This is a genomic window from Pseudolabrys sp. FHR47 (assembly GCF_005153485.1).
Classification (GTDB): Bacteria; Pseudomonadota; Alphaproteobacteria; order Rhizobiales; family Xanthobacteraceae; genus Pseudolabrys.
The window spans coordinates 558808-781606 of sequence record NZ_CP039740.1 but is presented as its reverse complement, the minus strand read 5'-3'; the positions used below and the strand labels follow the sequence as shown (position 1 = coordinate 781606).

The 222799-nt window shown below is 63.2% G+C and carries 226 protein-coding genes, 1 tRNA gene and 1 pseudogene (2 of these 228 running past the window's edge); 102 read left to right on the top strand and 126 right to left on the bottom strand.

Features of this window, described 5'->3' with window-relative positions:
* From E8Q40_RS03850 to E8Q40_RS03825, 6 genes are all read right to left on the bottom strand, one after another.
* Window positions 1–11 carry the start of an ABC transporter ATP-binding protein gene (locus E8Q40_RS03850; protein ID WP_137043143.1) on the bottom strand. Its footprint begins 1618 nt before the window's first position, so only the first 11 of its 1629 coding nucleotides appear in the window; the start codon lies at window positions 9–11; its stop codon lies off the left edge, out of view.
* Window positions 8–1156 carry an ABC transporter permease gene (locus E8Q40_RS03845; RefSeq protein WP_246663141.1) on the bottom strand — a complete coding sequence of 383 codons (1149 nt, stop codon included), beginning with the start codon at window positions 1154–1156 and terminating at the stop codon, window positions 8–10. The genes E8Q40_RS03850 and E8Q40_RS03845 overlap by 4 nt, the downstream gene beginning before the upstream one ends.
* A 33-nt stretch (window positions 1157–1189) precedes the next feature.
* The gene (locus tag E8Q40_RS03840) at window positions 1190–2305 is read right to left on the bottom strand and encodes a microcin C ABC transporter permease YejB (protein ID WP_137043141.1); all 1116 of its coding nucleotides are present in this window, start codon (window positions 2303–2305) and stop codon (window positions 1190–1192) included.
* 39 nt (window positions 2306–2344) lie between these two features.
* On the bottom strand, window positions 2345–4138 hold the full coding sequence (locus E8Q40_RS03835) for an extracellular solute-binding protein (RefSeq protein ID WP_246663140.1): 1794 nt from the start codon (window positions 4136–4138) through the stop codon (window positions 2345–2347).
* A 207-nt stretch (window positions 4139–4345) separates the two neighbouring features.
* Window positions 4346–6229 carry an extracellular solute-binding protein gene (locus E8Q40_RS03830; RefSeq protein WP_137043139.1) on the bottom strand — a complete coding sequence of 628 codons (1884 nt, stop codon included), beginning with the start codon at window positions 6227–6229 and terminating at the stop codon, window positions 4346–4348.
* 247 nt (window positions 6230–6476) lie between these two features.
* Window positions 6477–7028 carry a cytochrome c family protein gene (locus tag E8Q40_RS03825; RefSeq protein WP_137043138.1) on the bottom strand — a complete coding sequence of 184 codons (552 nt, stop codon included), beginning with the start codon at window positions 7026–7028 and terminating at the stop codon, window positions 6477–6479.
* A 120-nt stretch (window positions 7029–7148) separates the two neighbouring features.
* Here E8Q40_RS03825 and E8Q40_RS03820 point away from each other — a divergent pair, with 120 nt between their 5' ends.
* Entirely contained in the window at window positions 7149–7877 is a 729-nt protein-coding gene (locus tag E8Q40_RS03820) for a 3-deoxy-manno-octulosonate cytidylyltransferase (RefSeq protein WP_137043137.1), read from the top strand.
* Window positions 7878–7928: 51 nt separating this feature from the next.
* A complete protein-coding gene (locus E8Q40_RS03815; protein ID WP_137043136.1) occupies window positions 7929–8789 on the top strand; it encodes a prephenate dehydratase in 861 nt (286 codons plus the stop codon).
* 13 nt (window positions 8790–8802) lie between these two features.
* Here the strand turns inward: E8Q40_RS03815 and E8Q40_RS03810 are convergent, their stop codons facing one another.
* Complete coding sequence (locus tag E8Q40_RS03810) at window positions 8803–9189, bottom strand: translational machinery protein (RefSeq protein WP_137043135.1); 387 nt, start codon at window positions 9187–9189, stop codon at window positions 8803–8805.
* 189 nt (window positions 9190–9378) lie between these two features.
* Here E8Q40_RS03810 and E8Q40_RS03805 point away from each other — a divergent pair, with 189 nt between their 5' ends.
* Entirely contained in the window at window positions 9379–10167 is a 789-nt protein-coding gene (locus tag E8Q40_RS03805) for an SDR family NAD(P)-dependent oxidoreductase (RefSeq protein WP_370455276.1), read from the top strand.
* Window positions 10168–10260: 93 nt separating this feature from the next.
* Here the strand turns inward: E8Q40_RS03805 and E8Q40_RS03800 are convergent, their stop codons facing one another.
* The 4 genes from E8Q40_RS03800 to E8Q40_RS03785 all read right to left on the bottom strand — a co-directional run bounded on the left by E8Q40_RS03800 (window position 10261) and on the right by E8Q40_RS03785 (window position 17142).
* Window positions 10261–11388 (bottom strand): FAD-dependent monooxygenase, encoded by a 1128-nt coding sequence (locus E8Q40_RS03800; protein WP_137043133.1) that lies wholly within the window; start codon window positions 11386–11388, stop codon window positions 10261–10263.
* 156 nt (window positions 11389–11544) lie between these two features.
* Window positions 11545–13044: a phosphomannomutase/phosphoglucomutase gene (locus E8Q40_RS03795; RefSeq protein WP_137043132.1), complete on the bottom strand. Its 1500-nt coding sequence runs from the start codon at window positions 13042–13044 to the stop codon at window positions 11545–11547.
* Window positions 13045–13227: 183 nt separating this feature from the next.
* Complete coding sequence (gene hrpB / locus E8Q40_RS03790; protein ID WP_205995669.1) at window positions 13228–15681, bottom strand: ATP-dependent helicase HrpB; 2454 nt, start codon at window positions 15679–15681, stop codon at window positions 13228–13230.
* 135 nt (window positions 15682–15816) lie between these two features.
* Window positions 15817–17142, bottom strand: a complete 1326-nt coding sequence (locus tag E8Q40_RS03785) for a UDP-glucose/GDP-mannose dehydrogenase family protein (protein WP_137043130.1) — start codon at window positions 17140–17142, stop codon at window positions 15817–15819.
* Between the two features lie 181 nt (window positions 17143–17323).
* On the opposite strand from E8Q40_RS03785, the gene E8Q40_RS03780 reads away from it, so the two are divergent.
* The 3 genes from E8Q40_RS03780 to E8Q40_RS03770 all read left to right on the top strand — a co-directional run bounded on the left by E8Q40_RS03780 (window position 17324) and on the right by E8Q40_RS03770 (window position 22225).
* Window positions 17324–18382, top strand: a complete 1059-nt coding sequence (locus tag E8Q40_RS03780; protein WP_137043129.1) for an acyltransferase family protein — start codon at window positions 17324–17326, stop codon at window positions 18380–18382.
* Window positions 18383–18533: 151 nt separating this feature from the next.
* A complete protein-coding gene (gene polA / locus E8Q40_RS03775; protein WP_137043128.1) occupies window positions 18534–21596 on the top strand; it encodes a DNA polymerase I in 3063 nt (1020 codons plus the stop codon).
* On the top strand, window positions 21596–22225 hold the full coding sequence (locus E8Q40_RS03770) for a LysE family translocator (RefSeq protein ID WP_137043127.1): 630 nt from the start codon (window positions 21596–21598) through the stop codon (window positions 22223–22225). Before polA ends, E8Q40_RS03770 begins: the two co-directional genes overlap by 1 nt.
* Before the next feature lie 60 nt (window positions 22226–22285).
* Here E8Q40_RS03770 and E8Q40_RS03765 read toward each other — a convergent pair whose 3' ends face one another.
* On the bottom strand, window positions 22286–23704 hold the full coding sequence (locus E8Q40_RS03765) for a patatin-like phospholipase family protein (protein WP_137043126.1): 1419 nt from the start codon (window positions 23702–23704) through the stop codon (window positions 22286–22288).
* 183 nt (window positions 23705–23887) lie between these two features.
* Between E8Q40_RS03765 and E8Q40_RS03760 the strand changes: the two genes are divergently transcribed.
* From E8Q40_RS03760 to E8Q40_RS03735, 6 genes are all read left to right on the top strand, one after another.
* On the top strand, window positions 23888–24652 hold the full coding sequence (locus tag E8Q40_RS03760; protein WP_137043125.1) for a DUF2865 domain-containing protein: 765 nt from the start codon (window positions 23888–23890) through the stop codon (window positions 24650–24652).
* A 155-nt stretch (window positions 24653–24807) separates the two neighbouring features.
* Window positions 24808–26352 carry a lytic murein transglycosylase gene (locus E8Q40_RS03755; protein WP_137043124.1) on the top strand — a complete coding sequence of 515 codons (1545 nt, stop codon included), beginning with the start codon at window positions 24808–24810 and terminating at the stop codon, window positions 26350–26352.
* An 89-nt stretch (window positions 26353–26441) separates the two neighbouring features.
* Window positions 26442–27443, top strand: a complete 1002-nt coding sequence (locus E8Q40_RS03750) for a 4-hydroxyproline epimerase (protein WP_137043123.1) — start codon at window positions 26442–26444, stop codon at window positions 27441–27443.
* A 64-nt stretch (window positions 27444–27507) separates the two neighbouring features.
* Entirely contained in the window at window positions 27508–28470 is a 963-nt protein-coding gene (locus E8Q40_RS03745) for an alpha/beta hydrolase (RefSeq protein WP_137043122.1), read from the top strand.
* Window positions 28471–28479: 9 nt separating this feature from the next.
* A complete protein-coding gene (locus E8Q40_RS03740; protein ID WP_246662992.1) occupies window positions 28480–29322 on the top strand; it encodes a DUF1989 domain-containing protein in 843 nt (280 codons plus the stop codon).
* A 64-nt stretch (window positions 29323–29386) separates the two neighbouring features.
* Window positions 29387–29641, top strand: coding sequence for a hypothetical protein (locus tag E8Q40_RS03735; protein ID WP_137043121.1), 255 nt, complete (start codon window positions 29387–29389; stop codon window positions 29639–29641).
* On the opposite strand, the gene E8Q40_RS03730 is transcribed toward E8Q40_RS03735, so the two are convergent.
* The gene (locus E8Q40_RS03730; RefSeq protein ID WP_137043120.1) at window positions 29638–30267 is read right to left on the bottom strand and encodes a TetR/AcrR family transcriptional regulator; all 630 of its coding nucleotides are present in this window, start codon (window positions 30265–30267) and stop codon (window positions 29638–29640) included. The genes E8Q40_RS03735 and E8Q40_RS03730 overlap by 4 nt on opposite strands.
* 198 nt (window positions 30268–30465) lie before the next feature.
* Between E8Q40_RS03730 and E8Q40_RS03725 the strand changes: the two genes are divergently transcribed.
* Window positions 30466–31428: a homocysteine S-methyltransferase family protein gene (locus tag E8Q40_RS03725; protein WP_137043119.1), complete on the top strand. Its 963-nt coding sequence runs from the start codon at window positions 30466–30468 to the stop codon at window positions 31426–31428.
* Between the two features lie 60 nt (window positions 31429–31488).
* Here the strand turns inward: E8Q40_RS03725 and E8Q40_RS03720 are convergent, their stop codons facing one another.
* Both E8Q40_RS03720 and E8Q40_RS03715 read right to left on the bottom strand, forming a co-directional pair.
* Window positions 31489–33111: a phosphoenolpyruvate carboxykinase gene (locus E8Q40_RS03720; protein ID WP_137043118.1), complete on the bottom strand. Its 1623-nt coding sequence runs from the start codon at window positions 33109–33111 to the stop codon at window positions 31489–31491.
* 258 nt (window positions 33112–33369) lie between these two features.
* Entirely contained in the window at window positions 33370–34182 is an 813-nt protein-coding gene (locus E8Q40_RS03715; RefSeq protein WP_246662991.1) for a HugZ family protein, read from the bottom strand.
* Between the two features lie 155 nt (window positions 34183–34337).
* Between E8Q40_RS03715 and E8Q40_RS03710 the strand changes: the two genes are divergently transcribed.
* The 6 genes from E8Q40_RS03710 to ahcY all read left to right on the top strand — a co-directional run bounded on the left by E8Q40_RS03710 (window position 34338) and on the right by ahcY (window position 40027).
* Window positions 34338–35036, top strand: a complete 699-nt coding sequence (locus E8Q40_RS03710) for a response regulator transcription factor (protein ID WP_137043117.1) — start codon at window positions 34338–34340, stop codon at window positions 35034–35036.
* Between the two features lie 296 nt (window positions 35037–35332).
* On the top strand, window positions 35333–37042 hold the full coding sequence (locus E8Q40_RS03705; RefSeq protein ID WP_370455274.1) for a stimulus-sensing domain-containing protein: 1710 nt from the start codon (window positions 35333–35335) through the stop codon (window positions 37040–37042).
* Between the two features lie 13 nt (window positions 37043–37055).
* Window positions 37056–37502, top strand: a complete 447-nt coding sequence (locus tag E8Q40_RS03700; RefSeq protein WP_168197694.1) for an HPr kinase/phosphorylase — start codon at window positions 37056–37058, stop codon at window positions 37500–37502.
* 256 nt (window positions 37503–37758) lie between these two features.
* Complete coding sequence (locus tag E8Q40_RS03695) at window positions 37759–38160, top strand: PTS sugar transporter subunit IIA (RefSeq protein ID WP_137043114.1); 402 nt, start codon at window positions 37759–37761, stop codon at window positions 38158–38160.
* On the top strand, window positions 38157–38468 hold the full coding sequence (locus E8Q40_RS03690) for an HPr family phosphocarrier protein (RefSeq protein ID WP_137043113.1): 312 nt from the start codon (window positions 38157–38159) through the stop codon (window positions 38466–38468). The genes E8Q40_RS03695 and E8Q40_RS03690 overlap by 4 nt, the downstream gene beginning before the upstream one ends.
* Window positions 38469–38614: 146 nt before the next feature.
* Window positions 38615–40027 carry an adenosylhomocysteinase gene (gene ahcY / locus E8Q40_RS03685; protein ID WP_137043112.1) on the top strand — a complete coding sequence of 471 codons (1413 nt, stop codon included), beginning with the start codon at window positions 38615–38617 and terminating at the stop codon, window positions 40025–40027.
* Between the two features lie 100 nt (window positions 40028–40127).
* On the opposite strand, the gene E8Q40_RS22095 is transcribed toward ahcY, so the two are convergent.
* The 6 genes from E8Q40_RS22095 to E8Q40_RS03655 form a co-directional block, all read right to left on the bottom strand.
* Complete coding sequence (locus E8Q40_RS22095; RefSeq protein ID WP_205995667.1) at window positions 40128–40448, bottom strand: hypothetical protein; 321 nt, start codon at window positions 40446–40448, stop codon at window positions 40128–40130.
* 12 nt (window positions 40449–40460) lie between these two features.
* Entirely contained in the window at window positions 40461–41069 is a 609-nt protein-coding gene (locus E8Q40_RS03675; RefSeq protein ID WP_137043111.1) for a hypothetical protein, read from the bottom strand.
* An 88-nt stretch (window positions 41070–41157) separates the two neighbouring features.
* Window positions 41158–42390, bottom strand: coding sequence for a glycosyltransferase 87 family protein (locus E8Q40_RS03670; RefSeq protein WP_137043110.1), 1233 nt, complete (start codon window positions 42388–42390; stop codon window positions 41158–41160).
* 32 nt (window positions 42391–42422) lie between these two features.
* Window positions 42423–43934 (bottom strand): glycosyltransferase family 39 protein, encoded by a 1512-nt coding sequence (locus tag E8Q40_RS03665; RefSeq protein WP_137043109.1) that lies wholly within the window; start codon window positions 43932–43934, stop codon window positions 42423–42425.
* Window positions 43935–44020: 86 nt separating this feature from the next.
* Complete coding sequence (locus E8Q40_RS03660) at window positions 44021–44542, bottom strand: GNAT family N-acetyltransferase (RefSeq protein WP_137043108.1); 522 nt, start codon at window positions 44540–44542, stop codon at window positions 44021–44023.
* Between the two features lie 13 nt (window positions 44543–44555).
* Window positions 44556–45146: a helix-turn-helix domain-containing protein gene (locus tag E8Q40_RS03655; RefSeq protein ID WP_137043107.1), complete on the bottom strand. Its 591-nt coding sequence runs from the start codon at window positions 45144–45146 to the stop codon at window positions 44556–44558.
* Window positions 45147–45227: 81 nt separating this feature from the next.
* On the opposite strand from E8Q40_RS03655, the gene E8Q40_RS03650 reads away from it, so the two are divergent.
* Together E8Q40_RS03650 and lepA are read left to right on the top strand one after the other, a co-directional pair.
* Complete coding sequence (locus E8Q40_RS03650) at window positions 45228–46391, top strand: glycosyltransferase family 2 protein (RefSeq protein WP_137043106.1); 1164 nt, start codon at window positions 45228–45230, stop codon at window positions 46389–46391.
* Window positions 46392–46480: 89 nt separating this feature from the next.
* The gene (gene lepA / locus E8Q40_RS03645; RefSeq protein WP_137043105.1) at window positions 46481–48292 is read left to right on the top strand and encodes a translation elongation factor 4; all 1812 of its coding nucleotides are present in this window, start codon (window positions 46481–46483) and stop codon (window positions 48290–48292) included.
* Between the two features lie 56 nt (window positions 48293–48348).
* Here lepA and E8Q40_RS03640 read toward each other — a convergent pair whose 3' ends face one another.
* On the bottom strand, window positions 48349–49083 hold the full coding sequence (locus E8Q40_RS03640; RefSeq protein WP_137043104.1) for a hypothetical protein: 735 nt from the start codon (window positions 49081–49083) through the stop codon (window positions 48349–48351).
* A gap of 320 nt (window positions 49084–49403) precedes the next feature.
* Between E8Q40_RS03640 and E8Q40_RS03630 the strand changes: the two genes are divergently transcribed.
* On the top strand, window positions 49404–50069 hold the full coding sequence (locus E8Q40_RS03630) for an RraA family protein (protein WP_137043103.1): 666 nt from the start codon (window positions 49404–49406) through the stop codon (window positions 50067–50069).
* Window positions 50070–50176: 107 nt separating this feature from the next.
* On the opposite strand, the gene E8Q40_RS03625 is transcribed toward E8Q40_RS03630, so the two are convergent.
* Both E8Q40_RS03625 and E8Q40_RS03620 read right to left on the bottom strand, forming a co-directional pair.
* Window positions 50177–51169 (bottom strand): tripartite tricarboxylate transporter substrate binding protein, encoded by a 993-nt coding sequence (locus E8Q40_RS03625; protein ID WP_137043102.1) that lies wholly within the window; start codon window positions 51167–51169, stop codon window positions 50177–50179.
* Between the two features lie 64 nt (window positions 51170–51233).
* Entirely contained in the window at window positions 51234–51929 is a 696-nt protein-coding gene (locus E8Q40_RS03620; protein WP_137043101.1) for an SDR family oxidoreductase, read from the bottom strand.
* A 506-nt stretch (window positions 51930–52435) separates the two neighbouring features.
* Between E8Q40_RS03620 and E8Q40_RS03615 the strand changes: the two genes are divergently transcribed.
* Complete coding sequence (locus E8Q40_RS03615; protein ID WP_137043100.1) at window positions 52436–52777, top strand: protein secretion chaperonin CsaA; 342 nt, start codon at window positions 52436–52438, stop codon at window positions 52775–52777.
* A 118-nt stretch (window positions 52778–52895) separates the two neighbouring features.
* On the top strand, window positions 52896–53198 hold the full coding sequence (locus E8Q40_RS03610) for a plasmid stabilization protein (protein ID WP_137043099.1): 303 nt from the start codon (window positions 52896–52898) through the stop codon (window positions 53196–53198).
* A gap of 4 nt (window positions 53199–53202) precedes the next feature.
* Here E8Q40_RS03610 and E8Q40_RS03605 read toward each other — a convergent pair whose 3' ends face one another.
* Window positions 53203–53823, bottom strand: a complete 621-nt coding sequence (locus E8Q40_RS03605) for a L,D-transpeptidase (protein ID WP_137043098.1) — start codon at window positions 53821–53823, stop codon at window positions 53203–53205.
* Window positions 53824–53889: 66 nt separating this feature from the next.
* Window positions 53890–54552, bottom strand: coding sequence for a L,D-transpeptidase (locus tag E8Q40_RS03600; RefSeq protein WP_137043097.1), 663 nt, complete (start codon window positions 54550–54552; stop codon window positions 53890–53892).
* A 239-nt stretch (window positions 54553–54791) separates the two neighbouring features.
* On the opposite strand from E8Q40_RS03600, the gene mepA reads away from it, so the two are divergent.
* Window positions 54792–55994 carry a penicillin-insensitive murein endopeptidase gene (mepA, locus tag E8Q40_RS03595; RefSeq protein ID WP_137043096.1) on the top strand — a complete coding sequence of 401 codons (1203 nt, stop codon included), beginning with the start codon at window positions 54792–54794 and terminating at the stop codon, window positions 55992–55994.
* 4 nt (window positions 55995–55998) lie between these two features.
* On the opposite strand, the gene E8Q40_RS03590 is transcribed toward mepA, so the two are convergent.
* Window positions 55999–56469 (bottom strand): Lrp/AsnC family transcriptional regulator, encoded by a 471-nt coding sequence (locus tag E8Q40_RS03590; RefSeq protein ID WP_137043095.1) that lies wholly within the window; start codon window positions 56467–56469, stop codon window positions 55999–56001.
* 146 nt (window positions 56470–56615) lie between these two features.
* Between E8Q40_RS03590 and E8Q40_RS03585 the strand changes: the two genes are divergently transcribed.
* The 4 genes from E8Q40_RS03585 to E8Q40_RS03570 all read left to right on the top strand — a co-directional run bounded on the left by E8Q40_RS03585 (window position 56616) and on the right by E8Q40_RS03570 (window position 60437).
* The gene (locus E8Q40_RS03585; protein ID WP_137043094.1) at window positions 56616–59006 is read left to right on the top strand and encodes a transketolase; all 2391 of its coding nucleotides are present in this window, start codon (window positions 56616–56618) and stop codon (window positions 59004–59006) included.
* 135 nt (window positions 59007–59141) lie between these two features.
* Window positions 59142–59720, top strand: coding sequence for a YidB family protein (locus E8Q40_RS03580; protein WP_137043093.1), 579 nt, complete (start codon window positions 59142–59144; stop codon window positions 59718–59720).
* 28 nt (window positions 59721–59748) lie between these two features.
* On the top strand, window positions 59749–60027 hold the full coding sequence (locus E8Q40_RS03575) for a GlsB/YeaQ/YmgE family stress response membrane protein (protein WP_168197729.1): 279 nt from the start codon (window positions 59749–59751) through the stop codon (window positions 60025–60027).
* A 56-nt stretch (window positions 60028–60083) separates the two neighbouring features.
* Window positions 60084–60437: a DUF3597 domain-containing protein gene (locus E8Q40_RS03570; protein WP_137043092.1), complete on the top strand. Its 354-nt coding sequence runs from the start codon at window positions 60084–60086 to the stop codon at window positions 60435–60437.
* A 57-nt stretch (window positions 60438–60494) separates the two neighbouring features.
* On the opposite strand, the gene E8Q40_RS03565 is transcribed toward E8Q40_RS03570, so the two are convergent.
* A complete protein-coding gene (locus E8Q40_RS03565) occupies window positions 60495–62123 on the bottom strand; it encodes a GMC family oxidoreductase (protein WP_137043091.1) in 1629 nt (542 codons plus the stop codon).
* Between the two features lie 194 nt (window positions 62124–62317).
* On the opposite strand from E8Q40_RS03565, the gene E8Q40_RS03560 reads away from it, so the two are divergent.
* From E8Q40_RS03560 to E8Q40_RS03530, 7 genes are all read left to right on the top strand, one after another.
* Complete coding sequence (locus E8Q40_RS03560; protein WP_137043090.1) at window positions 62318–62527, top strand: molybdopterin-binding protein; 210 nt, start codon at window positions 62318–62320, stop codon at window positions 62525–62527.
* A gap of 4 nt (window positions 62528–62531) precedes the next feature.
* Entirely contained in the window at window positions 62532–63038 is a 507-nt protein-coding gene (locus E8Q40_RS03555; RefSeq protein WP_137043089.1) for a hypothetical protein, read from the top strand.
* Between the two features lie 163 nt (window positions 63039–63201).
* Window positions 63202–63987, top strand: coding sequence for a molybdate ABC transporter substrate-binding protein (gene modA, locus E8Q40_RS03550; RefSeq protein WP_137043088.1), 786 nt, complete (start codon window positions 63202–63204; stop codon window positions 63985–63987).
* Window positions 63988–64140: 153 nt separating this feature from the next.
* Entirely contained in the window at window positions 64141–64833 is a 693-nt protein-coding gene (gene modB / locus E8Q40_RS03545; protein WP_137043087.1) for a molybdate ABC transporter permease subunit, read from the top strand.
* Between the two features lie 15 nt (window positions 64834–64848).
* Window positions 64849–65508, top strand: coding sequence for a molybdenum ABC transporter ATP-binding protein (gene modC, locus E8Q40_RS03540; protein ID WP_137043086.1), 660 nt, complete (start codon window positions 64849–64851; stop codon window positions 65506–65508).
* A gap of 87 nt (window positions 65509–65595) precedes the next feature.
* On the top strand, window positions 65596–66408 hold the full coding sequence (locus E8Q40_RS03535; protein ID WP_137043085.1) for a cobalamin-binding protein: 813 nt from the start codon (window positions 65596–65598) through the stop codon (window positions 66406–66408).
* A gap of 75 nt (window positions 66409–66483) precedes the next feature.
* Window positions 66484–67029, top strand: a complete 546-nt coding sequence (locus E8Q40_RS03530; RefSeq protein WP_205995665.1) for a DUF6580 family putative transport protein — start codon at window positions 66484–66486, stop codon at window positions 67027–67029.
* Here E8Q40_RS03530 and E8Q40_RS03525 read toward each other — a convergent pair whose 3' ends face one another.
* The 4 genes from E8Q40_RS03525 to E8Q40_RS03510 all read right to left on the bottom strand — a co-directional run bounded on the left by E8Q40_RS03525 (window position 67030) and on the right by E8Q40_RS03510 (window position 71896).
* Window positions 67030–68811, bottom strand: coding sequence for a potassium/proton antiporter (locus E8Q40_RS03525; RefSeq protein ID WP_137043084.1), 1782 nt, complete (start codon window positions 68809–68811; stop codon window positions 67030–67032).
* Between the two features lie 271 nt (window positions 68812–69082).
* Window positions 69083–70384 (bottom strand): TRAP transporter large permease subunit, encoded by a 1302-nt coding sequence (locus E8Q40_RS03520; protein WP_137043083.1) that lies wholly within the window; start codon window positions 70382–70384, stop codon window positions 69083–69085.
* 25 nt (window positions 70385–70409) lie between these two features.
* Window positions 70410–70910 carry a TRAP transporter small permease gene (locus E8Q40_RS03515; protein ID WP_168197728.1) on the bottom strand — a complete coding sequence of 167 codons (501 nt, stop codon included), beginning with the start codon at window positions 70908–70910 and terminating at the stop codon, window positions 70410–70412.
* Window positions 70911–70960: 50 nt separating this feature from the next.
* Window positions 70961–71896 carry a 3-keto-5-aminohexanoate cleavage protein gene (locus E8Q40_RS03510; protein WP_137043081.1) on the bottom strand — a complete coding sequence of 312 codons (936 nt, stop codon included), beginning with the start codon at window positions 71894–71896 and terminating at the stop codon, window positions 70961–70963.
* A 133-nt stretch (window positions 71897–72029) separates the two neighbouring features.
* On the opposite strand from E8Q40_RS03510, the gene E8Q40_RS03505 reads away from it, so the two are divergent.
* Both E8Q40_RS03505 and E8Q40_RS03500 read left to right on the top strand, forming a co-directional pair.
* Window positions 72030–72944, top strand: coding sequence for a DMT family transporter (locus E8Q40_RS03505; RefSeq protein WP_168197727.1), 915 nt, complete (start codon window positions 72030–72032; stop codon window positions 72942–72944).
* A gap of 120 nt (window positions 72945–73064) precedes the next feature.
* A complete protein-coding gene (locus E8Q40_RS03500; protein WP_137043079.1) occupies window positions 73065–74387 on the top strand; it encodes a mechanosensitive ion channel family protein in 1323 nt (440 codons plus the stop codon).
* 5 nt (window positions 74388–74392) lie between these two features.
* Here E8Q40_RS03500 and E8Q40_RS03495 read toward each other — a convergent pair whose 3' ends face one another.
* On the bottom strand, window positions 74393–75574 hold the full coding sequence (locus tag E8Q40_RS03495) for a pyridoxal phosphate-dependent aminotransferase (RefSeq protein ID WP_137043078.1): 1182 nt from the start codon (window positions 75572–75574) through the stop codon (window positions 74393–74395).
* A gap of 514 nt (window positions 75575–76088) precedes the next feature.
* Here E8Q40_RS03495 and E8Q40_RS03490 point away from each other — a divergent pair.
* From E8Q40_RS03490 to radC, 7 genes and pseudogenes are all read left to right on the top strand, one after another.
* Entirely contained in the window at window positions 76089–76361 is a 273-nt protein-coding gene (locus E8Q40_RS03490; protein WP_137043077.1) for a hypothetical protein, read from the top strand.
* 135 nt (window positions 76362–76496) lie between these two features.
* Window positions 76497–77333, top strand: coding sequence for an oxaloacetate decarboxylase (locus tag E8Q40_RS03485; RefSeq protein ID WP_137043076.1), 837 nt, complete (start codon window positions 76497–76499; stop codon window positions 77331–77333).
* A gap of 5 nt (window positions 77334–77338) precedes the next feature.
* The gene (locus E8Q40_RS03480) at window positions 77339–78061 is read left to right on the top strand and encodes a GNAT family N-acetyltransferase (RefSeq protein WP_137043075.1); all 723 of its coding nucleotides are present in this window, start codon (window positions 77339–77341) and stop codon (window positions 78059–78061) included.
* A complete protein-coding gene (locus tag E8Q40_RS03475) occupies window positions 78058–79308 on the top strand; it encodes an MFS transporter (RefSeq protein ID WP_137043074.1) in 1251 nt (416 codons plus the stop codon). Before E8Q40_RS03480 ends, E8Q40_RS03475 begins: the two co-directional genes overlap by 4 nt.
* Window positions 79309–79322: 14 nt before the next feature.
* A complete protein-coding gene (denD, locus tag E8Q40_RS03470; protein WP_137043073.1) occupies window positions 79323–80300 on the top strand; it encodes a D-erythronate dehydrogenase in 978 nt (325 codons plus the stop codon).
* A gap of 216 nt (window positions 80301–80516) precedes the next feature.
* Window positions 80517–81340 (top strand): annotated as a pseudogene (gene map / locus E8Q40_RS03465) (type I methionyl aminopeptidase).
* A gap of 66 nt (window positions 81341–81406) precedes the next feature.
* Entirely contained in the window at window positions 81407–82144 is a 738-nt protein-coding gene (gene radC / locus E8Q40_RS03460) for a DNA repair protein RadC (protein WP_137043072.1), read from the top strand.
* Between the two features lie 177 nt (window positions 82145–82321).
* On the opposite strand, the gene E8Q40_RS03455 is transcribed toward radC, so the two are convergent.
* The 8 genes from E8Q40_RS03455 to E8Q40_RS03420 all read right to left on the bottom strand — a co-directional run bounded on the left by E8Q40_RS03455 (window position 82322) and on the right by E8Q40_RS03420 (window position 90734).
* Window positions 82322–83005, bottom strand: a complete 684-nt coding sequence (locus E8Q40_RS03455) for an AprI/Inh family metalloprotease inhibitor (protein ID WP_168197726.1) — start codon at window positions 83003–83005, stop codon at window positions 82322–82324.
* Between the two features lie 172 nt (window positions 83006–83177).
* The gene (locus tag E8Q40_RS03450; protein ID WP_137043070.1) at window positions 83178–84155 is read right to left on the bottom strand and encodes a 2-hydroxyacid dehydrogenase; all 978 of its coding nucleotides are present in this window, start codon (window positions 84153–84155) and stop codon (window positions 83178–83180) included.
* 23 nt (window positions 84156–84178) lie between these two features.
* Window positions 84179–85381 carry a 2-oxo acid dehydrogenase subunit E2 gene (locus tag E8Q40_RS03445; protein ID WP_137043069.1) on the bottom strand — a complete coding sequence of 401 codons (1203 nt, stop codon included), beginning with the start codon at window positions 85379–85381 and terminating at the stop codon, window positions 84179–84181.
* 11 nt (window positions 85382–85392) lie between these two features.
* Complete coding sequence (locus E8Q40_RS03440) at window positions 85393–86844, bottom strand: NAD-dependent succinate-semialdehyde dehydrogenase (RefSeq protein ID WP_137043068.1); 1452 nt, start codon at window positions 86842–86844, stop codon at window positions 85393–85395.
* A gap of 119 nt (window positions 86845–86963) precedes the next feature.
* Complete coding sequence (locus E8Q40_RS03435) at window positions 86964–87944, bottom strand: alpha-ketoacid dehydrogenase subunit beta (RefSeq protein WP_137043067.1); 981 nt, start codon at window positions 87942–87944, stop codon at window positions 86964–86966.
* Window position 87945: 1 nt separating this feature from the next.
* Window positions 87946–88980, bottom strand: coding sequence for a thiamine pyrophosphate-dependent dehydrogenase E1 component subunit alpha (locus E8Q40_RS03430; RefSeq protein WP_137043066.1), 1035 nt, complete (start codon window positions 88978–88980; stop codon window positions 87946–87948).
* A gap of 99 nt (window positions 88981–89079) precedes the next feature.
* Window positions 89080–89988, bottom strand: coding sequence for a DMT family transporter (locus E8Q40_RS03425; RefSeq protein WP_246662990.1), 909 nt, complete (start codon window positions 89986–89988; stop codon window positions 89080–89082).
* Entirely contained in the window at window positions 89985–90734 is a 750-nt protein-coding gene (locus E8Q40_RS03420; RefSeq protein WP_137043065.1) for an SDR family NAD(P)-dependent oxidoreductase, read from the bottom strand. Before E8Q40_RS03420 ends, E8Q40_RS03425 begins: the two co-directional genes overlap by 4 nt.
* Window positions 90735–90892: 158 nt before the next feature.
* On the opposite strand from E8Q40_RS03420, the gene E8Q40_RS03415 reads away from it, so the two are divergent.
* The 3 genes from E8Q40_RS03415 to chrA all read left to right on the top strand — a co-directional run bounded on the left by E8Q40_RS03415 (window position 90893) and on the right by chrA (window position 93920).
* Complete coding sequence (locus E8Q40_RS03415; RefSeq protein ID WP_137043064.1) at window positions 90893–91618, top strand: sulfite exporter TauE/SafE family protein; 726 nt, start codon at window positions 90893–90895, stop codon at window positions 91616–91618.
* 152 nt (window positions 91619–91770) lie between these two features.
* Window positions 91771–92607, top strand: a complete 837-nt coding sequence (locus tag E8Q40_RS03410; protein ID WP_137043063.1) for a chromate resistance protein ChrB domain-containing protein — start codon at window positions 91771–91773, stop codon at window positions 92605–92607.
* A complete protein-coding gene (chrA, locus tag E8Q40_RS03405) occupies window positions 92604–93920 on the top strand; it encodes a chromate efflux transporter (protein ID WP_205995663.1) in 1317 nt (438 codons plus the stop codon). Before E8Q40_RS03410 ends, chrA begins: the two co-directional genes overlap by 4 nt.
* Here chrA and E8Q40_RS03400 read toward each other — a convergent pair whose 3' ends face one another.
* The 3 genes from E8Q40_RS03400 to E8Q40_RS03390 form a co-directional block, all read right to left on the bottom strand.
* Window positions 93921–94706 (bottom strand): ABC transporter permease, encoded by a 786-nt coding sequence (locus E8Q40_RS03400; protein WP_137043062.1) that lies wholly within the window; start codon window positions 94704–94706, stop codon window positions 93921–93923.
* Window positions 94703–95416: an ABC transporter ATP-binding protein gene (locus E8Q40_RS03395; protein WP_137046570.1), complete on the bottom strand. Its 714-nt coding sequence runs from the start codon at window positions 95414–95416 to the stop codon at window positions 94703–94705. The genes E8Q40_RS03400 and E8Q40_RS03395 overlap by 4 nt, the downstream gene beginning before the upstream one ends.
* A 202-nt stretch (window positions 95417–95618) precedes the next feature.
* Window positions 95619–96653 carry an ABC transporter substrate-binding protein gene (locus E8Q40_RS03390; RefSeq protein WP_205995661.1) on the bottom strand — a complete coding sequence of 345 codons (1035 nt, stop codon included), beginning with the start codon at window positions 96651–96653 and terminating at the stop codon, window positions 95619–95621.
* A gap of 223 nt (window positions 96654–96876) precedes the next feature.
* Between E8Q40_RS03390 and E8Q40_RS03385 the strand changes: the two genes are divergently transcribed.
* The 4 genes from E8Q40_RS03385 to E8Q40_RS03370 all read left to right on the top strand — a co-directional run bounded on the left by E8Q40_RS03385 (window position 96877) and on the right by E8Q40_RS03370 (window position 100228).
* Window positions 96877–97872 carry a TRAP transporter substrate-binding protein gene (locus E8Q40_RS03385; protein WP_137043061.1) on the top strand — a complete coding sequence of 332 codons (996 nt, stop codon included), beginning with the start codon at window positions 96877–96879 and terminating at the stop codon, window positions 97870–97872.
* Between the two features lie 86 nt (window positions 97873–97958).
* Window positions 97959–98513 carry a TRAP transporter small permease gene (locus E8Q40_RS03380; RefSeq protein ID WP_137043060.1) on the top strand — a complete coding sequence of 185 codons (555 nt, stop codon included), beginning with the start codon at window positions 97959–97961 and terminating at the stop codon, window positions 98511–98513.
* Window positions 98510–99796, top strand: a complete 1287-nt coding sequence (locus tag E8Q40_RS03375; protein WP_205995659.1) for a TRAP transporter large permease — start codon at window positions 98510–98512, stop codon at window positions 99794–99796. Before E8Q40_RS03380 ends, E8Q40_RS03375 begins: the two co-directional genes overlap by 4 nt.
* A gap of 156 nt (window positions 99797–99952) precedes the next feature.
* The gene (locus E8Q40_RS03370; protein WP_137043059.1) at window positions 99953–100228 is read left to right on the top strand and encodes a hypothetical protein; all 276 of its coding nucleotides are present in this window, start codon (window positions 99953–99955) and stop codon (window positions 100226–100228) included.
* Window positions 100229–100281: 53 nt separating this feature from the next.
* Here E8Q40_RS03370 and E8Q40_RS03365 read toward each other — a convergent pair whose 3' ends face one another.
* On the bottom strand, window positions 100282–103266 hold the full coding sequence (locus E8Q40_RS03365; RefSeq protein WP_137043058.1) for an FAD-binding and (Fe-S)-binding domain-containing protein: 2985 nt from the start codon (window positions 103264–103266) through the stop codon (window positions 100282–100284).
* Window positions 103267–103438: 172 nt separating this feature from the next.
* On the opposite strand from E8Q40_RS03365, the gene E8Q40_RS03360 reads away from it, so the two are divergent.
* Window positions 103439–104647: an alanine--glyoxylate aminotransferase family protein gene (locus E8Q40_RS03360; protein WP_137043057.1), complete on the top strand. Its 1209-nt coding sequence runs from the start codon at window positions 103439–103441 to the stop codon at window positions 104645–104647.
* A 62-nt stretch (window positions 104648–104709) separates the two neighbouring features.
* On the opposite strand, the gene E8Q40_RS03355 is transcribed toward E8Q40_RS03360, so the two are convergent.
* Entirely contained in the window at window positions 104710–105519 is an 810-nt protein-coding gene (locus E8Q40_RS03355) for an alpha/beta fold hydrolase (RefSeq protein WP_137043056.1), read from the bottom strand.
* A gap of 124 nt (window positions 105520–105643) precedes the next feature.
* Window positions 105644–107188 carry a benzoate-CoA ligase family protein gene (locus tag E8Q40_RS03350; protein ID WP_137046567.1) on the bottom strand — a complete coding sequence of 515 codons (1545 nt, stop codon included), beginning with the start codon at window positions 107186–107188 and terminating at the stop codon, window positions 105644–105646.
* Between the two features lie 171 nt (window positions 107189–107359).
* Between E8Q40_RS03350 and E8Q40_RS03345 the strand changes: the two genes are divergently transcribed.
* The 4 genes from E8Q40_RS03345 to E8Q40_RS03330 all read left to right on the top strand — a co-directional run bounded on the left by E8Q40_RS03345 (window position 107360) and on the right by E8Q40_RS03330 (window position 111462).
* Window positions 107360–108523 (top strand): cobalamin-independent methionine synthase II family protein, encoded by a 1164-nt coding sequence (locus tag E8Q40_RS03345; protein WP_137043055.1) that lies wholly within the window; start codon window positions 107360–107362, stop codon window positions 108521–108523.
* Window positions 108524–109379: 856 nt separating this feature from the next.
* Window positions 109380–110672 carry a Xaa-Pro peptidase family protein gene (locus E8Q40_RS03340; RefSeq protein ID WP_137043054.1) on the top strand — a complete coding sequence of 431 codons (1293 nt, stop codon included), beginning with the start codon at window positions 109380–109382 and terminating at the stop codon, window positions 110670–110672.
* Between the two features lie 92 nt (window positions 110673–110764).
* Entirely contained in the window at window positions 110765–111019 is a 255-nt protein-coding gene (locus E8Q40_RS03335) for a hypothetical protein (protein ID WP_137043053.1), read from the top strand.
* A 23-nt stretch (window positions 111020–111042) separates the two neighbouring features.
* Window positions 111043–111462: a DUF983 domain-containing protein gene (locus E8Q40_RS03330; protein WP_137043052.1), complete on the top strand. Its 420-nt coding sequence runs from the start codon at window positions 111043–111045 to the stop codon at window positions 111460–111462.
* Window positions 111463–111588: 126 nt separating this feature from the next.
* Here the strand turns inward: E8Q40_RS03330 and E8Q40_RS03325 are convergent, their stop codons facing one another.
* The 3 genes from E8Q40_RS03325 to E8Q40_RS03315 all read right to left on the bottom strand — a co-directional run bounded on the left by E8Q40_RS03325 (window position 111589) and on the right by E8Q40_RS03315 (window position 115352).
* Window positions 111589–113283, bottom strand: a complete 1695-nt coding sequence (locus tag E8Q40_RS03325) for a methyl-accepting chemotaxis protein (RefSeq protein WP_137043051.1) — start codon at window positions 113281–113283, stop codon at window positions 111589–111591.
* 364 nt (window positions 113284–113647) lie between these two features.
* Window positions 113648–114235, bottom strand: coding sequence for a hypothetical protein (locus E8Q40_RS03320; RefSeq protein WP_137043050.1), 588 nt, complete (start codon window positions 114233–114235; stop codon window positions 113648–113650).
* A gap of 160 nt (window positions 114236–114395) precedes the next feature.
* Window positions 114396–115352 (bottom strand): NAD(P)-dependent oxidoreductase, encoded by a 957-nt coding sequence (locus E8Q40_RS03315; RefSeq protein WP_137043049.1) that lies wholly within the window; start codon window positions 115350–115352, stop codon window positions 114396–114398.
* Window positions 115353–115533: 181 nt separating this feature from the next.
* On the opposite strand from E8Q40_RS03315, the gene E8Q40_RS03310 reads away from it, so the two are divergent.
* On the top strand, window positions 115534–117855 hold the full coding sequence (locus E8Q40_RS03310; protein ID WP_168197725.1) for a xanthine dehydrogenase family protein molybdopterin-binding subunit: 2322 nt from the start codon (window positions 115534–115536) through the stop codon (window positions 117853–117855).
* A gap of 164 nt (window positions 117856–118019) precedes the next feature.
* Here the strand turns inward: E8Q40_RS03310 and E8Q40_RS03305 are convergent, their stop codons facing one another.
* The 3 genes from E8Q40_RS03305 to E8Q40_RS03295 form a co-directional block, all read right to left on the bottom strand.
* Complete coding sequence (locus E8Q40_RS03305) at window positions 118020–119447, bottom strand: NAD-dependent succinate-semialdehyde dehydrogenase (RefSeq protein ID WP_137043047.1); 1428 nt, start codon at window positions 119445–119447, stop codon at window positions 118020–118022.
* 121 nt (window positions 119448–119568) lie between these two features.
* Window positions 119569–120369, bottom strand: coding sequence for an enoyl-CoA hydratase (locus E8Q40_RS03300; RefSeq protein WP_137043046.1), 801 nt, complete (start codon window positions 120367–120369; stop codon window positions 119569–119571).
* Window positions 120370–120381: 12 nt separating this feature from the next.
* Complete coding sequence (locus tag E8Q40_RS03295) at window positions 120382–121575, bottom strand: CaiB/BaiF CoA-transferase family protein (protein ID WP_137043045.1); 1194 nt, start codon at window positions 121573–121575, stop codon at window positions 120382–120384.
* Between the two features lie 367 nt (window positions 121576–121942).
* Between E8Q40_RS03295 and E8Q40_RS03290 the strand changes: the two genes are divergently transcribed.
* Together E8Q40_RS03290 and infA are read left to right on the top strand one after the other, a co-directional pair.
* The gene (locus tag E8Q40_RS03290; protein ID WP_137043044.1) at window positions 121943–123421 is read left to right on the top strand and encodes a DEAD/DEAH box helicase; all 1479 of its coding nucleotides are present in this window, start codon (window positions 121943–121945) and stop codon (window positions 123419–123421) included.
* 115 nt (window positions 123422–123536) lie between these two features.
* Window positions 123537–123809, top strand: a complete 273-nt coding sequence (gene infA, locus E8Q40_RS03285; RefSeq protein WP_137043043.1) for a translation initiation factor IF-1 — start codon at window positions 123537–123539, stop codon at window positions 123807–123809.
* A gap of 37 nt (window positions 123810–123846) precedes the next feature.
* On the opposite strand, the gene E8Q40_RS03280 is transcribed toward infA, so the two are convergent.
* A complete protein-coding gene (locus E8Q40_RS03280) occupies window positions 123847–124659 on the bottom strand; it encodes a transglutaminase family protein (RefSeq protein ID WP_137043042.1) in 813 nt (270 codons plus the stop codon).
* A gap of 140 nt (window positions 124660–124799) precedes the next feature.
* On the opposite strand from E8Q40_RS03280, the gene E8Q40_RS03275 reads away from it, so the two are divergent.
* The 8 genes from E8Q40_RS03275 (at window position 124800) to E8Q40_RS03240 (ending at window position 134477) form a co-directional block, all read left to right on the top strand.
* Window positions 124800–125573 (top strand): N-formylglutamate amidohydrolase, encoded by a 774-nt coding sequence (locus E8Q40_RS03275; protein ID WP_137043041.1) that lies wholly within the window; start codon window positions 124800–124802, stop codon window positions 125571–125573.
* A 95-nt stretch (window positions 125574–125668) separates the two neighbouring features.
* Window positions 125669–127204 carry a S10 family peptidase gene (locus E8Q40_RS03270; protein WP_137043040.1) on the top strand — a complete coding sequence of 512 codons (1536 nt, stop codon included), beginning with the start codon at window positions 125669–125671 and terminating at the stop codon, window positions 127202–127204.
* A gap of 78 nt (window positions 127205–127282) precedes the next feature.
* Entirely contained in the window at window positions 127283–128485 is a 1203-nt protein-coding gene (locus E8Q40_RS03265) for a urate hydroxylase PuuD (protein WP_137043039.1), read from the top strand.
* Between the two features lie 223 nt (window positions 128486–128708).
* Window positions 128709–129596 carry a 2-oxo-4-hydroxy-4-carboxy-5-ureidoimidazoline decarboxylase gene (gene uraD / locus E8Q40_RS03260; protein ID WP_137043038.1) on the top strand — a complete coding sequence of 296 codons (888 nt, stop codon included), beginning with the start codon at window positions 128709–128711 and terminating at the stop codon, window positions 129594–129596.
* Between the two features lie 182 nt (window positions 129597–129778).
* The gene (locus tag E8Q40_RS03255) at window positions 129779–131371 is read left to right on the top strand and encodes an ABC transporter ATP-binding protein (RefSeq protein ID WP_137043037.1); all 1593 of its coding nucleotides are present in this window, start codon (window positions 129779–129781) and stop codon (window positions 131369–131371) included.
* Window positions 131355–132434: an ABC transporter permease gene (locus E8Q40_RS03250; protein ID WP_137043036.1), complete on the top strand. Its 1080-nt coding sequence runs from the start codon at window positions 131355–131357 to the stop codon at window positions 132432–132434. Before E8Q40_RS03255 ends, E8Q40_RS03250 begins: the two co-directional genes overlap by 17 nt.
* Window positions 132435–132442: 8 nt before the next feature.
* Window positions 132443–133363 carry an ABC transporter permease gene (locus E8Q40_RS03245; RefSeq protein ID WP_137043035.1) on the top strand — a complete coding sequence of 307 codons (921 nt, stop codon included), beginning with the start codon at window positions 132443–132445 and terminating at the stop codon, window positions 133361–133363.
* 34 nt (window positions 133364–133397) lie between these two features.
* Complete coding sequence (locus E8Q40_RS03240; RefSeq protein WP_137043034.1) at window positions 133398–134477, top strand: BMP family ABC transporter substrate-binding protein; 1080 nt, start codon at window positions 133398–133400, stop codon at window positions 134475–134477.
* Between the two features lie 48 nt (window positions 134478–134525).
* Here E8Q40_RS03240 and E8Q40_RS03235 read toward each other — a convergent pair whose 3' ends face one another.
* The gene (locus E8Q40_RS03235; RefSeq protein WP_137043033.1) at window positions 134526–135866 is read right to left on the bottom strand and encodes an 8-oxoguanine deaminase; all 1341 of its coding nucleotides are present in this window, start codon (window positions 135864–135866) and stop codon (window positions 134526–134528) included.
* 211 nt (window positions 135867–136077) lie between these two features.
* Between E8Q40_RS03235 and E8Q40_RS03230 the strand changes: the two genes are divergently transcribed.
* From E8Q40_RS03230 to E8Q40_RS03210, 5 genes are all read left to right on the top strand, one after another.
* Window positions 136078–136899, top strand: coding sequence for an FAD binding domain-containing protein (locus tag E8Q40_RS03230; protein WP_137043032.1), 822 nt, complete (start codon window positions 136078–136080; stop codon window positions 136897–136899).
* On the top strand, window positions 136896–139610 hold the full coding sequence (locus E8Q40_RS03225; RefSeq protein ID WP_137043031.1) for a molybdopterin cofactor-binding domain-containing protein: 2715 nt from the start codon (window positions 136896–136898) through the stop codon (window positions 139608–139610). The genes E8Q40_RS03230 and E8Q40_RS03225 overlap by 4 nt, the downstream gene beginning before the upstream one ends.
* Before the next feature lie 233 nt (window positions 139611–139843).
* A complete protein-coding gene (locus E8Q40_RS03220; protein WP_137043030.1) occupies window positions 139844–143164 on the top strand; it encodes a DUF2126 domain-containing protein in 3321 nt (1106 codons plus the stop codon).
* Window positions 143165–143173: 9 nt separating this feature from the next.
* Window positions 143174–145690 carry a circularly permuted type 2 ATP-grasp protein gene (locus E8Q40_RS03215; RefSeq protein ID WP_137043029.1) on the top strand — a complete coding sequence of 839 codons (2517 nt, stop codon included), beginning with the start codon at window positions 143174–143176 and terminating at the stop codon, window positions 145688–145690.
* Window positions 145690–146601, top strand: a complete 912-nt coding sequence (locus tag E8Q40_RS03210) for a transglutaminase family protein (RefSeq protein WP_137046566.1) — start codon at window positions 145690–145692, stop codon at window positions 146599–146601. Before E8Q40_RS03215 ends, E8Q40_RS03210 begins: the two co-directional genes overlap by 1 nt.
* 2 nt (window positions 146602–146603) lie before the next feature.
* Here the strand turns inward: E8Q40_RS03210 and E8Q40_RS03205 are convergent, their stop codons facing one another.
* The 4 genes from E8Q40_RS03205 to E8Q40_RS03195 form a co-directional block, all read right to left on the bottom strand.
* The gene (locus E8Q40_RS03205; protein WP_168197724.1) at window positions 146604–147839 is read right to left on the bottom strand and encodes a di-heme oxidoredictase family protein; all 1236 of its coding nucleotides are present in this window, start codon (window positions 147837–147839) and stop codon (window positions 146604–146606) included.
* Window positions 147840–147920: 81 nt separating this feature from the next.
* On the bottom strand, window positions 147921–149060 hold the full coding sequence (locus E8Q40_RS03200) for a DSD1 family PLP-dependent enzyme (protein ID WP_137043027.1): 1140 nt from the start codon (window positions 149058–149060) through the stop codon (window positions 147921–147923).
* A 28-nt stretch (window positions 149061–149088) separates the two neighbouring features.
* Window positions 149089–149150: transfer RNA gene (locus E8Q40_RS21875), tRNA-OTHER, on the bottom strand.
* A gap of 215 nt (window positions 149151–149365) precedes the next feature.
* A complete protein-coding gene (locus tag E8Q40_RS03195) occupies window positions 149366–149626 on the bottom strand; it encodes a hypothetical protein (protein WP_205995657.1) in 261 nt (86 codons plus the stop codon).
* Between the two features lie 294 nt (window positions 149627–149920).
* Here E8Q40_RS03195 and E8Q40_RS03190 point away from each other — a divergent pair, with 294 nt between their 5' ends.
* Genes E8Q40_RS03190 through bfr form a run of 6 tightly spaced genes read left to right on the top strand, consistent with a single transcriptional unit; the run spans window position 149921 to window position 153332 of the window.
* Window positions 149921–150673 (top strand): hypothetical protein, encoded by a 753-nt coding sequence (locus E8Q40_RS03190; protein WP_137046564.1) that lies wholly within the window; start codon window positions 149921–149923, stop codon window positions 150671–150673.
* 57 nt (window positions 150674–150730) lie between these two features.
* The gene (locus E8Q40_RS03185) at window positions 150731–151636 is read left to right on the top strand and encodes a folate-binding protein YgfZ (RefSeq protein ID WP_137043026.1); all 906 of its coding nucleotides are present in this window, start codon (window positions 150731–150733) and stop codon (window positions 151634–151636) included.
* On the top strand, window positions 151612–152130 hold the full coding sequence (locus E8Q40_RS03180) for a hypothetical protein (protein ID WP_205995655.1): 519 nt from the start codon (window positions 151612–151614) through the stop codon (window positions 152128–152130). Before E8Q40_RS03185 ends, E8Q40_RS03180 begins: the two co-directional genes overlap by 25 nt.
* 48 nt (window positions 152131–152178) lie before the next feature.
* A complete protein-coding gene (locus E8Q40_RS03175; protein ID WP_137043025.1) occupies window positions 152179–152511 on the top strand; it encodes a Rieske 2Fe-2S domain-containing protein in 333 nt (110 codons plus the stop codon).
* 36 nt (window positions 152512–152547) lie between these two features.
* The gene (locus E8Q40_RS03170) at window positions 152548–152847 is read left to right on the top strand and encodes a bacterioferritin-associated ferredoxin (RefSeq protein ID WP_370455227.1); all 300 of its coding nucleotides are present in this window, start codon (window positions 152548–152550) and stop codon (window positions 152845–152847) included.
* Window positions 152844–153332, top strand: a complete 489-nt coding sequence (gene bfr, locus E8Q40_RS03165; protein ID WP_137043024.1) for a bacterioferritin — start codon at window positions 152844–152846, stop codon at window positions 153330–153332. The genes E8Q40_RS03170 and bfr overlap by 4 nt, the downstream gene beginning before the upstream one ends.
* Window positions 153333–153460: 128 nt before the next feature.
* On the opposite strand, the gene E8Q40_RS03160 is transcribed toward bfr, so the two are convergent.
* From E8Q40_RS03160 to nifH (E8Q40_RS03110), 11 genes are all read right to left on the bottom strand, one after another.
* Window positions 153461–153757 (bottom strand): ferredoxin family protein, encoded by a 297-nt coding sequence (locus E8Q40_RS03160; RefSeq protein WP_137043023.1) that lies wholly within the window; start codon window positions 153755–153757, stop codon window positions 153461–153463.
* Window positions 153758–153803: 46 nt separating this feature from the next.
* Window positions 153804–155111 carry an FAD-dependent oxidoreductase gene (locus E8Q40_RS03155; RefSeq protein WP_137043022.1) on the bottom strand — a complete coding sequence of 436 codons (1308 nt, stop codon included), beginning with the start codon at window positions 155109–155111 and terminating at the stop codon, window positions 153804–153806.
* A gap of 11 nt (window positions 155112–155122) precedes the next feature.
* Entirely contained in the window at window positions 155123–156232 is a 1110-nt protein-coding gene (locus E8Q40_RS03150) for an electron transfer flavoprotein subunit alpha/FixB family protein (protein ID WP_137043021.1), read from the bottom strand.
* A 25-nt stretch (window positions 156233–156257) separates the two neighbouring features.
* A complete protein-coding gene (locus tag E8Q40_RS03145; RefSeq protein ID WP_137043020.1) occupies window positions 156258–157103 on the bottom strand; it encodes an electron transfer flavoprotein subunit beta/FixA family protein in 846 nt (281 codons plus the stop codon).
* 16 nt (window positions 157104–157119) lie between these two features.
* Window positions 157120–157473: a nitrogenase stabilizing/protective protein NifW gene (gene nifW, locus E8Q40_RS03140; RefSeq protein WP_137043019.1), complete on the bottom strand. Its 354-nt coding sequence runs from the start codon at window positions 157471–157473 to the stop codon at window positions 157120–157122.
* Window positions 157473–158276 carry a serine O-acetyltransferase gene (gene cysE / locus E8Q40_RS03135; RefSeq protein WP_370455226.1) on the bottom strand — a complete coding sequence of 268 codons (804 nt, stop codon included), beginning with the start codon at window positions 158274–158276 and terminating at the stop codon, window positions 157473–157475. The genes nifW and cysE overlap by 1 nt, the downstream gene beginning before the upstream one ends.
* Before the next feature lie 7 nt (window positions 158277–158283).
* Window positions 158284–159486 (bottom strand): homocitrate synthase, encoded by a 1203-nt coding sequence (nifV, locus tag E8Q40_RS03130; RefSeq protein ID WP_137043018.1) that lies wholly within the window; start codon window positions 159484–159486, stop codon window positions 158284–158286.
* Between the two features lie 18 nt (window positions 159487–159504).
* On the bottom strand, window positions 159505–159825 hold the full coding sequence (locus E8Q40_RS03125; protein ID WP_137043017.1) for an iron-sulfur cluster assembly accessory protein: 321 nt from the start codon (window positions 159823–159825) through the stop codon (window positions 159505–159507).
* A gap of 259 nt (window positions 159826–160084) precedes the next feature.
* Complete coding sequence (irr, locus tag E8Q40_RS03120; protein WP_246662989.1) at window positions 160085–160603, bottom strand: Fur family transcriptional regulator Irr; 519 nt, start codon at window positions 160601–160603, stop codon at window positions 160085–160087.
* On the bottom strand, window positions 160600–161346 hold the full coding sequence (locus E8Q40_RS03115; RefSeq protein ID WP_137043016.1) for a nitrogen fixation protein NifQ: 747 nt from the start codon (window positions 161344–161346) through the stop codon (window positions 160600–160602). The genes irr and E8Q40_RS03115 overlap by 4 nt, the downstream gene beginning before the upstream one ends.
* 69 nt (window positions 161347–161415) lie before the next feature.
* Window positions 161416–162306, bottom strand: a complete 891-nt coding sequence (gene nifH / locus E8Q40_RS03110) for a nitrogenase iron protein (protein WP_137043015.1) — start codon at window positions 162304–162306, stop codon at window positions 161416–161418.
* A gap of 442 nt (window positions 162307–162748) precedes the next feature.
* Here nifH (E8Q40_RS03110) and E8Q40_RS03105 point away from each other — a divergent pair, with 442 nt between their 5' ends.
* From E8Q40_RS03105 to E8Q40_RS03090, 4 genes are read left to right on the top strand one after another with little or no spacing between them, the layout of a single operon-like run.
* Window positions 162749–163183: a response regulator gene (locus E8Q40_RS03105; protein ID WP_137043014.1), complete on the top strand. Its 435-nt coding sequence runs from the start codon at window positions 162749–162751 to the stop codon at window positions 163181–163183.
* 11 nt (window positions 163184–163194) lie between these two features.
* Entirely contained in the window at window positions 163195–163629 is a 435-nt protein-coding gene (locus tag E8Q40_RS03100; RefSeq protein ID WP_137043013.1) for an ArsC/Spx/MgsR family protein, read from the top strand.
* Between the two features lie 5 nt (window positions 163630–163634).
* On the top strand, window positions 163635–165302 hold the full coding sequence (locus E8Q40_RS03095) for a SagB/ThcOx family dehydrogenase (RefSeq protein ID WP_137043012.1): 1668 nt from the start codon (window positions 163635–163637) through the stop codon (window positions 165300–165302).
* Window positions 165299–166108 carry an ankyrin repeat domain-containing protein gene (locus E8Q40_RS03090; protein WP_137043011.1) on the top strand — a complete coding sequence of 270 codons (810 nt, stop codon included), beginning with the start codon at window positions 165299–165301 and terminating at the stop codon, window positions 166106–166108. Before E8Q40_RS03095 ends, E8Q40_RS03090 begins: the two co-directional genes overlap by 4 nt.
* Before the next feature lie 41 nt (window positions 166109–166149).
* On the opposite strand, the gene E8Q40_RS03085 is transcribed toward E8Q40_RS03090, so the two are convergent.
* From E8Q40_RS03085 to E8Q40_RS03075, 3 genes are all read right to left on the bottom strand, one after another.
* Window positions 166150–166503 (bottom strand): ferredoxin, encoded by a 354-nt coding sequence (locus E8Q40_RS03085; protein WP_137043010.1) that lies wholly within the window; start codon window positions 166501–166503, stop codon window positions 166150–166152.
* Window positions 166500–166835, bottom strand: a complete 336-nt coding sequence (gene grxD, locus E8Q40_RS03080) for a Grx4 family monothiol glutaredoxin (RefSeq protein ID WP_137043009.1) — start codon at window positions 166833–166835, stop codon at window positions 166500–166502. The genes E8Q40_RS03085 and grxD overlap by 4 nt, the downstream gene beginning before the upstream one ends.
* A gap of 75 nt (window positions 166836–166910) precedes the next feature.
* Window positions 166911–167144 carry a BolA/IbaG family iron-sulfur metabolism protein gene (locus tag E8Q40_RS03075; RefSeq protein WP_137043008.1) on the bottom strand — a complete coding sequence of 78 codons (234 nt, stop codon included), beginning with the start codon at window positions 167142–167144 and terminating at the stop codon, window positions 166911–166913.
* A 268-nt stretch (window positions 167145–167412) separates the two neighbouring features.
* On the opposite strand from E8Q40_RS03075, the gene E8Q40_RS03070 reads away from it, so the two are divergent.
* The 5 genes from E8Q40_RS03070 to E8Q40_RS03050 all read left to right on the top strand — a co-directional run bounded on the left by E8Q40_RS03070 (window position 167413) and on the right by E8Q40_RS03050 (window position 170469).
* The gene (locus E8Q40_RS03070; RefSeq protein WP_137043007.1) at window positions 167413–168282 is read left to right on the top strand and encodes a xanthine dehydrogenase; all 870 of its coding nucleotides are present in this window, start codon (window positions 167413–167415) and stop codon (window positions 168280–168282) included.
* A gap of 6 nt (window positions 168283–168288) precedes the next feature.
* Entirely contained in the window at window positions 168289–168768 is a 480-nt protein-coding gene (locus E8Q40_RS03065; protein WP_137043006.1) for a hypothetical protein, read from the top strand.
* 127 nt (window positions 168769–168895) lie between these two features.
* A complete protein-coding gene (locus tag E8Q40_RS03060) occupies window positions 168896–169282 on the top strand; it encodes an iron-sulfur cluster assembly protein (RefSeq protein ID WP_137043005.1) in 387 nt (128 codons plus the stop codon).
* 21 nt (window positions 169283–169303) lie between these two features.
* Complete coding sequence (locus tag E8Q40_RS03055; RefSeq protein ID WP_137043004.1) at window positions 169304–170071, top strand: dienelactone hydrolase family protein; 768 nt, start codon at window positions 169304–169306, stop codon at window positions 170069–170071.
* A gap of 65 nt (window positions 170072–170136) precedes the next feature.
* The gene (locus E8Q40_RS03050) at window positions 170137–170469 is read left to right on the top strand and encodes a hypothetical protein (protein WP_137043003.1); all 333 of its coding nucleotides are present in this window, start codon (window positions 170137–170139) and stop codon (window positions 170467–170469) included.
* Between the two features lie 16 nt (window positions 170470–170485).
* Here E8Q40_RS03050 and E8Q40_RS03045 read toward each other — a convergent pair whose 3' ends face one another.
* Window positions 170486–170839, bottom strand: coding sequence for a hypothetical protein (locus E8Q40_RS03045; protein ID WP_137043002.1), 354 nt, complete (start codon window positions 170837–170839; stop codon window positions 170486–170488).
* 70 nt (window positions 170840–170909) lie between these two features.
* Between E8Q40_RS03045 and E8Q40_RS03040 the strand changes: the two genes are divergently transcribed.
* Both E8Q40_RS03040 and E8Q40_RS03035 read left to right on the top strand, forming a co-directional pair.
* On the top strand, window positions 170910–171155 hold the full coding sequence (locus E8Q40_RS03040) for a hypothetical protein (protein ID WP_137043001.1): 246 nt from the start codon (window positions 170910–170912) through the stop codon (window positions 171153–171155).
* Between the two features lie 25 nt (window positions 171156–171180).
* Complete coding sequence (locus E8Q40_RS03035; RefSeq protein WP_137043000.1) at window positions 171181–171420, top strand: hypothetical protein; 240 nt, start codon at window positions 171181–171183, stop codon at window positions 171418–171420.
* Between the two features lie 18 nt (window positions 171421–171438).
* Here E8Q40_RS03035 and E8Q40_RS03030 read toward each other — a convergent pair whose 3' ends face one another.
* Genes E8Q40_RS03030 through E8Q40_RS03015 form a run of 5 tightly spaced genes read right to left on the bottom strand, consistent with a single transcriptional unit; the run spans window position 171439 to window position 174764 of the window.
* The gene (locus tag E8Q40_RS03030; protein WP_137042999.1) at window positions 171439–173466 is read right to left on the bottom strand and encodes a thioredoxin domain-containing protein; all 2028 of its coding nucleotides are present in this window, start codon (window positions 173464–173466) and stop codon (window positions 171439–171441) included.
* 47 nt (window positions 173467–173513) lie between these two features.
* Complete coding sequence (locus tag E8Q40_RS21870) at window positions 173514–173681, bottom strand: hypothetical protein (protein WP_168197723.1); 168 nt, start codon at window positions 173679–173681, stop codon at window positions 173514–173516.
* Window positions 173678–173986, bottom strand: coding sequence for a DUF6156 family protein (locus E8Q40_RS03025; protein WP_137042998.1), 309 nt, complete (start codon window positions 173984–173986; stop codon window positions 173678–173680). Before E8Q40_RS03025 ends, E8Q40_RS21870 begins: the two co-directional genes overlap by 4 nt.
* Window positions 173987–173996: 10 nt before the next feature.
* On the bottom strand, window positions 173997–174446 hold the full coding sequence (locus tag E8Q40_RS03020) for a Rieske 2Fe-2S domain-containing protein (RefSeq protein ID WP_137042997.1): 450 nt from the start codon (window positions 174444–174446) through the stop codon (window positions 173997–173999).
* Between the two features lie 9 nt (window positions 174447–174455).
* Window positions 174456–174764 (bottom strand): hypothetical protein, encoded by a 309-nt coding sequence (locus tag E8Q40_RS03015; RefSeq protein WP_137042996.1) that lies wholly within the window; start codon window positions 174762–174764, stop codon window positions 174456–174458.
* Window positions 174765–174918: 154 nt separating this feature from the next.
* On the opposite strand from E8Q40_RS03015, the gene E8Q40_RS03010 reads away from it, so the two are divergent.
* Window positions 174919–175575: a glutathione S-transferase family protein gene (locus E8Q40_RS03010; protein ID WP_137046560.1), complete on the top strand. Its 657-nt coding sequence runs from the start codon at window positions 174919–174921 to the stop codon at window positions 175573–175575.
* Entirely contained in the window at window positions 175572–175856 is a 285-nt protein-coding gene (locus tag E8Q40_RS03005; RefSeq protein WP_137042995.1) for an aldehyde dehydrogenase, read from the top strand. Before E8Q40_RS03010 ends, E8Q40_RS03005 begins: the two co-directional genes overlap by 4 nt.
* Before the next feature lie 138 nt (window positions 175857–175994).
* On the opposite strand, the gene E8Q40_RS03000 is transcribed toward E8Q40_RS03005, so the two are convergent.
* The 18 genes from E8Q40_RS03000 to E8Q40_RS02915 all read right to left on the bottom strand — a co-directional run bounded on the left by E8Q40_RS03000 (window position 175995) and on the right by E8Q40_RS02915 (window position 187738).
* The gene (locus tag E8Q40_RS03000) at window positions 175995–176219 is read right to left on the bottom strand and encodes a hypothetical protein (protein ID WP_137042994.1); all 225 of its coding nucleotides are present in this window, start codon (window positions 176217–176219) and stop codon (window positions 175995–175997) included.
* Window positions 176220–176257: 38 nt separating this feature from the next.
* Window positions 176258–176566 carry a 2Fe-2S iron-sulfur cluster-binding protein gene (locus E8Q40_RS02995; RefSeq protein ID WP_137042993.1) on the bottom strand — a complete coding sequence of 103 codons (309 nt, stop codon included), beginning with the start codon at window positions 176564–176566 and terminating at the stop codon, window positions 176258–176260.
* Between the two features lie 37 nt (window positions 176567–176603).
* Complete coding sequence (locus tag E8Q40_RS02990; RefSeq protein WP_370455273.1) at window positions 176604–177776, bottom strand: DegT/DnrJ/EryC1/StrS family aminotransferase; 1173 nt, start codon at window positions 177774–177776, stop codon at window positions 176604–176606.
* Window positions 177777–177808: 32 nt separating this feature from the next.
* Window positions 177809–178078, bottom strand: coding sequence for a hypothetical protein (locus E8Q40_RS02985; RefSeq protein WP_137042991.1), 270 nt, complete (start codon window positions 178076–178078; stop codon window positions 177809–177811).
* Window positions 178079–178126: 48 nt separating this feature from the next.
* Window positions 178127–178486, bottom strand: coding sequence for a hypothetical protein (locus E8Q40_RS02980; RefSeq protein WP_137042990.1), 360 nt, complete (start codon window positions 178484–178486; stop codon window positions 178127–178129).
* 16 nt (window positions 178487–178502) lie between these two features.
* Complete coding sequence (locus E8Q40_RS02975) at window positions 178503–178742, bottom strand: nitrogen fixation protein NifZ (protein ID WP_137046559.1); 240 nt, start codon at window positions 178740–178742, stop codon at window positions 178503–178505.
* Window positions 178742–179065: a nitrogen fixation protein NifZ gene (locus E8Q40_RS02970; RefSeq protein ID WP_137042989.1), complete on the bottom strand. Its 324-nt coding sequence runs from the start codon at window positions 179063–179065 to the stop codon at window positions 178742–178744. The genes E8Q40_RS02975 and E8Q40_RS02970 overlap by 1 nt, the downstream gene beginning before the upstream one ends.
* On the bottom strand, window positions 179062–179838 hold the full coding sequence (locus E8Q40_RS02965; RefSeq protein ID WP_137042988.1) for a 4Fe4S-binding leucine-rich repeat protein: 777 nt from the start codon (window positions 179836–179838) through the stop codon (window positions 179062–179064). The genes E8Q40_RS02970 and E8Q40_RS02965 overlap by 4 nt, the downstream gene beginning before the upstream one ends.
* On the bottom strand, window positions 179828–180364 hold the full coding sequence (locus tag E8Q40_RS02960; RefSeq protein ID WP_205995770.1) for a hypothetical protein: 537 nt from the start codon (window positions 180362–180364) through the stop codon (window positions 179828–179830). The genes E8Q40_RS02965 and E8Q40_RS02960 overlap by 11 nt, the downstream gene beginning before the upstream one ends.
* Window positions 180365–180383: 19 nt before the next feature.
* The gene (locus tag E8Q40_RS02955) at window positions 180384–180713 is read right to left on the bottom strand and encodes an iron-sulfur cluster assembly accessory protein (protein ID WP_137042986.1); all 330 of its coding nucleotides are present in this window, start codon (window positions 180711–180713) and stop codon (window positions 180384–180386) included.
* Window positions 180714–180722: 9 nt separating this feature from the next.
* Window positions 180723–180947, bottom strand: a complete 225-nt coding sequence (locus E8Q40_RS02950; RefSeq protein WP_137042985.1) for a 4Fe-4S binding protein — start codon at window positions 180945–180947, stop codon at window positions 180723–180725.
* A 39-nt stretch (window positions 180948–180986) separates the two neighbouring features.
* Window positions 180987–182549, bottom strand: a complete 1563-nt coding sequence (nifB, locus tag E8Q40_RS02945) for a nitrogenase cofactor biosynthesis protein NifB (protein ID WP_137042984.1) — start codon at window positions 182547–182549, stop codon at window positions 180987–180989.
* Window positions 182550–182860: 311 nt separating this feature from the next.
* Window positions 182861–183730, bottom strand: coding sequence for an SIR2 family protein (locus tag E8Q40_RS02940; RefSeq protein ID WP_137042983.1), 870 nt, complete (start codon window positions 183728–183730; stop codon window positions 182861–182863).
* 4 nt (window positions 183731–183734) lie between these two features.
* Entirely contained in the window at window positions 183735–183950 is a 216-nt protein-coding gene (gene nifT / locus E8Q40_RS02935) for a putative nitrogen fixation protein NifT (RefSeq protein ID WP_137042982.1), read from the bottom strand.
* 58 nt (window positions 183951–184008) lie between these two features.
* Window positions 184009–185199, bottom strand: coding sequence for a cysteine desulfurase NifS (gene nifS, locus E8Q40_RS02930; protein WP_137042981.1), 1191 nt, complete (start codon window positions 185197–185199; stop codon window positions 184009–184011).
* A gap of 12 nt (window positions 185200–185211) precedes the next feature.
* The gene (locus E8Q40_RS02925; RefSeq protein ID WP_137046558.1) at window positions 185212–185502 is read right to left on the bottom strand and encodes a NifU family protein; all 291 of its coding nucleotides are present in this window, start codon (window positions 185500–185502) and stop codon (window positions 185212–185214) included.
* Between the two features lie 65 nt (window positions 185503–185567).
* A complete protein-coding gene (locus E8Q40_RS02920; RefSeq protein ID WP_137042980.1) occupies window positions 185568–185888 on the bottom strand; it encodes an iron-sulfur cluster assembly accessory protein in 321 nt (106 codons plus the stop codon).
* A gap of 161 nt (window positions 185889–186049) precedes the next feature.
* The gene (locus E8Q40_RS02915; protein ID WP_137042979.1) at window positions 186050–187738 is read right to left on the bottom strand and encodes an ATP-binding protein; all 1689 of its coding nucleotides are present in this window, start codon (window positions 187736–187738) and stop codon (window positions 186050–186052) included.
* Window positions 187739–187888: 150 nt separating this feature from the next.
* Here E8Q40_RS02915 and E8Q40_RS02910 point away from each other — a divergent pair, with 150 nt between their 5' ends.
* Window positions 187889–188506, top strand: coding sequence for a hypothetical protein (locus E8Q40_RS02910; RefSeq protein WP_137042978.1), 618 nt, complete (start codon window positions 187889–187891; stop codon window positions 188504–188506).
* Between the two features lie 4 nt (window positions 188507–188510).
* Here the strand turns inward: E8Q40_RS02910 and E8Q40_RS02905 are convergent, their stop codons facing one another.
* Together E8Q40_RS02905 and E8Q40_RS02900 are read right to left on the bottom strand one after the other, a co-directional pair.
* Window positions 188511–188918: a Rieske 2Fe-2S domain-containing protein gene (locus E8Q40_RS02905; RefSeq protein WP_137042977.1), complete on the bottom strand. Its 408-nt coding sequence runs from the start codon at window positions 188916–188918 to the stop codon at window positions 188511–188513.
* Window positions 188919–188929: 11 nt separating this feature from the next.
* On the bottom strand, window positions 188930–190546 hold the full coding sequence (locus E8Q40_RS02900; RefSeq protein ID WP_137042976.1) for an FAD-dependent oxidoreductase: 1617 nt from the start codon (window positions 190544–190546) through the stop codon (window positions 188930–188932).
* Between the two features lie 336 nt (window positions 190547–190882).
* Here E8Q40_RS02900 and E8Q40_RS02895 point away from each other — a divergent pair, with 336 nt between their 5' ends.
* From E8Q40_RS02895 to E8Q40_RS02880, 4 genes are all read left to right on the top strand, one after another.
* On the top strand, window positions 190883–191341 hold the full coding sequence (locus E8Q40_RS02895; RefSeq protein WP_137042975.1) for a hypothetical protein: 459 nt from the start codon (window positions 190883–190885) through the stop codon (window positions 191339–191341).
* 90 nt (window positions 191342–191431) lie between these two features.
* The gene (locus tag E8Q40_RS02890; RefSeq protein WP_137046557.1) at window positions 191432–192286 is read left to right on the top strand and encodes a sulfurtransferase; all 855 of its coding nucleotides are present in this window, start codon (window positions 191432–191434) and stop codon (window positions 192284–192286) included.
* Window positions 192287–192310: 24 nt separating this feature from the next.
* Window positions 192311–192580: a hypothetical protein gene (locus E8Q40_RS02885; protein WP_137042974.1), complete on the top strand. Its 270-nt coding sequence runs from the start codon at window positions 192311–192313 to the stop codon at window positions 192578–192580.
* Window positions 192577–192891 carry a hypothetical protein gene (locus tag E8Q40_RS02880; protein ID WP_137042973.1) on the top strand — a complete coding sequence of 105 codons (315 nt, stop codon included), beginning with the start codon at window positions 192577–192579 and terminating at the stop codon, window positions 192889–192891. The genes E8Q40_RS02885 and E8Q40_RS02880 overlap by 4 nt, the downstream gene beginning before the upstream one ends.
* A gap of 40 nt (window positions 192892–192931) precedes the next feature.
* On the opposite strand, the gene hspQ is transcribed toward E8Q40_RS02880, so the two are convergent.
* The 11 genes from hspQ to nifH (E8Q40_RS02825) form a co-directional block, all read right to left on the bottom strand.
* On the bottom strand, window positions 192932–193264 hold the full coding sequence (hspQ, locus tag E8Q40_RS02875) for a heat shock protein HspQ (protein ID WP_137042972.1): 333 nt from the start codon (window positions 193262–193264) through the stop codon (window positions 192932–192934).
* 60 nt (window positions 193265–193324) lie between these two features.
* A complete protein-coding gene (locus E8Q40_RS02870; RefSeq protein ID WP_137042971.1) occupies window positions 193325–193921 on the bottom strand; it encodes a superoxide dismutase in 597 nt (198 codons plus the stop codon).
* A gap of 23 nt (window positions 193922–193944) precedes the next feature.
* Complete coding sequence (fdxB, locus tag E8Q40_RS02865; RefSeq protein WP_137042970.1) at window positions 193945–194244, bottom strand: ferredoxin III, nif-specific; 300 nt, start codon at window positions 194242–194244, stop codon at window positions 193945–193947.
* Window positions 194245–194263: 19 nt separating this feature from the next.
* A complete protein-coding gene (locus tag E8Q40_RS02860; protein WP_137042969.1) occupies window positions 194264–194464 on the bottom strand; it encodes a CCE_0567 family metalloprotein in 201 nt (66 codons plus the stop codon).
* Between the two features lie 8 nt (window positions 194465–194472).
* Entirely contained in the window at window positions 194473–194943 is a 471-nt protein-coding gene (locus E8Q40_RS02855) for a NifX-associated nitrogen fixation protein (RefSeq protein ID WP_137042968.1), read from the bottom strand.
* A gap of 8 nt (window positions 194944–194951) precedes the next feature.
* A complete protein-coding gene (nifX, locus tag E8Q40_RS02850; protein WP_137042967.1) occupies window positions 194952–195347 on the bottom strand; it encodes a nitrogen fixation protein NifX in 396 nt (131 codons plus the stop codon).
* A gap of 22 nt (window positions 195348–195369) precedes the next feature.
* Window positions 195370–196752 (bottom strand): nitrogenase iron-molybdenum cofactor biosynthesis protein NifN, encoded by a 1383-nt coding sequence (nifN, locus tag E8Q40_RS02845; protein WP_137042966.1) that lies wholly within the window; start codon window positions 196750–196752, stop codon window positions 195370–195372.
* An 8-nt stretch (window positions 196753–196760) separates the two neighbouring features.
* The gene (gene nifE / locus E8Q40_RS02840) at window positions 196761–198443 is read right to left on the bottom strand and encodes a nitrogenase iron-molybdenum cofactor biosynthesis protein NifE (protein ID WP_137042965.1); all 1683 of its coding nucleotides are present in this window, start codon (window positions 198441–198443) and stop codon (window positions 196761–196763) included.
* Between the two features lie 101 nt (window positions 198444–198544).
* A complete protein-coding gene (gene nifK, locus E8Q40_RS02835; RefSeq protein ID WP_137042964.1) occupies window positions 198545–200104 on the bottom strand; it encodes a nitrogenase molybdenum-iron protein subunit beta in 1560 nt (519 codons plus the stop codon).
* A 77-nt stretch (window positions 200105–200181) separates the two neighbouring features.
* Window positions 200182–201684, bottom strand: a complete 1503-nt coding sequence (gene nifD, locus E8Q40_RS02830) for a nitrogenase molybdenum-iron protein alpha chain (RefSeq protein WP_137042963.1) — start codon at window positions 201682–201684, stop codon at window positions 200182–200184.
* A gap of 85 nt (window positions 201685–201769) precedes the next feature.
* Complete coding sequence (gene nifH, locus E8Q40_RS02825) at window positions 201770–202660, bottom strand: nitrogenase iron protein (protein ID WP_137042962.1); 891 nt, start codon at window positions 202658–202660, stop codon at window positions 201770–201772.
* Window positions 202661–203088: 428 nt separating this feature from the next.
* Between nifH (E8Q40_RS02825) and E8Q40_RS02820 the strand changes: the two genes are divergently transcribed.
* Both E8Q40_RS02820 and E8Q40_RS02815 read left to right on the top strand, forming a co-directional pair.
* The gene (locus E8Q40_RS02820) at window positions 203089–203496 is read left to right on the top strand and encodes a response regulator (protein ID WP_168197722.1); all 408 of its coding nucleotides are present in this window, start codon (window positions 203089–203091) and stop codon (window positions 203494–203496) included.
* An 8-nt stretch (window positions 203497–203504) separates the two neighbouring features.
* Window positions 203505–203975 (top strand): SufE family protein, encoded by a 471-nt coding sequence (locus E8Q40_RS02815; protein WP_137042960.1) that lies wholly within the window; start codon window positions 203505–203507, stop codon window positions 203973–203975.
* A 16-nt stretch (window positions 203976–203991) separates the two neighbouring features.
* Here the strand turns inward: E8Q40_RS02815 and E8Q40_RS02810 are convergent, their stop codons facing one another.
* The 12 genes from E8Q40_RS02810 to modA (E8Q40_RS02755) all read right to left on the bottom strand — a co-directional run bounded on the left by E8Q40_RS02810 (window position 203992) and on the right by modA (E8Q40_RS02755) (window position 216277).
* On the bottom strand, window positions 203992–204324 hold the full coding sequence (locus tag E8Q40_RS02810) for a nitrogen fixation protein NifZ (protein ID WP_137042959.1): 333 nt from the start codon (window positions 204322–204324) through the stop codon (window positions 203992–203994).
* Window positions 204321–205562, bottom strand: coding sequence for a cysteine desulfurase (locus E8Q40_RS02805; protein WP_137042958.1), 1242 nt, complete (start codon window positions 205560–205562; stop codon window positions 204321–204323). The genes E8Q40_RS02810 and E8Q40_RS02805 overlap by 4 nt, the downstream gene beginning before the upstream one ends.
* Window positions 205563–205566: 4 nt before the next feature.
* Window positions 205567–206898 carry a Fe-S cluster assembly protein SufD gene (sufD, locus tag E8Q40_RS02800; protein ID WP_137042957.1) on the bottom strand — a complete coding sequence of 444 codons (1332 nt, stop codon included), beginning with the start codon at window positions 206896–206898 and terminating at the stop codon, window positions 205567–205569.
* Window positions 206899–206903: 5 nt separating this feature from the next.
* Window positions 206904–207662, bottom strand: a complete 759-nt coding sequence (sufC, locus tag E8Q40_RS02795; RefSeq protein ID WP_137042956.1) for a Fe-S cluster assembly ATPase SufC — start codon at window positions 207660–207662, stop codon at window positions 206904–206906.
* Between the two features lie 53 nt (window positions 207663–207715).
* A complete protein-coding gene (sufB, locus tag E8Q40_RS02790) occupies window positions 207716–209200 on the bottom strand; it encodes a Fe-S cluster assembly protein SufB (protein WP_137042955.1) in 1485 nt (494 codons plus the stop codon).
* Between the two features lie 74 nt (window positions 209201–209274).
* On the bottom strand, window positions 209275–209469 hold the full coding sequence (locus E8Q40_RS02785; RefSeq protein WP_137042954.1) for a 4Fe-4S dicluster domain-containing protein: 195 nt from the start codon (window positions 209467–209469) through the stop codon (window positions 209275–209277).
* Between the two features lie 156 nt (window positions 209470–209625).
* Complete coding sequence (gene nifA / locus E8Q40_RS02780; RefSeq protein ID WP_137042953.1) at window positions 209626–211359, bottom strand: nif-specific transcriptional activator NifA; 1734 nt, start codon at window positions 211357–211359, stop codon at window positions 209626–209628.
* Between the two features lie 270 nt (window positions 211360–211629).
* Window positions 211630–212478, bottom strand: a complete 849-nt coding sequence (locus E8Q40_RS02775) for an SDR family NAD(P)-dependent oxidoreductase (protein WP_137042952.1) — start codon at window positions 212476–212478, stop codon at window positions 211630–211632.
* Between the two features lie 264 nt (window positions 212479–212742).
* Window positions 212743–213588 (bottom strand): ModD protein, encoded by an 846-nt coding sequence (gene modD / locus E8Q40_RS02770; protein WP_137042951.1) that lies wholly within the window; start codon window positions 213586–213588, stop codon window positions 212743–212745.
* A gap of 76 nt (window positions 213589–213664) precedes the next feature.
* Window positions 213665–214762 (bottom strand): molybdenum ABC transporter ATP-binding protein, encoded by a 1098-nt coding sequence (gene modC / locus E8Q40_RS02765; RefSeq protein WP_137042950.1) that lies wholly within the window; start codon window positions 214760–214762, stop codon window positions 213665–213667.
* Window positions 214759–215430, bottom strand: coding sequence for a molybdate ABC transporter permease subunit (gene modB / locus E8Q40_RS02760; protein WP_246663138.1), 672 nt, complete (start codon window positions 215428–215430; stop codon window positions 214759–214761). The genes modC (E8Q40_RS02765) and modB (E8Q40_RS02760) overlap by 4 nt, the downstream gene beginning before the upstream one ends.
* 46 nt (window positions 215431–215476) lie before the next feature.
* Window positions 215477–216277 (bottom strand): molybdate ABC transporter substrate-binding protein, encoded by an 801-nt coding sequence (gene modA, locus E8Q40_RS02755; RefSeq protein ID WP_137042948.1) that lies wholly within the window; start codon window positions 216275–216277, stop codon window positions 215477–215479.
* A gap of 307 nt (window positions 216278–216584) precedes the next feature.
* On the opposite strand from modA (E8Q40_RS02755), the gene E8Q40_RS02750 reads away from it, so the two are divergent.
* The 3 genes from E8Q40_RS02750 to E8Q40_RS02740 all read left to right on the top strand — a co-directional run bounded on the left by E8Q40_RS02750 (window position 216585) and on the right by E8Q40_RS02740 (window position 218054).
* A complete protein-coding gene (locus E8Q40_RS02750; protein WP_137042947.1) occupies window positions 216585–217079 on the top strand; it encodes a group II truncated hemoglobin in 495 nt (164 codons plus the stop codon).
* Between the two features lie 112 nt (window positions 217080–217191).
* Window positions 217192–217530 (top strand): Rieske 2Fe-2S domain-containing protein, encoded by a 339-nt coding sequence (locus E8Q40_RS02745; protein WP_137042946.1) that lies wholly within the window; start codon window positions 217192–217194, stop codon window positions 217528–217530.
* 41 nt (window positions 217531–217571) lie between these two features.
* The gene (locus E8Q40_RS02740) at window positions 217572–218054 is read left to right on the top strand and encodes a J domain-containing protein (protein WP_137042945.1); all 483 of its coding nucleotides are present in this window, start codon (window positions 217572–217574) and stop codon (window positions 218052–218054) included.
* A 116-nt stretch (window positions 218055–218170) separates the two neighbouring features.
* On the opposite strand, the gene E8Q40_RS02735 is transcribed toward E8Q40_RS02740, so the two are convergent.
* The 4 genes in view from E8Q40_RS02735 to hypE are tightly spaced (at most 7 nt apart) and all read right to left on the bottom strand, a layout consistent with a single transcriptional unit that may run on beyond the window.
* On the bottom strand, window positions 218171–219550 hold the full coding sequence (locus tag E8Q40_RS02735) for a sensor histidine kinase (RefSeq protein ID WP_137042944.1): 1380 nt from the start codon (window positions 219548–219550) through the stop codon (window positions 218171–218173).
* The gene (locus E8Q40_RS02730) at window positions 219525–220988 is read right to left on the bottom strand and encodes a sigma-54 dependent transcriptional regulator (RefSeq protein ID WP_137042943.1); all 1464 of its coding nucleotides are present in this window, start codon (window positions 220986–220988) and stop codon (window positions 219525–219527) included. The genes E8Q40_RS02735 and E8Q40_RS02730 overlap by 26 nt, the downstream gene beginning before the upstream one ends.
* On the bottom strand, window positions 220985–222691 hold the full coding sequence (locus E8Q40_RS02725) for a hydrogenase maturation protein (protein WP_137042942.1): 1707 nt from the start codon (window positions 222689–222691) through the stop codon (window positions 220985–220987). The genes E8Q40_RS02730 and E8Q40_RS02725 overlap by 4 nt, the downstream gene beginning before the upstream one ends.
* A gap of 7 nt (window positions 222692–222698) precedes the next feature.
* Window positions 222699–222799: the 3' end of a hydrogenase expression/formation protein HypE gene (gene hypE, locus E8Q40_RS02720; protein ID WP_137042941.1), read on the bottom strand. It continues 946 nt past the right edge of the window; only the last 101 of its 1047 coding nucleotides appear in the window; its start codon lies off the right edge, out of view — the gene reads right to left on this strand; it ends in the stop codon at window positions 222699–222701.

The following is a 222799-nucleotide window of genomic DNA, read 5'->3' as shown; positions in this document are numbered from 1 at the left end:
GGTTCGGTCATACGAAAGTCTTCCGCGGGTCGAAGGCGTCGCGCACCGCCTCGCCGATGAAGATCAACAGCGACAGCATGATGGCGATGGCGAAGAAGCCGGTGAGGCCGAGCCACGGCGCCTGGATATTGGCCTTGCCCTGACTGAGCAATTCGCCGAGCGATGGCGAGCCCGGCGGTAGGCCGAAGCCGAGGAAGTCGAGCGCGGTCAGCGTCATCACCGACGATGACAGGATGAACGGCAGGAAGGTCAGCGTCGCCACCATCGCGTTCGGCAGTAGATGACGGAAGATGATGGTCGCGCTGGTGACGCCGAGGGCGCGCGCCGCCTGGATATATTCGAAATTGCGGCCGCGCAGGAATTCGGCACGCACCAGACCCACCAGCCGCACCCACGAGAACAGCAGCAGTATGCCGAGCAGCACGAAGAAGCCCGGCACCAGCACCGACGAGATGATCAGCAGGAGATATAGTTCCGGAATCGAGGTCCAGATTTCGATGAAGCGCTGCGACAGAAGATCGGTCCAGCCGCCGAAATAACCCTGCACCGCGCCGGCGGCGATGCCGATGATCGACGAGGCAATGGTCAGGCACAGACCGAACAACACCGAGATGCGGAAGCCATAGATCAGGCGCGCCATCACGTCGCGGCCGCCGTCATCGGTGCCGAGCCAGTTGGTTTCCAGCGTGCCGCATGGCGCGAAGTTGTTTTTAACGGCGAATTCGCAGTCCTTCTGCGTCAGCGCCCAGGTCGGCTTCGACGGGAACGGCGACGGCGGTTTCGACACCTGGGTCGAATAGGAGAACCGGATCGGTGGCCAGACGACCACGCCGCCTTCCTTCTTGATGAGGTCCATCAGATAGTCGTCGCGATAGTCGGCCGCCGTGCCGAACAGCAACGGGTCCTTCTCCTTGGCGAAGGCCGTGTCCGGATAGGTGACGACCGCCGGAAAAAACGATTTGCCGTTGACATGAATGAAGATCGGCTTGTCGTTGGCGACGAACTCGGCGAACAGCGAGATCACGAACAGGATCATGAAGATCCACAGCGACCAGTAGCCGCGCCGGTTCTGCTTGAAGTTCTGCCAGCGCCGCCGGTTCAGCGGCGACACTTTGATCCAGGGCCGCGGCGCGGGCTCGGGCCCGGTCGGCGTCACGGTTGCGGCGTTAGCGGTGCGGGCGTCCACGGCTCAGACCTCCCGCGACTCGAAATCGATACGCGGATCGATCCACGTATAGGCGAGATCGGAGACCAGATTCACGACCACGCCGACCAGCGAGAAGATGTAGAGCGTGGCGAACACCACGGGATAGTCGCGGTTGAGCACGCTTTCGAAGCCGAGCAGACCGAGGCCATCGAGCGAGAAGATGGTCTCGATCAGCAGCGAACCGGCGAAGAAGGCGGACACGAAGGCCGACGGAAAGCCCGCCACCACGATCAACATCGCGTTACGAAACACATGGCCGTACAGCACCTGATTGCTGGAGCAGCCCTTGGCGCGGGCGGTGAGCACGTATTGCTTGCGGATTTCGTCGAGGAACGAGTTTTTGGTCAGCAGCGTCATGGTGGCGAAGGCCGACAGCGCCATGGCGATGATCGGCAGCGTCAGGTGCCAGAAATAGTCGATGATCTGCTGGTACCATGGCATCGCCCAGAAATTGTCGGACACCAGCCCGCGCAATGGGAACAAGTTGAAGAACGAGCCGCCCGCGAACAGGATGATGAGCAGGATCGCGAACAGGAAGCCTGGGATAGCGTAGCCGATGATAATGACGGTCGAGGTCCACATGTCAAAGCGCGAGCCGGCCTCGACCGCCTTCTTGATGCCGAGTGGAATCGAGATGAGATAAGTCAGCAGCGTCATCCAGATGCCGAGCGACATCGACACCGGTAGCTTCTCCTTGATCAGCTGCAGCACCGTGACGTCGCGGAAATAGCTCGAGCCGAAGTCGAAGCGGATGTAGTTCCACATCATGATCAGGAAGCGCTCGTGCGCCGGCTTGTCGAAGCCGAACTGCTGCTCCAGCTTCTTGATGAAGGCTGGGTCCATGCCCTGCGCGCCGCGATACTTGGAGGTGACGGCATCGACGCCGGAGCCGCCCTGGGCCATGCCGCGGCTGCCGAAATCGCCGCCGGCCGAGCCGGAGATGCGCGAGGTCGCGCTGGTATCGGAGCCCTGCAGCTTGGCGATGACCTGCTCGACCGGCCCGCCGGGCGCGAACTGCACCACAACGAACGACACCAGCATGATGCCGATCATGGTCGGAATCATGAACAGGATACGGCGGATGATATAGGCGGTCATAGGTTCCTGTTAGCGCAGTATGGCCGATCCGTCACGCACTCACCCCTTCTTCTCCGCCGCCCACCACGTCTCGGGAATGCCGCGGTCATAGCGCGGTTGCCGCGCCGGGCGGCCGAACACGTCCCAATAGGCGATGCGGTGCGACGCCAGATACCATTGCGGCACCCAGTACCGCCCCGCGCGTACGACGCGATCCAGTGCCTTGCAGGCCGCGACCATGTCCTCGCGTGTGGACGCGCCGACGATCTTCTCGACGAGCGTATCGACCGCCGGATCGGCGATGCCGGCCAGATTCTTCGATCCGTTGATCTTCGCGGCATTCGACACGAAATAGCTGCGCAGCGAATCCCCCGGCGTCGACGAGAAGCTCATGCGCTCGACCGTCAGGTCGAAGTCGAACGTATCGACACGGGCGCGGTATTGCACCGGATCGACGACGCGGAGACTCGCCTGAATGCCGAGCAGCTCGAGGTTCTTGATATACGCCAGGTGATGCGGGTTGAAACTCGGCTCTTCGCTGAGAAACTCGATGGTGAAGGGCTGGCCGTTCGGCAGCACGCGCTTGCCGTCCTTGATGACGACGCCGGCGTCGTTGAGCTTGCCGGCCGCGATGCGCAGCACGCGGCGGTCCTGGCCGGAGGCGTCGGACACCGGCGGCACATACGGCACCGCGTAAACCTCGTCCGGCACCTGGCCGCGGAACGGCTCGAGCAACTTCAGCTCGGCCTCGTCCGGCTGTCCCATCGCCATCATCGGCGAATTCTGGAACACCGAGTGCGTCCGCTTGTAGGCGTCGTACATGATGTTCTTGTTGGTGTATTCGAAGTCGAAGGCGTCGATCAGCGCCTCGCGCACGCGGCGATCCTTGAACTTGTCGCGCCGCGTATTGATGAACCAGCCCTGCGCACCGGACGGCGTATCGTCGGGGATGGTGTCGCGCTTGACCTTACCTTCCTTAATCGCCGGGAAATCGTAGCGCGTCGCCCAGAAGCGCGCGGTGAACTCCTCGCGGAACGAGTAGTTGCCGGCCGTGAAGCCAACCATCGCGACATCGCGGTCGCGGTAGTATTCGTAGCGTATGGTGTCGAAGTTATTCTGCCCGACTTCGACCGGCAACTTCGCTCCCCACCAATCCTTGACGCGCGCGTATTCGATCGAGCGCCCGGCGTCGATACGGCTGACCTTGTAGGGTCCGCTGCCGAGAGGAATGTCGAGCGTCGATTCGTCGAACGGCCGTTTGCTGTAATAGGCCCTGGAGAAGATCGGCAGGCCGGCGACGAACAGCGGCACTTCGCGTCCGCGGCCCGGCTTGAAACGGGCAACGACAACGCCGTCGCCATCGGCCTCGGCCTTGTCGAAGTCGTTGAGAAGTTGCGTGATGATCGGGTGGCCTTTTTCCTTGAGCGTGTTCAGCGACCAGACGACGTCATGCGCCGTCAGCGGCGAGCCGTCATGGAAGGTCAGGCCGTCGCGCAAGGTGAAGCGATAGGTCGCGCCGTTGTCGGAAATGCGCACGCTTTTTGCGGCGAGGCCATACATGGCATCCAGTTCGTCGCCGGCCTTCACCATCAAGGTAGCGAAGGTCCAGTCCATACCGTAGACGCCGTCGCCTTTCAAAATATAGGTGTTGAGCGAATTGAAGGTGAGGAACGAACCGTTAAAGGTCCGACGCGAGATGCATTCCGAAAAGGCGCCGCCCTTGGGCGCGTCCGGATTGACGTAAGGGAAGTGCTTGAAGCCCTCTGGCAGCGCCAGATCGCCGAAGGCCGACATGCCGTGTCGTTCGGTGTCGAGATTGATGGGCTGGGCTTGTGCGTAAGACGACCGCGGCATGTAAGCCGCAGCAAAGGCAGCGGTGCCTGCGATAAGAACGCGGCGGCGCGTCAACGTGCTCCCTCCCCCCTTGTGGGGGAGGGTTGGGGTGGGGGGTAGAAGTTTGGAGCCGCTCATCCTTGCCTCAAGCAATTACCCCCACCCGCTCATCGTCGCTGCGCTCCGATGAGCGACCTCCCCACAAGGGGGAGGTGAAGAAGAAAAGCGTCACCGCACGGCCTTTGCCGCCTTGGCTTCGTCCCACCACCAGACGGTGGGAAAGGCCGAGGCGCCGTATTTCGGCATGGTTTCCGGATGGCTGAAGCGGTCCCACCGCGCCGTGCGCTGGAACGGATAGCTCCACTGCGGCACGACGTAGTCGTTCCACAACAGCACGCGATCGAGCGCATGCGTCGCCGCCACCAGTTCTTCGCGGCTCTTGGCGAAGATGACGCGGTCGATCAGTTTGTCGATTGCCGGATTCTTGATGCCGATCTGGTTGCGCGAACCCGGACGGTCGGCGGCCTGCGAGCCCCAGAACTCGCGCTGCTCGTTACCCGGCGACAGCGATTGCCCCCACGACGCGACGATCATGTCGAAATCCCATTGCCGCAGCCGGTTCTGGTACTGCGACACGTCGACCGTGCGGACACTGACCTCGACGCCGATCTTCTCCAGCTCCGCCTTGTAGGGCAGAACGACACGCTCAAAAGTCGGCTGGACAAGAAGGAATTCGACCGACAGGCGTTCACCGGTTTTGACGTTAACCAACTTGGTGTTCTTGATCTCGTAACCGGCCGCGCTGAACAGCTTGAGCGCCGCACCCAGATTCATGCGCTCTGACTGCGGTTTGCTGTAGTCGGGATTGGTGTACGGTTGCGAGAAAAGTTCGGCCGGCACTTGCGAACGCACGCTTTCGAGAATCTCCAGCTCGAGACCCTGCGGCACACCGGAACTGGCCAGCTCGGTGCCGAAGAAATAGCTGTCGATGCGCTTGTACGCACCGTAGAACAACTGCTTGTTCATCTTGTCGAAATCGAACGCATAGTTGAACGCCCGGCGCAATCGGGCATCCTTGAATTTGTCGCGACGGATATTGAAGGCGAAACACTGCATCACGCCGCTGCTGGTCTGCGGAAACTCTTCGCGCACCACCTTCTTCTGCTGCACCGCCGGGAAATCGTAGGCGGTCGCCCAGTCCTTGGCGCTCGACTCGGAACGGAAATCGATCTGGTCACCCTTGAAGGCTTCGAGCGCGACGGTCATGTCACGGAAATATTCGTAACGGATCTGCGCGAAGTTGTTGGTGCCGATATTGACGTTGAGGTCCTTGCCCCAATAGTCGGCGACCTTCTCGTAGACGATGGTGCGGCCCGGCGCGAATTCCTTGACGCGATAGGGTCCCGAACCGAGCGGCGGCTCCAAAGTCGTCGCGGTGATGTCGCGCTTGTTGCCGGACTTGTCCGTCCCTTCCCACCAATGCTTCGGCAGAATGGTGAGCTGGCCAACGATATGCGGCAGTTCGCGGTTCCCCGGCATGTCGAAGGTGAAGGTGATTTCCCGCTCGCCCGTCTTCTCGGCCTTGGTAACGTGGCTGTAATAGGCGGCGAGATCGGGGCGGTTCTCCTTGAGGACGTTGAAGGAGAAAATCACATCGTCGACGGTCACGGGCTTGCCGTCATGCCAGCGCGCTTTGGCATCGAGGCGATAAGTGACCCAGGAGAAATCGTCGGCGTAGCGCACGGCGTCCGCCAGCAGCCCGTATTCGGTCGAGACTTCGTCAAAGGCCGGCGTCATCAAAGTCTCGCTGATGAGGCTGGTGCCCATGGCGATGTTGCCCTTCACCATCGCCACGACTTCGTTGAAGTTATCGAAAGTGCCGAAGCCCGCCATGCGGACAGTGCCGCCCTGCGGCGCGGCCGGATTGACGTACTCGAAATGCTTGAAGCCGGCGGGATATTTCACATCCCCGAACAGCGACAGGCCGTGCTTCCACGGTCTGTCCTGCGCCGTGGCCACAGCCCCAAACGACATCGCGCCGAAGCCTCCGAGCGCCGGTGCGGCGACGGCTGCGGCGGTGGATTGGAGGAGACTGCGTCGGGAAATTTTCATGGGCGGGCCGTCTTGTCGAAAAGTCGTGGGTCCAAACGAGGTTCCGCCGGCTCAGGACGCTATCTTGGCCGACCCTGTCGAGTTCGGTTCCGATTATGTCGGTTTTTCGGTCCCCGGCCAGCGCCGACGGCGCGGAACACCCCGAATGCCCTCAAATCTCCGTGGCCAATCGCCGCAATTACAGGCCCGTAATGAAACGGCCGGGCTTTTGGGGCCCGGCCGTCGAAACGAGGGATTGCGCGAAAGGCTACTTGGCCGCCGCGGCCGGCAAAGGCTGCGGGCTGTCGGACAGCGAGCGCAGATAAGCGATGACATCGGCGCGGACAGTGTCGCGCGAAAGGCCGGCGAAGGTCATGTTGGTGCCCGGGATGGCGCCACGCGGGTTCTTGAGGAACACATTGAGGTCATCGTAGGTCCACTTGCCGCCCTTGGCCTTCATGGCGGCCGAGAAGTTGAAGCCGCCGCGGCCGGTGCCGACTTCGTGGCCGACGATGTCATAGAGGTTCGGACCGACGCGGTTCGGGCCGCCCTTTTCGAAGGTGTGGCAGGAGGCGCATTGCTTGGCGGCGGCTGCACCCTTTTCCACTGAAGCGCTGGCTAGCAGCACGGCGATCGGCTTTTCCGGTTCAGCCGGCGCCGCAGGGCCGCCCTTGCCCTCTTCCTTGACCGCGATGGCGTAGCCCGGCTTGGCCGGCGCCTCCGGGGCAAACAGCGCCGAAGCGCCGATGTTCAGCGACAGCAGGGCCAGACAGGTCGCCAGCACGGCGCCGAGAATCTTGTTCAGTTCGAAAGAGTTCATGGAAAACGGTTCCCGAAGAGGGGATGCGGACCAAACCTGGCGGACAAATAGCCGGTTTGCCGGCCCTGTGGCAACCCGTATAAGCCCGTCCACCCGCTACAATTTGGTGCCCCGGAAGCCATGACTGCGACCATCATCCTCATACCGGCCCGCATGGCCTCAACCCGGCTGCCCGGCAAGCCTTTGGCCGATATCAACGGCCTGCCGATGATCGTCCAGGTGCTGCGGCGAGCCCATGAGGCCCACATTGGCGAGGTCGTGGTGGCGACCGATTCCGAAGCCGTGCAGGCGGCGGTTGAAAAGGCCGGCGGCCGCGCGGTGATGACCGCCACCGACCACGCCTCCGGTTCGGATCGGATCTTCGAAGCGCTGGAGATGGTGGACCCCGAGCACCGGGTGGCCCAGATCGTCAATGTCCAGGGCGACCTGCCGACCATCGCGCCGGGCGATATCCGCGCCGCGCTCGGACCGCTCGCCGACCCGGCCGTGGACATCGCCACGCTGGCCGCCGTCATCCACGATCCGGCCGAACTGACCAACCCCAACGTGGTCAAGGCCAAAGGCGTCACGATCGGCTCCGGCCATATGCGCGCCACGACCTTCACCCGCGCCGACGCCGAGGGCCCCGGCCCGCACTATCACCACATCGGACTTTACGCCTACAAACGCGCGGCGTTGGAGCGTTTCGTCAAGCTGCCGCCTTCGGCCAATGAGCAGCGTGAGCGGCTGGAGCAACTGCGCGCGTTGGATAACGGCATGCGCATCGACATCGCCGTGGTGGGCTCGGTGCCGCTCGGCGTCGACACGCCCGAAGACCTCGAGAAGGCGCGCAGAATGCTGGCCGGTTGACTCGGCTCGCCGCCAGCGCGTACCCCCTCCGCCACACAAGGCAGGAATGACATGGCCACCAAGAAAATCATCTTCCAGGGCGAACTCGGCGCGAATTCAGACATCGCCTGCCGCGAAGCCTATCCCGATTACGAGCCGGTGCCCGCTGCCACGTTCGAGGATTGCTTCACCGCGCTGGAAAGCGGCGATGTCGATCTCGGCATGATCCCGATCGAGAATTCGGTGGCCGGCCGTGTCGCCGACATCCACCACCTGATGCCGACCGCGAAGCTGCACATCATCGGCGAGTGGTTTTTGCCGATCCGCAATCAACTGATGGCGCCGAAGGGTGCAACGCTTGCGACCATCAAGACGGTGCAGAGCCATGTGATGGCGCTCGGCCAGTGCCGCAAGGTCATTCGCGACCTCAAGCTCACGCCGGTGATCGGCGCCGACACGGCCGGATCGGCGCGCGAAATCGCCGAAGCGAATGACATCACCCGCGCCGCCATCGGCTCGCGGCTGGCCGCGGAAATCTACGGCCTGAATATCCTGAAAGAGAACGTCGAGGACGAGTCGAACTCGACGACGCGTTTCGTCGTGCTGTCGCCGGAGAAAAAATGGGCCAAGCCCGGCAACGGCAAGGTCATCACGACTTTCGTCTTCCGGGTGCGCAACCTGCCGGCCGCGCTGTACAAGGCGATGGGCGGTTTTGCCACCAACGGCGTCAACATGACCAAGCTCGAGAGCTACATGGTCGGCGGCAACTTCTTCGCCACGCAGTTCTACGCCGACGTCGAGGGCCACCCCGACGACACCGCGCTGGTTCATGCGCTGGAAGAGCTCGCTTTCTTCTCCAAGGAATTGCGTATCCTCGGCGTCTATCCCGCGCACCCCTATCGCAACACGTTCAAGGAAGACGGCGAGGACTGATCGCAAAGACCAATCACTTGGTCATGCGGTCTTCGGCCTTGAAGTACTTGCGCGCGTGGGCGACGAGCTGTCCGTCGCTCGGATGGTCGACGGTCTCGACCCCGGCGATCAGCTTCTTCAGCGGCGCGTCGTGGCTTTCGATGTGCTTCACCAGTTGATTCTTGGCGTTACCCGGTCCAGTGATGAGCACCGCGCCGGCATCCGCGACGGCCTGCGCCACGGCGTGCAAAAACTCGTGGTCCGCCGGGGCATGGCCCGGTCCGAGTTCGCCGGCCTTATGGTGCAGGTGCTTGGCCGGCTTGTCCGGGTGGATGACCTGCTTGTCGGCGTCGGTCGGGTTGAAATGGAAAACCCGCGCCTCGCGGTGATCGATCCAGACGATGGCGTGATAGTGGCTCATGACAAATCCCTTGGATGAAGAATGCGACCCGTCAGGGCCCTGTTTCGGCTCGGACCATGCCGCGGGCCGGGCCCGAGTGTTTTGATCTAGCGCATGATTGTGGCGACGCCGCGCACCCCTTGATACCAGCCGCGCAACCGGTTGAACTGCGGCGACAGGCAGGCGCTGAACGCCGGCCGTGCGGGAGGGATCATGACGACGACTGACAAGGTGGCCCTGGTCACAGGGGCCGCGCGCGGCATCGGGCTTGCCGCCGCGAAGCGGTTTCTTGCCGAGGGCTACAAGGTCGCGCTGCTCGACATCAATTCCGAGACCTTACACGCCGCCCATGCGGCGCTGGCCCATGAACACGACATCATGGCTATCGAATGCGACGTGGCGCAGCCGGACGCGGTGATGCTGGCCTTCGACGCCGTCGCCCGCCAGTTCGGGCGGCTCGATGCCCTGGTCAACAATGCCGGAATCGCGGTCTTCAAGCCGATCCTCGACGTGACTTATGAAGACTGGTCGCGGGTGATGGCCGTAAACCTCACCGGGCCGTTTTTGTGCGCGCAGGCGGCGGCGCCGATGATGCGCGACGGCGGCGGCGGCGCGATTGTGAATATTACTTCCATCTCGGGCTTGCGAGCGTCAACGCTGCGCACCGCCTACGGCACCAGCAAAGCAGGCCTAGCCCATCTTACCAAGCAGCAGGCGGCGGAATTGGCGCAGTACAATATCCGCGTCAATGCGGTGGCGCCCGGTCCGGTCGACACGGCGATGGCGAAAGCCGTGCATACGCCGGAAATCCGTGCCGACTATCACGACCACATGCCGCTCAACCGCTACGGCCTCGAGGAAGAACTGGCGGAAGCCATCTTCTTCCTGTCGAGCGAACGGGCGAGCTACATCACCGGGCAGATTTTGTGCGTCGATGGCGGGTTTGATTCGACGGGCATTGGATTGCCGACGCTGCGAAAGCAGATGAGGAACAGCTAGTCAGCGCCTTCACCGTTCGCCCCCGCGAAAGCGGGGGCCCATCTTTTCTGGGTTCCCGCTTTCGCGGGAACGAACGGAGGATGTGGCGATGCGCTATTTCTTTGCGTCTTCCCACCACGCCACAAACTGTGGCGACAATTTCCGCAGCCGCTCGATATCAACGCGCCCTGAACGCGTGATGTAGCTCATCGCGAAATCGGCGGGCTTGAGCTTCATGTGCTCGCCGAAATGCTCGTACCAATTGGCGCTATCATTGGCGCCGCCGACCAACTTTTCCAGCACCGGGCGGCGCGCCGCCTCGTAGGCAGCAAAGGCCGCCGGCACATTCGTAGGGTGAGCGGCGAGCGCCTTGTCGAGCGCGATGGCGTCTTCCAGCGCCAGCCGCGTGCCGGAGCCGATAGAGAAATGCGCGGTGTGCAGCGCGTCGCCCAGCAGCACATATTTGCCATGCGACCAGCGTTCGTTATGCACCAGCGGAAACTGTCGCCAGATCGAATTATTGGCGATCAGCGGCTCGCCATCGAGGGTCGCGGCGAAGATCTTCTCGCAGAATGCCTGCGATTGCACCGGGTCCATTCCCGCCAGCCCGGCGCGCGCGAACGCGTCGGCGCCGGTTTCGACGATGAAGGTCGATCGGTCCGGCGCGTAGCGGTAGTGATGCGCGTTGAACGGCCCCCACTCGGTGTCGACGAAGGTCTGCGTCAGCGTCTCGAACACCTGGCCGGTGCCGAACCAGGCGAAACGGTTGGTGAGATGCCCGACCGTGGCGCCGAGTTCGTTCGCGTAGGTGCGGCGCACCAGCGAATTGACGCCATCGGCACCGACGACAACGTCGAATTCGTTGAGCTCATCCAGCGATTTCACCGCGCAGCCATAGATCGCCGTGACATTCACCGACGCGGCGCGCGCCTGCAGCAGCTTCAGCAGTCTGAGCCGTTCGATGGCGGCAAAGCCGATGCCATCGATGACGATGCGCTCGGCGGGATGGTTGAGCGTCATGTCGCGCCAGGATTCCATCGCCGGCACGACGGCGGCATAGGTCTCCTCGTCGTCCTCGCGCAGGAATTCGAGGGCACGGTCGGAGAACACCACCCCGAAGCCGAAGGTTGCGTCGGCCGGGTTCTGCTCGATCACCGTGACGTCCGCGTTGGGCACGCGGCGCTTGATCAGGAAGGACAGGTACAGGCCGGCGGGGCCGGCGCCGAGGATGGCGATGCGCATGCGCCAAGTGTGTCACAGCGCGGGGGTAAGAGGCAGGGAAACATAGTTCGGCACTTGTCGTCCCCGCGAAGGCGGGGACCCATACGTCGTGATCTATCGATAGGCTGCGGAGTATGGGTCCCGGGTCTCCCTTCGGTCGCCCGGGACGACAATCACTCAAATCGTCTGATTATACTCGCCAACCTCGGGGTGCTTGCGCAGCACACCGTCGACCGCCTTGAACATCTCGCGCATGCGAGATTCGGAGACCGGGCTTTCGACCACGACCACCAACTCCGGCTTATTCGATGAGGCGCGCACCAGCCCCCAGGTGCCGTCGGCCACGGTGACGCGCACGCCGTTGACGGTGACCAGATCGCGGATCGGCTCGCCGGCAAAACGTATGCCGTCCTTCTTCAGTTCCTCGAAGTGCTTCACCACGGCGTCGACGATGCCGTACTTCTTCTCGTCGTCGCAGTGCGGCGCCATGGTCGGCGAACCCCAGGTTTTGGGCAGCGCCTTGCGCAGGTCGGCCATGGTCTTGTCCGGGTTACGGTCGAGCATGTCGCAGACCGCCAGCGCGAAGATCATGCCGTCGTCATAGCCACGGCCGAACGGCTTGTTGAAGAAGAAATGGCCCGACTTCTCGAAGCCGGCAATGGCGCCGAGCTCGTTGACGCGGCGCTTGATGTAAGAATGGCCGGTCTTCCAGTAATCCACCTTGACGCCATTGGCCTTCAACACCGGATCGGTGAGAAACAAGCCGGTCGATTTGACGTCGACGACGAAGGTCGCATTCTTGTGCAACGCCGACATGTCGCGCGCCAGCATGACGCCGACCTTGTCGGCGAAAATTTCCTCGCCCTCGTTGTCGACGACACCGCAACGATCGCCGTCGCCGTCGAAGCCGAGCGCGACGTCGGCCTTGTTCATGAGCACCGCATCACGCATGGCGTGCAGCATCTTCATGTCTTCGGTGTTCGGATTGTAACGCGGGAAGGTGTAGTCGAGATCGCAGTCGAGCGGCACCACCTCGCAACCGATGGCTTCAAGAATGCGCGGCGCAAACGCGCCGGCGGTGCCGTTGCCGCAGGCCGCGACGACCTTGAGCTTGCGCTTGATCTTCGGCCGCTTGGTGAGATCGGCGATGTAGCGCTCGGGGAAGTTCTCGACGAAATGATACGAGCCGTTGCCGGAGAGATTGAACTTCGCCTCGAGCACGATCTCCTTCAGCCGTGTCATTTCCTTCGGCCCGAAGGTCAGCGGCCGGTTGGCGCCCATCTTCACGCCGGTCCAGCCATTGTCGTTGTGCGAGGCCGTGACCATGGCGACGCACGGCACGTCCAAGTCGAACTGGGCAAAATAGGCCATCGGCGTCATGCACAGGCCGATGTCGTGCACCTTGCAGCCGGCCGCCAGCAGGCCGGAGATCAGCGCCATCTTCACCGAGGCCGAATAGCCGCGGAAGTCGTGGCCGGTGACGATCTCCGGCTTGACGCCCATTTCCTTGATCAGCGTGCCGAGGCCCATGCCGAGGGCCTGCACGCCCATCAAGTTGATTTCCTTCTCCAGGAGCCAGCGCGCGTCGTATTCGCGGAAGCCGGTCGGCTTCACCAGCGGCGAGGACTCATAGGCATAAGTATTCGGCTGCAGCGCAGGCTTGGGGGTCGGATACATCAATTCCTCGAAGGGGATAGCTGGGAAATCGGGGAGGACAATAAGGCCGCGAAATTGCCAGTTGCTTACTGTAACGCTTAGGCCCGGCAAATTGCTCCGCAAAAGCCGCCCGAATAAAGGCAGATATTGGTTGTTTGCGACATTCGTATGCCGCGCCGGCGGTACCTTCAGGTCTCCCGCAGCTTAAGTCCCACGGGGCTTGGCCCGGCGGGTCGGCAATGCCGAGGCTGGATCGTCCGGCCAGGGGTGACGCGGGTAACGGCCGCGCATCTCCGTGCGGACATCGGCATAGGAGCCGCGCCAGAAGCCCGGCAGGTCGCGGGTGATCTGCACCGGTTTATGACCGGGGGACAGGAGTTCGATCACCAGCGGTATCCGACCGCCGGCGATCGCGGGATGCTTCGACAGGCCGAACAATTCCTGCAGGCGGATGGAAATAGTGGGCCCCTGCTCGGCCTCGTAATCGATGGCGGCATTGGTGCCAGTCGGCGCGGTGAAATGCGTCGGCGCTTCGTCGTCGAGACGGCGGCGCAAATTCCACGGCACAAGATTGCTCACGGCGTCGAATAATTCGCCGGCCGATATTTGGCCGCGCGCGGTCTTGTCCATGAGCACCGGCTCGAGCCACTCGGTCGCGGTGGCGGCGAGCCCCTCGTCGGACATGTCCGGCCACTCGTTGCCTTCGGCTTTGCGGAGAAATTCAACGCGGGTGCGCAATTGCAGCGCCGCCTTGCTCCAATCGAGTTTGCCGAGACCCTGCGCAATCAGGCCCTGCGCGAGGATGTGCGCCGTGTCGGCGTCGGGCGTCACCTGCTTGATCTGCTCGGCGAGCACGATCGACCCGAGCCGCCGCGTGCGCCGCGCGCGCAGCGAGGCGGAGGCATTGTCGAAGGTCACGGCGTCGCGATCCTCGATCCTGTCGGCGAAGCTCGCTTCGATCTCCTCCAGCGAAATCGGCGCAGCCAGCACAATGCGGCTGGCATTGGCGGCGCCTGTGAGTTCGGCGACGACAATGAACGACTCGCGCGCCAGCGACGATGCGGCATCGACCTGCCCGCCACGGCCATTGGCCAGCAGGAAAGCGCCGCCACTACCGCGGTTCTTCGCGACGCGGTCGGGATAAGCGAGCGAGAGGATGGCGCCGACCGACGTCTCGCCGCCGCCATTGCCGGTAGCCCAGCGCCTCGCCATCGCCCGCGCATCCTCGGCGCGCCGCGAGCGATCACGGCGGAATTGATCGAGCCGATGCGTGAGGTCCACATCGTCGCCGCCGAGGCCGCGCTCGGTGAGGACGGCCGCGATATTCGCCGCCATGTCACCCGCGCCCGCTTCGCCGGCGTCCACCACCATGCGCGCGAGCCGCGGCGGCAAGGGCAGCGCCCGCAGCTTGCGGCCTTCCTCGGTGATGCGGCCCTGCGCGTCGAGCGCGCCGAGCTCGGCAAGCAACGCCTTCGCCTCTTTCATCGCAGCGGCAGGCGGCGCATCGAGGAAGGCGAGCCCGGCAGCATCGCTCGCGCCCCATTGCGCCAGATCGAGCACGAAGCTCGACAGATCGGCCGACAGAATCTCCGGCCGCGTATAGGCATCGAACGAGCCGGTCTGCGGCTCGTCCCACAGCCGGTAGCAGACCCCTGGCTCGGTGCGGCCGGCGCGGCCGCGGCGCTGGTCGGCGGCGGCGCGGGACACGCGTACCGTCTCGAGCCTCGTGAGGCCGACATCGGGCTCATAGCGCGGCACCCGCGCCAGACCGCTATCGATGACGACGCGCACGCCTTCGATGGTCAGCGAGGTCTCGGCGATGGAGGTCGCCAGCACCACCTTGCGCTTGCCTTTGGGCGCCGGTGAAATGGCGCGGTCCTGGTCGCGCGCCTCCAGCGCGCCATAGAGCGCGACGATATCGACATCGCCGTCGCGCACCTCCTCCCTGAGCATCGTCTCGGTGCGGCGGATTTCGCCGGCGCCGGGCAAGAACACGAGCAGCGATCCCGTATCGGCGCGCAAAGCGCGCCTGACCGCATCGGCCACTTGCAGCTCGATGCGCTCGCGCGGATCGCGACCGAGATAGCGCGTCTCCACCGGAAAGGCGCGGCCTTCGCTCTCGACGATGGGCGCGTCGCCGATCAGCGCCGCGACGCGCGCGCCGTCGAGCGTCGCCGACATCACCAGAACTTTCAAATCGTCGCGCAAGCCCTGCTGCACATCCCTTGCAAGGGCGAGACCGAGATCGGCGTCGAGCGAACGTTCATGGAATTCGTCGAACAGCACGGCGGCGATGCCGTCAAGCGAGGGATCGTCGAGCACCAGCCGCGTGAAAACACCCTCGGTGACGACCTCGATCCGCGTCTTCTTCGAAATCTTGGAGCCGAAGCGCACGCGCAGGCCGACGGTTTCTCCGACCTGCTCACCCAAGGTCGCAGCCATACGCGCCGCCGCGGCGCGGGCGGCGAGCCGGCGCGGCTCCAGCAGCAGAATCTTCTTGTCCTTCGCCCAGGCTTCGTCGAGCAGCACCAGCGGCACGCGCGTGGTCTTGCCGGCGCCGGGCGGCGCCACCAGCACGGCCGCCTCGCGCCCGCGCAAGGCCTCGGTCAGGCGCGGCAGCGCTTCGTCGATGGGAAGCGGTGAAGAGAATGTTCGCATGGACACCCAGTCGTCATCATCCGTGAAAGCGGATGATCCAGTATTCGCAGGCGTCACTTATACGGCGAAACCGGGGCTACTGGCTCCCCCGCTTGCGCGGGGGATGACGGCTTGTGGATTTGGCGCAGGCGGCGGTCACTTCTTCCCCCGCCCGACACCCTCATAGGCAAAGCCATGCCGGGCGAGTTCGTCGGGGCGGTAGATGTTGCGCAGGTCGACGAGGACGGGCTTGGCCATCACACCCTTGAGCCGGGCGAAATCGAGCGCGCGGAATTGCTCCCACTCGGTAACGATCACGAGCGCCGAAGCGCCCTGCGCGCAGTCATAGGGATCGTTGCAGAAGGCCACGTTCTTGAGATACTCGCGCGACTGCTCCATGCCGACCGGATCGTAGGCGCGCACGCTCGCGCCCATGTCCTGAAGCGCGGCGATCAGCGGAATCGACGGCGCCTCGCGCATGTCGTCGGTGTTCGGCTTGAATGTCAGGCCCAGCACGGCGACGGTCTTGCCACGAATGTCGCCGTTCAGGGCATGCGAGACCTTGCGTGCCATAGCCCGCTTGCGATTGTCGTTCACCGCCACCACGGCCTCGACGATGCGCAGCGGCGAGTCATGATCGAGCCCGGTCTTCAGCAGCGCCAAAGTATCCTTCGGAAAGCATGAACCGCCATAGCCCGGCCCGGCGTGGAGAAATTTTGAGCCGATGCGGTTGTCGAGACCGATGCCGCGCGCGATCTCCTGCACGTCGGCACCGGCCTTTTCGGCAAGGTCGGCAATCTCGTTGATGAAAGTGATCTTGGTGGCCAGAAATGCATTGGCCGCGTATTTGATCAGCTCGGCGGTGCGCCGTCCGGTGAACATCACCGGCGAGCGGTTGAGATAAAGCGGCCGATAGAGTTCGGTCATCACCGCCCGCGCGCGCTCGTCGTCCGTGCCGACGACAATGCGGTCGGGATGCTTGAAGTCCTGGATGGCCGCGCCCTCGCGCAGGAATTCCGGATTCGACACCACCGCCACATCGGCGGCATCGCCCCCCTGATTTTGCCGCGCCTCGCGAATGATGCGCTCAACCTCGTCGCCGGTGCCGACCGGCACCGTCGATTTGGTGACGACCACCGTGAAGCCGTCGACCGCGGCGGCGATCTCCTTCGCGGCATCGTAAACGAACGTTAAATCGGCATGGCCGTCACCGCGGCGCGACGGCGTACCGACGGCGATGAACACCGCGTCCGCCTGTTTGACAGCGGCGGCGAGGTCCATCGTAAATTTGAGCCGCCCCGCCTTCACATTGGCGTTCACCAACTCGGTCAGACCCGGCTCATAGATCGGCACTTTCCCGCCATTCAAGGCGTCAATCTTGGTCTTATCCATATCGACGCAGGTCACTTCGTGACCGAAGTCTGCAAAGCAGGCCCCTGACACGAGACCAACATAGCCGGAACCGATCATCGCAACGCGCATGTCTTAACCACACCCATCAGGCCGCCGTTGGTTAATCAAATGATATCGTGGCCACCCGCGGTGTCTAGCAGAGCACTTCCACGATTGCGAGTTGCCTCAAACCGGCCGCATTTTATTCATGCGCGTAAAGGGGAATGAAACCGTGCGCTGTCATAAGGCGATCATGAACAGGACGGATAAAATGCAGCACGAATTGCAAAATGGCATCCACGATGGGCGCGTCGACTGGGTCGACTACGCCAAAGGCTTCTGCATCATCTTCGTCGTGATGATGCATTCGACGCTCGGCGTCGAAGCCGCGACCGGCCAGGAGGGCTGGTTGCATCACGTCGTGGAATTCGCGCGGCCGTTCCGCATGCCGGACTTCTTCCTGATCTCGGGCCTGTTCCTCGCCAAGGTCATCGACCGCGACTGGCGCACCTATATCGACCGCAAGGTCGTTCACTTCTTCTATTTCTATCTGCTGTGGACCGCGATCCAGTTCGCCTTCAAGGCGCCGGGCTTCATCGCCGAACAGGGTGTCATGGGCGTGGTGCACGCCTATCTGATGTCCTTCATCGAACCCTTCGGCACTTTGTGGTTCATCTATCTGCTGCCGATCTTCTTCATCATCGTGAAGCTGACCAAGCGTGTGCCCTGGCCGGCGATCTGGCTGATCGGTGCGGCGCTGGAAATCTCGCAGATCCATACCGGCTGGATGGTGCCGGACGAGTTCGCCTCGCGTTTCGTCTATTTCTACACCGGCTATGTCGCCGCCCGTTACGTCTTCGAGATCGCCGCGCGCGCGCAGGCCGCGCCGGCGCTGGCCATGGCCGGCCTGGTGATCTGGGGTATCGGCAACGGCCTTCTGGTGAAAGCCGGCGTCGCATCGCTGCCATTCTATTCGCTGGCGCTCGGCCTCATCGGCGCGGTCGCTGTGGTCACCATCTCGGCGCTGCTGGCGCAGCACGATGTGTTCAAGCCGCTGCGCTACTGCGGCCGCAACTCGATCGTGATCTATCTCGCCTTCTTCCTGCCGATGGCCGCGACCCGCACCGTGCTGCTCAAGACCGGCATCGTCACGGACATCGGCACCGAGTCGGTGATCGTGACCGCCGCCGGCGTGATCGGCGCCCTGGCGATCTACTGGGCGGTACGCTGGACACCGCTGAAGTTCCTGTTCGAACGGCCGGCCATGTTCTGGCTGGTTCCGGACAAGAAAAAGCAGGAACCGCGCCTGGCCATGCAGCCGGCGGAGTAATCCATCACTGTCATGCCCCGCGAAGGCGGGGCATCCAGTAATCTCCGGCGCATGTCTTCTTCCGCAGGGCTTGTGGATACTGGATCGCCCGCCTACGCGGGCGATGACGACAACGATTGATAATCGCGCTCCGGCGGCCCACATTCGGGCCATGCCGACATCCAAGACATCAAAATCCGCCCCGAAATCTGCCGCCAAACCGAAGGCGGCGGCCAAAGCCGACGCCGCGCCGACAAGCCCGGCCGCACGGCCGCTGAAAAAGGGCGACCACGTTTTCCTGGTCGACGGTTCGGGCTACATTTTCCGCGCCTATCACGCGCTGCCGCCCCTGACCCGCAAGTCCGACGGCCTGCAGGTCAATGCCGTGCTCGGCTTCTGCAACATGCTGTGGAAGCTGCTGGCCGAAATGCCGGCCGACAACAAGCCGACGCATCTCGCCGTCATCTTCGACAAATCCGAGAAGACCTTCCGCACCGATTTCTATCCCGACTACAAGGCGCACCGCCCGGAAGCGCCGGAAGACCTGCGGCCGCAATTCCCGCTGATCCGCGACGCTGTGCGCGCTTTCGAGATTCCCTGCCTCGAACAGGCCGGCTACGAGGCCGACGACCTGATCGCCACCTATGCGCGGCTCGCCTGCGAGGCCGGCGCAACCACCACCATCGTCTCCTCCGACAAGGATCTGATGCAGCTCGTCGGCAATGGCGTGACGATGTACGACACGATGAAGGACAAGCGCATCGGCGTGGCCGAGGTGATCGAGAAATTCGGCGTGCCGCCGGAAAAGGTGATCGAGGCGCAGGCGCTGATCGGCGACACCTCCGACAACGTGCCGGGCGTTCCCGGCATCGGCCCGAAAACCGCCGCCGAACTGATCGGCCAGTATGGCGACCTCGAAACGCTGCTGGCGCGCGCTTCTGAGATCAAGCAGGCCAAGCGCCGCGAGAACATCATCCAGTTCGCCGAGCAGGCGCGCATTTCCAAGCGGCTGGTTACGCTCGACCAGAATGTTCCGCTCGACACCGATGTCGCCGAACTCGCCGTGCACGAGCCGGACTACAAGAACCTTATCGCTTTTCTCAAGGCGATGGAGTTCTCCACCATCACCCGCCGTATCGCCGAGAAGACGGGCATTGATGCCTCGAAGATCGAGGCTGACGGCAAGCTCTCTTCCATCCCTCCCCGGAACGGGGAGGGTGGCGCCGCGCCAGCGGCGCCGGGTGGGGACTTGTTCGACACGCCCCCCACCCGGCCGCCTGCGGCGGCCACCCTCCCCCCTGCGGTGGGAGGGATAAGCGAGCAAACCCCCATTTTCCTCGCTGCCCGCCGTCTCGAGCGGCTGCGCAACGCGACCTTCGACATGGGCAAGTACCACGTCATCGACTCGGTCGATGCGCTCAAGGCGCTGATCGTGCGCGCCCTCGACACCGGCACGCTGGCCATCAAGACCGAGACCAGCGCTCTCGATCCGTTGCAGGCCTCGCTCTGCGGCCTTGCCTTCGCCGTCGCACCCAATGAGGCGTTCTATCTGCCGCTCGGCCATCGCGATGCCGGCGAAGGCGACCAGTCCGGCCTGTTCGCCGCCAAGCTCAGCGACGGCCAGATTCCCGAACGCACCGCGCTCGATATCCTCAAGCCGCTGCTGGAAGACAACTGCGTCACCAAGATCGGCCATGACATCAAGCGCGACCGGCTGGTGCTCGGCGCCCGCGGTATTGATCTCGGCGTCACCGACGACGTGATGCTAATCTCCTACGTGCTCGATGCCGGCAAGGGCGGACACGATACGGCAGCGCTCGGTAGCCGCTATCTCGACCGCATGCCGTCGCGCTTCAACGAGGCCAAGAACAAGGAGAAAGCCCTGTTCACGCCGGAGGCGACGCCGATCGGCCGCATAGCGACCTACGCCGCCGAGGACGCCGACATCATCCTGCGCCTGTGGCATGGCCTCAAGCCGCGCATGGCCGCCGAACACGTCACCGCCGTCTATGAGACCTTGGAGCGGCAGATGCCGGCCGTGCTCGGCCGCATGGAAAGCCGCGGCATTTCCATCGACCGCGCGGTGCTGGCAAAACTGTCCAACGACTTCGGCAAGAAGCAGGCCGCGCTCGAGGAAGAAATCAACAAGATCGCCGGCACGCCGGTGAACCCCGGCTCGCCCAAGCAGCTCGGCGACATCCTGTTCGGCCAGCTCGGCCTGCCCGGCGGCTCTAAGACCAAGACCGGCCAGTGGTCGACCACCGCGCGCGAACTCGAAGAACTCGCCGAGCAGGGCCACAAGCTGCCGCAGGTCATTCTCGACTGGCGCCAGGTGTCCAAGCTGCGCTCGACCTACACCGAGGCGCTGCCGAACTACGTCAATCCGAACACCGGCCGCGTGCACACTTCATATGCGCTCGCCGCCACCTCGACCGGACGCCTGTCATCGTCCGAGCCGAATTTGCAGAACATCCCGATCCGCACCGAGGAAGGCCGCAAGATCCGCAAGGCCTTCGTCGCCGCGCCGGGCATGAAACTGGTGTCGGCCGACTACTCTCAAATCGAACTCCGCCTGCTCGCCGAGGTCGCCAACGTGCCGACGTTGCGGCAGGCCTTCAAGGACGGCATCGATATTCATGCGATGACGGCATCGGAAATGTTCGGCGTGCCGGTGAAAGACATGCCCGGCGAAGTGCGCCGCCGGGCGAAGGCCATCAACTTCGGCATCATCTACGGCATCTCGGCGTTCGGCTTGGCCAACCAGCTTGGCATCGAGCGCAGCGAAGCCGGCGAGTACATCAAGAAGTATTTCGAACGCTTCCCCGGCATCCGCGACTATATGGATGAGACCAAAGAGTACTGCCGCATCCACGGCTATGTGCTCACTTTGTTCGGCCGCAAGTGCCACTACCCGGACATCAAGGCATCGAACCCGTCGCTGCGCGCCTTCAACGAGCGCGCCGCCATCAATGCGCGCTTGCAGGGGTCGGCCGCCGACATCATCCGCCGCGCCATGATGCGCATGGAGGGCGAACTCGCTTTGGCCAAGCTCAACGCCAAGATGCTGCTGCAGGTGCACGACGAACTGATCTTCGAGGTGCCCGAGAAGGAAGTCGCCGACACGCTGCCGATCATCAAGGACGTCATGGAGAGCGCGCCGCATCCGGCGGTAGCGATGAACGTGCCGTTGCAGGTCGAGGCGCGCGCGGCGGACAACTGGGACGAGGCGCATTGATGCCCAACGGAGCGACGCTGATTGCTTTCGCCGCCGTCGCGCTGGCCATGGTGCTGACGCCCGGGCCGAACATGATCTACCTGATCTCGCGCTCGATCACGCAGGGCGCGGGGGCGGGGCTGGTGTCGCTGGCCGGCGTCGCGCTCGGCTTCGTCTTCTACATGCTGTGCGCCGCCTTCGGCATCACCGCGCTGATCTTTGCCGTGCCCTATGCCTATGACGCGCTGCGCCTGGCCGGCGCGGCCTATCTCGCGTGGCTCGCGTGGCAGGCGCTGAAGCCGGGCGGTAAATCGCCGTTCCAGGTGCACAAGCTGCCGGTCGACAGCCCACGGCGGCTGTTCCTCATGGGCTTCCTCACCAATCTGCTCAATCCGAAGATCGCGATGCTCTATCTTGCGCTGCTGCCGCAGTTCATCGACCCGGCGCAGAGCGTGCTGACGCAGTCGATCGTGCTCGGCGCAGTGCAGATCGCGGTCAGCGTCACCGTCAATTCCATGATCGCCATCGCCGCCGGATCGATCGCCACCTTCCTCGCCGCGCGGCCGCTCTGGCTGCTGGCGCAGCGCTGGCTGATGGGTACCGTGCTCGGCGCGCTCGCGGTGCGCATGGTGCTGGAAGAGCGGCGGTAGAGCGTTTTCGAGCGAAGTGGAAACCGGTTCGCGTGAAGAAAACGCGTCAAAACGAACCGCTCACATATCGCGCAGGAAGGCCTGAAACGCCGCATTGCCGTCGAGCGCATCGCCGCCGGCCTGCGTCAGCGTATCGATGCTTTCGGCCGGCAGCGTGAAGCTCGTCGGCACGGCATTGAGCACCTTGGCGCGTTCCGGCCCCAGTTGGTCGAACGAAATGCGCGCGATGGTGAATTTGAGGTCGCGGCAATTCCACGACCCGCTCTTGCCGCGCAGGCGCGCGGCCTCGCCCGCGTTAAGTCCGCAGCGCCACTTCACGATCGACTCGCGCCAGGCCTTCATCGTCTCTTCAAATGCGGTGTAGCTCGCCCGCGCATTCGAATCGACCAGCACATCGACGACGGCACCGACCAGTTCCTTACCAGACGGCCCTTCGAGTGTCGTCGACCAGTCGCCTTTCGGCCCCTGCCCGGCATCGACGACGAGAAACATCATACGACGCAGATTGATCGCCTCATCCGGACGCAGCGGGCCGTAAGGCGTCGATTGCCCGGCCCGCATGATGGTGATGCCCGACAATCCGTAATTGTCGATCAGCCCGCCGTCGAACAGCTTGACGTATTTGACCCGCCCGCTGCGGATGTCGGTCATGGCGCGGGCATAGGCCTGCAATTGCGGCGACGCATTCGGATTGGCGGCCGCGGCCGTAACCCACGCGGGCAACGGCGTCCGGCACCGGTCGGGATAGGTTTCGATCACTACCGGCGCGAAAGCGCCCGGCACCGCCGCCGACGCCGCCACCGCCGCCGCGAGCGGATATTGCGTGATGTCGCTACACGCCGCAGCAAAGGTCGGCGGCGAGAACAGGAACGGCGTGCGGCTGTAGATGTCGGTGGCGTTGATCAGCGTCACCGGGCGGCGGCCGCCGAGATCGCCGAAGGTCGCGTCGTGAAACAAATTGGCGTTGAACCAGTCGCGCAGTTTGTTGTCGGTGTTGACGCCGCCGCCGAGCGCACGGGAGATGTTTCCGAGGCTGAAGCTGGTGTCGAGTTGCGCCATCAGATCCTGTGTCAGATAGCGAGCGCGGAAATCGCGCAGCGACGCCGGACCCTTGAGACCGTAATAGGCCGCCATGATCGCTCCGCCGGACACGCCGGAGACCAATCCGACTTGATCGAGCAGCGGGCCCTGCCGGCGGGTCTGGTATTTGCCCATGCGCTCGAGCACGCCATAGGCAAAGGCCGCGGCGCGCGTACCGCCGCCGGAGAAGGCAAGACCGATGACTGTGTCCCCGCTCACGCTGCGGGCGGGAATGGCAGCTTCGGCGGCGCCGGCCGGCCGGATGAGGCCGCCGACCGGGTTCGCTGTCGGCGCATTCAACGGCTGGTTATAGACGCTGGCGCAACCGCCGAGCGTCAATGCCAGAAGCACGCCGACGGTCGCGACCCGTGCGCCGCGCTGAAAAGAACCCGACACCATTCGGCCCGACTTTGTCATATGGCACCGTAGCATAGCGCACACGGCGCGGATTCATCCCCTCAATAACCGGGCCTTTACCCCGGCACGCTTAAGTGGCGGCGCGGCTTTGAGGCGCCCGACCCGCAACCTTCGCCCCGGTGAAACGTTGTCGTGGCGTCGAAATGAGGCCAATGCGGGTTTGTCATGGCGGTTGCCGGTAAAAAGCTGGCGTTTCGGGCGATTGTCCCGACCGGAGCATTGGCTCTTGTCGTGCTGGCGCTACCGCAACCCGCTTCGGCCGGCTTTTTCGAACGGCTGTTCGGCGGCATCGGCCGCGCTATCGAAGGCCCCGCCGCCGCGGTCAGCGATCCCGTCACCAGCCTGATCGATCATCTCGGCGCCAGCCAGGACACCCGCGTGCGCCCGACGAATAGCGGTCCCGCCAAGGCGTTCTGCGTGCGCTCCTGCGACGGTCATTACTTCCCGGTGCTTTCGCATAACGGCATGAGCGCGGCGGAAGCCTGCCGGTCGTTCTGCCCGGCCACTCAGACCAAGCTCTTCACGGGCAGCGAAATCGATTATGCGACCGCGAGCGACGGCAGCCGCTACGCCGACATGCCGAACGCCTACGCCTATCGCAAGAAAATCGCCTCGAACTGTACCTGCAACGGCCGCACGCCGTTCGGCCTCGCCCATATCGACGCCAGGACGGATCCGACCTTGCGGCCCGGTGACATCGTCGCCACCGAAACCGGCCTGCTTGCCTTTACCGGCAAAGGTGGCGACCGCACCAATGTCGCCGCCAACTTCACGCCGATCCAGAACTACAACGGTCTGTCCCAGGCCGTGCGCGACAAGCTCAGCGACACCAAGATCGCGGCGCCGACGCTGGTGCCGGGCGACATCACCTCGTCGATCCCGAAGGCCGCGCTTGATGCCCGCGCCGAAGTGCCGCCGCTGCGCCGTTGAGCCCATCCGCTCGGATTTCCGGCCCGAGGCCTGAAATTTAAGGATTAAGCCTTTCGGCACTTAGGCGGACACCATCTTTTGCCCCAAAATGGTCCTTAACGCCGTTCCGCACGCGGCCTTGACCTGGGCCGCCATATGGGAAGATTCGGGGCCCAATGATCATCAACAGCGGACAGGCAATGATGCGGCGAATGGCGCTGGTCTTGGCGGCCACCTTTGCTCTTACGGCCTTTGGCGCCACCGGCACCGCGCAGGCCGCGCCTCGCTGCGTCAACACCCACGACTTCAGCAAGTGGCTCGCCGACTTCAAGAAGGACGCGCTGGCGCATGGCATCTCGCGCGAGACGCTGAATGCCGCCTCGCCCGAAATGTTCTTCGATGAATCGGTCATCAAGCGCGATTCCGGTCAAGGCGTTTTCCAGCTCACCTTCATCCAGTTCTCGAATCGGCTGCTCGGCGGCAAGCGCATTCCAAATGGCCTGGCGAAGATCCAGGAGCATCGTGCCCTGTTCAATCGCATTGAGAAGACCTACGGCGTGCCGGCCGAAGTCATCACCGCGGTGTGGGGCCTCGAGAGCGATTACGGCGCGCTGTTCGGCAAGTTCAAAATCCTGCCGGCACTGACCACCCTCGCCTATGACTGCCGGCGCGGCGACAAATTCCGCGAAGAACTGATCGACGCGCTCAAGATCATCCAGCGCGGCGACAAGACCGTCGATCAGATGACCGGCAACTGGGCCGGCGAATTCGGCGGCATGCAGTTCACGCCATCGAATTACATCAAGTACGGCGTCGATTTCGACGGCGACGGCCACCGCGACCTGGTCAACAGCACGGCCGATACTCTGGCTTCGGCGGCGAATTATTTGCACTCGATCGGCTGGCGCCGCGGCGAGCCGTGGCTGCAGGAAGTCACGGTGCCGGACGAAATGCCGTGGCAGGAAGCCGACATCGACACGCAACATCCGCGCTCGCAATGGGTCGCGTGGGGTGTGAAGGCCGCGCATGGCGCGCCGCTACCGCGCGACAACATGCCGGCCTCGCTGATCCTGCCGATGGGCCGCAAGGGTCCTGCGTTCCTCAGCTATCAGAACTTCCACGTCTTCACCGACTGGAACGCGTCCTTCGTCTACGCCACCACGGTCGCCTATTTCGCCACGCGCCTCGGCGGCGCGCCGCCGGTCAATGAATCCGGCGCGCGCGACATCAAGCCGATCACCACCGAACAGATGATGGAATTGCAGCGCCAGCTCGCCAAGCGCGGGCTCGATGTCGGCGAGGTCGACGGCCGCCTCGGTGCCGGCACGCGCAAGGCGGTCGCCACCATGCAGGTCAAATACGGCATGCCGGCCGACGCATGGCCAACCGAAGAATTGATCGCACGCCTGCAGAGCGAGCGAAATCCCGCCCCGGTGGCGCCGCTCGCCCGGCAGCCCGGAACCGAATCCAAGGCCGTAGCCCGCCCCACAGCGGCGCCAGCGCCCGTCACGGCCGCGCCGGTGGCGAGCGCCCCTGTCCAGCCGGAGGCCGAAACGCCGCGGCCGAAGCCGAGCCGCGCCGCCACCTTCGAGCAGGCCCCGCGGCCGGCCGCGATTGCCCCGCCGCCGCGCGAGAAGATCACCGTGCGGGTGTGGACCGTGCAGGGCTGCCTCACCTTGCGCATGTCGCCGGAAAAAGCCCGCGAATATCGCCGTTGCTGACAGCGCAATGCTGATCCGTGCCGTATTTTTCTGCCGAGACAGGCGGACGCCTCACCGCTTAGACTAAGCACGTCAAGCGGAGTTCGATAATGGCGCGTAATACCTTCTTCTGCATCGACGCCCACACCTGCGGCAATCCGGTGCGCGTCGTCGCCGGCGGCGGGCCGCTGCTGCCGCATGTGCCGATGCTCGACAAGCGCGAGATCTTCATTCGCGACCACGACTGGGTGCGGCGCGCGCTGATGTTCGAGCCGCGCGGCCACGATGTCATGTCCGGCTCGATCCTCTATCCCTCGACGCGCGACGACTGCGACGTCGGCGTCTTGTACATCGAAGTGTCGGGCTGTCTGCCGATGTGCGGCCACGGCACCATCGGCACCGTGACGGTGGCGATCGAGGAAGGCCTCGTTACGCCGCGCGAACCGGGCAAGCTGGCCATCGAAGCGCCGGCCGGCCGTGTCGCCATCGAATACACGCAGAACGGCCGTTTCGTCGATCAGGTGCGCCTGTTCAACATTGCCAGCTATCTGCACGCCACCGATGTCGAAATCGACGTGCCGACGTTGGGGCGCATCAAGCTCGACGTTGCTTACGGCGGCAACTACTACGCCATCATTGAGCCGCAGGCGAACTGGTCCGGCCTCGACGGCATGCCGGTCAGCGAGATCCAGCGTCTGTCGCCCATCGTCCGCAAACTGGCGCAGGAGAAGGTCGCGCCGGTGCATCCCGAGGATTCGCGCATTCGCGACGTCACCCATGTGCAGTGGACCGACAAACCGCGCCAAGCGCGCGCCCATGCCCGCAACGCCGTGTTCTATGGCGACAAGGCCATCGACCGCTCGCCTTGCGGCACTGGCTCGTCGGCACGCATGGCGCAGCTCGCCGGCAAAGGGAAACTGAAGACCGGCCAGGAGTTCATCCACGAGAGCATCATCGGCACGATGTTCGATTGCCGCGTTGAAGCCGAGGCCACGGTCGGCAATCACCGCGCCATCCGCCCCAGCGTCGCCGGCTGGGCCCAGGTCATTGGCCACAACACGATCTTCGTCGACGATCGCGACCCGCTCGCCCACGGCTTCCAAGTGGCCTGACCGCGCCGCCCAAACCGCGTCCCGGCGCCACGCTCTGTCGCACTCGCGAAATCAGGATTTGCCTATGACTGCTGCTACCGCCGCCCCGTTCCGCGCATCGCTCGGCGACATGGATCCGGAATCCAGTGCCTACATGGCCTTGCAGCCGCCTCCACCCACGACGCCGCCGACCCCGGAGATGGCGCGCGAGGGCATGCGCCGGGCGCGGCCGTTCAACCAGCCCGACCTGCCGCATGTGGCGATGACGCGCGAGTATTCCGTCCCCGGGAAAGGCGGTTCAATCCAGGTGCGCTATTATCGCGGCGTCCGCACTTTTCCCGATGAAGCGCTGCCCGTGCAGGTTTATTTCCACGGCGGCGGATGGGTGATCGGCGATCTCGACAGCCATGATTGGCTCTGCCGCGCCGTCGCCAATGCCGCCAACTGCGCCGTGGTCAGCGTCGATTATCGCCTCGCGCCGGAACACCGCTTTCCGGCGGCGTTCGACGATGCCGTCACCGCGACGCAATGGGTCGCCGCCAACGCAGGGATGCTGAATGTCGACCCGGCGCGCATCTTTGTCGGCGGCGACAGCGCCGGCGGCAATCTCGCCGCCGTCGTCGCGCTCGCACTGCGCGACGATGCCAAGGTGAAGTTACGCGCGCAAATTCTCACCTATCCGATTGCCGACCTGACCTTCGCCTATGACGAACGCTTCGAGAAGGGCGTGGCCCTGACCAATGGCGGCATGCGCGACTTCATCGGCAAATATGTGCCGGACGTCGCCCAGCGCCGCGACTGGCGCTGCTCGCCATTGTTCGCTCAAAGCCTCAAGGGCCTGCCGCCGGCGCTGGTGATCCTCGCCGGCTTCGACCCGCTCTACGACGAGGGCGAGGCCTACGCCGCGCGGCTCCAGTCGGAAGGCGTGGCGGTGACGGTGAAGCGCTTCCCCGGCCAGATGCACGGCTTCGTGTCGCGGCCGAAGCTGCTGCCGAAATCGCTCGACGCCGTAGCCGACATCGCGGCGTTCATGGAAGCACACGGGTAGGAGGGCGACTTGATCGAGCCCGCCGACGCCGCAGCCCGACGCGCCAAGCCTGCGGTCGTCTGCTATCCGGTCGAGACCCTGCCGCCGCCGGATATGGCTATGCTGGGGCGCGCCCGCGATACGTTGGAGAAGGTTTTCGAGACCATCGTGCCGCCGCGCGATGCCCGAGCTTTCGAGGTGCCGGCCGGACACTTCTTTCGCATCATCTCCATTGAGGGTCCGCAGGTCGGCGACCTCAATCTGTGGAACGCGCACGACTTGTCGGAGCGCTTCTTCAGTGGCAAGACTCGCGCGCTGCACGCGACCCACGTCACCACTGGCAACCGGCTGTGGAGCACGCTGCCGAATTTGCGGCCGCTTGCCACCATCACCTATGACTCTCTCGGCTGGTACGGCTTCGACGCCGACGGCGGCGGCGTGCACGACGTCATCGGCACGCGCTGCGATCCCTACACCCACCGGCTGCTGTCCGGCGGCGAATATCACCACTGCTGCCATTCCAACCTGACGCGCGCCTTGGCGGCCGCGCGCGGCATGGACGTGCGCGAGGCCGAGATGCATGTGCACGACGTGCTCAACGTCTTCATGTGCACCGGCTTCACCAGGGACACGCATCAGTATTTCATGAAAGCGAGCCCGGTGCGGCCGGGCGATTTCATCGAGTTCTTCGCCGAGATCGACCTGCTCGGCGCCTTGTCGGCCTGCCCCGGCGGCGATTGCGGCGCCGAGCATTCGAGCGACGTCGCCCAGTGCTTTCCGCTCAAGGTCGAGGTGTTGAAGCCCGCCGAGGGCGCCCTCGCCGGCTGGCAATCGCCGCCGCGCAATGCCTATCCGCGGACGCATGGCGCCTGATTGGCCGGTAAGAAATTATTAACCATGCCGGCTCGACACTGCTCTTCGACCCCGGAGAGCAGCCATGTCAGCTTCCGAGCCGAACCGAAGCGCACCCAGCCTCACCCGCCGGAACGAACTCCTTAAGCGCGTGGACAGCGCGGCGGCCATCGCCGTCTGCCACGAGACGGTCCGCATCGCCTTGGATCGCTCGCTCCAGAAACTGCGCGAAGAGAGCGCGCGGACCATGGCGCTGATCCGCGATTTGCGAACCTCGCCGCTCTACCGGCTGCGCTATCGCAAATCCGCGCTTCTCGCCCGGTTCGCACTCGATCGCTAATTCCGTCCGAGAAAAATCGTCTGCACATAGTCGCGGTAGAGCATGATCTGCCGCGGCAGGATGTGCGGGTCGTTGAGCATCCGCCCCACCACCAACCCGCCTTCGACCAAGGTCGCCGCCATGTCGGCGAGCGCATCGAAATCGACGTCCTGCCGCGGCGGATAGGTTTTGGCAATCAAATCGAACCGCTCGCGGAAGCGCTGGCGCCAGGCCAGAATGCCCTCGGCGTTGAGCGCGCGGATGTCGCGACTAAACAACTGGTCCTGATAGGCGAACGACGCGGCGAGGCACCCAGGATGGGCCTCGGGCAGCTTCTCGAACATTTCCGCGAACAATTTGAGGCCGACCAGAAAACCATGCAGCGCATCGCCATGCAGTTCGTCGCCGCGCCGGAATATATCGTCGAGCACCTGCCGGTCGTGCTCGAGGTAGCGCAGCATCATGCCCTTGGCGAGTTCGGTCTTGTCCTTGAAGTGATAGAAGAAGCCGCTCTTGGTGATGCCGACCGCCGCAATGATCTCGTCGATCGAGGTGCCGGCGAATCCCTTTGCGAGCACCGCGGCCTCGGCTACCGAGAGTATCTGTTCGCGGGTGTCGTCACCCTTACGGCGTGCCTTCTCGAGCATATTTTAGTGTACCAGAAGTCCAGTTGACATGCGCGCGCAAGCTTGTCGCTACGCCGACCCGCGCTGAAACATCTGTATTTTCAGACCTTTCCGCCGATGCGGCGACCGCACCACCAGTGGGCTGGATGGCATTGCCCGGTCGTTCTAGTTCGACGCTCCACGAACAAACGCGAATTCCAGAACAAACAGGAGACACCCATGGCTTCATTAAAGGCCAAATATCGCGGCCGCCTGCCGCTCAATTCGGGGCAGATTTTTCTGACCGATAGCGGCATGGAAACAACCTTGATTTTCCACGACGGCCTCGATCTGCCGTGTTTCGCCTCGTTCACCTTGCTCCAGTCGCAGGACGGCATTGCGCGCGTGCGCGACTATTATGCGCGCCATGCGAAGATCGCCAAGCGCGGCGGCTTCGGCTTCGTGCTGGAGACGCCGACCTGGCGCGCCAATCGCGACTGGGCCGGCAAGCTCGGCATTTCGGCGGCGGAGCTTGCGGACGCCAACCGCGCCGCGGTCGCGCTGATGGCCGAACTGCGCGATGAGTTCGAGACGCCGTCGCAGCCTTTCGTCATTTCCGACAATATCGGCCCGCGCGGCGACGGTTATGACCCGAGCCGCAAAATGAGCGCGCGCGAGGCGCAGGATTATCACGGCGAGCAGATCGGCGTGTTCGCCGGCACGCAGGCCGACCTCGTCTCTGCTTTCACCATGAACTATATCGACGAGGCGATCGGCATCGCCCGCGCGGCGCAGGCGCACGCCATGCCGGTGGTGATCTCGTTCACGGTGGAGACCGATGGCAAGCTGCCGACCGGCGAGACGCTGAAGGACGCGATCATGACGGTCGACCGTGAGACTGGCGCCTATCCGGTCTACTACATGATCAACTGCGCCCACCCGACGCATTTCCGCGACGCGGTGGCGACCGGCGAAGCCTGGATCGGCCGCATCGGTGGCCTGCGCGGCAATGCCTCGCGCAAGAGCCACGCCGAACTCGACGCCTCGACTGAGCTCGACGCCGGCGATCCGCTGGAGTTCGGCGTCCAGCATGCCGAGCTGCGCCGCCTGTTGCCGCGCGCCTGCGTGCTCGGCGGCTGCTGCGGCACCGATCATCGCCACGTCGAGCAGATCGCCTTCGCCTGCGAGGCCATGGCGGCGTAGCGCACAAAACAAAAGGGCGGCCTCATCGGCCGCCCCTTTCAACTCATTCGGTGAGGCTGCTTACTCCGCCGCGATCTTCACTTCCGGCGCAGCGGCGCGGATATCCGGCGAGACGTGGCTCTCGTACTTCTCGAAGTTCTTCTGGAACATGCCGACCAGCTCGCGCGCGGTCTTGTCAAACGCGGCCTTGTCTTTCCACGTCTTGAACGGGTTCAGCAGGTGCGGCTCAACGCCCGGTACCGAAGTCGGCACCGAGAAGCCGAAATACGGGTCGGTGCGGAAGTCGGCATCCTTCAGCGAGCCGTTGAGCGCCGCGGTCACCAGAGTGCGCGTCGCCTTGATCGGCATACGGCGGCCGACGCCGTAAATGCCGCCGGTCCAGCCGGAGTTCACCAGCCAGACATCGACATTGTGCTCGTTGATGTATTCCTTCAGCAGGTCGGCATAGACCGACGGATGCCGCGGCAGGAACGGCGAACCGAAGCAGGTCGAGAATTCCGGCTGCACGCCAACGAGACCCTTCTCGGTGCCGGCAACCTTCGCGGTGTAGCCCGACAGGAAGTGATACATCGCCTGCTCGGGCGTCAGCTTGGCGACCGGCGGCATCACGCCGTAAGCGTCGGCGGTGAGGAAGATGATGTTCTTCGGGTGCGAGGCGCGGCCGGTGCGCGAGGCGTTCGGGATGAAGTCGAGCGGATAGGCCGAGCGGGTATTCTCAGTCTTGGAGCCATCGTCGTAATCCGGCACGCGCGTATCCGGATCGAACACGACGTTTTCGAGTACCGAACCGAAACGGTTGGTGGCGTCCCATATCATCGGCTCGGCTTCCTGGCTGAGCTTGATGCACTTGGCGTAGCAGCCGCCTTCGAAATTGAAGATGCCGTCCTCACCCCAGCCGGTCTCATCGTCGCCGATCAGGATGCGGTTCGGGTCGGCCGACAAAGTGGTCTTGCCGGTGCCGGACAGGCCGAAGAACAGCGCGCTCTCCTTGCCGTCCTTCGAAACGTTGGCCGAGCAGTGCATCGGCACCACGTTCTTGGCCGGCAGATAGAAGTTCAGGGTGGTGAACACCGACTTCTTCATTTCGCCGGCGTAGGACGAGCCGCAGATCAGCACGATCTTGCGGGTGAAATCGATCGCCACCATGGTGTCGGAGCCGTCGCGGCCGCCGTGACGCTTGGCGTCCGGCTTGAACGACGGCAGGTCGACGATGGTCATTTCCGGCACGTATTTGGCGAGAGCCGAACGCTCCGGGCGAATGAGAAGCTGGCGGATGAACAGCGAGTGCCAGGCGAGTTCGGTAAAAACGCGCACCTTGATCTGATGGGTCGGATCGGCGCCGCCGAGCAGATCCTGCGCGAACAGGGTCTTGCCCTTGCAGTGCGCCTGGAAGTCGGCGAGCAGATTGTCGAAGTTCTCCTTCGACATTTTGCGGTTGCCGTCCCACCAGACGGTGTCACGCGTGAGATCGTCCTCGACCGTGTGCTTGTCCTTGGGGCTGCGGCCGGTGTGGTGGCCGGTTTCGGCGCAGAGCGCGCCGCCGGCGACGATCTGGGCTTCGCCGTTAAGAAGGGCGTGTTCGTAGAGCTTGGGCTCGGTCAAATTCCAGTTGACGCCTTTGAGATCGGTAAAACCGAATTTGTCGGCGCCGTATGCGGCGTTCCGTACACCCGTTTCCTGCACGCTTGCTCTCCCAGTCCGGCGGAAAAAGCACCGCCGCGGCCGCTATGGCCGAATTCCTTTTGAGACTTTGATCGAAGCCTCGGCTGAAGGCGCGCGACCATAGTCATCAGCGCCGTGAATGCCAAGATCAAATGCCATGCATTATGAACGCCCGGCATTGCACTGCATCAATGACTTAACGCCGCCGGCGGCTTGCGGGTTTCACGAATCTTGATGAGTCATATGATGACTGATCAATGATGCAGGGCGGCAAGCCGTTCACATTGCACGCGCCTTCTCGGCCAGTTCCTTCAAAGCCATGCGCAGCGCGCCTGGGCTGGTCACCCGTTGCGGAAACGGCAGCCGCAGCGACAGCGGACCGTTCTGCAGATCAATGCCGTCAGGGTCGATGCCGGTGCAGCGCCAGACGCCATCCGGCGCGCCGCACAGCTTCACGGCGTACAGATTGAGCGCGGCGCCGTGATCTTCGTTCATGTGCGCGACCGCGCCTTCTTCGGCATCGATGAGTTCGCGGGCGTCGGCGATGTCGGTCAGCACGTCATCGGCTGTCAGATCGGCGGCGCGGGCGAAGCCGCCATTCAAATGCGCCGACACGACATTCATCCGCCAGAACGCAAAGTCGCCGAACCCGGCATAAAGCTGCGATTTCGGATGATGCGTCAGGAAACGCCGGCGCAGCCGCGCTTCGTCTGCGGCGTCGCGCGGTATCAGAATAAATTGCCCGAGCACGGTCAGGCGGGGATGGGCGAGCGCGTCGCCCTTGCCCGTCTCCGCCAACATGACCGAGGCCCGGCCGTCGATCTCCAGATTGGCGGTATGGGTCGACAGCCGCGAAACCAGGATCACCGGCGCGCCGTCGGCATCGGTTCCGATGTTGACCAGGGAGGCGAAAGGGTGCCCGGTATTGCGGTCCAAAGTGGCCAGTGTTCCCGAACGAATTCGCCGCAACAGGTCCCGGGCGACCGTCCGCGGCTCGAAATCGGCTGGTGGCGCGGCGCTTTCCGGCAAGCGGTCGGGCATGGTCCCTGGAAGGGCATTGGAACCGGGAAGGGCGCCGGGTCGTTCGGTCATGATCGTTCGGTCTCTCGCATTGAAAACAGGGCCGTTTTCCGGCCAATTGCCCTTGAATTCGACCCAGAATCACATAGTTGTTGCAAAGAGGCCACAATTCGAACCCCGTTTGCAGGCTTCAAATCGCGCGGGACGACACGTCAGAAGGGGCTTTCATGCCAACCATCGCGCTCGTGGACGATGACCGCAATATCCTGACCTCGGTGTCCATGGCACTCGAGGCCGAAGGCTATCGGATCATGACCTATACCGACGGCGCCTCCGCCATCGATGGGTTCAAGACTTCGCCGCCGGACCTCGCCATCCTCGATATCAAGATGCCGCGTATGGACGGCATGGAGACGTTGCGCCGCCTGCGGCAGAAGTCCGACGTTCCCGTGATCTTCCTCACCTCTAAGGATGAGGAGATCGATGAACTGTTCGGCCTCAAGATGGGCGCCGACGACTTCATCCGCAAACCGTTCTCGCAGCGCCTCTTGGTCGAGCGTGTCAAGGCGGTGCTCCGCCGCGCCACGCCGAAGGACGGCGCAGCGCCCAAGGAAGTCGACACCACCAAGGTGCTCGAGCGCGGCCTGCTGCGCATGGACCCGGAGCGCCACACCTGCACCTGGAAGGGCGAGCCGGTCACGCTCACCGTCACCGAATTCCTCATCCTCCAGGCGCTCGCCACCCGCCCCGGCGTGGTGAAGAGCCGCAATGCGCTGATGGACGCGGCTTACGACGACCAGGTCTATGTCGACGACCGCACCATCGACAGCCACATCAAGCGCCTACGCAAGAAGTTCAAGCAGGTCGACGACGACTTCGAGATGATCGAGACGCTCTACGGCGTCGGCTATCGCTTCAAGGAATGAACTTTCTTCACCTCTCCCATGGGGAGAGGTCGGCACGCGCGAGCGTGCCGGGTGAGGGGTTACAAACCATCGGCTCACTTGCCCCCTCACCCCAACCCTCTCCCCAACGGGGAGAGGGAGCGCGCTGTGCGCGAAGCCAATGCTTCGGCTAACATCGCATTCGCGAGTGACGGGCTGGACCATTCATCGTGCTCGATCGAACCGCAGAGCAGCAGGCACGCGAAGCCGAAGCGGCGACTGAAGGCGACACGCCGGCGGCCGCGGCGACGAGCCGCGACTGGAGCCTGCGCCGCCTCATCGGTTCGGCCTGGTCGTTCTTCGTCACGCTGAGCTTTTCCAGCCTCACCCGCCGTATCGTCTTCCTCAACCTCGCCGGTCTCTGCGCGCTGCTGTTCGGCGTGATGTACCTGTCGCAGTTCCGTGCCGGCCTGATCGACGCGCGCGTGCAGAGCCTTCTGGTGCAGGGCGAGATCATCGCCGGCGCCATTGCCGCCTCGGCCACGGTCGAAAGCGACGCCGTCACCATCGACCCCGATCGCCTGCTCGAACTGCAGGCCGGCGAAAGCTACGGCCCGCCGGACGACGCCCTGTCCGGCATCGAATTCCCGATCAACCCCGAGCGTGTCGCCCCGGTGCTGCGCCGCCTCGTCTCGCCGACCAAGACGCGCGCCCGCATCTACGACCGTGAGGGCGTGCTCATTCTCGACAGCCGCAATCTCTATGGCCGCGGCGACGTCCTGCGTTTCGACCTGCCCTCGCCGACCGCGGAACAGGCCGGTCTGGTGGAGCGCAGCTATATCGCCATTCGCCGCTGGCTCGGCCGCGGCGACCTGCCGCTCTATCGCGAACTCGGTCCCGAGAACGGCAAAGGCTATGGCGAAGTTCGGCAGGCGCTAACCGGCCTGCATGCCAGCGAAGTGCGCGTCAATGACCGCGGCGAAGTCATCGTTTCCGTCGCCGTGCCGGTGCAACGTTTCCGCGCCGTGCGCGGCGCGTTGATGCTTTCCACGCAAGGTGCCGACATCGACGACATGGTGGAGGCCGAGCGGCTCGCCATCGTCAAGGTGTTCCTCGTCGCCGCCGGCGTGATGGTGGTGCTGTCGATCCTGCTGGCCGGCACCATCGCCGGTCCGGTGCGGCGCCTCGCCGATGCCGCCGAGCGCGTGCGCCGGCGCATCAAGACTCGCGTCGAGATTCCCGACTTCACCGGCCGCCACGACGAGATCGGCGAACTGTCCGGCGCTTTGCGCGACATGACCAACGCGCTGTACAGCCGCATCGAGGCCATCGAAAGCTTCGCCGCCGACGTTTCGCATGAACTGAAGAACCCACTGACGTCGTTGCGCTCCGCGGTCGAGACGCTGCCGATGGCAAAAACCGATGCCAACCGCGCGCGGTTGCTCGAAGTCATCCAGCACGACGTCAAGCGTCTCAACCGCCTCATCACCGACATCTCCGACGCAAGCCGGCTCGACGCCGAATTGCAGCGCCAGGAAGTGGCGATCGTCGACCTTGCGCGGCTACTCGATGCGCTGGTTTCGACCGCCAACGAGGTGCGCTCCAACAACGTGAAGGTGACGCTGACCTTCGAAGGCGGTCAGCCGTCGCAGTTCAAGGCGCCCGGCCACGACTCGCGCCTCGGTCAGGTGGTGTCGAACCTCATCGACAATGCGCGCTCGTTCTCGCCCGACGGCGGTACCGTGCGCGTGACCTGCCGCAAGTTGAAGTCCGACATCGAGATTATCGTCGATGATGACGGCCCCGGCATCCGGCCCGACGCTTTGGACAAGGTGTTCGAGCGCTTCTACACCGACCGTCCGCATCAGGGTTTCGGCCAGAATTCCGGCCTCGGCCTGTCGATCTCCAGGCAGATCGTCGAGGCCCATGGCGGCTCGATCCGCGCCGAGAATCGCATCGGTACCGGCACGCAGAAAAACCGTGACACCGGCGAGGACGAACCTCGCGTCCTCGGCGCGCGGTTTGTTGTGCGGTTACCGGGGAAGTAAGGAGTTTGGTCATTTGACCACCACCCACGCTTCCGCGGTCCTGATCGACGCCACCGCCGTGCTGATCCGCGGCGCCTCCGGCGCCGGCAAATCGAGGCTCGCCTTCGCGCTGATCAATGCGCAGGCCCAGGGCCTGCTGCGCTTCTCCCGGCTGGTCGGCGACGACCGCGTCCTCGTGGAGGCCTGCAATGGTCGCCTGCTGGTACGGCCGGCCCCTAATCTGGCCGGGCTGATCGAGGTCCGCGGCCTCGGCATCCGGCGCCTGCCCTACGAGCCTGTCGCAACGATCGGCCTGGTAGTCGACCTGGACGCTGCCGACGCCGAGCGGCTGCCGTCGCGGGAAGCGTCCCAAACCGCCATTTCCGGGTTGATTTTACCGCGGCTTGCCGTCGCACCGGAGACGGATCCGCTGCCCCTGGTCGTTTCATATATGACGTCGGCCCCCCTGGCCGGGGGATAGTACCGGGTGGGAATTGACCCGGAATCGCGACTGGAGTACCTCGTCGCGCCTCGTTTCGTTAAGGAAAATTAACCATGCCGGAGGTAGCCTCCGGCGGCCAAAACCCCAGATAGAGCGCGCTTTGACATCGCCTTCCCGCGTTGCAGCAGACCGCCTATATAGCAAGTCAAGCCCTTGCAACGGGGCTTCGGATGCGCCTCAATGCGCCCCCAATCGTGCGGCGCAACAACAACAAGGCGCCCGCGAGGAGTTCGGAATGATCGGCCTCGTATTAGTGACCCACGGGCGGCTCGCCACCGAGTTTCGCTCGGCGCTTGAGCATGTGGTGGGTCCGCAAACCCAGATCGAGGCCGTGACCATCGGCCCCGACGATGACGCCGAGCAGTGTCGCATGAACATTCTCGACGCGGTCAAACGCGTCGATTCCGGCGAGGGCGTCGCCATCCTCACCGACATGTTCGGCGGCACGCCGTCCAATCTGGCCATTTCGGTGATGAGCCAGCCCAAAGTCGAGGTGCTGGCCGGTATCAATCTGCCGATGCTGATCAAGCTGGCCAAAGTGCGCGAGACCTCGCCGCTTGAAGACGCGGTCGCCGCCGCCCAGGAGGCCGGTCGCAAGTACTGCACCATCGCCAGCCGGGTGCTGAACGGCAAATGACGCTGCCGCGCAGCGACGCTCCCGACCCCCACGGCGCTGGCGTCAGCCGCGACGTGGAGATCGTCAACAAGAAGGGCCTGCACGCCCGGGCGTCCGCCAAATTCGTGCAGCATGCCGAGAAATACGACGCCGCCATCATCGTCACCTGCCGCGGCGAAACCGTCGGCGGCACCTCGATCATGGGGCTGATGATGCTCGCCGCCGGCCCCGGCTCGAAGATCACCATCAAGGCCACGGGCAAGGACGCCAAAGCAGCGGTCGACGACCTCTGCGCCCTCGTCTCCGACCGGTTCGGCGAAGAGGAGTAAGCTGCTACCCCGCCTGAAGGCGGGTTAAGGTCTGCGGGTTACCCCTCGGCAAGAACATAAAGAAATCTTTATATATGCATTGCAGCCCCTCCCGGGGCCTGTTATAGGCACGCCATTCCACAAAACCCGCCCGGGAAGGATCGCGCATGCCTATTGCCAGTGAATACATCGTCAAGGACATCGGCCTCGCCGATTTCGGCCGCAAGGAGCTCTCGCTGGCCGAGACCGAAATGCCGGGCCTGATGGCGACCCGCGAAGAGTACGGGCCGAAGCAGCCGCTCAAGGGCGCGCGCATCGCCGGCTCGCTGCACATGACGATCCAGACTGGCGTGCTAATCGAGACCCTGGTCGCGCTCGGCGCCGACGTGCGCTGGGTCTCGTGCAATATCTATTCGACCCAGGATCACGCCGCCGCCGCCATCGCCGCCGCCGGCGTTCCCGTCTTCGCCGTCAAGGGCGAGACGCTGAAGGACTACTGGGACTACACCGCCAAGCTGTTCGACTGGCACGGCGGCGGCTACCCGAACATGATCCTCGATGACGGCGGCGACGCCACGATGTACGTCCACCTTGGTCTCAAGGCCGAGAAGGGCGACACCGCGTTCCTCGACAAGCCGGGTTCGGAAGAAGAGGAAGTGTTCTTCGCGCTGCTCAAGAAGCAGCTCAAGGAGAAACCGAAGGGCTACTTCCAGGCGCTCGCCGACTCGATCAAGGGCGTCTCGGAAGAGACCACCACCGGCGTGCACCGTCTCTACGACATGCAGAAAGCCGGCACGCTGCTGTGGCCGGCCATCAACGTCAACGACTCGGTGACCAAGTCGAAGTTCGACAATCTCTATGGCTGCCGTGAATCGCTGGTTGACGGCATCCGCCGCGGCACCGACGTCATGATGTCGGGCAAGATCGCGATGGTCGCCGGCTTCGGCGACGTCGGCAAGGGTTCGGCCGCCTCGCTGCGCCAGGCTGGCTGCCGCGTCATGGTTTCGGAAATCGATCCGATCTGCGCCCTGCAGGCGGCGATGGAAGGCTATGAAGTCGTGACCATGGAAGAAGCCGCGCCGCGCGCCGACATCTTCGTCACGGCGACCGGCAACAAGGACATCATCACCCTCGATCACATGCGGGCGATGAAGGATCGCGCCATCGTCTGCAACATCGGCCACTTCGACAACGAGATTCAGGTCGCCGGTCTCAAGAACCTGAAGTGGGACAACATCAAGCCGCAGGTGGACGAGATCACCTTCCCTGATGGCCACCGCATCATCCTGTTGTCGGAAGGCCGCCTGGTGAACCTCGGCAACGCCATGGGGCATCCGAGCTTCGTGATGTCGGCGTCCTTCACCAACCAGACTTTGGCGCAGATTGAACTCTTCGCCAACAACAAGGACGGCAAGTACAAGAAGGAAGTCTATGTGCTGCCGAAGGCGCTCGACGAGAAGGTGGCGATGCTGCATCTCGCCAAGATCGGCGCCAAGCTATCGAAGCTGCGGCCGGATCAAGCGAGCTATATCGGCGTGAAGCCGGAAGGCCCGTTCAAGAGCGATCACTATCGTTACTGAGCACGTACGCCGTCACAAAATGCCAAAGGCCGGGCCACTGCCCGGCCTTTCACGTTTATCCTCTCTGCGTGGCCCTCCGGCGACGCAGTTCGTTAGCGCCCTACGAGCCCTTGGTCTGTCCCGGCGATGGCGCAAGCAACCCCGCCAGCGCGCCAACAGCAGCCGAACCAAGCGCGATCAACTCCGGCGGAATCTTGTAATTGTCGGGACTGCCTAGAAATGCGAGTCCAAGCCCGCCCGCCACGGTCAGGATGACGGTGGCGCCCAGCACTGTCACAACGATTCGATAAATGACGACGTCAGATACATAGACCGGTCCCGAACCAAGCGTATCTTCGGCTTTTTTCTTGATCGCTTCCGGAACGGCTGGATCGGCTCTTATCGTATTCAGAAGACTCTTCAGTTCGACGTCCGCTGTCATAGGCCCCTCCCATCAGTTTTGAAAACCCAAAGAAACGCGCGCAGGTTTTCCGTCCCCCGAGACGGTGCGCCCCTGCGCGTTATTGATTTCAATGCTGATCGTTTTGGCGTCGTGCAGATTGATGTGAAAGAAGGTTCGCCATGCGAACTGACCGTCTTCGGCGAATTGCCCGCTCAATTCCTCCGCGTAAGCGTCCCAATCCCGCTGACTGATGTCGAGCGCGATGTCGTCGTCTTTCCTTATGCCGTCACGCCAAACCGCGACCCGCACCGGCAGATAGTTCTTGCGTTGCAGATTGTCGAACGCTTCGCCGCGGCCAAAAACCGTGAACTTGAAGTCCACACGCTTGTTGCGAAAGATCCGCCGATCGAGATTATTGAATGGCGGAAGGATCTCGTTACAGGCGTCGGTGCGCGACTTAATCCCGTTCGCGCAGACGAACACTTTTCCTGTCTGGAAGTCCTGACTGCGCGCCGGTGCCAACACGCTCAGCAGAGCAATGGCTGCAAGCAGAACCGTTGCCGAGAGCCGCCGACGAAACAATCCGGTTGACAGGGTGGCGGCGCCGACTCGCCGAGCGCGTTGAAAGCCTTCGTGCCAGGCACAACAGACCGTCCGCATGGAGCAGCCCCCCGCTACCAATAGTTAAAAGGTAGATCGCTCTCCTGCTGGTTGCAATAGCGTAACAAACACCCATCCGAGAACACTATTATTTCCGCTCGACGGCCGCCGGCCCCAATAGTTCCACCCAGCGCCGCACATCGATCGTCATCCAGATCATCCAGCCGAGCACCACAAAGGCTAGGAACGGCTTGACCACCCGGTCGACCTCGAGCGCGCCGTGGAAAGCGATGATCAACACCGCCACCATCAGCAGCCAGGCCCGCTGGTCATGCGTGTTGCGCTTGAGCAGCATCAGCGCGAGGCCGGCCAAAGTCGGCGTCAGCACGAGGAAAGACAGAAACTCGTTCCGCGGCCCGAACAGGTTGATGTAGCAGGCCGCATAGAGCGTCACCGCCACGGCGAAGACGACGATGTTGCCGTAACGCGCAATACGCCACACCAGAGCGAGGACGCCGAGCGCGGCGGCGAGGCGGATCGCGGTCTGCACGCCATGCGGCAGCACGATACCAAAAGTGTCGAGCATGGTGGCGAAGTCGGCCTGGTAGAGCCACTGCCCTGGCTCGACCGTGGTCAGTTGCTGCAGCTTGGCGATCCAGATGCGGTACTGCTCCGCCACATAGGCCGGATGGCCGAAGGCGAATGGCAGCGCCAGCGCGGCGACCAAAGCCAGCGTCAGCCAGACGCGCATCTTTGGCTGCGTCGCACCGCATAGCAGCAACATCACCAGCGACAGCGGCTTGATGACGATGCTGAAGAACAGCCACAGCGAGGCGACGATCCACTGGCGCTTGGCGATCGCGACCGCCGCCAGCATCATGAAGGCGGTCATGCCGACCTGCGCCTGCACGTATTTAAGATTGAACCAGGCGTTCGGGATGTTGAGGATGAGTAGAATACCCGTGAGATTGACGACATCGGCGCGGCTCTGCTCCGGCAGCAATAGCCGCATCATCGCATAGGCCGCCCAGGTCAACAGCGCGGCGGAAATCGCGGTCGCGATGGTCGCGGCCACGACGGGCGAGAACATCGGCAACGGTCCGAGCACCAGCAGCGATACCGGCCAGTACAGGTACTCGCCGAGCGTGGACATGTCGTAGACTTGGCCGCCGCTCCAGAAGCCGTGCGCGGCGTTCAGGTAGGCCTGGAAGGTGGAGCCGAAACGGCGCGGATGCACGCGGACCAACGTGGCAACGATAAAGACGATCCAGAGACCCCAGCCGATCCACGGATAGCGCAGGAAGAACGCGGCGACGCGATCCTCGATGCGCAACAGGTTATCGTAGCTGAAGAAGCTCGCGGTGCCGCTCTTGGTGTCCAAGGCCCTGCCCTCTCGTTACGGGCAAGCGCATATCACGACCGCGGCGGCACCACCATGACCGTATAACGCCGCGGCTCGGCACCGGGCTGGCCCGGCGTCCGAATGATCGTTGTCTGGTTGGTCTGGAACGGCGCACCATCCATCTCGGCCCTGGCGCGCGACAGGCAAGCCTCGTCGCCGGCAAAGCAGATCTGCACCATACCGGCGCGCCGCAAGGTCACCGGGTCGGGCAGCACAATGAAACCGGGCACGAGCGCGCGCGGCTTGTCGGTTGCATAGGCGGTCACCGGTAGCACGATGTCACCGTCGCCGCCGATATAGCGCAGCGGGTAAGGCACGATCTGATGCCACAGCCGTTCGACCTCACGCGCCAGCAGCGGCGCCTGTGCCGCCGCCGAAGGTGGACCCTTTGGCTTATTCTGGTCGGCAATGAACGGCGACGCGACGAGCAGGATCAGCGGCAAAATCGCGGCGAAGATCGCAACGCGTTCGCTGTCGACCGGCCGCCACGTCACCTGTTTCGGCGACAACAGCATGACGGGCAGCAAGGTCCAGGCCGACATCGACCACAGCGACGTGATCTGCACGCCGGCGAGCAAGGCTGCGGCCGCCGGCAATAGCAGCGGCGCCCAGAAGGACAGCGCCACCAGCCGGCGATCGTCATCCCAGGGCCAAGCCATGTCGCGCAATGTCGTAGCATTCACGCGCGCGACGACGAAGACGATGATCGCCGGTAGCGCGACATAGCCGAATGAGCCGGCGAGATAGCCGATCGCGGCGATAACGGTTGCGCCGAACGATTTCGCCTCATGCACGGCCGAGGCGTATTTGAAGGTGGAGAAATCGTGCTCGGCGAGCCAGATGACATGCGGCGCGATCAGCGCCGCGCCGACCATGACCGTGATCCATGGCGCCGCCGAACGGAAATAGGCGCTACGCCGGCGGTCGGCGAGCGCGGCGATCACCAAGCCGGCGATAAGAAAGATCGACCAGTATTTGCCGAGCATGGCGGCGGCGGCAAATATGCCGGCGAAAGCCGCGGCGCGTGGGCGGCGCGTCGTATAGGAACGCAGGAAGAAGAACGTGGTGAGCGCCCACAGCGGCATCAGCACTGTGTTCACGTTGAACTTCAGCGCGTGGAAGGAAAAGAACGGGATCAGCGTCATGATCGCCAAACCCGCGACGCGCTTTTCCAGTGACAGGTAGTCGGCCGAGATCAACCAGATCACCCACAGCGCGATGGCCGGCATGAGCATCGCCAGCAGGTAGTACGACCAGTTGGCAACGGGCACGAGTTCAAACCAGCCGCGCACCAGCCACGCCGATAACGGCGGATGCTTGAGGTAGCCGAAGTCGAGATCGCGCGACCATGCGATGATCTCGGTCATGTCGGGATGGAAGCCCGCCGGGCCCTTGGTGATGACGCCATAGGCGGTCCACACCGCCACGTAGGCGATGAGCGCGAAGAACACCGTCACATTGGCGTTGGCCGGATCGGCGACGGAGACGCGCAGGTTTTTGAGGGCGGCGGCAAGGCGAAGCATGGCCTGCCTATGCCACGGCGCGCGGCGGGCGTCACGTTCGCTTCTTTTCCCTCCCCCGCGAAGCGGTGGGGAGGGGAAGGAGCTGCTCAGATTTCCTTGTAATAAAAACTCGTCGCGGTCGGCACGCCGGCGGTCGAGAGCGCGTGGCCCGGTACGATGCCATATTGGACCCAGCCACGGCACCGATATAGCAGGTCGCCGGACGAGCCGGCCGTCGTGTCGAGCATCAACAGCGTGCGGCCCTTGGCGCGCGCCAGCGCCTCGACGGCATCCAGCAGTTTGCTGCCGAGTCCCTGCCGCCGCAGCGTCGACAGCACCAGCATCTTGCCGACATCGGCGCGGTGCGGCTGGTTCGGCTGCGGCGCCAAAGTCAGCACCACGGTGCCGACCAGTTTCTCGCCGTCGTCAGCAACCAGCAGATGCCGGCTGCCATCGGCGATGCCGGGAATCTGGCCGCGCCAGTACGCTTCCGCCTCGGCTTGCGTGAAGCCGGCGAGGAAGTTCACCGAGGCGCCACCCTCCACCGCATCGCGCAGGATGACGCCGAGTTCGGCGACACGGCGCTCGGCTTCCGCCGCGTCAAGTTCACGAATGACGATGGCACTCATGCTCTTATTTCCATCAAAGACGCGACGCGCGGGGCGCGACAACGACCAGGTAATGCGCCGCCTTGGTCCCTGGATTGTGGAATGACACAGGCTGGCCGAGATTCAGGAAGAGGCAGTCGCCGGTCTCCAGACGGTGCGTGGTGTCGCCAACCGTTATCTCCATGCGGCCCGTGAGCAACACGATCTGCTGGTCCACCGCCGGCGTGCGCGACGATTCAATCGTCACCGACGCGCCGGGCGGAAACTCGACATCGACAATGTCAGCGGCCGCGCCGCAATTCGGCGGCGTGATCACGCGCCGCACATAGCCGCTGCCGGGATCGCGCCACACTGCCTGATCGGCGCGGCGCGACACCGGCGAGGCCGCACGCTCAGTCTCGGCGAACAACGTCGACAGGGTGACATCGAGGCCGGCGCAGACACGGCCGAGCAGTTGCGCCGTCGGATTCGATTCGCCGCGCTCGATACGGGACAGCATGGCGCGACTGACGCCGGCTTTGTCGGCCAGCGCGTCCAACGTCAGGCCACGCGCGGCGCGCAGGCTCCGGACGCGCTCGCCAATGGCGCGGTCCAAGGGGTCAATGGTGGCGCCGGCTTGTTCCATGATCAGAGCCTACAATTCCATTATATTGGAATCAAGCCCGCGAACCCGCCGTTAACGCCGAGCCACCACACTGCCGCTGCCATGGCGCAGCAGATCCTGGAAAAAACGGTTGTTCAGACGCCGCTTGGGCTGGCGCCCCCGCTGGCGCCGGCGGCCGAACCCGCGCCTGAACTGACCGTCGTCCTGCCGGCCTTCAACGAGCGCGCCAACATTCCGGTGATGGTCGAGCGGCTCTCGCTGGCGCTCGAAGGGATCGATTGGGAAGTCATCGTTGTCGACGACAATTCTCCGGACGGCACCAGCGCCGTCACCCGCGCCATCGGCGCGCAGGACCGACGGGTGCGCTGCATCCGCCGCGTCGGCCGCCGCGGCCTCGCCGGCGCCTGCATCGAGGGCATGCTGGCCTCCAGCGCGCGTTATGTCGCCGTCATGGATGCCGACGGCCAGCATGACGAGACCGTGCTCACGCGAATGGTCGCGACCTTGCGCGAAGGCCGGACCGATCTCGTCGTCGCCTCGCGCTATCTCGACGGCACCACGGACACCGGCTTTTCCGCCGGCCGCGCCAAGGCCAGCCAGTGGTCCACGGCGCTGGCGCGCAAACTGCTCAAGGTCGAACTGACCGATCCGATGAGCGGCTTTTTCATGCTCCGCCGCGACGTCATTGACGATCTGGCGCCGAAGCTATCCACGCAAGGCTTCAAGATCCTGCTCGATATCGCCGCCACCGGCCGCGACACCTTGCGCGTCGCCGAGCTGCCTTATGTCTTCGGCGCGCGGCTCGCCGGCGAGAGCAAGCTGGATGCCCGTGTCGCGCTCGACTTCGGCCAGCTGCTGCTCGCCAAACTGACCAATGATGCGGTGTCGTACCGCTTCGTGCTGTTCTGCCTCGTCGGCTTAACCGGTATCGGCGCGCATATGGCGGCCCTCACCGCGCTGCATGCGCTCGGCGTCGAAAGTTTCGGCCTGCAGCAGACCATCGCCACCATGGTCGCCATCGCCTGGAACTACGTCTTCAACAACGCCTACACCTACCGCGACCAGCGCCTGACCGGCTGGGCCTTCGTCCGGGGCCTGATCGAATTCCAGCTGATCTGCTCGGTCGGGGCGATTTCCAATATCGGCGTCGCCAGCCTGATCTACGCCGGCGGCCCGAGCTGGTGGATTGCCGGCCTAGGTGGGGCGGTGATGGGGGCGGTGTGGAATTACACCGTTTCCGCCGCGGTGGTCTGGAAGGCGCATTAATTGGTCATTCCCGGGCGCCGCCGGCGGCCTAGCCGGAATGACAATTAGATCGCCTTGCTGGCCCCGGATTCGGGTGTTATCTCGCGGCCATGACGTCCGCCCCCATCCAGAATATCCGCAATTTCTCCATCGTCGCCCATATCGACCATGGCAAATCGACTTTGGCCGACCGGCTGATCCAGCTCACCGGCGGCCTCGATGCGCGCGAAATGGCCGGCAAGGAGCAGGTTCTCGACAATATGGAGATCGAGAAGGAGCGCGGCATTACCATCAAGGCGCAGACCGTGCGCCTGAATTACAAGGCGCAGGACGGCAAGGATTACATCCTCAACCTCATCGACACGCCCGGCCATGTCGACTTCGCTTATGAGGTGAACCGGTCGCTCGCCGCCTGCGAAGGCTCGCTGCTGGTGGTCGACGCCTCGCAGGGCGTCGAGGCGCAGACGCTCGCCAATGTCTATCACGCGCTCGACGCCGGCCACGAGATCGTGCCCGTGCTCAACAAGATCGACCTGCCGGCCGCCGAGCCGGAGAAGATCAAGAAGCAGATCGAGGACGTCATCGGTCTCGACGCGTCGGACGCCATCGGCATTTCGGCCAAGACCGGGCTCAACATCGATCAGGTGCTGGAAGCCATCGTGCATCGCCTGCCGCCGCCGAAGGGCGACCGCGACGCGACGCTCAAGGCCCTCCTCGTCGACTCTTGGTACGACGTCTATCTCGGCGTCGTCGTTCTGGTGCGCATCATCGACGGTGTGCTCAAGAAGGGCCAGCGCATCCGCATGATGGGCACCAACTCGGCCTATGACGTGGATCGCACCGGCGTGTTCACGCCGAAGCTGACGCCGGTCGACGAACTCGGCCCCGGCGAGATCGGCATGCTCACCGCGTCGATCAAGGAAGTGGCGGATACGCGGGTCGGCGACACCATCACTGACGACCGCAAGCCGATCGACGCGCCGCTGCCCGGCTTCCAGCCGGCGATCCCGGTCGTGTTCTGCGGCCTGTTCCCGGTCGATGCGGCGCAGTTCGAAGACCTGCGCGGCGCCATGGGCAAGCTGCGCCTCAACGACGCGTCGTTCTCATTCGAAATGGAAACCTCCGCCGCGCTCGGCTTCGGCTTCCGCTGCGGCTTCCTCGGCCTGCTGCATTTGGAAATCATCCAGGAGCGGCTGGAGCGCGAATTCAATCTCGACCTGATCGCGACCGCGCCCTCGGTCATTTACAAGATGAACCTGCGCGACGGATCCCAGATCGAAATTCACAATCCGGTCGACATGCCGGACGTGATGCAGATCCTCTCCATCGAGGAACCGTGGATCGAAGCCACCATCCTGACGCCGGACGAATATCTCGGCGCCGTGCTCAAGCTGTGCCAGGACCGCCGCGGTTCGCAGAAGGAACTCACTTACGTCGGCAACCGCGCGATGGTGAAATACGAACTGCCGCTCAACGAAGTGGTGTTCGACTTCTACGACCGGCTGAAATCGGTGTCGAAGGGCTACGCCTCGTTCGACTATCACCTCACCGATTATCGCGAGGCCGACCTCGTCAAGATGTCGATCCTGGTCAATGACGAGCCGGTCGACGCGCTTGCCATGCTGGTCCACCGCACCCGCGCCGAGTCGCGCGGACGCGGCATGGTCGAGAAGCTGAAGGAACTGATCCCGCCGCACATGTTCCAGGTGCCGATCCAGGCCGCCATCGGCGGCAAGATCATCGCCCGCGAAACTGTGCGCGCTTTGCGCAAGGACGTGACCGCCAAGTGCTACGGCGGCGACGCCACCCGCAAGCGCAAACTTCTGGACAAGCAAAAGAAGGGCAAGAAGAAGATGCGCCAGTACGGGAAGGTCGACATCCCGCAGGAAGCGTTTATTGCCGCACTGAAGGTGGATGTGTAGGTACGAGCAGCCAATTCAATTCTTGTCTGCTGCTACATAGTAGCCATACGGACCATTCATGGATTCACCTGGTTTTGCTCAATACAATTAATTGCAAACCAGCGGCAAGAAAGCGGCGTACCACGCTCAGCAAAACTCATCTTCCCCAACGACTCAATATTCTCTCTCGGAATGAATTCAATCCGGTTATTTACTGGGTCTCTGAAAAGAACGCCTTTGTCGAAATTTCTCAGCGGCACCCTAAGAATTGAATCATGAGCGTCTTTCAATTTTAGAATATAAGGCTCCTTTGAAACAATCATATCACCGCTCGCGCTAATATAACCTAAGTAAAACAGAGCCGCGAAGGCCGGACCGCTACCTCTAAGCAATAGACGAATTTCGGCAGGAAAGCCGTTTACTCCCTGCAATGGAAGTATTTTTTCAAAGACGACCAACCAAAGATAAACAAACGCAATTAGATAAAGCAGCTTGAGACTTTCGACGCCAAAAATAAAAACCAAAATAGGTGGGATAACAATAAGAGCTGGCAAAACCCACGTACGCCAATCGCGTGTCGGCACGGAAGGAGGCGCCTCCCACACCCATTTCCAGTGCCACCAGCTAATAATCGTGATTAGCGCAAAAGGCGCCCATAGGGCGGCGTTAGCAAAATAGTCGCTGGCCGTTATGAACGTTTGAAAGAAATTTCCGCCCAGGCGATAGAAATAGCCAAGCTCATGACCGCTAGATAGGGCAATTATCAACACAGTTGATACTGTGATGAATGTTGCGGCTTTCTCAAGTGTCATGTCGTGCTCCTTATTGGAGCGCCTCCCAGCCGGGCGCGCCAACGAATCGTGGTCCACCGTCCAACTTTACAGATAAGCGGCGGGTTACGCCTTCGGCTAACCCGCCCTACGTACTTCCTGGCCTCATCCTGAGGAACAAGCAAAGGGAGCCTCGAAGGTCGAGGACGCTCCATCCTTCGAGACGCGACCTGTGACCGTTCCTCAGGATGAGGCGGATTGAGGCCCGCGCGTCATCTCTCTCCTTGCACCCGCACAATTGACGCCGCTCCGGCACCTCAGCCACACTGCCTGAAAATCAAAACCATATCGGGAGAAACGGCATGCTGAGCACCGACGACCTCACACGGGCCAAGGACAAGCTCTACACCCCCGTCCTCTCCGACGTGCTCGACAGCCTCGGCCACACCGGACAGGCGATGACGCCCAACATCCGTCCGCTCGACGAGGCGCAGGTGCTCATCGGCCGCGCCCGCACCGGCGCCTATATGGCGGTGTGCGATGCCGGGCCCGAGGGCGAGAACCCCTACGAACTCGAAATCAAGCTGATCGACGACATCAAGCCGGGCGAAATCCCCGTGCTCGGCTGCGCCGGCAACCTCACCATCGCGCCGTGGGGCGAACTGCTCACCACTGCGACCAAAATGCGCGGCGGCGTCGGCTGCGTCACGGACGGGCTCACCCGCGACGTGCGCTTCATCCGCGACATGAAATTTCCAGTGTTCGCCGGCGGCATCGGCCCGCTCGATTCGCGCGGCCGCGGCAAGATGCTGGAGATCGACCGGCCGATGCAATGCGGCGGCGTCAAGGTGCGCTCGGGCGACATCGTGTTCGGCGACGTCGACGGCGTCGTCGTCATCCCGCGCGAGATCGAGGACAAGGTGTTCGAGGCGGCGTTCAGGAAGGTTGAGGGCGAAAACCGCTCGCGCGACGAACTGCTGCAGGGCAAGCTGCTGGCGGATGTCTATAAAAAGTATGGGATTTTGTGAGGCCGCGAAAATATGTAGCCCGGATAGAGCGAAGCGAAATCCGGGGCTTCTCGTCCGCCGCCCCGCATTCCGCTCCGCTCCACGCGGACTACAAGAACAAGTCGTCCCTACTGACTCGCCACGAGATTAAGCCGCTTCAACAGGTCGCCCCACTTTACGGTCTCGGCCTGCATGAAGGCTTTTGTCGCGGCCGGGCTGAGCGGCGGCTTCATCGGCATCAGGCCCATCGTCTCGATACGGCCGACGATCGCCGGGTCCTTGAAAGCTTCGATCATCGCCGCCGACAGCGCATCAATGACAGGCTGAGGCGTCTTGGCCGGCGCGACGATGGCGTGCCACGACACCGCTTCGAAATCCGGTGCGCCGATGACTTCGGCGATGGTCGGGACGTCCGGCAGTTGCGGCAGCCGCGCCGACGAACTGACGCCGAGCGCCCGCAGCTTGCCGTCCTTGATCAGCGGAATGGCGACCGACGGATCGGAGAACGCCAGATCGACATGCCGCGCCGCGACGTCGCCCACGGCCTGCGGCCAGTTGCCCTTGTAGGGCACGTGGTTGAGATCGATGCCGAGCTTCATCTTCAGGAGTTCGCCCGCCAGATGCGGCGCCAGAGCGACGCCCGATGAGGCGTAGGTAATCTTCCCCGGCTCGGCCTTCGCCGCTTTCGTCAGTTCGGGCAGCGACTTGATCGGCGATTGCGCGCTGGTGACGAGGATGAACGGTGTCTTCAGGTAAACCGCGATCGGCGCGAAATCCCTCGCGGCATCGTAAGGCAGCGATTTGAAGAAGATGCCGTTGATCGCGAAGACGCCGCTGGACGCGACGAACAAGGTGCGGCCGTCCGGCTGCGCGCGGGACACGAATTCGGCGGCGACGTTGCCGGCCGCCGCGCCGCGGTTTTCGACAACGAACGGCTTGCCGAAGCGGGTGGACAGCGCCTGCCCATACATGCGTGTGATCACATCCATCGCCGAGCCGGCGCCCAGCCCAACCACCACGGTCACATTGCCGGACGGATAGTCATCGGCGCGGACAGGTGCAGCCGAACTGAATGCAAGAATAGCCGCGATCAAAGAAGCAGCAATGGCGCGGTGCACCATGATTTCCCCCCGGTTATTTTTTACTTTTTATCGCCGGGCAGTTTCTACGAACGGACCGTGAAAATCAAATCCCGCGCATCAGCCCGCCATCGACCTTCAGATTCTGTCCGGTGATGTAGCCGGCGCCATCCGACACGAGAAACGCCACCGTGGCGGCGATCTCCTCGGACTTGCCGTAGCGCTGCATCGGCACGCTGTCGCGGCGCGCATCCTGCTGCGGCAATGAATCGATCCAGCCCGGCAGCACATTGTTCATCCGCACATTGCTCGCGGCATATTGATCGGCGAACAATTTGGTGAAGGCGGCGAGCCCGGCGCGGAACACGCCCGAGGTCGGAAACATCGGGCTCGGCTCGAAGGCCCAGGCCGTCGAGATGTTGACGATTGCGCCCTCCTTTTGCGCGGCCATGATCGGCGCGACGAGGCGCGTGGGGCGGATCGCACTCATCAAGTACACATCCATGCCGGTGTGCCACTGCTCGTCGGTGATCTTGAGTATCTCGTCGCGTGGGCCGTGACCGGCGCTGTTGACCAGCGCATCGACGCGGCCCCACTTCGCCATGGTCTCGTCGACCAGCCGCTTGAGATCGTCGTTCGACTGGTTGGACCCGGTGACGCCGATGCCGCCGAGTTCCTTCGCCAGCGCCTCACCTTTGCCGGACGACGACAGGACCGCGACCTTGTAGCCGTCGGCGGCCAGCTTCCTCGCGCAGGCCGCGCCCATGCCGCTGCCGCCCGCTGTCACGATCGCAACCTTCATCTCGCACTCCTGGAATCGAATGGAGCGCGATCATGGAGAGGGGCCGCGCCTCGTGCAATGCGCCGCGTTTCGAATCGAACGCACTTGTTGACACTATTCCTATAATGTGGCATTCTTCCTCTGTCTGCACTTGCCTCCCCCACCGTCTCGAGCGGTGACGAGGCGAGCGGAGGCCGGTGCGCCGACACTGCGCATCGATGATGGAGCGTCGGGAGGCGCAGCCGGTTCCGCTGAACCGGCGCGTGCTCTCGCAAAGCACGCTCGGCGGGCCCGATCGCAAGGGACTCCGCCATCTGGGGGCCTCGCAAGCCCCCATGGCGCCTCCCGAGGCTCCATTAAAATAAACCGGGACGCCGGCGCCCCCGCGCCGCTCAAAGAACAGGGGCGATGTTGCGCGCCTGCTTCCCTTGTCGTCCTCCGCGAAGGCGGAGGACCCAGCGCTTGACGCATTCTGGCAGCAAGCAATAGCTGGATCGTTCGCGCACGATGACACCTGAGGGAGCCTCATGCCCATCAAACCAATCGCCGACTTCTCCGCCTTCGACGCGCTCGACATTCGCGTCGGCCGCATCGTCAAGGTCGAGGAGGCGAAGACGAAGAAACCGACCTGGCGCCTGACCATCGACTTCGGCGACGAGATCGGCACCAAGGTGTCGTGCGGCGCCTATCGCAATTATCCGAAGGAGGCGCTGATCGGCCGCCAGGTGCTGGCGGTCGTCAATTTCGCACCGCGCAAGATGGGGCCGGAAGTGTCGGAGGTGCTGACGCTCGGCGTGCCGGGCGACGCCGGCGCGACGATCTACGTCACGCCGCAACAGGAGGTCGAACTCGGCGTTCCCCTGTTCTAGCCCGCATGATCCCGAAAAGTGGATTCCGGTTTTCGGACAAGATCATGCGGAATGAAGGAGGAACGCTTCACTTTGCCGCGCGTTCAGCGAATGGGGAACGAACGCAAGGAGAAGCAACATGCCCCGCGGCAGCAAGGCGGCCTACACCGGCAAGCAGAAGCGCAAGGCCGAGCACATCGAGGAAGGCTACGAGAAACGCGGCGTCTCGCACAAGGAAGCCGAGCGGCGCGCCTGGGCCACAGTCAACAAGGAAACCGGCGGCGGCAAGAAATCGGGCTCCGGCCGGGGCAAGAAAGAGAGCCACGCCTCGTCCCGCAAGGGCGGCAGGATCGGCGGCCGTGCTTCGGCTGCGCGCTCCAAGGCGGCGCGCTCACGCTCGGCCAAGAAGGCGGCGGCGACGCGCAAGCGGCGCGGGCATTGAGACTCTAGAAATCATCCCACTGCACCGCGCGGCGCGAGTGAGCACGCGGTGGCTCGATGAAGATTTCCTCGAAGCCATAAGGCGGCGGGCTGATGCGCTGGCGCACGATCCGTTCCTCATGCACGACGCGCTTGCGCGGCCGGAACTCGACCGTCCGCGTGCCGCGCGAGCGGCGCGCTTCCGGCTCCGCTCCGGGGCGGCTGCCGATGATGTCGATGCGCACCGCGCCGGCGTTACGCTTGACGAGATCGAACAGCACCGCGGCGTTCTTCGGATGCAGGCGGATGCAGCCATGCGAAGCCGGACGGCCGAGGCGCGAGATCTCGGTGCTGCCGTGGATGGCATAGCCGCCGGCAAAGAAGATCGAATAGGGCATCGGCGACCAGTCGTACTTGCGCGAGTACCATTGACGCTCAAGGCGCTGCGGCCGGTAGGTGCCGTTCGGCGTGTTGTAGCCCCAGCGCGCGGTCGAGACCGGCCAGCGATATTGCGGGACGCCGTCGACCTCCACGGTGAGTTCCTGCGTCGACTTGTTCACGGTGACGAGAACGCCGGCCTGCGCCGCATGAGCGGCGAGCGACAGCGCGAGCGCGAGCGCGAACAAGGTGGCGGCTAGACGACGCATGACAAAACTCCCGGCGCCTGTTTACTGTAACCAAGGCCGGCTCCGGGCGGCCATTACTAAATGTGGTTAGCGCACGATTCCGTATTTGCGATCGAGGCTGCGCAGCCAGGCCTCACGCCCGCGCAGCACCTCGGCCTCGCTGCCGACCGACGTGAATTTCTCGACGCGGATCGGCCGAGCCTTTTGGACGACGGCAGGCCGTGCCAGCGGCAGCGCGTCCGGCGTCACGGTCACCTGGATGATGTCGTCATCGGTCGCCTTCGCCAGCGCCGCCGCTGGATCAGCCTCTTGGTCCAACGCGGCAATGTGGGCATCCGGGCTGTCCTGAATTTTCGGCAGTGGCCCGTTGACCACGACGATGCGCGCGTTGGCGCTGCCACGGGCTCGCACTATGGCGAACAAGGTCGCCGCGTTCTCCTTGCTCAGCCGCACGCAGCCATGCGAGGCACGGCGGCCGAGGTTACGTTCCTCCGTCGTGCCGTGCATGGCGTAGCCGCGGTAGAAGAAGATCGAATGCGGCATCGGCGCCCAGTCGTATTTGCGCGAATACCAGCTCTTCTCGAGCCGCACAGGGCGAAATTTGCCAACCGGCGTGTCATAGCCGCGGCGGCCGGTGGACACCGGCCAGCGATAGCGCTCTGCGCCGTCGACCGCGACGGCTACGCGCTGCTGCGCCTTGCTGATGGTGATGACGATGTCGGCCCGCGCGGCGGACGGCGCGAATGCCATGAGAGCCGCAACGGCGGCAGCAACGCTTAGACAACGCATGACAGAACCTTCCAGAACCCGCGACAGGCTAAGGATCGCCGATCAGGGCCGGGGTTGTAAAGCTTTCGTTAACCATAAAAGTGACTGATGTTATTCGGATTTCAGCGGCGACGACGGATGGAACCCGGCCAGTGCCGGCTTAAACCATGCCGCGCAAATGACCTGACAGGCCCGCGCCAAATCGCTTAAATCGCAAGGTCATGACGTCCCGCGCAGCCATCATCGGTGCCTGCTTCACGCTGCTCGTTGCCGGCGCGTTCGCCGTCGGGCAGACGCTCGACAATGCGCCGGATGCAACGCTGCCGGCCGCTCCCAACGCGCCGGAGGCGAAGCCGCCGGCCATTGTCGCACCGTGGAGCGCACCATCAACGCCTGCCGCACAAATCGCACCTGTGGCGGAAACACCAAACCTCGTCACGCCCCCAACGCCAGCCGAGATCACCAAGCCCGTCGCGCCCGAACCCGCGCCCGCTCCGGTGACGACCGCGCCTGCGACGGAGACACTCGCGCCCGCCATTGCCGCTCCCGCGCCATTGCCGCCAACCAAGCCAGTCATCGCCGACAAGAAAGACGAGCCGGTCCCGGCCAAGCAGCTCTTCGCTGCCGAGAAGCTGCCGAGCCTCGGCAAGGCGATGGCCATTGGCTACTACCCGCGCGGCTGTCTCCAGGGCGGCGTCGCGCTGCCCGTCAACGGCCCGACCTGGCAGGTCATGCGCCTGTCACGCAACCGCAACTGGGGCCACCCGAGCCTCGTGCAGTTCCTTGAGCGCTTCGCGCCCGCTGCCGCCAAGGCGACCGGCTGGAAAGGCATTCTCGTCGGCGACATGGCGCAGCCGCGCGGCGGCCCAACCCCGTTCGGCCACATGAGTCATCAGACCGGCCTCGACGTCGACGTCTGGTTCATGCCGATGCCAAGCCACACTTTGTCGAATGAAGAGCGCGAGAAGGTCTCGGCGATCAATCTCGTTTCGGCGGACTGGAAGAGTATCAATCCGAAGACCTGGACTCCGCAGCATTACGACTTCATCCGCGTCGCCGCGCAGCAGCCCGGTGTAGAGCGCGTGCTGGTCAATGCCGCGATCAAGAAGGAAATGTGCCGGATGCAGAATGGCAAGCATCCGGAGTGGATGGAGAAGGTGCGGCCCTGGTACGCTCACCACGACCACATTCATGTGCGCATGGAATGCCCATCGGACTCGCCCAATTGCCGCAGCCAGCCTTCGGTGCCGGATAGCGATGGCTGCGGCGCCGCGCTCGACTACTGGTTCTCGGACAAAGTGCTGAAGCCGAAGCCCAAGCCGCCGGATGCCAAGCCGGCCAAGCCACCACGGCCGATCACGCTCGCCGATCTGCCGCCAGCCTGCAAAACCGTGCTCGCCGCGCCGGCGAAGGATGGCGAGTAGCTCTTCACTCCACCGGCAACACGTTGGTATACTTCACCTGCTCCAGCGCGAAGCTCGACTCGATCGAAGCGATGCCGTCGAGACGCGTCAGCTTGGTCTTGAGGAAGCGCTCGTAACTCGGCAGATCGGGCACCACGACGCGTAGCAGATAATCGCGCTGTCCGGTCATCAGGTAACACTCGAGCACTTCAGGCCAACGCGAGATGGTCTTGCCGAAACGCTCCAGCATCTCCTCGCGCTGCTTGTCGAGCTTGATCGAGATGAACACGCTCACCGGCAGACCGACCGCGCGCTGGTCGAGAACCGCGACATAGCGGTTGATGATCCCGGCCTTTTCCAAAAGCCGCACGCGGCGCAGGCAGGGCGATGGCGACAGCCCGACCTGCGTCGCCAGGTCGTTGATGCTCATGCGGCCGTCAGCCTGCAACAGATTGAGTATCTTGCGATCGATCGGATCGAGTTTTGCGGTTGGCATAATCTGCCTTCTATGGCCGGCATATTGGCGTATTCAGCTAATTATTGTTGACAAGATAGCGTACTTTGGCAGCCATCGCCATGGCCAAAGGCGCACAATTACTCGTCGTCCCCGAGAAGGCGGGGACGACACTCAGTGAGATCGCCATGGCCCCGACCGCAGATCACCTGAAGTCCCTGAGCGCGCTCGAGCGCAAGGTGCTGTGGCTGGCGAGTTGGACCATCCACAACGCCAACCACATCCGCGAGAATGAGGACGGCCTGAAGGTCGGCGGTCATCAGGCGTCCTCCGCCTCGCTCGCCACCATCATGACCGCGCTTTATTTCGACGTGCTGCGGCCGCAGGACCGCGTCGCGGTGAAGCCGCACGCGTCGCCCAACTTCCACGCCATCCAGTATCTGTTCGGTAAGCAGACCCGCGACAGACTGGAGAACTTCCGCGGCTACAAGGGCGCGCAAAGCTATCCCTCGCGCACCAAGGACACCGACGACGTCGACTTTTCGACTGGCTCGGTCGGCCTCGGCGTCGCGCAGACCTTGTTCTCCTCACTGGTGCAGGACTACGTGAAGGCGCATGGCTGGGCCAAGGATCGTCCCGAAGGCCGCATGGTGGCGCTGGTCGGCGATGCCGAGCTCGATGAAGGCAATATCTTCGAGGCGCTGCTCGACGGCTGGAAGCAGGGCCTGCGCAATTGCTGGTGGGTTATCGACTACAATCGCCAGAGCCTCGATGCCGTGGTGCGTGAAGGCCTGTGGGAGCGCTACGAGCAACTGTTCAAGAATTTCGGCTGGAACGTCGCCATCGTGAAATACGGCTCGTTGCAGCAGGCGGCGTTCAAGGAGCCGGGCGGCGACAAGCTCAGGCACTGGATCGATAACTGTCCGAACCCGCTCTACTCGGCGCTGGTGTTCGCCGGCGGCGCCGCCTGGCGCAAGCGCCTCAATGACGAAATCGGCGATCAGGGCGACGTGTCGAAGCTGATCGAAAAGCGCAGCGACGATGAACTCGCGGCGCTTATGAACAATCTCGGCGGTCACGACCTGCCGGCGCTGCTCGAGGCCTTCCACGGCGCCGATCCGGAAAAGCCAACCTGTTTCATCTGCTACACGGTGAAGGGCTTCGGCCTGCCGATGGCCGGTCATAAAGACAACCACGCCGGCCTGATGACGCCGGCGCAGATGGAAGGCTTCCGCGCCAAGATGAAGGTGCGACCGGGCCACGAATGGGACAAGTTCGAAGGTCTCGACAACACCGAGACTTTGCAGGCTTTCCTCGACAAGGTGCCGTTCGTCTCGGGCGGCGAGCGCCGCCTCACCGCGCCGGTTATTCCGGTGCCGGACACGCTCAATGTTGCGATCCAGCCGGTGATGGCGACACAGACGGGCTTCGGCGCCATCCTCAACGAGATCGGCCGCGGCGACGACGAATTCGCACAGCGCATCGTCACGACCTCGCCGGACGTCACGGTTTCGACCAATCTCGGCCCGTGGGTGAACCGGCGCGGCCTGTTCGCCCGCGAGGCGATGGCCGACACCTTCAAGAGCGAGCAGATCCCCTCAACCTTCAACTGGGAATTCTCGCCGAAGGGCCAGCACATCGAACTCGGCATCGCCGAGTCGAACCTGTTCATCAATCTTTCGGCGCTTGGCCTGTCGCATTCGATCAACGGTGTGCGCCTGCTGCCGATCGGCACCTTGTACGATCCGTTTATTGCCCGCGGGCTCGATCAGCTTAATTACGGCTGCTATCAGGACGCCCGCTTCATGGTGGTGGCGACGCCATCCGGCATTACGCTTGCCGGCGAAGGCGGCGCGCACCAATCCATCGCCCAGCCGCTGATCGGCATGGCACAGGACGGCCTCGCCTCGTTCGAACCGGCTTTCGTCGACGAACTCGCCACCATCATGCGCTGGTCGTTCGACTACATGCAGAAGTCCGGCGGCGAAGTTTCAGAAAGAAATTGGCTGCGCGACGAGACCGGCGGCTCGGTTTATCTGCGCCTGTCGACGCGCCCGATCGAACAGATCAAGCGCGACATGACACCGGGGTTGAAGCAGCAGATCATCGACGGCGCCTACTGGCTGCGCGAGCCAGGCCCGAACTGTCAGGTTGTTGTCGCCTACACCGGCGCCATTGCGCCGGAAGCCATCGCCGCCGTCGGCCTGATGGCGGAAGACCGCCGCGATATCGGCCTACTCGCCGTCACCTCGGCGGATCGACTCAACGCCGGCTGGACCGCAGCGCAGCGCGCCCGCGAACGCGGCCTCGTTCATGCGCGCTCGCATATCGAACGCCTGCTCGGCGGCCTGCAACCGCATTGCGGCATCGTCAGCGTGATCGACGGCCATCCGGCGACCTTGGCGTGGTTAGGGGCCGTGCACGGCCACCGCACCCGCGCGCTCGGCGTCGAGCATTTCGGCCAGACCGGCACCTTGGCCGATCTTTATAAACACTACGGCATCGACACCAATTCGATCATCGCCGCGACGGAAGCCATCGCACCGGGCCGGCCGATGCGATATTTGAAGGCGCTCTGACGCCGAAGCCTCTGCCAGGGCGCGCACGAAATATCGTGCAATCGCAGAGACATCGGCGATCTGTGATCGTGGTCACAGCATTGACACAAGCCTGCGCGTAACTAACAAACTCCGGCTTTCAAAGGAGTTTGCGCGATGGGCCTGCTGGACGTCCTCAACGGCATGCAGAACGGCCCGCGCGGCGAGCGCGAACCCGGCAAGGGCGGCATGTCGCCCATCACCATGGCGATCCTAGGCCTGCTGGCCTACAAGGCCGTCAAGAGCCTGAGTGGCGGCCAAACGGCTCCTTCGACTCCTTCCGCGCCAGCACCGACGCAAACCTCATCCGGCGGACCTGGTCGTGACCTCGGTGGCCTTCTTGGCGGCGGCGGTCTTGGTAACGTGCTGGCGGGCGGCCTCGGCGGTCTGCTCGCCGGCGGCGCCGCAGGCAGCATTCTCAGCGGCGGCCTCAACGATCTGCTCAAGCAGTTTCAGCAGAACGGTTTGGGCGAGGAAGCAAATTCGTGGGTCGGCACCGGCCCGAACAAATCGGTCGACCCGAACGACTTGGCCAAAGCGCTCGGCGCCGATCAGCTCGATGCGCTCACCAACCAGACCGGCATGTCGCGCAACGAATTGCTCGAGGGCCTCAGCCAGTATCTGCCGCAGGCGGTCGACACCATGACGCCGGATGGGCGTTTGCCGGACGAGCACGAAATTTCGCGACTTCTCTAACCCGGCGCACGCGCCGAAGGACCGCATCATGGGCATTCTCTGGATCATCCTGATCGGCTTCGTCGCCGGCATGATCGCGCGCTGGATTTCGCCGGGACCGAACGATCCGAAAGGCTTCATCCTGACCACCGTGCTCGGCATCGCCGGAGCCTTCGCCGCAACCTGGATCGGCCAGGCGATCGGCTGGTACCGGTCGGATCAGGGCGCCGGCTTCATCGGCGCCACCATCGGCGCGATCCTTGTGCTGTTTATCTGGAACAGGCTGGTGGCGGCGAAAGTCATCTCCGATCCCGGCAACAGGCCGTAACAACGTTTCTGCATAACGTTTCTGCTTAACTTCAAATCTCAACCCAAGAGGGCATCATGAGTATCTTCGGCAAGATTATGGGCGCGATTTTCGGCAGCGGCTCGGCGCAGGCGCAGGCTTCGCCGACGGCGCCGGCAGCGGCTCCGATGAACAGCGTCGACGTCGCGGAAATCGTCGACAAGGCGGCTGCGTCCAAGGGCGAAAAGCTCGCGTGGCGCACCTCGATCGTCGATCTGATGAAGGCGCTCGATCTCGACTCCAGCATCGGCGCGCGCAAGGAGCTCGCCAAGGAACTGAAATACACCGGCGACATGAACGACTCGGCCAAGATGAACATCTGGCTGCACAAGCAGATCATGGAAAAGCTCGCCGCCAATGGCGGCAAGGTGCCGGACGATATCAAGGATTGATCGCCTTACAGCGATTGCTGCAACACCGTCTCGCGGAAACGCGAGGCGGTGTTTTTGTTATCGCCCGTCCTCAATTACCATCGCCGCGCCTTTCTCGGCGATCATCATGGTCGGCGAATTGGTGTTGCCGCTCGTGATCGACGGCATGATCGAAGCGTCGATGACGCGCAAGCCGTCGACGCCGATCACGCGCAGGCGCGCATCGACCACGGCGCGCGGGTCGTCGTCACGGCCCATCTTCGCCGTGCCAACCGGATGAAAGATGGTGGTGCCGATATTGCCAGCCGCCTTCGCCAGCGCCGCCTCATCGTCGCTGCGTATGCTCTCGCCGGGCAGGTACTCGACCGGTTGATATTTCTTCAGCGCCGGCTGCGAAACGATGGCGCGGGTGACGCGGATCGAGTCGGCGGCGACGCGGCGGTCCTCGTCGGTGGACAGATAGTGCGGCGCGATGGCCGGCGCTTGTGATGGATCGGCGGATTTCAGCGTCACCGCGCCGCGCGACGTCGGTCGCAAATTGGCGACGCTGGCGGTGAAGGCCGGAAACGCGTGCAGCGGATCGCCGAATTTCTCCAGCGACAAAGGCTGCACATGGTACTGAATATTGGCGCGGTCCTGTGACGGATCCGACTTCGTGAAGGCGCCGAGCTGAGACGGCGCCATGGTCATCGGCCCGCGCCGACGCAGGACATAATCGAGCCCCATGCCGAACCGGCCGAATAAAGAAGCATTGATGGCATTAAGCGTCTTGACGCCAGCGACCTTATAGATCGTGCGCAGTTGCAGATGATCCTGCAGGTTCTGACCGACACCGGGTTTGTCGAGCTTTACGTCGATGCCGTGCTGTGCAAGATGTCCCGCGGGGCCAATTCCCGACAGCATCATCAGATGCGGCGAGCCGATGGCGCCGGCAGCAAGAATGACCTCCCCGCGGCATTTAGCTTCGCGTTGCACGCCCTTCTGTCGAAAGCGCACGCCCTTCGCGCGCAAAGAGCCTGACTTGCCGTCGAATAAAATCGCTTCCGCCTGACAACCGGTCTCGAGCTTGAGATTCGGCCGCTTCAGCGCCGGCTTGAGGAAGCCGCGCGCCGCCGACCAGCGCCGGCCCATGCGCTGATTGACATGGAAATAGCCGATACCTTCGTTGTCGCCGGTGTTGAAGTCGGCGCTCTCCGGGATGCCGTATTCGATCGCGGCGCGTTTGAACGCCTCGAGGATTTCCCACGACAGGCGCTGTTGTTCGACTCTCCACTCTCCTCCCTGCGCATGATGCTCGCCGGTGAGAAAATGATCGACATGCTTGCGGAAATACGGCCGCACGTCATCCCAGGACCAGCCGAGCAGACCGAGTTGCCGCCATTGGTCGTAATCGGTCGCCTGGCCGAGCATATAGATCATGCCGTTGATCGCCGAGCAGCCGCCGATCACTTTGCCGCGCGGGTAGTTCAGCGCCCGGCCATTGAGGCCCGGCTCGGCCTCGGTCTTGAACATCCAGTCGGCGCGCGGGTTGCCGATGGCGAACAGGTAGCCGACCGGAATGTGAAACCAGATCCAATTGTCGTTGCCGCCCGCTTCCAGGATCAGCACGCGCTTGGAGGGATCGGCCGACAGCCGGTTCGCCAGTACGCAGCCGGCCGAGCCGGCACCCACGATGATGTAATCGAATTCGCCCTCGATAGGCGTCATGTTCGTTTCCTCCGCAAGCCGGACTTTACCCTGTGCGGCAGGACTTGCTAGGCTGGGGTTCAGAGACCTCAAGTCACGCCGTAAGCGTGATCTGAGCTTCGGAATGCGCTTCCGGATCGGTCCCAGCCCTCGCGACAGACCCTCATCCGCATTGCCGCGGTACTCCCGCGCGATTGCCACTCCGGAGAAGCGCCATGCGTCTCAGCGCACGCAACCAGATCAAAGGCACCATTGTCGACGTCCGCAAAGGCGCAACCACCTCGCATGTCAGCGTGGAAATCGCCGCGGGTCAGGTCGTCACCGCATCGATCACCAACGAAGCGGTCGAAGATTTGGGGCTCAAAGCCGGCATGACGGCCGTCGCCGTGATCAAGGCCTCCGATGTCATGATCGCGGCGGACTAATGCCATGCGCGCAGTGATTATCGCCGTCGCGCTCCTGGGCGCGCTACCGACGTTGTCGCCAGTCCGGGCGCAGGAGCCCGTCGGCTGCGACAAGTTCAAATGGCCGCTGGACCGCGAGCGCGCGCTGATGGCCAATCCTATCGATATTGCTTCGGGCGCGACGATCGCCGAGCCGGGCGCGGCAGCCTACAGAATCGCGCTGGCGCCGCAGGCCGATGCAAAGCTGCCTGCCGCACCGGAACGAGCATCGCGCGAGCCTGCCGCTCATGCCGGCTTTCTGCGCTTTGCCGCAACGTCCGGACCCGGCACATTCCGCATCACGCTATCGGCTAATGCTTGGATCGATGTGATTCAGAGCGAAAAATTCGTGCACGCGGGCGAGTTCAGCGGTGTCAATGGCTGCGATGGACTGCGCAAGAGCGTAAAATTTTCGCTTGCAGCGGCTCCGTTCACCATCCAGTTCAGCGGCGCCACCGTCCAAAGTCTCATGGTCACGGTGACGCGGGACTGATCTTCAGCTTGTGGTCTGAAGCCGGCATTTGCTAGAGTTCGCAAGTAGACCTCCGGCGCGCCGTGCGCCCGCCGGGCGTTGCCGGAACGATGGTTCCTGCGTGTCGATCCTTATGACCCGACGCCCCAGGCGGCCGATTCTGGCCGCGCGCAGGAGATTTGCCATGTTCAAACGGCTTGTGACCCTTATCGCGCTCGCATTTGTTCTGACCGGCAGCCCCCGAGTGGCCGCGGCTCAGGACACCCTCACCGTCTTCGCGGCCGCCTCGATGAAGAACGCGCTCGACGATATCAGCGCCGTCTATACCAAACAGACCGGTGTGAAAGTCGTCGCGAGCTATGCGGCGAGCTCGACCCTCATCAAGCAGATCGAGCAGGGGGCGCCGGCCGACGTCTTCACTTCCGCCGACCTCGCCTGGATGGACTACGGCGTGGAGAAGAAGGTCATCAAGGCCGACACCCGCGTCAATCTGCTCGGAAACCGCCTGGTGCTGATCGCGCCAGCGGACTCCATGCTCAGCAACGTTGCCATCGGTCCCGGCTTCGATCTCGCCAAGCTCGCCGGCGACGGCCGCATCACGACCGGCGACGTGCAAGCAGTGCCGGTCGGGAAATACGCCAAGGCCGCGCTGGAGAAGCTCGGCGCCTGGCAGACGGCCGCGCCAAAATTCGCCATGGCCGAAAGCGTGCGCGGGGCGCTCGCCTTGGTCGCCCGCAGCGAGGCGGTGCTCGGCATCGTCTATGAGACCGACGCCAAGGTCGAGCCGAAGGTAAAGATCGTCGGCACCTTCCCGCAGGATTCCTACCCGCCGGTCGTCTATCCGGTCGCCGCCACCACGACGGCGAAGCCGGGAGCGGCCGCCTATCTCGCCTTCCTGCGCGGCAAGGAGGCCAAAGCAATCTTCGAGAAGTACGGCTTCAGCGTATTGGCGAGCGCCAAAGCCAGCTAGCAGCGACAAGATGAAACCTACCTCGTTCGTCCCCGCGAAAGCGGGGACCCAGAGACCAAATTACGGGCGCTTCGATAGACATTCTGGGTTCCCGCTTGCGCGGGAACGAACGGAGTGTTTTGCAGGCTCAAACAAAGATTCCAAGAAGCATTAATGTTGTCGCTTTCTCCCGAAGAATGGACCGCCGTCGCTCTCTCCGTCAGGGTGGCGGCGGTGGCCACCGCCTTCTCCTTGCCACTCGGCATCGCGGTCGCATGGCTGCTCGCGCGCAAGAATTTCCCCGGCAAGGCGCTGCTCAACGCCATCATCTATCTGCCGCTGGTACTGCCGCCGGTCGTCACCGGCTATCTCCTGCTTATCGCCTTCGGCCGCCGCGGCATTTTCGGCGCGTGGCTCGAAAGCATCGGCATCGTATTCTCGTTCCGCTGGACCGGTGCGGTGCTCGCTTGCGCCGTGATGTCGTTCCCGCTGCTGGTTGGCGCTATCCGGCTGTCGATCGAAGCGGTCGACCGCAAGCTCGAGGACGCCGCCGCGACGCTGGGCGCCAATCGCGTCTGGACCCTGCTCACCGTCACCTTGCCGCTGGCGCTGCCCGGCATCATCGCCGGCGCGGTGCTGGCTTTTGCCCGCGCGCTCGGCGAGTTCGGCGCCACCATCACTTTCGTCTCCAACATTCCCGGCGAAACCCAGACCATCTCGGCGGCCATCTACACACTGACTCAGGTGCCAGGCGGCGATAGCCAGGCGCTCAAGCTGGTGGTGATCGCGGTCGCGATCTCGCTGCTGGCGCTGATCGTGTCGGAATGGTTCGGCCGAAGGGCCGGCGCTCGTGTGCATGGTGTCTAAGATGCAGGTTCTTGCGTGATCTCGGTGGACATCGACAAGCAACTCGGCGACTTCGCCCTCAGCGTCTCGTTCGACGGCGACAGCGGCGTTACCGCGCTGTTCGGACCGTCGGGATCGGGCAAGACCTCGATCGTCGGCATGATCGCCGGGCTCATCAAGCCCGACCGCGGCCGCATTGTCATCGGCGGCGAGACGGTGTTCGACAGCGCGGCGGGCATCGACGTTCCGGCGCACCGCCGCCGCATCGGCACCGTCTTCCAGGACGGCCGGCTGTTTCCGCATATGTCCGTCGCGCGCAATCTCGGCTATGGCCGCTGGATGACCGGCCTGCCGCGCGACGCGGCGCAGTTCAGGCACGTCACCGAGTTGCTGGACATCGCGCCGCTCGTCGATCGTCGCCCCGGCGCACTGTCCGGCGGCGAACGCCAGCGCGTCGCACTCGGGCGTGCGCTGCTGATGAAGCCGCGCCTGATGCTGCTCGACGAGCCGATGGCCTCGCTCGATGCGCGGCGGAAGAGCGAGATACTGCCCTACTTCGTGCGCCTGCGCGACGATACCAGACTGCCGATGATCTATGTCAGCCATGACCCCGCAGAAGTGAAAGCACTCGCCAGTCGCGTCGTGCTGCTCGATGCGGGACGGGTGGTGAAAAGCGGCGGGGCGGAACTCCTCTGACGTCATGCCCGCGAAGGCGGGCATCCAGCTCTTTCACCTGAACAAGCGCTGGATCGTCCGCCTTCGCGGACGATGACGGTGTAGAGTATGCCCATGTTCCCTCCCGCCCGCATCGTCTGCCTCACTGAAGAAACCGTCGAGACGCTCTATCTCCTCGGCGAGGATGCGCGCATCGTCGGCGTGTCCGGCTATGCCGTGCGCCCGCCGCAAGTGCGCAAGGAGAAGCCGCGCGTCGCCGCCTTCATTTCCGCCGACGTACCGAAGATTCTGGCACTCGAACCCGATCTCGTTCTCACCTTCTCCGATCTGCAAGCCGATATCGTCGCCGAACTGATCCGCAACAATGTCGCGGTCCACGCCTTCAACCAGCGGGATGTCGCCGGCATCTTCGCCATGATACGCACCGTCGGCGCGCTGGTCGGTCAACCCGGGAAAGCCGACACGCTCGCCAATAGACTCGCGGCCCGCCTCGAAGACGTGCGCGCGCAATCCGCAAAGCTGCCGCGACGGCCGCGCGTCTATTTCGAGGAATGGGACGAGCCGATGATCTCCGGCCTTAACTGGGTGTCCGAACTGGTCGAGACCGCCGGCGGCGACGACATCTTCCCTGGACTGTCGAAGCGCAAGAACGCCAGGGACCGCATCGTCGCGCCGGAGGCGGTGATCGCCGCACAGCCGGACATCATCATCGGCTCGTGGTGCGGCAAGAAATTCGTGCCCGCCAAGGTCGTAGCGCGGCCGGGCTTCGAGACCGTCCCGGCGGTTGCCACCGGCTGGCTCCGCGAGGTCAAATCGACCGTAATCCTGCAGCCCGGTCCGGCCGCCTTGACCGACGGCCTTGACGCTCTCGCCGTCATCATCGCCGAATGGGCCCAGAAGGTCCCAGAAAAGGCCGTTTGACGGGCTTTTGGCCGATGGATTCGGCCCACCCGGCCGTGCTAAGACGCTTGCGACGCACAAACGGGATTCAATGCGATGCACACGACCGAGAACCGCTCCGCTCTGCTGGCCGATCTGGCGCTGATCGCCTTCCTCGTCGCTTTCGTGGCGTTGGCGCGGCTCCTGCCGCATGCCTGGGGCTTCATGCCGGTCGCCGCTAGCGCGCTGTTCGCCGGCCGCATGCTGCGCAATCCCGTGCTGGCGCCGGTGGTGCCGCTCGCCGCGATGGCGCTGTCGGGTCTGGTGCTTTCCGGCGACGACTGGCGCATCTCGCTCGTCACCTACGGCGCGATCACCCTGCCCGCTTTCGCCGGCATGGCGACACGCAACTGGCGCGGCGTCATCGGCACTGCAGGCACCATGGTTGCCTGCTCAGTCGCCTTCTTCGTGCTGTCGAACTTCGCGGTCTGGGCCTTCAGCGGCATGTACAGCCATGACATCGCCGGCCTGACGCAGTGCTACGTGCTGGCGCTGCCGTTCTTCCAGAACACGCTGATCGGCGATCTTTTCTGGACCGCGGTGCTATTCGGCGGCGCGTGGATGATCCAGCACATGCCGCTGCTTTCCCGCTCAAACGGCTGATCAGCGGCTTAGTTTCTTCCGCACCTTCTGCATCAGCGCTCTGGCGCTGCCGCTGACTGTGGCGGCGTCTTCCGGCTCGTCGAGCCGCAGGCCGACGGTCGACACCTTGCCGCTTTCGACCTTGTGCGCCAGCAGCGCGATAGTGCCGAGCGCGACAATATCGCCAGCCCTGGCCGGACGGCCGAGTTGCTCGACAAAGAAATCGGCGAGGCTGACCTCGGCATGGTCGGCGGCGACCTGCAGCCCGTAGATGTCCGCCAGCGCGCCGAGCGTGGCGTTGCCGGGGACGAAGAAGTCGCCGAGCGCTTCCGCCGCCGGGACGCGCGGCGCCGGACTTTCCATGAAGAAGCGGTCGAGCGCCTGCGCCTTTTCCGGCGGCGCGAGCAGATAGATGTAATCGCCTTCCTGCACCGGCGCCGCCTCCGCCGGCGTAAGGATTTCCTCGTTGCGGATCACCAAGGTCGGCCGCGCCCAGTTCGGGATCAGGCCGCGCTTGAGGAAGGGACTATTGGCGGGAACCGGATAGCCAACCATCTCGCGCGTCATCTGGCCAGGCAAGTCGAGTTCGACTCGCCGGGGCGCCGGATCGGCGCGCGAGAACGACATATCGAGCTTGCGTGCCGACAATGCCACGGTCCAACCCTGGATCAGCAGCGAGGACGCCACCACGACAAAGGCGACGTCGAAGTACAGCGCCGCGCCGGGCAGTCCAACCAGAAGCGGAATCGAGGCCAGAAAAATCGCCACCGCGCCGCGCAAGCCGACCCACGAGATGAAAAGCTTTTCACGCCACTGGAACTTGAACGGCCAGAGACAAAGAAAGACGGCGGCTGGCCGCGCAATCAGCATCAGGGTCAGCGCCACCACGATGGCGCCGATGAGATTGGCGCCAAGCCGTCCGGGCCATACCAACAGGCCGAGCAGCACGAACATCACAATCTGCATCAGCCAGGTTATGGCGTCGAGAAAGACGACCACCGAATTATGCGCGCGGATCTGCCGATTGCCGACGACGAGGCCGGCGATATAGACGGCGAGAAAGCCGGAGGCATGCACCGCGTTGCCAAATCCGAATACCACCAGCGCGCTCACGGCGACGAAGGGTGCATGCAGGCCCTGCGGCAGGTTCACGCGGTTGAGCACCCAGGCGATCATGCGACCGCCACCGTAACCAATGGCGGCGCCGAGTACGGCGTTGCGGAACAAGGTCACGAACGCCTGCGACCAGCTCAGGCCGCCGACGGACAGAATCTCGACGAGCAGCAGCGCCAGAAAGATCGCGATGGGATCGTTGGTGCCCGACTCGACCTCCAGGGTGGCGCGGACGCGCGGCCGCAGACGCAGGCCGCCGGCGCTGAGCAGGAAGAAGACGGCCGCGGCGTCGGTCGAGGCGACCACGGCGCCGAGCAGAAGCGCTTCGGTCCAGCCGATGCCGAGCGCGAACTTGGCGGCCGGCGCGGTAATCAGCGCCGTCACCACAACACCGGCGGTCGCCAGCATCATCGAAGGCGCCAGGACGCTGCGGATGCTGGCAAAGCGCGTGCGCAGACCACCGTCGAACAGGATCAGCGCCAGCGCGATCGAACCCACCGTATAGGCAATGCCAACGTCGTCGAAGCGGATGCCGCCCGGACCGCCCTCGCCGGCCAGCATGCCGACACCCAAGAACACCAGCAGCAAGGGCGCGCCGAAACGCATCGCCAGCAGGCTCGACAAAATGCCGGCCAGCACCAGCAGGCTGCCGAGCAATATCGCAATGCTGACCGTATCGAGTGCCGACATTGAACCGCGGGATTCTCCAGTCTGAGTCATCGGGCGACCGGCGGCCGGGTCGGCCGCGCAAATCACTTAGGCTCAGAGAAACACATTCGCTTGCGGGAAATAAACGCCAATCGTTGCAAGAATTCGTGAATCTCACGCCGGCGCCGACCGACGTAGGTCCGCACGAGCGTGCATATAGTGGTGCATTGGCGCTTTCCCATTGGCGAATCCACCAAGCGCGCTGAACGCCACGCGTCAACCCGGCGCGCGCTTTGTCGCGGTCGCCGATCGATCAGCCGACCAGATAAGGCAGCCAAATGACGACTTTTGGGACGATCGCGACCAGCAGGACAGTGGCCATCAGGATCGCCAGCATCGGCAGAACATGCCTGAAGATGTCGAACACCGGGACACCATCCTCGCCGACGGCGGCCCGGGTGGTGAACACCAATAGCCCCAGCGGCGGCACCAGCGGCGCACCTTCCAGGACCAGAACGCCGATCACGGTGAGGGCCAACGGATCGATGCCCAAGGTCGCGGCAGCGGGGACAAACAACGCGGCGGTGAGCGCCAGCGCCGATAATGCGTCCAGGACAGTCACCAGCACCAGCCATACGGCAATCATCACCGCGAGCGCGGCTGCAGCCCCGAGACTCGCGAGTGCGGCTTCAAATGCGGCACCCGCGCCGGTCACCGCGAGCGCCTGGGCATAGAGCAGAGCTGCGAAGATCAGCAGCAGGATCGGCGCGGAAGCGCGCCCCGCGACCAGAATTGCCTCGACAATCGTGGCGGGGCGCATGCCCCTGCTAATAGCCAATGCCAGACCGATGGCGGCACCAAGGCTCGCCGCCTCGGCGACGCTCAGGATGCGCACGCCGCTGCCGACAATAACGACGGCTACGGCCAGCGCGATGCCGATCAGACTTGTCCAGACACGCGGAGGCGATGTCTCAGGCGGTCCATCCTTGGGTGCGCTCGACGTGTTCAGCGCGGTTCCCGCGCCCCGCACCGACACGCCAAAAGCAACAACGACAAGCAGGGCCGGCACCAGCATGGCGAGAAAGAGCGCGCCGGCCGGCTGGCGCGTGAGAATACTCCAGGTGACCATCAGAATGCTCGGCGGAAGCAGCATTCCAAGCGCAGCGGCACTGGCAATCGTTCCGAGCGATGTCGCGCTGTCGTCACTTCGACGACGCAATTCACCGTAGGAGATGCGGGAAAATCCGACCGCGCCCGCGACCGAGCTACCGGCGGCGAATGCAGAAAGTGAATTGCCGATGGTCGCGGCGAGCGCTGCCCCGCCTCGCATGTGGCGTAGCGTGCGACTTGTCGCCCGGAAGATATCGGTCACGACGCCGGACCGGGCGATGAACTCGCCCATCAGCATCAATAACGGAATAGCGATGATGATGTCGGTACGGAGGCCGTCATAGGCGGTCGCCGCGACAAGCCGCGAAACCTCCTGCCAAGAGCCTGTCGCACCATAGATCGCGGCGAGACTGACAATACCGAGCGCAATGGCGACCTGAACGCCGAAGGCAATCAACACCGCCATAGCGACGAATATCGCAGTCGCTGCGCCGATTCCGATCACGCCGCTCTCTGCCGGAAGTCCAGGTTCATGGCTCCAGGCTTCGCAATTCGGCCAGCTCTCTGTCAAGCGTCGGTTCGGTTCCGGTCAGATCGAGGATCGCCAGCAATCCGTAATTGATGCAGGCCAGCGCCGCACCTGCGACAATCGCGAAGTGAGCGATCCAGGCCGTCACGCCGCCGCTGCCGCCGAACGCCATGAGCGCGGGCTGCCAATTGGCGGTGGCGATCGCCGCGAACAACAGTGCACCGAGCGCATAGCCGGACGCGAGAACGACGCGGCGCACCGGCCACGGCATCAGGCCGAGCAGAAAATCGGTGCGCTGCATCGACCGGCAACGCACCGCGTAGCCGGCCTGCAGGAACACGATCATCACGATGACATTGCCGACAATGTCGTTCGCGCCGCCCATCGGACGGCCGACGAGAGCACGGCTCACGACATCGGCGAGGAGCACGATCGCCAGCACGAAGGTCAGGGCCGCCGCCAGGACCATCGTGAAGCGCGACAACCGGTCGGCGATAGCCACCGGCTGCCAACTGCCTGTGCGGCTTGGCGCCGAGCGCCTGGCCGCGCGCATCAGAATGCGACCTTGTCGCCGCCCTTGAGCGCGAGGATCTCGCGCGCGTCGTCGGGCGTCGCGATCTCGAGGCCGAGGCCCTCGAGAATCTGGCGCACTTTCTTGACCTGCTGCGCGTTCGACTCGGCGAGCTTGCCAGCGCCGATCCACAGCGAGTCCTCAAGGCCGACGCGAACATTGCCTCCCATCGACGCCGCCATTGCCGCGATGCGCATTTGCGCGGCGCCGGCGCCCAGGACGGACCAATGGTATTGGTCACCGAACAGCCGGTCGGCCGTGCGCTTCATCATGATGACGTCTTCGGGATGCGTGCCGATACCGCCGAGAATGCCGAACACTGACTGGATGAACAGCGGCGCCTTGATCACGCCGCGGTCGAGGAAATGCTTCAGCGTATAAAGATGGCTGATGTCATAACACTCGACCTCGAAGCGCGTATTGTTCTCGGCGCAGGTCGTCAGGATCATCTCGATATCGGCGAGCGTGTTCTTGAACATGCCCTTGCGCGTGCCTTCGAGATAGGGCTCTTCCCAGTCGTATTTGAACTTGCCCTTGAACCGCTCGATCATGGGATAGAGACCGAAGTTCATCGTGCCCATATTGAGCGAGGCGACTTCCGGCTTGAACGTCGCCGCCGGGCGCAGACGCTCTTCCACCGTCATGGTCGGCGCGCCGCCGGTGGTCAGGTTCAGAACGACGTCGGAACGCTGCTTGATCACCTTGAGGAACGGCGAGAACAGTTCGGGCGACTGATCGGGACGGCCATCCTGCGGATTGCGCGCATGGAGGTGCACCACGGCGGCACCGGCTTCGGCCGCGCCAATGGCTGCGTCCGCGATTTCCTGCGCGGTGACCGGAAGATGGGGCGACATCGACGGGGTGTGGATGCCACCCGTAACAGCGCAGGTGATGATGACTTTGCGTGCCTTAGCCATGAGCTATCCGTCCTTGGCGTAGTTGCGATGTGTTTTTGATCGTTGGACTTATCCGGCAATCCTAGATTATGTGCCGGGCGGACGTCACCTCGCACGGCGCATGGCCGCGCGCCACAAAAAACTGGATGCCCCGTTGCAGGCCAGCCCACCCAAATCCGGAATTTCGCCGAGCGGAAAAACGCCCGGCCTGCTCATGGGCGCGCTCTGCGGCGTCGGCGCGGCGCTGGCCTGGGCCGCCGGGTTCGCGGTGGCGAAACACGGCATCTCGATCGGCCTCACGCCGGCCGATCTTGCGATCCATCGCTACTTTTGGACCGGGCTGCTGCTGATTCCGCTGATCGTCCGCGATGGCGTGACCGACCTTGGTGGCGTCGGCTGGGGGCGAGGTTTCATTTTGGCGGCGCTGTCGGGCCCGACCCAGGCGCTGGTCGCCTATACCGGGTTCATCTACGTGCCTTTCGGCCACGGCACGACCATCCAGCCGGCGACGGCTGCCTTGGCCGGCATCGTGCTGGCCGCGGTTCTGCTCAAGGAACGGCTGTCCGCATCGCGGGTCGTCGGCGCCGCCACTATCATCGCCGGCCTTGTCGTGTTCGGTATCGAATCATTCGCGACCATCGGCACACACGGCATCGGCGGCGATCTCCTGTTCGCAACGGCCGGCGCCTTGTGGGCATTGTTCGGCATCCTGCTGCGGCAGTGGCGCGTAACCGGCATGCGCGTAGCCGCCGCAGTCGGCCTGATGTCGGTTTTGGTCTACAGCCCGATCTATTTTCTGTTTATCGGCACCGAGAACATGCTGCGGTTCGGCTGGGGCGAGAACCTGCTGCAAATCGTGGTGCAAGGTCTCGTGGCCGGCGTGCTGCCTATCTTTCTTTTTGCCCGTGCGGTCACGCTGCTCGGTGCCGGTCGCGCCTCGACCTTTCCGGCGCTGGTCCCCGGATTTTCGCTGATCATCGGCTTTCTCGCGCTGGGTATCGTGCCAACTATCGCCCAGCTCATCGGCCTGGCGACCGTCCTTGTCGGCTTCCGCTTCGCCCTGCGCTGAGGCGATTATGCACTCCGTAGATGTGCATAACCTACCGCTTGTCACCGCGGCTCAAGCATCAATTTGATAGGACTTGACGGGAGGCGCGGACGAAACCGCCTCGTTCCAGGAGCGCGACACATGGACGGCGTCCAAAGCGGCATCGCCAGTTTGGCCGATACGCTGCCTAAACTCGTCGCCGAACTATCCTCGTTCTGGCTGCTCGTTCAGTTCGGCATCCTGCTGGCCGCCGGCGCCATCGGCACGGTGGCGGGAATCCTGATCCGTCGCCGCGTCGACCTGACGTCGGTGACCATGGGTTGGCCGCCGATGTTAAAACTGCTGGCCCGCTCGTTCCTCGAATGCGTCGGCACGATCATCTTCATCGTTATCCTCTTCATCGTTCGCGAGGCCATGCTGTCGCTGACGTGGCCGAGCCGTTCATACCTGCTCGGCGTAGCAGTAAGCCTCGCGACGGCCTGGGTGGTCATTGCTCTGGTGACCAGCCTGATCCGGAACCAGTTTATTCATCGCGTCGTATCGATTGGGGCCTGGACCTTTGCAGCGCTCGACATTCTGGGCTTGCGCATGGCGGTGCGCGCCGAGCTCGACAGCTATGCACTCGTGGTCGGCGGGTTGCGCATCTCGGCCCTGACTGTGATCAAGGGCACCGTGCTCCTGCTGTTCACGCTGTGGATCGCCAACGCGTTCAGCGACTTTGTCGATCGCCGTTTGCGCACCGTGAACGACCTAACCCCCTCCGTGCAGGTCCTGATCAGTAAGGTGCTGCGCATCCTGCTCATCACCTTTGCCATTTTCATCGTTCTATCGAGCGTCGGCATCGACCTGTCCGCGCTTGCCTTCTTTTCCGGCGCCATCGGCCTCGGCGTCGGTTTCGGCTTGCAGAAGATCGTTTCCAATCTGGTCAGCGGCATCATTCTGCTCGCCGACAAGTCGATCAAACCCGGCGACGTCGTCACCATTGGCGATCAAGTCGGCTGGGTCACCAATATGGGCGCACGCTACACCTCGGTCGATACGCGCGACGGCCGCGAGATTCTCATCCCGAACGAGGATTTCGTCACACAACAAGTGATCAACTGGTCCTATTCGGACAACCGGATGATGCTGAAATCGTTATTCGGCGTCAGCTACGACAGCAATCCGCATCATGTCCGCGAGGTCGCGGTCGCGGCGGCCCTGAAGGTCCCGCGCGTACTGCACGATCCGGCACCGGTCTGCTATTTTGAGGAATTCGGCGACTCGTCGCTGAACTTCTCATTGCGCTACTGGATCGCCGATCCCAACAACGGCATCATCAATGTCCGTGCGCCGGTGATGCTGGCGCTATGGGACGCGTTCAAGGAAGCGGGTATCGAGATTCCCTATCCCGTTCGCGACGTGCGAATTACGCGAGAGGCACCGATGCGCGGCAAGACGGGACTGGAGCCCCCGGGCGATTGAGACGCTTACGCCGCCTTCTTCTTCGACAGGAAGTCGCCCATGCGGTCGAGCGCCTTCAGGATGTTCGCGGTCGAGTTGGCATAAGACAGCCGGACATAACCTTCGCCGAGAATGCCGAAATCCGGCCCGCCGATGATGGCGACGCCGGCATCTTCGAGCAACGATGACGCCAACGCCTTGGCCTTCCATCCCGTCGCCTTGACGTTCGGGAAGGCATAGAAGGCGCCCTTCGGCGTGCGGCATGACACGCCCGGCAATTTGTTGAGACCTTCGACCACGACTTTGCGGCGGCGGTCGAATTCGGCGATCATTTTCGCCACTTCGTCCTGCGGACCGGTCAGCGCGGCGAGCCCAGCATATTGCGCCGAAGCGTTGACGCAGGAATGCAGGTTGACGGCGAGCTTGCGCGCCAGATCGTAGAGCTTGCCCGGCCACACGGCGTAGCCGAGGCGCCAGCCGGTCATGGCGTAGGTCTTGGACCAGCCATTAAGCAGGATAAGGCGATCACGAATCTCCGGATAGGAGAGCAGGCAGACGTGCTGCTCGCCATCATAGGTCATGTGGTCGTAAATCTCGTCCGACATGATGGCGACATCCGGCCACTTGGCGAGGCCTGCCACAAGTTTGTCCACCTCGACCTTCGGTGTGACACCACCCGTCGGATTGGCCGGCGAGTTAACGATGATGAGGCGTGTCTTCGGCGTGATCAGTTTCAGCGTTTCTTCCGCCGAGAAGGCAAACTCATTTTCCTCGCGGATCGGGATCGGGACCGGAGTCGCACCGGTGAACTCGATCATCGACCGATAGATCGGAAAGCCGGGATCCGGATACATGATCTCGGCGCCGGGTTCGCCGAACATCAGGATCGACATGAACATGGTCGGCTTGCCGCCGGGCATGATCATGACGCTGTCGGGCGAGACCTCGACCTTGAAACGCTTGTGCAGATCGGCCGCGACCGCCTCTCGCAACTGCGGGATACCGGTTGCGGCGGTGTAGCCGTGGTGGCCGTCGCGCAATGCTTTCACAGCGGCTTCAACGATGAAATCCGGGGTACGGAAGTCCGGCTGGCCGATACCGAGATTGATGATATCGCGGCCTTGGGCGATCAGCGCATTGGCGCGTGCCAGCACCGCGAAGGCGTTTTCCTCGCCAATGCGGTCGAACGCCGCGATCGTCTTGAGCATCGCATAAGCCTCCCCGGAGACAGCAAAATTTGGCGGGAGTTCACATGATCCGCCGCGCAAATGCAAACCGGCATGCGTAGCCTCTGAGCGGCAGATCACAATTTATAATTGTAGTTCATACTTTTAAAATCATAGATTGATTCTGCCAATGACTATCCTGCGCCCGTTCTTGCGCGTTTCGGATGACGAAACCTCCGGCACCTCGTATGATCAATTACAACTTTTACGGTAAGAAGATTGTCCATTAGTTCGCCTGTACATCGGGAGATAAAGCCGCCCGTGAAATCTTCAACTTTTGCCCCCGCCCGCGACACCCTCGACTTCGCCGCGCTTGCCGAAAAGCCTCACAACCCCACCGCGGTCTCGAGGTCGCTCGACCGTATCACAGGTTCCGCGCTGATCAGACGCGGACCGCAGGTCCCTCCGTTACGTCAGGACGAACATGCCACGTGAACCCAAACGCGGACAACGAGCCAATCCTGCCAATGGCCAAAGCGACAGCGAAGGGTTTGAGTTGATCAAGACGCTGGCCAATGGCACCGACACCAGCCGGCTGCTCGAACTCTACTACTGGACGCGCGAGCCCGGCATCGTCGAACTGATCCGGGCCTATCTCGATATGCCGGAACGCACCCAGCGCAGTCTGAGCACCTTCCTGCTCAACGGACGTCCGAGTTTGATTTCCAGCGCGTTCGACCAGCAAGGGCGCCTGGTGCTCGGCCGGATGCCGGTCGACCAAGCGGGCGTCTTTCCCGGGAGAAGTTCCCGTCAGGTTCAGGGCACCTGACCGACGCGCCACAGGCCTTGGCCGCCCGATGGCGCGTCGCTGCATGAGCGGCATTCATCGCCCCATCAAGGAATGCAATTGTCCTTCCGCGCCTTGTCATGGCACGGTCCTGCGGCCGCCGGGGATATAGGCTTCATGTCCACCACCACCGAAAAACGCCGCGCCTTCAGGAACCTGCATCGCAGCGGCTGCTTCGTCATTCCCAATCCGTGGAATGTCGGCAGCGCACTCTACCTGCAGAGCCTCGGCTTTCCGGCGCTGGCGAGCACCAGCTCCGGATACGCCTATTCCCTGGGTCGCCCTGACAGCGCCCTGAGCCGTGACCAGGTGCTCGCGCATTACTGCGAACTGGCCGCCGCCACCGACATCCCATTGAACGCCGATTTCGAAAATGGCTATGCGCACGAGCCCGACGCGCTCGCAGACAATGTGCGGCTCTGCGTCGACACCGGCGTGGCGGGACTATCAATCGAGGATTTCACCGGCGACGAAACCGCCCCGCTCTATGACTTCGACAAGGCGGTCGTGCGCGTGCGCGCGGCGCGACAGGCGATCGACCAGTCGGGCGGCGACGTTCTGCTCACCGCTCGCGCCGAAGGATTCCTGCACGGCCGTCCCGACCTCGACGACGCCATCCGGCGTCTCACGGCTTTTGCCGAAGCCGGCGCCGATTGCCTCTATGTGCCCGGCATCAAAACCCGCGAGCAGATCGAAGCCGTGGTCACGGCCGTCGCGCCGAAACCGGTCAATCTCCTGATGTCTGCGGCCGGCAGCTTCACCGTCTCCGATATCGCCGCGATGGGCGTTCGCCGCATCAGCGTCGGCGGTGCGCTTGCACGTGTCGCGATGGACGCCTTCATCAAGGCGGCGACACTGATCGCGACCGAGGGCCGTTTCGACCGCCTCGGCGGCGTGATATCCGGCACCGATCTGGACGCATTTTTCGCGCAAAACACGCCGTCAGAGCAGTAAACGCCATGCCCGATTTCGAGTCGCAATGGGAACCGCTGCCCGAGACCGGGCAGCCCGTCGGCCTAAAGGTCGACGCCACGCCGGCGCAGCGACCCGGTCCGGTAGCCTTGGAAGGCCGCTACGGCCGTATCGAGAAGCTGCAGGATCATCACGCCGACGATCTCTGGTCCGTGTTCAACGGCCATCCCGATATCTGGACCTATATCAGCACCGACGGGCCATTCACTGATCCGGAAATCTTCGCCGAGTTCATCGCCAAGCGCGCCGGCCTGACCGATCCTTATGCCTACGCCATCATCGACGACAATGGCTGCGCGGTCGGCTATTTCACGCTGATGGAAATCCGCCCCGAGATGCGCGTCATCGAGGTCGGCCATGTGCTTTATTCGCCGGCGCTCAAACGCACCAAGATTGGCACCGAGGCACAGTACCTGCTGGCACGCTATGCCTTCGAGACGCTCGGCTATCGGCGCTATGAATGGAAATGCAACGCGCTCAACGCCGCCTCCCGGCGCGCGGCGTTGCGTTACGGATTCGTCTTCGAGGGCACATTCCGCAACCACATCATTGCCAAAGGCCGCAACCGCGACAATGCCTGGTTCTCGATGATCGACACCGAATGGCCGGCCCGCAAGGCAGCGTTCGAGCGCTGGCTGGCGCCCGACAATTTCGACGCCGCCGGCCAGCAGAAGATCTCCTTGAGCGAACTGAACGGCTTCGTCGGATGAGCGCGGCCGACGAGCCGGCCAAGGGCGGTTTGCTGCAGCACCGCCCTTTCGTCTTCCTGTGGTTCGCGCGGCTGTTCGCCACCATCGGTTATCAGGCGCTGGCCGTGGTCATCGGCTGGTCGATCTACGAGATCACCGGCAGCGCCTTCGATCTCGGCTATGTCGGCCTGCTACAGTTCATTCCCGCGGTCATACTCACCCTCATCATCGGCCATGTCGCCGACCGCTACGATCGGCGCGTCACGGTGCGACTGGCGCAAGCCGTCTACGCGCTCTGCGCCATTGTCATGACTGTTGCGATGCTCGGCGGCTGGCTGTCGCGCGAACTGCTGTTCGTTCTTGTCTTCGCCATCGGCTGCGCCCGCGCCTTTGAACTGCCAACCAACCAGTCGCTGGTCGCGGCCACCGTACCGGTGAAGCTGATGCCGCGTGCCGTCGCGGCCTGGACTTCGGCGAACCAGACGGCCGTGATCTGCGGCCCGGCGCTCGGCGGCTTTATCTATGCCTTCGAACCGCGCGCCGTGAGCGCGATGTGCGCCGCGTTCTTCCTCGCCGCCATCGCCTGCGTCAGCCTCATGCGCGTGACCCGCCACACCCCGAGCCGCGAGCCTCCGACTTTACGCTCGGTGCTGGCCGGCTTCGATTTCGTGCGCAGCCGCAGCCGGCTGCTCGGCGTCATCTCGCTTGATCTGTTCGTCGTGCTGCTCGGCGGGGCCACCGCGCTGCTGCCGATCTTCGCTAAGGACATCCTCGAGGCCGGCCCGATCGGACTCGGCTTGTTACGCTCGGCGCCCGCGATTGGCGCCCTGCTGACTGCCGCGGTGCTGTCGCGCTTCCCGGTCGAGCGCCACATCGGCCGCAAGATGTTCGCCTCGGTCGCGGTGTTCGGCGCCGCCACGATCGTGTTCGCGCTGTCGACCTCGCTGCCGCTGTCGATCGGCGCGCTCGCCGTGCTCGGCGCCGCCGACGCCGTCAGCGTCGTCATCCGCTTCACCTTGGTGCAGGTCGAGACGCCGGACGAGATGCGCGGCCGGGTCGCCGCCATCAACTACCTTTTTGTCGGCTCATCGAATACGCTCGGCGAGTTCGAGTCCGGCGTGCTGGCGGGCTGGTTCGGCGCGGTGCCGTCTGTTCTAATTGGCGGCATCGGCTCGTTGCTTGTCGCCGGTTTGTGGATGATGCTGTTTCCGGACCTGCGGCACCTCGACCGGTTCCAGCCGGCCGAGAATAAAAAAGAAGACACTTAAAAGGGGAAATGCCAATGCATGTTGTGGTGACCGGCGCGGCCGGCATGATCGGGCGCAAGCTGATCGCCCGTCTGGTCAAGGACGGCGGACTGAACAGCAAAGCTGTCGACAAATTCACGCTGACCGACGTCGTCGCGCCGGAAAAGCCAGCGGGCTTTAGCGGCCAGGTCGACATCGTCACCGGGGACATGGCGGCGCCGGGCGCGGCCGAGAAGCTGATCGCTGAGCGACCCGAGGTGATCTTCCACCTTGCCGGCGTCGTCTCCGGCGAAGCAGAGCTGGACTTCGACAAGGGCTATCACGTCAATCTCGATGGTACTCGTGCTCTGCTCGAAGCCATCCGCCACGCCGATGGCTATCATCCGAAATTCATCTTCACGTCGTCGATCGCGGTCTATGGCGCGCCATTTCCGCACGCCATCCCGGACGATTTCCACCTGACGCCGCTGACCTCCTACGGCACGCAGAAAGCGATCAGCGAATTGCTGCTCGCCGACTACAATCGCCGCGGTTTCCTCGACGGCGTCGGCATCCGTCTGCCGACGATCTGCGTGCGCCCGGGCAAGCCGAACAAGGCGGCCTCGGGCTTCTTCTCCGGCATCATCCGCGAACCGCTGGCGGGCCAGGAGGCGATCCTGCCGGTCGCCGATACCGTGCGGCATACCCATGCTTCACCGCGTTCCGCCGTCGGCTTCCTCATCCATGCTGCGAGCCTGACCCGCGAGCAGCTCGGGCCGCGCATCAATCTGGCGATGCCCGGCGTGTGCTGCACCGTCGCCGAGCAGATCGATTCGCTGACCCGGATCGCCGGACCGAAGGTCGCCGCCCGTATCAAGCGCGAGCCGGACGAACTCGTCATGCGCATCGTCGCCGGCTGGTCGGAACGCATCGACGCCAAACGGGCCGCGGAACTCGGTTTCAGGGCGGAGCAGAACTTCGACGAGATCGTCAAAGCGCATATCGAGGACGAACTGGGCGGGAAGATTGCGTAGAACTCTGCCTAGCCACCCTCTCCGTCGTCATGCCCGGCCATAGCCCGTCGAAGACGGGCGTAAACGCCCTTATGTGCCGGGCATCCACGACTTCCTTCCGCAGCAACAAGACGTGGATGGCCGGGACAAGCCCGGCCATGACGGCTATTGGCGGCATTTCGTGCCCTAGGCCCGGCCCAACTTGCCCCTCCGGCCCCAAATCCTTACATTCCCCCCATGACTTACATCGATGCCGCCGTATCCCCCAGCGCAAGACCGGGCAAATCAAGCTTCACGGCCCCGCTGCCTTCGAAGGCATGCGCAAGGCCGGTCAGCTTACCGCGCGCTGCCTCGACATGCTGACGCCTCACGTCAAACCGGGCGTGCCGACCGACACGATCGACCGGCTGGTCTATGAGTTCGCCATGGACAATGCCGCGCTGCCGGCGACGCTGATGTACCGCGGCTACCGCAAATCGACCTGCACCTCGATCAACCATGTCGTCTGCCACGGCATTCCGAACGAGAAGCCGCTCAAGGACGGCGACATCGTCAATATCGACGTCACCTTGATCGTCGACGGCTGGCATGGCGACTCGAGCCGCATGTATCCGGTCGGCGATATTCCGCGCCGCGCCGAGCGGCTGATCGAAGTGACCCATGAATCGATGATGCGCGGTATCGCCGTGATCCGTCCCGGCGCCACCACAGGTGACATCGGCCACGCCATCCAGAGCTACGTCGAAGCCCAGCACATGAGCGTGGTGCGTGACTTCTGCGGCCACGGCCTCGGCCGGCTGTTCCACGACGAGCCGAACATCGTCCATGTCGGGCGCCCCGGCGAAGGCGTCGTACTCAAGCCCGGCATGTTCTTCACCGTCGAACCGATGATCAATCTCGGCCGGCCGCATGTGAAGGTGCTGTCCGATGGCTGGACCGCCGTCACCCGAGACCGCTCGCTGTCGGCCCAGTTCGAGCACACAGTCGGCGTCACCGCCGACGGCGTCGAGGTCTTCACCTTCTCGCCCGCCGGGCTCGACAAGCCGCCTTACAAGGTCTGAACCGGCCTCGCCGTCTGCGCGGATTCCCCCTATAATGCCCGCTCCGGTTGAGCGAGCGCGTAACGGATGGTGGACCCCTTCAGGACCGACGAGGACGAGATGGCCAACGGCGCGCATGGGCTCGCCGAGGCGACGCCGCATTACCACGGCCACCGTGAGCGACTGCGCGAGCGCTTCCGCAAAGCCGGCGAGGATGCCGTCAGCGATTACGAATTGCTCGAACTCGTGCTGTTCCGCGCCATTCCGCAACGGGACGTCAAGCCGCTGGCCAAAGAGCTGGTCGCCAAATTCGGCTCGTTCGCCGAGGTGATGGCGGCACCGCGCACCCGGCTCAAGGAGATCAAGGGCGTCGGCGATGCCGTGATCGACGAACTGAAGATCGTGCACGCCTCGGCCAAGCGGATCACCCGCGGCGAAGCGACCAAGCGCACGGTGCTGTCGTCGTGGGCCAGCGTCATCGACTATTGCCGCACCGCCATGGCCTATGAGGACAAGGAACAGTTCCGCCTGCTGTTTCTCGACAAGCGCAACCAATTGATCGCCGACGAGGTGCAGCAGCAGGGCACGGTGGACCATACGCCCGTCTATCCGCGCGAGGTGGTCAAACGCGCGCTCGAACTGTCGGCGACCGCGCTGATCCTGGTGCACAATCACCCGTCGGGCGATCCGACGCCGTCGCGCGCCGACATCCAGATGACGCAGGCGATCATCGACGTGGCGAAGCCCTTAGGCATTGCCGTGCATGATCACATCATCGTCGGCAAGGATGGCCACGCGAGTCTGAAAGGGATGAAGCTGATCTGATGCTTTTTACCCTCCCCCTTGTGGGGAGGGTCGCGAGCCATAAGCGCGTTACGCGCGTCTTCGACGCACTATGGCGAGCGGGGTGGGGGTCGTTACGATACGGCGAATACCCCCAACCCCGATCGTCTTCGCTTCGCTCGACAATCGACCCTCCCCACAAGGGGGAGGGTAAAGAAGCTATTTCCTGATCAAATTCATCGGCTCACTGGTTTCCGGAATGCGCCGCCAGTTGTCACTGTCGCTCTCAACAAAGCGCCAGGGCGTCGTGCCTTGCGCCGGCAACAATTGCAGCTCGCCGCCTTCGATGCGCCAGCGCGTGAAGTTCAGCTTCCCGATGTCATCCCGGCAGCCGGGTTTGATAACCAACCGCATGCCGCCGCCGGTCGCGGCCGCCGTGTTGAGCAACAGCTCGCACAGCACCGCATTGCCCGCAATGGCCCAGTCGCCGGCAACCTCCTCGGGCTTCTTTGGCGGCGGCGCGGCGGCCGCGGCATTCTGCAGGAACAAAACGCCGACGCCCGGTGTCGGCGCCTCGAACATGCCGGCCTCGACCTCGCTGAACTCGGCCAGCGTTTTGCCGCCGGCATCGAACAGGAACAGGTTGTCGCTATCCGGAAAGCGCCATCCCGCGACATTCTGGATGAACGGGAACATGTTGACGCAGTTGGGATCGAACTCGACCTTGTAACCGCCCGCCACGGGCGCATTTGTGAAGACGGCGGTACAGCGGCGATCACGGCCGGCGTTGGAGAATTCCCACGAGCCGAGCAACGCATTGGCCTGGTCGCCGAGCGGCGGCGTCTGGGCGTGAGCGGTACCGAGCGTGACGAGTAAGTAGACAGCGCCAATCGCGATGCGCATAGGTCGAACCCTATCTCCGTTCGTCCCCGCGAAAGCGGGGACCCAGAACCGGCACCCCGGTGCAACAAATATAGACTGGATTCCCGCCATAGGCGTTATGAAAGAACGCCGTTCTTCGAACGGCTATGCGCGGGAATGAGCGGAGCTATCATTAACGCCTTCTTTTTCGGCGTCACCCTTTCGGCGGATAGGGCGTTTCCGGAACCGGCGTCAGTGGCGGCTTGCCATCGGCCCAGGCCAGGATGTTGTCAACCACAAGCTGGTCCATGGCGGCGCGGGTCGCCTCGCTCGCCGAACCGACATGGGGGAGCAGCACGACATGATCCATGTCGATCAGCTCCTGCGGCACCTGCGGCTCATTGACGAACACATCGAGACCGGCCGAGTAGATCGTCTTGTTCTTGAGCGCCTCGATCAGCGCCGGTTCATCGATGACGCTGCCCCGCGCCATGTTGATGACGACGCCCTGCGGCCCCAGCGCCTTGAGCACTTCGGCATTGATCAGGTTCTTGGTCGAGGCGCCACCCGGCACGATGACCATCAACGTGTCGACATCGCGCGCCATGTCGACCAGCTTGGGATAATACTTGTAATCAACGCCGGTCTGCGGATTGCGGCTGTGATAGACGACCTTGGCGTTGAACGCTTCCAGACGCTTGGCGATCGCCTTGCCGATGCGGCCCATGCCGACGACGCCGACGGTGCGGCCCTGCAAGGTGGCCTTGGTCAGCGGATAAGGCGCCTTCGGCCACTTGCCGGCGCGGACATATCGGTCTGCTTGCGGAAATTCGCGCAAGGTGCACAGCAGCAGGCCGAGCGCGGTGTCGGCGACTTCCTCGTTCAGCACGTCCGGCGTGTTGGTGACGACGATGCCGTGCTCGCCGGCCCACTTGGCGTCGACGTGATCGTAGCCGACGCCGAAGCTCGACACCTGCTTGAGATTGGGGAACTGCGACAGGAACGGCCCGTCGACCTTGTCGTGGGTATAGGCGAGCGCGATGGCACCGATCTTCGGCCCGACTTCCTTGATGAAGGCGGCCTTGTCTTTGGCGTCGAGATAGTAATGCAGGTTGACCTTGCCCTCGAGCCCACCGACCAGCACCGGCTTGCGGGCACCGATCAGAAGGACATCGCGCTTCTCGTTCGCCATTACTTGTCTCCCAATGAATTTCTCTAGACCAGCGCGGCCACTGGATTTTCGACCAAAGTTTTGAAGGTCGTCAGCAGATCGGCGGCCAAGGCTTCGTCGACCGAGCGATGGTCACATGACAGCGTGACCGTCATCAAGCCAATGAATTTGATGCTGCCATCGTCATTCTCTATGGGCGCGCGGCGCGGCTGGCCGACGGCGAGCGCCGAGACGAAGGGCGACGTCAGAATGGCGGTGAATTCCCGGATGCCGGACGCGGCGGCCATGGCGACGGCGCTGGTCGCGCCGGACGGCGAGGCGCTGCCCTGCCCGGCAGCCTCGCGAGCGATCGCTGTCAGTGTCGTGGTGGCGGCCTCTCGAATGATCGTGGTAGCGCGGCGTCCATCGATGGTCGTGATCAAGCCGATATCGGCGCCGGCTTCCGGCATCACGCGCTGGAGCGCCACCGCCCAGGCCTTGACGACAAAGTCGCCGATTGAAAATTCTGCGCCGGCAGATTTCGCCTCGGTCTGCATGGCCTGAAGCCGGTCGATCTCGACATCGGCGACGAGATAATACTGCGACGTTGACGCCTGCGCGGCTGCAGATGGCACCGGTGCCTTGTCGACATCCGCAGCGACGATGCGGCCATGCGGACCGGAGCCGGAGATGCGCCCAAGATCGATGCCGCGCTCGGAGGCGAGGCGGCGCGCGAGAGGCGTAACGTAGCGGCCGGTCGACAGCTTGGCGGGTCCGAAGTTTCGCTCCGGAGTTCGAACCTCACGCCAGGGGGACATGTCGGGGTAGGCAAAGTCTCGCTGAGATTGCGATGAACTATTCAACGGTTCGTTCCCGCGCCTCTCACTCCGGTCATCCCCGCGAAAGCGGGGATCCAGCTGTTTCTGTGTTTGGGACTTCTGGGTCCCCGCTTTCGCGGGGACGAACGGAGTTTGTTGCGGCGCCTTGGGAGTATCATGCCGCTTAGGTTCAACCGACTTCGCCCGCACATCCCCACCCACCCCCGCAATCACCGCCACCACCGCGCCGACCTTGGCGACGTCGCCGACGCCGAAGCGGATGTCAGTCAAAGTGCCGGCAGCGATCGCCGGCACTTCCATGGACGTCTTGTCGGTCTCGATCTCGAACAGGTTCTCACCCGGCTTGACGACGTCGCCGGCCTGCTTGAACCACTTCACGATCTTGCCTTCGGCGACGGTTTCGCCGAGCTGCGGCATCAGGACGTCCATTACCCCACCACTTACCACGTCACCGAGATGTATTGCGTCTCGAGGAACTCCTTCATGCCCTCTTGCGCGCCTTCACGGCCGAGGCCCGATTGCTTGACGCCGCCGAACGGCGCCGCCGGATCGGAGACGAGGCCGCGGTTGAGGCCGATCATGCCGAACTCGAGCTTCTCGGAGACACGCAGGCCGCGTGACAGATCCTTGGTGAACAAGTAAGCGACCAGACCGTACTCGGTGTCATTGGCGCGCTTGATCGCTTCGTCCTCTGTCTTGAAGGTCTGGATCGATGCGACCGGCCCGAAGATTTCCTCGTTCAGCATCATCGCGCCATCCGGCACATTCGTAACCACGGTCGCAGGATAGAAGAAGCCGGGACCATCGGGCACCTTGCCGCCGGTGAGAAGCTTGGCGCCTTTGGACACGGCGTCCTCGACCAGCTCGATGACCTTGTCGCGGCCTTCCTTGTTGACCAGCGGGCCGACGGCGACGCCGTCGTCGAGGCCATTGCCCATCTTGAGCGCACCCATCTTGGCCGAGAGCTTCTTGGCAAATTCGTCATGCACCTTCTCGTGCACATAGAAACGGTTGGCCGCGGTGCAGGCCTCGCCCATGTTGCGCATTTTCGCGATCATGGCGCCATCGACCGCGGCATCGATGTCGGCGTCCTCGAACACCAGGAACGGCGCGTTGCCGCCGAGTTCCATCGCCGGCTTGAGGATTTGATCCGCGGCTTCGTGCAGCAACTTGCGGCCGACCTCGGTGGAGCCAGTGAAGGACACGACGCGCACGCGCGGATCGTGCAGCATGGCCGAGACGACCTTGCCCGACGAACGCGACGGAATGACATTGACCACGCCGGGCGGCACGCCGGCTTCTTCCAGCGCCGGCATCAGCGCCAGCATGGTGAGCGGCGTATCGGACGCCGGCTTGAGCACCACCGGACAGCCGGCGGCCAGCGCCGGACCGATCTTGCGGGTCGCCATCGCCGCCGGGAAATTCCAGGGCGTTACCAACACGGCAATGCCGGCCGGCTTGTGCTGGGCGAGAATGCGCGCGCCGGAGGCCGGCGCCGTCGACATCTGCCCAAGATTGCGCACCGCCTCCTCGGCGTACCAACGGAAAAACTCCGCCGAATAGGCGACCTCGCCGCGCGAGTCGGACAGCGCCTTGCCGTTCTCCAGTGTGATCAGTTTCGCGAAGCGCTCGGCATCGCGCATGATGATCTCGAAGGCCTTGCGCAGGATCTCGGCGCGCTCGCGCGGTTTTTTGGCAGCCCAGGCCGGGAACGCGGCATCGGCCGCGTCGATCGCGGCAATGGCGTCGTCAACCGTGGCGCTGGCGACGGAGGCGATGGTCTTTTCCGTCGCCGGATCGATGACGTCGAAGCGACCGCCGTCGGAAGCCTTTTTCCATTTGCCGCCGATCCACAGATCAGTCGGAACGCCAGCGAGGAGATTTTCGTACATGGCCTGTCCTTTTCATCTGCGTCGTTGTTCGCGAGCCGCGAACGTCGATTTTATCGTGCCAAAGTCCAGCGTCACCGTCGCCGCACGAAATAGCAGATTTTCGCTACGCGATACTCCGGTCAGCCCTGCAAACTCCGCCGTACGGCGTCGACGATACGCTCCGGCGTCGGCAACACGATGTCTTCGAGGATGTCGGCGGCCGGCAGCGGAATATGCGGAGTCGTGATGCGCACCGGCGGACCGTCGAGATCGTAGAAAGCTTCGTCCGCGACGATGGAGACGATTTCCGCGCCCCAGCCGCACAGCCGCGGATTTTCCTCGACGGTGAAGAGCCGGTGCGTTTTCGCCACCGAACCGAGAATGGTCTGGGTGTCGAGCGGCACCAGAGAACGCACATCGACAACCTCGCAGTCGATGCCGTGTTCCGCCTTCAGCCGCTCGGCGGCCTCGAGCGCGCGCGGCACCATCAGCGCCAGCGCCAGGATGGTCGCGTCGCGGCCCGGCCGCAGGATCTTGGCGGTGCCGAGCCTGTCGACGATCTCGCCGTCCGGCACCTCGCCCTTGGTCGGATAGAGCGACTTGTGCTCGAGGAAGATCACCGGATCGGGATCGCGCACGGCGGCGGCGAGTAGGCCGATGACGTCGACCGGCGATGATGGCGCCACAACCTTGAGGCCGGGGATCATCATGCACCAGTTCTCAACCGACTGAGAATGCTGCGCGCCGAAGCGCGAACCGGCGCCGTTGCCGGTGCGCACGACCAGCGGACATTTGGTCTGGCCGTTCGACATGTACCGGCTCTTCGGGAATTCGTTGGCGATGTAGTCGAAGCACACCGCGAAGAAGTCCGAGAACATGATCTCGGCAATCGGCTTCAACCCCGTCATCGCCGCGCCCATGGCGGCGCCGAGAATGGCCTGTTCGGAGATCGGCGTGTCGCGCACGCGCAACGGACCGAACTGCTCGTAGAGCCCGACGGTTGCCTTGAACACGCCGCCGGCCTTGGCAACGTCCTCGCCGAGGAAGACGACGTCATTGTCGCGCGTCATTTCCTGCGCGATGCCGCGGATCACCGCGTCACGATAGGTGATTTCGGGCATATCAGTTTCTCCATGCCCAGCCGCCATCGGCATAGACGTCGGTGGTCAGGATATCGAGCGGCGGCATCGGCGCGGCCTTGCAGGCCTCGGTCGCGTCATCGACTTCCTTGCGAACGTCAGCGTCGATCTCGGCGATGACCTTGTCGCTGACGCCGAACTGTTTGAGGCGTTCGCGATAGATCTTGATCGGATCGCGCTCCTTCCACTTTTCCAGCTCGCCCTCGGGACGATACTTGGCTGGGTCGGCGCGCGAATGGCCCGAGTGACGATAGGTTAAAGCTTCGATCAATGACGGCCCCTCTCCGGCGCGTGCCTTGGCATAGGCTTTCTGCGCGGTGCGATAGACCACGTCGGCATCGTTGCCGTCGATGACAATCCGTTCGAGACTGTAGGATGCGGCGCGATCGGCGGCCGGATGCGGCACCGCGGTCACGTCGCCGATCGGCGTGTATTCCATGTAGAGATTGTTCTCGCAGACGAACACGACCGGCAGCTTCCATACCGCGGCGAAATTCAGCGCCTCATGGAAGGCGCCGATATTGGTGGTGCCGTCGCCGAAGAAACAGACCGAGACGTCCTTGTCGCCCTTGTACTGCGCACGCCAGGCGGCGCCGCAGGCGATGGGAAGATGCGCGCCGATGATGGCGTAAGACCCCATGACGCCGTGCGCCTCCGAAGTCAGATGCATCGAACCGCCCTTGCCGCGCATCAAGCCATTGTCGCGCTGCATCAACTCGCCGAGCACTTTCTCGACCGACACTCCGCGCGCCAATGTGTGAGCATGGCCGCGATAGGTGCAGAACGACAGGTCGCCCTTCTGCATCGCCTCGGCGAAACCGGTGGCGACCGCCTCCTGCCCCAATGACAGGTGGCTCGTTCCCTTGACCAGATTTTGCAGGAACAGATCGTAGGCGCGTTGCTCGGCCTCGCGGATGCGAAGCTGCGAGCGATAGATCGCCAGCCTTTTGTCCTCGCCGATATCGTCGTTCAGCCCCGAACCGGGAACTGCCTGAGCGCGATTCTGCGCTGTCGCCATGGGGGATTTCCTCGCATTCCGAAAGGCTTGTTCTTTTTGTCGGACCGGAACTTAGCCTCGATGACGGCGAACCCGCAACTGCCGACCTGCGCCGAGCGCCTACTGCTTTTCCTCGGCCTCGACGATGGTCTTGCCCACCCTGCGCTCGTAATGCAGCAGGTAGAGCCCCGAGGCGACGACCACGGCGCTGCCCACGATGGTCCAGAAGTGGGGCACGTCCCCGAACACAAGGAACCCGAGCGTCGATGTCCAAACCATCTGCGTGTAGATGAACGGCGCGAGCGTCGAGGCGGGCGCCAGACGATGGCCGCGCACCAGAAGATAATGCCCGAAGCCGCCGAAGAAGCCGGTCATGGCCATCAGCACGCCCTGGAATATGCTTTGCGGCGGCGTCCAGACGAAGAACACGATCGGTATCATCGCGATCGCACCGACCAGGTTCGTATAGAAGGTCGTCGTCTCGGTTGAATCGGTGCGCGCAAGCAGCCGCGTCGCGATCGAGTACACGCCGTAACAGATTGCGCTGCCGACGCAGAGCAGCGCCGCGGGGTGCATGCCGCCGATGCCGGGCCGCGTTACCAGCAGGACGCCCGAGAAGCCGACACCGATGGCGATCCAGCGGTGCCAGCCGACGCGTTCACCCAGGAACTGGCTGCCAAGCACGGCGACCAGGAAAGGCGTCGCGAACAGAATGGCAAGTGCCTCGTCGAGTTGCAGATAACGGATGGCGAAAAAGTTGAGCGCGGTGGAGCCGAGCAGCAGCGTCGAGCGGCCGATCTGGAGGAACGGCCGCTGCGTAGCCATCATGTGCGGCCGTTTGAACGGATTGAGGATGAACAGGGCCAGCACGAAGGCACCGGTATAGCGTGCCCACGTCACCTGCAGCGGGTCCATGTAATGAACCAGATACTTCGCCGTCGTATCGAGACACGAAAATGTCGCGACGGCACCGCACATGAGTGCGATGCCGGCGAGACGCTGACGGCGAAGGGCTGCCTGGTCGCTCAATAGGTCGCCCGTCCCCCGGAAATGTCGAACACCGCGCCCGTGGTGAAGGAGCAATCCTCCGAGGCGCAGAAGGCGGCCAGCGCCGCGACCTCATCGACCTGGACGAAGCGGGCGCGTGGAATTTTCGACAGCATGAAATCGATATGTTGTTGCGTCATCTGGTCGAAGATCGCCGTCTTGGCCGCGGCGGGCGTAATGGCATTGACCGAGATGTTCTTGCCCGCGGTTTCCTTGGCGAGCGACTTTGTCAGGGCGATGACGCCGGCCTTCGACGCCGAATAGGCCGAGGCGTTCGGGTTGCCTTCCTTGCCGGCGATGGACGCGATGTTGACGATGCGGCCGTAGTCCTGGCCGACCATGCCCGGCACCACCGCCTTGCAGCAGTAGAACTGGCTGTCGAGGTTGATCGTCATCACCCGCTTCCACTCGTCGATGGGATACTCCGCCACCGTCGTGTTCATGCCGGCGATGCCGGCATTGTTGACCAAGATGTCGATGCGGCCAAAGGCCTTGATGGTGGCATCGCGCGCGCGCTCGACGCTGGCAAAATCGGTGACGTCGACGGCGACGACCTCGACGCGGCCTTTGAGCTCGCCGGCCGTTTTTTTGGCCAGCGGTTCGTCGCGATCCCAGATCGCCACCGCCGCGCCGGACGCCAGAAAGCGCTCGACGATGGCGCGGCCGATGCCCTGCGCGCCGCCGGTGACCACCGCGAAGCGGCCTTTGAGATCGATGTTATTGGACATGGAAGAGCTTCCCCCGGACTGATTTGTTTTGACTTGCCCGATGGTATAGTCGGTTTGGCGGGGAAAATGCAGCCTCCCTGTCAGATAGCTGCCATCCACCCGGGACGGCATCCACGACTGCCTGCCAAGTGCTGTTCCGGACGGCCCGGCTCACGACCATGGATGGCCCGATTCTCGCGCTTTTTGTCCTGTCGACTTTCGTCGGGGGCATGGTCAACGGACTGGCCGGCTTCGCGATGGGGCTGGTCGTTTCAGGCGTCTGGCTGCACATCCTCACCCCGGCGCAGACCGCCGCATTGATCTGCGGCTACGGCATTTTGGTGCAGAGCTACAGCATCTGGAAGATGCGCCACGCCTTGAACCTGCGCACCCTGGCACCGTTCATCGGCGGCGGCCTGTTCGGCGTGCCGATCGGTGCCGTACTGCTCGGCTACATCAAGCCGGATTTCGTGCGCGACGGCGTGGGCGTGCTGCTGATCGCCTATTCGAGTTACTTCCTGATCCGGCCGCATGTTCACAGCGTCAAGCCGTCACTGCCGGCGGACGTCACGGTCGGATTTGTCAACGGCATTCTCGGCGGCATGACGGGGCTGACCGGACCGGTCATCACCATCTGGTGCCAATTGCGTGGCTTGCGCAAGGACGAGCAGCGCGCCGTGTTTCAGCCAGTGATCCTGGCCGCCTTCGTGCTGACTGCCATCTCGCTCACCGCCAATGGCACGGTGACGTTCGACCTGATGCGCGTCTATCTCTACGGCCTGCCTGCGCTGGGCGCCGGACTGTGGGTCGGGCTCAAGCTCTATGGTCATCTCAACGAGGACACCTTCCGCAAGGTGGTGCTGGTCCTGCTGATGCTGTCCGGCCTTGTTCTGGTGTTCGGCTGAAGCCGTCTTGAATTCATAACGGTGCTGCGCTAGTTATGCATCAGTGGGGCCAACGGCGGTCGCCCCGCGCTTCAGGCTCTTTTCGCTAAAAGCACATCACGCTTTGAGCAAAAGAGCCCAAGCACCGCTTCCTTCTTTCTTGGAGGAAGCCCATGCTTGCTCTCGATTTTGCAATCTCTCCCCAGAACCTCTGGCATTCGATGGCGACGCCGCATGCGCCGCAGATCATCGACGTGCGCCGCCGCGACATTTACGAAACCGTGCCCGGTCTCATTCCGGGCTCGATCTGGCGCGAACCAACCGACCTTCCCGGCTGGATCGGCACGCTCGACCGCGCCCGCCCTATTGTCATCACCTGCAAGCTCGGCAAGGAATTAAGCCAGGTCATCGTCAGTGAACTGCGCGGGCAAGGCTACAATGCCGCGCAACTCGCCGGCGGCCAGGGTGCCTGGACCGATGCCGGCCTGCCTTTGGTCGACCGCGCCACCGTCGACCGGCTGATGCCGAAGCGGCCGTCGCTCTGGGTGACGCGACGTCACCCGAAGATCGACCGCATCGCCTGCCCGTGGCTGATCCGGCGCTTCATCGATCCCGAGGCGAAGTTCGTCTTCGTCGATCCGCCTTACGTCGCCGACGCCGCGACCAATTTCGGCGCCATCCCGTTCGACATCGCCGGCGTCGAAATCTCGCATGTCGGCGACACCTGCAGTTTCGACACGCTGCTCGCGATGTTCGGGCTCGCCGATGAACCGACGCTGGCGCGGGTCGCGACCATCGTGCGTGGCGCCGACACGGCGCGACACGACCTTGCGCCCGAAGCGGGCGGCCTGCACGCCATATCGCTCGGCCTGTCGGCACTCGCCGGCGATGACGACCATGGACTCCTGCGGCAGGGCTTCGCCATGTATGATGGCTTGTTCGCATGGGCGCGCTTTGCCGCCGACGAGAAGCACAATTGGCCAAGCACCCAAGCAGGCAAGGCGGCATGACCATGGACGTAACAGAACAAACCTCGCCGAAGCCGACCTTCGGCGAGGCGGTGAAAATCTGGTTCAAGATTGGCTGCCTGTCGTTCGGCGGGCCGGCCGGCCAGATCGCGATGATGCATCGCGTTGTCGTCGACGAGAAGAAATGGCTCCCGGAGTCGCGCTTCCTGCATGCGCTGAACTTCTGCATGCTGCTGCCGGGACCCGAAGCGCAGCAGCTCGCCACCTATATCGGCTGGCTGATGCACGGCCTGCGCGGCGGGCTCGCAGCGGGCATCCTGTTCGTGCTGCCCGGCGCCTTCGTCATGCTGGGCCTGAGCCTGCTCTATGCCTATGGCCGCGGCATCGGGCTCGTCGACGGGGCGCTTTACGGCATCAAGGCCGCGGTGCTGGTCATCGTTGTCGAGGCGCTGATCCGCATCAGCAAACGCGCGCTGAAATCGGCCTGGCTCGTTGCGGTTGCGGCAGCGGCCTTCGTCGGCATCTTCTTTCTGGCCCTGCCATTTCCGCTGATCGTCATCGGCGCGGCGCTGATCGGCTTCCTCACGGCACGGCAGGGCGATGTTGCTGCAACAGGTGACATCGCGGCGCGGCCCGCCAATGACCGCTGGCGGCATATGGCGATCGCGGTCGGCACCGGGCTGTCTTTATGGTGGCTGCCGGTCCTCGCCATCGCACTCGCGCTCGGACCGCATCACGTCCTGGTGTCGGTCGGACTGTTCTTCTCCAAGCTCGCGGTCGTCACCTTCGGCGGTGCCTATGCGGTGCTCGCCTATATGGCGCAGCAGGCCGTCGACACCCATGGCTGGCTCACCGCGCCGGAAATGGTCGATGCGCTGGGGCTAGCCGAAACCACGCCCGGCCCGCTGATCCTGGTCACGCAGTTCGTCGGCTTTCTTGCCGCATTCCGCGACGCCGCGCCGTTCACGCCGCTGATCGCAGGCATCGCCGGCGCGGTGCTGACGACCTGGGTGACCTTCGTGCCGTCAATCATGTGGATCATCGCCGGCGCGCCGTTCATCGAGGAACTGCGCGGCAACAAGAAGCTGGCCGGCGCGCTCGCCGCCATCACCGCCGCGGTGGTCGGCGTCATCCTCAACCTGTCGGTCTGGTTCGCGCTGCATGTACTGTTCGGCGACGTCACCGAAAGGCACACCGGCATCCTGCGCTGGTATGCCTTCGATCCGGCGGCGCTCGACCAACGCATCGCCCTTCTTGCGGTGACCGCAGCGATCCTCACCTTCCGATTCCATCGCAGCCTGATCGAGGTGATCGGCGTCATGGCATTGCTCGGCATGATCGCGCGAATGACGTGATCAATGCTCCTCATCCACTTCGCTTTCGTGCCAGCGCCGCAGCACGAGATGGGACAGCGACGACAGCACGAAATAGATGGCAACGCCCGCCAGCGACAGCAGGAGCAGCGCCGCGAACATGCGCGGAATATTGAGTCGATAGCCGGACTCGGCGATGCGATAGGCGAGCCCCGAGCCGGCGCCGGCCGAACCAGCGGCGATCTCGGCAACCACGGCACCAATCAGCGACAGGCCGCCGGCGATGCGCAGACCGGTGAGCATCTGCGGCAGCGCCGCCGGCAACTTCAACCGCATCAGCACCTGCCAGCGCGAGGCCTTGTAGAGTTGAAACAATGCGACGAGGTTGCGATCGACCGAGCGCAGGCCGAGCGTCGTGTTAGCCAGCACCGGAAAGAAGGCGACGATCCACGCGCAGGCCAACACCGCGAGATGCTGCGGCAGGTAGATCAGCAGCAGCGGCGCAATCGCGACCACCGGCGTCACCTGAAGCACGACGGCGTATGGATAGAACGAGTATTCGACCAGGCGCCATTGATTGAAGACGGTCGCCCAGAAGATGCCGCCGATGACAGCGAGCGCGAAACCCTCGAGCGCCAGCGTCAACGTCACCAGGAGCGAACCGAACAGCAGGCCACGATCGCCGATCAACGATTCCGCGACAATCCCCGGGCCAGGCAAGATGTAAGGCGGAATGGCGAAGGCGCGCACCGCCGCGTCCCACACCGCGACGGCGATGGCAAGAAGCAGGATCGGCAGCGCGATCCGTACGACGCCGGAGGCCCTCATGGCTGGGCCTCCATGGCGGCGGCAAGAACCTCGGCTACCTTGCGGCAGTAGCCGGCATATTCTGCCGAGGTCCGGAACCGATCGTCGCGCGGATACGGCGCATCGATCGCCACCTCCGCGAAGACCCGGCCGGGCCGCGGCGTCATCACCACGATGCGCTGCGACAGGAACACCGACTCGAAAACGGAGTGGGTCACGAAGATCACGGTCTGCCGCCGGGCCCGCCACAGCGACAGGACTTCATTATTGAGCTTGAACCGTGTGATCTCGTCGAGGGCGGCAAAGGGCTCGTCCATCAGCAACAGCCGCGGCTCTGTGACCAGCGCCCGCGCGATAGAAACGCGCATCTTCATGCCGCCGGACAGTTCGCGCGGATAGGACGCGGCGAAGTCCGCCAAGCCCACATGGTCGAGCACGGTCGCAACCGCGGCCTTTGTTTTCATCGGATCGACATGGGCCAGCGACAGCGGCAATTCGACATTGGCGGTAACGCTCGCCCACGGCATCAGCGTCGGCTCCTGGAACACGAAGCCGATATTGCCTGTCGCTGTGCTACCGCCGCTGTCCGACGGCCATTCGATGACGCCGCTCGTCGGTGTGCTCAGGCCGGCGATGATGCGCAAAGCGGTCGATTTGCCGCAGCCCGAAGGCCCGAGCAGAGAGACGAACTCGCCGTCGCGCACATCGAGATCGAGGCTGTCGAGAGCCATGGTGCCGCTGTCGAAGACCTTGCCGACGTCACGGAGCGAGACGATGGGCGATGTGGTTTCGGCGACTGTCAAGGCCGCTCACCGTCGTCCGCGCGAAGGCGGGGACCCAGCCATGTCCGCATTTGAATGAGCCGCATGCGATCAGCCACGCGTCCGGGAATACTGGATCGTCCGGCCAAGCCGGACGATGACTGCCGGGTTGTCACTTCGGCCGCAGATTGAGGCCGACGCCTTTGTTCACGAACTTCAGGGTATAGGCCTTCTTGTAGTCGAGGCCCGCCTTGACCACGCCGGTGCGTACCATCTTGTCGTAGAAGGCGTGCATGCGTGCATCGGTCATGGCGCCGATGCCGAGCTTGAGCGCATCGCCGGAATCGACGATGCCGAACTCCTTCATCTTGGCGACCGAATTGGCCAACAGCGCATCCGTCATCTCCGGATTGTGCTTCTTGATCAACTCGTTCGCCGCCTTGTTGTCGTGATAGAGATAGTTGTACCAACCGATCGCCGAGGCATCGACGAACTTCTGTACGAGGTCCGGATCTTTCTCGACCAGTTCGGTGCGTGTCTCGATCAGGGTCGAGTAGCTGTTGAAGCCGTAGTCGGCGAGCAGGAATATCTTGGGTTTGAACTTGCCCTGCTGCTCGATGGCGTAGGGCTCCGACGTCACATAACCCTGCATCGCGCTCTTCTCGTCGGCGAGGAACGGCTGCGGATTGAAAGTGTACGGCTTCACGCTCCGCTCGGTGAAGCCATAGTCGGCCTTGAGCCACTGAAAATAGCTCACCATGCCTTCCTTGGACACGAACAAAGTCAGGTTCTTGAGGTCGTCCAGCGTGTTCGCCATGCCCGGATGCGTGATCAGCACCTGTGGGTCCTTCTGGAACGAGGCCGCCACGGCGATGGTGGGAATCTTCTGCTCGACGGCGTCGAAGCTCTGCAGCGAGTTCGCGCTCATGAAGAAGTCGATCTTGCCCACCGGCAGCAGGATGCGGTTGTTCACATTCGGCCCACCAGGCACGATCTCCACGTCGAGGCCGTACTTCTTATAGGTGCCGTCGGCGAGCGCCTGGTAGTAGCCGCCATGCTCGGCCTGGGCGACCCAGTTGGTGCCGAAACGCACCTTGCGAAGTTCCGGCCCCTCTTTCTTGGCCGGCGCGGCGGGCGAGGACGCCGCGGCAGGTAGCGCGGCCGCGATCATCAGGAGGGCGGAAAGAAGGCTCAAGGCGCGGCGCATGGCGTGGGGTCTCTGCTTTTCCGACGTTGTTGCTGATGTCGCTTCGGCTTCGGGCGCGAAAAGATAGCGCGGTGCAGCATCGAAGGTAAGCCCCATGCGACGCCTTGCCATGCACAACCGCTGCGACTTGTATTGGGCGCGCCGATTTGTATTGATACCGGCGCCAACAAAAAAACGCTCCGCTGAAACTGCGGGTCCGCGGCCCAACCGGGAGGATTTCGTCATGTCGAAACTATCGCGTTCGCTCGTCAAAGCTTCGCTGTCCGCCGTCGCCGCCGTCACTCTGATGGCGAGCGCCGCTTCGGCGCAGACCGAGATCAAGCTGGGCCATGTCGGCGCGCCCGGTTCCCTGTTCGCCCAATCGGCGGACCTCTATGCCGCCAAGGTCAATGCCCAACTCGGCGACAAGGCCAAGCTCGTGGTCTACGGCTCGAGCCAGCTCGGCGGCGACACGGAACTTCTGAAGAAGCTCAAGCTCGGCACCGTCGACCTCGCGCTGGTCTCGACCGTGATGACGTCAGTGGCGCCGGAATTCGGCGTCTTCGAAATGCCCTATCTTGTGCAAAACCGCGATCACGCGGCGCGCATCGCCAAGAACGTGACCCACCCCATTCTCGGGCCGGTCGCTGAGAAGGCCGGCTACCGTATCCTCGGCGTGTGGGAGAACGGCTATCGCGAGATCACCAACAACAAGCGGCCGATCGTCAAGCCCGCCGACCTCGAAGGCGTGAAGCTGCGCGTGCCGGGCGGCGTCTGGCGCGTGAAGATGTTCAAGGCCTATGGCGCGAGCCCATCGCCGATGGAGCTCAAGGAGGTCTTCGTCGCGCTGCAGACGGGTGTGATGGACGGCCAGGAAAATCCGCTGACGCAGATCTACTCGCAGAAGTTCCAGGAAGTGCAGAAGTATCTGTCGCTGACCGGCCACGTCTACACGCCGGCCTATCTGACCGGTGGCGCCTCGTGGTCCCGGCTGCCGGCCGACGTCCAGAAGATTCTCAAGAACACGGCAGTCGCGATCGAGCCGGAGATTCTTAAGCTGGCCGCCAAGCTCGACGGCGAACTGATCGACAAGATGAAGGCTTCCGGCATCCAGGTGAACGAGGCCGACAAGCCGGCCTTCGTCGCCGCCTCGAAGGCAATCTACGACGAGTTCGCCAAGGAAGTGCCCACCGGCAAAGAACTGATCGACAAGTCGCTCGGCCTCGCCAAGGGCTCCTGACGGTATAGAACGAGCCGGGCCCCAAGCGGGCCCGGCTCATCGATTTCCGTCGACCTGACATCTCCCGAAATTGACGGCCGAAATTCATGGACGCGTTTCAACGTTGGTACGATCGCGCGCTGGAAGTCATCGCCGCTGCGATGATGACGATCGTGACCCTGATCATCGTTGCTGGATTTATTTTTCGTTGGGCCGGCCATTCGCTGGTCTGGTACGACGAAGTAGCGGCCATTTCGCTCTGCTGGCTCACCTACTATGGCGGCGCGCTGGCGGCCTTGCGCGGCGCGCATATCGGCTTTCCGGGCCTCGTCAATGCGATGCCGGCTAACTGGCGTGTCGCCGCGACTTTTTTCTCGTCGACAGTCACAATCTTTTTCTTCGGACTTCTCGCCTATATGGGCCTCCAGGTCGTCCAGATATTGAAGGGCGACACGCTGGTGTCGATCCCGGAAGTCTCCCTGCAGGTGACTCAATCCGTCATTCCAATCACCTCGCTGCTTTTCGTGATTGCCGAGCTCGTCAAGCTGCCGGGCCTGCTGCGCGAAGCCAGACGCGGACCGTTGATCGACCACGAGGTCAAAGAAGCTCTCGAATCGGCCGGGCTCGATACGGCTGAAGCCAATCCGGTGCGCACGCCATGACAATCGGTCTCATGCTTGTCGGAATGTTCGCGCTGGTGCTGCTCAACGTGCCGGTCGCAGTCGCCCTTGGCGTGGTTGCTGTCGTCGCGATCTGGATCATCCAGGGCTCGCATATGCTGCCGAACGTAGCGCTGGTGATGTTCGAAGGCGCCACCAACTTCCCGCTGCTGGCCGTACCGTTGTTCGTTTTGGCCGGCGGCATCATGAACGCCTCGACCATCTCACGCCGCCTGATCAATCTGGCCACCGCCATGCTGGGATTCATCCGCGGCGGTCTCGCCATGGTCACGGTCGGCTCGTCGATGTTCTTCGCCGAGATTTCCGGTTCGGCCGTGGCCGGCGTCGCCGCGCTGGGCACGCTGCTCATTCCAGCCATGAAGTCGCGCGGCTACTCCAAGGAATTCGCCGCCGCCATCACCTCGTCGGCATCGAGCCTCGCCATCATCATCCCGCCGTCGATCCCAATGATTCTCTACGCCGCGATGGCCGAAGAATCCGTGGTGAAAATGTTCGTTGCCGGCTTCATTCCGGGCGCGCTCGGCGGCCTCGCCCTGATGGCAATGAGCTACTACTACGCGCGCAAGAACAACTTCCCGGTCGAGCAACGCTTCGCCATGAGTCGGCTGATTCAGGCAACCAAAGAAGCAGCATGGGCGCTGTCGCTGCCGGTCATCATCCTGGGCGGCATTTTCGGCGGCTTCGTCACCGCGACCGAAGGCGCCGCCGTCGCGGTGCTCGCGGCCTTGTTCATCTCGCTCGTCATCTATCGCGACCTCAATTGGAAGTCGCTGTATCGCGCGCTGGTCGATTCGGCCCTGCAGACGGCGGTGGTGATGTTGCTCGTCGCCGCCTCGGCGCTGATCGGCGTATTCCTGACCGAGAGCCAGTTGCCGCAGGGTCTGGCGAAGTCGATCGTGAACATGACCAGCAACCCCTACATGGTACTGCTGCTGCTCAACATCTTCTTCCTGATCCTCGGGATGTTCCTGCATTCCGCCGCGGCCATCATCCTGACGGTGCCGATCGTCATGCCGCTGGTCCATCAGGTCGGCATCGACCCGGTACATTTCGGGCTGGTGCTGACGCTGAATCTGGCCATCGGCCAGCAGACGCCGCCGGTCGCCAGCGTGCTGATTGCGGCTTGCTCGGTCGCCAAGTCGGACATCTGGGCGACGACCAAGGCCAATCTGGGCTTTATCGGCGTGCTGGTCGGCGTGTTGCTGCTGTGCACCTATGTGCCGTGGTTCTCGCTGGTGCTGATCCGGATTTTCTACGGCGGCTGAGCAGACCTAAACGGCTCGGCAGGCCGACCGGCGCTCCTCCGCCGGCAAAATTTCTTCGCCCAGGGGCGACAATCCTTTGAACCTTTAGCCGGTCCGCCGCGACTGATGGCTATGCGGCCATGACGGCCGCCTCAGTTCAACCGGATGGAGCCCGCCATGTTCAAGAAGACCCTGACCGCCGCGCTTGCCGCCGTCACCCTTTTCACTGCCGTCGCCGCGTCCACCAGCGAATCCCAGGCCCGCCCCCGCTACGGCGCCGCCATCGGCATCGGACTTGTCGCCGGCGCGCTCATCGGCGCCGCGGCCGCCTCGAACGCCTATGGTGCCGACTACGGCTACCGCATCGCCGACCGCGAATGCGGCTACATCAAGCGCTACGACCGCTTTGGCCGCCCGCACTACGAAAAAGTGTGCAGCTACGCCGAGTACTGATCGGCCGCCCCGCCCGCTCCCTGACGGCTCGCCCGGCGCCCCGGACGGGCCGTTCAGCGTTCAGCCGCCAGGCTCATCGCCAAAACGCGCGCGACATGGATCGCCTCGCGCCCGGCGCCGTCGTGAATCTGATGCCGACACGACGTGCCGTCGGCGACGATGAGCGCGTCGTCCGGCGCCTCGCGCACCGCCGGTAGCAGCGACAACTCGCCCATCTTCAGCGACACGTCGATGGTGTCGGCCTTGTAGCCGAATGAACCGGCCATGCCGCAACAGCTCGAATCGACAGTCTCTACTTTCAGGTCGGGCACCGCGCGCAGCACCGATTCGACCGCGCCCATCGCGGCGAAGGCCTTCTGGTGGCAATGGCCGTGCAGCAGTGCCGGCTTCGGCAGCGCTTTGAACGGAAACTCGACGCCAGCCTTAATTTCCCGTGCCAGGAACTCCTCGAAGATCATAGTCTGCGCTGCGACCTCGGCGACGCCCTCGCCTTTCATCAGCGCCGGCATCTCGTCACGGAATGTGAAGAGGCAGCTCGGCTCCAGGCCGATGATCGGCACGCCGCGTTTGGCGAACGGCGCCAGCGCTTGGAGTGTGCGCTGCATTTCGTGACGCGCCTCGTCCACCTTGCCGGCCGAGAGAAAGGTGCGCCCGCAGCACAAAGGACGGTCGCCATCCTTTGGCTTGGCCGTATGAATACGATACCCGCCGGCCGACAGGACCTTCATCGCCGCATCGAGATTCTCGCGCTCGAAATAGCGGTTGAAGGTATCGGCGAACAGCACGACTTCGCGCACGGGCTTCGCACCCGCGTCGGCGGTCGCAGAACGATACGGCCAGTCGCTGCGATCGCGGTAAATGTCGCTGCGCCACTTCGGCAGGCTGCGCCGCGCCGAGAAATTGGCGAGACTTTCCGAGACGCGCTGCAGCAGCGGCCAGCGGTCGCGCAGATTGAACAGCCAGGGCACGCGCGCGGCGATCGGCGCATAGCGCGGCAGATAGCCGACAAGCCGGTCGTGCAGCGACAGACCCTTCTTCTTCACGCGCGCCGCCAGCACCTCGATCTTCATGCGCGCCATGTCGACGCCGGTCGGGCATTCGCGGCGGCAGGCTTTGCAGGACACGCATAACGCCAAGGTCTCGGCCATCTCGTTGGACGACAGAGCATCCGGTCCGAGTTGCCCGGTCACTGTGAGCCTGAGCGTATTGGCGCGGCCGCGCGTGACGTCACGCTCATCTCGGGTGACGCGATAGGACGGGCACATGGCGCCGCCCGCCAGCTTGCGGCAGGCGCCATTGTTGTTGCACATCTCGACCGCGCCCTGGAATCCGCCGCCCGAACCGGGGAAGGCCGACCAGTCGAGTTCGGTCTTCAGTTCAATGCCGAGATAGTCCGGCTTGTAGCGCAGCAACGAACGGTCATCGAACTTCGACGGCCGCACCACCTTGCCGGGATTGTAGAGCCCGTTCGGGTCGAAGCGGTCCTTCACCTCTTCGAAGGCGCGGGCCAGGCGCGAGCCGAACATCGGCTCATTGAACTCTGAACGCACCAGGCCGTCGCCGTGCTCGCCGGAATGCGAACCCTTGTATTCGCGCACCATGGCGAAGGCCTCTTCGGCGATCGCGCGCATGGCGTGAACGTCTTTCTCAAGCCGCAGATTGAGGATCGGCCGCACATGCAGGCAGCCTGAACCAGCGTGGGCGTACCAGGTTCCGCGCGTGCCGTGCTTCTCGAAGATCGCGGTGAGCCGCGACGTATAGTCGGCGAGATGCTCGAGCGGCACCGCGCAATCCTCGACGAAGGAGACGGGCTTTCCCTGATCCTTCATCGACATCATAATGTTGAGGCCCGAGGTGCGAACCTCGGTGATCGCGACCTGCAGTTCGGGATTGAGCACCTCGACCACGCCGCCCCATTTGGCGCCGGTATTGTCCCAGTTGAAACCGAGATCGCCGATCAGCTCCTTGAGCTTGCGCAGACGACGCAGGTTTTCCTCGTGATCGGTCTCGCCGAATTCGACCAGCAGAATAGCTTCGGGCAAATCGCGCACAAAGCGATCCAAAGTCGGCTTGAAGATCGGAATGGCGCCGGCGAGTTCGATCATGGTGCGATCGACCAGTTCGACGGCGATCGGCTTGAGGCCGACAATATGCTGGGCGCAATTCATCGCCTCGTAGAATGAGCCGAAATGCACCGCGCCGACCGCGCGGCGCCCGAGCAGCGGCGACAGCTTCAGTTCGATGCGGGTCGAGAAGCCGAGCGTGCCTTCCGAGCCGACGAGGATATGCGCGAGGTTGATGTCGTTGCCGCCCAATCCTTGAACGTTTCTGTAGGAGCCCGGCACCAGCGCATCGAGATTGTAGCCGCCGACGCGGCGCTGCACTTTCGGAAACCGCGCGGCGATTTCATCGGCTTCGCGCACACCGATGACCATGAGGTCCTGTGCCAGCGGCTTGAGCGCCGGCGGCACATCGTCGGCCCCGCCCATCGGGCCGAAATGGGCGCGCGAGCCGTCGGCCAGCACGGCGTCGATGCCGATGATATTGTCGCGCATGGTGCCGTAGCGTAGCGAACGGCCGCCGCAGGAATTGTTGCCGGCCATGCCGCCAATGGTGGCGCGCGACGCGGTCGAGATGTCGACCGGAAACCACAGACCATGGGGCTTGAGCTGGCGGTTGAGGTCGTCGAGCACGATGCCGGGCTCGACGGTGCAGCGCTGCCGCGCGACGTCGAGATCGACGATACGGTTAAGATATTTCGAGCAATCGACGACCAGGCTTTCGCCCACCGTCTGCCCGCACTGCGAGGTGCCGCCGCCGCGCGGCAGCACAGTGACACCTTCGGCCCGCGCGATGCCGATCGCCCGTTCGGCTTCGTCGATCGTGCGTGGCACGACCACGCCGACCGGGGTGATCTGATAGTGCGAGGCGTCGGTAGCGTAACGGCCGCGGGTAAATCGGTCGAAATGGACCTCGCCGGCCAGTTCGGATTTCAAACGCCTTTCCAGGCCGGGGAAGACCACCGCCAAAACGCCCATCCTTGATGGTTTACGTCGATTATTGCATGAGCCGATTGCGGAAATCCGCTTGACCGGAATGTGACATTCATAGTTCAAGGCCACAAGCGCCGCTCCCTGCCGGGTCGCGGAGCCGTGGCCAAACCACACAGCACGTCGTCACAGCTTTAGCCGTTCCAGGAGCGGATTTCCTATGGCTCAGAATTCCTCGCGTCCGGTTGGGCGCCACTTCCTCCACATTCCGGGCCCGACGCCCGTTCCGGACCGCATCCTGCGGGCGATGGATACGCCGATGATCGACCATCGCGGCCCCGAATTCGCCAGGCTGGCGAAGCGGTGCCTCGACGGCATCAAGACCATCTTCAAGACCGCCAACCCGGTCATCATCTACACCGCGACCGGCACCGGCGCCTGGGAAGGCGCGCTGACCAACACTTTGTCGCCCGGCGACAAGGTGCTGATGGTCGAGACCGGCCAGTTCGGCACGCTCTGGAAGAAGATGGCCGACAAGCTCGGCCTGGTGACCGAGCTGCTGCCGACCGACTGGCGCACCGGCGTCGATCCGAAGGTGATCGAGAAGCGCCTCTCGGAAGACAAGAAGCACGAGATCAAGGCCGTCTGCGTGCTGCACAATGAGACCTCGACCGGTGCGCTGTCGCCGATCGCCGAAATCCGCAAGGCCATCGACGCCGCCGGCCATCCGGCGCTGTTTCTCGTCGACACCATCTCGTCGTTGGCCTCGACCGACTATCGCCATGATGAATGGGGCGTCGACGTCACCGTCGGCGGCGCGCAGAAGGGCCTGATGCTGCCGCCCGGCATGTCGTTCAACGCCGTCAGCAACAAGGCGCTGGAAGCCAACAAAACCTCGAAGCTGCCGAAGGCGTTCCTGGACTGGCAGGACATGCTGAACATGAACAAGGTCGGCTTCTTCCCCTACACGCCGGCGACCCTCATGCTGTTCGGCCTCGATGTCGGCATCACCATGCTGCACGAGGAAGGCCTCGACAACGTGTTCGCCCGCCACGATCGCCTCGCCGAGGCGACCCGTATCGCGGCCAAGCACTGGGGCCTCGAGATTCTGTGCAAGGACTCGAAGTATTACTCGCCGACGGTCACCGCGATCCTGCTGCCGGAAGGCTTCAACGCCGATCAGTTCCGCGCCATGGCGCTGGAGACCTTCAACATCTCTTACGGTGCGAGCTTCGGCCCGTTCGCGGGAAAATACTTCCGCATCGGCCATCTCGGCGACGTCAACGACGCGACGATGATGGGTTGCCTTGCGACGACCGAAGTTGCGCTGCAGTTGTTCGGCGTGCCGATCAAGAAGGGCGGCGCGCAGGCGGCGATGGATTATCTGCTGTCGCAGCATGGTGCCGGAAAGAAGCAGGCGGCGGAGTAAATTTCGCTTCTGCTGAGTTTGAAACGGCCGGGCCGAAAAGCCCGGCCGTTTTTCTTTTGGAGTCAGGCGGCGCGGCTCCACCCGTTATTCACCAGCACATGCGCGGTGAAATCGGCGATTGCGGCGAGCGTCGCCTCGGGCGCCTCGCGCTGCGGCGAATGTTTTGCACCGGGCAGCAGCGCCACATCGACCGGGCAGTAGCATTCGCGTTCCGCGACTTCGATCTGCGCCACGGTGCCGTACTGGTCGTTCTCGCCCTGCACGATCAGGATCGGCACGCGGATATAGGCAAGCTGCTCGGTGATATCCCACTTGCGGAAATCGGGATCGAGCCAGGCATCGTTCCAGCCGCGGAAAGCATTGTCCGGGTCCTTGTGCCAGCGCGCGAGCTTGGCCTTGAGGTCGGCGGTCTCGTAAGCCGTTTTCGCCTCGGCGATAGCGGCAATGCCCATGTCTTCGGTGAAGAAATGCGGCGCCATCAGGATGATGCCGCCGAGGCGATGATCCTGATGCGAGCCGGCATAGATCGCGGCGATCGACGCGCCATCCGAGTGCCCGAACAGGATATGCTGCTTCACATTGATCGCATCGAGCAGTTTCGGCAGCACCTCGCGCGCCTCAAAGTGCATATAGTCGAGCGGCCGCGGCAGCTTTACAGGCGACGATTGACCATAGCCGGCGCGCGAATAGACGAACACGCCGCACCCCGTGGCCTGCTGCACCTTCTCCGGAAAATCACCCCACAGACCGACGCAGCCGAGCCCTTCATGCAGCATGACGATGGTCGGCGCCTGATCCGGGCGCGGGCCGATCATGCGGTACTCGAGCGAGTGGCCGCAGATGGAGAAAAAACCGGAGTCGGATAATTGCATGGCGCACTCACGATCCTGTCGTCCCGGGCGACTGAGCGGAGCGAAGGAGGCCCGGGACCCATACGCCGTGTCCTCTCGGTAAGGCAGGGCGTATGGGTCCCCGCCTTCGCGGGGACGACGACTGTTATTGCTGCTCCGCCCGCAGCTTGAACCTCTGAATCTTCCCCGTCGCCGTCTTCGGTAGATCGACGCGGAATTCGATCCAGCGCGGATATTTGTACGGCGCCAGCACCTGCTTCACATGCTCCTGCAACATCACGACCAGCGCCTCGCTGGCCTTGTCCTGTTGCTTGAGCACGACGAAGGCGCGCGGCTTCACCAGTTTCTCATCGTCGTGCCAGCCGACCACGGCGGCTTCCAGCACGTCGGGGTGCGACGCCAAAGCAGCCTCGACCTCGAAGGGCGAGACATAGATGCCCGACACTTTCAGCATGTCGTCGGCGCGGCCGCAGCAGATGAAATAGCCGTCCTCGTCCTCGATGTACTTGTCGCCGGAGCGGGTCCACTCGCCCTGGAAGGTCGAGCGCGACTTCTCGCGGTTGTTCCAGTACATGACCGCCGAGGTCGGCCCGCGCGAATACATTTCGCCCATTTCGCCTTTCGGCACGGGCTGACCGTCCTCGCCGAGAAGCTTGATCTCATAGCCCGGCACCGGCTTGCCGGTGGTGCCGTATTTGGTGGCGCCGGGGCGGTTGGACAGAAAGATGTGCAGCATCTCGGTGGTGCCAAGGCCGTCATAGACCGAGACGCCGTAGCGCTCTTCCCATTTGCGCGCGATGCCTTCCGGCAGCGCCTCGCCCGCCGAGATGCAATGGCGCAGCTTGACCTCGGACTTCTGCGGCGCACTCGGCGAGTTGAGGAAGCCGGCGTAGAAAGTCGGCACTGCGAAGAACACGGTGATGGGATGCCTCTTCAACAGCGCGGCAACGCCGTCCGGCGTCGGGCGATCCGCATTGAGTACGGTGGTCGCGCCGACGCTGAGCGGGAACGTCATGGCGTTGCCGAGACCATAGGCGAAGAACAACTTCGCCACCGAATGCACGACGTCGCTCTCCTTCAACCCCACGACGGGCGTGCCGTAGAGGTCGGCGGTGAGCTTGAGGCTGCCATGGACATGCACGGCGCCTTTCGGCGTACCGGTCGAGCCTGAGGTGTAGAGCCAGAACGCCATGTCATCGGCGACCGTCGGTGCCGTGTAGTCCTCCGGTTCATCGGCGCCGATCAGATCCTCGAACAGGCGATAGCCGTGAGGGTTGGCGCCCGACACGATGACATGCTCGAGGTCCGGGCTTTCCGCGATGATCTTCGCGAATTTCGGAAACAGCGCCTCCGACACCACCAGCGCCTTGGCGCGGCTGTCGGCCAGCATGAAACGATAGTCGTCCTCGGTGAGCAGCGTGTTCACCGGCACCGCGATGATGCCGGCCTTGAGGCAGCCGAGAAACGTCGTCGGCCAGTCGATGGTGTCGAGCACCGCCATCAACACGCGCTCCTCGCGGCGGACGCCGAGGCCGCGCAGCGCCGCGCCGAAACGGTTCACACGGTCGGCGAGCTGGCCGTATGTCCAGGTGCCGCGCCCATCGATATAGGCCGGCTTGCCCGCGCGGCCCGCGTCGAGATTGCGCTTGAGGACATCGGCGGCAAAGTTGTAGCCGCGCGCGCCCAACATGGGGCTCACGCCCACCGCGTCGGCCGAGCCTGTGTCCGCCGCGATTTTTTCCGCGACCGTCATTTTGTTTTCCTCCCGAAGTATTCGGGTATTATGCAACAGACGGGCGCAGGCTGCCTAGCGCAGCATATTTCCAAAGCAAAACGCGCCCCCACTGGGAGTGAAGCCGCAATGATCCTCAGCCGCGACCGTATTCTGACCACCCATGTCGGCTCGCTGCCGCGCAACGACAAATTGTCCGACCTCTTGGTGCGCCAGGAACAGGGCCAGCCCTTCGACGCGGCCGAAATGGCGTCCGAACTCGACAAGGCCGTCGCTCATGTCGTCGGCAAGCAGGCCGAGGCGGGCATCGATATCGGCAATGACGGCGAGCAGCAGCGCGTCGGCTTCCAGACCTATGTGCCGCAGCGCATGTCGGGCTTTGCCGGCGTGTCGAACCGGCGGCGCGGCAAGGAATTCGAAGCCTTCCCCGAACTGGTGGCGAGTCTGACACGGCGCTTCCCACACGTATCGAAGCAGCAGAACGCGCCGGAGTGCCAGGGCGAACTGAAATATCTCGACGTCAAGCCGATCAATGACGAACTGGCGCGCTTCAATCGCATCGCCGCGGGCAAGTTCGCCGAGACCTTCATGACGGCACCGTCGCCGGGCATCATCTCGTCGACGATGCTGAATGCGCATTACGACACGCACGATGCCTATCTCGCCGCCTTGGCCCGCGAGATGCGGCATGAATATCTCGCCATCCATAATGCCGGCCTCGTGCTGCAGATCGATGCGCCCGATCTCGCCATGGACCGCACCATGCTCTATCGCGATCTCGACGATGCGGCCTTCATCAAGCGCGTCGAGGCACATGTCGCCGCCATCAATGCCGGCATCGACGGCATTCCGGCCGACCGCGTGCGGCTGCATGTCTGCTATGGCAACTGGGAAGGCCCGCATATTTACGACATCCCGCTGGAGAAGATCCTGCCGGCGCTCTATCAGGCCAAGGTCGGCGCGCTGACCATCGAATTTGCCAATCCGCGTCACGCCCACGAATACGCCGCATTCAAGAAGGCGCCGCTGCCCAAGCACATGATCCTGCTGCCGGGTGTGATCGAGACGACATCGAATTTCGTCGAGCATCCCGAGGTCGTCGCGCGGCGCATCGAGGATGCGGTGGCGGCGGTGGGCGATCGCGAGCGCGTCGTCGCCTCGACCGATTGCGGCTTCGGCACCTTCACGAACAGAGAGTGGGTGATCGAGCCGGCGGTGTGGTTGAAGCTCAAATCGCTGCGCGAGGGCGCCGACATCGCCTCGACACGGCTCTGGGGCAGGAAGGTGGCGTGAGAATCCCTGCGCTGTCATCGTCCGCGAAAGCGGACGATCCAGTAAACGCAGGCGTCAGCGGTTACTGGATGCCCCGCTTTCGCGGGCATGACAGCTTTTGATTACGTGCTTCGATTGTCAAACAGCCCTCAGCCAACGCTCCGCTGGCCCTGTTCTTTACGGCGCGGGTCACGCCGGCTTTCCCTTTCGCCCCCTCGGCGCATGCCGAGGGGATGGAGCGCCGCGAGGCGCCCATTGTCGTTTCGCACCTTGCGGTGCGAGGCATCTCATGACGCGAGATGCCTGCGCCCCGCGGCGCTCCATCGCGGTGTCTTCACAGTGACGGGCCGCGCTTCTGGCGGCTGATCCATCTTGCGATGGGTAGCGCTCACCATCAGCAAGCTCCTTGCAGGAGGTCATAGTGCCTCCGGCATAGCAGTTTGCTTTGCGCAAACTGCGTAAACTTGTTTGCGCGTGCCCCCTCGCCGCCCGAGCGCCTGGGATGCGTTTTCCCAGGCCCGCGGGCACCGCATCCTGCTCCACTGACACGACGCCTCATGACAGCGCCCCCGGCCGGAACAGGACGAAATGAGCCTATAATATCCTAGGAATAATAGTCAAGGACTATTTTCTATTTGTCATTCCGGGACGGTGCGTAGCACCGGGCCCGGAATCCATACGCCGCAGCACCGGGGATATGGATTCCGGGTTCGCCACTTCGTGGCGCCCCGGAATGACGGAAAGGCGGGTCCCGCGGCCCACGGCTCGCGATATCTGCCCAACCCTGTCGCCGCGCCGCCAAGCCGCTATAATGCACCCCGAGCAAAGCCGGCCGCCCGATGCGCCGGCACAACAAGAACCGTGCGAGGAAGCCCAGATGGACCAGACCGTCCGCAAGATCAGCGCCGATGATGTGAACCCCCGTCATAACTGGGGCCGCGCTTTGCCTTCGCTCGGCACCAACGGCGTCGACTTCGAGGAGCGCGTCAATTACCAGCGCCTGCACCGCTACCGGCTCGGCCGCGCCAAGCAGGCGCTCGACAATTCCGAGCTCGGCGCCCTCCTCGTCTTCGACGTCAACAACATCCGCTACATCACCTCGACCAAGATCGGCGAGTGGGAGCGCGACAAGCTGTGCCGCTGGGCGCTCTTGACGCGCACCGGCGAACCGATCCTGTGGGACTTCGGCTCGGCCGCCGTGCATCACAAGCTCTATACGCCCTGGCTGGCGCCGGAGAACTGCAAGGCCGGCCTGATCGGTATGCGCGGCATGGTCGATCCCAAGTTCGGCCTGATGAAGAAGCACGCCGGCGAGATCGCCTCGCTGCTCAAGGAGGCCGGCGTCGGCGACATGCCGGTCGGAGTCGATCTCATCGAGCCGCCGATGATGTTCGAGCTGCAGAAGGCCGGCATCAATGTCGTCGACGGCCAGCAGGTGATGCTGGAAGCGCGCGAGATCAAGTCGCAGGACGAGATCCATCTGCTCAATCGCGCCGCGGCGATGGTCGACGGCGCCTATGACCTGATCAACGAGAAGCTGCGCCCCGGCGTGCGCGAGAACGACGTCGTCGCCATGGTCAACGAGTTTCTCTATCGCCATGGCTCCGACGACGTCGAGGCGGTGAACGCCATTTCCGGCGAGCGCTGCAACCCGCATCCGCACAATTTCACCGACCGCATGATCCGCCCCGGCGACCAGGCCTTCTTCGACATCCTGCAGTCGTTCATGGGCTATCGCACCTGCTACTACCGCACCTTCAATGTCGGCCGCGCCACGCCGGCGCAGCGCGACGCCTACAAGCAGTGCCGCGAATGGCTCGACAATGCGATGGCCCGCATCAAGCCCGGCGCCACCACCTCGCATATCGCCGAAGCCTTCCCGACGGCGCAGGAGTTCGGTTTCCCGGACGAGACATCGGCCTTCGGCCTGCAATTCGCGCACGGACTTGGTCTGGCGCTGCACGAGCGGCCGGTGATCTCGCGCGTGGTGTCGATGGACCACCCGACCGAGATCAAGGAAGGCATGGTGTTCGCCATCGAGACCTATTGCCCGGCGACGGATGGATACTCCGGCGCGCGGATCGAGGAAGAAGTCGTGGTCACCGACAAAGGCTGCCGCGTGATCTCGCTGTTCCCGGCGGAAGAACTGCCGATCGCGAACAGGTATTGAGGCCCTTCTTGTCGTCACCGGGCTTGACCCGGTGACCCCGCTTAGGTTGGTACTATGCCCGCCTAAGCGGGATGGCCGGGTCAAGCCCGGCCATGACCGTGCAGTTGGTGAGCAAGATGATCCCGCCCGTCGATCCCCGCTACATGACCGACAAGCAGCGCGCGGAGAACCGCGCGCGCGTCATCTCGTTCGTGCTGTGGAGCGGCGCAGCGCTCGCGCTGTTCGTCGGCTTCATGCTGTTCGCCTATACCGATCAGGCGCCGGCATGGCTGCGCAACCTCGCCTACCAGATCGACGGCGCGTTCGGTTATCCGGTGCTGGCTCTCATCCGGGCGATGGCGGGATAGACGCCGACGCGATACAAGCCGGCATGGACAACAGAATTCAGAAGCCGCGCCAGCTGCCGCGCGGCGCCTTTGGCGCGCTGGGCCGCGGCTTTCGCGGCAAATGCCCGGCCTGCGGCGAAGGCCGCCTGTTCCGCGCCTTTCTTAAAGTGGCGGACAAATGCCCCTCCTGCGGCGAGGAATTGCACCATCATCGCGCCGACGACTTCCCGGCCTATCTCGTGACGGTGCTGACCGGCCTTCTAGTGGTGCCGATCGTGCTGGCGGTGGAGATGAACTATACTCCGCCGATCTGGCTCAGCGTGACTTTGTGGCCGGCGCTCGCCTTCGTGATGGCGATAGCGCTCATCCAACCGGTCAAGGGCACGGTCGTCGCCCTGCAATGGTATGCCGGCCTGCACGGCTTCGAGGCGGCGAAGAAAGCAAGGCAGGCCACCGCCAAGTAAGGCCGTCATGGTCCGCGAAAGCGGGCCATCCAGCTCTTCCAAGAAATTGCTGGATCACCCGCTCATAGGCGTTCTGAAAGAACGCCGTTCTTCGAACGGCTATGCGCGGGTGATGACGACTGAGTATTACGCCGCCCGCACGCCGGCAATGAAGTCCTGCGCCTCGACCTGCAGCGCGGCGGCCTGACGGCTGAGATCCGCGGCGGCGTGCTGGATTTCCACGGCGCCGGTGCGCGTGCGCGCGGCGAACTCGTTGACGCCGTCGACGGTCTGCGACACCTGACGCGAGCGCACCGCCGCGCCCTCGACGGTCTCGGCGATCTTCTGCGTCGCCTGGCTCTGCACACTCACCGCCTCGGTGATGGCGCGCGCCACGGTGCGGATGCCGGCTATGCCCTGGGCGATGGATTCGGTCGTGGTGCGCACGCCGCCAATAATGCCGGCGACGGATTCGGTCTTGCTGCGAATATTGGCGAGCGCCTGGGTCGTCTGCGTCGCGAGCGACTTGACCTCCTGCGCCACCACGGCGAAGCCGCGGCCGGCCTCACCGGCGCGGGCCGCCTCGATGGTGGCGTTGAGCGCCAGCAGATTGGTCTGGCTGGCGATGGCCTGGATCATGCCGACGACCTTGTCGATGTCGCTGACCGCCTGGGTCAGGCTGTCGACATTGGTCACGGCCATTTCGGCGCGGCGCGAGGCATCGAGCACCGCGCCCGAGGCGTGGGTGAGCTGCCCGTCGATGTCATGCATCGAGGCCGACAATTCCTCGATGGCGGCGGCGACGGTGCCGGCAACCTCGGTGGTTTCCTGCGCGACGACGGCGGCGGTACCGGCGTGATCGCCGGATTCGTCGGCGACCTCGCTCATCGCCTGGGCCGATCGGTCGAGCTCGGAGGCAGAGTGGGCAAGCGCGGCGGCAACGCTGAGAATCTTGCTCTCGAAATTGCGCGCCAGTTGCTCGAGCGCTTCGCGCTTGTCGACGGCAGCCTGCTCGCGCGCCCGCTTGCGCATCTCCTGCGCGTCCTTCAGGGCCACGGCGTTGTCGCGGAACACCAGCACCGCCCGCGCCATGGTGCCGACCTCGTCGCCGCGCTTGAGGCCATCGATCGGCGCGTCGAGCCGGCCCTGTGCGATCTCGCGCATGGCAAAAGCCAGACGCCGCAGCGGCCGCGCCACAGTGCGATGGGCGAGCAGCATGGCGATCAGGATGGTGCCCAACGTGCCTGCGACCAGCATGATGGTCAGCAAATCGTAGGTGGCGGCCCGCTTCTCGCCCGCCGTTTCGATGGCGACACGCATCTGGCCGCCGAGCACGTCGATCAAGCGGTTCATGCTGGTGGTGGCGTCGACGACTGCCGGGTCAAAGCGGAATTCGAGCAGATGACGCACCTTGGCGTTGTCGCCGGCATTGATCGCCGCCAGCACCTCGTCGGCGAGGGCGTTGAGGACGTCGAGCCGGCGTAGCATGCCGCGCACGTCGTTCTCGCGATCCGGCATCGCCTCGATCACGCCGGCGAGCCAATGCTTCGCCGAGGCATACTGCCCGGCGCGCTCGGCGACGGCTTCGCGGATGGTCTCGGGATCGCTGGCGGCGGCCATCTTGTAGGTCGCAAGCCCGAGCGATTCGGCGGCGATCTTGGACTCGGTCAGGATAAGTCGTACCGGCGCGATCTCGTGCGTCACGATGTCGTTGAGGCGATCGACGTCCTGCAGGCTGCGCAGGCTGTACCAATTGGCGGCGGCCGACAGAATGCCGAGTGCTCCAATCAGCAGCATCGCCTTGGCGGCGATCGGCAGACGAATCGCAGATATGCGCAGCATTGGATTTCCGAGGCGGGAATTTCAGTGACGGTATTTACGCCGCGATATGTTCCCGATTGCTTAATGACACATTCATGCAGCCGTCGTGTCGGAGCACGATTGTGACAGCGAATGCGAGCAGCTATTCGCGCGGACCGTGTGCCACAGCGTGGCCCGGAAATGCACAGATTCCGCACGGAGTATTTGTTACGCCATTTTTACTGGAGCCGGAGCGGTGCTGCCGCTTCACTCAACCCGTTGTGCACACCGATCGCTCGTTCGATCAGAACGGCCGGCGGCAAGAATCCTCCACCTTGTGAAAAGGGGCTTCCTCACGGAAGCCCCTCTTTTTTTGGGGGCCCAAGCCCGCCCCGCCCGGTTGGCATCAATCGCCTTTGGCCAGATCCTTCCGCAGTTCCTCGAGCCGCTCCCGATACCCCTCGCCATCGCCATAGTCATCGAACAACGCGTAGCGCGTGTGCGTGCCGATGACACGGCGCGCGTGCTTGATCGGACACCAGTACTGCTCGGTACGCGCCACGATCTCACGAGCATAGGCGATGAGACCGTTGGCATAGGAGCAATAAGCGCAATTGAGCTTTTCGAGCGCGTTGAGATAGGCGAGATGGTGACGGTCGAACACCAGATAGTCGGCGCGCTTCACCTTGGCGATGCCGTACACCGGGAAGCACACGGCCTGATAGACTGAAACGAACATATCGAGCACCACGAACGGCACGATGCCGGCATAGATCACCGGCGCGACCAGCATCACCAGGGGACGGGCGCCGAAAACATAGGGCAGCAGCTTCTGGCGCAACTCGCGATGGCGGCGCAGCAGCTCTTCCTCGAAGGCGGCGCGGCCATGCTCCATGCCGTAGCGCAACTCGGCACTCCGCTTGGCAAGCTCCGCGTCAAGTTCGGATTCGAGCTGTTTGATCTTGCCGATCAGCTCATTGATCTGAGGATTCATCGTTGGGGCCCTTCGGACGCCGAATAGCGTCGCGGGAGCCACCATGGCCCGCCGCAGGGCGCAATGACAGCCAATTCAGCCGGCGCGATGCGCCCGATCGCAGGGCACCCGCCCCCGCTCCTTGGGGGCGGGCAACAATCCTGCGGGCGCGGACCACGCTTTACTCGAGCCCGGTGCCGACCTTGACGTTCTCCGGTTCGAGCTTCATGCCGGCGGCGAGCGCCATGGTCTCCATCAGTGCCGCGAAATCCTTCTGCAGATAGGCTTCCGGATCCTTCTGCAGCATCGCCGCGCCGAAATGACCCTGCAGCACCTCGCGCGTCGCCGCCGTCACCGGCATCGGCACGTCGAATTCGCGACCGAGTTCGAGTCCGAGATCAAGGTCCTTGCGCAGCAACTCCGGCGTGAAGGTGGTGGTCCAGTCGAGATTGACCAGAGCCGGCGATTTGTATTTCGTGAACATCGAGCCCATGACGCCGTTGTTCATGAAGGCGAGGAAGGCGTGGCGCGGCACGCCCATCTTGTTGGCGAGCAGCGTGATCTCGATCAGGTTCTCGATGACGACGCCGAGCATGACGTTGTGCGCGATCTTGCAGACGCGGGCGAGATCGCCCTCGCCGACATAGGCGACGCCCTGCGGCGCGATGACGTCGATGAGCGGCTTGGCGGCGCGGAACACGTCCTCCGAGCCCGACACGACGGAGGACAGCTTGCCGGCCTTGATGACCTTGGCATTGCCCGACACCGGCGCGGTGAGATAATCGCTGCCGGCTTCCATCAGCTTGCGGCGAATCTCGACGGAGTCCTCAATGGAAATGGTCGAGCAATCGACAACGATCTTCGGCGCCTTGCCGCCGTTCGCCAGCACGCCGTTCGGGCCGAAATAGATTTCGTCGAGATCCTTGCCGGTCGAGACGATGGAGAACACCACATCGAGGCCGGCGAGATCGGACAGCTTGTCGACGACCTTGCCGCCGCTTTTGGCCAGCGGTTCGGCCTTGGCGCGGGTCCGGTTCCAGACGGTTACATCGTGGCCGGCCTTGAGCAGACGCTCGGCCATCGGCGCGCCCATGCGCCCGGTCCCGATCCAGCCGAGCTTCTGGGTGTTCTTGGACATTCAGGTCTCTCCCTTGCAATTTCTTCCGCGTTGACCGCGGCGGCTTTGTCTTGCGTATTCGCATAGCGGTTCCGCGCGAGACGCGCCAGTGGTGGGCAACGGCTGCATGCGTGCGTTGCGCCCTGCTATAGAACCGTGCCCCTTTTGGTGGCACGCCCGCCAAAGCCCTAGGATCCGGCCCATGACACTGACCATCCCACCCCGCAGTAATTCCGAGCCGCGTGTCGAGGATGACGCTTTGGTGCGCGGCGCCGGGCAGTTCGTGGACGATCCACGCCTGCCGGGTCAGGCCGCCGGCGTGTTCGTGCGCTCGCCTTATGCACACGCGCGCGTGCTGTCGGTCGGGACCGAGGCGGCGCTCAAGGCCAAAGGCGTCATCGCCGTGCTGACCGCGGCCGACATCAAGGCCGCCGGCATCGGCTCGATCTCGCGGCACGGCCCCCTCACCGGGCGCGGCGGCGCTCCCCTCGCCATGCCGTTTCGTCCGGCACTGGTGGGCGACAAAGTGATGCATGTCGGCGACCCGGTCGCGCTCGTGGTGGCCGAATCCCTGGCGGAAGCACTCGACGCGACCGATCTGGTCGATGTCGAATACGAAGAGCTGCTGCCAGTCGTCAGCCTCGACCAGGCGATGAAAGCCGACACCGTGCTGTACGCGGAGGCACCCGGCAATCTCGCCATCGATTGGCCTGGCATGAAGGAAGACAAGGACAACGAGAAGGCGGTCGACGATACGATCGCCAAGGCTGCGCATGTCGCCAGGATCACGGTCACCAACCAGCGCATGGTCGTCGCCTCGATGGAGACGCGCGGCGCCACGGGAGTCTACGACGCCAAGACCGACAGCTATACGCTGCATTCCTGCTCACAGGGTACCGACCCGTTACGCCGCATGACGGCCTCGGTGCTCGGCGTACCGGATGACAAACTGCGCGTCATCACGCAGGACGTCGGCGGCGCCTTCGGCGTCAAGACCTCGGTCTATCCCGAATATATCGCGCTCCTTGTCGCGGCGAAGAAGCTCGGCCGGCCGGTGCATTGGATGGCGACGCGTTCGGAATCTTTCGTTACCGACAATCAGGCACGCGACGCTATCACCCACGTCGAGCTCGCCTGCGACGCCAAGGGTAAGTTCATCGCGCTGCGTGCCCGGCATCTGTGCAATCAGGGCGCCTACATCACCAGCGCCGGCGCGCAGATCAACACGCTGAGTTTCTGGCAATGCCTGCCGGCGATGTACGCCATCCCGAAGATGGATGTGTCGGCCGCTTGTTATTTCTCCAACACGGTGCCGATCGGTCCCTATCGCGGCGCCGGTCGCCCCGAGGCCAATTACGCGCTGGAGCGCGCGGTCGAGGAAGCGGCGCGCCTATTGAAGATGGATCCGGCCAAGCTGCGCAAGAAGAACCTGATCCCGCCGTCGGCGATGCCTTACAAGACGCCGATCCAGACCTACGACTCCGGCGACTTCCCGGCCGTCGTCGACAAGGCCCTTAAGCTCGCCGACTACGAGAACTTCAGCAAGCGCAAGCGCGAGGCGGCCAGACGCAAGAAGCTGCGCGGCATCGGCATTTCCTGCATGCTCGAACATGCTGGCGCCTTGCCGACCGAGCAGGCCTCGGTCAGCTTTCCCGGCGGCGACAAGCTCGTTCTCGGCCTGAATGTGCAATCGACAGGGCAGAGCCACGCCACCGTATTCGGTCATCTGCTGGCGGCCAAGCTCGGCATCGACGCCAGCACCATTGAGCACCGCCACGGCGACAGCGACCTAGGTATCGCGGGCTTTGCCTCCGTGGGCTCGCGTTCGGCGATGTGTGCCGGCACCGCCATTCTTGTCACCGCCGATACGATGCTGGCCAAGGCGAAGAAAATCGCTGCGTCGGCGCTGGAAGCGTCGGAAGACGACATCCAATATCGCGACGGACACTTCGAGGTTGTCGGCACCGACCGGCGGATCACGCTGTTCGAGACGGCGGAGCGCGCCAAGGTGATGGGCGAAAGCCTCGACACCAAGGATCAAGGCCACGCGCCGACCACCTACCCCAACGGCTGTCACATCGCCGAAGTCGAGATCGATCCCGACACCGGCCATTTCGACATCATCACCTATACGGCGGTCGACGACAGCGGCAATCCGCTCGACAAGACCATCGCCTCGGGCCAGGTGCAGGGCGCGATCGCACAAGGCCTCGGCCAGGCATTGGTTGAGAACGCGGTTTACGACGAAGACAGCGGCCAGCTCGTGTCGGGCTCGTTCATGGATTACGGCATGCCACGCGCCCACGACATGCCGGTCGAACTGCGCGAGGCGATGCATGTCGTGCCGGCGACGACCAACCCGCTCGGCGTCAAGGGCGTCGGCGAGTCCGGCACCACGGCGGCGATTGCCGCGGTGATGAACGCGATTTCCAACGCCATTCCCAATGGCGCCGCCGACTACATGGATATGCCGGCGACGCCGGCCAAGGTGTGGGCGGCGTGTCAGAGGGGGATGGGGAAGTAGTAAGGGCTCCTGCCGTTCTTCCCTCTCCCCTTGTGGGAGAGGGTGCCTGAGCGAAGCGAAGGCGGGTGAGGGGTCTGCGCTGATCGCAGACTCCGACCCCTCACCCGGCTCGCAGCTCACGCTGCTCGCCACCCTCTCCCACAAGGGGAGAGGGGAAGAAGAAGCTAAGCCTGGCTGATGAACTTCGTGTTCAGATAAGCCTGCAGGCCTTCGATGCCGCCTTCCGAGCCATAGCCGGAATCCTTGACGCCGCCGAACGGCGTTTCCGGCGTCGACACCATCACAGAGTTGATACCGACCATACCGGCCTGGATGGCGTCGCCTACCGCATTGGCGGTCGCCGACGACGTCGTGAAGGCATAGGAGGCCAGCCCGAAGGGCAGCGAGTTGGCGCGCTCGATCACTTCATCGAAGGTCTTGAACGGCACGATCGGCGCCAGCGGGCCGAACGGCTCCTCGGTCATGATCTTCGAGTCGTCCGGAATGTCGGTGATCACGGTCGGCTCGAAGAAGAAGCCCTGGTTGCCGACGCGGTTGCCGCCGGTCGCGATCTTGCCGCCGCGCGCCTTGGCGTCGTTGACGAAGGACTCCATCGCATCGAGCCGACGCGGATTGGCGAGCGGACCCATCTTGGTGTCCTTGTCGAGGCCGTCGCCGAGCTTGAGGCCCTTGGCGTATTCGACGAAGCGCTCGACGAACTTGTTGTAGTTCTTCTCCTGCACATAGAAGCGAGTCGGCGAGATACAGACCTGCCCGGCATTGCGATATTTGAATGCGGCAATGGTGTCGGCCGCCTTGATCGGGTCGGCATCGTCGAACACCAGCACCGGCGAATGGCCGCCAAGCTCCATGGTGGCGCGCTTCATGCCGCGCGCCGCCATGGCGGCGAGATGCTTGCCGACCGGTACCGAGCCGGTGAACGACACTTTCTTGACGATCGGCGACGGGATGATGTGCTCGGACACTTCGGCCGGCACGCCGAAGACGAGATTGAGCACGCCCGCCGGCAAACCGGCATCGGCGAAGCATTTCACCAGTTCGACGCAGCCACCCGGCACTTCTTCCGAGGCCTTGATGATGAGCGTGCAGCCCGCGGCGAGTGCACCGGCGATCTTGCGGATCGGCGTCAGCGTCGGGAAATTCCACGGCGTGAAGGCAGCGGCGACGCCGACCGGCTCCTGCGTGACGATCTGGCGGATGCCCTTCACGCGGCCCGGCACGATGCGGCCATAAGCTCTACGGCCTTCCTCGGCATACCAGTCCGTAATGTCGGCGGAGGTCATGACCTCAATGCGCGATTCCGGGAACGGCTTGCCCTGCTCCTGCGTCTGCACGCGCGCGATGTGGTCGGCGCGTTCGCGCATCAGCATCGCCGCCTTGCGCAGGAAGTTCGAACGGTCATAGGCCGAGGTTTTGCTCCAGGCGCCGAACGCCTTGTTGGCGGCGGCGAGCGCGGCATCGAGATCGGCCTTCGAGGCGTGCGGCAGCCTGGCCAGCACCTTGCCGGTCGCGGGATTGATGACGTCCTCGCTCTTGCGGTTGTCCGCGCCCAGCCACTGGCCGTCGATGTAAAGCTTGAGATCGGTATACATATCGAACCTCGTGTTCCCGGTGTCCACTCAACTCGGCGCGTGCCTTAGCACTTTCAGCATGCTGCGGCCACAGCACCCTGTCGTTGCGCTGCGAAAGATAATTCGGAACAAATATGCGGGCTTATTTGCCCGTGAATTTCGGCTTGCGCTTTTCCATGAAGGCCTTGCGGCCCTCGATGTAATCGCTCGACGCGAAGCAGGCCTGGACCATGGCTTCCGCCTTGTCCATGTCGCGGTCGGCGGGGTCCTTGAGGATTTCATTGACGATGAACTTGACCGAGTCGACCGTGAGCGGCGCATTGCCGGCGATGGTCTCGGCATAGTTCTGCACATAGGCTTCCAGTTCACCGTCGGGCACCACGCGATTGACGAGGCCCATGCCGTGCGCCTCCTGCGCGGTGAACTGCCGTGCGGTGTAGAAGATTTCCTTGGCGAAGGACGGGCCGACGACGTCAACGAGCTTCTTGAGGCCGGAAAAGCGATAGCCGAGCGACAGCTTGGCCGCGGGCACCGCGAACTTGGACGCCTCGGTGCAAATGCGCATGTCGCAGGCCAGCGCCAGTCCAACGCCGCCGCCGACGCAATAGCCGCGGATCATGGCGATGGTCGGCTTGGGGAAGTCATAGAAGGCACCGTAAGCGCGGTCGACCGCTTCGTTGTAACGATCGGAGGCTTCCTTGCTGGAGCGCTCGCTGGCGAACTTCGAGATGTCGGCGCCGGACACGAAGGCCTTGCCGCCGGCGCCGGTGACGATGACGACGCGGATGTTGTCGTCGCGCTTGAACTCGTCGAGATAGCTCTCGGCCGCTTCCCACATGTCGAGCGACACGGCGTTGAGCTTGTCGGGATTGTTGAATGTGAGATAGCCGACCTGGCCCTCCTTGCGGGAGAGCATCTTGTCGGTCTTCACGGGCGCGTTCATTTCCACAGTCCTTTAGACAGCTTTCGCCTGATGTAGCGCGGCGATTTCGTCGGGCGCGAAACCGAATTCCTTGAGCACCTCGTCGGTGTGCTCGCCCTGGCTCGGCGGCGTCGCGGCGATGCGGCTCGGCGTGCGCGACAGCACGAAGGGCTGGCCGACGAAAGTCTGCGTCTCACCGTTCGGCTTGATGCCATCCTGCGCGATCTTCAGATGCCTGACCTGCTCGTCGGCAAACACCTGATCGATCGAGTTGATCGGCCCCGACGGCACGCCGGCCTTCTCGAACAACGCAATCCATTCGGCGCTGGTCCTGTGCACGGTCTTGGCGTTGATCGCATCGTTGACCGCCTGGCGGTTCTTCGAGCGCAAGGTGTTAGTCTTGAAGTCGGGATTGTCGAGCATCTCCGGCGCGCCGAGCGCGTGACATAAGCGCTCCCAGATCACGTGACCGGCAACAGCGATGTTGATGTAACCGTCGGCGGTCTTGAACACGCCGGTCGGGATGGTGGTCGGGTGGTCATTGCCGGCCTGACCGGCGACCTCATGGTGCTGCAGCCAGCGCGCCGCCTGGAAGTCGAGCATGAAGACCTGCGCCTGCAGCAGCGAGGTCGAGACCCACTGCCCTTCGCCCGACACTTCACGCTCGAGCAGTGCCGTCTGGATGCCAAGCGCGCAAAACAGACCGGCGCACAGATCGGCGACCGGAATGCCGACGCGCATCGGGCCGCGCCCCGGCTCGCCGGTGATCGACATCAGGCCGCCCATGCCCTGCGCGATCTGATCGAAGCCGGGGCGGTCGCGATAGGGCCCGTCCTGACCGAAGCCGGAAATGCTGGCGAGGACAATGCGCTTGTTGATCTTCTTGAGCGACTCGTAGTCGATGCCGAGGCGGTCCTTCACGTCGGGGCGGAAGTTCTCGACCACGACGTCGGCCTTTTCGACCAGACGCTTGAAAGCCGCGAGGCCCTGCGGCGACTTCAGATCGAGCGTGATGCTGCGCTTGTTGCGATGCAGGTTCTGGAAGTCGGCATTGTCGCGCGGGCCGCCCGGGCCTTCGCCCTTTTCCAGGTGTGGCGGGGTCTCGATCTTGATGACATTGGCGCCCCAGTCGGCGAGCTGCCGAACGCAGGTCGGCCCCGAACGGACCCGGGTAAGGTCGAGAATGGTAAATCGGGACAAGGCCGAGGACGCCCGGGGAAATGGCATTTCAAGCAGCTCCACACGTCAAAAGCTTCAACGGGGCCAAGACCTTCCACGATCCGGGCGGGGAAGTCTATCGGCGACAGATTGCGCGCGTCCGGGCCGATTTCGTTCACGTTCCGGCGCGATATTGCCCAATCTCGCCTTGAAAAGAACACCGGGCGCTGTCATATCAGCCCTGCGGATGTAGGCTCGATTCGAGCTTCCTCGCGGGCTGCGTGCACGAATTTCCTTCAAAACGATTTTCGCCCCGCCTTTTCCGCCTCACCTGAACCGACACGGCAACCCTGGCAACGCGGGATGTCTTGAAACCCCGATCCGCCGTGCGCGCGAAGCGTGCCCGGTCGTGTCGTCGCATTAGAAAAGAGACGTTTTGACTAACTTCAACAATTTCGGCCTCGCCGAACCGATCCTTCGTGCCCTCGCCGAAGAGAAATACGAAACCCCCACCCCGATCCAGGCCCAGACCATCCCCGTCGCTCTGACGGGCCGCGACATTGTCGGCATCGCCCAGACCGGCACCGGCAAGACCGCCTCGTTCGCGCTGCCGATCCTCAACCACATCGTCAACAACCGCATGCGCCCGATGCAGAAGGCCGCGCGCGTGCTGGTCTTGTCGCCGACGCGCGAACTGTCCGGCCAGATCGCCGACAGCTTCCGCACCTATGGCCGGCACATCCGCCCGCTGACGATCGAACTCGCCATCGGCGGCGTGCCGATCAACCGGCAATCCCGCGGCATGGCGCGCGGCGCCGAAGTGCTGGTAGCGACGCCGGGCCGTCTGCTCGATCTCGTTCAGCAGCGTTCGGTCGTGCTCGATCAGGTCGAAATCCTGGTGCTCGACGAAGCCGACCGCATGCTCGACATGGGCTTCATCCGCGACATCAAGAAAATTGTATCGATGCTGCCGCAGAAGCGGCAGACCTTGTTCTTCTCGGCCACCATGCCGAAGGAAATCACCCAGCTTGCCGAGTCGATGCTCAAGAATCCGGAGCGCGTGTCGGTGACGCCGGAATCGACCACTGTCGAGCGCATCGCGCAGCGCGTGATCCTCACCGAAAAGTCGGCGAAGCCGGGCCTTTTGGTCGAGGTCATCAAGTCCGAGACTATCGACCGCGTGCTGGTGTTCACCCGCACCAAGCACGGCGCCGACAAGGTTGTGCGTCAGCTCGAGACCGCCGGCCTGCCTTCGGCGGCGATCCACGGCAACAAGTCGCAGAACCAGCGCGAGCGCGTGCTCGCCCAGTTCCGTGATGGCTCGTTGCGCATCCTGATCGCGACCGACATCGCCGCGCGCGGCATCGACGTCGACGGCATCAGCCATGTCGTCAATTACGATCTGCCGAACATTCCGGAATCCTATGTGCATCGCATCGGCCGCACCGCGCGCGCCGGCCGCGACGGCGTCGCCATCTCGTTCTGCGATCACGAAGAGAACGGCTTCCTGCGCGACATCGAGCGCACCATCCGCATCAAGATCCCATCCGAGGACAAGCGCACCGGTCGCTCAGCCAGCCGGCCCGCCGGCGAGCCGGCGCCGCATCACCACGCCAATGGCCGCAATGCCGGTGGCAACCGCCGCGGCGGCAATGGTCAGAACCGCGGCCGCAACGGCCAGGGTCATGGTGGTCAAGGTCATGGCGGTCAGGGTCATGGCTCAGCTCATGGCGAGCAGGGTCAGCCGCGTCCGCAGCGCGCCAAGGGTCATCCCAATGGCGGCCACCAGAACGGCCAGCGCAACGGCAACCGCCCGGTGGCGGCGGCCGGCGGCAATGGCGGTGCCGAGAACATTGGCGGCATGAAGTTCATGCAGCGAGGCCCGAACCGCCCGCGCAGCCACGCGCCGCGCTGAACTATCGACTGAATTACCTCCCCAAAGGCCGAAAAACGGCCTTGGGGAGGGATCGGTTTTTCGGATAAAGGTAGCCCGCCCCTGATAGGGCGCGGCCGACCGGGAGAGGATTTGGATGCCGAAAGAAGAAATGCTGGAGTTCGACGGGACGGTGACCGAAGTGTTGCCGGACGGCAATTTCCGGGTGAAGCTCGATAACGAGCACGAGGTGCTGGCCTACACCGCCGGCAAGATGCGCAAATTCCGCATCCGCACCGGTGTCGGCGACCGGGTGATCGTGGAAATGTCGCCCTACGACCTGCAGCGCGGCCGCATCAGTTTCCGGCACAAAGGCGACGCCCCGACATCGGCGCCGGCGCAGCGCCGGCCGAATTTCCGCCGCCGCTAGCTGGATCGGACCGGCAGGCGATCTTGCCTGCCGTGAATTATGCCGACGCGACTTCGTCGGTAATCACCTTAAACCCCGCCAGCGTGCACAGGCCAAACGACGTCACAATGGCGACGTCGGTGGCATCGCGCCCGCGCGCCATCAGGATGCGGCCGATGCGCGGCACATTATTGCGCGGGTCGAACAGATGCCAGGCGCCGCCGAGGTAGACTTCCATCCACGCCGCGAAATCGCCGGGCGCATAAGGCGGCGGCATGCCTATATCGCCGAGATAACCGGTGCAATAGCGCGCCGGGATATTGAGACACCGGCAAAAGGTGATGGCGAGATGAGCGAAGTCGCGGCAGACGCCACGCCGCTTGTTGTAGACCTCCCAGGCCGACATGGTCGGATCGGCATGTTCATAGCCGAACGTGATGTGGTTGTGCACGTAGTCGCAGACCGCCTGCACCAGCGACCAGCCCGCAGGCAGGTGACCGAACGTCTTCCACGCCACGTCGCTGAGACGATCGGTTTCGCAGTAGCGGCTGCCCAGGAGATAAACCAGTACGTCGGGCGGCAATTCGGACAGCGCATGCTGATAGGCATTGGCGACAACCGGATCGGTTCTGCCGCTGTCCTGGATCGTGAAGTCCGCCGTAATTTTCAGCCGGCCTTTCGGGGCGGTAATCACATGGCAGAAGTTGCCGAATGCATCGTGATAGGTACGGGCCGGAATTGGCGGCTCAAAATTGATGCGATCCCAGCTCATCAGATCAGGCGTGCGTGACGGATGCACACTCAACTGCAGAATCATCGGCGTCGGTTGCGGGCAGTCGTAGGCTATTTCGTAGCCCGCGCGGATTTTCATACAAACTCCATGACCTGATATGTTTGATATCATACGCTCCACGGTAAAAATCGTTGCATACTATCTGCCATATTGTTTTGACGCGTTTTCTTCACGCGAACCGGTTTCCACTTCGCTCGAAAACGCTTTAGAAGGCCGATATGGACGCAAAACTGACCGCCCTGCTGGCTCCGGACGAGCCCTCGCCCGTCACAATCCATAATGCTGACGGCACGTCGCCTTTGCTTCTGGTCGCCGATCACGCCGGTAACCGCATTCCCCGCGCGCTGGGCGATCTCGGCGTGTCGGACGAAGAGCGCGCGCGTCACATCGGCTGGGACATCGGCATCGCCGGCGTATCGCGCCACCTTGCCGATACGCTCGATGCCGTCCTGATCCAGCAGAACTATTCGCGCCTGGTGATCGACTGCAACAGGCCACCGGGCGTGCCGTCATCGATGCCGGAGATCAGCGAACTAACCGCCATACCAGGCAACATCGGATTGAGCGAAGCGCAAAAATCGGCGCGCGTGACCGAAATTTTCCGGCCGTACCACGACGCCATCGAAACCGAACTGAATCGCCGCCTGCAAAGCGGGCGGCCGGTCGCTCTGGTGGCGATGCACAGCTTCACGCCGGTCTACAAGGGCTTCGTCCGGCCCTGGCATGCCGGCGTGCTGTACAATCGCGACGATCGCTTTTCGAAGCGGCTGAAAGCCGTGCTGGAGGCCGAAGGCGATCTCACGGTCGGCGATAACGAACCTTATCGCGTCGACGATCTCACCGACTACACGATCCCCACGCATGGCGAACAGCGCGCCCTGCATCACATTGCCATCGAGATTCGTCAGGACCTGATCGCCGACGAACAAGGCGAAATCGCATGGGCGGCGCGGCTGGCGCGCCTGCTGCCGCAAACCTACGCCGCTCTTTAAACGCGACAACTTGAGGCCCGCCGCTATTGCCCGCCGCCCCACAAAGCCCACAATACAATCGGGTAATCGGGCTCCCGCCTCCGATCAGGTGCGCCATGAAATCTGCCGACGGCTATCGTTTCGCATGGGTCGTCCTGCTTGCCGGCATGATCGCCGCTTGGCCCGGCGCCGCTTCCGCACAGGAAGCCGCCAAAGAGGCTGCAAAAAGCGCCAGCCCATCGCCTCAAAATGAACGACGCGAAGCCGCCGCCGACGGCATCCTCAAGCTGCTGCCGGCCGACGCAATCACACAGCATTCCATCGCGACGCCGCAAGGCAAGATCGACTACACCGCGACGGCAGGCACGCTGCCGTTCTACGACCAGTCCGGCAGCCAGAGCGCGGCGGTGTTCTACACCGCTTACGTTGCCAAGAACGGTGGCCCGAACCGGCCGCTGACCTTCGCCTTCAATGGCGGGCCGGGCGCGGCTTCGGCCTATCTGCATATGGGCGTGGTCGGCCCGCGCATTCTCGAACTCGGGCCCGGCGGCCATGACGCCGCGCGCGCCGAATTGCGCGACAACCCCGCCACCTGGCTCGCCTTCACCGATCTGGTGCTGATCGATCCGGTCGGCACCGGCTGGAGCCGCGCCGCCAAGAGCGACAATGCCAAGAGTTTCTGGAGCGTGCGCAGCGATGCCGACGCCATGGCCAAAGCGATCGCGCTCTATGTCGCGCACAACAACCGCGGCGGCTCGCCGAAATATCTGCTCGGCGAAAGCTATGGCGGCTTTCGCGCCGTGAAGACAGCGCGCGCATTGCTGCGTGAGCAGGGCCTCGCGGTGAGCGGGCTCATCCTCGTCTCGCCGCTGCTCGAGGGCTGGCTGACCTTCGGCGACGACACCTCGGCGCTGCGTGCCGCCTTGCAGATGCCCTCGCTCGCCGCCGCCGAACTCGAGCGCAAAAAGGCGTTCACGCCGCAGGCGCAGGCCGAGGCGGAGAAGTTCGCGATGACGGATTATCTGGTCACGCTCGCTGGCAAAAGGCCGGAGGGCGACGCCGCCAAGGCGTTCTATGCGCGTGTCGCCGCGATGACCGGCGTACCGGAAGGCACGATCGCGTCGTCGCGCGGTTTCATCAACGACTTCGTCAAAACCATCCGCGCCGGCAAGATCGTCAGCCGCTACGACGCCGACTACGCGGTGGACGATCCGAACCCGGAGCGCCGCGCCGCGCGCGGGGCCGATCCGATCCTCGACGGGGTGACACGCGCCTATGGCGGCGGCTTTGCCGACTACGCGCGCAATGAACTCGGCTTCAAGACCGAGATGACCTACACGCTGCTGGCCAACGACATCAGCGGCAACTGGGACTGGGGCCATGGCGGACGCTTCGCCGCGACGTCGGACGACGACATCCGCACCTTGCTCGCCTTCAGCCCGTCGTTCCGCCTGATGGTGGTGCACGGCTATGCCGACATGGTCACGCCCTACGGCATGTCGCGCTATGTGCTCGACCATCTGCCGCCGATCGGGCCGTCCGGCCGCGTCCAGTTCAAGCTCTATCGCGGCGGCCATATGTTCTATATCGCCGCCGACCAGCGCAAAGCCTTCAGCGACGACGCCGCCGCCTTCTATCGCGCGGCGGAATAGACCAGCCACGGCTCCCTTGAATACCTGAGGTCCCATCTGTCATGGTGGGCCGGCCGGGCTATACTTGGGGGCCGCCGCTTGGACTTCACTCTCGTCGCTTCGGAACTGTTGAGCGCCACAGTGCGCTGGCTGCACGTCGTCGCCGGCATCGCCTGGATCGGCTCGTCGTTCTATTTCATCCACCTCGACCTCAGCCTGAAGAAGCGCGAGGGCCTGCCCGACGGGGTCAAGGGCGACGCCTGGCAGATCCATGGCGGCGGCTTCTACCAGATGATCAAGTTTCTGGTGGCGCCCAAGAACATGCCGGACGAACTGACCTGGTTCAAATGGGAAGCCTATGCGACCTGGCTGTCCGGATTCGCGCTGCTGGTGCTGGTCTATTACATGCAGGCCGATCTGTTCCTGATCGACAAGTCGGTGCTGAACATGAGCGCGCCGATGGCGGCGGCGATCGCCTTCTTCAGCCTGGTCGCAAGCTGGCTGGTCTATGAGGCGCTGTGCCGCTCGCCGCTCGGCAAACACGAGGTGGCGCTGGCTTTGGTGGGCTATGTCTATCTGGTCGCGCTGACTTACGGCTTCACCCATGTTTTCAGCGGCCGTGGCGCCTTCACCCAGATTGGCGCGCTGATCGGCACCATCATGGTCGCCAATGTGTTCGCGGTGATCATGCCGAACCAGCGCAAGACCGTCGCGGCGCTGATCGCCGGCGAGAAGCCGAATCCGGTGTGGGGCGAGCTCGGCAAGCAGCGTTCGGTGCACAACAACTACCTGACGCTGCCGGTCGTGTTCCTGATGCTCAGCAATCATTACCCGCTGCTGTTCGCGACCAGGAACAACTGGATCATCGTCGCGATCGTGCTGGTGATCGGCCCGGTGATCCGTCATTTCTACAATGCGCGGCACGAAGGCAAGCCCTCGCCATGGTGGACCTGGTTCGTCGCCGCTTTCGCCATGATGGTGGTGCTGTGGCTGTCGACCAACGGTCCCAAGGACGGCAAGACCGGCGCCTTGCCGGAGACGCCGAAATTCGCGGCCGTCAATGAAATTGTGATGTCCCGCTGCAGCATGTGCCACACCGCCGAGCCGGTCTGGACCGGCATTGGCGAGGCGCCGAAGGCGATCCACCTCGACACGGCCGAGGCGATCCGGCTGCATGCCAAGCTGATCGCGCTGCAAGCCGGCTTTGCCAGCGCCATGCCGCCGGGCAACGTGACCGAAATGACGCCGGAAGAGCGGCAGGTCATTGCGGCGTGGTATGCGGCCGGAGCGCCGGGGGAGTGATGGTTGACTTCACCTCTCCCATAGGGAGAGGTCGGCGCGCGAAGCGTGCCGGGTGAGGGGTTACAAACTCTCGAGAGTCACTTACCCCCCTCACCCCAACCCTCTCCCCATCCAAAGTCGGATAAATCCGACTTTGGTGACTTTTTGGTGCACAACTCGGGTAAACCCGAGTTGTGTGGGGAGAGGGAGCAGTCTGAGTTCGCGGCAACGGCAGCATCATACGATGACCCAATTCACGCTCGACCAACTGAACGCAATGCCCCCCGCCGACTTCACCGCGGCCCTGGCGGACATCTACGAACATTCGCCCTGGGTGGCCGAAGCCGCGGCCAAGCAGCGCCCGTTCGCGACGCTTGCCGCGTTGCACGACGCGATGATCGCCGCAGTCAAAGCCGCGCCGGCCGAGGCGCGCATGAAGCTGATCACCGCGCATCCCGATCTCGCCGGCAAGGCGGCGCGCGCCGGCGCGCTGACGCCGGATTCGACAAGCGAACAGACGAGCGCCGGCCTCGACCGTTTGAGCGAAGCCGACTACACGCGCTTCCATGCGCTCAACGATGCCTACAAGGCCAAATTCGGCATTCCTTTCATCGTCTGCGTGCGGCGGCACACGAAGGATTCGATCCTTTCCGAATTCGAACGCCGCCTCGCCCAGGGCGACGCCGCTGAGACCGACACCGCGCTCGGCGAAATTTTCCGGATCGGGGCCTTGCGCCTCGACCAGCGCGTCGCCGCGTCGGACAAACTGCCCGTCGCAGGTCGCCTCTCCACCCATGTGCTCGACACGCATAGCGGCCGGCCGGCCGAGGGTGTCGCAGTCGAACTATGGGAATTGTCGCGCGACGGCGCCGAGCGGCTCGTCGTCAGGACGGCGACCAACAAGGACGGCCGCACCGACACGCCGCTGATCGGTGGCCGGCCGGTGCCGAAAGGCGTCTACGAACTGCGCTTCTCCATCGGCGCCTATTTCCGAACCCGCGGCGTGCCGCTATCCGACCCGCCGTTCCTTGACGTGGTGCCGATCCGCTTCGGCGTCGCCGAGCCGGAAGGCCACTATCATGTGCCGATCTCGACCTCGCCCTGGGCCTACGGGACCTACCGCGGCAGTTGACCGCAAATGCCCAAACGGCAGGCCGGAATGCCGCAATTGCCGCGTGGATAGGCAGGGACTGGCGACAATTGATCCCTTCTACTGCCGCCGGAATTGGCACAATATTGGCTTGTCACTTTTCTAGACGCCGCACGGGGGACTTCGCGGCGTCACCGGTCAAGAGTAACGGGACAACCTTCCATATGTCGGATCAGGGGCCGGTCAGTTCTTCCGCGCGCGCGCCGCTGCTCCAGGCCATCGGCATTACCAAGCGTTACGGCACCTTCCTCGCCAACGACAACGTTTCCATCGACCTCTATCCGGGCGAGATCCACGCGCTGCTTGGCGAGAACGGCGCCGGCAAGTCGACGCTCGTCAAGACCATGTACGGCCTGATCCAGCCGAGCGCGGGCGAACTGCGCTGGCTGGGCGAGAAGATCGAACTGACCGGGCCTTCCGACGCGCGCTCGCGCGGCATCGCCATGGTGTTCCAGCATTTCTCGCTGTTCGATAACCTGACCGTTGCCGAAAACGTCGCGCTCGGCCTCGACGGCTCGGAAAGTTTCGCCGCGATGTCGGCGCGTTTGGCGCAGGTGTCGCGCGATTATGGCCTGCCGCTCGATCCCAAGCGCGAAGTGTGGCGGCTGTCGGTCGGCGAGCGTCAGCGTATCGAGATCGTGCGCGCGCTGATGCAGAATCCGAAGTTGCTCATTCTCGACGAGCCGACCGCGGTGCTGACGCCGCAGGAGGCCGACCAGCTTTTCATCGTGCTCGACCGCCTCAAGGCCGAGGGCAAGGCGCTGCTCTACATCTCGCACAAGTTAGACGAGGTGAAGCGGCTCTGCGACACCGCCACCATCCTGCGCGGCGGCAAGAAAGTCGCGACCTGCAACCCGCGGAGCGAGACCGCCGCCTCGATGGCGCGCATGATGGTCGGCGCCGAGATCGGCGAAGTCCGCGCGACGACGGCGCGGGCCACCACGGTGCCGCGTCTCCTGATCCGCGACCTGTCGATGGTGCCGGACGATCCGCACGGCACTTATCTGCGCAACATTTCGCTCGAAGTCTTCGGCGGCGAGATTCTCGGAATTGCCGGTGTTGCCGGCAACGGCCAGGATGAGCTGTTTGCAGCGCTGTCCGGCGAGCGCCTCGCGCCGCATGAGGATAATGTCATCATCGACGGCCATGCCGCCGGCAACCTGTCGGTCACGCAGCGTCGCAAGCTGGGCGCTGCCTTCGTGCCCGAAGAACGCCTCGGCCACGGCACCGCGCCGCGTATGAAGCTGTCGGAAAATGCGCTGCTCACCGGCCATGCCGCCAGCCACATGGTCCATCACGGCTTCATAGACCGGCCGGCAACGCTGAAAACGGTCGACGACACCACCAAGACATTCGACGTGCGCAAGGCCAAGCGCGACCCGGAAGCCGCGAGCCTGTCCGGCGGCAATCTGCAGAAATTCATTGTCGGCCGCGAAATCCTGCGCGAGCCAGGCGTGCTGGTAGTGAGCCAGCCGACCTGGGGCGTCGATGCCGGCGCCGCCGCCGTGATCCGCCAGGCGCTCATCGACCTGTCGAGCCGCGGCAGCGCCGTGCTGGTGATCAGCCAGGACCTCGACGAACTCGCCGAGATATCCGACCGCATCGCGGTGATGTTCCACGGCACCCTATCGGAACCGATCGCCGCGGCGCACGCGACCCGCGAAAAGCTCGGCTTGCTGATGGGCGGCGCCTCGCCCGGCGAGGCTGCAAGCGTGCAAGAAAACCTAAAAGAGGCTTCTCATGCAGTTGGTGCTTGAGAAACGCGCCGAGCGTTCGGCCTTCATCGCCCTCGCCTCGCCACTGCTCGCCATCGCGCTGACTTTGGTGACCATGTCGATCTTCTTCCTGATCCTGGGGAAAAACCCGGTCACCGCGCTCTATGTCTATTTCATCGAGCCGCTGACCGATTCCTACACGCTGATGGAAATCGCAGTGAAGGCCTCACCGCTCGTGATGATCGCGATCGGCCTGTCGCTCTGCTATCTCGCCAATGTCTGGAATATTGGCGCCGAGGGCCAGTTCCTGATCGGCGCCGTGACCGGCTCATGGCTTGCCGTCGTCACCAATGGCACCGACGCCGGGCCGTGGGTGATTTTCGCCATGCTGGCAATGGGCGCGCTCGGCGGTGCGCTGTGGGCCATGATCCCGGCGCTTTGCAAGGTGCGCTTCGGCGCCAACGAAATCCTCACCTCGCTGATGCTGGTCTATGTCGCCGACCTGATCCTCGACTATCTTGTGCGCGGCCCGTGGCGCGACCCGAAGGGCATGAACTTTCCGACCACCGCCTCTTTCGATCCAGTCGCCACCGTGCCGGTGATCATGGACGGCGGGCGACTGCATGCTGGTGTCATTCTCACCGTGCTGGTGGTCATCGCCGCGGCTATCATGCTCGGCCGCAGCATCAAGGGCTTCGAGATCCGCGTCGTCGGCGCCGCGCCGCGCGCGGCACGCTTCGCCGGCTTCTCCTCCGAGAAGCTGGTGATCTTCACCTTCGCCGTATCCGGCGCCCTGGCTGGTCTTGCCGGCATCATCGAGGTCGCCGGTCCCGTCGGCGTGCTCCAGCCCGGCATCTCGCCCGGCTACGGTTTCACCGCGATCATCGTCGCTTTCCTCGGACGCCTCAATCCGATCGGCATTCTGATCGCGGGGCTGTTCCTGGCTCTCACTTTCATCGGCGGCGAAGGTGCGCAGATATCGATGAAGGTGCCGCTCGACCTGACCAAGGTGTTTCAGGGCATGCTGCTGTTCTACGTGCTCGCCTGCGACAGCCTGATCCTCTACCGCATCCGCCTTGTGGCGGCGAAACCGAAAGCTGCGTGAGCGCACCCATGGGTCTCGTCGAAGCCATCATCCTCTCGATCATCGCGGCCTCGACGCCGCTCCTGCTCGCGGCCGCCGGTGAGCTGGTCGTCGAACGCTCCGGCGTGCTCAATCTCGGCGTCGAAGGCATGATGATCATGGGTGCGGCCTGCGGCTTCGCCGGCGCTTACCTCACCGGCTCGACCTTCGTCGGCGCGCTGTTCGGCATCGCCGCCGGCATGGCGCTGTCCTTCATCTTCGCAGTGTTGACGCTCGGCCTCGCGGTCAACCAGGTGGCGGCGGGACTGGCGCTGACCATCCTCGGCGTCGGCCTGTCGGGTCTGATCGGTGCCGGCTTCGTCGGCGAGAAGATCGTGCCGGCGCCGCAGCTTTATCTGCCGGTGCTGACGAGCATTCCGCTGATCGGCCGCATCCTGTTCGGGCAGGACGGCTTCGTTTACTTCTCCATCGCGCTCGTCGTCGGCATCTGGTGGTTCCTGTATCGCACGCGCGGCGGCCTGATCCTGCGCGCGGTCGGCGACAGTCACACCTCGGCGCATGCGCTCGGCTATCCGGTGCTGAAAATCCGCCTGCTCGCCGTGCTGTTCGGCGGCGGCTGCGCCGGATTGGCCGGCGCCTTCCTGCCGCTCGCCTATACGCCTTTCTTCATTCCGGGCATGACCGCCGGCCGCGGCTGGATCGCGCTGGCGCTGGTCGTGTTCTCGTCATGGCTGCCGGGGCGGCTGGTCGCCGGCGCTTATCTGTTCGGCGCAGTGACAATCCTGCAACTGCATGCGCAAGCTTTCGGACTCGGCATTCCGTCGCAACTGATGACAGCGCTGCCTTATCTCGCCACCGTTATCGTTCTCGTCATCATCTCTCGCGCGCAGGGCGGCGCCGGGTCGGTGGCGCCCGCTTCGCTCGGCACGGTTTTTGTGCCCGACCGCTGACTTTTTCTGACGTCAATCTAACCGGAGCTGGACCATGAAAAGACTTCTGATGACCGCCGCGGCCGCGGCCCTGACGCTGGCCGCAACCGCCTTCAGCGCGACTGCCGCCGACAAGATTAAGGTCGGCTTCATCTATCTCGGCCCGGTCGGCGATCTCGGCTGGACCTACATGCATGAAGTCGGCCGCCAGATGATGGTGAAGGAGCTCGGCGACAAGGTCGAGACCACCTATCTCGAGAACGTCAACGAAGGCCCGGACTCGGAGCGCTCGATCGTGCAGCTCGCCCGCACCGGCCACAACCTGATCTTCACGACCTCGTTCGGCTATATGGACCCGACGCTGAAGGTCGCCAAGCAGTTCCCGAAGATCAAGTTCGAGCATGCCACCGGCTTCAAGAATGCGCCGAACATGGGCACCTATTCGGGCCGCTTCTATGAAGGCCGCTACATTCAGGGCGTGATCGCCGGCAAGATGTCGAAGACCGGCACGCTCGGCTACATCGCCTCGTTCCCGATTCCGGAAGTCATCTCCGGCATCAACGCCACCATCCTCGGCGCGCAGACCGTCAACCCCAACATCAAGCTCAAGATCATCTGGGTGAACACCTGGTTCGATCCCGGCAAGGAAGCCGACGCCGCCAAGGCGCTGGCCGACCAGGGCGTCGACGTGATCATGCAGCACACGGATAGTCCGGCCGCCATGCAGGTCGCGGCACAGCGCGGCATCTACGCCTTCGGTCAGGACTCGGACATGATCAAGTTCGGCCCGAAGACCCAGCTCACCGCCATCATCAACAACTGGGGCCCCTATTACGTGAAGCAGGCGAAAGCCGCACTCGCCGGCACCTGGAAGGCGGAAGACACCTGGGATGGGCTGAAGGAAAAGATGGTGCTGATGGCGCCCTACACCAACATGCCTGACGACGTGAAGAAGCTCGCCGAAGACACCGAGAAAGCGATCGTCGCCGGCACGCTGCATCCCTTCAAGTGCCCGGTGCTCGGCCAGGACGGCAAAGCCGTTGAGTGCAAGAACGGCAAGAACCTCGAGCCCGGCCAGATCCTCGGCATGAACTTCTATGTGAAGGGCATCGACGACAAGATCCCGGGCAAGTGACACGACAGCGAGGGAGGCTCCGCGCCTCCCTCGCATTTTCTTATGACGTCACCCCTGCACCATCTTCGCCGCGGCCTGATGGCGGCGCATGAGACCGGTGACATCGAGGCCGGGAATGGCGCCGTCGATCACCGTCCAGTTGCCGTTGATCATGACGCGGTCGGCACGATGCGCGCCGCACAGCACCAGCGCCGCGAGCGGATCGCCATATCCGGAAAAGCGCAACTCATCGAGCTTGTAGAACGCCAGATCGGCCCGCTTGCCGACCGCGATTTCGCCCAGTTCAGGACGGCCGACACAGGCCGCCGAACCCTTGGTCGCCCAGCGCAGCGCATCCTTGTGGCTGACCTTGGTGACGCCGTAGCGCCCGCGCTGCAAAAGAAACGCGGCGCGCACTTCCTGCATCAGATTGGATTCATCGTTCGAGGCCGAGCCATCAACGCCGAGGCCAACGGCGACACCGGCGCTTTCCAGTTCGCACACTGGGCAATGACCCGAGGCGAGCGTTTGGTTCGAGCAGGCACAATGGCTGATCGACACCTTGCCTTTGGCAAGACGCGGCATCTCCGATTTGTCGAAATGCACGCCATGCGCCAGCCACGTGCGGTGATTGAGCCAGCCGCAATCCTCCAGATAATCGAGCGGCCGGCAATTATAGAGCTGCTGGCAGAAGGCATTCTCATCCTCGGTTTCCGCGAGATGGGTGTGCAGGCGCACGTCGAGCCGGTCGGCCAGTTCGGCCGTTTTCTTCATCAGCGACGTCGTCACCGAGAACGGCGAACACGGCGCCAGCGCCACTTGCGTCATCGCTGCTTCCCCGCGCTGATGGAAGCGCGCGACCACACGCTCCGAGTCGGCGAGGATGGTGTCCTCGTCCTGCACCACCGAGTCGGGCGGCAGGCCGCCGTCACGCTCCGACAGGTTCATCGAGCCGCGGGTCAGCAGCACGCGGATTCCCAGACGTTTTGCCGCGGCAACTTCGATATCGACGCCGTCTTCCAGCCCCTTCGGGAAGACATAATGATGGTCGGTGGTCGTGGTGCAGCCCGACAGCATCAATTCGGCCATCGCCACCGTCACGGCAGCGTCAAGAGCTTGCGGTGTCATCCTGGCCCAGATCGGATACAGCGCCTTGAGCCAGGGAAACAGTTCGCGATCGAGCGCGGCCGGCACGGCGCGCGTCAGCGTCTGGTAGAAATGATGATGGGTGTTGATCAGCCCCGGAATGATGACATGGTCGCGCGCCTCGAACGCCTTGGCGCCCGGCGTCGCCGGCTCGCGGCTCTTCGCGACCAGCTCGACAATGGCGCCGTCCTTGACGACGACGCCACGTTCGGCGCCTTCGGCGAGAATAGCCAGCGGGTCCTTGATCCAGATCGGGTCGGTCATGCGAAATTCCCTTTGGGCGCAGCTTACCGTGCCTTGCAAGGAAGGGACCAGCGTTCTTCCTTTCTTCACCTCTCCCATAGGGAGAGGTCGACGCGCGATAGCGCGTCGGGTGAGGGGTTACAAACTACCAGGCTTACTTACCCCTCACCCCAACCCTCTCCCCAATGGGGAGAGGGAGCGCGCCGAGTTCGCGGATGCTCAGAGCTACAGCATGGACCTGAACACCATCAACGCCATCGAGCGGCCGACGTCGCGCGATATGCTACCCACCTGGCGCGCGGGCGATGCGTATCTCGCCGGCGGCACATGGCTGTTTTCCGAGCCGCAGAACAAGCTCACGCGGCTCATCGACCTATCGACGCTAGGATGGGAACCACTGCAGGCAAACGACAAGGGCCTCGAGATTGCGGCAACCTGCACCATCGCGCAGCTCGACACCTTCAGCGCGCCGCCCGCGTGGATCGCTTCGCCGCTGATCGGCCAATGCTGCCGCGCCTTTCTCGCTTCGTTCAAGATATGGAACGTCGCCACCGTCGGCGGCAATATCTGCATGTCGCTGCCGGCCGGGCCGATGATCTCGCTCACGACCGCGCTCGATGGTGAATTGCTGCTGTGGGCGCCGGGCAGCGGCCAGCGGCGCATGCGCGTTGCCGACTTTGTCAAAGGTCCTGTCAGTAATGAGTTGAGGCCGGGTGAGATTGCGCGTGCCATTCACCTGCCGCTCGCCGCGCTGACGCGGCGCACGGCTTTCCGGCAGGTATCGCTGACCAATATCGGCCGCTCCGGCGCGCTGATCATCGGCACGCTCGATCAAAAGGGCGCGTTCGTGCTGACCGTCACCGCCTCGACGCCGAAGCCGTATCAGTTCCGCTTCGACGCCCTGCCCGGCGGCAATGAACTCACCGCACGTATCGACAGCGGCATCGCCGGCAACTGGTTCGACGACATCCACGGCCTCCCCGCATGGCGGCGCGACATGACTCTGCATTTCGCCCGCGAAATCCTCGCCGAACTCGGCGGAGGCGCGCGATGACCTTCCGCATCAACGGCAACGCGTTCGTCGACCAGCCCGCGCCGGGCCAGTGCCTGCGCACCTTCCTGCGCCAGCTCGGCCATTTCGGAGTCAAGAAGGGCTGCGATGCCGGCGACTGCGGCGCCTGCACCGTCTATCTCGACGGCGAGCCGGTGCATTCCTGCCTCGTGCCGGCCTTCCGCGCCGAAGGCCATGAGGTGACGACCATTGAGGGGCTGGCGAAAGGCAACGAACTGCACCCGATGCAGCAGGCTTTCCTCGATGCGCAGGGCTTTCAGTGCGGCTTCTGTACCGCGGGCATGATCATGACCGCGGCCGCGCTCAATCAGGAACAGAAGGCCGATCTCGGCCGCGCGCTCAAGGGCAACCTGTGCCGCTGCACCGGTTACCGCGCCATTGAGGATGCCATCGCCGGCCGGCACGACACCGCCGAATCGAAAGCCGGCTGCGGCGTCGGCCATAACGTGCCGGCGCCGGCGGGCCCCGATGTCGTCACCGGCAAGGCGCGGTTCACGCTCGATGTCGCGATCGATGGCCTGCATCACATCAAACTTTTGCGCTCGCCGCATGCCCATGCGCGCATCCGGGGTTTCGATAAAAGCGCGGCGCTGGCCGTGCCCGGTGTCGTCGCCGTTCTGACGCATGAGGACGCACCGGCGACCTTGTTCTCCACCGCGCGCCACGAAGTGCGCGAGATCGATCCTGATGACACCCGCGTGCTCGACAATGTCGCCCGTTTCATCGGCCAGCGTATCGCCGCTGTGGTCGCCGTCAGCGAAGCAGCCGCCGAGGAAGGCTGCCGCAGGCTCAAAGTTGATTACGAAGTCCTGCCCGCCGTGTTCGATCCCGAGGCAGCCATCAAGCCCGGCGTGCCGCGTCTGCACGACAAGGGCCCGGAATCGCGCATCAAGGATGCCTCGCGCAATCTCGCCGCCGAGGCGCAAGGCGACCGGGTCGGTGATATCGCACAAGGCTTCGCCGAGGCCGATGTCATCCATGAAGGCACGTATTTCGTGCCGCGCGTGCAGCACGCGCATCTTGAAACGCTGTGCGCCATCGCCTGGGTCGACGAGACCGGCCGGCTCAATGTGCGCTCGTCGACACAGGTGCCGTTCCTGACGCGCGACGAACTGGCGCGCGTCTTCGGCCTGCCGCAGGACAAAGTGCGTGTATTCTGCGAGCGCGTCGGCGGCGGCTTCGGCGCCAAGCAGGAAATGCTGACCGAGGACATTGTCGCCCTGGCGGCGCTGAAGACCGGCAAGCCCGTGAAGCTCGAGTTCACCCGCGAGGAACAGTTCACCGGCGCCACCACACGCCATCCGATGAAGGTGAGCGTCAAGATCGGCGCGAAGCGCGACGGCACGCTGACCGCCATGCAGATGCACGTCGTGTCTAACACCGGCGCCTATGGCAATCACAGCCTGCCGGTGCTGGAGCATGCCTGTTCGGAATCGATCAGCATCTACCGCTGCCCGAACAAGAAGGTCGACGGCTTTGCCGCCTATACCAACACCATGCCGGCAGGTGCCTTTCGCGGTTACGGCCTGCCGCAGACCGGCTTCGCCGTGGAATCCGCGATCGACGAAGTCGCGCGCATGATCGGCATGGACGCCATCGAGTTCCGCCGTCGCAACGTGGTGCGCAAGGGCGACGACATGATCGGCCTGCACAAATCACCGGACGACGTGATCTATGGCAGCTACGGCCTCGACCAGTGCCTCGACCTCGCTCAGGCGGCCATGATGCGCGGCGACGGCGACGAGCCTCCCGCCGGCTGGGCGGTGGGTGAAGGCTATGCCCTGACCATGATCGACACCGTGCCGCCGGGCGGGCATTACTCCGACACGCACATCTGGTTAGAGGCTGACGGCTCATTCGGCATGACCATCGGCACCGCCGAGTTCGGCAACGGCACCACGACCGTGCACCGGCAGGTCGCGGCCACCGCGCTGAACGCAAAGCCGACCAATATTCGTTTCAAACAATCCGACACCGATCACGGCGGCCACGACACCGGCGCCTATGGCTCGACCGGCACCGTGATCGCCGGCCGCGCCACGCAGCATGCGGCGGAAGCGATGCGCGACGTCCTGCTGGCCTTCGCCGCGAAGCAATCGGGCGTCGGACCTGAGTTTTGCAAGCTCGTCGACGGCGCTGTCGACTGCGGCGGCCAATCCGTGCCGCTTTCCGATTTGTACAAGACGGCGCAGGCGCAAGCTGTCGACCTGAAGGCCCACGGCACCGCCAACGGCATCCCGCGTTCGGTAGCATTCAATGTGCAGGGCTTCCGCGTCGCGGTTAACGAAGTCAGCGGCGAGGTGAAAATTTTGAAGAGTGTGCAGGCCGCCGATGCCGGCACCGTCATCAACCCGATGCAGTGCCGCGCCCAGGTCGAGGGCGGCGTGGCGCAGGCGCTGGGGGCAGCGCTGTTCGAGGAAGTCGTGATCGACGATGAGGGCCGCGTCACAAATCCGTCGTTCCGGCATTATCGCATCCCGGCTTTTGCCGACATTCCGCGCACCGAAGTGCTGTTCGCCAAGACTTCGGACGAACTCGGACCCTACGGCGCCAAGTCGATGAGCGAGAGCCCGTACAATCCGGTCGCCGCGGCGCTGGCGAACGCCATCCGCGACGCCACCGGCGTGCGGTTTTATCGCCTGCCGCTCAAACCGGATCGCATTCACGCGGGGCTGAAGGCGAAGGGGCCGTAGCCCGGATGAAGCGCAGCGAAATCCGGGAACACCGCCCCGCATTGCGCTTCACTCCATGCGGGTTACAGGCCGTCGCCAGTTCGTAACCAAACTCCGCTAAATGGCTGGAAGTTGTGCCATTTTGAGCGCCCAATCAGCGCGCATTCGGCCCGGAATTTGCATGGTTAATGGGCAAACGCTTCGGCCGTAAAGCGACTAGAGTTGGCATACGAGCAACAGGGTAACGGGTACGCATGTCGATCCTCGCCGGCCTTCACCACGTCACGAGCTACAAATACGACAAGCCCATTGCCCTCGGCCCGCAGATCGTGCGGCTGCGTCCGGCGCCACACAGCCGCACCAAAATCCCGAGCTACTCGCTGAAGGTCACGCCGGCCGAGCACTTCGTGAACTGGCAGCAGGACCCGCACGGCAATTGGCTCGCCCGCTTCGTCTTCCCGGAGAAGACCAGTGAATTCTCGGTCACGGTCGATTTCACTGCCGATCTCGAAGTCATCAATCCGTTCGACTTCTTCGTCGAGCCCTATGCCGACAAGTGGCCGTTCGCTTATGCCGACGAACTCAAGGACGACCTGACGCCTTATCTGAAGGCCGATCCGGCCGAACCTTTGCTGCAGGCGCTCATCGACTCGATCCCGCGCGAAGCGCCCAACACCGTCAACTTCATTGTCGATCTCAATCAACGCCTCAACAAGGCGGTCAAATACGTCGTGCGCCTTGAGCCAGGTGTGCAGACGCCGGACGAAACATTATCTTGCGGCAGCGGCTCATGCCGCGACTCGGCATGGCTCATGGTGCAGCTCTTGCGTCACATCGGTCTCGCCGCGCGTTTCGTCTCCGGTTATCTGATCCAGCTTCGTCCCGATCTCAAATCACTCGACGGCCCGAGCGGCACCGAAGTCGATTTCACCGACCTGCATGCCTGGACCGAAGTCTATCTGCCCGGCGCCGGCTGGATCGGCCTCGATCCGACATCGGGCCTCTTGTGCGGCGAAGGCCATATCCCGGTGGCGGCAACGCCGCATTACCGCTCCGCCGCGCCGATCACCGGCCTCGTCGAGCCGGCGGAAGTCACCTTCAATTTCGAGATGAAGGTCGAGCGCATCGCCGAGCGGCCGCGCGTCACCCTGCCGTTCTCGGATGAAGCCTGGGCCGCGCTCGATCAACTCGGCGACAAGGTCGACGCCGATCTCAAGGCCTGGGATGTCCGCCTGACCATGGGCGGCGAGCCGACCTTCGTCTCCATCGACGACTACCAATCCGCTGAATGGAACACCGCGGCACTCGGCCCGCAGAAGCTCAAACGCGCCGACGATCTCATCCAGCGACTGCGCACGCGCTTTGCGCCCGGCGCGCTGCTGCATTACGGCCAGGGCAAATGGTATCCGGGCGAAGAACTGCCGCGCTGGGCCTACTCGCTGTACTGGCGGCGCGACGGCCAGCCGATGTGGCAGAACCTCGACCTCATCGCGCGCCAGCCAACGACACCACCACCGACCTCGCTCGATCTACAGAGCTTCGCCGAGAACGTTGCGGCGCGCATCGGTCTCACCTCCGACTTCGTGCAGCCGGTCTATGAAGACCCGGCCGAACGTCTGCTCAAGGAAGGCGCGCTGCCGGACAATATCGACCCGGCCAATCCGCAGCTTGACGATGCCGCCGAGCGCAACCGCATCATGCGGACGTTCGAGCGCAAGCTGACTCATCCGGCCGGCTTCGTCATTCCGGTGCAGCACTGGACGGCGCAGGCCGGCGGCGGCTGGCTGTCGGAAGTGTGGCGCACGCGGCGCGGCCGGCTCTATCTCATCCCCGGCGATTCACCGGCGGGATTCCGCCTGCCGCTCAGTCAATTGCCCTATATCGCGCCGGCCGATTATCCGCATCCGGTGCCGGCCGATCCGTTCAGCGACCATCCGGCGCTCGCCGCGGTCACTGCGGCCGCCGAACCCGGCAAGGCGCCGCCCTTGCAGCCGGAGACGCTGGTCGCACAGACTAGCGCCGGCGCGATGTCGCAATTGCAGGCGCGGAATTTCCCGGTGCGCACCGCCGTGACCATGGAAATCCGCGATGGCAAATTGTGCGTCTTCATGCCGCCGACCAACAAGCTCGAAGAGTATCTCGAGCTGCTCGGCGCCGTGGAGGAAACCGCGGCATCGCTCAATATTCCGGTTCATATCGAAGGCTACGCGCCGCCCTTCGACCCGCGCATCAATGTCATCAAGGTCACGCCCGATCCCGGCGTCATCGAAGTGAATGTCCATCCAGCCGCAAGCTGGCGCGAAGCCGTTGATATTACGCGCGGACTTTACGAGGACGCACGGCAGTCACGGCTCGGCACCGACAAATTCATGACCGACGGTCGCCACACCGGAACGGGAGGTGGAAACCACGTTGTCCTCGGCGGGCAGTTCGCGTCCGACTCGCCGTTCCTTCGGAGGCCCGATCTGCTCAAGAGCCTCGTGCTCTACTGGCAGCGCCATCCGTCGCTGTCCTATCTGTTCTCCGGACTGTTCATCGGCCCGACCAGCCAGGCGCCGCGCATCGACGAAGCGCGACAAGATATTCTCTACGAACTCGAGATCGCGATGTCGAACGTGCCGGCGCCGGGCAATGGCTATGCGCCGCCGCCATGGCTGGTCGATCGAATCTTTCGGAATATTTTGGTCGATGTCACCGGCAATACCCACCGCACCGAGATATCCATCGACAAGCTGTTCTCGCCGGACGGTCCGACCGGCCGGCTCGGCCTTGTCGAATTCCGTTCCTTCGAGATGCCGCCGGATCACCGCATGTCGCTGGCGCAGCAGCTCTTGCTGCGCGCGCTGGTGGCGTGGTTCTGGCGCGAACCGCAGGACGGCAAGCTGGCGCGCTGGGGCACGGCGCTGCACGACCAGTTCATGCTCGAGCATTTCGTCTGGACCGACTTCCTCGACGTGCTCGATGATCTCAAGCGTACCGGTTACGCGTTCGACCCGGTCTGGTTCGACGCGCAGCGGCAATTCCGCTTCCCGCGCTATGGCGTCGTCGAGCATGGCGGCGTCTCGCTCGAATTACGGCACGCGCTAGAACCATGGCATGTGCTCGGCGAAGAAGCCGCCGGCACCGGCACGACGCGCTTCGTCGACTCCTCGGTCGAGCGTTTGCAGGTCAAGGTCGAAGGCTTCAACGACGCCCGTCACGCCGTCACCTGCAACGGCAGGCGGCTGCCGCTGCGCTCCACCGGCCGCAATGGCGAGGCCGTCGCCGGCGTGCGCTTCAAGGCCTGGAATCTGTCGGCGGCGCTGCAGCCGACCGTGCCGGTCAACGCGCCGCTCACCTTCGATATCGTCGATCTGTGGAGCCGGCGCTCGCTCGGCGGCTGCGTCTATCACGTGGCGCACCCCGGCGGCCGCAATTACGAGACATTTCCTGTGAACTCCTACGAGGCGGAAGCCCGCCGGCGGGCACGATTCGAGGATATCGGCCATACTGGCGGCCGCTACGAGCCGCCGCCGGAAATGCCGTCGCGCGAGTACCCTTACACGCTTGACCTGAGACGGCCGGGCTGGCTCTAACCGGTTCAGATGGCACCGCCACGCGACAACACGGCAGCGGACACGACCGCACAGGATCCGGAAGCAAGCCTCGCACAATTCGTGGCCGGCTATCGGCCGCTGCCCGGCGTTGTCGATGAGATGATGGATGCCAGCGGCGCGGTGCGCCCGCACTGGCGGCCTCTGCTGTCGCAGTTCGCTGCCTTGGGCGCCGAGGAAATCGGTCGCCGCTTCGCCGCCGCCGATCGCTATCTCCATGACTCGGGCGTTTTCTATCGTGTTTATGAGGACCCCGCCGGCGCCGAGCGGCCCTGGCCGCTCAGCCATGTGCCCCTCATCATCGACCCGACCGAATGGAAGGCGCTGGAGGAAGGTCTCATCCAGCGCGCCGGCCTGCTCGAGGCGGTGCTGGCCGACTCCTACGGCCCCGGCGAATTGACACGCGAGGGCCGCCTGCCCGCGGCTCTGGTTGCCGGCAACCCGGAATTCCTGCGGCCGCTGGTCGGCGTCGAGCCGCCGGGCGGCTCGCATCTGCGTTTCTGCGCGGTCGATGTCGGTCGCGGCCCCGACGGCCGCTGGTGGGTGCTGAGCGACCGCGCGCAGGCGCCATCGGGCGCGGGCTACGCCATCGAGAATCGTCTGGCGCTGTCGCGCGCCATGCCCGACGTCTATTCGAAGACGCGGGTCGAGCGCGTCGCGCCGTTCTTCCAGGCCTTTCAGGCCGAGCTTTTCGAATACAATCGGCAGGACGACGCCCGCGTCTGTCTGCTGACACCCGGCCCGCTCAACGAAACCTATTTTGAGCACGCCTTCCTCGCGCGCTATCTCGGCCTCTTGCTGGTCGAAGGCGAAGACCTGATCGCGCGCGACGACGGCGTGTTCATCCGTACCATCTCCGGCCTGCGCCGCACCGAAGTGCTGTTGCGCCGTATCGACGCCGACTTCGCCGATCCGCTCGAACTCAATGCCGCCTCGCGCCTCGGTGTCGCCGGCCTCGTGCAGGCGGTGCGCGATGGCAAGGTCGTGATCGCCAACGCGCTCGGCGCGGGTTTCGTCGAGGCCCGCGCTTTGCTCGCCTTCCTGCCGGCGCTCGCGCCGCATGTGCTCGGCGAAGAACTGAAATTGCCGAATGTCGCGACCTGGTGGCTCGGCCGCGACGACGTGCGGGCCGACATTCTCAAGCGTCTCGACGACGTCGTCATCGCCCCGGCCTTCGGCGCCCAGATGTCCGACTTGCGGCTCGGCAGCGGCGTGCTCGGCGCCAAGCTGAACGACGATGAGCGCGCCATCCTGATGCAGGCGCTCGACGACCGCCGCATCGATTACGTCGCGCAGGAAGCCGTCACCTTGTCGACGACGCCGGTGTGGCGCGACGGCCGCCTGCAGCCACGGCCGTTCACACTGCGTTTGTTCCTCGCCCGCACGCGCGGCGGCTGGCAGGTGATGCCGGGCGGCTTCGTGCGCATCGCCGAGAATGCCGACGCCCGGGCCGTGAGCCTGCAGCGCGGCGATCTCACGGCCGATGCCTGGGTGCTGACCGAAGGGCCGGTGTCCACCGCCACCATGCTGCCGGCGCCGGAGCAGGTCACGATCCAGCGTATGACCGGCATGCTGCCAAGCCGTGCCGCCGACAATCTGTTCTGGGTCGGCCGCTATATCGAGCGCGCCGAGGCGACGCTGCGGCTGACGCGCGCGCTGCTCAACCGCGTCGCCGATGCCTCCGACGCCACAGGATCGCTGGTCACCTCCGTTGCCGGCCTGCTTCAAAACTGGAGCGCGGCACCGCTCGATCCCGCCTTCTCGCCGCCGACACTCGTTGCCCGCTCGGTGCTGATGAATCCTGATTTCCCTGGGGCGCTGCCGCGCCTTGTCGGCTCGGCGCGCAATGCCGCGTCCGTGATCCGCGAACGCTTCTCGCCGGACGCCTGGCGGGCCGTTGCCGATCTGGTGTCGTTGATCGGCACACCGCTGCCGAACGGCCAGTCGGAAAGCGCGATGATCGACCGCGTCGAGGCGGCCTTGCGCATCATCGCCTCGTTCTCCGGATTGGCGCAGGAGAACATGACGCAGCTTGCCGGCTGGCGCTTCCTCGAACTCGGCCGCCGCATCGAACGCGCACTCAACACCTGCCGCTTCGTGCGTGCCTTCGGCGACAAGACCTCGCCTGGCGGCAGCCTCGACGTGCTGCTCGAACTGGCCGACAGCCAACTCACCTATCGTCAGCGTTACGTGATGATCGCGGCGCTGGCGCCGGTCATTGACCTCGTGATGTTCGACCCGTCGAATCCGCGCTCGGTGGCATTCCAGCTCGACCGAATCGAGGCCCACCTCGCCGCTTTGCCGAACCGCGAAGTGGCGGGCCGACTGTCCCCGGTGCGGCAGATCGCGGCCATGCTGGCGACGCGCCTGCGCACCGCCGATGCCGCCAGCATCGGCGCCTCCGAGATCATCGGCATCGAGAATGAACTGATGAAGCTCTCCGAGACCATCGCCACGACGTATCTGACACACAGCGAACGCCTGCAGCCCGGCTGGAGCGGCGAGTGATGATCTACGACGTGCGCCAGGTGACGACTTGCATCTACGCCTCGCCGGTGAGCCATGCCCATCATGTGCTGCGCCTGACGCCGGTCAACCGCGACGGCCAGCGTGTGCATGTGTCGTCGCTGCAGATCGAGCCGCGGCCGGTGAAATCGCGCGAGGGCCAGGACTTCTTCGGCAACAAACTCACGTCCGTTGCCATCAACGAAGCCCACGAGACTCTTACCGTGAAAGTGTCGGCGCGCATCGCGGTCGACAGCGCCGCTGTGCCCGATCCTGACGCAGCGCCGTCGTGGGAGAGCGTACGCGAGGAAGTATTCGGGGCCAGCGATATCGGCCCAAAATCGCCGGTGCATTTCCTGTTTGCGAGCCGCATGGTGTCGCTCGATCCCGAGATTCGCGACTATGCGCGGATGAGCTTCACGCCCGGACGCTCGATCCTCGAAGCGGCGCTCGACCTCAATCACCGCATCAAGACCGACATGACCTACGAGATCGGCGCCACGACGGTGACGACGACCGCGCCCATGTCATTCGCGTTGCGCCGCGGCGTCTGCCAGGACTTCGCGCATATCATGATCGCCGGCCTGCGTGGCCTCGGCCTGCCGGCAGCCTATGTCAGCGGTTACCTGCGCACCTCGCGCACCGCCGAGCAGGCGGCGCTGCAAGGTGCCGACGCCATGCATGCCTGGGTGCAGGTCTGGTGCGGCCACGACATCGGCTGGATCGGCTTCGACCCGACCAACGATATGATCGCGTCCGACGATCACGTCACCCTCGCCGTCGGCCGCGATTATTCCGACGTCGCGCCGATGGACGGCGTCATCGTCGCCGCGGGCGGCCAGCGCATCACCGTGTCAGTGAGCGTGACGCCGGTGCAGGCGTCGAGCACGCTGCTGCCGCCGGTTGCGATCTGAAGCTATAACTGATCCAGAAACTTTAGCAGCGAAGCGCGCGATGCAGCGTCGAGGCGCACGAAATTTTCGCGGGCCTTTTGCGCTTCACCGCCATGCCAGAGAATGGCCTCGGTGATGCTGCGGGCGCGACCGTCATGCAGATAGCCGGCGCGATCCGACATGCGGCGCGCCTCGCCGAGACCCCAGAGCGGCGCGGTGCGCCATTCGCGACCTGTGGCCGCCGCTTCCGGCATACCGTCGGCAAGCCCCTCGCCCATGTCGTGCAGCAGCAGATCGGTGTAGGGCGCGATCTCGTTTGTCGTGCCGTCTGCCAATGTGACAGGCACTTTAGACACATGACACGACGTGCAGCCGGTGCTCGCGAACAGCACAGTGCCCCTTTCTACTTCGGCACCGGGACGCGGCGGCGACAGTGAAGCAACATACTGCGTGACAGCAGCGAGCGTAGCGTCATTGACCTCGATCTTCGACGGTGCGGCGGCTGCCTTGCACGCAGCTTGCAGTTCGCCGCAATTGTCCGACGGAAACAGTCGCGAGGTCAGCCCCATATCGGTGATGAAGGCGGCGGCGATGATGCGCGTGAGATTGGGCGCATCCGCTTTCCAGCCGAAGCGGCCAAGCGTCATGCGGAAGTTGATCGAATCCCACACCGCGTTCGGTCGGCCCTTCACCGGCTCCGCGCTCGCGGCATTGGCGGCGGCGCGCGCTCTGACCCAGTCTTCCGGCACTTTCTCCAGCAGGCCGAGCCCCATGATCGGCGGCGCCATGCGCACGGCGACGAACGTGTCCTTCTCGACGGCACCATTGCCGAGCTTGTCGAAGCCGTAAATCGGCTTCTGCAAGGTATAATGCTCGCCGTCGGCAAAGCGGCCTTCGATGGCTTCGAACGACACCATCAGTTCGCCTTCGGCCGGTACGCCGTCCACGGCGCGATAGTTCAGACGATTGCCATAACGCCTGATGGTGTCCGCGCCGGCACCATTGTCCTGCGCCGCCAGCTTCACCACCAGCGAGGTGTTGGCGCGGTCATCCGCGCGCGCCGGTGCACCACGGCCGTTACCGACATGGCACGACGCACAGGAGTTCGTGTTGAAGACCGGGCCGAGGCCCATAAATTCACCCGCAGTGCCTGGTGGCACCCATTGCGCGTGAAACACCGCGCGGCCGCGCTCGGCCATATCCGGTTCCGCGCCCGACAGGCTTCCGGCGCCGCATGAGAGCAGCGCGATGACCGCCATGCCTGATGACCACGCCAAACGCATGACGTCATCAGAACGTGAATTGGGGACACCGGCAAGGCCGCCGACGTCACCTTCGCGTCAGGTCACGGCCCCCCGTGCGTCGACCGGCCACAAGGTCTCGACGCGCGCATGCGGCGTGCCGAAGTCGCGCACGCCGACATACCAGTCGTACAGATTGACGGTCGGATCACAGTGCCCGGGCACGAGAAGCAGCTTCTCGCCCCAGGTCGGCGGCGGCGTACCCGGCGCCACCGTTACCACACCGTGCTCGTCGGACGGCCTGTGATACGCCAGCCCCGGCCGCTGCCACACCGTCGGAAAGCCACTGTCGTTGGACAGCGCCTTGTGCCCGGCGTCGACCACGACCTGCGTGTCCTTGGCGGCGCTCATCACCGTTGCGAGCACGAACAGCGCGTGTTCAAAGCGCGGCGCGTTGCCGCCCTCATCAGGGACATTCTTCGCGTAGTCCGCGTCCATGAAAATGTAAGAGCCGGCCTGCAATTCGTTCCAGACGCCGGACGCGCTTTCGATGAGGAACGTGCCGGTGCCGGCGCCGCCAATCGTGTCACAGGTGAAGCCCGTCGCCTTGAGCGGCGCGAGTGTATCGAGCACCGCCTGTTGCGCGGCGTCGATCGCCGCCTTGCGCTCATCCGGCGTGCGCAGATGCTGGGCGCTGCCGTGATAGGCCTGCAGACCGCCGAAGCGCAGGTGATCGTGCCGCGCAATCTCGGCGGCGAAGCGCGCCGCTTCGGGTCCCGGCGCAACGCCGCAGCGGCGGCCGCCAACATCGACCTCGACCAGCACCTCGATGCGCGAGCCGGCCTGACGCGCGGCCCCACCGAGCAGCGCGATCTGCGCGAAATCATCGACGCAGACGCCGAGACGAATCTGACGCGCCAGCGCGGCGAGGCGCCTGAGCTTGCGTGCGCCGACCACCTCGTTGCTGATGAGAATGTCGCGCACGCCACCGGCGGCGAGCGCCTCGGCCTCGGCCACCTTCTGGCAGCAGACACCGACCGCGCCGAGCGTGACCTGCTTGGCCGCGATAATCGCCGACTTGTGCGTCTTGGCATGCGGGCGGATGCGGACGCCGAGCGCTTTCGCCCGCTCCGCCATTAGGGCCATGTTGCGCTCCATGGCATCGAGATCGATGACCAGCGCCGGCGTATCGATCTCGGAAAACGGCGCGCCGATCTCGGCGGGAGGCAAGGACGGCATGGGCTTCCGGGGTATGTTGCCGGGAAAATGGCGGTCACGAGAGGAGTCGAACCTCCGACCTTCGGTTTAGGAAACCGCCAAAGTGCCAACAGGTTATATGCGCAAGGACGCGAAATGGCAAAATATGCTGACAGACAACGCGTTTAGGGAATTAGCAGTGCCCGGACGGCCCGCAACAGGCCGGGAACGACCTGGTCGGCCTTGCGCCGCGCGGTTCGATACAATGGAGCTGGCAGCGGTTAGCAAACAGCACGGCGAACCAACGTACCGCAGAGCGATACATCGGCTCGCCGTCAGAAAAGAACTTACTTGGTGCCCCGACTCAGAATGGCGTCGTAACGGCTGCGCGGGAGGCGGAAAAAGCCGCGACCGCCGGCCAGCATCTGATAGCGATCGGACGCCATTTCAAGAAGACGGTTAAGCCAATCGCGCGGACTGACGCCATCGGGGCACAAGTCTATCGAGAAAATTTCCGCGTTTGGTTGGTAGCGCACATGAATAAGGACCTCTTCTTCCTTTTCAACCGCTTCCGGGGTCGGTGTCTTGAGCTTGGCGACAGCAGCCATTTATAACCTCCAATGCAACGGCGAATAGGCGGCAGCCGCCGCAAATGTTTCGTGGTAACCGGCGTCACTATCGTCGGGGATTCACCCGCCAACAAAATTGATCCTGATCAATGATCGTGACGGCGCGCAGTGATGCGCGGGTCATGTCGCAAACCCGACAATCAAGCGCCCGATCGACGGTGGCACTTAGTTTGCTGAACTAAGATCGAACCCCTTCTCCGGCGCGTTTTCGTGTCGGAGATTCAGCATCGTTGCGCGAAAGCCGACAACGGAAACAAGTTTGCGGACCAAACCATGACGGATATGGCGGAGTTGAAACGGCGCAAGGAGCCGCTCAATCTTGCGATTGTGCACGTCGATCCGGACGCCTTTATTGCCAATTTGATGGGTTGGCTGGAAATTACCGCTTTTATTTCCGCGCAACGGCTCGGTGAAGCCCAGGCCGCCGCCGACGGGAAAACCCCGACTCTATCGGCAGATCAGCTCAGAAAGGCCGGCGTACACGACATCGGCAATGATGCGATGTTCGCCTTTTGCATGACCGCGGCCATGAAGCCGGACAAAGCGGCCGTCGACGAGGTCGAAACCGCTCTGGTCAAGAGCATGGGAAAGGAATTTCCCGGGTCAGTAGCCCTTTGGCATTTCCGCGCGGCCATCGATGCGCCCGTAACCCTGGAAGACTTTGTGGGTCAAGCGGGCAAGAAGATGCTGCTGGGTGATATTCCGCCGCCGCCCCTGCGCGCGAAGGAAAATTGGAATACCGGTCTGCGCTTCTTTGAAAAGGCGCGTAAATCGAATTTCGTCCACGAGATCATGTATCCGCTGGCGAAATGGAATCGCGCGCGCTGGACCGAGACCTTGGAAAAAGGCGTGGCGTTTCTGGCGCACATTGAAGACAGCGTGCCGGTGTTGCGCGACGTTCTGGAGGACTCGCATAACGACCAACCCTTCATCGCGAATTCGCTGCTGAAGCTCGCCCCCGCCGTCGACATGGAACTGACCGATGAATATCAAGGATTTCTACGATCCCTGGCGCGCCGGAATTAGCGGCGGCACACATAGCCGACGCGGCACGGCGCCCAAGGCAGCGCCACGAGGCGTGCCGTGAGCGAAACCTTGAAAGCCGTTGTCTTGCACGACCGCAAGATCATCGCCGTCAGCGGGGCCGACCGCAGAAAATTTCTGCAGGGGCTGGTGACCAACGATATTCGCCGCCTGGCGCCGGACCGCGCCTGTTACACCGGATTACTGACCGGCCAGGGCAAGCTGCTTTACGATTTCTTCGTGGTTGACGACGACGACCGGATTCTCATCGATATCGCCGCCGTTCATGTCGAAGATTTCTTCAAGCGGCTGACCAAATTCAAATTGCGCGCGGCAGCGGAGTTCGTTGAGGCGACGCCCGCTTTGGCCATCGCGGTGGCCTGGGGAACGGAGGCGGTCGCGCGACTAGGACTCAATCCCACCGAGGGCGCGGCCGGCAAGGGCATTCTCGTTGCGGCTCATTGCGTTTTCGCCGATCCGCGACTGACGGCTTTGGGCGCGCGGCTTATGTTTCCGGCCGGCTTCCCGATCGAGACCGGGCTCGCCCCGCTTGGCTTTGTCAGCGCGACTGCGCCGGACTACGTCACCCATCGACTCGCGCTCGGCGTTGCCGACTCAACCGAGATCGGCGGCGAGATCTGCTATCCTCTCGAAGCCAATTTCGAGCCGCTGCACGGCGTCGATTTCAAGAAAGGCTGCTATGTCGGTCAGGAGTTGACCGCGCGCATGAAGCTCAAGGGTGACCTGCGTAAGCGCGTCCTGCCTGTCATCGGCACGGCGCCTTTGCCGGCGACCGGGACGCCGGTGACGGCGGACGGAATCGAACTCGGCGCTCTGGTCGCGGCCGCCGGCAACCAAGGCCTTGCCTTGCTCCGTCTCGATCGCCTGGCGAACGCCAAAGAAGGCGCCATTCGCGCGCTGGAGGTGCCGGTTAGCGTCCAGTGGCCAAACTGGCTGCCGCAGTGAATGCCATGACGGCATCTCCGCTATCGCAAGCCGCTTGCATCCATGCGATCCCCTCTCGGTTGCTGGCGCAAGGGTTCCGGCTCTTGACCTTGCGGGAGTTTCGCAACGACAAGGAACCGCCGGCCTTTGCCTGGATCGAGCAGCGCCTGCTGCGTCTGCCGCAACGCCCGGGCCGTCATGGCCTCTTTTTCGCGAACACCTTTCGACCCGAGATCATGGCTTGGTTGAGCCAACAACTGGGCCGGCCTTCGGTCCCCGCAGAGGCCGGTCGTGCGCAGCGCAACGCGCTGTGGCCTACGATGACGTGGCATGGCGAAGACCGCGCTTGGCCGGACGGCGCGCGGACAGTCGAATGGTTCGTCGATGTGGTCTTTCCGCATGCAGCATCCTGGACCGCGTTTCAGCAACAGTGGCGCGATCGGTTGCTGGCTGAAGACGACGATGCGAACGCGATCGCGCGGGACGATACGACCTTTGCTGCCGGGACAATGTGAGCCCGCCAGCCCGAGATGGCGCCTCAAGGCGCGCGTGAGACCGTCGACATGTTCAACAGAGTGTGCCGCGAAGATACGATCCCCGAAGGCGGCATGCGGATCGTCATTGCCGATGCGCATCTTGTCGTTCTGGTCTGGCCCGACAACGGTGCGATCAAGGCCTTTCAAGGGGTGTGTCCGCACACCAACACGCCGCTGGCCGACGCCGCCTTCGACGGCACGGTGCTCACCTGTCCGCTTCATCTGTGGACCTGGGACATGAATACGGGTCAACCGACCCACGAACACGCCACGCCTTTGGCCGAGTATCCGGTCAAGGTCCAAGACGGCATTGTCTATGTCGACACCGTGGGCGTGTCGCCGATATTCGCCTTGCCGTGAGAGTCGGGGGATACCAACGCCGCCGGCACAGCCCGGATGGCATCATTGTTGCTTCGCTCCAACCGAAGCCACAGATGCGGTATGGCCATGATCATCTGTTCCTGCAACGTACTCAGCGATCACGACGTCCGCGCGGCCCTTGTCGGCTTGCCCGCCAAGCCCCAGTCGCCCACGGACGTTCATGTTTGCCTGGGTTGCCAGGTGAAATGCGGCCGATGCGTAAATTCCATCAGGCAGATTCTGACAGATGCCGTCGATAGCTGCGTCGGGCGCTACGCCAACGGCATGCCGGCGCCAACCCCCGCCATCCCGGCTTCTGCGGAGATCTTTGTATGAAAGGTGACGCTCAGGTCGTCGAGCATCTGAACGCAAGCCTGAGGAGCGAACTAGCAGCCATCAATCAGTATTGGCTGCATTACCGCCTTCTGGACAACTGGGGATACAAAATCCTGGCCCGGAAATGGCGGATGGAATCGATCGAGGAGATGGAACACGCCGACAGACTGGTCGAGCGCATTATTTTCCTGGATGGCTTCCCCAACATGCAGGTGCTCGATCCCCTGCGCATCGGCCAAACAGTCGAAGAAGTGCTGGACTGCGACCTGGCAGCGGAATTATCCGCGCATGCGCTATACGAGAAGGCCGCAACCCATTGTCATGGCGTCAGGGATTATGTGTCGCGTGACTTGTTCGAGAGGCTGATGCACGACGAGGAGGAGCACATCGACTTCCTCGAGACCCAGCTTGATCTGGTCGCCAAGCTCGGGCTTGAGCTCTACGCCCAACACCACATCGGCAAGATCGACCAGAGTGCCGAGTGAAGTTGGCGTCCCGATTTTGACGTCACCGGTGTCAGGCCAGGATTTCAAACTCAATGCGGCGCCGTCGCGCCATCGGCCGCGGCCCAATAACGGCGATCAAAGCTCGTTCCGCGAGCACGTCAGCCATTTCAGCCGAACTTGAACAGGACCCCGTAGCCACCGCGCGGATAATTCCATTCGATGTCGCCGGTCGGCTCGCCAATGATACGACAGGTGCCGCATTCCACGCAGCCGTCGGCGGAAATCTCGACCTGGCCTTTGTCGTTGAGCTCGTAGCACCGCGCCGGACACGCGGTGAGGAGCGAGCGCAACGCCGGCGTCGGCACATCATGCGGGCGCACCTTGATATGCGCCCGGCCGGCATCGACCAGATATCGGTTCTGAAAGAGCTTGTCTTCGACACGGACGGAAAGTTCTGTTGTCATGTCAAACTCCCAATGTCATCGGCACCAGATGATAAACGCATTGTCGTTATCGCCATGCCCGGGCGAAACGGAAGGCATCGCCAAACAGACCCGTCCAGGACCGCGCCGACACGAAGGACTTCAGCGTGCGCTTTTCCTTTTCCACTTTCGGCGTGCCGTCGACGCGCACGAAATTCTGCATCGCCTTCGAGACAAGCTGCGGATAAGTCAGGAAGAAGTTCTGCGACTGCGTGTGCAGCAGCGTCGGCATGTCCTTGTATTTCTTGAGATCCTTCATGACGAAGGACTGGTCGAGCATGGTCTTGTAGAGCGACAGGTTCTCTTTCGTCATCGGATCGCGCCGCGACTTGACCTGGAAGATCGCTTCCGCGGCGATCCGGCCCGACGTCATGGCAAGATTCGAGCCCTCGCGATGCACGGCGTTGTTGAGCTGCGCCGCATCGCCGACCACGACCCAGCCGTCGCCGAACAACTGCGGGATCGCCTTGTAGCCGCCCTCGGGGATGAGATGGGCCGAATACTCCTTGACCTCGGAGCCCTCGATGAGCGGCGCCACGGAGGGGTGGCGCTTGAAGCGCTCAATCAACTGGTAGGGCGATTCACCGCTCTTCTGGAAGTCGGAGACCAGGCAACCAATGCCCAAAGAGACGCATTCCTTGTTGGCATAGATGAACCCCATGCCGGTCATGCCGCGCGAGATCGTGCCGACCGCCTCGATCACGGTTCCTTCATCGCCCTTTAGGTTGAAGCGCGCTTCGATGGTTTCGCGCGGCAGGAAGTGCATCTCCTTGACGGCGAGCGCGACGTTGTCGGGCTGCGGAATCTTGCGCAAGTGAGCGCGCGCGCCGAGCAGACCGGTCACGCCTTCCGCCAGCACCACCACATCGGCATGCACCTGGCCGCCTGGCCGGTCGGTGCGGACGCCGATAACCTTGCCGTAGGCATCCTGCACGAGCTCGGTAACGGTTGTTTCGCAGACGACCAGCGCGCCGGCCTCCTGCACCTTCTTGGAGAACCATTTGTCGAACTGCGCACGGATAATGGTGTAGCGGTTCGGCCGCTCTTCGTTGAAGTCGTCGGAGCGATAGTGCAGGCCGACGTGAGAATGATCGTCCATCATCCAGAAGCGCTGCTCGACCAGGTGCCGCTCGAGCGGCGCGTCATCGCGAAAATCCGGGATGAGCTTCTCGAGCATCTCGGAATAGAGAATGGCGCCCTGAACATTTTTCGAACCGGAATATTCGCCGCGCTCAAGCTGCAGCACCTTGAGACCACGCTGCGCCAACGTGAGCGCGGCAGCATTGCCGGCCATGCCGGCGCCGATGACGATCGCGTCGAATCTTTCTTCGATCATCGTCCTCTCCTCTAGCCGGCCAGCCGGTCGCGTTGATGCGGAGACAAGCGCAGACGGAACGCCTCCGTCAGGGCCGGCAACAGCCGGATCGCATCCGTCACGATCCCGATATGGGCAAAATCGAAAATCGGCGCATTCTTGTCGGTGTTGATCGCGACGATCAGATCCGCGCCCTCGACGCCGACCCGGTGCTGAATGGCGCCGGAAATACCGGCGGCGATGTACAGCTTCGGCCGAATGGTCTTGCCGGTCTGGCCGATCTGACGATCGGCCGTTACCCAGCCCTTCTGCACCAGCGGGCGCGAGCAGCCGTACTCGGCACCGAGCACGCCGGCGAGCTGACGAACGAGCTGAAAATTCTCCGGCGAGCCGAGGCCGACGCCGCCGGCCACGACCACATCGGCATAAGCCAGATTCGACTTCGCCGAGTCCCGATCGGGAAGGAACTTGAGCACCTTGGTGACGATGTCGTCTTCGACCAGGCCGAGCTTGTGTTCGATGACGCGTCCGGGCTCCCGCTCCGTTCGCTCCGGCATCGGCATGACGCGCGGACGCACCGTCGCCATCTGCGGCCGATAGTTCAGCGTGTAGATCGTGCACAGCAGCGAACCGCCGAAGGTCGGGCGTGTCGCCGCCAGCGAGCCATCGGTATCGACGTCGAGTTCGGTGCAGTCGGCCGTAAGCCCGGTGAGCAACGTCGTCGCCACCGCACCGGCCAGATCGCGGCCGAGCGTGGTCGCGCCCAAGAGAAGAACTTCCGGCTTGTAGGTATTGACCAGATCGGTCAGCGCCCGGGTGTAGGACTCGTTGCGGAAGTCGGCGAGAATGTCGTCGGCCACGACGTAGGCAAGATCGGCGCCATAGCAGAAGCTCTCCGCCACGACAGCGGTCGTTCCTTCGCCGGCAGGTCCGAGCACGACGGCGGCGAGCTCGACCCCGAGCTTGTTGGCCAGCTTGCGGCCGGCCCCCATGAGCTCCCACGACACCGGATGGACCTGCCCACGCTCCTGCTCGATAAACACCCAGACGTGCTTGTAGCCCTTGAAGTGCTCGGGCAACTCCTTCTTGGTCGCCGCTCGTCCGGCGGGCTTTGGTGCGGCTGGTTTGGCTGGCTGGTTCATGGGGGCGAAGGTCCGCTTTCTGGATCTAGTAGCCGCGCGCGAGCGCGATCATGTCGGATTCGAGCTTTGGCTGTTGCTTGAATATCTCGGCAATCAAGGCGTCGGCCGGCGGCAGATCGGAGGCCTCGACCATGGTCGCCTTCTCCGCACGCGCCGGCGGCACGAAGATCTTCTTGACGATCGTCGGCGAGCCTCTAAGGCCGCACTTTGAAATATCCTCGACACCGGCATCCTGCGCGCTCCATGTCACGACTGCGGCACGCGCGGCGCGCAGCGCGTCGACCATCGAGCCGCGCCGCATTTCGTTGGTGGCTTCCAGCATCGTGATGAGACAGGGCAACTTACTGCGCAGCACCTGCACGCCGCCTTCCGAGCGACGTTCGACCTCCAGGGTGCCGCCCTCAGGATCGAGCGAGGCGATCCGCGCGACATAGGTCAACTGCATCAAGCCGAGACGCTTGGCGATGCCCGGCCCGACCTGGGCGGTGTCGCCGTCGATGGTCTGCTTGCCCGTGAAGACGAGATCGGGTTTGCCATATTCGGACCCGATCTTGCGGATCGCCGTCGCCAGCGCATAGGTCGTCGCCAATGTATCGGCGCCGGCAAAGCTTCGATCGGTGAGCAACACAGCCCGATCCGCCCCGAAGGTCAGCGCCTTGCGCAGACTGTCTTCAGCCGAAGGCGGGCCCATGGTGAGGACCGTGACCTCGCCCCCAAGCCGATCGCGCAGCCGCAGCGCCTCTTCGAGCGCGAACAGATCATAGGGGTTGATGATCGTGGGCACCCCCTGACGCATGATCGTGTTGGTGACCGGATGGACGCGGATCTGCGCCGAGTCCGGAACCTGCTTGATGCAGACGACAATATGCATCGGCACTCCGTTCTGTTTACTTCAGCACGTCGAATGGCACGAAGTTCGCGGGTTTCGCCGGCTTTGGCGGCGCCACGGCGTCCTTCAAAACCTTGAACACGCGATGATCGAGCGGCGACGACTTCACGAAGTCCGCGTAGGCGCGCTCGAGCACCGCCTTGCATCGCTCGGTGACGAGCTCATTGGATGCGCCTTCGAAGTCTTCACTGGCCAGGTATTGGGCCATCTTCCGCAGGATGTGCAGGCGCACCACATTGACGACTTTCTCGTCGTAGCCGACGCCGAGCAGCTGGAAAAACTCCTCGGCCGATGAGGCTACCTTCAACTGGTCAAGGATGCTGCCTTTAGCCGCCGCGGCCGATGCGGTCATCACACAACCTCCGTCATTGTCGGCGCCACGGCCGGAAGCAAAACCGTATCGTCTTCACCCTGCCCCGAACGACCTTCATCGCGTAGCCGCTTCTGCAGATAACCCAGCCGCGTCTCGAGAAACTCGATACGGTCGAGCATGACAGTGATCGCCTGCCCGACCGGATCAGGCATCAGGTGATGATCGAGTTCGATTCGCCCGGCGAGCTTGCGGCGGGCTGATTCCGGCCGCACGACCTTGGCCGGAATGCCGACCACCGTGACGTCCGGCGGCGTGCTTTCGACAACGACGGAGTTCGCGCCCACCCGCGTCGCCCGGCCGATGGTGATCGGCCCGAGAATCTTGGCGCCGGCGCCCACAACAACACCCTCTTCCAATGTCGGGTGGCGTTTGCCGGGCGACCAGGTCGTGCCGCCCAGCGTGACGCCGTGATACAGGGTCACGTCTTCGCCGATCTCCGCCGTCTCGCCGATGACGACACCGGCACCATGATCGATGAAGAACCGCCGTCCAACGGTCGCGCCGGGATGGATGTCGACATTGGTCAGGAAACGGCCGAACCACGACAGCAACCGCGCCGGAAATTTCCAGCCCGACCGCCACAGACGGTTTGCCAAGCGGTGCCAGATCAGAGCGTGAATACCAGGATAGGTGAGAAGCGTCTCAAATTCGCTACGCGCCGCCGGATCGCGCAAGCGCACACACCCGATGTCCTCTTTGATCAGTTGCAGCAACGACGGTCCTTGCCGCGTCGTCGTGGCGGCCATCGGATCAAGCGTCGGAAAATCTACGAATTCGACCATGGCTTCCTCATGCACAAGCGCCAACCGCGCGATGGCGAACGTCCTGCCAGATCGCGACGAGCGTCTCGTTCGTCACCGGGCCCTTGTTCGCGATGGCATACTCGCGCACGCGGGCCAAAATGGAGCGCTGCTCCTCCGGACTGGCTTGCAGATGCAGGTTGGAGAGCGAGGCGATGATCGCCGCCAGCCCGGAATGCTTTCCGATCACGAAACGATGCGAACGGCCGAGCAACATTGGATCGAGCGACTGGTAGGTGCGCCTGTCCTTGAGCAGACCATCGACATGAATGCCGGACTCGTGGGTGAAGATGTGGTCGCCGACGATCGCCTTGTTGAGCGGAATCGCACGGACCGCAGCGGCGGCAACGACCGCGGCAACATTGCCGAGTTCGGTCAGAACGATACCGGTCTCGCGGCCGTGGAGCTGCGTCAGCGCGACCGCCACTTCTTCAAGGGGCGCATTGCCGGCGCGCTCGCCGAGCCCGATCACCGTCACCGAGGCGTGCGTAGCGCCACCCTTGATCGCGGCCAGCGTATTGGCGGTGGCGAGGCCCAGATCGTCGTGGCCATGAAATTCCAACTCGAGATCGGTCGCTTTGCGCAAGGCAGACATCAGCGCATAACTCGAATCCGGATCGAGCACGCTGAGCGTGTCCGCCACCCGGAACCGGCGCGCGCCGGCGGCCTTGGCAGCCGCGATCACCTCGATAAGAAAGCTGACATCGGCGCGCGAGGAATCCTCACCACCGACCGCGACATCCAGACCCTTGCTGCGCGCGTAACCGACAACGCGCGCGATCATGTCAAGCGCCGTCGCGCGACCGCCACGCAGCTTCGCCGCGATCTGCACATCGGAAACCGGTACAGACACATTGACCGTGGAGACGCCGGCGGCGATCGCCGCATCGACATCCTCCATCCGCATCCGGCACCAGGCGATGGTCGTCAGCGGCAACTCTGCTTCGACGATGGCGCGGATGGCGGCAATCTCGTCATGCCCCATGGCGGGCGTGCCGGCCTCGATCTCGGTGACGCCGGCCCGCGCCAGCGCGCGGGCGATCGCCACCTTTTCGGCAGCGGTGAAGGCGACGCCCGGCGCCTGCTCGCCGTCACGCAACGTCGTGTCGTTGAGGACGACTGGACTGCATTTGCGATCCTCGGCGCCGGGGCGACGCTTGCCGGACGAGGGGTCTTTCGAGTGAGGCGACATGGTATTGCTTCGACTGCGTCAGCAAAACGACTTGCCGCATCCACACTTGGACGCGACGTTGGGATTGTCGAACGTGAAGCCGGATCCCTCGATGCTCTCGACGAAGCCAATTTGCATACCGTCGAGCACCGGCTGCGACTCGGGATCGATGAACAGCTTGATGCCTTGCGCCTCGATGACCGCGTCATCCGCGTGCGGCTCGGCATCGAGACCAAGGATATATTTGTAGCCGGCGCATCCGCCGGACGTGACCATGATACGCAATCCGCCGTAGGTCCTGCCGGCGCGCATCATCGCGGCTTTAACGGCGGTCGTGGCTTCCTGCGTGAGAGCGATCATGACGGCACCTGCATTTCACGGAGTATTTTTCTGTGCAGCGATCTCTTGACGTGGCGCGATCTCCTAAGGTGACTAGAGCAACCCGCGTGCCATCCTTCGCGGGAGCACTAACCCGATGAAATTTATGGTGTTTCCGAACGTCTACTGATTGTCGCGATTACGACAGCGTCGCAAACGCGACGCATAGAACCGACCCAGGCGTGACTTCGTCGCGATCGGTTCGCAACAGACAACGCAGTCATATCTGAATGACGAAGGCTCAAGCCTGCTTGCGGTGCAGCCTCACCACGACGTCGACACGCGCAATTTCGTAGCCGTCCGGTGCTTGCGGCAGCTGGTCGATCAGCTCTTCCGCAGACGGCACATCAAGAAGAATATCCTCTCCCTGAACGAAAAAATGATGATGCTCGTTCGGATTGGTGTCGAAGAAAAACTTGGATCCATCGACGCCAATCTGGCGCAAAAGCCCGGCGTCGGTAAATTGATGCAGCGTGTTGTACACGGTCGCCAAGGACAACGGAATCTTGGCCTTGACCACCTCATCAAAGAGCATTTCGGCCGTGACGTGGCGGTTACCGGCGGAGAATAACAGGCGGGCCAGAACCATGCGCTGGCGTGTCGGCCTGAGGCCGACCTTGCGCAGCAGGTCCCTGCAACCGCGCAAGCAGGAGTCCTCGCGATCGCCCCGCCAGAGCCGCCCGAGATGCTGATCCGGCTCAGAGCCAAGCATCGTGGAGAAAACCTGCTCGTGTCGCACTGTCATGGGTGAAGCTGTCATGATACGGCTCCGAAACGGGCAATGTCCTGGTCGGCGAACGACGTCTCCTTGAGAGCAAGCGCACGACGCTGATAGGCCAAGCGGCTTTCACCGCTCTCATCGCCAAAACAAATGTCGAAGTCACCACAGTGCGAGCAGACCGGCGTACTGCACATGACAAGACCATCATCCTCGCACAGCGCACGGTAAAAGAATCGCTTCCAGCGCATATTCTTCGTGTTGCGCGCCGCGATCGGGGCATAGTGACGGGTCAGCAGGCGCGACAGCTCTGAGCGGTCACGCAAACCGAGATCTTCCCATAGATGGTTCGGCTCCATCGAGCGCCGCGCGATCATAGCGGCGAGCCAGCGACTGGTTTCACCTTCGGTCGATCGGTGTGCGAGCAGCAGGTCGCGCACCATCACGATTTCGTCGTCTTCGGCCGGCGCCCTCTGGCGGCACCATGTGGCGACGGCATAGCGGGCTTGCGGAAACCATTGCTCGATCAGCGTCGCGAGGTCGGCGGCGACGAGGCCCGCTTGTCCGGCGACGGCATCGTTCTCCATCGCGGCAACCGCCAAGATCGATGCAAGGACGTGCCGGTCGAAATTGTGATCGTCCGCGATTGCGGCATCGGCCGGCTCGCACCCCATGAGCATGCGATACGTCGCAGCTCCAACATGGACACCGCGACCGGCCAGCTCCACTGACGTCGGCGGAAGCGCCGGATCGATCAAGTCCTGCCTTCGGGCAATGACGGACATTTTGCGTTCCAGGTCGGTGATGCCGGCCCCCGACAGAACCCGGGGGCCGGCATCGTTAGCAAGCGCCGATCAAGCCGACATGGCGGCCAGTTCGGCGGCGGTCTTGCCGACGACGGACTCGTCGACCTGCTTCATGATGCCGTGCTCCATCAGCATGTCTTCGAGCTCGTCCATCGTGATCGGCGTCGGGATGATGCCCTTGCCGCCGTTGTTGTGGATCTTCTCCGCAAGCTTGCGATAGTGATTCGCCTGCTCCGAATCCGGCGCATATTCCAGCACCGTCATGCGCCGCAGTTCGGCGTGCTGCACGATGTTGTCGCGCGGCACGAAATAGATCAGCTGCGTGCCGAGCTTCTTGGCCAAGGCCTCGGCCAGTTCCAGCTCCTTGTCGGTCTGGCGCTCGTTGCACACCAGCCCGCCCAATCGCACGCCGCCGGAGTTGGCGTATTTCAGAATGCCCTTCGAGATGTTGTTGGCCGCGTACATGGCCATCATCTCGCCCGACATCACGATGTAGATTTCCTGCGCCTTGTTCTCGCGGATCGGCATCGCAAAGCCGCCGCACACCACGTCGCCCAGCACGTCGTAGGACACGTAGTCGATGTCCTCGTAGGCGCCGTTCTCTTCCAGGAAGTTGATCGAGGTGATCACGCCACGGCCGGCGCAGCCGACGCCCGGCTCCGGACCGCCGGACTCCACGCAGCGGATGTCGCGGTAGCCGACCTTCATGACCTCTTCGATCTCGAGGTCTTCCACCGAACCGGCGTTGGCCGCCAGGCTCAGGATGGTGTCCTGCGCCTTGGCGTGCAGGATCAGGCGGGTCGAATCCGCCTTGGGATCGCAGCCGACGATCAGGATCTTGTGACCCATCTCCGCCAGCGCCGCCAGAGTGTTCTGGGAGGTCGTCGATTTGCCGATGCCTCCCTTACCGTAAAACGCGATTTGCCGTAGTGCCGACATGTCGTTCTCCTTCAAGCCGTTTGCCGTTGACCCCACGCTTTGGCGCGGGACTGTTCCCTTGTTTCGAAAAGAACATGCGGGTTACGGGAAGGAGCGCATCGCTCGTCATTTGCGTCTGCGTGCACTCAGCCCTCACTCGCCGTTGCGAACTACTATCAGCAACCGGCGTGCCAGCTTTCTTTCGCGCTCTAAATCATTGGCTTAATGCGAGAAATTGAACATCCCGATCTCGGTAGCGGGGTGTTTTGAACCCGACAGCTCACCGCCACGCTGTCGGAAACCAAACACATGAAGGATCGCACGCGGACCGACAATTGCGACGCTCACCTCCGTATCAATGCGTACGCTCCAATTCCCGGAATGGAAATTGCTAGTCCTCATTTTGCGAGTGGTCGTTGGCCGTGCGCCAAGTCGCGGCTGGCATGACGTTAACGAGGGTCAGATGCAGATCGGTGTCGAAACTTCAAAGGCGGTCGACCAGCGGCGCGTGTTCGTTGTCGACGATGACGAGATCACGCGCGCGGCGTTGCAGTTCATGCTGCACGATGAAATCGAGACCCACGAACTGGCGAGCCCCGAAGAGGCTTATGAAAAGGGTGTCGACTGGCTCAAGCCCGATGTCGTGCTGCTCGGCGTTTCGTTTTTGAAAAGCCGCGGCCTGGAGCTCGTCGGCGAACTGGCGGCGAAGTTCCCCAATGTTCGCATTCTCATCGTATGCGAGAAGTCCGACGAAGCTACCGCGGTTGAAGGGCTGAAGGCAGGCGCGCATGGCGCCCTCGTCAAGCCCCTCACGCTCGAAGCCGTCCGCAAGAAAGTCGACACCATCCTCGGCCGCGGCGGCGGCGCGCAGATCGTCCAGCTCGGTCTGCTCAAATAGAGCGCGCTGCCATGGCGACTGTCGTCTTCTATGAAAAGCCCGGCTGCAAAACGAACGCTCGCCAGAGACAGATGCTTGAGGCGGCGGGGCATACCGTCGTTGCCAGGAACCTGCTTGCGGAACCTTGGACCGCCGAACGCCTACGCGCGTTTTTCGATAGCACCCCGGTCGCTTCGTGGTTCAACCGCGCCGCGCCACGCGTGAAATCCGGCGAGATCAATCCCGAAGAGACCGACGCAACGACGGCACTCACCCTCATGCTCCGTGAGCCCCTTCTCATCCGGCGTCCGCTGGTGGAAGTGGACGAAAAAAGATGTGCTGGGTTCGACCGACAACCCGTCACTTCCCTGCTTGGCGATGGTGAAGACGAAGGCGGCCTCGAAAGCTGCACACGGCAGGAGGTTTCTTGTCCGGAGCCGCGTCAACCGCCGATGAAGACAGTTTGACGCCCATGAGCTTCACGCCCATCGCAGCCGCCGCGCCAAGGCAGACATTGAGCACCGCCGAGATTGTCTTCGCCTATCACGCGCGCACCAAACACCGCCTGGAACGCTACGCGGCGGGCCCGGAGACGCTCGATTGGGACGCGCAGCCCAATCCGTTCCGGGAGTTCGCGGATTGTGTCCGCATGACGCTTCCGCTCACGGCCCATCAGCTCGACACCCACTTTTCGCAGATTTACACGCCGAACAGCATTCGCCCGCTGCCGCTGACGATCGCCTCGGTGAGTACCCTGCTGGAGCTGTCCGTCGGTCTCTCCGCCTGGAAACAATATGGACCGGACCGTTGGGCCCTGCGGTGCAATCCATCGAGCGGGAACCTGCATCCGACCGAGACCTATGTGTTGTCGCTGAACGTACCGGGTCTTGCCGACGGCCTCCATCATTACGTGAGCCTCGACCATGCGATCGAGCAACGGTGCTGGCATGCCGACGACAGCAGCGGCCCGGCGCGGCTATGGATCGGCCTCTCATCGGTGCACTGGCGGGAAGCCTGGAAATACGGTGAGCGCGCCTTCCGTTATTGTCAGCTCGACATCGGTCACGCTCTCGGCGCAATACGATACGCCGCTGGCGCCCTGGGCTGGACTGCCAAGGCGGTCGACGGCCTGGACAGCGCCGCGCTCGCAGCGCGGATGGGGCTCGATCGCACCGAAGATTTTGCCGACGCAGAGCAAGAAGATCCCGAACTGCTGATCGCGATCGATGCCCATCCGGCGGCGCATGCAGACCTCGGGACCAGCGCGCCCGATGCCTGGCAGAATGGCGCAGACCGGTGGGCGGGCCATGCCAATCGACTCGACGCGCATCCTCTCTACCGGTGGCCTGTTATCGACGAGGTGAGCCGCGCGACGCACGGCGAGGGCATTACCGAGGATGCCAGCTCCTTGTCTTATCCGCCGATACGGCAGGAGTCCGGCGGTCGCGCCGCCGACATCATCCTGGGAAGGCGCAGCGCGCAGCGCTTCGACAGTAAGTTCAGGATGAGCGCTGATGTCTTCTACCACCTGTTGGATCAGCTTATGGCTCGGCCCGTCGCACCATGGGACGTGTGGGGCTTCGCACCACGCATACATCCCGTCTTCTTCATCCATCGCGTGGACGGACTCGAACCCGGCCTCTATGCGCTGCCGCGCCATCAGGCAGCAGCGCGGCTGCTACGCCAAGCCATGCGGGCGGACTTTGAGTGGCAGACGCTGGACAGCGCTCCAGATCATCTCCCCCTGGTCAGGCTCTTATCGACCGACTGCCGCGCGATTGCGAAGACCGTGAGCTGTCATCAGGCGATCGCGGCAGATAGCTGCTTTTCGCTCAGCATGCTGAGCGAGTTCAGTCCCGTCATCGACTCGGATGCCTGGCGCTACCGCCAGCTTCATTGGGAGGCCGGCCTTCTGGGGCATGTCCTCTATCTCGAAGCCGAGGCAGCGGGGCTGCGCGGGACCGGCATCGGTTGCTATTTCGACGACGCCCTTCACGAACTGCTCGGACTGAAGACGACGCAATTCCAGGCGCTCTACCACTTCACGGTCGGGCGCCCGCTGACCGACGATCGAATCATGACCTTACCGGCCTACCCGGGCAGATCGCGTACCAGCGCGCCAAGAGAAGAAAAGCAATGACACTCCGCGTTCCATTCCGTTGCATCGACGTTCGCGAAGCCGCAGACGTGATTCATCGTGGCGATGTCCTCCTTATTGATGTCCGAGATATCGACGCGTTTGATCAGACCCATATCGCGGGCGCCCGACACGTTTCCGTTCACAATCTTTCGGCGATCATAAATGGAACGGCTCGCAGCAAGCCCGTCCTGATCTATTGCTATCATGGTTATGCGAGCCGCGAATTCGCTAAAATCTTTTCCGATTTTGGATTCACCAATGTCTACAGCCTCGATGGCGGATACAACGCCTGGCAGCAAAGCCGGCAGACGGCCCCGCGCGCAAAGCCGAATGAGGTCTTGCGACAATGGCTGGTCGAGAACGGGTTTCCGTCGGATGACGTCAACGCCGTCATTGCCAATGGCACGACGCCCTTGATGAAGGCGAGTCGCCTGGGGCATGGCGAAGTCATTCACTTGCTCATCAAGGCGGGCGCGCAACTTAACGCAACAAATGCCGATCGCAACAACGCATTGTGGCTCGCTTGCGTCGGTAACCATCTCGAAGTCATCGACATGCTGATCGATGCTGGAATCGACATCGACAATCGGAACGACAACGGCGCAACACCGCTAATGTATGCGGCTTCCGCCGGCAAGGCTGCCGTTATCGAGCGCCTGCTCGCGAATGGAGCCGACGTCACGCCGGAAACGTTGGACGGATTCACGGCCCTCGATTTGGCGGTGACGATTGAATGCCTCACCTTGTTGCGCCGCGCCAGCCGCATAGAACGCAAGGCCGAAGCGGACACCGCGCAAAGGGTCTGAGGCGGCTCGCTTGAGCCGCTCCATTCTTCCGAAGATACGCGTTAGCTTCGGGTGAGAACCATGACGAGGCGGTCCACCCGCTTGCCCTGCTTGAAATGCGAGTCGACGATCTCGTCGACATCCTCCGGCGTCGTCGGCCGATACCAGATGCCCTCCGGATAGACTACCATCAGGGGACCCGCCTTGCAGAAGCCGAGACAACCCGACGCCGTAAAGCCGACATCCGCCAACCCCTGGGCCTCGATCGCTTTCGACACGCGATCCCACAGCGGTTGCGCGCCGGCAGCCGCGCAGCTGCCGCGCGGATGATTGGGCGGCCGCTGCGTGAAGCAGGCAAAAGCGTGGCGCTTGTAGACCTGCGGGACCTCGAAATCGGATTCGTCGGAGCCGCTCATGACACGGCCGCGACAATGCCCTTGTCGCTCAACATGGTTTGGAGCTCGCCGGCCTTGAACATTTCCCGGACGATATCGCAGCCGCCCACGAATTCTCCCTTGATATAAAGCTGCGGGATCGTGGGCCAGTTCGAGAAGGCCTTGACGCCGTCGCGAATCGCGGGATCCGCCAGCACATCCACGCCTTTGAACGGCACGGCGAGCTGAGACAGCATCTGGACGACCGCGCCGGAAAAGCCGCATTGCGGGGCGGCCGGCACGCCTTTCATGAAGAGCACAACATCGCTTGCCTCGATGATGCTCTTGATACGCTCGGCGGTTGAATTGCTCATGGATTATTCCTCAATGATCGGATGACTCCAGCGTCACAGATGCAAAGCATGGTCCAATCTCCGGTTTGGCCCACGCTAGGCCGGCACCAGCGTTTCAAGCGCGAGCGCATGGAGGGCGCCGCCCATCTGACCGTGTAGCGCGTCGTAGACCATCTTGTGCTGCTGCACGCGGCTCTTCCCCTTGAACACCGTCGAGGTGATGCGCGCCGCGAAATGATCGCCATCGCCGGCCATATCCACGACAATGACATGCGCGTCCGGAAAGGCTTGCTTGATAAGACGCTCGATTTCCGTTCCGACCATTGCCATTGCTGTTACTCCCGTGTCACGGCCACTGTCATGCAAGTTCGACACCGGCTTGCAAATATCTGACCAAACGCCGGGAGCGCGGTGGCCCGCCGGCCTCGGCCACCAGAATCGGTGCTTGCTGTCCGATTTGTGACATTCGATGTCCGCGCTGTTTCAGTCATGACGCGCTCATGTCCTATTTGGTGCGAAAGCCGACAGGAGAGCGTGAAAACCCACTTTTTCGCAGCGGCCTGGCTTTTGCTTCCTTGAGCGCAATCAAGGGCGAACCATGCGAAACTCAGGCCCAGAGAGCCGACCGAGACGACATATTCCCTTCGCGGTCATTCTCGGCACCAACGAGATTGCTTCCGCTGTTGCGGTGCACCTACACCGCCGCGGCCATAACGTCGTGTTGTCGCATGACCCGCTGCCGCCGGTGATCCGGCGTAGGATGGCTTTCCACGATGCGCTGTTTGACGATGCGGCTACTGTCGGCGGCATCACGGCCAAACACGCCGTCACGAGTATCGACATCCGGGCCGACCTCAGGCACGGCCCGACTGTCACTGTTACCGAGCTCGGGCTCCTCGACCTGATCGTCATTCAGACGCTCGATATCCTGGTGGATGCCAGGATGCAGAAGTACCAGACCAAACCCGACTTGCGCCGGCTCGCACGGCTCACGATCGGTCTCGGTCCGGGCTTTTGCGCCGGCGCCAACTGCGACGCCGCGATCGAAACGCGGCCGGGCAAAGTGGGGGTGGTAGCCGGGGCCGGCGCCACGGATGAGGCCGACGGCATCTCACGTCGCCTCGGCGCGCGCGGAGGCGAGCGCTTCGTCCGCACCGACGTCGCCGGCCGCTGGCACAGCGCCATTGAGATCGGCACACGCGTGTTCAAGGACTATATCGTCGGCCATCTCGGCAACGTGCCGGTGCGCGCGCCGTTTGACGGCATCCTGCGCGGCGTCGTTCGCGACGGCACCGAGGTGCCCGCGGGGGCCAAGCTGCTTGAAGTCGATGCGCGCGGACGAAGCGCCAATTGGACCGGCATCGACAGCCGAGGACGGTTCATTGCGAAGGCCGTGGAAAAAGCGATCGCGCTTCACAAAAACGATGCTTCTGAGAAATCCGCGCGTGTCCTTCACTTCGCGAAGTGAGCGCGCATGACTGATTTGTTGTCAAAACCCGACGCCATCAATTTCGGCGATCTGCCCGAAGCGATCAATGCGTTGCTCCAGCAGGGCGTCGCGGCCTATCGCCACGATCACGCACGCGCCGACCAGTTGTTTCGGCAGGCTCTCGCCGCCGCGCCGACCGAGCTGCCGACCTATTTCTGCCTCTATAAGATCCACACCTACCAGGGCAATCTCGACGAGGCGCAGGCCGTGGCGGAGAGCGGCCTTAAGGAGGCGGCGAGCCAGGCGGGCTGGAGCGCCGATTGGCGCGAATGGCAGCCACAAACGGTCCTGCCCGACGGCGCAGGCCGTTTCGCCCTCTATACGTTGAAGGCGCTCGCCTTCATTCATCTCCGGCAAGACAACCGGCAGCAGGCCGAGCAGATCCTCGCGGCCCTGAAAGAACTGGACCCAACGGGCGCCGTCGGCTGGCCGGTCGTCGCTGCGCTGGCCGAAGGCATTGGCTGAACGCAACGTTAACGGCGTCTCCGTTGCGCTGGCATCGCCCTTGCTAATACCTCACTGCGGTACGCCGATAGGCGATCGTCCTGTGCAGGACGTCGGAAATCCGACACCGGCCGAGAGGAACAGCACAATGATGGAAGCCGATCATCACTTTGACGTCGCGTCGGCAACACCACTGACGGCAGGCGACGAACCGGTATCTGGCGTTCCGGAAGCCCCGACCCTCAACGACAACGTCATCGCGGCGCTTCGCACCGTGCTGGACCCCGAAATCCCCGTGAACATCTACGATCTCGGTCTCATTTATAAGATCGAATTGAAAGACCAATTCGTCGAGATCGACATGACGCTGACGGCGCCCGGCTGCCCGGTCGCCGGCGAAATCCTTGGCTGGGTCGAGAAGGCCGTCGGCGGCGTCAACGGTGTTGGCGGCGTGAAGGTGAACCTCGTCTTCGATCCCCCCTGGGATCGGTCGCGAATGTCGGAAGAAGTCCAATTGGAACTCGGTTTGTTGTAGTTCAAAGGGAGCGAGACTGTCATGATCGAGCTGGTCGCCGGCGATGAAAGCAAATTCTCCGCATACCGCGCCGATCCGGACGGTACGCCCAAGGGGGCCGTCGTCGTCGTTCAGGACATGTTCGGCGTCAATCCGGACATTCGAAAACTGACGGACAGCTTCGCGGCCAAGGGCTACGTCGCCATCACCCCGTCGCTCTTCGATCGCGTGAAGCTGAACGTCGAGCTCGGCTACGATGAGCAAGGCGTGTCCGAAGGCACAACCCTTGTGAAGGAAGTCGGCGCCGACTGGCCGCTTGGCGCGATTCAGACCACCGTCGACGCCGTCAAAAGCGCGGGCAAGGTGGCGATTGTCGGCTGCGGCTGGGGCGGGTACCTGGCTTATGCCTCCGCCAACCGCGTCAGCGGCGTCGCATGCGCGATCGGATACTATGGCGACGGCGTTGTCGAAGACTACCACGAGAAGCGGAAAGTCCCGACTTTGCTTCATTTCGCCGAAAACGACCCGTCAATCCCCTTCGAAGACGTGATTCAGTTTCGCGCCAACCGGCCGGATGTCAGCGCCTTCTCATATCCGGCGGCCGGCCACGGCTTCAATTACGATGGGCACGACAGCTATCACGAGGAAGCGGCGCAGAAGGCGCTCGACAGAACCTTGTTCTGGATTTCCCAATACGTCGAAGGTCAGCCCCCGATCGCGCTGAAAAATGCCGGTTCCTATGCGCAGGCCAAGACAGAAAAGAAAAAGAAGAAGAAGGATGACGACGATCTCGGGCCGCCCGCGGCTTGACGCCCGTGACGCCTGAATGAGGTTTGCGACTTACGCGGCAGCCTTGCGTGACCGGGGAACGGTTCATGGGCATTATCAAGCACGATTTCGGCAAGAAGAAGCGTCATGCCGTGCGGCGCTTTAGATCGCTATTGGGCCTGGATGCGTTGCACGAAGCCAATGTTCGTGCCAACCCCCTCCCCTATCTCGAGCGGGCCAGCGAACGGATCTACCAGCTGGAGAAAACCCTGTTCGAAGCCGCACAAGCCGCCGTGCCGGCCGGCGACGAGGCCTCATCATCTGAAAAGATCCTGGTCGACAAAGCTGAGTATCAGCGTCTCTTGAGATGCCGCCTGATCATCGAAAGTGGCCTCAAGGAGCTGGGAATAGGCGGGCAAGAAGCGGCCGACCAAGGCTGACCGCCCGCCCCTTGTGTCAGCTGGCCAATGACGGCTGCCACTTGTACAGATCGCCCCAGCCACTGGCTGCCGTGCACTCATGCGCGAAGCCCAGTTCCTTGAGTGTGGCAGAAAAGCCGATCTGATCGCCGCTTTTGACACTCGCCAACACCGGTACTTTCCGCTGCTGGAGGTCCGCAAGCAGCGACCGCAATACGCCCTGCTGCCGATGGCTCGCCGCGATTGCCGCATAAGCGATGTGAACCGCCTCGCTGTTACGGAAACCCCATTCGAAATCGTCATGCCGCACCAGCAGCGCTCCGATGATCGGGATATAGGACTGTCGCCTTTGCGACAAACGAAACACCAGGCCCCATCGATAGATTGGCAAGAACTTTGCTCTGAAACAAATACAGGCTTCCGGCCGTTACGAGCGGCACCCCTATTCGTCGAGGTTTCGTATGTCGATTGCCGAAGGCTTCTTTGTCGACTGGAATGGAAACGCGCGCAGCACCGTCGACCCAGGCGGCGACTACCTGTGCGAGACCGACACCGCGTCGCGTTATGTCGCGGTGACGACAAAGAGCGACACGCTGGTGCATGAGGGCACGTTCTACAAAAGCTTAGCCGACATCCAAAAAGCCGGCATCAATGCGCCGTTCGTTCCCGGCTCACATCCCTGGGGCCGGCGGGAAGACGGATTTTGAGGACAACACAGCGAGGAGTTCCGGAATGCTCCCCACGACCATTCTCATTGACGAAGCGCCGCGTTGCGTCGTGCGCCCGACCGACACCAAGGCACTGACCCGCTTCATTCGAAACGGCAAGAACTACCTGTTGGCCGAAAACCCTAATGGCAAGATCACCCACCGCAATGCCAGCGACAAGGAAGCGGTGAGATGGCAGGATGCCTTTTCGCTGCACAAAGCCTGGGGTGGCGACGACGAGGATTTTTTCGGCATCCCGCTCTGACCGGATTAATCCCTCTCCCTAAGCACTGTGCAACATCTGCGCGTGCGGTCGCGCCAGGAGACTGCGCAGAACTTGCGGGTCTGTAATGGGTATCGAGCACATTTCGCCGACGCATACATAAGCCGTCGCCAGATTGCCAATATTTGGCTTGCGTTCGGCCGGGTGCCCCTTTGGAATATACTGTCCCGCGCCCAATACATTTAAGATGCGATTGGGGACACAGCAACTCTGCACCGTATCAAGAAGAGATTCTGCCCCAATGCCGGTACGAACCACGATCTGCACGCCGTTCAGAAGCAGGTCCATACCGGAGAGGAACGAAGCCAGCGGAATCGAATTCCGCGCCGCCTCACCCGCAAAAGCACCGATTTGGCTCTCCGCCCGATCCCGGTAGGCCGGCTTGCCGGTTAAGTAATAAAGAGACGCCAGCACCTCGACGATCATGCCATTACCGGATGGCGTTGCATGGTCGAGCGCGTTGCGGACGCGAACAATGAGATCGGCCGCGTCGCGCGCCGTCAGAAAATAGCCGCCGCGCTCGTTGTCGCGATACAGGGCATCGAGCAGATCGACCCAGGTCTCGGCCTGAGCAAGATAGTCCTGTTCACCGGTCACCTGATAGAGGGCCAATGCCGCCCGGCACATCGCGGCATAATCATCGAGCGTCCCCGGATGGGTGCGGCCACCGCACCACGCGTGAAAGAGACGTCCGTCCGCCGCGGTCATGGTCGTGCCGATAAAAGCGAAAGCCTCCTTCGCCGCTTCCACCCACTCCGGCCTCGCAAACACGCCGCCGGCGAGCGCCAGAGCCGATATCGCCAGGCCATTCCAGTCGGCAAGCACCTTGTCGTCGCGACCGGGAGGCACGCGACGTTCCCGCACAGCCAACAGCGCATCCCGTGCGCGGGCGAGCGCTGCCTCGGTCTCGGCGTCCATGAGATCGGACTTGTCGGAACGGTTGAGGATCGACTTGCCCTCCCAATTTCCGATGCGGTGGACGTCGTAATGTCGCTTGAAGAGCGGCGCGTCCGGTCCGAGCACCGCTTCCACCTCGGCCGCGGTCCAGACATAGAACTTGCCCTCTTCATGCTCGCTATCGGCGTCGAGCGCGGCGGCAAATGCCCCTCCTTCGACGCGCATGTCCCGCAACATCCAGTCGACGGTCTCGGACACGCGCGCCGCATAAAGCGGGTTCTTGGTTTCCTGCCACACCCACGTCAGCAGCTCGATGAGCTGGGCATTGTCGTAGAGCATCTTTTCGAAATGCGGGACGAGCCAGCTATTGTCGGTGGAATAGCGGGCATAGCCACCGCCGAGATGGTCGTAAATCCCGCCTTGCGACATGCGGTCGAGCGTCCGCAGAACACCGTCGCGCAGCTTGGCGATGCCGGTACGCTTGTAACCACGCCACAGCAAAGCCAGGACCGGAGAATGCGGAAATTTTGGCGCTTGCCCCAATCCGCCCTCGACCGGATCGATGAGATCGGCAAGCTTCAGGCAGATTTCATCGAGCGTATCGGGCGTCAGGAGATTGTCCGGCGGCGGTTCAGACAATTGTTGCAGGCCGGCGCGCAGCACACTCGTATTCTTGGCGACCGTATCTTTCTGTTGTCGATAGACATCCGCCGTTCGCGTGAGAATGTCCCGAAAGGCCGGGCGGCCGAACTTGCTCACGGGCGGATAATAAGTGCCGCCCCAAAACGGCTCGCCCGCGGGCGTCAAAAACATGGTGAGCGGCCAGCCGCCGTGCTGGCCCATCAGCGACAGCGCGCTCTGATAGATGGCGTCGAGATCGGGGCGCTCTTCGCGGTCGACCTTGATCGGGACGAACAGATCGTTCATCAGCGTCGCCGTCGCGACGTCCTCGAAGCTTTCCCCGGCCATCACATGGCACCAATGGCAGGCCGAATAACCGATCGACAGCAGGATCGGCTTGTCGATCGCCTGCGCCTTGGCGAGCGTCGCAGCCGACCAGACGTGCCAGTCGACCGGGTTATCCTTGTGCTGGAGCAGGTAAGGACTGGTCTCTGCGGCCAATTGATTCATCGCCCATGTCCTTCGACGCCCATGTCCCTCGACCAAGCAGCCAGCGTCTATTCGTTCATGTCCGGAACGAGGATCACCTCGGCGGGCGCGCCGGGACCTTGATCAGCGACGAATTCCAACGCACTGACGCGCGACAAACCGCCGCCATTGTCCATCAAGACGACCGCGTCGTCCGGAAGTTTGGCAAGCTCGTCGAGGAGTTGGGCGACAGTCATGGGCTTAACGTCGGCGCCCCGGCCTCGTCGAAGCACAATACCGCGGGATCCTCTTCGAGCATGACGATTTCGGCACGCCGCAACACGCCATTGCCGTGATATTCGTAGCGGCGGGAGAGCTCGATTTCGCCGTAGACGACCTTGTCGAAGCCGGTAAGCGCTCCCGCCGTGTTGAAATAGGCCCGGATGAAGGTGTTTCGGTTCGACAGCGTCTCGGCGGCGATCGGATTCACCAGGTTGAACGGCAGCCTGACGCCGCTGTAGGACACGAAGAACCGACAGTCCTGATGCGTTTCTTCCGCCATCACGCGCTCGTCAATCGAGATGAATCATGATTTCCATGGTGTCGTCGAGCTCTTCGAACGGATTGGGATGTTCGTCATCTTCCGCGAGCGCGACACCGCACAGACAGACCTCGCCATCGACGACCGTGACGGCGATGGGCTCCAGATTTTTCCCTTGGCAGGGCCCGTCGATACACAGCCCGGTATCGATCTCGAATGTCGCCCCGTGACGGCCGCATTTGAGAAACGCCCGGTCCGGGGTGAAAAATTCGCCGGCGCCAAAGTTGAGCCAGATGTGCTGGTGCGGACAGGAATTCACATAGGCAAAGTAATCATTAGCGTGAGTCCGCACGATGACGACCGGAAATGGCCGGCTGTCGCCGTCTTCGTTGAGGCGCGACAGGCTGAAGGCCTTGGCGCCGCCCCGTTCGATGCCGTCGGCGGCGCAGATGACGAAAAGCTCGATGTCGTCTTTCGCCATATCGTCGTCTCATAGAGCCGAAAGGGTCCGCGGACCTTTGCGCACGGGATAGTTCTCTCGCAGAATGCGCTCGATCTTGCTGCACAGGCTCTTGTCGCTGGCGGCACCCGGCCCGACGAAATCCGTTCCCTGATCCCAGATCTCGAAGAAGCAGTGCAGCGAATCCTCGTGAGCCGCATCCGGGACGTTGCTCAAATCGCGCAACTGCGCGATGCCATCGGCCGAGACCTCGAGGCGCCAGCTCCGATCGTCTTCCACCGAAGCCAGCAGCGCGCTGACGTCCTGTCCGGACCATGCCGCCTTCAAGTCGATTGCCATGCCAACACCTGTCGCGGATCCGACATTCCTGTCGGACTCGCCCCTCTATCGCATCATCAACACGCGACTGACCCGATAATTGCATGAAGCATGCCGGGCGCAGGCCATGGTTCGGCTTCCGACAGCGCTTAAGGACATATCGCCAATGCCCGCCATGAAACTCTACATGACGCCCGGCTCCTGCTCGACGGGCATTCACATCATCCTCGAGGAGTTGGACGAGGCTTTCGAGGTCTATATCGTCAGCTTGCCGGCCGGAGATCATTTCAAGCCCGACTATGTCGCGATCAATCCAAAATCGACGATTCCGACATTGGTGCGCCACGACGGCACCTCCCTCACCGAAGTGCCGGCCATCGCCTATTGGCTTGCCCACGCCTATCCTCGCGCCAGGTTGTGGCCGCAGGATGCCGAGAACGCCACGCGGGCGATCGAGGCCATGGCCTACATCGTCGGCACAATCCATGGCCAGGGGTTTGCGCGCATTTTCGCGACCAACAGTTTCACGCGCAATAAATCCGATCACGCGGCCGTCCAGGAACTTGGCCGCGATATCATCGACAAGGGCTTTGCGATTCTAAGCCACGCGCTCGGCGACAAAGCATATCTGATGAGTGATTTCTCTGTCGTCGATCCCATTCTCTTCTACGTCGAGTTCTGGGCCGACAAGACCGGCATTCCGCTGTCCGACCCTCTCACAACACATTATCGCCGGATGCTGACACGACCAGCCGTCCAACGCGTGCTGCGGGAGGAAGGGTACAATCCCGATGCGCTCGGCAAGATGCAAAAAATGGGAGCATCATCATGACGAAGATTATCATCATCGAAGAACGCAACCAGGACGACATGTCGCGCAAGGCAGGATGCTACCTGTACACCGACACCCAATTATGGCTCGAAGATAACATGGTGCACCGGCCGGACGGTCCGGCGGTCATCTCGTCGGACGGCGTCGAGCGCTGGTACATCCGCGGCAAGGAAGTGACCCGTGACGTGAAGGCCTTCTTTTTTCAGAACAAGTGGCCGGTGCAAAAGGGCCTCGACACAGCCGAGAAGAAAGCTCTATTCGCGACCACGTTCCTGAGCTGACCGCTCAGCGCGGCGCCATGCAAGATTGCCCCGACAGGCCTGGATCACGCCCGAAAACATCAATGCGTGACCCCGGACGTTGAGACCCGAGGCCAAGGCTTCGTCGGCCAACCCTCACCATAACGCGCCGCGCGGCGGCTACGCCGCGTTCGGCGCGCTCTCGGCCTTGAGCTGATCGACTTTGCCTCTCGTCAATCGAAACACGCCCCGACCGCCCGACAGCGTCTGGTAAGCGTCACCTGCCCTGTCGCTGAGAAAGTTGAACCAGTCCTGCGGCGCCAGTGCCGACGGCCGTTCGCTGATCTCAACCACCGTACCGTTCGGCGCGAAGCGCGCGTGAATTATGACTAAGTCAGCGTCCATCGATCTTCTCCCCGTACGACAATACGTTTTCGCTCGCGCTAAAGCCCCGATGAAAATCCGAGCAGCTCGACCTTGATGTTCTCGGTGCCCAAAACCTTTGTTTGGCACGCAAGCCGCGACTTCGATCCGACGCCGACGATCGTGTCGAGCTTTTCGTTCTCTTCACGCGCGATCTTCGAGACGCCTTTGCGGCCTTCCTGCACGAAGATATGGCAACTGCCGCAGTTGGCGTTACCCTCGCACTTGTGGTTGATCGCGATGCCCGCGCCGATAAGCGCGGCCAGAATGGTCGTCCCCTCCGTCACTTCGAGCGTCTTGCCCATCGGCATTACCGTCAGTGTCGCCATCGAAATGCTCCTTGTCCCTCGATTGTCGGATTCCGTATCAGTAGATCGCCGCCCCGGCCCCGACATTGATCGAGGCGTCCTTCATCGTGGCGACGATGAAGGCGATCTGGTCTTCGCTCAGGTGAGTGTGAAACGGCAGCGCGACCGCGCGGTCCGCCACTTTCTCCGCCACCAGAAAACTGCCGCGCCGATAGCCGAGATCGAAATAGTGCCGCTGAAGATGAAGCGGATTGCAGTAGGCGGCCGCCTGGACCTGCTCGACATGCAAGTCTTCGACAATGGCGTCGCGGCTCGACTTGGAAAAGCGCGTTCCCAGGTGCACGAGGTACAGAAACCAATTCACCTCAGTCACTTCCGGCGCCACATAAGGGTCCTTGATCCCTTCGAACGACTGAACGTGCTTGTAGTAGTAATGCTCGATCAGCCGCCGCCGTTCCAGGATTTCGTCGAGCCGCTGCAACTGCGTAAGACCGAGCGCAGCCGCCATGTCGCTCATGGCCGCCTGATACGGAGGCGTCGCGCTGACGACAACGGACGAGCGCTCTTCCAGGCGGTGCGAGCAATGCCGCCGCAGGGCGACGGCGACATCGACATCATCGGTCACCACCATGCCGCCTTCGCCGCAGGTCAAAAGCGAGGGCTGAGAAAAGTCGAAAACGGCGACATCGCCGAATGTACCGACAAGCGCACCCTGGTATTTCGAACCGATCGCCTCGGTCGAATCCTCGAGCAGCAGAAGGCTGTGCTTCTTTGCCACCGCCCGCAACGCCGACCACGGCGCCGGGTGCCCGTTGACGTTGCAGGCGACGATGGCGCGGGTCTTCTCGGTGATGCGCGCCTCGACCTTCTCCGGAACCAATGTGCCGGCCCAATAATCGATGTCCGAGAAGACGGGCCTAGCGCCGGCGAGACTGACGGCGTGGGCGGTCTCCCGGAACGAATAGGGCGAGGCAATCACCTCGTGCCCGGGACCGATCTCATAGGCCTTCAACGCAATGAGCAGACCGATGGTGCCGCTCGGGACGGCGACCGCATATTTGCGGCCGAGGTAGGTTGCGAAGGCCGCTTCGAATTCTTCGACCTTCGGCCCGCTCGAAACTCGCGACGAGCGCAGAACCTCCTCCACCGCCGCGAGCTCGGCCAATGTGATATCGGGATCCGACAGCGGGATGAAAGAGGTATCGGCCTCTTCCTCGACGCCGATATCCATTGGCTCGATATCTTCCAGGACAGCCGGCTCGGTCATCGCCCCGCGCTCCGTTTCGCCAGGATGACGCCGGTGGCACGGGTTGGATCGTCGGTGATCTGCGCGCAATGGTCGGCACTGTCCAGGAGATGAACGTCGAAGCGCGAATAGCTGCGGAAGGGCGCCTCCGTCACGTCCGAAGCATCGCATCGCGTCCAGGCGAGATGCGGAAACTTGGTACGCAGCTCGACGAAGGCCTGTGTCTCCGCATTAGCCGCGGACAGCACCTTCTCGATCTCGGTCAGCTCTTCCGCGCTCAATGCCATGGCCACCAACTTTGTGTTCCCGGAACCGCAGTCTCTAAGCGTGCAAATTCACTGCCAGAACGTCCGCTCCGGATCGACATTCAATCGCTCGAGCAGATCCGGCAGCCGGTCGTAGCTGCTGTGCAGCTCCCACGTTCCTTTGCCGTGATCCTTGCGGAAGAGCTGCCACTTCCCGCGACCGTCGTCGTGAAGCAGCAGCGCGACATCGACGATCCCGCCCGTCGGATCGATGTTGCGCGAGCAGCAGGGGCTCTCGACCCGATAACCGTTCTCCACGGCGGCCACGCGCGGGGAGACATAGCGATAGCGCTTGCGTTCCTGGATGGCGCGCTCGATCCGCTTCCGATCGAAATCGTTCGGATGCGCGGATGGCCGCATCATCTCTTCCCGTCGTGCCGTCGATCCCATGGCGCAAACTTTCCTTTCAGACCGGGCTGATCTCTTCTTCGAGACAACCCACGACCAGACGTTCGCTGAATTCGACCAGATAAATCGGGATATTCGCTTCGGTGTGCGTTCCAACCTGGACGATCTCGCCGGTATCGCCGATGCCGACGAGCAGCGCTTCGGCAGGCGCATCGGGAAACGAGCCGTCGTTGTGAAGATCAATCAGTGTCTTCACACGCTGGCCCCACTGATATTTTGGAAGCCTGGGCTCGATCATCATACCGACACCTGTCCAGGCAAGGGCAAGTCGGCGTCCTCGTCGTCTCGCGGAATGACCGGGTCCAATTCCTTCTTCTTCATCCCGACGCGGTTGCCGCTCTCGACGAATTCGACGCCATAAATGTAGAACTGCTGCAAGAAGGTGCCGATGCTGGCGACGTACCCAATCTCGCCTTTCTTGGCCAGCACCTCGCCGATCTCCTTGCCGGCATAGGTCCCGTCATTACGGATCGTGCGTTTAGCCCGCACCTTCTCGCCAAAGGAAAAGAACGGCGGCTCGGAAATCTCGACAACGTCGCTATCGCGAACGATATTGCTCATATCGGGCGCTCCCTCAGGACTTCCTGTTTGCTGGAGAGGCGACCCAGCGCCATTTCCCGGACCAGGTCATCGCCGTCGGCCGCCAGTTCGGAAATCTGTTCGACAGCAATCCGGCTCGCGACCTCGTAACGCACCCGCCAGTCCATATCGTGCCGGAGCCGATGCAACACAGGAGGCGGCAGGCGGCGCGCGACCTCCAGTCGCACCGCGGCATCCGGATCGTTCGCCATACGCACAAGCCAGTCGGCCGGGATACGGCCCGCCACGACGCGCCGCACCTCGGCCTCTTCGTCGCCGATCATGTTGGGGAGCATGGATGGCGCAACCCGGCGGGCGACAACCAACCGCACGTAATAGTCCGCGTCCGCCATCATCGGAACCAGCTCGGCATCGTCTAGCAACGTCACAATACGGATGCGTACCTCGCGGTGCGGATCGGTCCGCATCCGCAGGATAAGCCGCTTGGGCAGGCGTTTCGCGGCATTCCAGCGCACGGTCTCCTCGGGGTCGTCGAGAAGCGGCGGCAGCAGGAACACTGACGCGTGCTTAGCGGCGATGGCCCGCACCTCGAAATGCGAGTGCCCCAGATAGGAATTCGCCAACGCCGGGTTCCAGTCGAAAAACCGGTCGATACGCCGGGCGTAGCGATCGTGGACGCAGGCGCGCTTGAGCCGGCAACGCCCCGCTTCACTCATCGACAGATGATGCGCGCAGGAAGCACAATTGATCTCGTTGCCCTGCCAGTCGCGGGCTTCGTCGATATCATCCATCATCGTCGAGCCCCATGCGATCGAGAACGCCGAGCAACACGTTCGCGCCGATCTTGTCGCTCGGATCGAGCTCCAGGAGCTTCATGATCGCCGCCCGCCCCTCGTCCAGATTGCCGAGGCGCATGTGCAGATAGGCGTAGCCCTTCAGGGTGAACAGAAAGAAGCGCGGCAGCATGTCCTCGTAACGGCCGAATATGGCGTGGTCAGCGGTGACATCGCGCCAATCCGCCGGAAAGTCGTTTTCGTGCGCCGCCTTGTCGAGGCACTGCTTGGCGATCTCGAGCGCCTCGGCCAGCCGGCCCTTGTAGAAATAGAACCGATAGAGACCGATCAGGACGGCCGCATGTCCCGGCGCCAGCGACTGCGCTTCACGCAGATGCCCCTCCGCGACGTCGTCCAGATGGTAGGAGAGCCCGGCCTCCCACAGATGATCTTCAGCTTCCGGCGGCAGTCCGCCGCCGAGCAGCGCACTCGCCAGCAGCGCATCCTCCGTGAGGGATTGCGGCGGGCCCTGTACGGCCGATTCCATCATCAGCCGCCTCCCTCACCTACTGAACGGCCTTGGCATCGTGATGCGAGCTGCAGGTCGTGGCCTTCGGATCATGGAAGACCAAGCCGGTCTGCGCCGGTGTATCGGCGAAGTCGATCGTGACGCCGTCGAGCAGGATACGGCTTTCGGCCGGCAGGAAGAGCTTGATGCCGTTGCGCTCCACCACCGCCTCGCCCGGCGCCGGCTCGGGCTTGACGCTGATGTCGGCGGCCAATCCGGAGCAGCCGCCAGGACTGACGGCGAGGCGGAAGCCGCTGCCCGGACCGCCATCGGTCCGGAGCATGAAGCGGATGAATTTCTCGGCCGCCGGCGTGATGGTGAAGTTCATGGCCCCTCCTCACGCCGGTGGCTGGTAGCGCGGGAACGAATTGTCGATGACGCAGGTGTTATCAACCGGACACACCGCCGCGCATTGCGGTGCATCGAAATGGCCGATGCACTCGGTACATTTCTTCGGGTCGATCACGAAGGTGCCGTTCTTTTCCGTGATCGCGACATTCGGACATTCGGGCTCGCAGGCCGAACAGCTCGTGCACTGCGAGGCTATGATTTTCAACGCCATTGACTTCCTCCTGACGATGCGGCCATCGATTCCCGCGGCTTACGCCGCGGAAATCAGCGCGCCTTGGCGGATTTCCGCATCGCCACGCTGGACGTGCTCGATCTCGCCGCTCTTGACCTTGTCCAGGTAGTTCTTGAACCAAACGATCGCCGACTTCTCGATGAACTCGTGCGCGTATTGGTCGACTGGGTCGATCCCCGCCTTCTGCAGGTCCGCCTTCGGGCAGCCGCCGATCTTGGCGACGAACACCGCGTGGCAGTCGTTGATGGCGCGAATGACGGTTTCGAGATTCTCTTCGTCGCCGAAGCCGCCCTGGCAATAAAGGTCGACGCGGCGATGTCCGACGAACTTGGCGCCGGCCGTCGACAGTTCGTAGACTTGGAACTCCTTGGCGTGGCCGAAGTGCTCGTTGATCAGGCCCGAGCCCCGGGTGGCGACGGCAACGAGCAGCTTGATGTCGCTCATCTCGCCGGCGAGCGTCTCGAGCTCTTCCTGCTTGGCCGCGACCTTAGCGACGCGCTCTTCTTCCACCTTGGCCTGGTAGGCCTTGCGGCTGTCGAGATCGTAGTTGACCTCCATCGCCATGATCTTGTCGGTGGTGAACTCGGCGCTGCGGTCTTCGCCGAGCAGGCCGACCGCGTCGGCACGGCACTGACGGCAGTGCCGCATCATGTTCATCTCACCTTCGCAAGAGTCCTGCAGCGCCTTGAGCTCCTGCGCCGTCGGGCCGCGCTGGCCGGTGAGGCCGAACACCGTGCCGTGCTCGGGCGAGGAGATCAGCGGCATGATGTTGTGCAGGAAGGCGCCGCGCGACTTCACCGCCTTGTTGACCTCGACCAGATGCTGGTCGTTGATGCCCGGGATCATCACCGAGTTGACCTTACAAAGGATGCCGCGCTCGGTGAGCATCTCCAGACCCTGGAGCTGGCGATCGGTGAGGAGCTTGGCTGCCTCGACGCCGGTGTAGCGCTTGTGCTTCCAGAACACCCACGGATAGATCTTCGCGCCAATCTCCGGATCGACCATGTTGATGGTGATCGTCACGTGATCGACGTTGAAGCCGGCGATGGTGTCGACGTGATCCGGTAGCGCCAGGCCGTTAGTCGACAGGCACAGTTTGATGTCGGGCGCCGTCTTGGCGATCAGCTCGAAGGTCTTGAAGGTCTTCTCAGGATTGGCGAGCGGATCCCCCGGGCCGGCGATGCCGAGCACCGTCATCTGCGGGATGGTGGAAGCGACCGCCAGCACCTTCTTGGCCGCCTGCTCCGGGGTGAGCTTCTCGCTCACCACGCCGGGGCGCGACTCGTTGGCGCAATCATATTTGCGGTTGCAGTAGTTGCACTGGATGTTGCAGGCCGGCGCCACCGCCACGTGCATGCGCGCATAGTGATGATGCGCCTCTTCGCTGTAGCACGGGTGGTTCTTGACCTTCTCCCAGATTTCCGTCGGCAGATCGCCCTGCCCCGCCGCCGAGCCGCAGCTCGCCTTGCCGCTGCCGCCCGAGGTGCCGCAGCCCTTGTGCTCCGCCACCTGTTGCATGACGGCTTCGATATTCGCCACGTGTCCGACCTGAGCCGCTTCGTGATGTACCGACGTGTCCATTGGGGAAAACCTCATTTCTGGCCGATCCGATCGACCGCAAAATCTCTGGACTACCTTTCAGCAACTCGCGTGCCATTGCTCCGCGGTTGGCATTCAGTGCGTTTGATCAAGGGGTTACAAAACGATTGACAGATGTCGTGTTGCCAACACGCGGATACCGACATCGACGTCATGTTGGAAACGTTACAGACAATGAGCGCTCGGCCGATGGCGCAACGTCGCAGCGGTCGCGGCCTGTATCCGACGGCAAGCGCGATACAAATACCGTCGCGCTGCGCGTACCGGCGCGGCGCCAAAGATCGGGGTAAGGTTTACGCGCCGGCGAGAATGATCTCGATCGCCCGCGGGAGCGGCACGGCGATCGGCGTCATGCCCTGCGCCAAGAAAAAGCGAAGTTCATTCTTGGTCAGCGTATCCGGCTCGACCAGCGCGTATTTCCCGGTCGACGAACGCTTGGAGGCCTGCCGCGCATAGGTGCGCAGAAGCTGATCGTGGAAGCGGCAGCCGATGAAGAGGAAGCTCCGCCCCGTGCGCCGCTCCTTCACGACGTCCGGAATCGGCGTCTGGATGTCGATCTCCGTCAAGACCTCGACATAGTCGGCATCGGAGATCAGAAAATTCTTGGCCGGAACAATGCTGCCGTGCGGCTTATACAGCACCGTGGCCCACTTCTCCGCCGCCGACCGATCCGTCTCGGCGCCGGCCGCGTCGTAAAAGCGATACCAGCGGTCCTCGCCGATGCCGGCGCGGGTGATGCCTTGCACCTCACCCCAATCGTTCCGCTGATTAAGCGCGGCGCGCATGGCACCGTCATACCAGGTGTCAACAATCATCGGCAGCGGTAACGAGGCGAGATAACGATGCAGCGCCGTCGGCTCGACGGGCGGTACGAAAGCTTCGGTCATCAGCGCCGTAACGGTCGAACGATGCTTCATGCTCTCGATGTGCTGGGCGGACGCCCAGGCATTGCCCTTCGCCCGCCGCGGCAGAGCGACTTTCGTCCCGAAGAAGGCCGCGAGCGCTTCCGGCGTCATCGGCGCGGCCGGCTTGGAAAGCTCCGCAAGGCCCGGCCCGAGGTAGGGAATGACCTCTCCGGCGCGCAATTGCGCGACAACATCGGTGAGAACCGCTTCAGCATCGGCCAGTTTCAGAATATCGGCGGCCAGCACGGGGGCATTCATCGGATCACTCCTCGTCACCGCGTTTGCGTGCATTGACCGTGATGGGCAGCGTCGTACCCGCCGCCATCTCCGGCAGATCGAGCACCCACCCGTTCGCGATGCGGATCCAGCCGCCCCACAGGGTCTCATGCTCCTGTTCGACGATCGGCTCTTCGAGATCTTTTTTCGGCACGTAGATCGACAGGCCGACCTCCGGAGAACGGCGGATCATCACTTTCATAACTTCAACTCCCAGGTCGGCACCGCCGTCTTCCACTTCGTCATTGACTCAATCTCACTCATCCCGCACGCGCAGCATTGACTCGCCGTTCCTGCCATGCGGGCGACAGCGTCCTCACATGGGCGACAATCTCGGGCAGCAGATCCAGAACACGCTCGATTTCCTCGTCCGTATTTTCGCGCGACAAAGAAAGGCGGATGGCACCGCGCAGGCCCACGTCGGGCACATTCATCGCCTTGAGCACATGCGAGGGCTCGGTTGAACCGGCCGTACAGGCCGACCCGGTCGACGCGGCGACACCCGCTTTGTTCATGTGATGAAGAATGGCCTCGCCGTCGAGATATTCGAAAGCGATGTTGGAGGTGTTCGGCAGCCTGTTCTGGTCGTCACCGTTCACGAAACAATGGCCGATCTGCTGAAGAACGCCCTGCTCGAGCCGATCGCGCAAGGCGCGGATGCGGGTTCGCTCCTCCTCCATGTGGGCCATGGCGAACTCGGCTGCCTTTCCCAGCCCGACGATAGCCGGCGCATTCTCGGTGCCGCCGCGCCGCGCGCGCTCCTGGTGGCCGCCGCGGATGAGCGGTGCGAACTTCACGTTCTTGCGCACGTAGAGGGCACCGATGCCTTTGGGGCCATGCAGCTTGTGTCCCGACAGCGAGAGCATATCGATCTCGGTGGCCTTCAGGTCGATCGGAACCTTGCCGACCGCCTGCACCGCATCGGTATGGAAGAGCGCGCCCGCGGCATGCGCCCATTTGGCGAGCTGCTCGACCGGAAAGATGGTCCCGGTTTCGTTGTTGGCCCACATCACCGACGCGATCGCGGTGCGCGGCCCAAGCGCCTGCTGATACGCCTCCAGATCAAGGCGGCCATGCCGATCGACCCCGATCCGATGAACTTTGATCCCGCGCGACTTTTCGAGATGCTCGATCAGCGACAGGATCGCCGGATGCTCCACGCTCGTCGTGACGATCTCGTCCCGCCCCTCCTGCGTCTCGAGCGCGGAGAGGATGGCCGCGTTGTCCGATTCCGTGCCGCCCGAGGTAAAGATGATCTCGCGATCGAATGCCGCGCCGATCAACGCCTGCAAACTCCGGCGCGCCTGCTTCATCGCCTCGCCGACTTCGGCGCCAAAAACATGGGCCGACGACGGATTTCCGAACTGTTCGGAGAAAAACGGCAGCATCGCATCCACGACGGCCGGGTCCGTGCGGGTCGTCGCATTGTTGTCGAGATAAATCGGGCGCACGGAATGCCTCGGTTAAAGCGACACCCTCGCCGGACCAGCGACCGGAATCAGGCGCACAAGCTCGCCCAGCTTTTCCACAAGACGCGCCTGAATGCCTTCGAGCGTCGCGCTGCTGAGCTTGCAGAAGACGCAGGCTCCCGTGAGCTTGACCATCACTTTGTTGCCGCAGATCTCGATCAACTCGCAGTCGCCGCCATCGCGGCGCAAGTTCGGGCGGATCTCCTCGATCACCGCCTTGATGATTTCCTCGCGCTGCGCATCCGCAGTCACCGCTTGCTTCGATTGCTCAGGTTCAACCAGCATGATCCAGGCTTTCTCCAAACGAAGTCTAACCAGGCGCCGAACGCCAAAGGTCTGGGGGTGATGGGCTAGCCGAATGATTTCCCGCAGGAACAGCTCGACGTCGCGTTCGGGTTCTCGAACGTGAAACCGGACCCTTCGAGGGCAACAACGAAATCGATCGTCGTGCCGGCCAGGAGCTCGTGGCTCTTCATGTCCACGAACACCTTCACGCCGTCGCGCTCGATCACCGTGTCGTCCACTTCGGCCTCGTTGACGAGACCCATCATGTATTTGTAGCCGGCACAGCCGCCGGCCTCGACTTGGATGCGCAGACCGCCAACCGGCGTCGCCGCCCCGGTGATTGCAGTTCGTACCGCATTCAATGCGCTGTCGGTGAGGTTGATCATGGCTCGCCCTTCGATGTCGAGTAGCTCGACAGCCAAGTCGCAAGACCTGTGCCACCTACCAATCCATTGGGCAGACACGTGTTTCCGAGCTTAGGCTGTCGCATTTGCGACGCGTGTTGGCTTTCCGACACGGCGCGTAGGGCCGCTGCCCGCCGACGCGGTTAATCGAGGTCGATGCCCCGGAACACGGCGCAGCGCCGAAACACCTCCAGCGAGGGCCCGGTCTTCTTGTGGCAGCAATATTTGGCGACAAGCTTGGCGAGGCCTTTGATGTCGCGGCCGGACGCCGTCGGAAACGCATCGACCAGGGCGTCGATCAACACCCGATCGAGATCGAGCGCGAACTGCCGTCCCATCACCGTCCAGATCTTGCGGCGGGCCTCGGTATCCGGCGGGTAGAACTTGATGAGCGCGATGCAGCGTGAAACGATGGCCTCGTCGATATCGTCGATGCGATTGGTCGTCAGGAATAAGAGGCCGTTGAAATATTCCAGGACGCGCAAGAAGACGCCGACCACGGCATTCATGGTGATGTCGTCGTCGCGGCGCTTGATGTACACGTCGGCTTCGTCGATCAGCATGACGGCGCCCCAGCGCTGGGCACGCGTCAGGGCGTCCTTGAGGGCGCTCTCCATGGCAGCGACATTGAGCCCGAGCTGGCCGGAATGGACACGGTAGAGCGGCCGCTGAATGATCTCGGCATAGACCTCGGCCGTCAGCGTCTTGCCGACTCCGGGCGGGCCCGCGCATAGGACCGTCGTTCCTCCCGACTTTCCGGCCACGATGTCATCCATCAGGACATCCATTTCCGCCGTGAGGATGTCGATGAGATCGGTCTGCTCCTCGGGCAGGATCAGCTTTTGCTTCAGGTCCGGCTGATAGGCGTAAGGTCTCATGTCATCGACATGAACCCACACATGGTGATGCAGATCGAGGTGGAACATGAGAACATAGGCGTGGACCGGAATGCTGCAGAACAATCCGTTCGGTATCGCGGCCTTGGATTCCTCCACCTCGCCCTCGGCATTGTAGAGATTGCTTTTGGCCGCCTTGCGCAAATACTGGCCAAGAATGTCGCCGGTGACGTCGAGCGTCAGCGCGCGCGTCGTCAGAATGCTTTCGTCATTGACGAGACGCGCCGCCCCACCGCCGGACGACAGCACGACGACGTCCTTGCGCGACCAATCCGTGTCGCGATGCGAGGAGTTCGGATCCTCGGCATAGAAGCCGGTGCCCCGGCCGGAGAACTGCGCGCCGTATTGACCGCGCCAGGCAAAGTATCGCTCCGCCGTCTCGTCATAGGCTTTGATCAACTCGGGCGTCTCCTTCAGGAACCCCTTGGCGGCGAAGATTTCCGCCACCGTCTTACCGACAACATCGCCGGCGGAAATGCGCAACGTGGTCGATGTGATCGTCCCTTTCGCATTGGCCTTCAATTCGATGAATATCCGCCCGGTCTCGTCATTCGAGGGCGGTGTGTAATCGAGCCGGGTCACGACGTAAGGCAAGGGCCGGCTCGCCACACTCGCTGTGAACATCCAGCCGCGAATGGCATTCGCAATCAGGTAGCGAGCGATGGCCGGCAGCACCGATTCGAGATCATCGGCGGCAAACCGCGTGTCATCGCCGTCGAAAACACGCTGAAGCGTTGCGATCTGTGCCGAACGGGCCCGCATCTCCGGCCCCGCGCGCTCGTAGAGCTCTTGCAGGAAGTTGAGCTCCGCATTCGAGAGCCGGCTAAACGCAACCTCCGCCCGGTCGCCAAAGCGCAACTGCTCCTTGAGCGGCGCCAGACCGGGGAAGTTGGTCACGAGCGCCTCGATGTGGGGCCGTTCTATCTGCAGCTTCATGGTCGTGTGGCGGCTTTTGTCGGAAAGTCGACGCTTCGTCCTGAAGAACTGCACAATTCGCGCCACACGCAGACCGGCAGGCTATTTGCATGGGCCTGAAGGCGGTCGGGCGACAACGACAAACAACCCGACATCAATGCGGAGAATGTTATGTCGACGACAACGATTGAGAAGAAGCCCTCGACGATCGATAAGACCGCCTTTGCCCGGCTCGACGCGGAAGGGCGCCTTCTCAATGCGGTCCTTAGGAGCCCGACGACAAAGCCCGGCCGGTTCGGCTTCCGGGGCGACATCGCCCTCAAATTCCAGGCTCAGCTCGCGGATGAAAAGCGCCCGCCCGATTTTTCAATCGAGCAAGTGCTGGCCATTGCTCAGGAAGGTGAAGCAACCATCCCGGTGCTCGCCGGCTACCTGCACTCCTTTGCTTACCTTGAGACCGCATCCGAGGTGCTGGACGGCCTCCTGAGCCCGGCCGGGACGTATTTCATGTTCTGCAACAATATCGACCTGCTGGCGAAATACCGGCTGAGCCTGCGAAACATCCCCTTTTATGTCCTGCCATGCGATGAATCGACGGTGTGGAAGGAGACGATGGATCTGTTGAGCATCGACAAGAACGATATCAAGAAGCTCGATACCGCCGGCAAACTCGATTATGTCCTCGACGCCGCGCGCGGCTTCGAGGCCAAGTACGAAACCATCACCTACGAGCAGGGTCTCGCCAGGATGGAGCCGGTGAAGAACCGCAACGAAAACCGCCCAGTCTGAGCGCTTACGCGTCCTGCTCGTCGGGCAGTGCCTCCTCGTCTTCGACCAGTGTGACACCGGTCACGCAGATGTCGCCGTCGAGGACGCTCAGCGCGACCGGCATCAGCGCCCGGCCCTTGCACGGCCCATCGACGCATTGGCCGGTGCCGAGCTCGAACAGCGCGCCGTGCTTGCCGCACATCAGCCGGATGCCGTTGGGATCGAGAAACTGGTTGCGCTCCCAGTCGAGATTGACGCCGTCGTGCGGGCACTTGTTGACGTAGCCGAAGACCTGCCGCCCCCATCGCACCACGATAATGGACCACGGCCGCTTGGTGCCGTCTTCCTCGACCCGCATGAGCTGAAAACCCCTGGCCTTCTGGCTCGGGATATCGCTCATGCTGCAAACGACATAGGCGACGCTGGAATCCATAATGCCCTCTTCTACAACGACATGCCTGTCGCCGCGCCGGTCTGCGGGCGGCGGCCCGACGCCGTTTCCGCCTTGGCCAGCAGCAGCCTGTTGGCCGACAGCGAAAACTCCTGCCAGACCGCGGCGACATCCCTGAGAATAGTCTGCATGTATTCTTTGGACGGATGATGCTCGTCGGGAAAGTTCGACAACGCGCAGGATGTCCGGTTGAAGGCGATGACATCGTCCAGGAGCGCCTGCATGAGGTCGCGGAACGGTTTCTGCACGTCGGGCATGAGCGCCGAGCGGCCGCGTTCGACCGCCACCGCGCTCATGTCGAAACGCAGATCGTTGAGAACCTCGAGCGCCTCGCCGTAGATCTCCTCGACCGATCCGAGAATGGCCCACTGCGTCAGTTGCTGCTTTTTCTGGGCGGCGAGGCTGCGGTTGAGGTGCTGATGGTATTTGTCAAAGGCCGTCTCGCCTTGCGCCGCTACCCAGGCGCTGAAGCGGGCGAGGCTGGCGGCATTGGTCGATGCGCTTTCCACCGGCGCCGTGGCGTCGTCGGCGCGACCGAGGGCGCGTTGGATGCGCCGCGCGGCCTCCAGCGCACCTTCGAGGTAGCCGGCGCCGCGCGATGCCGTTTCCGAGCCGCCGAAGTGGAGCTTGCCGTTCCATAAGGCGCGGCGCAGCAGCGGATTAGAAAAGTCGACATGTTCGGCGCGCGGCGTAGCGCGATCGCGCGTGCTGCAGGTGAAGGGTTCCGTCGCCCAGTCCTGATAGTGCTGCTCGCCGTGTTCGAGCGCCGAGCCGAACACCTGCATCATCTGGCTCGTCATCAGCATGGGAAGGCCAGCGCTAAAGGATTGCCGCAGTTCCGGCGACAAAGCGAGAAAACCACCCAGCGCCGCCTTGGTGGCGGTCGCATCGCACGCGTCGAATATCTCGCCGACGACGGCCTGTTCGTGCGTGACGAAGGCATTGCCCGATTGCCCGGCGTCGCGCCAGAACGGCCGGTCATAGCCGATGGCGACCTTGGCCTGCGCGGCCATCCAGGTTTCGGTTTCACGCAACGCAGTTCGCGTCGCCTCGTCGAGACCGGGCTCGAAGCGGATGTGCTCCTCGACCAGCCGCGGCGGCAGGGCTATGACCGCCTGCCGCGCCACGACCTCGGTGAGGTGGTCGCCACTGCGCAAGGTGAGCGCGACATGATCGCCGCCGTCACGCATGCCTGTAAGAACATGATCGAAGCGCAAACAATCGCGCGGCAGGTCCTTGGCAAGCGCGCCCACGAGACCTGCCATGCCGCCTTCCAGGCGCCGTGCGCCATTGTGAACCGGCTTGTCGACCATCACATCGGGCGTCTTGTCGGCCTCACGCAGATGAAGCAGCGCGCCCTGATCGTGCTGTGGGAAGTGCGCGAGCCCGAACTCGGCGATCAACCCCGTCACCAGCGGCTGCGTCTCCGGCCAGAACCAGGCCGGGCCGAGATCGATCGCCGCACCAGACCGAATGCAGGTGACCGAGAGAATGCGCCCGCCCAGCCGCGGACGCGCTTCGAACAGTGCAAAGCTTCGGCCTTGGCGGTGCAGGCTCCGCGCCAAAGCCAAGCCGCAGATCCCGCCGCCGACAATCGCCGTCTCCAGCATCGGTTATCCTTCACGTACAACCAGCCAACAGGACCTTGCAAGAATCACGCAAACTCCGCGACCGCCCGCAGCAGCGCCGTACCGCATGATTTCGGATGACCATTATCGCGACCCGGATGTAGGACCGTCCTCCACTCCGGGCGCACCAGGCGCACCGGGCCGGCCCGTTCGTTAGCGGTGTCGCAAATCGCCGCGAGTGTCGGAATTGAGACAAAGACCTGCATTATCTGGGTAATTCGGGACCGAACGGCCCCGAATTGCGCAGCCTCCGCGCCAAATTCGACTGGCACAAATCTTGATCTTCTCTCCACGAACTGCCGGCGTCTGGAGATCGAGATGAATGTCGCACTGGATTTCGTCAATTGTTCCGTCGATGAGCTTAAGGCCCTGCTCGATGGGGGTACGCTAACTGTTTATTCGGTCGCCCGCCCGATCACGGCGGACAAGCCGGTCGACCGCAGCGGCGTGCTCGCAACCTTCACGTTCGCGACACCGGCCTTCGGACCCGCCGCTAACGGTTTGGAAAAGCCCAACTTCGTCGTCAGTACCGTGCTCGCGACCAGCGTCGGCACACCGGGGTTTGCGCGGGCTCGCAAGGCGGATAGCACTGTGGTCGCCGATTTCTCGGCAGGGCCCGGCGATCGTGAGGTCAAATTCGCGGAGGTGTCCTGCTCGCAGGGCGCGCCCGTCACCCTGACCAAGTTCAAGTTCATTCTCGAGGGCAGTTGGCCCGAGAGGCCGGACTATTACGATACCAAGCCCCGTAGTGGATACCCGATGCCCAGAAGCCTTTAACAACCAGCGAACGGACGAAAGCGAAAGAGCGCCTCGTACCTCATTCAACTGATGACAGATGTCGGCTTTACGACGTGGAGACGTAGTGCCATGACCACTCCAGATCAGGCAGCGCTGGTAAGTACGGAATGGCTTGCCGCCAACCTTGCCGATCCAGGCGTTCGGATTCTCGATTGCACCTGGCATCATACCAGCACAAATCTTGACGGCCGGACGCAATATCGCGGACGGCATCTTCCCGGTTCGGTGCATTTCGACATCGATCATGTCGCGGACAAAGCCAATCCGCTCCCCCATATGCTGCCGAGCGCAGCGGATTTCGCAAAGAAGGTGGGCCTGCTCGGGATCGGCGACGGCGATCACGTCGTGGTTTACGACCGCCATTGCGGTGGGTCGGCCGCCGCGCGCGCCTGGTGGATGTTCCGCGTGTTTGGCTACGACAATGTCGCCATGCTTGACGGCGGTTTCGGCAAATGGACCAAAGAAAAGCTGCCGGCGGAAATGACGCCGGTCCGCCCCGAACCGAAAAGCTTCACGGCCGCCTTCAATCCCGCGCTTGTTCGCACGCTGGATGAGATGAAAGCCAATCTTTCATCGGGAGCAGACCAGGCGATCGATGCGCGCGGCCCCGGCAAGTTCGACGGCAGCCAGGAGGATGTCTTTCCGTTCAAGAAGCTCGGCCACATTCCAAACGCCGTCAACATACCGTGGGGCGACCTCATTCACCCCGACACGGGCGCCTTCTTGGCCGCGGACGCACTGGCCGCGCGCTTCTCGGCCGCCGGCGTCGACCTCCAGCGTCCGGTCGTGAGTACCTGCGCCTCCGGCATCACGTCCTGCATGATCGCGCTGGGGCTCTTCCTGCTCGGCCATCAGAACGCCGCAGTCTATGACGGCTCCTGGGCGGAATGGGGCCTCGTCGACGATACACCCGTCGCTGCATGACATATTCAACGGGAGGCGTGTTTTTTGAACGACAAACAAACGCCGCTCACCCTGATCGCGGAAGGCGCGGAATACGAGCTGCTGGCGGCCGCGGATGGCGGCACCTTCGTGCTACGGTTCAAGACCGACGATCTCGTCGCAAACTTGAAGGGCGACGACGCCGCGCGATTTCGCGCCGACTATGACGCTTTAAAAGCGCAGTTCCCCACCTGGCAGCCGGATCAAACGCTCGCTCAATTGTGGGACCAGGGCGGCTATAGCTGGCTCGCAGGACAAGACGGAACGCAACCATGAAAACGCTGGTGAAAACCACTCAGGACGGACGAAAACTGGAAGTCATTGGGCTCGCCATCTGTCTCAATGGCGAGCTTGAGGCCTTCGAGCTGATCGAGGTCAAGCTTCATCCGAACAAGCGCGCGATCTGGACGGTCATGCCGGAGGCCACGCACATGGCCGGGCGCGTAGCCCTTACCCGCGAGGAAGCCGACATCGTGATCCGCGCGTTCAAAGAAGCCGAGGCGCAGATCCTGGCAAGCCCGGCGGCAATCAACGAACGGTTTCGGATCGCCGCCATGTGGAAGGCCCGCGAGCAGGGTATCGAATAGCGGTTCCCGGCCATCCTCCTTGGCCGGTCGCCCCGGGGCCTCAGTTCATCTTGATGCTGGGCCAGCGATAATCGCCCGCGTTATCCATCTCAAACATCAGCTCGATCTGAGGATGACGGACGGGCTCGTCGGATACGTCCGGCATAAGGCTCTGCTCCGAGACGTAGGCGATATATTGCGTTTCTGAGTTCTCAGCGAGCACATGATAAAACGGCTGGTCCTTGCGCGGCCGCAGGTCGGCCGGAATCGGCTGGTACCATTCCTCGCTGTTCTTGAACTCCGGATCGATATCGAACACGACGCCGCGGAACGATGCCATCCGGTGCGAGACAGCCTGACCGATATTGAACTTGGCAACGGTAATCTTGCTCATGATCGCTCAGCCAATCAACCTACGATCGCCGCTTCTCCGTCAGGCCGCTTGCTTTCCGGCCTAAGCCGCCGCGAGCAGCTCGGCCACGTATTCCCAGTTCACCAGATTGTCGAGAAATGCCTTGATGTAGTCCGCGCGCCGGTTGCGGTAGTCGATGTAATAGGAATGCTCCCACACATCGCAGCCGAGAATGGGTGTTGCGCCGTTGACCAGCGGATTTTCGCCGTTCGGCGTCTTCATGACGCCGATCTTGCCATCCTTGACGGCAAGCCAGGCCCAACCCGAGCCGAACTGACCGACGCCGGCGTCGATGAAATCCTTCTTCACCTTGTCGAGTGGGCCGATATCGGCTTCCAGCTGCTTGGCCAACTCGCCCGGCAGCTTGTCACCGCCGCCATTGGGCTTCATCCATTTCCAGAAATGCAGGTGATTGAAGTGCTGACCGGCATTGTTGAACAAGGGCGCGTCGTTGCCGTACGCCCCCTTGACGATCTCTTCCAGCGACTTGCCTTTCAACGGGCTCTTTTCGAGCAATTCGTTACCCTTGTCGACGTAAGCCTTGTGGTGCTTGTCATGATGGAATTCGAGCGTCTCGCGCGAGATGTAAGGGCCGAGCGCCTCATACGCGTAGGGAAGATCGGGGAGAGAAAAGCTCATACGCGGCTCCGTGCTCACATGCGTCAGGCGGCTTCGGCCGTTGCGGCCGCATGGGTTTGGCAATTGGTCGGGCAAACGCGCGCGCAGGCGCCGCAGCCGATACAGGCGCCCTCGTCGTTCATCACCATGATCTTCTTCTCGACCTCGTCATCCTCATCATCGTCCAGGGCGACGAACTCGCCTTCATCGGTGAGGCCCTTAAGGGTCATCACGTCGCGACCGCAGACCTTGAAGCACCGGCCGCAACCGATACATTTCTTGGGGTCGATTGAGAGCAGATATTCGGGCTGCCAATCGCGCCCATCGCGGGTTGCACTGGACATGGTCGGATAAGCTTTCGGGCTATGCGGTCTCAAGGACCTTCAGATCCGCCCGCTTCTGCTCCAAGGCAGCGAAGGCATCATGAGCCTTCTGGGCGATGGCCATGATCTGCTGCCAGTTGATCGGCAGCTCTTCCGACAGGTCATGGAGATTCATCTTGGCATCCATGGCCCGCGCCGACAGTTTCTTGATTTCAGCCTTCAGGGCTTCCACATCGCTCATGATTCACCTCAGTATTTCGCCACATCCGGGAACTTTTCGATCATTTCAACGCCGGCCTTGACGTATTTGTCGCCCTCCTCGGCGAGCTTGCCGAGGTTGTCGAAGCCGAAGCGATGAACGTCGCGCAATTGCTTGTTGACGACGATGAGCCGCCCGCCGATCAGCACCATGCGGCCGAAGCCCTCATGGCTCATTTTCAGCATCGGCGAGATCATCACGCCGGTCGCCCGCTCGATGGAGAGGCACACGGCGTTGAAAAAGAGCTCCAGCCGCCAAATGGTCTCCGGATCGGGATCGCCCATGATCGGCAGTGCCCGGCGCTTCTCTTTGTCGAGAATGTAGGGCTCAAGCAGATCGAGATCACTCTTGCTCTCCCAGGCTCCATGCGTGTCCTGCGCGCGCCACACCTTGATGAGTTCTTTCACGAACGGCGCTTCGGCCGCGGAATTTGGTTCGAGCACAGCTGCGACGTCGGCCATTGTCGTTCTCACTCTTCGAAATCGAGGATTCGTTCTTTGTCTTTTGCCAAGGCCTTGCGCAGCCATGGCGGCGGCGTGCCCTTGAGGACATCTTCCAGCTTCGCCAGCAGATCGGTGATTTCCTCGGGCTGATTGACCTTCATCGGATGGATGTTGTTGGCCACCACCCGCGCCGCACCCGAGCCGCCGATGGCGGCGACGTAGAGAATGGCGCAGTCCTTGATCGCGTCGATCTTGGGCGCGAGCTTGTCCTCGTTGCCGTCTTCCTTGAGGTCACCATCGAACTGCACGGCTTCAAGAAATTTATGGCCCTCCGGACCGATCTCGTAGATGGCGATGTTCTTGGCCCAGCCGAAATGCGCGTCGACACGCTTGAGATCCTGGGTCGCGAAGGCGATTTTCATGTCGCTTCCTTTCTCTCTCGCATCAATGCGTGGTGACGGCCTGGACCGGGGACGCCGTTTCCTGGGTGCGCCAGGTGTCGGGCGTGGGCTGATGATTCTGCTCTTGATCGGCGATGATCAGATTGCTGATGTCGAAGATCAGGTCACGGGTGCCCCGGTATCCGATCAAGAGCTGATGGCCGGCACCGAGCCGGTCGAACATCGGAAAGCCGGCGCGATAGAACGGAATATTCAGCCGTTCGGCGGCCTGGCGGCCGTGCGAATGGGTGATGAGAAGATCGCAGTCGCGCTCTTTCGCGAGGTTTTCGAGATCTTCCAGGTCGCCGATCAGCACTTCGTCGGCATTGAGCCGCTCGAACACCGGAGACTGCGTCGTGGTCACCGCGACGGTGATCGCTGCGCCCATCTCCTGCAACATGCTGCTCACATCGAACAGCAAGTCGGGCTCGGCGCCGATCGCCAGCTTGCGGCCGCCGATATGAAAATGCGCGTCGAGCATGGCGTCGGCCAACTGGCCGCGCAGGCGCCGATATTTGAGTGGCACCGGCCGGCCGCTAATCTCGCTCAAAAACGCGATGAACTCGTCATTGGGGATGAGACCGCACAGGCGCTCGAACAGCCGGAAGGGAACACCTGTTTTCGCTTTCATGGCCTCGGCCGCGCGGCGCATTTGCGCGCCGATCGCGATGGTCCAAGCCGCCTGCCCCATGGTCGCCACTTCCTCGACGCCGATGCCGCCGATCGTGGTCGGGCTGAAGTTTTCCGGGATATGGCCATCGAGCGAGCCAGCTAGATCGGGGAGGAAGGACGGCTCCAGGCCGAAATCTTCCAGAATGGTCCGCAGCTCGTCGAGATCGCCGGGCGACAGGTGACAGCCGGGAAGAACGTTGACCCGCGTCGGATCGCGCCGCGCGCCGTTGCGTGGCGTTTCGACCATCACTTCGATCATCCGCGCGACGGTCTTTTCCCAGCCGTCCTGGAAGGCGTCCTTGAAATCCGGTGTCGAGACATAGACCAGCGGGAACTCCGAGAGCTGCGGATACTTCTCCCGGATCAGCTTGAGATAACCCTCGACGTCGTCGCCTTTGGTTTCGGTCACACCGGTCGAGCAGATGCCGATGATCTCCGGCTTCTGCTTGTTGTAGATGTTCATGATCGCCTGTTCGACGTTCTCATAGCCGCCGAGCACGGTCGCCACCTCGCTCATCGCCGTCGTCTGCAGCGGCACATTCTCCTTGAAATGCCGCACGAACAGCGTCAGCCCGAAGGACGTGCAACCTTGCGAACCGTGGAGCAGCGGCATCGACCCGCGCAGGCCCATGAACGCGAACGCCCCGCCGATCGGCTGGCTCATCTTCAGCGGATTGACCGCGCAAGCCTTCTTGACGACGGTGACTTTTGCCATGCGTGGTCTCACTCGGCCGCGACGAGCATGGGCATGGGCTGCGGTACCACGGGCCCGGCCGCGAGAACGTCCTCGATGCGCACCGAACACGCTCCGCAACCGCCCGACGCACCGGTTCGGTCGCGAATGCCCTCGACGGTCGTCAAAGCGTGGTCGCGGATCGCATCCTCGATCGTGCCGAGATCGACGTGCCGGCAATTGCAGATTTTTTTCGCACGCCGCACTTCGTCCGCGCGGACCGGATCGGCGGCGAGCGCCGCCGCCTCCGCATCCATCTGCGCCATGGCCTTGGCCTGCCAGTTGGTCGCAGCATTCTCCCACGGTGCCGGCCGGCGGAGCTGCGCCCACATGGGATTGTAGAGCGCCTTGTCGATCTCCTTGAGGAGCTTCACCATGCCGACATAGCCCATATAGGCGTGCTGGCGCTCCTGGTTGATATCGAGCCACGGCATTGCCGCTTTCAGAGCGACGAACTGCGATTTGCCGCCCGATAGCATGATATCGGCCTTCGCGTCCTTGAGCATCTTGTACATTTCACGCGGCGCCATGTCGTCGATCATGTGCGCATCCTGGCCCATCAGCTCCTTGATGCGCTCTTTGTCCTCCTTGGTGGACTTCTTCACGCTGGTGCCGACCATTTCGAGGCCAGCTTCCTGCAAAGCGGCGACTACCGACCACGACTTGACGCCGCCAGTGATGAGCAGAACCTTCTTGCCGGTCAGGCGCGCCTTATAAGGCTCGATCGCAGCCCAGGCCTTGGCCTCCTCGCGCGCGATCACCGCCTCGGTGCGCTCCATCAGCTCGGCCGGCGCGCCGCGCTCGATCAGCAGCCGCGCGATCTCGCGCAGCGAGTCGCTCGAATCCTGGATGCCGTAGAACGACCCTTCGAAGAAGGGGATGCCGTAGCGCTCTTCCATCTTGCGCGCGATGTTGATCATCGCCTTGGAGCACACCATCATCGCGGCGCGGGCGCGGTGCGAGTAAGCCACCTCGCGATACTTTCCGTCGCCGGAGATGCACGACAGAATGCGGATGCCGAGCTCATCCAGCAGCGGCTTGACCTGCCAGAATTCGCCGGAAAGGTTGTATTCGCCGATAATGTTGATGTCGTAAGGCGTCGTGTAATCGGGCTCTTCGGTGCCGATCACATGATCGAGCAGTGCCTCGCCGGCAAGCTTGTTGCCGAGATTTTTGGGGCCCACAAAACCAGGCGAGTTGACGGGGATGACCGGCTTGCCGAACTTTGCCGCCGCCGCCTTGCAGACCGCGTTGATGTCGTCGCCGATCATCGCCGGCACGCAGGTCTGATAGACGAACACCGCGGGCGGATCGTATTTCTCGACGATTTCCTTGATCGCCTTGTAGAGACGCTTCTCGCCGCCGAAGACGACGTCGGTCTCGTTGATGTCGGTGGTAAAGCCGGTACGCCAGATGTTCGAGCCCGAGGATTTGGCGCCGCGGTTGTCCCAGGAGTTGCCCTCGCAGGCGATCGGGCCATGGACCAGATGGGCGACGTCGGTCAGCGGCTGCAGCGCGATCTTGGCGCCGTCGAAGGCACAGCCGCCGGCCGCGCCGCCGGGCTGAAGCTGCTTGGTGCATCCCTTCTTGCGCTCGGCTTCGGACTTGTTCGCGTTCTTGGCGCAGCCCGGCTCGTCAAAGACGTTCTGGATCGTTGCCGACAGCGAGCTCATTTATCTCTCCTATCCACCGGCCGCAAAGCGCACGCGAAGCAAGTTTTGACGTCAGGCACTGCCGCCAATGCACGAATGGCATTGGCGGCAGGCCGCGAACGTCAGCGGATGATGTCGAAGCTGTAGTCGGTCTTCGCTGGGACGATGGTGTTCTTGTCGATCTCGTCGAAGATCTTGTCGAGGATCCACACCAACACGTTCATGCCGCCTTGATAGCCCCAGACCGGATAGCGGTGGTGGTGATGGCGATCGAAGATCGGGAAGCCGATGCGGATCAGCGGCGTACCGGTATCACGCTCGAGATACTTGCCGTAAGTGTTGCCGATCAGGAAGTCGACCGGCTCGGTGAACAGCAACGAGCGCATGTGCCAGAGGTCCTTGCCCGGATAGACATGGCAGTTGGCACCGAAGGGCGAACTATCGAACACCTTCTGAACTTCTTCCGCCCAGGCCTTGGAGCCGTTGGTGGCCAGGACGTGCGTCGGTTCAGCACCGAGCTCGAGCAAGAACGCCGCCAGGCCGAGGCAAAGGTCCGGATCGCCGTAGATCGCGAACTTCTTGCCGTGAATGTGCGCGCTGGAATCCGCCATCGCGTCGACCAGACGACCGCGCTCGCGCGCCAGCTCCTCCGGGATCTCCTTACCGGAGATGCGCGACAACGCCATGATGAATTCGTCGGTCGCCGACACGCCGACCGGATGATGGAACGACACCGTCTCCTGGCCATGATCGGCGATAAAGGGCAGCGTCTTTTCCGTGGAATAGTGTTGCATCGAGATCGTCGCCTTGGCGTGGATCGCGTTGGCCGCTTCCTCCAACGTGGTGCCGCCGTCATACATGCGGAACTCGCCGTCGGTCGGCGTGTCGAACACATCGCTGTTGTCGGCGATAATCGTGTGCTCGATCCCCATCAGCTTGAGGATGCGCTTGATCTCACGGGTATTGCCGACGGTGTAGCCGTCGAAGCCGCCGATGATGTTGATTTTCTCGTTCGGCTGACGCTCCAGCTTGGGCGCGGTGCCGGCCTTGCCGTCCCAGAAGTGATCGAGAATACCTTTCAGGGCATTGTCGTAGCCGGTGACATGACTGCCGACGAAGGCCGGCGTATGCGCGAACGGAACGTCATACTCTGCGGGCACAGATCCCTTTTCCTTCGCCGTCTTGATGAAGGCGTTGAGGTCGTCGCCAATGACCTCGGCCATGCAGGTGGTGGAAACGGCGATCATCTTCGGCTTGTACATGCTGTGCGTGTTGGCAAGGCCGTCGATCATGTTGTTGAGCCCACCGAACACCGCGGCATCTTCCGTCATCGACGACGACACGCAGGAGCTCGGCTCCTTGAAGTGCCGCGAAAGATGGCTGCGATAATAGGCGACACAGCCTTGCGAGCCGTGGACGAAGGGAATGGTGCCCTCGAAACCGACCGCGGCGAACACCGCGCCGAGCGGCTGGCAGGCCTTGGCGGGATTCACCGTGAGCGCTTCGCGCGCGAAGTTTTTCTCGCGATACTCCGGGGTCTTCGCCCATTCGCGAACGCGCTCGACCTCGGCGGGGTCGCGCGGGTTCTCAAACATCTTCTTCTTGTTCGCCAGCATCTGCTGGTATTCCGGCCCGCGGAACAGCTCGAAGTGGTCGAGCACGTGGTCGGCATTTTGCGTCATGGTGAAGCCCTCTGTATCGCTGTGTATTTATTTTCTCTCTCGGCTCTTCCCATGCGGGGAGAGCCGAGGGTGATATCTCACTCCGCCGCTATCAAAGTGGGCCTCGGCGCGGCCTTCCAGGGCGCCATGGCCTTCTTCCAGATCGGCGAATTGATGGCCATGTCCATGTCACGCGCGAAGATCGCGAAGCCGTCATAGCCATGGTACGGACCGGAGTAGTCCCAGGAATGCATCTGCCGGAACGGCACACCCATCTTCTGGAACACGTATTTCTCCTTGATGCCCGAACCGACCAGGTCCGGCTGCACCTTCTCGACGAACTTCTCGAACTCGTAGCCCGTCACGTCGTCATAGATCAGCGTGCCGTCCTTGACGTAATGCTGAGCCGTGCGCTGGTAGTCGTCGTTGTGGCCGAACTCGTAGCCGGTGCCGACAACTTCCATGCCGAGATCTTCGTAGGCGCCGATCACGTGCCGCGGGCGCAAACCGCCGACGAACAGCATCACAGTCTTGCCTTCGAGGCGCGGGCGGTACTTGGCGATGACCGCACCCATCAAGGGCTGGTACTTGGCGATGACCCGCTCGGCGCCTTCCTTGATTTTGTCGTCGAAGAAGCTGGCGATCTTGCGCAGCGACTCGGCGATCTTGCTCGGCCCGAAGAAGTTGTACTCGCACCACGGAATGCCGTACTTCTCTTCCATGTGCCGCGAAATGTAGTTCATCGAGCGGTAGCAGTGCAGGACGTTGAGCTTCGCCTTCGGCGTCGCCTCGAGCTCGGCCAGGCTGCCGTCGCCCGACCACTGGGCGATCACGCGCAGGCCCATCTCTTCCAGCAGGATGCGAGACGACCAGGCATCGCCGCCGATATTGTAGTCGCCGATGATGGCGACGTCGTACGGCGTCGGCTCGAATTTCGGCGGCGCGTCCGGCGCGATCTTGTCGAACACCCAATCGCGGATCGAGTCGTTGGCGATGTGGTGACCGAGCGACTGCGACACGCCGCGGAAGCCCTCGCAGCGGACAGGCACGATGGTCTTGCCGTCATATTCTTTGGATTTCGCTTTCGAGACGGCCTCGATGTCGTCGCCGATCAGGCCGATCGGGCACTCCGACTGGACGGTGATGCCGTTGTTGAGCGGGAACAGCTCCTGGATTTCGTCCATGATCTTGGCGAGCTTCTTGTCGCCGCCGAAGACGATGTCCTTCTCCTGGAAATCGGAGGTGAACTGCATCGTCACGAAGGTGTCGATGCCGGTCGTGCCGATGTAATAGTTGCGCCGTGCGGCCCAGGAATACTGGCCGCAGCCGACCGGACCATGGCTGATGTGGATCATGTCCTTGATCGGACCCCAGACGACGCCCTTGGAGCCGGCATAGGCACAGCCGCGGATCGTCATCACGCCCGGAATGGACTTCAGGTTGGATTTGACGCCGCAGTCCGACTTGCCCGCCTCGTGCACATTCAAGTGCTTGGCGCGCCGCTTTGCGGTCTTCTCCGGATAAACCTTCAAAACTTCATCGATGAGTTCTTTGTTCCGAGCCTTGATCTCTGCAACGCTCTGCGTTTGTGCCAAGCTCATATCGTTACCTCGCTCCAGTACCGTTTATGTGCGGGCGGAAGCCCGGCCCCTCGTCGAGAGACCAGGATCCGTCCAATGAGACGCTTCAAGCCGACATGGCGGCCAGTTCGGCGGCGGTCTTGCCGATGACGGATTCGTCGACCTGCTTCATGATGCCGTGCTCCATCAGCATGTCTTCGAGCTCGTCCATCGTGATCGGCGTCGGGATGATGCCCTTGCCGCCGTTGTTGTGGATCTTCTCCGCAAGTTTGCGATAGTGGTTCGCCTGCTGCGAATCCGGCGCATATTCCAGCACCGTCATGCGCCGCAGCTCGGCGTGCTGCACGATGTTGTCGCGCGGCACGAAATAGATCAGCTGCGTGCCGAGCTTCTTGGCCAAGGCCTCGGCCAGTTCCAGCTCCTTGTCGGTCTGGCGCTCGTTGCACACCAGCCCGCCCAACCGCACGCCGCCGGAGTTGGCGTATTTCAGAATGCCCTTCGAGATGTTGTTGGCCGCGTACATCGCCATCATCTCGCCCGACATCACGATGTAGATTTCCTGCGCCTTGTTCTCGCGGATCGGCATCGCGAAGCCGCCGCACACCACGTCGCCCAGCACGTCGTAGGACACGTAGTCGATGTCCTCGTAGGCGCCGTTTTCTTCCAGGAAGTTGATCGAGGTGATCACGCCACGGCCGGCGCAACCGACGCCCGGCTCCGGACCGCCCGATTCCACGCAGCGGATGTCGCGGTAGCCGACCTTCATGACCTCTTCGATCTCGAGGTCTTCGACCGAACCGGCGTTCGCCGCCAGGCTCAGGATGGTGTCCTGCGCCTTGGCGTGCAGGATCAGGCGGGTCGAATCCGCCTTGGGATCGCAGCCGACGATCAGGATCTTGTGACCCATCTCCGCCAGCGCCGCCAGAGTGTTCTGGGAGGTCGTCGATTTGCCGATGCCTCCCTTACCGTAAAACGCGATTTGCCGTAGTGCCGACATGTCGTTCTCCTTCAAGCCGTTTGCCGTTTCCCTCAGTGCGCAGACTGCGCGGCGTAACTCGAAACCCTGGCGCAGGTACCGGCCTTCTCCTGGTCGTCTCCAGGCCCGTAGCCAACGAATGCCCGCCTTGTGGCGACTAGTTTTGCAACGTCTGTGCCAGCGGTGCCGACTGACCAAAATTGGAGTAGTTCCAGTCAGATAGATGATTTGAGCCAAATGTCTGATGCATGTCCCAAACCCGACATCGCGACGCGCCTGCCGACATCCGCCTGCGCCGCTGTCCGAAACAAAACAACGCGGCTTCCCGCCCGGATCGCCGAAAACGACCCGCATGCGTGGAATTCGGGCCGCTGGCGTCTTTCCCCCGACCACTCTCGCAACGGTACGCCGCTTGCTTGATGGAATGCGGGCAACGCGTTGAGCACAGGATGCAGATCAGATTCGAACCTTCCCGAGTGGGCGACCTCAGGCGCATCTTCGTCGTCGAAACCGACGAGATCATTCGCTCCGCGTTGAGCTTCATCCTGCACAACGAAAATGAAACCTACGCATTGACGAGCCTTGAGCAAGCTTATGCCAAAGGTCGCGAGCGAAGACCGGATCTCGTTCTGCTGGGACTGGACATCGTCAGGGACGAAGGCGTAAGGGTCCTCGGCGACATGGCGACCCGCCTGCCCGGCGTAAAAATACTGCTCGTAGCGGATTCCGCCGACGAACCGTTGGCGCACGATTGCCTCGACTCGGGCGCTCACGCCGTGCTCGGCAAGCCGATCGCCAGCGATTCCGTGCTCTGTACGGTCGATATCCTGCTTGATTGTGATGACCAACCTGAGTAATCGCCAGTATGCAAGAAGTCATAACTGTTCCTTCGCTCCACACCGGCCAGACGCTCGATGAGATCATCGAAAACTTCTCGTTACTCGATGATTGGGACGATCGATACCGCTATGTAATCGAGCTCGGCAACGGCCTGAGCCAGTTGCCGACGCACGAACGCACCGACGCCAATAAAGTGCAAGGCTGCGTCAGCCAGGTCTGGCTGGCGACCACGATACACCGTTCGGGCGCTGACGGACCTACACTCACCTTCCGTGGCGATAGCGACGCCCATATCGTGCGCGGGCTGGTCGCAATCCTGTTCGCCATGCTTTCCGGCAAACGCGCCAGCGACATCATCGCAGCGGATCCAACTTCGTTGTTCGAACGCCTGGGCTTGCGCGAGCACCTTACGCCCCAGCGATCGAATGGCCTCCGTTCCATGGTCGAACGCGTCCGCTCGGACGCACGAGCGGCACTGGCAAGCAGCCAGCCCTGAGACTCTTCGCCGACCGTCAGGCCGCGGTCAGCACACTGCTCACCATCTCCCGGCCGCGCATGATGACGACGACGGCCCGCTCGAAGAATTCAACCGTGTAGAAGGTCTCCCCGAGGAAACTCCAGGCTTCGCGCACGCAGCCGAGATCGTCCTCGACCACCAGAACGTCGCCGATGTCCCTGTGCGGATAGGTACCGTCGTTCCTGATATGCGCCCGTGACCACACCAACTCGCCCGGTGCAAATTTCCGCGAACGGTCGGCGCCTAAAGCGCGCCCCACGACCCGATGAGTTGCGGTTACGGTACGCCCGCCTGCAGCCGGTCCTGCCGTTCCGGTCTTGTCCGTCATGCGAATAACTCCTGTGCTTTCCGGAGGGCGCGCACCAGGCAATCGACATCCTCAGCGGTGTTGTAGAGCGCGAACGAGGCCCGGCAGGTCGCCGCGACACCGAAGCGTTCGAGCAGCGGCATGGCGCAATGCGTACCGGCGCGCACCGCGACTCCGGAGCGATCGATGATCGTAGCGAAATCGTGGGGGTGAGCCCCCCTCACCTCAAAAGAGACGATGGCGCCCTTGTCCTTGGCGGTTCCGATAATGCGCAGCGAGTTTATCTCCCGCAGCCGTTCGTGGGCATAGGCGGTCAACTCGGCTTCATGTGCCCGGATCCGCGCTTTGCCGATGGAGTTGATGTAGTCGATGGCGGCGCCGAGCCCGATCGCTTGCACGATGGGAGGCGTCCCGGCCTCGAATCTATGCGGCGGCTCGCCGTAGGTGACGCAGTCCTGCGACACCTCGCGGATCATCTCGCCGCCGCCATTGAATGGCGGCATCACGGCAAGATGCTCGTGCTTGCCATAGAGCACGCCGATACCCGTCGGGCCGTAAAGCTTGTGACCGGTGGCGACGTAGAAATCGCAATCGATGTCGCGGACGTCGATATCGAGATGAACGGAGGCCTGGGCGCCGTCGACCAGCACCGGAATCCCGCGCGCATGCGCGATGCGCGTAACTTCCTTGACCGGCACGATGGTGCCGAGAACGTTCGACATCTGCGTGATCGCGACCATTTTGGTCCGGTCTGTCAGCTGCTTTTCGAACTCATCGAGCAGGAAATTGCCGTCGTCATCAACCGGCGCCCACTTGATCACCGCGCCGTACCGCTCGCGCAGGAAGTGCCATGGCACGATGTTGGCGTGGTGCTCCATGATCGAGAGCACGATTTCATCGCCCGGCTTGATACGCTCGCGTCCGAAGGTGTAAGCAACAAGATTAACTGCCTCTGTCGCGCCGCGCGTGAAGACGACCTCCTCGTTGCGCTCCGCATTGAGAAAGGCCGCGACCTTCGCGCGCGCGCCTTCGTAGGCTTCCGTGGCGGCATTGGCGAGATAATGCAGGCCACGATGCACATTGGCATATTCGGTCGTGTAGGCCTGGTGAAGCCGGTCGAGCACGGCCGTCGGTTTCTGCGTGGAGGCGGCATTGTCGAGATACACGAGCGGCTTGCCGTGGACTTGCAGGCCGAGAATCGGGAAATCCTCGCGCACGCGGCCGACATCGTAGCTGCCGTTTTTCACCGCCGGGTGCATATCCTCAGCCCCGCTGCCGCAACCAGTGAGAAATAACGTTCGCCAAGGCGGCCCTGACGCCCTCGTGCTCAATCGTGTCCACCACGTCGCCAACGAAAGATTCAATCAAGATCGCTTCGGCTTCCTTGGCCGGGATGCCGCGCGCCATGAGATAGAACTTGAGCTCCTCATCGAGCGCACCGGCGGTCGAGCCATGCCCGCATTGGACGTCGTCGGCGAAGATTTCAAGCTCGGGCTTGCTGTCGGCTTCGGCGTCGTTCGACAACAATAGAGCCCGCGTCATCATCCGGCCGTCGGTCTTTTGCGCCTGCGGCCGCACGCTGATCTTGCCTTGAAAGACCGAGCGCGCCTCCTCGTCGAGCACCGATTTGAAGACTTCTCGGCTCTGGCAGCCGCTGGCCATGTGATCGATGTCCAGCGTCGTGTCCACATGTTGCCGGCGCGTCAGCAGGCTGGCGCCGCGGATGCCTAGAAGCGTATCCTGACCCGCGAGCCGAACAAACAGCTGGTTGCGGACCACGGCACCCCCGACCGTGAAGCTGAAGTCGTTGATCTTGGCGCGGGCGCCGACGGTCGCGAGCACCGTCGCCACGTGGATAGCATCAGTACCCTCGCCCGTGATCTTGACTCGATCGAGCTGAGCATCATCGCCGACCACGAGCTCGAGCGCGTCGTTGACCTGATACGGGGATTGGTCGGGACCTTCATGGGTTTCGAGCAACGTCGCGCGCGCACCATCCTCGATCACGATGAGCGACCGCGTGAACATCGCGGTCGGCTTGTCGCTCGTGCTGATGAAAACGAGATGAAGCGGCCGCTCGATCGCCATACCGGCCGCCACCCGGATTACCACGCCGTCGCCCATCAGTGCCGTGTTGAGCGACAGAGCGGGGTCGTCCACCGCAATGATCTTGCCGAGATAGGTCGAGACCAGCGCATCGCCGGAGGCCAGCGCCTCGGCCATGGGCTGAATGGAGAGCCCCATCTCCATGCCAGCCAGATCGGATAGATCGGCGACAAAGGAACCATCGACAACGAACAAACGGCGGCATTCCACGCCGGCCAATACTTGGCCCGCCTCCCGGGCGCGCGTCCTGGCCGTCGCGTCCGGCGGCGCCGCGAGCGGCTTGGCATCCGGCATAAAATTGCGCAGGTCGGTGTATTTCCACCGCTCCACCCGGCGGTGCGGCAGGCCACTCGCCGCGAAACGATCGAACGCGGCGGCCCGCTGAGCGGCGACGTTGCCGTCACCGGGCAGCACCGCTTTAGCGGCGATGTAAGCCTCGGCCAAGGCCCGTTCGGTCGTGGTCTTGAGGGGGCGAGGTTCCGCGTTCATTGCCGTCACGCTGCCTCGCTCTGGTACTGCGCGTAACCGGTGGCTTCGAGCTCCAAGGCGAGGTCCTTACCACCGGTCCGGACGATGCGGCCCGCCGACAGCACATGCACAATGTCGGGCACGATATGGTCCAGCAGGCGCTGATAGTGGGTGATCACCACCATGCCGCGTTCGCTCGAACGCAGTTGGTTGACGCCATTGGCAACGACCTTCAGCGCGTCGATGTCCAGCCCTGAGTCCGTCTCGTCGAGCACGCACAGGCTCGGCTGCAGCAGCATCATCTGCAGGGTCTCGTTGCGCTTCTTCTCGCCGCCCGAAAATCCGACATTGAACGGCCGCTTCATCATCTCGGCGTCGATGCCAAGCTTCTTACCGAGGTCGCGCACCAGCTTGACGACCTCGGGAGACGACAGTTCCTCCTCGCCGCGCTTCTTGCGCTGCGCATTAAGCGTGGCGCGCAGGAAGGTCATGGTGGCGACGCCGGGGATTTCCAGCGGGTACTGGAATGCCAGGAACAGGCCCTTGGCGGCGCGCTCGTCGGGCGACAGCGCGAAGATGTCCTCGCCGTTCATCAGCGCCTCGCCCCCGGTGACCTCGTAACCGGGCTTGCCCGCCAGCACATAGGACAAGGTCGACTTGCCGGCTCCATTGGGCCCCATGATGGCGTGCACCTCGCCTTTATTCACGACGAGATCCAGGCCATCGAGAATCTTGCGCCCGCCGACCTCGGCATGGAGGTTCCGGATTTCCAACAGGGCCGTCATCGCAAAACTCCTTTGGTTACGCTTTCTCAGTCGTCTGCGTCCCGGCGGGGGCGCTAGCCGACGCTTCCTTCGAGCGAGATCGAGATCAGCTTCTGGGCCTCGACGGCGAACTCCATCGGTAACTGCTGCAATACGTCGCGTACGAAACCGTTGACGACCAGCGCGACTGAGTCCTCCTGAGACAGGCCACGCTGCATGCAGTAGAACAGCATCTCCTCGGAAATCTTCGAGGTCGTCGCTTCGTGCTCGAACACCGCGGAGGCGTTCTTCGCCTCGATGTATGGCACGGTGTGCGCGCCGCATTGATCGCCGATCAGAAGCGAGTCGCAGTTGGTGAAGTTGCGGGCACCCGTCGCCTTCCGATGCGCCGACACGAGACCCCGATAGGTGTTGTTTGACTTGCCGGCCGAGATGCCCTTGGAAATGATCCGACTCGTCGAGTTCTTGCCGAGGTGGATCATTTTGGTGCCCGAGTCGACCTGCTGGCGGCCATTCGAGATCGCGATCGAGTAGAACTCGCCGCGCGAGTTTTCGCCGCGCAGGATGCAGCTCGGATACTTCCACGTGATCGAGGAGCCAGTCTCAACCTGGGTCCAGGAGATCTTCGAATTCTTGCCGCGGCAGTCGCCGCGCTTTGTGACAAAATTGTAGATGCCGCCCTTGCCGTCGGCATCGCCGGGGTACCAGTTCTGCACTGTCGAATACTTGATCTCGGCATCGTCGAGCGCGACCAGTTCGACCACGGCGGCGTGCAACTGGTTCTCGTCGCGCTTCGGCGCCGTGCAGCCTTCGAGGTAGCTGACATAGGCACCCTTGTCGGCGATGATCAACGTGCGTTCGAACTGGCCCGTATTTTTCTCGTTGATACGGAAGTAAGTCGACAGCTCCATCGGGCAGCGAACGCCCTCCGGCACGTAGACGAACGAGCCGTCAGAGAACACCGCCGAATTGAGCGTCGCGAAGTAATTGTCCGTCAGCGGGACCACCGAGCCCAAATACTTGCGCACGAGATCGGGATGCTTCTGCAGCGCCTCGGAAATCGGGCAGAAGATGACACCGGCCTTGGCCAGCTCCTCCTTGAAAGTGGTCGCGACCGACACCGAGTCGAACACAGCGTCGACAGCGACGCGCGGGCGCTCGCCCTCAGGGCGCTCAACTCCGGCCAGGATTTCCTGCTCGTGCAAAGGAATGCCGAGCTTTTCGTAGGTCTTCAGAATCTCAGGATCGACTTCATCGAGCGACTTGAGCGCCGCTTTCTTCTTTGGGGCGGCATAGTAGTAGAGATCCTGATAATCGATCGGCGGATAGTCGACGCGCGCCCAGGCCGGCTCGCGCATCGTCAGCCAGCGACGATAGCCTTCGAGCCGCCACTTCAGCATCCACTCCGGCTCGTTCTTCTTGTCGGAGATGAAGCGAACAATGTCTTCCGACAGACCCTTCGGCGCCTTTTCCGATTCGATGTCGGTGACGAAGCCATACTTGTATTGATCGACGTCGATACTACGGACTTGTTCGACGGTCTCTTGTACGGCCGACATTCGTCTCTCCGCTCACGGTTCCGTTCTCATGCGGTTCACACCCGGCGGCTGTCGAGCCTCCAGAGTGGGTCCGCTCACGCAGGCACGCAGGTGTTCTCCACCGGACAAACGGCCGCACATTGCGGCGCGTCGAAGTGCCCTTCGCATTCGGTACATTTCTTCGGATCGATGATGTACATGTCGCCCTTGAGGCGAATGGCGGCATTCGGGCACTCGAATTCACAAGCGCCGCAAACGGTGCATTGCGAGGCGACAATCTTGTAAGCCATGGCAGACTCCGAAGGCACAGGCGTGCCCGACAGCACAGCTATTTCAAGCCGCGTGCCAGACGTCAGAGCTTTGATTTATAACGATTATTAGGTGCGGTGATTAGCGGCCCGCTGTCGTGGCCCCGACATCGTGTCGCAAGTGCGACAGCCTTCTCGTCAGAAGCGCTTGATCTCGACGTCGTACTTTTTCAGCGCATAGCCGATCTGACGCGGAGTCAGTCCGAGCAAGCGCGCCGCTTTGGCCTGAACCCAACCGGCGCGCTCCATAGCGTCCACGAGACGATCGCGCTCTGACATCTCCAGGACACCGGTCGCTGCAGGCATGGCCGGCACCGTCACTTGCGGCCTTACCACGGAGTGGTCCTTTGTCGCGTCAATCGCCGCCGGCCGCGCGACCACAGGCAGTGGAATCTCCGGCAGACGCTGAGCGGGTATATCCGCATGCCCCTTCCACAGCATCGCCGACAGACATTCGTTATGGCGGCAAGCAAAATCGTCCATGACGATGCACGGGCCCGCGGCCAGCGTCGCAGTCCGTTGGACGCAATTTTCAAGTTCGCGCACATTGCCGGGAAAACCGCACCCCAGCAGCACATTCATTGCATCGGCCTCGAATACCAAAGTGCGCTCGTTCTCGTCGTTGAACCGCCTGAGAAACTCATTGGCCAGAAGCGGAATGTCGGTGCGACGGTCCCGCAACGCCGGCAGCAGCACCGGCACAACGCTAATGCGATAATAGAGGTCGGCGCGAAACTCGTTGCGCGAAACCGCCTCTTCGAGATTCTTGTTGGTAGCCGTAACGACGCGGACATCGACTTTGATCGTTTGGCTGCCGCCGACCCGTTCAAATTCCTGCTCCTGCAGCACACGCAGGAGCTTCGCCTGAAAGGCGGGTGAAATCTCGCCGATCTCGTCGAGAAAGAGCGTTCCTTTGTCGGCGAGCTCGAAACGTCCCTTGCGCGCGTTGGTCGCGCCGGTGAACGCGCCCTTCTCGTGACCGAACAGCTCTGACTCAAGAACCGATTCTGGCAGAGCAGCGCAGTTAATCTTGATGAACGGCCCTTTGGCTCGAGTCGACAACTGGTGAATGGCCTTAGCGACGAGTTCCTTGCCGGTCCCCGATTCGCCCCGCAACAATACGGTCGAGTTCGACTTGGCAACGATCATGATTTTGTCAAGAAGCGCGCGGATCGCAGGACTGTCGCCGATAATTCCGTCGATGCGGACCTTTTTGCGCTCCCGTGCCGGCTTCAGCTCCGACAGTTCCTTCTGCAATCGGTGACTCTCGCTCATGAGACGATCGCGGTCGCGCGCGACAAGCCGATGCAACTGAACAGTTTGACCGATCAGATTGGCGATCATCGTGAGGAATCGCACATCGCTATCGAGGCGAAATACGGCGCGGCCATCCCATATGCGGTCGATTGTCAGCGTTCCCACGACTCTCGCACCGATACGAATTGGAACACCGATAAACGACACTGTCGCTTCAGGCGTAGCGCCAAGCGCTGCAACGTCGCTGTAGCTGAATAGTGGATGGGTCGCGACATTCTCCACAACCAGCGGAACTGCAGTCGCCACGATCTGTCCTATCGCCATTTCTGGCAGGCGCGCGCGATACCGTTCGTCGGTGCCCTCGTTCCAACCGGCGCCGACGGTGATGTCCGGAATGCCGTCATCCGCCAAGAGCGAAATGACGCCGTTGCGCATCTGCAAGAACGACGACAAAAGATTGAGAACATTCGAGAGCGTTGTCTCGAGTCGAGTTGGCGCGTTCAGGATTTTAGAGACTTCATAAATGCCGGTGATTGTGATCTCACTCAGCGGAACAGGCGCTACGCTCGCTCGCGTCGCTTCGCGCACAACAGAAGGTGCTTCGGCATGGACCATGATCCTGTCTCCAGCGCCCTCGACCCTCCCTGCCGTATTTTTTGATATTCTTTCCGTCATATTTTGATCTATTCTCACTCCAATGTCTTGCCCAAACTTCGGGCCTTTCTGCTGAAGTTATGATCGCAACTGGCGCGTTCTTGTTCTTTGTGATGGCGCGCCGGGCCTGCATCATCGAGTTGCCGAAATCCGCTCCGGGCGTTGTTTATCGTTAACTGGCAGGACACATCTCGCCGTTTGCAGCGAGAAATCTGTTGCCTCGGTCGCGCCTTACACGTGCTGGCCACCATTGATCTGAATTTCTTCGCCGGTTACGTAGCTCGCCGCATCCGAACACAGAAAGAAGACGACTCGCGCGACCTCGTCTGGCGTGCCTATCCGGCCCATCGGAATTTGCGGCGCGAGTCGCGCCTCGGTTTCGGGCGACAGGATGTCCGTCTTGATCTCGCCCGGTGCGATCGCATTTACCCGGATACCGAAAGGCGCAAAATCATGCGCCATCTCTCTCGTCAGGCAAGCCAGCGCCGCTTTCGACGTCGCATAGGCCGTGCCCGCATATGGATGAACACGTGAGCCGACAATCGACGTGACATTTACGACCGTGCCGAGGCCATCCTTCAGTTCGTCGAACAAACCGCGAGCGAGCAGGATGGGTGCGAGAAAGTTAACGTGGAACACATTCATCCATGTTTCCACGGAAGTCGTCAGGGAAGTGAGGCGGTCGCCCTCGGCGGCCTTCGGCGAAAGGCCGGCATTGTTGACGAGCGCATGCAGCGGCCCTCCGCCGAGTCGCGCCTTGATGTCGGCAATCGCCTGCGGCATTGCCCGGTGATCGCCAAGATCGACTTGTACATGATCGTCCGGCCCATCATCCCAAGGGCAACGCTCGCCATCAAACGGGTGACGCGAGCAAGTGATGATCCGCCAGCCCGCATCCGAGAACAGCTTAACGGTCGCATGACCGATGCCGCGCGACGCGCCGGTCAACACCATCGTCTTGCGCTGTTTCGTCGGCTCCAAAATTTGCGACGCGTCGCTGTGAAAGGGACACGACACACCGATCTCTGACGACGGTTCCAACCGCCGGACCCTCTCGCTATTGAGCCCGCGTCCGAGCATCACAACTCCATGCCGTCGGGAACCAACGGCATTAGACGACTTCCAAGATGCGGGGAGACTTGCAGGAACCAGGCCAAATCACAGAAACCGGCTTTCGAGCAGCAAATTTGCCCGATCGAGCGCGGTGCGATGCAGTCTTGTGCTTGTCTTCGAAGGAATCTTCGAAGGAAATTGTCGATTTCCCGACACATCACGCATCTTTTATTACAACGCTATTTTCCTTTTATAGACGAGCGTATTAGGGCCTATGCTAACTTTCGGCGACTACGCGTTCGCCTTGATCTGCACGGCAATATCCGCCGGGCGCGCCGTATAGGGCCACGACGTGACAATGATATCGGCACCCGCCTGCACATAGGCAGTCACGTTGTCGGAATTGATACCCCCTGCAGCGGCGATCAACGGACGCCGCGCCACGGAAGCGAGAGCGGTCGCCAATTGCGAAACCATCGCCGGACTGAACTTCTCTGTTTGAATCACATCGAAACCTGCGGTCGCGGCCGCAAACCCCTCGGCCACCGAGTTGACCTCGATGACGAGTTTCTTTTCCGGCGCGCGCGCCCGCAGATCCCGAGTAATGGAAGCAACATCTCCGTCGCCCCGGAAAACACGGTGCTCAGGGAACACCAGGATCGTCTCCGACAGACCGAGCCGATGCACCGCCGCGCCGCCCGCCTTGATCGCCGCAATGGCGAGTGCCTTCGTACCGGGGACATTCTTGCGTGTGCACGCGATCACGATGTCAGGGCGGGCTGCGCGAGCGGCCGTAACCAGCGATCGGGTCGCCGTTGCCACGCCCGACCAGATTTCGACAAGGGTCTGCGCCACTTTCCAGGCGCGGTGTAGCCCGGTTGCGGAACCCTCCCCGGTGAGAAGAACCGTGTCGGACGCAACGGCATCGCCCGTTCGGGCATGACAACGCGCGGTCACCCCGGCGAGGCTGAAAAGAGCTTCAGCCTCTTTGATTGCAGCAACGACCATCGCATTTCTCGCAGTGAAGCAAACCGATCCTGGACATCCGCCGATGCCAAGCGTTTCAGTGGTGAGGTCGCCATAGGGAACGTCCTCGGCAAGAAGCCTTTCAATCTCTACGAGAGACAGCACAGTCATTGCGGAGTTCCCCACTCACTGCTGACACAAACAGCGCGTTCGCTGAATTCCACATTCGCCCCTGCTCGGACGGCGATCAAGGCTGGGCGGCCGCCACAGTGCGTTCATCGAGCGCGACGGCTTTCACCAGCGCAAAGACTTGGTCGCCGCGGCCGAGCCCAAGCTCGTCGACGCCCTTGCGGGTCGCCAACGCGACGAGTTGGCCATGCCCCTCCAGATTTATATGGACGGCGGCGAGCGGTCCGTCGTCAGACTCGATGCTCGCGACCGTGCCGACAAGCGTCGTTCTGATGCTGAGGTTGCGCGGGCGGTTCGTGGACAGTGTGACGTCGGTCGCCTTGATGACGACGCGCACCTCACGCCCGACCGGCCCCGTGCGGGCTGCGAGCCAGATCGTTCCGGCAGGATGCGAAATCTCGGTCAGCCCATAGGCCGTATCGACGCCGGAGATACGCCCCGTAACGATGGAGGCGCGGGCAAAGCGGCTTTCGCCGGGCTGAGGACGTCCCGGCCCCAGGACATCCTCGACGGTACCGAGCGCGCGCACCCGGCCCCGCTCCAACACGACCACACGTGCCGCTAGTCGTGCGACCTCCTCGACGGCGTGTGACACATACACGATCGGAATTCTGAATTCGTCCCGTAGTGACTCAACCAGCGGCAGAATTTCAAGCTTACGTTCGGTATCGAGCGATGCCAGCGGTTCATCCATGAGCAATATTTTCGGTGATGCGAGCAGCGCACGGCCGATCGCCACGCGTTGCTTTTCCCCGCCCGATAGGCGCGCCGGCCGGCGCCCAAGCAGATGACCGATGCCAAGTGTGTCAACCACCCGGTCGAAAGCGATAGCAGGCTCCCTCTTCGGAGCAAACCAGCGCCCAAACAGAAGGTTCTGCCTGACGTTGAAGTGCGGAAAAAGCTGAGCATCCTGGAACACGAGACCGACGCGCCGGCGGTGTTTTGGAACGAAGACATTATTCTCCGTATCGACGAGCGCACGGTCTTCGAGCATGATGCGGCCGCGATCCGGACGGGCAAGGCCGGCGATCAGATTGATCGTCATCGACTTGCCCGAGCCCGAGCGGCCGAACAAGGCAGTGATGCCGAGATCATTCTCGAACGAGATGTCGAGATCGAAGGCACCAAGCTTGAGCGCAGCGTCGACCCGGATCATTCGAGGCCGGCCACGCGCTTGTCGGCGCCGCGCTGCATGATCTCGGAAACGATCAAAGCGCCGAGCGCGATTACGATCGACACGATCGTCAGCCGCGATGCTCCGTCATCACCCCCCGGGACCTGAGTATAGGTGTAAATGGCGGCCGAAATGGTCTGCGTCTCTCCCGGAATGTTCGAGACAAAGGTGATGGTCGCGCCAAACTCGCCAAGCGCCTTCGCGAAGCACAAGATCGACCCGACAAGAAGGCCGGGCAAGGAAAGTGGCAAAGTGACAAGGGTGAATGTCCACAGACCATTCGCGCCGAGCGTTCCTGCCGCGTCTTCCAATCGACGGTCAATGGCTTCGATCGAAAGCCGGATCGGGCGCACGAGCAACGGGAAGCCCATCACCGCGCAGGCCAGAGCGGCTCCAGTCCACCGAAACGAAAACACGATACCCAGGTGCTCCGCGAGGAGAGAGCCGAGCGGGCCGCGCCGGCCGAACAACATCAGCAGCATGTAACCGGTCACGACGGGTGGCAGTACCAGCGGCAAATGGATGAAGCCATCGAGAAGGACCTTGCCGGGGAAACGCCAGCGGGCGAGCACATAAGCGGTGAAGATGCCCAATGGAAGGCTTACCAGCATCGCCGTCGTTGCAATCCGCAGTGACAGACGAATGGCCATCCACTCCTCGGGCGAGAATTCGATCACAACCGGATCCCCGACACTGTCACTGTCCAAGAATGCTGAAGCCCTGCTCGACGAAGCGCTTGCCGGCGTCTCGGGTCTTCAAATAGGCGAGAAACGCCAAGGCATCGGGATTGATGGAAGAAGCGGTGAGCGCAACCGGATAGGCGATGGGCTCATGGCTCGACGTCGGGAAGACATCGACAACCCTCACCTTCGGCTCGGCTTTGGCGTCGGTCGCATAGACGACGCCAAACCGCGCCTCACCACGCGCGACAAACGCAAGCGCCGCCCGGACCGTATCGGCTTGGGCCAACTCCTTCTCGACACCTGCCCACATCCCGAGCTTTTCGAGGGCAGACTTGGTGTACTTTCCCGCCGGCGTCGATTTGACCTCGGTTACTGCTAAACGGCTGCCGCCGAGCGCCGCACCGAGGTCCGCTCCGGGCGCGATCTTAAACGACACCGCGGCGTCCGCTGGCGCAATAAGAACCAAGGTGTTGCCGAGAAGTGTCTCGCGCGTATTCGTCTTGATGAGGTTGCGCTGTTGCAGCCAATCCATCCAATCGAGATCGGCGGAGAAAAAGACGTCGGCTGGTGCGCCCTGCTCGACCTGGCGGGCGAGGGCCGATGAAGACGCATAGGAGATGGCAATGGCTTTGCCAGTATCCTTTCGCCAGTCCGCGGCAATCGCATCAAGCGCCGTCTTGAGACTCGCAGCGGCGAAAACGATGGGAGGCGAGGACTGCTGTGAGAGCGCCTCGATCGGCAGCGAAGATGTTGCCACCGCGATCCCAACGATGACCGCAGATCGCAACAGGGCGCGCCGCCGGAATTCGAACATGCACGTCTCCCGATAGAATTTACAGGGCGCGCGCTTGGGGTGGCGATATTCCCCGTGCATATAGCGTCGGGAATACGACAAGGGTGCGTACCAAACACGACAAGCGACGCCCATTCAATGGACCGTGAAATAATAAGTGCAGATGTCGTGCCAGCGACTCACAAGACGTCGATGTGCTACATCTGATCGGCGTCGCGTCGTTGCTTGGCAGGAAAATTGCGTTCATCTAGGCATGTCGATCTTCGGCGCAGTTCGTGTATATCGACGTACATACCGATGATGGCGCGCGTCGCCGGAGACACCGATCATGATTCGTTTGGCCCAGCAGCAAGGCTCTGATGTGCGTCAGGACACGGAGAACGTCGCGAATGAAGCCCCCGTCGAAGGCACGCAGTTCTCGCGCATTGGCGGCGCGCCGGCGGTGGACCGTCTGGTCGAGGCTTTCTACGCGCGCATGGACACCCTGCCAGAGGCCAAAGTGATCCGTGCAATGCACTCCGCCGACCTATCGCCGACAAAGGAAGTGCTGAAGCGTTATCTCGGCGAATGGCTGGGAGGCCCGCCGCTTTATTCCCAGGAGCGCGGTCACCCGCGGCTGCGCATGCGCCACTTTGGCTTCAAGATCGGCGAAGCCGAACGCGACGCCTGGCTTTTGTGTATGCGTGGAGCATTGGACGAGACCATTCCCAACGCCGGGCTACGCGCCGAACTCTTTCAGGCCTTCTTTAAATTGGCGGATTGGATGCGCAACCAACCGGGAAATCCACACGATAATCCGCCGTCTCGGAATAGACATGGATGATGACGTCGCCTTTGCGACACGGCGCCCCGCCCGAGGTCAGCCAGAGGGCTTTTCCGCTGGCCTGGAAATTGCGTGATCCGAGGCCGACGCTCCTTTTCAGACGGCAGCTCATATGGCGTTCACATCTATCTGCCCCACGAGTGCGGTCGCCGAAGGCGGCATGGGCCTCTTTCATGTGGGCAAGAAAAGTGTGCTCCTGCTCTGGCCGACAGGCGGCGAGCTCAAGGCCTATCGCGGGCGCTGTCCGCATGCGGATATGCCGTTGACCGACGCCACCTTCAACGGCCAGGTCATCACTTGCCCGATTCACCAGTGGGGCTTCGACAGCACAAGCGGCAAGTGTGTGACACACCTCGTCCGCAACGCGCTCCACTCTTACACATTGCGCGTGGAGGGTGACGAGATCCAAGTCGACGTCGGGCCTGTCAAGGCGGCGCGTTCGCCGGCGTGACATCGGCAATGCCAGCTCTCGCATAAAAAGAAGCGCGCGGCATGACGGACAAAGAGCAATGGGTGATCTGGAACGGCTCGATAGGCATCCTCGATATGGCGACGGTCGGTCATGTCGACGATGGCGCGGGTGGCAGGCGGGCCTTTCTGGCGCCCCCCTATGAGGTCGTAGGACCGTTCAATCTTGACGAACTTGAAAGGCTGGGCCGGATCGCCTTTGGCGGCTGTCTCGTGATGTCGCGCGCGAGATGGCAGGCGGACCAGGTCGATCTGCGCCGCGAAGCTCAGGAAAAGCGCCGGGCCTTCTCCTTCCTATTTGAGCGAGATTTCGACAACGACAATAAGGAACACCGCGAGGTGCTGAACCTGCCGATGGCGGGCGTGCTCAAGCCCTCGGAAATCAATGCTGCCTTCCGGCAACTTGCCAAAGCCGCGCATCCCGACGCAGGCGGCAGCGACGAACATTACCGTCGTATCGCTGAGGCGCGCGACGCTCTACTCGAGCAATTCGGGAGCGCCGCGTAGACTTGCTGGCATAACCCGCAACACAGCGCGAACAGCCATACAAGGCCGAGTCTGAAATCACGCCAGCGCTGGCTACGCTGCGCCCTTCGCGGCCATGGCTCCTGCTCTTTGACGGTCTATTGCGACCCCGTGCTATCGGCTGCCGGTAGCGTCAGTGTAAAGACCGCCCCGCCGCCTGGCCTGTTCGCCGCGGCCAACCCGCCGCCGCACTCGCGCGCGATGCTGTAGCTGATCCAGAGCCCGAGCCCGGTCCCCTCGCCGACAACCTTGGTCGTGAAGAACGGCTCGAACACCTTGTCGACGACAGCGTCGGCCAGACCGATCCCATTGTCGGCGACCTCGATCGAGATGTCGTCGTCGACGCGACGCGCGGTGATATCGAGCACGGGCGCCGGCGCATCACGCATCGCGTCGAGCGCGTTATCGATCAGATTGACCAGGATCTGATGAACCTGTCCCTCATTGGCGACGATCATCGCGCCGGGCTCGATGTCCATCCTGATCTCGACCTTGACCGCCTTGGCGCGGGCGGCCCAGCGCGCTGCGGTTCGCAGGACGCGTTCGACGGTGAAGGGTACCGCCTCGCCCGTTTTGCTGAAGGACAGCCGCCGCAGATTCTTGACGATGTCGGAGACACGCATGGCACCTTCCAGCGTACCGTCGATGAGCGGTCCGAGATCATCGAGCAGAGCGTCGATCTTCAGCGAGCATCGTAGTTCGTCGATCTTGGCGGCGGGAGCGCCGGCGTGGAGGGCATGCAGGTAGACCGTCAGGCGCTCGCGATAGCGCTCCAGGGCGTGGATGTTGCCATAGACGAAACTGATCGGATTGTTCAGTTCATGGGCGACGCCGGCCACCAACCGGCCCAGGCTCGCCATCTTTTCCTGCTCGACCAACTGGCGCTGCGCGCGTTTCAATTCGCCATGGGCCTTGTGCAAGGCTTCGTAGGCACGGCGCAGCTCGCCCACTTTGCGGCCCGTCAGCACGGTGCCGACCCGGCGGCCGTTCTGGTCATAGCGCGTCGAACCGTTGACCGCCAGCAGATCGGACGGCCCGCCGCTGCTCTTGAAGCGCAATTCGCAGTCGACCACGTCGGTGGGAAACCGCGACTTGAGAATATCCTCGACCCTGCCGAGATCTGGCTCGTCGACGAGATCGGCGAGCGAGCGGCCGACCAACTGTTCGGCAGGTTGGCCGAGCAGGCCGACGGTGGCCGGATTCACCTGCTGGATGATGCCGTTCGAATCACAGACGATGAGAATGTCCGATACCGACTCGATGACGCTCGAAATAAAAGCCTGCGCTTCCTCAAGCGCGGCATTCTTCTCTTCGAGGTCGGCCTCGTACCGCAACAGGTCGGCATAGACCTCGTCCATTTTGCGGATGACTTCGATCCAGGCGCCCTCGCGCTCGCCGTCGAACTCGGCGGGAGGCCGCGCCGCAAGCTGGGCAACAAGACTGGCGGGACGCTCAGCCGTCGAGCGGTTCGCCGTCATCGCGGATGCCCTTCTTGAGGTCGTAGCGGCCGAGCTTGTTGCGCAAGCCTACGCGTGACAGGCCGAGCTCGTCGGCGATGCGGCTGATGTTGCCGCCGTGACGTTCGAGCGCCTCGGTGATGAGCAGGCGCTCCAGCGTCTCGACCTTATCCTTCAGCGTAAGGTGGCCATTGGTTCCCGGCGGCAGCATGATCGGCATCTCGCGCCGGGAAATGCGCGGCGACAAATGCTCGGCCTCGAGCCGATCGCCATCGACCATGACGACCATGCGCTGAATCTCGTTCTGCAACTCGCGCACATTGCCCGGCCAATCGTATTTTTGCATCCCCGCCAGCGCGGCCGGCGCAATGCCGGCAAGCGAACGATGGAAGGCACGGTTTACATCGGCCAGAACCTTTTCGGCGATCAGCGGGATGTCCATCGGGCGCTCGCGCAATGCCGGCATGTGCACTGGGAAGGCGGCGAGACGATAGTACAGATCGCGGCGGAAGCGGCCGCTGTGCACCTCGACTTCGAGATCGCGATTGGTGGCGGCGACAACCCGTACGTCAACCTTGCGAACGCGCTGTGCGCCGAGCGGCCGAATCTCATTCTCCTGTAGCACGCGCAGGAGTTTCACCTGGAAGGCGGGCGAGGTCTCGCCGATTTCATCGAGGAAGATCGTGCCCTCATTGGCCACCTCGAATAGCCCGATCCGATCCTGATAGGCGCCGGTGAACGCGCCTTTCTTGCAGCCGAACAGCTCGCTCTCCAGCAATTCGTCGGGCAGTGCGCCGCAGTTTTGCACCACGAACGCTTTGCCCGCGCGCGCCGAACTATAGTGGATCGCCCGCGCTAACAATTCCTTGCCCGTTCCCGACTCGCCGGTGATCAGCACCGAAATATCGTACTCGGCGGCCCGTTTTCCGAGCTCGATCACGCCCGCCAACGGGCTCGTCGGCGCGTGCACGATGCGCTCGAAGTCGTAGAGCCGGCGCGCCGCGCCGCGTTTTTCCGACACCACCTGCTTTACGCGTTCCGGCGTCAGCTTCATGTCGACGCCGGCGGCTTCGGTCTCCTGCTGCAGTTGAAACAGTTGAACCGCGCCGCGCACCGTCTCGATCAGCTTCTGAGGATGCCAAGGCTTGGTGATGTACTGGTAGATACCGGCCTCGTTAATGCCGGCGATGATGTCTTCCGAGTCGGAGTAGCCCGAAATGATCATGCGCACCGGATCGGGCCAGGCATCGCGCACGCGCTTGAGGAACTCGACGCCGGTGTCGCCCGGCATGCGCTGGTCGCACAGGATGGCATGGACGATGTCGCCTTCCAGGTATTTCGCCGCCTCGGCTGCATTTGCAGCGCACAGCACCTCGAACTCCTCGGCGAGCACGCGCCTGAGCGACTCGAGCGAGCGCACCTCGTCGTCCACGACAAGAACGGTTGCCGATGTTGTCACGGCAAGCCCTCCGCTTTGCGGCCCGCGGCACCGCGGACAGGACCCAACCGGTGTCGGGCCAGCGTCAAGGGCGTCCGCGATTTCGGGATCTTGTGAATGAAATTATACCGCGCGACATGATAGCTCGCGTCGAAGCCGTAGAAATTGAGCCGCATGCGGGCGAGCTCTTCGGCGCGATAGGCCGCCAGCGGCTTTTCCGCCTCGTCGGCCGCGCGCCGCCGGCGCTTGTCGTCGAGCCGGACGGCAAGTCCGGCATCCACCGCCAGGGTCCGCGCGATAAGCGCGACAGCAGTTGCATCGGTACGCGCGGATGCCGGCAGGATGCGATCGATCAGCCCGAGCCGGCGCGCTTCGGCAACGCCCACCGGCAGGCGGGCCTGAGTGACACGATGTGCGTTCTCAGCGCCGGCGCGGCGCGGCAGCAGATAGGTCCAGTATTCCGAGCCGTAGAGATTGCCCATGTCCTTGTAATGCGGATTGAGCACCACGCCGTCGCAGGCCCACACCTCGTCGGCAGCGAGCGCGAGAAACACACCACCGGCACCGGCGCCGCCGCGCAAGGCCGCGATCACCAGCCGGTCGGTGGTCTCGATGATGTCACGAGTGAGATCATCCATAGCGTTGATGTTGCGCCAGGACTCGTCGGCCGGGCTCTCCGCCGCCTCGATCAGACCGAGATGAATGCCGTTTGACCAGGTGTCCGGTCCGCCCATCAGCACCAGCACGCGCGTCGGTCGCGCCAGTGCCTGCGCATAGGCTGCGCGCAGCGCCTCGCATTGCGCGGTGCTCATCGCGCCATTGTAGAAGGCAAAATGGAGGAAACCGACCGGACCATCCTCCACATAGCGGATCGGTGCATAGCCTTCCGCCACCGGCAGGGCCGCGGACTCCGTCGCGAAGACATACGTTGCCGGCAGCTTCAGCGTCGACCTGCCCTCCTCGCGTACATGACCGATCCACACCGCGCCATCGCGCGTGGCGCGCGCGATGGCGTCACCGCAGCGCGCGATCAGCGCGCCGGGCGCGCCGGAGAGGCCCTCGGCGCGATGGGCATCGTAGAACCGCACGGCGCGGCCGAACAGTTCGTCGCGCACGCCTGGCGTGCCGTCGGCACTCCGGATCTTGCGCAGCACGATATCGGTCGCGTCATTCGCCCAATCGATGGCGCGGTCGTTTTGTCGACACAACGGACGCCCGCGACCGCGCACCGATGGGTCATTGTGATCGGGCCGTTGCGGAACGAAAGTGCCCGACTGGAGACGCGCGAGCGCCGTGAACACCGCCTCGACCGCGGCATCGGCTACTTCGCGGCGATAGAGACTCGACTTGGTCGCCGCACGCATCGGAAACGTCGCCGACGCCCAGACCGGGCCCGCATCCATCTCGGCGTCGGCCTCGAGCACGGTGACGCCCCATTCCTTTTCGCCGTCGAGCACCGCCCAATCGAGCGCCGAGGGGCCGCGGTCACCGACGATGCCGGGATGCACGACCAGGCAACGACGCGCGCGCCAGACATCCTCCGGGATCGCCCGCTTCAGGAAGGCGGCAAGAACGAGATCTGGATCGGCCAAAGCGATCGCCTCGCGCGTCACCGCATCGTTGACGTCGAGTTCGACCGAAACCGCGTGGCCGCGCTCGCACAGCTCGACATGCAGCCGCTGCGACAGGCTGTTGAAGCTGTGAACGAGCAGCAGGATGCGCATGGCGCCCTCAACAAATCCGCGGCAATTGCTCGCCGGACAGCCAGTCGACAATGCGGCCGCCGCCGAAGGCCGTCGTCATCTGCACAAAACGATGGTCGTCGACGACCG

Excerpts from the sequence above, each read along its gene's own strand:
- E8Q40_RS03735 (WP_137043121.1), top strand. The coding sequence starts at position 29,387 with ATGTCAGCTTCCGAGCCGAACCGAAGCGCACCCAGCCTCACCCGCCGG.
- E8Q40_RS03325 (WP_137043051.1), bottom strand. The coding sequence starts at position 113,283 with ATGCTGCGCATATCTGCGATTCGTCTGCCGATCGCCGCCAAGGCGATG.
- E8Q40_RS02820 (WP_168197722.1), top strand. The coding sequence starts at position 203,089 with ATGCAGATCAGATTCGAACCTTCCCGAGTGGGCGACCTCAGGCGCATC.
- polA (WP_137043128.1), top strand. The coding sequence starts at position 18,534 with ATGCCGACATCCAAGACATCAAAATCCGCCCCGAAATCTGCCGCCAAA.
- E8Q40_RS03390 (WP_205995661.1), bottom strand. The coding sequence starts at position 96,653 with ATGCGCCGCGCCTTGAGCCTTCTTTCCGCCCTCCTGATGATCGCGGCC.
- nifN (WP_137042966.1), bottom strand. The coding sequence starts at position 196,752 with ATGGCAAAAGTCACCGTCGTCAAGAAGGCTTGCGCGGTCAATCCGCTG.
- E8Q40_RS03070 (WP_137043007.1), top strand. The coding sequence starts at position 167,413 with ATGCGAAACTCAGGCCCAGAGAGCCGACCGAGACGACATATTCCCTTC.
- E8Q40_RS03410 (WP_137043063.1), top strand. The coding sequence starts at position 91,771 with ATGCTTGCTCTCGATTTTGCAATCTCTCCCCAGAACCTCTGGCATTCG.
- E8Q40_RS03440 (WP_137043068.1), bottom strand. The coding sequence starts at position 86,844 with ATGTACGAAAATCTCCTCGCTGGCGTTCCGACTGATCTGTGGATCGGC.
- E8Q40_RS03385 (WP_137043061.1), top strand. The coding sequence starts at position 96,877 with ATGTCGAAACTATCGCGTTCGCTCGTCAAAGCTTCGCTGTCCGCCGTC.
- E8Q40_RS03125 (WP_137043017.1), bottom strand. The coding sequence starts at position 159,825 with ATGATCGCTCTCACGCAGGAAGCCACGACCGCCGTTAAAGCCGCGATG.
- E8Q40_RS02895 (WP_137042975.1), top strand. The coding sequence starts at position 190,883 with ATGAATGTCGCACTGGATTTCGTCAATTGTTCCGTCGATGAGCTTAAG.
- E8Q40_RS03840 (WP_137043141.1), bottom strand. The coding sequence starts at position 2,305 with ATGACCGCCTATATCATCCGCCGTATCCTGTTCATGATTCCGACCATG.
- nifB (WP_137042984.1), bottom strand. The coding sequence starts at position 182,549 with ATGGACACGTCGGTACATCACGAAGCGGCTCAGGTCGGACACGTGGCG.
- E8Q40_RS03145 (WP_137043020.1), bottom strand. The coding sequence starts at position 157,103 with ATGCATATTGTCGTCTGCATCAAGCAGGTTCCGGACTCGGCGCAGATC.
- ahcY (WP_137043112.1), top strand. The coding sequence starts at position 38,615 with ATGCCTATTGCCAGTGAATACATCGTCAAGGACATCGGCCTCGCCGAT.
- E8Q40_RS03245 (WP_137043035.1), top strand. The coding sequence starts at position 132,443 with ATGGGTCTCGTCGAAGCCATCATCCTCTCGATCATCGCGGCCTCGACG.
- E8Q40_RS02965 (WP_137042988.1), bottom strand. The coding sequence starts at position 179,838 with ATGATGGATGATATCGACGAAGCCCGCGACTGGCAGGGCAACGAGATC.
- E8Q40_RS03800 (WP_137043133.1), bottom strand. The coding sequence starts at position 11,388 with ATGCGCATCGCCATCCTCGGCGCCGGCCCCGCCGGCCTGTACCTGTCC.
- sufC (WP_137042956.1), bottom strand. The coding sequence starts at position 207,662 with ATGACGGCCCTGTTGGAAATCCGGAACCTCCATGCCGAGGTCGGCGGG.
- nifE (WP_137042965.1), bottom strand. The coding sequence starts at position 198,443 with ATGAGCTCGCTGTCGGCAACGATCCAGAACGTCTTTGACGAGCCGGGC.
- E8Q40_RS21870 (WP_168197723.1), bottom strand. The coding sequence starts at position 173,681 with ATGACTGTCGCCCAACTCCTCGACGAGCTTGCCAAACTTCCGGACGAC.
- E8Q40_RS03200 (WP_137043027.1), bottom strand. The coding sequence starts at position 149,060 with ATGCCGTCCTTGCCTCCCGCCGAGATCGGCGCGCCGTTTTCCGAGATC.
- modC (WP_137042950.1), bottom strand. The coding sequence starts at position 214,762 with ATGATCCGGGTCGACGCTGCGCTCAAGCTTGGTGCCTTCGATCTCGAC.
- E8Q40_RS03665 (WP_137043109.1), bottom strand. The coding sequence starts at position 43,934 with ATGCTTCGCCTTGCCGCCGCCCTCAAAAACCTGCGCGTCTCCGTCGCC.
- modB (WP_137043087.1), top strand. The coding sequence starts at position 64,141 with ATGTTGTCGCTTTCTCCCGAAGAATGGACCGCCGTCGCTCTCTCCGTC.
- E8Q40_RS03335 (WP_137043053.1), top strand. The coding sequence starts at position 110,765 with ATGACCGTGCAGTTGGTGAGCAAGATGATCCCGCCCGTCGATCCCCGC.
- E8Q40_RS03780 (WP_137043129.1), top strand. The coding sequence starts at position 17,324 with ATGCAGCACGAATTGCAAAATGGCATCCACGATGGGCGCGTCGACTGG.
- E8Q40_RS03375 (WP_205995659.1), top strand. The coding sequence starts at position 98,510 with ATGACAATCGGTCTCATGCTTGTCGGAATGTTCGCGCTGGTGCTGCTC.
- E8Q40_RS03400 (WP_137043062.1), bottom strand. The coding sequence starts at position 94,706 with ATGAGGGCCTCCGGCGTCGTACGGATCGCGCTGCCGATCCTGCTTCTT.
- E8Q40_RS03395 (WP_137046570.1), bottom strand. The coding sequence starts at position 95,416 with ATGGCTCTCGACAGCCTCGATCTCGATGTGCGCGACGGCGAGTTCGTC.
- E8Q40_RS03115 (WP_137043016.1), bottom strand. The coding sequence starts at position 161,346 with ATGTCCGTCATTGCCCGAAGGCAGGACTTGATCGATCCGGCGCTTCCG.
- E8Q40_RS03715 (WP_246662991.1), bottom strand. The coding sequence starts at position 34,182 with ATGACCGAACGACCCGGCGCCCTTCCCGGTTCCAATGCCCTTCCAGGG.
- E8Q40_RS02735 (WP_137042944.1), bottom strand. The coding sequence starts at position 219,550 with ATGACGGCGAACCGCTCGACGGCTGAGCGTCCCGCCAGTCTTGTTGCC.
- E8Q40_RS03710 (WP_137043117.1), top strand. The coding sequence starts at position 34,338 with ATGCCAACCATCGCGCTCGTGGACGATGACCGCAATATCCTGACCTCG.
- E8Q40_RS03350 (WP_137046567.1), bottom strand. The coding sequence starts at position 107,188 with ATGTTGGGCGCGCGCGGCTACAACTTTGCCGCCGATGTCCTCAAGCGC.
- E8Q40_RS03310 (WP_168197725.1), top strand. The coding sequence starts at position 115,534 with ATGACACTGACCATCCCACCCCGCAGTAATTCCGAGCCGCGTGTCGAG.
- E8Q40_RS03155 (WP_137043022.1), bottom strand. The coding sequence starts at position 155,111 with ATGATCGAAGAAAGATTCGACGCGATCGTCATCGGCGCCGGCATGGCC.
- mepA (WP_137043096.1), top strand. The coding sequence starts at position 54,792 with ATGACGTCCCGCGCAGCCATCATCGGTGCCTGCTTCACGCTGCTCGTT.
- E8Q40_RS03060 (WP_137043005.1), top strand. The coding sequence starts at position 168,896 with ATGATGGAAGCCGATCATCACTTTGACGTCGCGTCGGCAACACCACTG.
- E8Q40_RS03755 (WP_137043124.1), top strand. The coding sequence starts at position 24,808 with ATGATCATCAACAGCGGACAGGCAATGATGCGGCGAATGGCGCTGGTC.
- E8Q40_RS03315 (WP_137043049.1), bottom strand. The coding sequence starts at position 115,352 with ATGTCCAAGAACACCCAGAAGCTCGGCTGGATCGGGACCGGGCGCATG.
- E8Q40_RS03015 (WP_137042996.1), bottom strand. The coding sequence starts at position 174,764 with ATGGCAATCGACTTGAAGGCGGCATGGTCCGGACAGGACGTCAGCGCG.
- E8Q40_RS03355 (WP_137043056.1), bottom strand. The coding sequence starts at position 105,519 with ATGCAATTATCCGACTCCGGTTTTTTCTCCATCTGCGGCCACTCGCTC.
- E8Q40_RS03795 (WP_137043132.1), bottom strand. The coding sequence starts at position 13,044 with ATGTATCCGACCCCCAAGCCTGCGCTGCAGCCGAATACTTATGCCTAT.
- E8Q40_RS03725 (WP_137043119.1), top strand. The coding sequence starts at position 30,466 with ATGGCTTCATTAAAGGCCAAATATCGCGGCCGCCTGCCGCTCAATTCG.
- E8Q40_RS03820 (WP_137043137.1), top strand. The coding sequence starts at position 7,149 with ATGACTGCGACCATCATCCTCATACCGGCCCGCATGGCCTCAACCCGG.
- E8Q40_RS03150 (WP_137043021.1), bottom strand. The coding sequence starts at position 156,232 with ATGAACCAGCCAGCCAAACCAGCCGCACCAAAGCCCGCCGGACGAGCG.
- nifX (WP_137042967.1), bottom strand. The coding sequence starts at position 195,347 with ATGAAAATCGCCTTCGCGACCCAGGATCTCAAGCGTGTCGACGCGCAT.
- E8Q40_RS02745 (WP_137042946.1), top strand. The coding sequence starts at position 217,192 with ATGGCGTTCACATCTATCTGCCCCACGAGTGCGGTCGCCGAAGGCGGC.
- nifA (WP_137042953.1), bottom strand. The coding sequence starts at position 211,359 with ATGGTCCATGCCGAAGCACCTTCTGTTGTGCGCGAAGCGACGCGAGCG.
- nifH (WP_137042962.1), bottom strand. The coding sequence starts at position 202,660 with ATGTCGGCACTACGGCAAATCGCGTTTTACGGTAAGGGAGGCATCGGC.
- E8Q40_RS03835 (WP_246663140.1), bottom strand. The coding sequence starts at position 4,138 with ATGCCGCGGTCGTCTTACGCACAAGCCCAGCCCATCAATCTCGACACC.
- E8Q40_RS03695 (WP_137043114.1), top strand. The coding sequence starts at position 37,759 with ATGATCGGCCTCGTATTAGTGACCCACGGGCGGCTCGCCACCGAGTTT.
- denD (WP_137043073.1), top strand. The coding sequence starts at position 79,323 with ATGCATGTTGTGGTGACCGGCGCGGCCGGCATGATCGGGCGCAAGCTG.
- E8Q40_RS03430 (WP_137043066.1), bottom strand. The coding sequence starts at position 88,980 with ATGGCGACAGCGCAGAATCGCGCTCAGGCAGTTCCCGGTTCGGGGCTG.
- modB (WP_246663138.1), bottom strand. The coding sequence starts at position 215,430 with ATGGCCATTCGTCTGTCACTGCGGATTGCAACGACGGCGATGCTGGTA.
- E8Q40_RS03590 (WP_137043095.1), bottom strand. The coding sequence starts at position 56,469 with ATGCCAACCGCAAAACTCGATCCGATCGATCGCAAGATACTCAATCTG.
- E8Q40_RS03525 (WP_137043084.1), bottom strand. The coding sequence starts at position 68,811 with ATGTCGGCACTCGATACGGTCAGCATTGCGATATTGCTCGGCAGCCTG.
- E8Q40_RS03765 (WP_137043126.1), bottom strand. The coding sequence starts at position 23,704 with ATGGTGTCGGGTTCTTTTCAGCGCGGCGCACGGGTCGCGACCGTCGGC.
- E8Q40_RS03225 (WP_137043031.1), top strand. The coding sequence starts at position 136,896 with ATGACCTTCCGCATCAACGGCAACGCGTTCGTCGACCAGCCCGCGCCG.
- E8Q40_RS03025 (WP_137042998.1), bottom strand. The coding sequence starts at position 173,986 with ATGGCGGAAGAAACGCATCAGGACTGTCGGTTCTTCGTGTCCTACAGC.
- E8Q40_RS03770 (WP_137043127.1), top strand. The coding sequence starts at position 21,596 with ATGCCCAACGGAGCGACGCTGATTGCTTTCGCCGCCGTCGCGCTGGCC.
- E8Q40_RS03205 (WP_168197724.1), bottom strand. The coding sequence starts at position 147,839 with ATGGCGGTCATCGCGCTGCTCTCATGCGGCGCCGGAAGCCTGTCGGGC.
- E8Q40_RS03270 (WP_137043040.1), top strand. The coding sequence starts at position 125,669 with ATGAAATCTGCCGACGGCTATCGTTTCGCATGGGTCGTCCTGCTTGCC.
- E8Q40_RS03610 (WP_137043099.1), top strand. The coding sequence starts at position 52,896 with ATGCCCCGCGGCAGCAAGGCGGCCTACACCGGCAAGCAGAAGCGCAAG.
- E8Q40_RS03495 (WP_137043078.1), bottom strand. The coding sequence starts at position 75,574 with ATGCTCAAGACGATCGCGGCGTTCGACCGCATTGGCGAGGAAAACGCC.
- E8Q40_RS03455 (WP_168197726.1), bottom strand. The coding sequence starts at position 83,005 with ATGCGCATCGCGATTGGCGCTGTCTACTTACTCGTCACGCTCGGTACC.
- E8Q40_RS02855 (WP_137042968.1), bottom strand. The coding sequence starts at position 194,943 with ATGGCCGACGTCGCAGCTGTGCTCGAACCAAATTCCGCGGCCGAAGCG.
- cysE (WP_370455226.1), bottom strand. The coding sequence starts at position 158,276 with ATGGTCGAATTCGTAGATTTTCCGACGCTTGATCCGATGGCCGCCACG.
- E8Q40_RS03815 (WP_137043136.1), top strand. The coding sequence starts at position 7,929 with ATGGCCACCAAGAAAATCATCTTCCAGGGCGAACTCGGCGCGAATTCA.
- E8Q40_RS02880 (WP_137042973.1), top strand. The coding sequence starts at position 192,577 with ATGAAAACGCTGGTGAAAACCACTCAGGACGGACGAAAACTGGAAGTC.
- E8Q40_RS03605 (WP_137043098.1), bottom strand. The coding sequence starts at position 53,823 with ATGCGTCGTCTAGCCGCCACCTTGTTCGCGCTCGCGCTCGCGCTGTCG.
- E8Q40_RS03255 (WP_137043037.1), top strand. The coding sequence starts at position 129,779 with ATGTCGGATCAGGGGCCGGTCAGTTCTTCCGCGCGCGCGCCGCTGCTC.
- E8Q40_RS02940 (WP_137042983.1), bottom strand. The coding sequence starts at position 183,730 with ATGAATGCCCCCGTGCTGGCCGCCGATATTCTGAAACTGGCCGATGCT.
- E8Q40_RS03585 (WP_137043094.1), top strand. The coding sequence starts at position 56,616 with ATGGCCCCGACCGCAGATCACCTGAAGTCCCTGAGCGCGCTCGAGCGC.
- sufD (WP_137042957.1), bottom strand. The coding sequence starts at position 206,898 with ATGAACGCGGAACCTCGCCCCCTCAAGACCACGACCGAACGGGCCTTG.
- E8Q40_RS02920 (WP_137042980.1), bottom strand. The coding sequence starts at position 185,888 with ATGATCAACCTCACCGACAGCGCATTGAATGCGGTACGAACTGCAATC.
- E8Q40_RS02960 (WP_205995770.1), bottom strand. The coding sequence starts at position 180,364 with ATGGAATCGGCCGTACAGGGCCCGCCGCAATCCCTCACGGAGGATGCG.
- E8Q40_RS03620 (WP_137043101.1), bottom strand. The coding sequence starts at position 51,929 with ATGAAGGTTGCGATCGTGACAGCGGGCGGCAGCGGCATGGGCGCGGCC.
- E8Q40_RS03020 (WP_137042997.1), bottom strand. The coding sequence starts at position 174,446 with ATGGCGAAAGACGACATCGAGCTTTTCGTCATCTGCGCCGCCGACGGC.
- hspQ (WP_137042972.1), bottom strand. The coding sequence starts at position 193,264 with ATGAGCAAGATTACCGTTGCCAAGTTCAATATCGGTCAGGCTGTCTCG.
- E8Q40_RS03630 (WP_137043103.1), top strand. The coding sequence starts at position 49,404 with ATGCTGAGCACCGACGACCTCACACGGGCCAAGGACAAGCTCTACACC.
- E8Q40_RS03445 (WP_137043069.1), bottom strand. The coding sequence starts at position 85,381 with ATGGACGTCCTGATGCCGCAGCTCGGCGAAACCGTCGCCGAAGGCAAG.
- E8Q40_RS02785 (WP_137042954.1), bottom strand. The coding sequence starts at position 209,469 with ATGGCTTACAAGATTGTCGCCTCGCAATGCACCGTTTGCGGCGCTTGT.
- E8Q40_RS03655 (WP_137043107.1), bottom strand. The coding sequence starts at position 45,146 with ATGGAACAAGCCGGCGCCACCATTGACCCCTTGGACCGCGCCATTGGC.
- E8Q40_RS03100 (WP_137043013.1), top strand. The coding sequence starts at position 163,195 with ATGGCGACTGTCGTCTTCTATGAAAAGCCCGGCTGCAAAACGAACGCT.
- nifW (WP_137043019.1), bottom strand. The coding sequence starts at position 157,473 with ATGACCGCATCGGCCGCGGCGGCTAAAGGCAGCATCCTTGACCAGTTG.
- E8Q40_RS03475 (WP_137043074.1), top strand. The coding sequence starts at position 78,058 with ATGAGCGCGGCCGACGAGCCGGCCAAGGGCGGTTTGCTGCAGCACCGC.
- E8Q40_RS03055 (WP_137043004.1), top strand. The coding sequence starts at position 169,304 with ATGATCGAGCTGGTCGCCGGCGATGAAAGCAAATTCTCCGCATACCGC.
- E8Q40_RS02750 (WP_137042947.1), top strand. The coding sequence starts at position 216,585 with ATGATTCGTTTGGCCCAGCAGCAAGGCTCTGATGTGCGTCAGGACACG.
- E8Q40_RS03040 (WP_137043001.1), top strand. The coding sequence starts at position 170,910 with ATGTCGATTGCCGAAGGCTTCTTTGTCGACTGGAATGGAAACGCGCGC.
- E8Q40_RS03580 (WP_137043093.1), top strand. The coding sequence starts at position 59,142 with ATGGGCCTGCTGGACGTCCTCAACGGCATGCAGAACGGCCCGCGCGGC.
- E8Q40_RS03565 (WP_137043091.1), bottom strand. The coding sequence starts at position 62,123 with ATGACGCCTATCGAGGGCGAATTCGATTACATCATCGTGGGTGCCGGC.
- E8Q40_RS02725 (WP_137042942.1), bottom strand. The coding sequence starts at position 222,691 with ATGCGCATCCTGCTGCTCGTTCACAGCTTCAACAGCCTGTCGCAGCGG.
- E8Q40_RS03365 (WP_137043058.1), bottom strand. The coding sequence starts at position 103,266 with ATGGGCGTTTTGGCGGTGGTCTTCCCCGGCCTGGAAAGGCGTTTGAAA.
- lepA (WP_137043105.1), top strand. The coding sequence starts at position 46,481 with ATGACGTCCGCCCCCATCCAGAATATCCGCAATTTCTCCATCGTCGCC.
- E8Q40_RS03000 (WP_137042994.1), bottom strand. The coding sequence starts at position 176,219 with ATGGACGCTGACTTAGTCATAATTCACGCGCGCTTCGCGCCGAACGGT.
- E8Q40_RS03480 (WP_137043075.1), top strand. The coding sequence starts at position 77,339 with ATGCCCGATTTCGAGTCGCAATGGGAACCGCTGCCCGAGACCGGGCAG.
- E8Q40_RS03215 (WP_137043029.1), top strand. The coding sequence starts at position 143,174 with ATGGCACCGCCACGCGACAACACGGCAGCGGACACGACCGCACAGGAT.
- E8Q40_RS02805 (WP_137042958.1), bottom strand. The coding sequence starts at position 205,562 with ATGCACCCGGCGGTGAAAAACGGCAGCTACGATGTCGGCCGCGTGCGC.
- bfr (WP_137043024.1), top strand. The coding sequence starts at position 152,844 with ATGAAAGGTGACGCTCAGGTCGTCGAGCATCTGAACGCAAGCCTGAGG.
- E8Q40_RS03420 (WP_137043065.1), bottom strand. The coding sequence starts at position 90,734 with ATGTCCAATAACATCGATCTCAAAGGCCGCTTCGCGGTGGTCACCGGC.
- E8Q40_RS02925 (WP_137046558.1), bottom strand. The coding sequence starts at position 185,502 with ATGCTGGTTGAACCTGAGCAATCGAAGCAAGCGGTGACTGCGGATGCG.
- modA (WP_137042948.1), bottom strand. The coding sequence starts at position 216,277 with ATGTTCGAATTCCGGCGGCGCGCCCTGTTGCGATCTGCGGTCATCGTT.
- E8Q40_RS03690 (WP_137043113.1), top strand. The coding sequence starts at position 38,157 with ATGACGCTGCCGCGCAGCGACGCTCCCGACCCCCACGGCGCTGGCGTC.
- E8Q40_RS03170 (WP_370455227.1), top strand. The coding sequence starts at position 152,548 with ATGGCATCATTGTTGCTTCGCTCCAACCGAAGCCACAGATGCGGTATG.
- E8Q40_RS02970 (WP_137042989.1), bottom strand. The coding sequence starts at position 179,065 with ATGAGCAATATCGTTCGCGATAGCGACGTTGTCGAGATTTCCGAGCCG.
- E8Q40_RS03295 (WP_137043045.1), bottom strand. The coding sequence starts at position 121,575 with ATGCCATTTCCCCGGGCGTCCTCGGCCTTGTCCCGATTTACCATTCTC.
- E8Q40_RS03340 (WP_137043054.1), top strand. The coding sequence starts at position 109,380 with ATGGACCAGACCGTCCGCAAGATCAGCGCCGATGATGTGAACCCCCGT.
- E8Q40_RS03275 (WP_137043041.1), top strand. The coding sequence starts at position 124,800 with ATGGACGCAAAACTGACCGCCCTGCTGGCTCCGGACGAGCCCTCGCCC.
- E8Q40_RS02995 (WP_137042993.1), bottom strand. The coding sequence starts at position 176,566 with ATGGCGACACTGACGGTAATGCCGATGGGCAAGACGCTCGAAGTGACG.
- E8Q40_RS02950 (WP_137042985.1), bottom strand. The coding sequence starts at position 180,947 with ATGGCGTTGAAAATCATAGCCTCGCAGTGCACGAGCTGTTCGGCCTGC.
- nifK (WP_137042964.1), bottom strand. The coding sequence starts at position 200,104 with ATGACGCAAAATGCCGACCACGTGCTCGACCACTTCGAGCTGTTCCGC.
- hrpB (WP_205995669.1), bottom strand. The coding sequence starts at position 15,681 with ATGCGAACATTCTCTTCACCGCTTCCCATCGACGAAGCGCTGCCGCGC.
- E8Q40_RS03190 (WP_137046564.1), top strand. The coding sequence starts at position 149,921 with ATGACGGATATGGCGGAGTTGAAACGGCGCAAGGAGCCGCTCAATCTT.
- E8Q40_RS03450 (WP_137043070.1), bottom strand. The coding sequence starts at position 84,155 with ATGGCGAACGAGAAGCGCGATGTCCTTCTGATCGGTGCCCGCAAGCCG.
- E8Q40_RS03235 (WP_137043033.1), bottom strand. The coding sequence starts at position 135,866 with ATGACCGACCCGATCTGGATCAAGGACCCGCTGGCTATTCTCGCCGAA.
- E8Q40_RS03380 (WP_137043060.1), top strand. The coding sequence starts at position 97,959 with ATGGACGCGTTTCAACGTTGGTACGATCGCGCGCTGGAAGTCATCGCC.
- E8Q40_RS03760 (WP_137043125.1), top strand. The coding sequence starts at position 23,888 with ATGGCGGTTGCCGGTAAAAAGCTGGCGTTTCGGGCGATTGTCCCGACC.
- E8Q40_RS22095 (WP_205995667.1), bottom strand. The coding sequence starts at position 40,448 with ATGACAGCGGACGTCGAACTGAAGAGTCTTCTGAATACGATAAGAGCC.
- E8Q40_RS03370 (WP_137043059.1), top strand. The coding sequence starts at position 99,953 with ATGTTCAAGAAGACCCTGACCGCCGCGCTTGCCGCCGTCACCCTTTTC.
- infA (WP_137043043.1), top strand. The coding sequence starts at position 123,537 with ATGCCGAAAGAAGAAATGCTGGAGTTCGACGGGACGGTGACCGAAGTG.
- E8Q40_RS02740 (WP_137042945.1), top strand. The coding sequence starts at position 217,572 with ATGACGGACAAAGAGCAATGGGTGATCTGGAACGGCTCGATAGGCATC.
- nifT (WP_137042982.1), bottom strand. The coding sequence starts at position 183,950 with ATGAAAGTGATGATCCGCCGTTCTCCGGAGGTCGGCCTGTCGATCTAC.
- modA (WP_137043088.1), top strand. The coding sequence starts at position 63,202 with ATGTTCAAACGGCTTGTGACCCTTATCGCGCTCGCATTTGTTCTGACC.
- E8Q40_RS02910 (WP_137042978.1), top strand. The coding sequence starts at position 187,889 with ATGTCGACGACAACGATTGAGAAGAAGCCCTCGACGATCGATAAGACC.
- E8Q40_RS03300 (WP_137043046.1), bottom strand. The coding sequence starts at position 120,369 with ATGAACGCGCCCGTGAAGACCGACAAGATGCTCTCCCGCAAGGAGGGC.
- E8Q40_RS03600 (WP_137043097.1), bottom strand. The coding sequence starts at position 54,552 with ATGGCATTCGCGCCGTCCGCCGCGCGGGCCGACATCGTCATCACCATC.
- grxD (WP_137043009.1), bottom strand. The coding sequence starts at position 166,835 with ATGAGCAATTCAACCGCCGAGCGTATCAAGAGCATCATCGAGGCAAGC.
- E8Q40_RS03220 (WP_137043030.1), top strand. The coding sequence starts at position 139,844 with ATGTCGATCCTCGCCGGCCTTCACCACGTCACGAGCTACAAATACGAC.
- E8Q40_RS02870 (WP_137042971.1), bottom strand. The coding sequence starts at position 193,921 with ATGAGCTTTTCTCTCCCCGATCTTCCCTACGCGTATGAGGCGCTCGGC.
- E8Q40_RS02810 (WP_137042959.1), bottom strand. The coding sequence starts at position 204,324 with ATGACGGACAAGACCGGAACGGCAGGACCGGCTGCAGGCGGGCGTACC.
- E8Q40_RS03830 (WP_137043139.1), bottom strand. The coding sequence starts at position 6,229 with ATGAAAATTTCCCGACGCAGTCTCCTCCAATCCACCGCCGCAGCCGTC.
- E8Q40_RS03650 (WP_137043106.1), top strand. The coding sequence starts at position 45,228 with ATGGCGCAGCAGATCCTGGAAAAAACGGTTGTTCAGACGCCGCTTGGG.
- E8Q40_RS02815 (WP_137042960.1), top strand. The coding sequence starts at position 203,505 with ATGCAAGAAGTCATAACTGTTCCTTCGCTCCACACCGGCCAGACGCTC.
- E8Q40_RS03750 (WP_137043123.1), top strand. The coding sequence starts at position 26,442 with ATGGCGCGTAATACCTTCTTCTGCATCGACGCCCACACCTGCGGCAAT.
- E8Q40_RS03305 (WP_137043047.1), bottom strand. The coding sequence starts at position 119,447 with ATGTATACCGATCTCAAGCTTTACATCGACGGCCAGTGGCTGGGCGCG.
- E8Q40_RS03730 (WP_137043120.1), bottom strand. The coding sequence starts at position 30,267 with ATGCTCGAGAAGGCACGCCGTAAGGGTGACGACACCCGCGAACAGATA.
- E8Q40_RS03510 (WP_137043081.1), bottom strand. The coding sequence starts at position 71,896 with ATGGCTAAGGCACGCAAAGTCATCATCACCTGCGCTGTTACGGGTGGC.
- E8Q40_RS03320 (WP_137043050.1), bottom strand. The coding sequence starts at position 114,235 with ATGAATCCTCAGATCAATGAGCTGATCGGCAAGATCAAACAGCTCGAA.
- E8Q40_RS02990 (WP_370455273.1), bottom strand. The coding sequence starts at position 177,776 with ATGGATATCGGCGTCGAGGAAGAGGCCGATACCTCTTTCATCCCGCTG.
- E8Q40_RS03485 (WP_137043076.1), top strand. The coding sequence starts at position 76,497 with ATGTCCACCACCACCGAAAAACGCCGCGCCTTCAGGAACCTGCATCGC.
- sufB (WP_137042955.1), bottom strand. The coding sequence starts at position 209,200 with ATGTCGGCCGTACAAGAGACCGTCGAACAAGTCCGTAGTATCGACGTC.
- radC (WP_137043072.1), top strand. The coding sequence starts at position 81,407 with ATGGTGGACCCCTTCAGGACCGACGAGGACGAGATGGCCAACGGCGCG.
- E8Q40_RS03615 (WP_137043100.1), top strand. The coding sequence starts at position 52,436 with ATGCCCATCAAACCAATCGCCGACTTCTCCGCCTTCGACGCGCTCGAC.
- E8Q40_RS03560 (WP_137043090.1), top strand. The coding sequence starts at position 62,318 with ATGCGTCTCAGCGCACGCAACCAGATCAAAGGCACCATTGTCGACGTC.
- E8Q40_RS03570 (WP_137043092.1), top strand. The coding sequence starts at position 60,084 with ATGAGTATCTTCGGCAAGATTATGGGCGCGATTTTCGGCAGCGGCTCG.
- E8Q40_RS03050 (WP_137043003.1), top strand. The coding sequence starts at position 170,137 with ATGGGCATTATCAAGCACGATTTCGGCAAGAAGAAGCGTCATGCCGTG.
- nifH (WP_137043015.1), bottom strand. The coding sequence starts at position 162,306 with ATGTCGGCACTACGGCAAATCGCGTTTTACGGTAAGGGAGGCATCGGC.
- E8Q40_RS03210 (WP_137046566.1), top strand. The coding sequence starts at position 145,690 with ATGATCTACGACGTGCGCCAGGTGACGACTTGCATCTACGCCTCGCCG.
- E8Q40_RS03500 (WP_137043079.1), top strand. The coding sequence starts at position 73,065 with ATGGACGGCGTCCAAAGCGGCATCGCCAGTTTGGCCGATACGCTGCCT.
- E8Q40_RS03075 (WP_137043008.1), bottom strand. The coding sequence starts at position 167,144 with ATGGCAATGGTCGGAACGGAAATCGAGCGTCTTATCAAGCAAGCCTTT.
- fdxB (WP_137042970.1), bottom strand. The coding sequence starts at position 194,244 with ATGTCCAGTGCAACCCGCGATGGGCGCGATTGGCAGCCCGAATATCTG.
- E8Q40_RS03005 (WP_137042995.1), top strand. The coding sequence starts at position 175,572 with ATGACGAAGATTATCATCATCGAAGAACGCAACCAGGACGACATGTCG.
- E8Q40_RS03065 (WP_137043006.1), top strand. The coding sequence starts at position 168,289 with ATGACTGATTTGTTGTCAAAACCCGACGCCATCAATTTCGGCGATCTG.
- E8Q40_RS03660 (WP_137043108.1), bottom strand. The coding sequence starts at position 44,542 with ATGAGTGCCATCGTCATTCGTGAACTTGACGCGGCGGAAGCCGAGCGC.
- uraD (WP_137043038.1), top strand. The coding sequence starts at position 128,709 with ATGACCCAATTCACGCTCGACCAACTGAACGCAATGCCCCCCGCCGAC.
- E8Q40_RS03095 (WP_137043012.1), top strand. The coding sequence starts at position 163,635 with ATGAGCTTCACGCCCATCGCAGCCGCCGCGCCAAGGCAGACATTGAGC.
- E8Q40_RS03530 (WP_205995665.1), top strand. The coding sequence starts at position 66,484 with ATGCACACGACCGAGAACCGCTCCGCTCTGCTGGCCGATCTGGCGCTG.
- modD (WP_137042951.1), bottom strand. The coding sequence starts at position 213,588 with ATGACTGTGCTGTCTCTCGTAGAGATTGAAAGGCTTCTTGCCGAGGAC.
- E8Q40_RS03640 (WP_137043104.1), bottom strand. The coding sequence starts at position 49,083 with ATGACACTTGAGAAAGCCGCAACATTCATCACAGTATCAACTGTGTTG.
- E8Q40_RS02985 (WP_137042991.1), bottom strand. The coding sequence starts at position 178,078 with ATGGCATTGAGCGCGGAAGAGCTGACCGAGATCGAGAAGGTGCTGTCC.
- E8Q40_RS03085 (WP_137043010.1), bottom strand. The coding sequence starts at position 166,503 with ATGAGCGGCTCCGACGAATCCGATTTCGAGGTCCCGCAGGTCTACAAG.
- E8Q40_RS03535 (WP_137043085.1), top strand. The coding sequence starts at position 65,596 with ATGCCCATGTTCCCTCCCGCCCGCATCGTCTGCCTCACTGAAGAAACC.
- E8Q40_RS02900 (WP_137042976.1), bottom strand. The coding sequence starts at position 190,546 with ATGCTGGAGACGGCGATTGTCGGCGGCGGGATCTGCGGCTTGGCTTTG.
- E8Q40_RS03555 (WP_137043089.1), top strand. The coding sequence starts at position 62,532 with ATGCGCGCAGTGATTATCGCCGTCGCGCTCCTGGGCGCGCTACCGACG.
- E8Q40_RS02955 (WP_137042986.1), bottom strand. The coding sequence starts at position 180,713 with ATGAACTTCACCATCACGCCGGCGGCCGAGAAATTCATCCGCTTCATG.
- E8Q40_RS03415 (WP_137043064.1), top strand. The coding sequence starts at position 90,893 with ATGGATGGCCCGATTCTCGCGCTTTTTGTCCTGTCGACTTTCGTCGGG.
- E8Q40_RS02890 (WP_137046557.1), top strand. The coding sequence starts at position 191,432 with ATGACCACTCCAGATCAGGCAGCGCTGGTAAGTACGGAATGGCTTGCC.
- E8Q40_RS03785 (WP_137043130.1), bottom strand. The coding sequence starts at position 17,142 with ATGCGCGTTGCGATGATCGGTTCCGGCTATGTTGGTCTCGTGTCAGGG.
- E8Q40_RS03160 (WP_137043023.1), bottom strand. The coding sequence starts at position 153,757 with ATGACAACAGAACTTTCCGTCCGTGTCGAAGACAAGCTCTTTCAGAAC.
- E8Q40_RS03230 (WP_137043032.1), top strand. The coding sequence starts at position 136,078 with ATGGACCTGAACACCATCAACGCCATCGAGCGGCCGACGTCGCGCGAT.
- E8Q40_RS02980 (WP_137042990.1), bottom strand. The coding sequence starts at position 178,486 with ATGGGATCGACGGCACGACGGGAAGAGATGATGCGGCCATCCGCGCAT.
- E8Q40_RS03330 (WP_137043052.1), top strand. The coding sequence starts at position 111,043 with ATGGACAACAGAATTCAGAAGCCGCGCCAGCTGCCGCGCGGCGCCTTT.
- E8Q40_RS03175 (WP_137043025.1), top strand. The coding sequence starts at position 152,179 with ATGTTCAACAGAGTGTGCCGCGAAGATACGATCCCCGAAGGCGGCATG.
- E8Q40_RS03435 (WP_137043067.1), bottom strand. The coding sequence starts at position 87,944 with ATGCCCGAAATCACCTATCGTGACGCGGTGATCCGCGGCATCGCGCAG.
- E8Q40_RS03240 (WP_137043034.1), top strand. The coding sequence starts at position 133,398 with ATGAAAAGACTTCTGATGACCGCCGCGGCCGCGGCCCTGACGCTGGCC.
- E8Q40_RS03030 (WP_137042999.1), bottom strand. The coding sequence starts at position 173,466 with ATGAATCAATTGGCCGCAGAGACCAGTCCTTACCTGCTCCAGCACAAG.
- E8Q40_RS02905 (WP_137042977.1), bottom strand. The coding sequence starts at position 188,918 with ATGGATTCCAGCGTCGCCTATGTCGTTTGCAGCATGAGCGATATCCCG.
- E8Q40_RS03035 (WP_137043000.1), top strand. The coding sequence starts at position 171,181 with ATGCTCCCCACGACCATTCTCATTGACGAAGCGCCGCGTTGCGTCGTG.
- irr (WP_246662989.1), bottom strand. The coding sequence starts at position 160,603 with ATGACAGCTTCACCCATGACAGTGCGACACGAGCAGGTTTTCTCCACG.
- E8Q40_RS03810 (WP_137043135.1), bottom strand. The coding sequence starts at position 9,189 with ATGAGCCACTATCACGCCATCGTCTGGATCGATCACCGCGAGGCGCGG.
- E8Q40_RS03625 (WP_137043102.1), bottom strand. The coding sequence starts at position 51,169 with ATGGTGCACCGCGCCATTGCTGCTTCTTTGATCGCGGCTATTCTTGCA.
- E8Q40_RS03360 (WP_137043057.1), top strand. The coding sequence starts at position 103,439 with ATGGCTCAGAATTCCTCGCGTCCGGTTGGGCGCCACTTCCTCCACATT.
- E8Q40_RS02775 (WP_137042952.1), bottom strand. The coding sequence starts at position 212,478 with ATGCTCGGACGCGGGCTCAATAGCGAGAGGGTCCGGCGGTTGGAACCG.
- E8Q40_RS03010 (WP_137046560.1), top strand. The coding sequence starts at position 174,919 with ATGAAACTCTACATGACGCCCGGCTCCTGCTCGACGGGCATTCACATC.
- E8Q40_RS02975 (WP_137046559.1), bottom strand. The coding sequence starts at position 178,742 with ATGATCGAGCCCAGGCTTCCAAAATATCAGTGGGGCCAGCGTGTGAAG.
- nifD (WP_137042963.1), bottom strand. The coding sequence starts at position 201,684 with ATGAGCTTGGCACAAACGCAGAGCGTTGCAGAGATCAAGGCTCGGAAC.
- E8Q40_RS03250 (WP_137043036.1), top strand. The coding sequence starts at position 131,355 with ATGCAGTTGGTGCTTGAGAAACGCGCCGAGCGTTCGGCCTTCATCGCC.
- E8Q40_RS03280 (WP_137043042.1), bottom strand. The coding sequence starts at position 124,659 with ATGAAAATCCGCGCGGGCTACGAAATAGCCTACGACTGCCCGCAACCG.
- E8Q40_RS03575 (WP_168197729.1), top strand. The coding sequence starts at position 59,749 with ATGGGCATTCTCTGGATCATCCTGATCGGCTTCGTCGCCGGCATGATC.
- E8Q40_RS02860 (WP_137042969.1), bottom strand. The coding sequence starts at position 194,464 with ATGAGCGATGTGGAAGCCCTGAAGGCTGAAATCAAGAAACTGTCGGCG.
- E8Q40_RS03195 (WP_205995657.1), bottom strand. The coding sequence starts at position 149,626 with ATGGCTGCTGTCGCCAAGCTCAAGACACCGACCCCGGAAGCGGTTGAA.
- E8Q40_RS03825 (WP_137043138.1), bottom strand. The coding sequence starts at position 7,028 with ATGAACTCTTTCGAACTGAACAAGATTCTCGGCGCCGTGCTGGCGACC.
- chrA (WP_205995663.1), top strand. The coding sequence starts at position 92,604 with ATGACCATGGACGTAACAGAACAAACCTCGCCGAAGCCGACCTTCGGC.
- E8Q40_RS03105 (WP_137043014.1), top strand. The coding sequence starts at position 162,749 with ATGCAGATCGGTGTCGAAACTTCAAAGGCGGTCGACCAGCGGCGCGTG.
- nifV (WP_137043018.1), bottom strand. The coding sequence starts at position 159,486 with ATGTCGCCTCACTCGAAAGACCCCTCGTCCGGCAAGCGTCGCCCCGGC.
- E8Q40_RS03090 (WP_137043011.1), top strand. The coding sequence starts at position 165,299 with ATGACACTCCGCGTTCCATTCCGTTGCATCGACGTTCGCGAAGCCGCA.
- E8Q40_RS03345 (WP_137043055.1), top strand. The coding sequence starts at position 107,360 with ATGATCCTCAGCCGCGACCGTATTCTGACCACCCATGTCGGCTCGCTG.
- E8Q40_RS03745 (WP_137043122.1), top strand. The coding sequence starts at position 27,508 with ATGACTGCTGCTACCGCCGCCCCGTTCCGCGCATCGCTCGGCGACATG.
- E8Q40_RS02915 (WP_137042979.1), bottom strand. The coding sequence starts at position 187,738 with ATGAAGCTGCAGATAGAACGGCCCCACATCGAGGCGCTCGTGACCAAC.
- E8Q40_RS03675 (WP_137043111.1), bottom strand. The coding sequence starts at position 41,069 with ATGCGGACGGTCTGTTGTGCCTGGCACGAAGGCTTTCAACGCGCTCGG.